The 183074-nt window shown below is 64.9% G+C and carries 187 protein-coding genes and 3 tRNA genes (1 of these 190 cut by a window edge); 92 read left to right on the top strand and 98 right to left on the bottom strand.

Annotation, left to right across the window (positions count from 1 at the left end; translation table 11 throughout):
- The first annotated feature begins 165 nt into the window (after positions 1-165).
- Both ACH0BU_RS04460 and ACH0BU_RS04455 read left to right on the top strand, forming a co-directional pair.
- Positions 166-252 (top strand) — tRNA-Leu (locus tag ACH0BU_RS04460).
- A gap of 45 nt (positions 253-297) precedes the next feature.
- Positions 298-813: a biliverdin-producing heme oxygenase gene (locus tag ACH0BU_RS04455; protein ID WP_136451249.1), complete on the top strand. Its 516-nt coding sequence runs from the start codon at positions 298-300 to the stop codon at positions 811-813.
- Between the two features lie 38 nt (positions 814-851).
- Here ACH0BU_RS04455 and ACH0BU_RS04450 read toward each other — a convergent pair whose 3' ends face one another.
- The 3 genes from ACH0BU_RS04450 to ACH0BU_RS04440 form a co-directional block, all read right to left on the bottom strand.
- Positions 852-2987 (bottom strand): histidine kinase dimerization/phosphoacceptor domain -containing protein, encoded by a 2136-nt coding sequence (locus ACH0BU_RS04450; RefSeq protein WP_500263810.1) that lies wholly within the window; start codon positions 2985-2987, stop codon positions 852-854.
- 81 nt (positions 2988-3068) lie between these two features.
- Entirely contained in the window at positions 3069-4064 is a 996-nt protein-coding gene (locus tag ACH0BU_RS04445) for an NAD(P)H-dependent flavin oxidoreductase (RefSeq protein ID WP_046410742.1), read from the bottom strand.
- Positions 4065-4220: 156 nt separating this feature from the next.
- On the bottom strand, positions 4221-5588 hold the full coding sequence (locus ACH0BU_RS04440) for an acyl-CoA dehydrogenase family protein (RefSeq protein WP_046410740.1): 1368 nt from the start codon (positions 5586-5588) through the stop codon (positions 4221-4223).
- Positions 5589-5738: 150 nt separating this feature from the next.
- Here ACH0BU_RS04440 and ACH0BU_RS04435 point away from each other — a divergent pair, with 150 nt between their 5' ends.
- The 6 genes from ACH0BU_RS04435 (at position 5739) to ACH0BU_RS04410 (ending at position 11301) form a co-directional block, all read left to right on the top strand.
- Positions 5739-6695, top strand: coding sequence for a phosphotransferase family protein (locus tag ACH0BU_RS04435; protein WP_500263809.1), 957 nt, complete (start codon positions 5739-5741; stop codon positions 6693-6695).
- Positions 6692-7036 carry a DUF6285 domain-containing protein gene (locus ACH0BU_RS04430; protein ID WP_052742602.1) on the top strand — a complete coding sequence of 115 codons (345 nt, stop codon included), beginning with the start codon at positions 6692-6694 and terminating at the stop codon, positions 7034-7036. The genes ACH0BU_RS04435 and ACH0BU_RS04430 overlap by 4 nt, the downstream gene beginning before the upstream one ends.
- A 140-nt stretch (positions 7037-7176) precedes the next feature.
- Entirely contained in the window at positions 7177-8361 is a 1185-nt protein-coding gene (locus ACH0BU_RS04425) for an acyl-CoA dehydrogenase family protein (protein ID WP_314469893.1), read from the top strand.
- Positions 8362-8371: 10 nt separating this feature from the next.
- A complete protein-coding gene (locus ACH0BU_RS04420) occupies positions 8372-9481 on the top strand; it encodes a CaiB/BaiF CoA transferase family protein (RefSeq protein ID WP_296222909.1) in 1110 nt (369 codons plus the stop codon).
- 88 nt (positions 9482-9569) lie between these two features.
- Positions 9570-10691 carry a CoA transferase gene (locus tag ACH0BU_RS04415; RefSeq protein WP_314469892.1) on the top strand — a complete coding sequence of 374 codons (1122 nt, stop codon included), beginning with the start codon at positions 9570-9572 and terminating at the stop codon, positions 10689-10691.
- A gap of 73 nt (positions 10692-10764) precedes the next feature.
- On the top strand, positions 10765-11301 hold the full coding sequence (locus ACH0BU_RS04410) for a (2Fe-2S)-binding protein (RefSeq protein ID WP_046410733.1): 537 nt from the start codon (positions 10765-10767) through the stop codon (positions 11299-11301).
- Here the strand turns inward: ACH0BU_RS04410 and ACH0BU_RS04405 are convergent.
- A complete protein-coding gene (locus ACH0BU_RS04405) occupies positions 11288-12547 on the bottom strand; it encodes an MFS transporter (RefSeq protein WP_296222295.1) in 1260 nt (419 codons plus the stop codon). The genes ACH0BU_RS04410 and ACH0BU_RS04405 overlap by 14 nt on opposite strands.
- A gap of 145 nt (positions 12548-12692) precedes the next feature.
- On the opposite strand from ACH0BU_RS04405, the gene ACH0BU_RS04400 reads away from it, so the two are divergent.
- Together ACH0BU_RS04400 and ACH0BU_RS04395 are read left to right on the top strand one after the other, a co-directional pair.
- Positions 12693-15836: an acetyl-CoA carboxylase family protein gene (locus ACH0BU_RS04400; protein ID WP_296222296.1), complete on the top strand. Its 3144-nt coding sequence runs from the start codon at positions 12693-12695 to the stop codon at positions 15834-15836.
- A gap of 13 nt (positions 15837-15849) precedes the next feature.
- Entirely contained in the window at positions 15850-16482 is a 633-nt protein-coding gene (locus tag ACH0BU_RS04395) for a glutathione S-transferase family protein (RefSeq protein WP_500263808.1), read from the top strand.
- Between the two features lie 36 nt (positions 16483-16518).
- On the opposite strand, the gene ACH0BU_RS04390 is transcribed toward ACH0BU_RS04395, so the two are convergent.
- The 5 genes from ACH0BU_RS04390 to hppD form a co-directional block, all read right to left on the bottom strand.
- The gene (locus ACH0BU_RS04390; protein WP_314469890.1) at positions 16519-17163 is read right to left on the bottom strand and encodes a DsbA family protein; all 645 of its coding nucleotides are present in this window, start codon (positions 17161-17163) and stop codon (positions 16519-16521) included.
- The gene (locus ACH0BU_RS04385; protein WP_500263807.1) at positions 17160-18035 is read right to left on the bottom strand and encodes an alpha/beta fold hydrolase; all 876 of its coding nucleotides are present in this window, start codon (positions 18033-18035) and stop codon (positions 17160-17162) included. Before ACH0BU_RS04385 ends, ACH0BU_RS04390 begins: the two co-directional genes overlap by 4 nt.
- Positions 18036-18045: 10 nt before the next feature.
- A complete protein-coding gene (locus ACH0BU_RS04380; protein ID WP_296223130.1) occupies positions 18046-18396 on the bottom strand; it encodes a Rieske (2Fe-2S) protein in 351 nt (116 codons plus the stop codon).
- A complete protein-coding gene (gene hmgA / locus ACH0BU_RS04375; protein WP_314469888.1) occupies positions 18393-19685 on the bottom strand; it encodes a homogentisate 1,2-dioxygenase in 1293 nt (430 codons plus the stop codon). Before hmgA ends, ACH0BU_RS04380 begins: the two co-directional genes overlap by 4 nt.
- Positions 19686-19854: 169 nt before the next feature.
- Positions 19855-20892 carry a 4-hydroxyphenylpyruvate dioxygenase gene (gene hppD / locus ACH0BU_RS04370; protein ID WP_314469887.1) on the bottom strand — a complete coding sequence of 346 codons (1038 nt, stop codon included), beginning with the start codon at positions 20890-20892 and terminating at the stop codon, positions 19855-19857.
- A gap of 78 nt (positions 20893-20970) precedes the next feature.
- On the opposite strand from hppD, the gene ACH0BU_RS04365 reads away from it, so the two are divergent.
- The 3 genes from ACH0BU_RS04365 (at position 20971) to ACH0BU_RS04355 (ending at position 24365) form a co-directional block, all read left to right on the top strand.
- On the top strand, positions 20971-21411 hold the full coding sequence (locus tag ACH0BU_RS04365; RefSeq protein ID WP_046410719.1) for a MarR family winged helix-turn-helix transcriptional regulator: 441 nt from the start codon (positions 20971-20973) through the stop codon (positions 21409-21411).
- A gap of 1 nt (position 21412) precedes the next feature.
- Entirely contained in the window at positions 21413-22306 is an 894-nt protein-coding gene (locus ACH0BU_RS04360; RefSeq protein ID WP_296222714.1) for an ROK family protein, read from the top strand.
- Positions 22307-22475: 169 nt separating this feature from the next.
- A complete protein-coding gene (locus ACH0BU_RS04355) occupies positions 22476-24365 on the top strand; it encodes an EAL domain-containing protein (protein ID WP_500263806.1) in 1890 nt (629 codons plus the stop codon).
- Positions 24366-25105: 740 nt separating this feature from the next.
- Here the strand turns inward: ACH0BU_RS04355 and ACH0BU_RS04350 are convergent.
- The 3 genes from ACH0BU_RS04350 to ACH0BU_RS04340 form a co-directional block, all read right to left on the bottom strand.
- Entirely contained in the window at positions 25106-25801 is a 696-nt protein-coding gene (locus ACH0BU_RS04350; RefSeq protein WP_500263805.1) for a DUF4197 domain-containing protein, read from the bottom strand.
- A 287-nt stretch (positions 25802-26088) separates the two neighbouring features.
- Positions 26089-26658 carry a CC0125/CC1285 family lipoprotein gene (locus tag ACH0BU_RS04345; protein ID WP_296219458.1) on the bottom strand — a complete coding sequence of 190 codons (570 nt, stop codon included), beginning with the start codon at positions 26656-26658 and terminating at the stop codon, positions 26089-26091.
- A gap of 74 nt (positions 26659-26732) precedes the next feature.
- Entirely contained in the window at positions 26733-27434 is a 702-nt protein-coding gene (locus ACH0BU_RS04340; protein WP_500263819.1) for a universal stress protein, read from the bottom strand.
- A 9-nt stretch (positions 27435-27443) separates the two neighbouring features.
- Between ACH0BU_RS04340 and ACH0BU_RS04335 the strand changes: the two genes are divergently transcribed.
- On the top strand, positions 27444-27614 hold the full coding sequence (locus tag ACH0BU_RS04335; protein ID WP_164518887.1) for a hypothetical protein: 171 nt from the start codon (positions 27444-27446) through the stop codon (positions 27612-27614).
- A gap of 43 nt (positions 27615-27657) precedes the next feature.
- On the opposite strand, the gene ACH0BU_RS04330 is transcribed toward ACH0BU_RS04335, so the two are convergent.
- The 4 genes from ACH0BU_RS04330 to ACH0BU_RS04315 are packed head-to-tail and all read right to left on the bottom strand — an operon-like array spanning position 27658 to position 34061.
- Positions 27658-28782 (bottom strand): ABC transporter permease, encoded by a 1125-nt coding sequence (locus tag ACH0BU_RS04330; RefSeq protein WP_296219452.1) that lies wholly within the window; start codon positions 28780-28782, stop codon positions 27658-27660.
- A gap of 4 nt (positions 28783-28786) precedes the next feature.
- Positions 28787-31561 (bottom strand): ribosome-associated ATPase/putative transporter RbbA, encoded by a 2775-nt coding sequence (gene rbbA, locus ACH0BU_RS04325; protein ID WP_296219450.1) that lies wholly within the window; start codon positions 31559-31561, stop codon positions 28787-28789.
- Positions 31562-31563: 2 nt separating this feature from the next.
- Entirely contained in the window at positions 31564-32640 is a 1077-nt protein-coding gene (locus ACH0BU_RS04320) for an HlyD family secretion protein (RefSeq protein WP_296219448.1), read from the bottom strand.
- On the bottom strand, positions 32637-34061 hold the full coding sequence (locus ACH0BU_RS04315; RefSeq protein WP_296219446.1) for an efflux transporter outer membrane subunit: 1425 nt from the start codon (positions 34059-34061) through the stop codon (positions 32637-32639). Before ACH0BU_RS04315 ends, ACH0BU_RS04320 begins: the two co-directional genes overlap by 4 nt.
- Positions 34062-34720: 659 nt before the next feature.
- Here ACH0BU_RS04315 and ACH0BU_RS04310 point away from each other — a divergent pair.
- The 9 genes from ACH0BU_RS04310 (at position 34721) to ACH0BU_RS04270 (ending at position 44047) form a co-directional block, all read left to right on the top strand.
- The gene (locus ACH0BU_RS04310; protein ID WP_231621999.1) at positions 34721-36319 is read left to right on the top strand and encodes a PAS domain-containing sensor histidine kinase; all 1599 of its coding nucleotides are present in this window, start codon (positions 34721-34723) and stop codon (positions 36317-36319) included.
- The gene (locus ACH0BU_RS04305; protein WP_046410705.1) at positions 36316-36939 is read left to right on the top strand and encodes a response regulator transcription factor; all 624 of its coding nucleotides are present in this window, start codon (positions 36316-36318) and stop codon (positions 36937-36939) included. The genes ACH0BU_RS04310 and ACH0BU_RS04305 overlap by 4 nt, the downstream gene beginning before the upstream one ends.
- A 410-nt stretch (positions 36940-37349) precedes the next feature.
- Positions 37350-37850: an Hsp20/alpha crystallin family protein gene (locus ACH0BU_RS04300; protein ID WP_136451232.1), complete on the top strand. Its 501-nt coding sequence runs from the start codon at positions 37350-37352 to the stop codon at positions 37848-37850.
- Positions 37851-37920: 70 nt separating this feature from the next.
- Positions 37921-38469 carry a DUF1269 domain-containing protein gene (locus ACH0BU_RS04295; protein ID WP_500263804.1) on the top strand — a complete coding sequence of 183 codons (549 nt, stop codon included), beginning with the start codon at positions 37921-37923 and terminating at the stop codon, positions 38467-38469.
- A gap of 210 nt (positions 38470-38679) precedes the next feature.
- Complete coding sequence (locus tag ACH0BU_RS04290; protein ID WP_136451231.1) at positions 38680-39003, top strand: hypothetical protein; 324 nt, start codon at positions 38680-38682, stop codon at positions 39001-39003.
- Positions 39004-39074: 71 nt separating this feature from the next.
- Positions 39075-40352: a glycoside hydrolase family 130 protein gene (locus ACH0BU_RS04285; protein WP_296219440.1), complete on the top strand. Its 1278-nt coding sequence runs from the start codon at positions 39075-39077 to the stop codon at positions 40350-40352.
- A 65-nt stretch (positions 40353-40417) separates the two neighbouring features.
- A complete protein-coding gene (gene ppsA / locus ACH0BU_RS04280; protein ID WP_500263818.1) occupies positions 40418-42841 on the top strand; it encodes a phosphoenolpyruvate synthase in 2424 nt (807 codons plus the stop codon).
- Positions 42841-43833, top strand: a complete 993-nt coding sequence (locus tag ACH0BU_RS04275; RefSeq protein ID WP_164518886.1) for a 1-phosphofructokinase family hexose kinase — start codon at positions 42841-42843, stop codon at positions 43831-43833. The genes ppsA and ACH0BU_RS04275 overlap by 1 nt, the downstream gene beginning before the upstream one ends.
- A gap of 55 nt (positions 43834-43888) precedes the next feature.
- Entirely contained in the window at positions 43889-44047 is a 159-nt protein-coding gene (locus ACH0BU_RS04270; RefSeq protein WP_164518885.1) for a hypothetical protein, read from the top strand.
- Positions 44048-44540: 493 nt separating this feature from the next.
- On the opposite strand, the gene ACH0BU_RS04265 is transcribed toward ACH0BU_RS04270, so the two are convergent.
- Complete coding sequence (locus tag ACH0BU_RS04265; protein WP_125944998.1) at positions 44541-45020, bottom strand: DUF421 domain-containing protein; 480 nt, start codon at positions 45018-45020, stop codon at positions 44541-44543.
- A complete protein-coding gene (locus ACH0BU_RS04260; RefSeq protein WP_136451228.1) occupies positions 45020-45562 on the bottom strand; it encodes a hypothetical protein in 543 nt (180 codons plus the stop codon). The genes ACH0BU_RS04265 and ACH0BU_RS04260 overlap by 1 nt, the downstream gene beginning before the upstream one ends.
- Before the next feature lie 305 nt (positions 45563-45867).
- Between ACH0BU_RS04260 and ACH0BU_RS04255 the strand changes: the two genes are divergently transcribed.
- The 16 genes from ACH0BU_RS04255 to ACH0BU_RS04180 all read left to right on the top strand — a co-directional run bounded on the left by ACH0BU_RS04255 (position 45868) and on the right by ACH0BU_RS04180 (position 56563).
- On the top strand, positions 45868-46818 hold the full coding sequence (locus ACH0BU_RS04255) for a class I SAM-dependent methyltransferase (RefSeq protein ID WP_296219433.1): 951 nt from the start codon (positions 45868-45870) through the stop codon (positions 46816-46818).
- A gap of 1155 nt (positions 46819-47973) precedes the next feature.
- The gene (locus ACH0BU_RS04250; RefSeq protein ID WP_500263803.1) at positions 47974-49140 is read left to right on the top strand and encodes a tyrosine-type recombinase/integrase; all 1167 of its coding nucleotides are present in this window, start codon (positions 47974-47976) and stop codon (positions 49138-49140) included.
- Positions 49133-49780 (top strand): hypothetical protein, encoded by a 648-nt coding sequence (locus ACH0BU_RS04245; RefSeq protein ID WP_500263802.1) that lies wholly within the window; start codon positions 49133-49135, stop codon positions 49778-49780. Before ACH0BU_RS04250 ends, ACH0BU_RS04245 begins: the two co-directional genes overlap by 8 nt.
- 54 nt (positions 49781-49834) lie before the next feature.
- Entirely contained in the window at positions 49835-50020 is a 186-nt protein-coding gene (locus ACH0BU_RS04240) for a helix-turn-helix transcriptional regulator (RefSeq protein ID WP_500263801.1), read from the top strand.
- Positions 50017-50388, top strand: a complete 372-nt coding sequence (locus tag ACH0BU_RS04235; protein ID WP_500263800.1) for a hypothetical protein — start codon at positions 50017-50019, stop codon at positions 50386-50388. The genes ACH0BU_RS04240 and ACH0BU_RS04235 overlap by 4 nt, the downstream gene beginning before the upstream one ends.
- Positions 50385-50702 carry a hypothetical protein gene (locus ACH0BU_RS04230; protein WP_500263799.1) on the top strand — a complete coding sequence of 106 codons (318 nt, stop codon included), beginning with the start codon at positions 50385-50387 and terminating at the stop codon, positions 50700-50702. Before ACH0BU_RS04235 ends, ACH0BU_RS04230 begins: the two co-directional genes overlap by 4 nt.
- Positions 50699-50923: a hypothetical protein gene (locus ACH0BU_RS04225; protein ID WP_500263798.1), complete on the top strand. Its 225-nt coding sequence runs from the start codon at positions 50699-50701 to the stop codon at positions 50921-50923. The genes ACH0BU_RS04230 and ACH0BU_RS04225 overlap by 4 nt, the downstream gene beginning before the upstream one ends.
- Before the next feature lie 11 nt (positions 50924-50934).
- Positions 50935-51159, top strand: a complete 225-nt coding sequence (locus ACH0BU_RS04220; RefSeq protein WP_500263797.1) for a hypothetical protein — start codon at positions 50935-50937, stop codon at positions 51157-51159.
- Entirely contained in the window at positions 51159-51956 is a 798-nt protein-coding gene (locus ACH0BU_RS04215; RefSeq protein ID WP_500263796.1) for a hypothetical protein, read from the top strand. The genes ACH0BU_RS04220 and ACH0BU_RS04215 overlap by 1 nt, the downstream gene beginning before the upstream one ends.
- Positions 51953-52273 carry an HNH endonuclease gene (locus ACH0BU_RS04210; protein ID WP_500263795.1) on the top strand — a complete coding sequence of 107 codons (321 nt, stop codon included), beginning with the start codon at positions 51953-51955 and terminating at the stop codon, positions 52271-52273. Before ACH0BU_RS04215 ends, ACH0BU_RS04210 begins: the two co-directional genes overlap by 4 nt.
- The gene (locus tag ACH0BU_RS04205; RefSeq protein WP_500263794.1) at positions 52270-52488 is read left to right on the top strand and encodes a hypothetical protein; all 219 of its coding nucleotides are present in this window, start codon (positions 52270-52272) and stop codon (positions 52486-52488) included. The genes ACH0BU_RS04210 and ACH0BU_RS04205 overlap by 4 nt, the downstream gene beginning before the upstream one ends.
- Positions 52489-52975: 487 nt before the next feature.
- Positions 52976-53431, top strand: a complete 456-nt coding sequence (locus ACH0BU_RS04200) for a hypothetical protein (RefSeq protein ID WP_500263792.1) — start codon at positions 52976-52978, stop codon at positions 53429-53431.
- Between the two features lie 137 nt (positions 53432-53568).
- Complete coding sequence (locus tag ACH0BU_RS04195) at positions 53569-54246, top strand: HK97 family phage prohead protease (protein WP_500263791.1); 678 nt, start codon at positions 53569-53571, stop codon at positions 54244-54246.
- Between the two features lie 4 nt (positions 54247-54250).
- Positions 54251-55372 (top strand): phage major capsid protein, encoded by a 1122-nt coding sequence (locus tag ACH0BU_RS04190; RefSeq protein WP_500263790.1) that lies wholly within the window; start codon positions 54251-54253, stop codon positions 55370-55372.
- Complete coding sequence (locus tag ACH0BU_RS04185; protein ID WP_500263789.1) at positions 55362-55580, top strand: hypothetical protein; 219 nt, start codon at positions 55362-55364, stop codon at positions 55578-55580. Before ACH0BU_RS04190 ends, ACH0BU_RS04185 begins: the two co-directional genes overlap by 11 nt.
- A 251-nt stretch (positions 55581-55831) precedes the next feature.
- Positions 55832-56563, top strand: a complete 732-nt coding sequence (locus tag ACH0BU_RS04180) for a hypothetical protein (protein ID WP_500263788.1) — start codon at positions 55832-55834, stop codon at positions 56561-56563.
- A 995-nt stretch (positions 56564-57558) separates the two neighbouring features.
- Here the strand turns inward: ACH0BU_RS04180 and ACH0BU_RS04175 are convergent.
- Both ACH0BU_RS04175 and ACH0BU_RS04170 read right to left on the bottom strand, forming a co-directional pair.
- On the bottom strand, positions 57559-58209 hold the full coding sequence (locus ACH0BU_RS04175) for a DUF4145 domain-containing protein (RefSeq protein ID WP_500263817.1): 651 nt from the start codon (positions 58207-58209) through the stop codon (positions 57559-57561).
- 131 nt (positions 58210-58340) lie between these two features.
- Positions 58341-58417: transfer RNA gene (locus ACH0BU_RS04170), tRNA-Arg, on the bottom strand.
- Positions 58418-58476: 59 nt separating this feature from the next.
- Here ACH0BU_RS04170 and ACH0BU_RS04165 point away from each other — a divergent pair.
- Positions 58477-59217 (top strand): queuosine precursor transporter, encoded by a 741-nt coding sequence (locus tag ACH0BU_RS04165; RefSeq protein ID WP_296222931.1) that lies wholly within the window; start codon positions 58477-58479, stop codon positions 59215-59217.
- Positions 59218-59263: 46 nt separating this feature from the next.
- Here ACH0BU_RS04165 and purQ read toward each other — a convergent pair whose 3' ends face one another.
- The 4 genes from purQ to ACH0BU_RS04145 form a co-directional block, all read right to left on the bottom strand.
- Positions 59264-59929 carry a phosphoribosylformylglycinamidine synthase subunit PurQ gene (gene purQ, locus ACH0BU_RS04160; protein ID WP_296222932.1) on the bottom strand — a complete coding sequence of 222 codons (666 nt, stop codon included), beginning with the start codon at positions 59927-59929 and terminating at the stop codon, positions 59264-59266.
- On the bottom strand, positions 59926-60156 hold the full coding sequence (gene purS / locus ACH0BU_RS04155; protein ID WP_046410691.1) for a phosphoribosylformylglycinamidine synthase subunit PurS: 231 nt from the start codon (positions 60154-60156) through the stop codon (positions 59926-59928). The genes purQ and purS overlap by 4 nt, the downstream gene beginning before the upstream one ends.
- Positions 60157-60217: 61 nt before the next feature.
- The gene (gene purC, locus ACH0BU_RS04150; RefSeq protein ID WP_046410689.1) at positions 60218-60997 is read right to left on the bottom strand and encodes a phosphoribosylaminoimidazolesuccinocarboxamide synthase; all 780 of its coding nucleotides are present in this window, start codon (positions 60995-60997) and stop codon (positions 60218-60220) included.
- Positions 60998-61124: 127 nt separating this feature from the next.
- Complete coding sequence (locus tag ACH0BU_RS04145; RefSeq protein ID WP_314469879.1) at positions 61125-62108, bottom strand: alpha/beta fold hydrolase; 984 nt, start codon at positions 62106-62108, stop codon at positions 61125-61127.
- A gap of 92 nt (positions 62109-62200) precedes the next feature.
- Between ACH0BU_RS04145 and parC the strand changes: the two genes are divergently transcribed.
- The gene (gene parC / locus ACH0BU_RS04140; RefSeq protein ID WP_314469878.1) at positions 62201-64456 is read left to right on the top strand and encodes a DNA topoisomerase IV subunit A; all 2256 of its coding nucleotides are present in this window, start codon (positions 62201-62203) and stop codon (positions 64454-64456) included.
- A gap of 52 nt (positions 64457-64508) precedes the next feature.
- Positions 64509-66200 (top strand): putative bifunctional diguanylate cyclase/phosphodiesterase, encoded by a 1692-nt coding sequence (locus ACH0BU_RS04135; protein ID WP_296222209.1) that lies wholly within the window; start codon positions 64509-64511, stop codon positions 66198-66200.
- Here ACH0BU_RS04135 and ACH0BU_RS04130 read toward each other — a convergent pair.
- The 4 genes from ACH0BU_RS04130 to ACH0BU_RS04115 form a co-directional block, all read right to left on the bottom strand.
- Entirely contained in the window at positions 66173-67360 is a 1188-nt protein-coding gene (locus ACH0BU_RS04130; protein WP_296222211.1) for a CCA tRNA nucleotidyltransferase, read from the bottom strand. The genes ACH0BU_RS04135 and ACH0BU_RS04130 overlap by 28 nt on opposite strands.
- On the bottom strand, positions 67348-67905 hold the full coding sequence (locus ACH0BU_RS04125) for a CoA pyrophosphatase (RefSeq protein WP_046411759.1): 558 nt from the start codon (positions 67903-67905) through the stop codon (positions 67348-67350). The genes ACH0BU_RS04130 and ACH0BU_RS04125 overlap by 13 nt, the downstream gene beginning before the upstream one ends.
- 41 nt (positions 67906-67946) lie before the next feature.
- The gene (locus ACH0BU_RS04120; RefSeq protein ID WP_046411757.1) at positions 67947-68507 is read right to left on the bottom strand and encodes a DUF1285 domain-containing protein; all 561 of its coding nucleotides are present in this window, start codon (positions 68505-68507) and stop codon (positions 67947-67949) included.
- A gap of 63 nt (positions 68508-68570) precedes the next feature.
- Positions 68571-69071 (bottom strand): GNAT family N-acetyltransferase, encoded by a 501-nt coding sequence (locus ACH0BU_RS04115; RefSeq protein WP_314469938.1) that lies wholly within the window; start codon positions 69069-69071, stop codon positions 68571-68573.
- A gap of 103 nt (positions 69072-69174) precedes the next feature.
- Between ACH0BU_RS04115 and ACH0BU_RS04110 the strand changes: the two genes are divergently transcribed.
- Entirely contained in the window at positions 69175-69546 is a 372-nt protein-coding gene (locus ACH0BU_RS04110) for a dihydroneopterin aldolase (RefSeq protein ID WP_046410684.1), read from the top strand.
- Between the two features lie 8 nt (positions 69547-69554).
- Here the strand turns inward: ACH0BU_RS04110 and ACH0BU_RS04105 are convergent, their stop codons facing one another.
- Positions 69555-70415, bottom strand: coding sequence for a hypothetical protein (locus tag ACH0BU_RS04105; protein WP_500263816.1), 861 nt, complete (start codon positions 70413-70415; stop codon positions 69555-69557).
- Between the two features lie 243 nt (positions 70416-70658).
- Here ACH0BU_RS04105 and ACH0BU_RS04100 point away from each other — a divergent pair, with 243 nt between their 5' ends.
- The 5 genes from ACH0BU_RS04100 to ACH0BU_RS04080 all read left to right on the top strand — a co-directional run bounded on the left by ACH0BU_RS04100 (position 70659) and on the right by ACH0BU_RS04080 (position 73773).
- Complete coding sequence (locus ACH0BU_RS04100; protein ID WP_500263787.1) at positions 70659-71324, top strand: energy transducer TonB; 666 nt, start codon at positions 70659-70661, stop codon at positions 71322-71324.
- Between the two features lie 44 nt (positions 71325-71368).
- Positions 71369-72166 (top strand): MotA/TolQ/ExbB proton channel family protein, encoded by a 798-nt coding sequence (locus tag ACH0BU_RS04095; RefSeq protein ID WP_046410681.1) that lies wholly within the window; start codon positions 71369-71371, stop codon positions 72164-72166.
- An 87-nt stretch (positions 72167-72253) separates the two neighbouring features.
- On the top strand, positions 72254-72739 hold the full coding sequence (locus ACH0BU_RS04090; protein ID WP_082103117.1) for an ExbD/TolR family protein: 486 nt from the start codon (positions 72254-72256) through the stop codon (positions 72737-72739).
- Between the two features lie 23 nt (positions 72740-72762).
- Positions 72763-73191 carry an ExbD/TolR family protein gene (locus tag ACH0BU_RS04085; protein ID WP_046410680.1) on the top strand — a complete coding sequence of 143 codons (429 nt, stop codon included), beginning with the start codon at positions 72763-72765 and terminating at the stop codon, positions 73189-73191.
- A gap of 237 nt (positions 73192-73428) precedes the next feature.
- Positions 73429-73773, top strand: a complete 345-nt coding sequence (locus tag ACH0BU_RS04080) for a tetratricopeptide repeat protein (protein WP_046410679.1) — start codon at positions 73429-73431, stop codon at positions 73771-73773.
- Positions 73774-73878: 105 nt separating this feature from the next.
- Here the strand turns inward: ACH0BU_RS04080 and dcd are convergent, their stop codons facing one another.
- The 7 genes from dcd to ACH0BU_RS04045 form a co-directional block, all read right to left on the bottom strand.
- Positions 73879-74433: a dCTP deaminase gene (gene dcd, locus ACH0BU_RS04075; protein WP_046410677.1), complete on the bottom strand. Its 555-nt coding sequence runs from the start codon at positions 74431-74433 to the stop codon at positions 73879-73881.
- Between the two features lie 85 nt (positions 74434-74518).
- A complete protein-coding gene (locus ACH0BU_RS04070; RefSeq protein ID WP_500263786.1) occupies positions 74519-75838 on the bottom strand; it encodes a sensor histidine kinase in 1320 nt (439 codons plus the stop codon).
- Between the two features lie 7 nt (positions 75839-75845).
- Positions 75846-76565, bottom strand: coding sequence for a response regulator (locus ACH0BU_RS04065; RefSeq protein ID WP_500263815.1), 720 nt, complete (start codon positions 76563-76565; stop codon positions 75846-75848).
- Between the two features lie 95 nt (positions 76566-76660).
- A complete protein-coding gene (locus tag ACH0BU_RS04060; protein ID WP_296222742.1) occupies positions 76661-77254 on the bottom strand; it encodes an EF-hand domain-containing protein in 594 nt (197 codons plus the stop codon).
- 135 nt (positions 77255-77389) lie between these two features.
- On the bottom strand, positions 77390-78169 hold the full coding sequence (locus ACH0BU_RS04055) for a tyrosine-protein phosphatase (protein WP_296222743.1): 780 nt from the start codon (positions 78167-78169) through the stop codon (positions 77390-77392).
- 90 nt (positions 78170-78259) lie between these two features.
- Positions 78260-78988, bottom strand: a complete 729-nt coding sequence (locus ACH0BU_RS04050) for a hypothetical protein (RefSeq protein WP_052742597.1) — start codon at positions 78986-78988, stop codon at positions 78260-78262.
- Positions 78985-80196 carry a toxic anion resistance protein gene (locus tag ACH0BU_RS04045; RefSeq protein ID WP_046410673.1) on the bottom strand — a complete coding sequence of 404 codons (1212 nt, stop codon included), beginning with the start codon at positions 80194-80196 and terminating at the stop codon, positions 78985-78987. Before ACH0BU_RS04045 ends, ACH0BU_RS04050 begins: the two co-directional genes overlap by 4 nt.
- A gap of 202 nt (positions 80197-80398) precedes the next feature.
- On the opposite strand from ACH0BU_RS04045, the gene ACH0BU_RS04040 reads away from it, so the two are divergent.
- The 4 genes from ACH0BU_RS04040 (at position 80399) to ACH0BU_RS04025 (ending at position 86738) form a co-directional block, all read left to right on the top strand.
- Positions 80399-82786 carry a TonB-dependent receptor gene (locus ACH0BU_RS04040; RefSeq protein ID WP_500263785.1) on the top strand — a complete coding sequence of 796 codons (2388 nt, stop codon included), beginning with the start codon at positions 80399-80401 and terminating at the stop codon, positions 82784-82786.
- Positions 82787-82911: 125 nt separating this feature from the next.
- The gene (gene typA / locus ACH0BU_RS04035) at positions 82912-84735 is read left to right on the top strand and encodes a translational GTPase TypA (protein ID WP_046410670.1); all 1824 of its coding nucleotides are present in this window, start codon (positions 82912-82914) and stop codon (positions 84733-84735) included.
- A gap of 176 nt (positions 84736-84911) precedes the next feature.
- A complete protein-coding gene (locus tag ACH0BU_RS04030) occupies positions 84912-86003 on the top strand; it encodes an oxidoreductase (RefSeq protein ID WP_296220684.1) in 1092 nt (363 codons plus the stop codon).
- 30 nt (positions 86004-86033) lie between these two features.
- Entirely contained in the window at positions 86034-86738 is a 705-nt protein-coding gene (locus ACH0BU_RS04025) for a hypothetical protein (RefSeq protein ID WP_296220682.1), read from the top strand.
- A gap of 28 nt (positions 86739-86766) precedes the next feature.
- On the opposite strand, the gene ACH0BU_RS04020 is transcribed toward ACH0BU_RS04025, so the two are convergent.
- The gene (locus ACH0BU_RS04020; protein WP_046410665.1) at positions 86767-87174 is read right to left on the bottom strand and encodes an EVE domain-containing protein; all 408 of its coding nucleotides are present in this window, start codon (positions 87172-87174) and stop codon (positions 86767-86769) included.
- Positions 87175-87314: 140 nt separating this feature from the next.
- Between ACH0BU_RS04020 and ACH0BU_RS04015 the strand changes: the two genes are divergently transcribed.
- Positions 87315-87680 (top strand): hypothetical protein, encoded by a 366-nt coding sequence (locus ACH0BU_RS04015; protein ID WP_046410664.1) that lies wholly within the window; start codon positions 87315-87317, stop codon positions 87678-87680.
- A 101-nt stretch (positions 87681-87781) separates the two neighbouring features.
- Complete coding sequence (locus tag ACH0BU_RS04010; RefSeq protein ID WP_296220680.1) at positions 87782-88060, top strand: DUF3297 family protein; 279 nt, start codon at positions 87782-87784, stop codon at positions 88058-88060.
- A 100-nt stretch (positions 88061-88160) separates the two neighbouring features.
- Here the strand turns inward: ACH0BU_RS04010 and ACH0BU_RS04005 are convergent, their stop codons facing one another.
- Positions 88161-89138 (bottom strand): NAD(P)H-dependent flavin oxidoreductase, encoded by a 978-nt coding sequence (locus tag ACH0BU_RS04005; protein ID WP_046410661.1) that lies wholly within the window; start codon positions 89136-89138, stop codon positions 88161-88163.
- 75 nt (positions 89139-89213) lie between these two features.
- The gene (locus ACH0BU_RS04000; RefSeq protein ID WP_046410659.1) at positions 89214-89738 is read right to left on the bottom strand and encodes a gamma carbonic anhydrase family protein; all 525 of its coding nucleotides are present in this window, start codon (positions 89736-89738) and stop codon (positions 89214-89216) included.
- 89 nt (positions 89739-89827) lie between these two features.
- Between ACH0BU_RS04000 and ACH0BU_RS03995 the strand changes: the two genes are divergently transcribed.
- Positions 89828-89989, top strand: coding sequence for a hypothetical protein (locus ACH0BU_RS03995; protein ID WP_296220677.1), 162 nt, complete (start codon positions 89828-89830; stop codon positions 89987-89989).
- A gap of 36 nt (positions 89990-90025) precedes the next feature.
- On the opposite strand, the gene ACH0BU_RS03990 is transcribed toward ACH0BU_RS03995, so the two are convergent.
- The gene (locus tag ACH0BU_RS03990; protein ID WP_125944982.1) at positions 90026-91321 is read right to left on the bottom strand and encodes an MFS transporter; all 1296 of its coding nucleotides are present in this window, start codon (positions 91319-91321) and stop codon (positions 90026-90028) included.
- A 159-nt stretch (positions 91322-91480) separates the two neighbouring features.
- Here ACH0BU_RS03990 and pgsA point away from each other — a divergent pair, with 159 nt between their 5' ends.
- From pgsA to ACH0BU_RS03975, 3 genes are read left to right on the top strand one after another with little or no spacing between them, the layout of a single operon-like run.
- Entirely contained in the window at positions 91481-92047 is a 567-nt protein-coding gene (gene pgsA, locus ACH0BU_RS03985; protein ID WP_046411745.1) for a CDP-diacylglycerol--glycerol-3-phosphate 3-phosphatidyltransferase, read from the top strand.
- 6 nt (positions 92048-92053) lie between these two features.
- A complete protein-coding gene (gene moaD / locus ACH0BU_RS03980) occupies positions 92054-92305 on the top strand; it encodes a molybdopterin converting factor subunit 1 (protein WP_136451217.1) in 252 nt (83 codons plus the stop codon).
- Positions 92302-92751, top strand: coding sequence for a molybdenum cofactor biosynthesis protein MoaE (locus tag ACH0BU_RS03975; protein ID WP_296220671.1), 450 nt, complete (start codon positions 92302-92304; stop codon positions 92749-92751). Before moaD ends, ACH0BU_RS03975 begins: the two co-directional genes overlap by 4 nt.
- Positions 92752-92771: 20 nt before the next feature.
- Here the strand turns inward: ACH0BU_RS03975 and ACH0BU_RS03970 are convergent, their stop codons facing one another.
- Entirely contained in the window at positions 92772-93452 is a 681-nt protein-coding gene (locus ACH0BU_RS03970; protein ID WP_136451215.1) for a fasciclin domain-containing protein, read from the bottom strand.
- 105 nt (positions 93453-93557) lie between these two features.
- Here ACH0BU_RS03970 and thiE point away from each other — a divergent pair, with 105 nt between their 5' ends.
- The 4 genes from thiE to ACH0BU_RS03950 all read left to right on the top strand — a co-directional run bounded on the left by thiE (position 93558) and on the right by ACH0BU_RS03950 (position 96471).
- Entirely contained in the window at positions 93558-94235 is a 678-nt protein-coding gene (thiE, locus tag ACH0BU_RS03965) for a thiamine phosphate synthase (protein WP_136451214.1), read from the top strand.
- Between the two features lie 291 nt (positions 94236-94526).
- Positions 94527-94952 (top strand): peptidoglycan DD-metalloendopeptidase family protein, encoded by a 426-nt coding sequence (locus ACH0BU_RS03960; protein ID WP_314469872.1) that lies wholly within the window; start codon positions 94527-94529, stop codon positions 94950-94952.
- Positions 94953-94986: 34 nt separating this feature from the next.
- A complete protein-coding gene (gene efp / locus ACH0BU_RS03955) occupies positions 94987-95550 on the top strand; it encodes an elongation factor P (protein WP_046410650.1) in 564 nt (187 codons plus the stop codon).
- Between the two features lie 108 nt (positions 95551-95658).
- Positions 95659-96471: an inositol monophosphatase family protein gene (locus tag ACH0BU_RS03950; protein ID WP_125944975.1), complete on the top strand. Its 813-nt coding sequence runs from the start codon at positions 95659-95661 to the stop codon at positions 96469-96471.
- Between the two features lie 57 nt (positions 96472-96528).
- Here the strand turns inward: ACH0BU_RS03950 and ACH0BU_RS03945 are convergent, their stop codons facing one another.
- The 9 genes from ACH0BU_RS03945 to ACH0BU_RS03905 are packed head-to-tail and all read right to left on the bottom strand — an operon-like array spanning position 96529 to position 103080.
- Positions 96529-97437 (bottom strand): DUF481 domain-containing protein, encoded by a 909-nt coding sequence (locus ACH0BU_RS03945; protein WP_500263784.1) that lies wholly within the window; start codon positions 97435-97437, stop codon positions 96529-96531.
- 57 nt (positions 97438-97494) lie between these two features.
- Positions 97495-97971 (bottom strand): RNA pyrophosphohydrolase, encoded by a 477-nt coding sequence (locus ACH0BU_RS03940; protein ID WP_046410647.1) that lies wholly within the window; start codon positions 97969-97971, stop codon positions 97495-97497.
- Between the two features lie 6 nt (positions 97972-97977).
- Entirely contained in the window at positions 97978-98784 is an 807-nt protein-coding gene (locus tag ACH0BU_RS03935; protein WP_046410645.1) for a TrmH family RNA methyltransferase, read from the bottom strand.
- A 13-nt stretch (positions 98785-98797) separates the two neighbouring features.
- Positions 98798-99067: an HPr family phosphocarrier protein gene (locus ACH0BU_RS03930; protein ID WP_046410643.1), complete on the bottom strand. Its 270-nt coding sequence runs from the start codon at positions 99065-99067 to the stop codon at positions 98798-98800.
- Positions 99064-99477 (bottom strand): PTS sugar transporter subunit IIA, encoded by a 414-nt coding sequence (locus ACH0BU_RS03925; protein ID WP_046411740.1) that lies wholly within the window; start codon positions 99475-99477, stop codon positions 99064-99066. The genes ACH0BU_RS03930 and ACH0BU_RS03925 overlap by 4 nt, the downstream gene beginning before the upstream one ends.
- A 17-nt stretch (positions 99478-99494) precedes the next feature.
- The gene (gene rapZ, locus ACH0BU_RS03920) at positions 99495-100409 is read right to left on the bottom strand and encodes an RNase adapter RapZ (RefSeq protein ID WP_046410642.1); all 915 of its coding nucleotides are present in this window, start codon (positions 100407-100409) and stop codon (positions 99495-99497) included.
- Positions 100406-100837: an HPr kinase/phosphorylase gene (locus tag ACH0BU_RS03915; RefSeq protein WP_046410640.1), complete on the bottom strand. Its 432-nt coding sequence runs from the start codon at positions 100835-100837 to the stop codon at positions 100406-100408. Before ACH0BU_RS03915 ends, rapZ begins: the two co-directional genes overlap by 4 nt.
- A 1-nt stretch (position 100838) precedes the next feature.
- On the bottom strand, positions 100839-102407 hold the full coding sequence (locus ACH0BU_RS03910; protein ID WP_296219314.1) for a stimulus-sensing domain-containing protein: 1569 nt from the start codon (positions 102405-102407) through the stop codon (positions 100839-100841).
- Positions 102376-103080, bottom strand: a complete 705-nt coding sequence (locus ACH0BU_RS03905) for a response regulator transcription factor (protein WP_046410638.1) — start codon at positions 103078-103080, stop codon at positions 102376-102378. The genes ACH0BU_RS03910 and ACH0BU_RS03905 overlap by 32 nt, the downstream gene beginning before the upstream one ends.
- A 104-nt stretch (positions 103081-103184) precedes the next feature.
- On the opposite strand from ACH0BU_RS03905, the gene ACH0BU_RS03900 reads away from it, so the two are divergent.
- The gene (locus tag ACH0BU_RS03900; protein WP_052742662.1) at positions 103185-104273 is read left to right on the top strand and encodes a mechanosensitive ion channel family protein; all 1089 of its coding nucleotides are present in this window, start codon (positions 103185-103187) and stop codon (positions 104271-104273) included.
- On the opposite strand, the gene ACH0BU_RS03895 is transcribed toward ACH0BU_RS03900, so the two are convergent.
- Together ACH0BU_RS03895 and ACH0BU_RS03890 are read right to left on the bottom strand one after the other, a co-directional pair.
- Entirely contained in the window at positions 104270-104716 is a 447-nt protein-coding gene (locus tag ACH0BU_RS03895; protein WP_046411739.1) for an NfeD family protein, read from the bottom strand. The genes ACH0BU_RS03900 and ACH0BU_RS03895 overlap by 4 nt on opposite strands.
- Complete coding sequence (locus tag ACH0BU_RS03890; RefSeq protein WP_046410634.1) at positions 104716-105699, bottom strand: SPFH domain-containing protein; 984 nt, start codon at positions 105697-105699, stop codon at positions 104716-104718. Before ACH0BU_RS03890 ends, ACH0BU_RS03895 begins: the two co-directional genes overlap by 1 nt.
- Positions 105700-105821: 122 nt before the next feature.
- On the opposite strand from ACH0BU_RS03890, the gene guaB reads away from it, so the two are divergent.
- The 3 genes from guaB to ACH0BU_RS03875 are packed head-to-tail and all read left to right on the top strand — an operon-like array spanning position 105822 to position 108992.
- On the top strand, positions 105822-107279 hold the full coding sequence (gene guaB / locus ACH0BU_RS03885; RefSeq protein WP_046410632.1) for an IMP dehydrogenase: 1458 nt from the start codon (positions 105822-105824) through the stop codon (positions 107277-107279).
- Positions 107280-107285: 6 nt separating this feature from the next.
- Entirely contained in the window at positions 107286-108458 is a 1173-nt protein-coding gene (locus ACH0BU_RS03880; RefSeq protein ID WP_296219306.1) for an RsmB/NOP family class I SAM-dependent RNA methyltransferase, read from the top strand.
- Between the two features lie 33 nt (positions 108459-108491).
- A complete protein-coding gene (locus ACH0BU_RS03875; protein ID WP_125944968.1) occupies positions 108492-108992 on the top strand; it encodes a tetratricopeptide repeat protein in 501 nt (166 codons plus the stop codon).
- 21 nt (positions 108993-109013) lie between these two features.
- Here the strand turns inward: ACH0BU_RS03875 and rsmA are convergent, their stop codons facing one another.
- The 4 genes from rsmA to ACH0BU_RS03855 all read right to left on the bottom strand — a co-directional run bounded on the left by rsmA (position 109014) and on the right by ACH0BU_RS03855 (position 114524).
- Positions 109014-109829, bottom strand: a complete 816-nt coding sequence (gene rsmA / locus ACH0BU_RS03870) for a 16S rRNA (adenine(1518)-N(6)/adenine(1519)-N(6))-dimethyltransferase RsmA (protein ID WP_125944967.1) — start codon at positions 109827-109829, stop codon at positions 109014-109016.
- On the bottom strand, positions 109826-110830 hold the full coding sequence (gene pdxA / locus ACH0BU_RS03865; protein WP_136451315.1) for a 4-hydroxythreonine-4-phosphate dehydrogenase PdxA: 1005 nt from the start codon (positions 110828-110830) through the stop codon (positions 109826-109828). Before pdxA ends, rsmA begins: the two co-directional genes overlap by 4 nt.
- Before the next feature lies 1 nt (position 110831).
- Entirely contained in the window at positions 110832-112193 is a 1362-nt protein-coding gene (locus ACH0BU_RS03860; RefSeq protein WP_046410625.1) for a peptidylprolyl isomerase, read from the bottom strand.
- 81 nt (positions 112194-112274) lie between these two features.
- Entirely contained in the window at positions 112275-114524 is a 2250-nt protein-coding gene (locus ACH0BU_RS03855) for an LPS-assembly protein LptD (protein ID WP_296219302.1), read from the bottom strand.
- 146 nt (positions 114525-114670) lie between these two features.
- Between ACH0BU_RS03855 and ACH0BU_RS03850 the strand changes: the two genes are divergently transcribed.
- The 4 genes from ACH0BU_RS03850 (at position 114671) to ACH0BU_RS03835 (ending at position 117656) form a co-directional block, all read left to right on the top strand.
- Positions 114671-116125 carry a leucyl aminopeptidase gene (locus ACH0BU_RS03850; protein WP_296219301.1) on the top strand — a complete coding sequence of 485 codons (1455 nt, stop codon included), beginning with the start codon at positions 114671-114673 and terminating at the stop codon, positions 116123-116125.
- 13 nt (positions 116126-116138) lie between these two features.
- Positions 116139-116579, top strand: coding sequence for a DNA polymerase III subunit chi (locus ACH0BU_RS03845; protein ID WP_296219299.1), 441 nt, complete (start codon positions 116139-116141; stop codon positions 116577-116579).
- 125 nt (positions 116580-116704) lie between these two features.
- Positions 116705-117127, top strand: a complete 423-nt coding sequence (gene ndk, locus ACH0BU_RS03840) for a nucleoside-diphosphate kinase (protein ID WP_046410620.1) — start codon at positions 116705-116707, stop codon at positions 117125-117127.
- Positions 117128-117182: 55 nt separating this feature from the next.
- Complete coding sequence (locus ACH0BU_RS03835; protein ID WP_241212539.1) at positions 117183-117656, top strand: GNAT family N-acetyltransferase; 474 nt, start codon at positions 117183-117185, stop codon at positions 117654-117656.
- On the opposite strand, the gene ACH0BU_RS03830 is transcribed toward ACH0BU_RS03835, so the two are convergent.
- The 4 genes from ACH0BU_RS03830 to purM are packed head-to-tail and all read right to left on the bottom strand — an operon-like array spanning position 117638 to position 120250.
- On the bottom strand, positions 117638-118237 hold the full coding sequence (locus tag ACH0BU_RS03830) for a hypothetical protein (RefSeq protein ID WP_125944963.1): 600 nt from the start codon (positions 118235-118237) through the stop codon (positions 117638-117640). The two genes, ACH0BU_RS03835 and ACH0BU_RS03830, sit on opposite strands and share 19 nt — an antisense overlap.
- On the bottom strand, positions 118234-118620 hold the full coding sequence (locus ACH0BU_RS03825) for an MmcQ/YjbR family DNA-binding protein (protein WP_314469871.1): 387 nt from the start codon (positions 118618-118620) through the stop codon (positions 118234-118236). The genes ACH0BU_RS03830 and ACH0BU_RS03825 overlap by 4 nt, the downstream gene beginning before the upstream one ends.
- Positions 118605-119117 carry a phosphoribosylglycinamide formyltransferase gene (purN, locus tag ACH0BU_RS03820; RefSeq protein WP_500263814.1) on the bottom strand — a complete coding sequence of 171 codons (513 nt, stop codon included), beginning with the start codon at positions 119115-119117 and terminating at the stop codon, positions 118605-118607. The genes ACH0BU_RS03825 and purN overlap by 16 nt, the downstream gene beginning before the upstream one ends.
- 41 nt (positions 119118-119158) lie before the next feature.
- A complete protein-coding gene (purM, locus tag ACH0BU_RS03815; protein ID WP_296222346.1) occupies positions 119159-120250 on the bottom strand; it encodes a phosphoribosylformylglycinamidine cyclo-ligase in 1092 nt (363 codons plus the stop codon).
- Between the two features lie 64 nt (positions 120251-120314).
- Here purM and ACH0BU_RS03810 point away from each other — a divergent pair, with 64 nt between their 5' ends.
- From ACH0BU_RS03810 to ACH0BU_RS03795, 4 genes are read left to right on the top strand one after another with little or no spacing between them, the layout of a single operon-like run.
- Positions 120315-121547, top strand: a complete 1233-nt coding sequence (locus tag ACH0BU_RS03810) for a heavy-metal-associated domain-containing protein (protein ID WP_296222348.1) — start codon at positions 120315-120317, stop codon at positions 121545-121547.
- Between the two features lie 28 nt (positions 121548-121575).
- Entirely contained in the window at positions 121576-122193 is a 618-nt protein-coding gene (locus ACH0BU_RS03805; RefSeq protein ID WP_296222353.1) for an HdaA/DnaA family protein, read from the top strand.
- Positions 122193-124358, top strand: coding sequence for an RNA degradosome polyphosphate kinase (locus tag ACH0BU_RS03800; RefSeq protein WP_500263783.1), 2166 nt, complete (start codon positions 122193-122195; stop codon positions 124356-124358). Before ACH0BU_RS03805 ends, ACH0BU_RS03800 begins: the two co-directional genes overlap by 1 nt.
- Positions 124358-125827 carry a Ppx/GppA family phosphatase gene (locus tag ACH0BU_RS03795; RefSeq protein ID WP_296220215.1) on the top strand — a complete coding sequence of 490 codons (1470 nt, stop codon included), beginning with the start codon at positions 124358-124360 and terminating at the stop codon, positions 125825-125827. The genes ACH0BU_RS03800 and ACH0BU_RS03795 overlap by 1 nt, the downstream gene beginning before the upstream one ends.
- Before the next feature lie 12 nt (positions 125828-125839).
- On the opposite strand, the gene ACH0BU_RS03790 is transcribed toward ACH0BU_RS03795, so the two are convergent.
- Complete coding sequence (locus tag ACH0BU_RS03790; protein ID WP_125944957.1) at positions 125840-126118, bottom strand: I78 family peptidase inhibitor; 279 nt, start codon at positions 126116-126118, stop codon at positions 125840-125842.
- Positions 126115-127290 carry a ribonuclease D gene (rnd, locus tag ACH0BU_RS03785; RefSeq protein WP_046410607.1) on the bottom strand — a complete coding sequence of 392 codons (1176 nt, stop codon included), beginning with the start codon at positions 127288-127290 and terminating at the stop codon, positions 126115-126117. Before rnd ends, ACH0BU_RS03790 begins: the two co-directional genes overlap by 4 nt.
- Positions 127291-127388: 98 nt before the next feature.
- Between rnd and aspS the strand changes: the two genes are divergently transcribed.
- The gene (gene aspS / locus ACH0BU_RS03780) at positions 127389-129212 is read left to right on the top strand and encodes an aspartate--tRNA ligase (RefSeq protein ID WP_136451197.1); all 1824 of its coding nucleotides are present in this window, start codon (positions 127389-127391) and stop codon (positions 129210-129212) included.
- Between the two features lie 34 nt (positions 129213-129246).
- Entirely contained in the window at positions 129247-129726 is a 480-nt protein-coding gene (locus ACH0BU_RS03775; protein ID WP_046410604.1) for a DUF892 family protein, read from the top strand.
- A 10-nt stretch (positions 129727-129736) separates the two neighbouring features.
- On the opposite strand, the gene ACH0BU_RS03770 is transcribed toward ACH0BU_RS03775, so the two are convergent.
- Positions 129737-130369 (bottom strand): carbonic anhydrase, encoded by a 633-nt coding sequence (locus tag ACH0BU_RS03770; RefSeq protein WP_046410602.1) that lies wholly within the window; start codon positions 130367-130369, stop codon positions 129737-129739.
- Between the two features lie 55 nt (positions 130370-130424).
- Here ACH0BU_RS03770 and lipA point away from each other — a divergent pair, with 55 nt between their 5' ends.
- On the top strand, positions 130425-131345 hold the full coding sequence (gene lipA / locus ACH0BU_RS03765; protein ID WP_046410601.1) for a lipoyl synthase: 921 nt from the start codon (positions 130425-130427) through the stop codon (positions 131343-131345).
- Positions 131332-131811, top strand: coding sequence for a type II toxin-antitoxin system RatA family toxin (locus ACH0BU_RS03760; protein WP_046410599.1), 480 nt, complete (start codon positions 131332-131334; stop codon positions 131809-131811). Before lipA ends, ACH0BU_RS03760 begins: the two co-directional genes overlap by 14 nt.
- Here ACH0BU_RS03760 and ACH0BU_RS03755 read toward each other — a convergent pair.
- The 3 genes from ACH0BU_RS03755 to ACH0BU_RS03745 are packed head-to-tail and all read right to left on the bottom strand — an operon-like array spanning position 131751 to position 133935.
- Positions 131751-132275, bottom strand: a complete 525-nt coding sequence (locus tag ACH0BU_RS03755) for a CinA family protein (protein WP_046410597.1) — start codon at positions 132273-132275, stop codon at positions 131751-131753. The genes ACH0BU_RS03760 and ACH0BU_RS03755 overlap by 61 nt on opposite strands.
- On the bottom strand, positions 132272-132814 hold the full coding sequence (locus tag ACH0BU_RS03750; RefSeq protein WP_296220222.1) for a hypothetical protein: 543 nt from the start codon (positions 132812-132814) through the stop codon (positions 132272-132274). Before ACH0BU_RS03750 ends, ACH0BU_RS03755 begins: the two co-directional genes overlap by 4 nt.
- Positions 132811-133935: a bifunctional 2-C-methyl-D-erythritol 4-phosphate cytidylyltransferase/2-C-methyl-D-erythritol 2,4-cyclodiphosphate synthase gene (locus tag ACH0BU_RS03745; RefSeq protein ID WP_296220232.1), complete on the bottom strand. Its 1125-nt coding sequence runs from the start codon at positions 133933-133935 to the stop codon at positions 132811-132813. Before ACH0BU_RS03745 ends, ACH0BU_RS03750 begins: the two co-directional genes overlap by 4 nt.
- Before the next feature lie 82 nt (positions 133936-134017).
- On the opposite strand from ACH0BU_RS03745, the gene dusB reads away from it, so the two are divergent.
- The 7 genes from dusB to hflX are packed head-to-tail and all read left to right on the top strand — an operon-like array spanning position 134018 to position 143111.
- A complete protein-coding gene (dusB, locus tag ACH0BU_RS03740; RefSeq protein ID WP_145119123.1) occupies positions 134018-135016 on the top strand; it encodes a tRNA dihydrouridine synthase DusB in 999 nt (332 codons plus the stop codon).
- Positions 135016-136077, top strand: a complete 1062-nt coding sequence (locus tag ACH0BU_RS03735) for a two-component system sensor histidine kinase NtrB (protein WP_125944952.1) — start codon at positions 135016-135018, stop codon at positions 136075-136077. Before dusB ends, ACH0BU_RS03735 begins: the two co-directional genes overlap by 1 nt.
- On the top strand, positions 136077-137525 hold the full coding sequence (ntrC, locus tag ACH0BU_RS03730) for a nitrogen regulation protein NR(I) (protein WP_296220228.1): 1449 nt from the start codon (positions 136077-136079) through the stop codon (positions 137523-137525). Before ACH0BU_RS03735 ends, ntrC begins: the two co-directional genes overlap by 1 nt.
- Positions 137526-137577: 52 nt before the next feature.
- Positions 137578-139818: a sensor histidine kinase gene (locus tag ACH0BU_RS03725; RefSeq protein WP_046410587.1), complete on the top strand. Its 2241-nt coding sequence runs from the start codon at positions 137578-137580 to the stop codon at positions 139816-139818.
- Between the two features lie 3 nt (positions 139819-139821).
- On the top strand, positions 139822-141189 hold the full coding sequence (gene ntrX / locus ACH0BU_RS03720; protein ID WP_125944949.1) for a nitrogen assimilation response regulator NtrX: 1368 nt from the start codon (positions 139822-139824) through the stop codon (positions 141187-141189).
- 51 nt (positions 141190-141240) lie between these two features.
- A complete protein-coding gene (hfq, locus tag ACH0BU_RS03715; RefSeq protein ID WP_269430575.1) occupies positions 141241-141807 on the top strand; it encodes an RNA chaperone Hfq in 567 nt (188 codons plus the stop codon).
- Complete coding sequence (gene hflX, locus ACH0BU_RS03710) at positions 141804-143111, top strand: GTPase HflX (protein WP_296222902.1); 1308 nt, start codon at positions 141804-141806, stop codon at positions 143109-143111. The genes hfq and hflX overlap by 4 nt, the downstream gene beginning before the upstream one ends.
- A gap of 29 nt (positions 143112-143140) precedes the next feature.
- Here hflX and mazG read toward each other — a convergent pair whose 3' ends face one another.
- The 13 genes from mazG to ACH0BU_RS03645 form a co-directional block, all read right to left on the bottom strand.
- Positions 143141-143914 (bottom strand): nucleoside triphosphate pyrophosphohydrolase, encoded by a 774-nt coding sequence (mazG, locus tag ACH0BU_RS03705; protein WP_296222903.1) that lies wholly within the window; start codon positions 143912-143914, stop codon positions 143141-143143.
- 135 nt (positions 143915-144049) lie between these two features.
- Positions 144050-144223 carry a hypothetical protein gene (locus ACH0BU_RS03700; protein ID WP_156167271.1) on the bottom strand — a complete coding sequence of 58 codons (174 nt, stop codon included), beginning with the start codon at positions 144221-144223 and terminating at the stop codon, positions 144050-144052.
- Positions 144220-144984 carry an MBL fold metallo-hydrolase gene (locus tag ACH0BU_RS03695; RefSeq protein WP_125944945.1) on the bottom strand — a complete coding sequence of 255 codons (765 nt, stop codon included), beginning with the start codon at positions 144982-144984 and terminating at the stop codon, positions 144220-144222. The genes ACH0BU_RS03700 and ACH0BU_RS03695 overlap by 4 nt, the downstream gene beginning before the upstream one ends.
- The gene (locus tag ACH0BU_RS03690) at positions 144981-145757 is read right to left on the bottom strand and encodes a TatD family hydrolase (RefSeq protein WP_500263782.1); all 777 of its coding nucleotides are present in this window, start codon (positions 145755-145757) and stop codon (positions 144981-144983) included. The genes ACH0BU_RS03695 and ACH0BU_RS03690 overlap by 4 nt, the downstream gene beginning before the upstream one ends.
- Positions 145757-147304, bottom strand: coding sequence for a methionine--tRNA ligase (metG, locus tag ACH0BU_RS03685; protein ID WP_145119109.1), 1548 nt, complete (start codon positions 147302-147304; stop codon positions 145757-145759). Before metG ends, ACH0BU_RS03690 begins: the two co-directional genes overlap by 1 nt.
- Before the next feature lie 12 nt (positions 147305-147316).
- Positions 147317-148267 carry a DNA polymerase III delta subunit-related protein gene (locus ACH0BU_RS03680; protein WP_500263781.1) on the bottom strand — a complete coding sequence of 317 codons (951 nt, stop codon included), beginning with the start codon at positions 148265-148267 and terminating at the stop codon, positions 147317-147319.
- Positions 148264-148890 (bottom strand): dTMP kinase, encoded by a 627-nt coding sequence (gene tmk / locus ACH0BU_RS03675; protein ID WP_145119105.1) that lies wholly within the window; start codon positions 148888-148890, stop codon positions 148264-148266. The genes ACH0BU_RS03680 and tmk overlap by 4 nt, the downstream gene beginning before the upstream one ends.
- Positions 148887-150050 (bottom strand): D-alanyl-D-alanine carboxypeptidase family protein, encoded by a 1164-nt coding sequence (locus ACH0BU_RS03670; protein ID WP_432430993.1) that lies wholly within the window; start codon positions 150048-150050, stop codon positions 148887-148889. The genes tmk and ACH0BU_RS03670 overlap by 4 nt, the downstream gene beginning before the upstream one ends.
- Positions 150051-150082: 32 nt before the next feature.
- Positions 150083-150904, bottom strand: a complete 822-nt coding sequence (locus ACH0BU_RS03665) for an SPOR domain-containing protein (protein WP_164518882.1) — start codon at positions 150902-150904, stop codon at positions 150083-150085.
- Positions 150905-150923: 19 nt separating this feature from the next.
- Positions 150924-151946, bottom strand: coding sequence for a lytic murein transglycosylase (locus ACH0BU_RS03660; protein ID WP_500263813.1), 1023 nt, complete (start codon positions 151944-151946; stop codon positions 150924-150926).
- A gap of 133 nt (positions 151947-152079) precedes the next feature.
- Positions 152080-152715, bottom strand: coding sequence for a glutathione S-transferase (locus ACH0BU_RS03655; protein WP_500263780.1), 636 nt, complete (start codon positions 152713-152715; stop codon positions 152080-152082).
- Positions 152716-152763: 48 nt separating this feature from the next.
- Positions 152764-152940 carry a hypothetical protein gene (locus ACH0BU_RS03650; RefSeq protein WP_496002849.1) on the bottom strand — a complete coding sequence of 59 codons (177 nt, stop codon included), beginning with the start codon at positions 152938-152940 and terminating at the stop codon, positions 152764-152766.
- Between the two features lie 9 nt (positions 152941-152949).
- Entirely contained in the window at positions 152950-153933 is a 984-nt protein-coding gene (locus ACH0BU_RS03645) for an SDR family oxidoreductase (RefSeq protein ID WP_500263779.1), read from the bottom strand.
- 255 nt (positions 153934-154188) lie between these two features.
- Between ACH0BU_RS03645 and ACH0BU_RS03640 the strand changes: the two genes are divergently transcribed.
- Positions 154189-154977, top strand: a complete 789-nt coding sequence (locus ACH0BU_RS03640; protein WP_500263778.1) for a DUF1206 domain-containing protein — start codon at positions 154189-154191, stop codon at positions 154975-154977.
- A 38-nt stretch (positions 154978-155015) separates the two neighbouring features.
- Here the strand turns inward: ACH0BU_RS03640 and ACH0BU_RS03635 are convergent.
- From ACH0BU_RS03635 to ACH0BU_RS03565, 15 genes are all read right to left on the bottom strand, one after another.
- Positions 155016-155105 (bottom strand) — tRNA-Ser (locus tag ACH0BU_RS03635).
- Between the two features lie 159 nt (positions 155106-155264).
- Positions 155265-155495, bottom strand: coding sequence for a 50S ribosomal protein L31 (rpmE, locus tag ACH0BU_RS03630; RefSeq protein WP_046410564.1), 231 nt, complete (start codon positions 155493-155495; stop codon positions 155265-155267).
- 101 nt (positions 155496-155596) lie between these two features.
- Positions 155597-156073 carry a 3-hydroxyacyl-ACP dehydratase FabZ gene (fabZ, locus tag ACH0BU_RS03625; protein ID WP_500263777.1) on the bottom strand — a complete coding sequence of 159 codons (477 nt, stop codon included), beginning with the start codon at positions 156071-156073 and terminating at the stop codon, positions 155597-155599.
- Between the two features lie 11 nt (positions 156074-156084).
- Entirely contained in the window at positions 156085-156720 is a 636-nt protein-coding gene (locus ACH0BU_RS03620; RefSeq protein ID WP_245995330.1) for an OmpH family outer membrane protein, read from the bottom strand.
- Positions 156720-159449, bottom strand: a complete 2730-nt coding sequence (gene bamA / locus ACH0BU_RS03615; protein ID WP_082103107.1) for an outer membrane protein assembly factor BamA — start codon at positions 159447-159449, stop codon at positions 156720-156722. Before bamA ends, ACH0BU_RS03620 begins: the two co-directional genes overlap by 1 nt.
- 52 nt (positions 159450-159501) lie before the next feature.
- Positions 159502-160635, bottom strand: coding sequence for an RIP metalloprotease RseP (gene rseP / locus ACH0BU_RS03610; protein WP_136451181.1), 1134 nt, complete (start codon positions 160633-160635; stop codon positions 159502-159504).
- On the bottom strand, positions 160632-161789 hold the full coding sequence (locus tag ACH0BU_RS03605; protein WP_125944933.1) for a 1-deoxy-D-xylulose-5-phosphate reductoisomerase: 1158 nt from the start codon (positions 161787-161789) through the stop codon (positions 160632-160634). The genes rseP and ACH0BU_RS03605 overlap by 4 nt, the downstream gene beginning before the upstream one ends.
- Positions 161786-162547 carry a phosphatidate cytidylyltransferase gene (locus ACH0BU_RS03600; RefSeq protein ID WP_046411727.1) on the bottom strand — a complete coding sequence of 254 codons (762 nt, stop codon included), beginning with the start codon at positions 162545-162547 and terminating at the stop codon, positions 161786-161788. Before ACH0BU_RS03600 ends, ACH0BU_RS03605 begins: the two co-directional genes overlap by 4 nt.
- 41 nt (positions 162548-162588) lie before the next feature.
- Entirely contained in the window at positions 162589-163308 is a 720-nt protein-coding gene (locus ACH0BU_RS03595) for an isoprenyl transferase (protein WP_281277152.1), read from the bottom strand.
- Positions 163309-163381: 73 nt separating this feature from the next.
- Positions 163382-163939, bottom strand: coding sequence for a ribosome recycling factor (gene frr, locus ACH0BU_RS03590; protein ID WP_046410555.1), 558 nt, complete (start codon positions 163937-163939; stop codon positions 163382-163384).
- Entirely contained in the window at positions 163926-164669 is a 744-nt protein-coding gene (pyrH, locus tag ACH0BU_RS03585) for a UMP kinase (protein ID WP_046410554.1), read from the bottom strand. Before pyrH ends, frr begins: the two co-directional genes overlap by 14 nt.
- 211 nt (positions 164670-164880) lie before the next feature.
- A complete protein-coding gene (gene tsf / locus ACH0BU_RS03580) occupies positions 164881-165834 on the bottom strand; it encodes a translation elongation factor Ts (RefSeq protein ID WP_125944931.1) in 954 nt (317 codons plus the stop codon).
- A 162-nt stretch (positions 165835-165996) separates the two neighbouring features.
- A complete protein-coding gene (rpsB, locus tag ACH0BU_RS03575; RefSeq protein WP_046410551.1) occupies positions 165997-166803 on the bottom strand; it encodes a 30S ribosomal protein S2 in 807 nt (268 codons plus the stop codon).
- A 498-nt stretch (positions 166804-167301) separates the two neighbouring features.
- Positions 167302-168168: a CDP-alcohol phosphatidyltransferase family protein gene (locus ACH0BU_RS03570; protein WP_046410549.1), complete on the bottom strand. Its 867-nt coding sequence runs from the start codon at positions 168166-168168 to the stop codon at positions 167302-167304.
- Entirely contained in the window at positions 168165-168899 is a 735-nt protein-coding gene (locus tag ACH0BU_RS03565) for a phosphatidylserine decarboxylase (protein ID WP_500263776.1), read from the bottom strand. Before ACH0BU_RS03565 ends, ACH0BU_RS03570 begins: the two co-directional genes overlap by 4 nt.
- Positions 168900-169038: 139 nt before the next feature.
- Here ACH0BU_RS03565 and ACH0BU_RS03560 point away from each other — a divergent pair, with 139 nt between their 5' ends.
- The 5 genes from ACH0BU_RS03560 (at position 169039) to ACH0BU_RS03540 (ending at position 175139) form a co-directional block, all read left to right on the top strand.
- The gene (locus tag ACH0BU_RS03560; protein ID WP_046410545.1) at positions 169039-170259 is read left to right on the top strand and encodes an NADP-dependent isocitrate dehydrogenase; all 1221 of its coding nucleotides are present in this window, start codon (positions 169039-169041) and stop codon (positions 170257-170259) included.
- Positions 170260-170279: 20 nt separating this feature from the next.
- Complete coding sequence (gene opgC / locus ACH0BU_RS03555; protein ID WP_500263775.1) at positions 170280-171389, top strand: OpgC domain-containing protein; 1110 nt, start codon at positions 170280-170282, stop codon at positions 171387-171389.
- Between the two features lie 30 nt (positions 171390-171419).
- Positions 171420-173201: a cation:proton antiporter domain-containing protein gene (locus tag ACH0BU_RS03550; RefSeq protein ID WP_500263774.1), complete on the top strand. Its 1782-nt coding sequence runs from the start codon at positions 171420-171422 to the stop codon at positions 173199-173201.
- Positions 173202-173251: 50 nt separating this feature from the next.
- Positions 173252-174406 (top strand): glycosyltransferase family 4 protein, encoded by a 1155-nt coding sequence (locus ACH0BU_RS03545; protein WP_046410540.1) that lies wholly within the window; start codon positions 173252-173254, stop codon positions 174404-174406.
- A 130-nt stretch (positions 174407-174536) separates the two neighbouring features.
- Positions 174537-175139, top strand: coding sequence for a CC0125/CC1285 family lipoprotein (locus tag ACH0BU_RS03540; protein WP_186313943.1), 603 nt, complete (start codon positions 174537-174539; stop codon positions 175137-175139).
- Between the two features lie 121 nt (positions 175140-175260).
- Here the strand turns inward: ACH0BU_RS03540 and secA are convergent, their stop codons facing one another.
- On the bottom strand, positions 175261-177996 hold the full coding sequence (gene secA / locus ACH0BU_RS03535; RefSeq protein WP_500263773.1) for a preprotein translocase subunit SecA: 2736 nt from the start codon (positions 177994-177996) through the stop codon (positions 175261-175263).
- Positions 177997-178089: 93 nt separating this feature from the next.
- Positions 178090-178347 (bottom strand): hypothetical protein, encoded by a 258-nt coding sequence (locus ACH0BU_RS03530; RefSeq protein ID WP_314469864.1) that lies wholly within the window; start codon positions 178345-178347, stop codon positions 178090-178092.
- Between the two features lie 210 nt (positions 178348-178557).
- Here ACH0BU_RS03530 and argJ point away from each other — a divergent pair, with 210 nt between their 5' ends.
- A complete protein-coding gene (argJ, locus tag ACH0BU_RS03525) occupies positions 178558-179784 on the top strand; it encodes a bifunctional glutamate N-acetyltransferase/amino-acid acetyltransferase ArgJ (protein ID WP_500263772.1) in 1227 nt (408 codons plus the stop codon).
- Between the two features lie 52 nt (positions 179785-179836).
- Here the strand turns inward: argJ and trxA are convergent, their stop codons facing one another.
- Both trxA and addA read right to left on the bottom strand, forming a co-directional pair.
- Positions 179837-180160 (bottom strand): thioredoxin TrxA, encoded by a 324-nt coding sequence (gene trxA, locus ACH0BU_RS03520; RefSeq protein WP_046410535.1) that lies wholly within the window; start codon positions 180158-180160, stop codon positions 179837-179839.
- A 47-nt stretch (positions 180161-180207) separates the two neighbouring features.
- Positions 180208-183074 carry the 3' portion of a double-strand break repair helicase AddA gene (addA, locus tag ACH0BU_RS03515; protein ID WP_500263771.1) on the bottom strand. The gene runs 601 nt beyond the window's last position, so 2867 of the gene's 3468 nt are visible here — the last part of the coding sequence; the start codon falls outside the window, past its right edge; it ends in the stop codon at positions 180208-180210.

Genomic DNA, 183074 nt, shown 5'->3' with positions numbered 1-183074 from the left:
TAAGCCTATGCTCAGGGGATAGCCCCAAGCCTCCTTCATAGGCTTAAATCCGTCCGGTCAAAACAGGGGCCAGCTCATGGCCAAGCCTGACGATAAAGTGGGAACGAGCCTGATCGCGGGCTGGACGGGCACGCCCAGTTCATGCCAAAGGCGCCCTCCGGACACGCGGGTGTGGCGGAATTGGTAGACGCAGCGGACTCAAAATCCGCCTCTGGCAACAGATTGTCGGTTCGAGTCCGACCACCCGTACCATAGACTGGCTCGACGCCGGCCTCCCGATCAGGCATCGCGCCGGCAATGTCTGCCATTTCCCTGCTTCGTACCGCCACCGCCGCCGCGCATGACTCGGTCGATTCGGCCTTTGCGGGCTACGACTTTGCCGATCCGTCCGAATATCGCGCGATGCTGCTGGCGCATGCCCGCGCGCTGCCGACGGCAGAGGCGCGCGCGGCGCAGATATGGCGCGCGCTTCGTCGTCGCACGCCGTTGCTCGCCGCTGACCTTGCGGCGCTGGGCGCCAGCGTCGATCTGCCGATTGAGACCGCCTCCGGCGGCGAGGCGGCGGCATGGGGCGCCCTATATGTGGTGGAGGGATCGCGGCTCGGCGGCGGTATCCTGGCGAAGCGCGTCGGCGCCGGCCTCCCGCACGCCTATCTGTCGGCGGTGCATCAGCCAGGCGAGTGGCGCACGATCCGCACTGCGATTGATGCGGCCGCGGCGCCGCAGGACGAGGCCTGGCACGCCGCCATGATCGCCGGCGCGCTCGATACCTTTGCCTTGTACGAGGCGGCTGCCCGCGTCCCCGCCATCTGACACGATCGCACCACCCGGCGCGGCGCGACCGTCCCCCGTCAGTTTGTGTCGTCCTCGATCGGCGCGGTCAGGATCGCGCGCAGGCCCGGGCTGTTGTCGGCATGATCGAGCGTTCCGTTCAGCCGCCCGATCACCGCCTGCATCATCCGGCTGCCGAAGCCGACGCGGTCGCCCGTCACCCCGACGCCATGATCCGCGACGATCAGGCGGAAGCGGTTGCGATATTGCTCCAGTGAAATGTCGATCGGCCCGGTGCCGCCCTCATAGGCGTATTTGGTCGCGTTGATGACCAGTTCCGACGCCACCAGCCCGACGCTGATCGCGCGATCGGTGGGGATCAGCAACGGCGTCAGGTCGATCGTCATCTGCGAGGCCCATTCCTGGCCCAGTGAACCGCGCAGATCCTGCACCAGTTCATCGAGATAGCGGGCAAGATCGACGGTCTCGATCTGGTCGTCACGGTAAAGCCGCCGGTGCACAAGCGCCACCGCCGACAGGCGCGACCGCGCCTCGATCAACTGGTCGGCGACCTGGCCTGGCCCCGCGTCGCGCGCCTGGAGCGAGAGAAAGGCGGAGACGAGCTGAAGGCTGTTCTGGACGCGATGGTCCACCTCCTTCATCAGCACGTCCTTCTGCGCCAGCGCGTTGTCCTTGTCGGCGGCGGCACGCTCCAATTCCTGGAACAACCGCTGCCGCTCGCGCGAATCGCGCGCGTCACGGAAAGCACGCCGCAGGCGATGCGTCGCCTCCACCTGCTCCAGCGTCCAGCGGCGCGAGCGTCCGCGCACCGTCTCACGCCACGATTCGAACGACGCGCGCGGCGTCAGCGTCGCCTGTGGATCATGGCCTATGCCCTTGTGCGGGTTGCCGGCCCATTCGATCTCCTCGACCTGCTCGGCGCGGAACCACAGGATGGTCGCATTCTCTTCCGGCACCGACACCGCGAGCAGTCCGCTGGCCTTGTCCGCATAGTCCTGGGCCGGCGGATACTGGCTCGGCAGCATGTGGGTGACATAGGCCTCGGTCGTGTTGCGCTCGCCCAGCCATTCGGCAATCGCCTCGACCTCGCTCTTCGACGGGCACCGGCCGTAGCAATCGACACCTTTGGGATGGACCAGCGCCACGCCGTCGGCGTCCAGCATCCGCTGCAGATCATCGTGCCGGTCGCTCACCGCGCGCGTTAGCGGCGGCTTCAGCGCGGGCACCAGCGAATCCTCCGCCGCGCGCAGCGCCAGCCGCTCGCGATAGCTTTCGGCTTCTTCCTTGGCGCGAATCTGCCGTGCGAGGCCACCGGACAGCGTCGTCGCCGCCATCCGGATATCGATCGGCATCAGCTTGGCGGTGCGGTGATGACAGGCGATCAGGCCCCACAGCACCCCATCCTTGACGATCGAGATCGACGCGGACGCGCCCACATCCATGTTGCGCAGGTAATCGACATGGATCGGCGACACGCTGCGCACCGATACGTCGCTGAGGTCGGTGCCGCTATATTGCGCCGGGCGGATCGGCGCGGGCGAATAGCCGACATCGGGGATCACGCGCGCGCGGTTGCGCACGTAGAGCGCACGCGCCTGACGCGGAATGTCCGCTGCCGGAAAGTGATGGTGCATGAAGGTGCCGAGCGCGGGGTCCCGATCCTCGCCAACGACACGGCCCGCCTCGTCATCAAGAAAGCGGTACACCATCACCCGGTCGAAACCGGTCAGCGCGCGAAAGGCGGTGGCGGCACGTGCACACAGCATCTGGAGATTGCTCGCGCGCTCAAACCCCGCAGCGATCACGTCCATCCACGACAGGATGTCTCCGGCCAGCAGCGGCTCGGTGCCGGTCGGCTCCAGTTCGACGATCACCTGGTCGGCGCCGCGATGGATCGCTACGTCATAGGCGCGATCGTCGACGATCAGCGGCGTGCCGCGGATCGTGCCTCCCGGCCCGGCGATCGGATTGTCCAGCCGCGCGGCGACGTCCTGCGCCAGCAATTGCTGGAGCGGTGCGCCCAGCCAGTCGGTGCCGAATACCTCTTCCAGCGCGCCGGCCCCCGCCAGGACGCGCAGCGTTTCGGGATCAGCGATGAGCAGCAGGCCATGCGGCTGGATGGCTCCGGGAATGTGGATCGGCTCGCGATCACATTCCGTCAATTCGGGCGCGGCCCGCTCGCTTAAGCTCGCCATGACCTTCCCTTGAACCCGTAAAGGAAGGTCAAATGCCTGTTCCGAACGAACCGCGCAACTGATCGAAATCAATAACTTTTGTTACTCCGCAGCTTCGGCATAGCGGCTGATCATCGACTGCAGCCGGCCTTCGATGATCTGCTCCGCCTCTGCCACGATGCGGTCGACCAGTTCCTTCACCGTCGGCACGTCGTGGATCAGGCCCTGCACCATGCCGGCCGACCAGATGCCGTCTTGGGTATCGCCATTTTCCATCGCCGCACGGCCACGCGCACCTGCCACCAGATGCTGGATGTCCTTGAACTCGGCGCCACCCTTGCGCTCGATCGCCACGACTTCCTGGCTGACCTTGTTCTTCATCACCCGCGCCGTGTTGTGCAGCGTGCGGAAGATGAGGTCGGTTGCCCGCTCATCATTTTCGACCATCTGCTGCTTGAAGCTGTCGGGGATCTGCGCCTCCTGCGTGACGCAGAAACGCGTGCCCATGTTGATGCCGTCGGCACCCAGCGCCAGCGCGGCGACGAGGCCGCGTCCATCGCCGAAGCCGCCCGAGGCGAGCATCGGCACCTTGATCTTGTCGGCGGCTGCCGGGATCAGGATCAGGCCGGGAATATCGTCCTCGCCCGGGTGGCCGGCGCATTCGAAACCGTCGATCGAGATCGCGTCCGCGCCCATCCGCTCGGCCGACAGTGCGTGGCGAACCGCGGTGCACTTGTGGATCACCTTGATCCCGTGCGCCTTGAAATCGTCGATATGCTCCTGCGGCTTGTAGCCGGCAGTCTCGACCACCTTGATCCCGCCTTCGATGATCGCGCGGCGATATTCGGCATAGGGCGGCGGCGTGATCGTCGGCAGGATCGTCAGGTTCACGCCGAACGGCTTGTCCGTCAGATCCTTGGTCCGCTGGATTTCCTTAGCCAGATCCTCCGGCGTGGGCTGAGTCAGCGCCGTGACGAAACCGAGCGCACCGGCATTCGCGACGGCGGCGACGAGATGCGCCTTGCCGACCCACTGCATGCCGCCCTGCGCGATCGGATAGTCGACCCCGAACGCCTCGGTGAACCGCGTCTTGAGCATTTCCCTCTCCCATGGGCGCCTCGTCGGGCGCGCTAACGTAACAGATGTTATGCCGATCGCGGCGGGGCCGCAAGTCCGCTCGGCGCGCGGTTGGCCCGCCCCGGCAGCTGCCGTGCGCACCAACGCGCGGCGGCAGTGGCGGGGGCGGTCCGTCGATCAGAACACGCTGCCCAGCGCCTGCTTGCCCGAACGCGGGCGGATCTGGCTGTTGCGATAGTCGACGTCGCTCCAGTCGAGTTCCTTGAACTCCTGCCGACGCGGCCCGAGGTAGCCGAACAGGAAGGCCGCGACCTTGCGCATCTGGATTTCCTCCGCGCCTTCGGTGATGCGATAGCGGCGGTGGTGGCGATAGATGTGCTCGAACGCCTTGTGGCGCGAATAGCCGATGCCGCCATGGACCTGCATCGCGCGATCCGCCGCTTCGCAGCAGAGGCGATTGCCCCAGTAATTGCACATCGACACCTTGTCCGAGAGGCGCTTCTCCACCTCATGGTGCGGCATCTGATCCATTTCCCACGCGGTCTTGCGGATCAGCAGGCGAAGCATCTCGGCCTGGGTCGCGAGTTCCACCAGCGGGAACTGGATCGCCTGGTTGCGGGCGAGATCCTCGCCGAACGGCTTGCGTTGCCGCGCGTAGCGGATCGATTCCTCGATGCAGTAGGTCGCGGCGCCCAGCGATGATGCGGCCTGGCGGATGCGGTTCTCGTGCACGAACGCCTGCGCGACGGGGAGGCCGTTCTCGGGATCGCCGAAGATCGTCGTCTCCGGCACCCACACGTCCTTGAAGCTGACGCGCGGGTGATCGGTTGGCATGTTGAAGGTCCAGAGATATTCCTCGATCTGGACGCCTTCATCGTCGGTCGGCACCAGGAAGCAGGTGATGCCCTTGGCCGCGCCGTCATCGCCACTGGTGCGGGCGAAGAGGGCGCAATGGGTCGCGACGTGCATTCCCGTCGTCCACATCTTCTCGCCATTAATGACATAGCCGGGCACGCCGTTGCGCGATTCCGGCACCGCGCGCGTCTCCATATGGGTCGCGTCGGAGCCGTGATACGGCTCGGTCAGGCCGAAGGTCACCCGGCGGGTGCCGTTCAGCGTACCGGTGATAAACTCTTCCTTCTGCTCCTCGGTGCCGAAATCGTCGAACATCTTGGCGAACGGGTTGTTCGCCACGATGCTGTGTTCGGTCTGCAGATCGTTGTGGAGGCCGAGGCCCTTGGCGGCGAGATATTCGCGGATGACGCACATCCACAGGTTCGACCCGCCCTTGCCGCCGAACTTGGGATCCATCGCGAAGCGCAAATGCCCCGCCTTGTCGGCGCGGCGCTTCGCCTCGCGCATCAGCTCTTCCCATTCGTGGCGCGGCAGGCCGCCGGCCTCGAAATCGGTCCGCGCATATTCGCGGCGGTGGTCGAAGAAGCGGACGTTATCGTCGGCATCCTCCAGCGGCTTGATCTCCGCCTCGATGAACGCATCCAGCTCCTTGAGATAGTCGAGCAGATCCTGCGGCAATCCGAAATCCATGGCCCTCTCCCGAATTAAGTCGACTCTTTTAACTTGCGTAGCGGCCTCTCACGGATTTTAAAGCCCCTAATTCAAACAAGCCGAGGGGCGATGGCGGAGAGGCTTTCGAAAGACGAGTTGGCGCGGCGACTGTCCGCGCTTGCACCGCGCATGGCCCCCGGGGCTGAGCGGGTCGAGAATCTGGTACGGCTGACCGGCGGCGCGAGCATGGAGACATGGGCGTTCGATGCGGTGGGTGAGGGGGAGGCGAAGACGCCGCTGATCCTTCGCCGCCGCACGCGGATGGTGATGAACTCCGCCGTCTCGAAACCGCCGCTGCGCCGTGAGGCGGAGGCGATCGCGCTTGCCGTTGAGGCCGGGGTACCCGCACCCATCGTCACCTATGTCTGCGACGAGGAAGCCGACGGGCTGGACGAGGCCTATGTCATGCACCGCGTCGCCGGCGAGACGCTGGGCAAGAAGATCACCAGCGATCCCGCCTTCGAGCCTGCGCGCGGCAAGCTTGCGCGGCAATGTGGCGCGGCGCTCGCCCGCATCCACTCGGTCGCGCCGCTTGATGGCCTCGACCAGACCGACGCGGAGACTACGCTCGCCAATTACGAGGCAACATGGCGCGCCACCGGCGCGGTACGCCCGACGATCGAGGCGGCATTCCGCTGGCTGGAAAAGCGCCTGCCGAAAGAGAAGGTGACGTCCCGCTTCGTCCACGGCGATTTCCGCAACGGCAACATCATGGTCGATCCCGACGAGGGCCTCGTCGCGGTGCTCGACTGGGAGCTGGTGCATGTCGGCGACCCGGCCGAGGATCTGGGATGGCTGTGCACCAACAGTTGGAAGTTCGGCCGGCCCGATCGCTACGTCGGCGGTTTCGGCGACGTGCAGGACCTGCTCGATGGCTATGCCGAGGCGGGCGGCGAGCCGATCAGCGCGGCGCGAGTCGATTTCTGGTCGATGCTCGGCAGCCTCAAATGGGGCGTCATGACGATGGGCATGTACGCAAGCTTCGCCTCGGACCTCAGCGCCGGGCCGGAGCGCGGCGTGATCGGCCGGCGCCTGTCGGAGACCGAGGCGGACATCGTGGCGATCATCGAAAGGAACGCGGCATGATCACGCACCCGACCGCGCAGGAACTGGTGGCGGGCGTCGCGCAATGGCTGCCGGTCGATGGCAGCGCGAGCGTCTTCGGGCTGCGGGTGGCGCGCAACGCGCTGGAGATCGCCGCGCGCGACATGGCGCTCAGCCCGGCGGCGGACGCCCGGGCGGTGGAGCGGATGCGCGCGCTGCTGCACCGCGACGGCACCCGCGATGAGCTCGACGCCGCCTTGGTCGCCGCGATCCGCAGCGGCACGATCGCCCCCGATGATCCCGCGTTGGTCGCGCATCTGAAGGCGACGGCGCTCGATACGATCGCGATCGATCAGCCCAAATACGCCCATACGCTTGGCTGACTCGCTCCAGCCGCTATAGCCCCTCCTGACACCGCTCACTGCGGGCTGCCGGCGCGCGCTTCTCGTCACTCCAGGATTGGGGCGAAGCGCGCGGCCGGCGACCGCGATCGGGGCGGACCAGCTTTTGGGTGGAGCAGATTATGGCCGGCATGGGCGCGTTCGATTGGGCGGATCCTTTTCTCCTCGACGAACAACTGACCGAGGATGAGCGGATGGTGCGTGATACCGCGCGTGCCTATGCCGAGGAAAAGCTCGCGCCGCGCATCATCGACGCTTTCGCCAACGAACATACCGATCCGGAAATCTTCCGCGAAATGGGGGCGCTCGGCCTGCTCGGCCCGACCGTGCCGGAGGAATATGGCGGCGTCGGCGCATCCTATGTCGCTTACGGACTAGTCGCGCGCGAGGTGGAGCGGATCGACTCGGGCTACCGCTCGATGATGAGCGTGCAGTCCAGCCTCGTGATGTATCCGATCCATGCTTATGGCTCCGAGGAGCAGAAGCGGAAGTATCTGCCCAAGCTGGCCAGCGGGGAGTGGATCGGCTGCTTCGGCTTGACCGAGCCGGACGCCGGCTCCGACCCCGGCGGCATGAAGACCCGCGCGGTCAAGACCGATGGCGGCTATCGTATTTCCGGCAGCAAGACCTGGATCTCCAACGCGCCGATCGCCGACGTATTCGTCATTTGGGCGAAGAGCGACGCGCATGGCGGCGCGATCCGCGGCTTCGTGCTGGAAAAGGGCATGAAGGGCCTCACCGCGCCGAAGATCGAGGGCAAGCTCTCGCTGCGCGCCTCGATCACCGGCATGGTGATGATGGACGATGTCGAGGTGGGCGAAGACGCGCTGCTCCCCGACGTTCAGGGGCTGAAGGGGCCGTTCGGCTGCCTCAACCGCGCGCGCTACGGCATCAGCTGGGGCGCGATGGGCGCGGCGGAATTCTGCATGCACGCCGCGCGGCAGTACGGCCTGGACCGTCACCAGTTCGGCCGGCCCCTTGCGGCGACTCAACTCTATCAAAAGAAGCTGGCCGACATGGAGACGGAGATCGCGCTCGGCCTGCAGGCCTCCTTGCGTGTCGGCCGCCTGATGGACGAGGGCCGCTTCGCGCCGGAAATGGTCTCCATCGTGAAGCGCAACAATGTCGGCAAGGCGCTCGATATCGCCCGCGTCTCGCGCGACATGCACGGCGGCAACGGCATTTCGGGCGAGTATCAGGTGATGCGCCACGTGATGAACCTCGAAACGGTGAACACCTATGAGGGCGCGCATGACGTGCACGCGCTGATCCTCGGTCGCGCGATCACCGGCATCGCCGCCTTCTGAGCGCCGGCCGATGAAGGAAACCCCGCTCAAGGGCATCAAGGTCGTCGAGCTTGCCCGAATCCTCGCCGGCCCCTGGGCGGGGCAGATCCTGGCCGACCTCGGGGCCGAGGTGATCAAGGTGCAAAGCCCGGCGGGGGACGACACCCGCACCTGGGGCCCGCCGTTCGTGGAGCATGAGGGCGACCGTGCGGCGGCCTATTACCACGCGTGCAACCGCGGCAAGACCAGCATCATCGCCGACTTTACGAAGCCGGAGGACGTGGCGCGGGTGAGGGCGCTAATCGCCGACGCCGATGTGGTGATCGAGAATTTCAAGGTCGGCGGGCTGGCCAAATACGGCCTCGATTACGCCAGCCTCGCGCCCGATCATCCGCGGCTCGTCTATTGCTCGATCACTGGCTTCGGCCAGACCGGGCCCTATGCCCACCGTGCCGGCTATGACTTCATCATCCAGGGCATGGGCGGCATCATGTCGCTGACCGGGGAGCCGGACGGCGCGCCGCAGAAGATCGGCGTCGCCTTCGCCGATATCATGACCGGGCTTTATGCCACGATCGGCATCCAGGCCGCGCTGATGATGCGCGCGCGCACCGGGCGTGGCCAGCAGGTCGATTGCGCGCTTCTCGACACGATGGTCGGCGTGCTCGCCAATCAGGCGGCAAACTATTTCGCCAGCGGGGAAAATCCGGCGCGGATGGGCAATGCCCATGCCAATGTCAGTCCCTATGCCGTCTTCCCGACCAGCGACGGCTGGTTCATCCTGGCGGTGGGCAATGACGCGCAATATCACCGCTTCGCCGCGATCGTCGGGATCGGGCCGGACCCGCGATGGGACACGAACGCCGGCCGGATCGAACATCGCGCGCCCTTGTTCGCGCTGATCGAGGAACGCTGCCGCGCTTTCGAACGCGACGATCTGCTGGCGAAGCTGGAGGCGGCGGGGGTGCCCGCGGGGCCGATCAATACCGTCGAGCAGGCGCTGAACGATCCGCAGGTGCAGGCGCGCGGCATGGTGCTGCCCGCCAGCGAGACGCGGCCGATCGCCGGCCTGCGCACGCCGATCCAGTTCTCGGACGCCGCGCTCGCGCTCGACAAGGGGGCACCAACGCTCCGCTCCTGATGGGCGCCGCTATGCCAGCATAACTTTTGTTGTGCTCGCGTCCTCGCCGCGATACCTCTCCCTGCAAATCAGACAGGAGAGAGCATCCGTGAGCACGCCACCCCTTGCCGGTATCCGTATCGTTGAATTCGCCGGGATCGGCCCGGGCCCGTTTGCCGGCATGATGCTCGCCGATCACGGCGCGGAGGTGATTCGCATCGATCGGCCGGGTAAGACGCAGGGCAATGGCGTGGCGGAAAAGGATCCGCTGCTGCGTAGCCGCAAGTCGATCGGCATGGACCTGAAGGATCCCAAGTCGATCGCGGCCGTGCGCAAGATCGTGAAGGGGGCGGACGCCATCATCGAGGGGTATCGCCCCGGCGTGATGGAGCGGCTCGGCCTCGGGCCTGATGTGCTGCTCGCCGATAATCCGAAGCTCGTCTACGGCCGCATGACCGGCTGGGGCCAGTACGGCCCAATGGCGCCCGAGCCCGGCCACGACATCAATTATATCGCCATCTCCGGCGCGCTCCACGCTTTTGGGCGCAAGGGTGAGAAGCCGACGCCGCCGATCAACCTCGCGGGCGATTTCGGCGGCGGCGGCATGTTCCTCGCTTACGGCATGCTCGCCGCGCTGCTTTATGCGGCGCGCACCGGGGAGGGGCAGGTGGTCGACGCCGCGATGACCGATGGGTCGGCGGTGCTGATGACGATGATGTGGGGCTTCCGCGGCATGGGCCGGTGGAGCGACGAGCGCGGCACCAACCTGCTCGATACAGCCGCCCATTTCTACGACACCTATGAGACGAGCGACGGCAAGTTCATTTCGCTCGGCGCGATCGAGCCGCAATTCTACGCCGAGTTCCGCAAGGTGATGGGGCTCAGCGATGATAAATGGTCGGCGCAGATGGACCAGCGGCAATGGCCGGCGCTCAAGGATGAGCTGGCCGCCCTGTTCAAGACGAAATCGCGCGACCAATGGGTCGCGGCGTTCAAGGGTCACGACGTGTGCTTCGCCCCCGTGCTCGGGTTCGACGAGGCGTATGACGATGCGCACAACAAGGCGCGCGGCACCTTTGTCGAAGCAGGCGGCATCAAGCAGCCCGCACCTGCACCGCGTTATTCCAAAAGCAGCACCGTGGCGCCCGCGCTTGGCGGCGATCGGCAGGACGCGGCCGTGCTGCGTGATCTCGGCTTCTCGGCGGACGAGATTGCGGCGCTCGGCTATTGAGGGAAAGGCGCCACGCCGCGCTCCGGCACGGGGTGGCGCTTTTCGCGCAGCGTTTTCGCGCTAAGACGCGCCCATGACGAAACTGACGGTCAACAATGAAGCCGTCGAGTATCTGCTCGATCCGGCGACCCCGCTGTTGTGGGCGCTGCGCGACGCGTCCAACCTGACCGGCGCCAAATATGGCTGCGGCACGGGCGCGTGCGGGGCATGCACGGTCGATGTCGACGGCCGCGCCGTGCGGTCGTGCCAGGTGACGATCGCTGAGGTCGAGGGCAGCTTCGTCACCACGATCGAGGGCCTGTCGCGCGATCGCGCCGATCCGGTGCAACTCGCCATGCTCGACGGCAATGTCGTGCAATGCGGCTTCTGCATCCCTGGCATGGTCATGGCAGCATCGGCGTTGATCAAGGCCAGGCGTGATCCGTCCGAGGCCGATATTCGCCGGGCCATCACCAATCTGTGCCGCTGCGGCATCTACCCGCGTCTCGTGGAGGCCATCCAAAAGGCAGCGCGTGTGGCGCGGGGCGACGAAACGATCGATGCCGGCACCCGCCCGGGGATCGACCCGGCGGAGGCCGCCCGCGCCGTCCCCGCGCTCAGTCCTCGTTGATCCGGCTGGTCGCGCGCGTGTCGCGCATCCTGAGGTAGATGATCAGGGAAACGCCAATCATTCCCGTCACATACCAATAGAACCCGCGCTCCCATCCGAGGTCCTTGAACTTCAGCGCGACATATTCCGCCGTGCCACCGAACAGCGTATTGGCCAGCGCATAGGGCAGCGCCACGCCCAGCGCGCGAATGTTCGCGGGGAAAAGCTCCGCCTTCACCACCGCATTGATCGACGTATAACCGGTCACGATCACCAGCGCCGCCATCACGAGCCCAGCAGCGGCGAACGGGCTGCGCACGCTCTCCAGCGCGACGAAGATCGGATACGTGAACAGGCACCCCGCAATGCCGAACGCGATCATCAGCGGCTTTCGCCCGATCCGGTCGCTCAAGCCGCCAGCAACCGGCTGCAAACACATGAAGAAGAACAGGGTTGCGGCATTGATCCGGCTCGCAACTTCCCTGTCGAAGCCACTGGTATTGACCAGGAATTTCTGCATGTAGACCGAATATGCGTAGAAGGCGAGCGTGCCCCCCGCCGTCAGCAGCATCACCGTCGCGGTCTCCCGCGGGTGGTGAGTCACCAGCGTCCAGAACCCCGACTTGGGGCCGCTGCTGTTCTTGAAGCTTTCCGTTTCGACGAGCCCGCGACGGATGCGGAACACGACGATCGCGAGCACCCCGCCAATCGCAAAGGGGATCCGCCAGCCCCAGGAATCCAGGGTGCTTTCATCCATTGTGACCTGCAGGACCAGCAGCACCATGAGTGCCGTGAGCTGCCCGGCGATCAGTGTGACATATTGAAAACTGGAGTAAAAACCGCGCCGGTCACGCCCTGCCATCTCCGACAAATAGGTCGCGCTGGCGCCATATTCGCCGCCAACCGACAGCCCCTGCATCAACCGCGCGAGCACCAGCAGGCCGGGCGCCAAGACGCCGATCGTCTCATAGCCGGGCGTGATGGCGATCAGCAGCGATCCGGCGCACATCAAGGTGACCGACAGCGTCAGCCCCGCCTTGCGGCCGCGACGATCGGCATAGACCCCCATGATCCACGCCCCGATCGGTCGCATGACAAAGCCGACCGCAAATACCGCCGCCGCACTCAGCAATTGCGCGGTCTGATCCTCCGCCGGAAAGAAATGAGGCGCAAAATAGAGGGAGAAGGCCGCATAGGCATACCAATCATACCATTCGACGAGATTGCCCGTCGATCCGCCGATGATTGATTTCAGCCTGGGGTTCATGCCTTCAACCTGTCCTGACAACGAACGCGGGGTTCGACCTTCTGCTGCCCCTTACACGTCAGGACAGCGGAGGCGAAAAGAGGTTGATGCTTCGGCATGACGACGTGAAAGAAGGCTGAAAGGGAGAGGCAAGATAAAAAGCCTGTTGATCGCTAACCGCGGCGAGATCGCGATCCGTATTGCGCGGACCGCCGCCGCTTTGGGTATCGAGACGGTCGCGGTTCATTCCGCCGACGACGCGAGCGCGCCGCATGTGCGCGCCGCTGACCGCGCGATCGGGCTGAGCGGCGAAGGTCCGGCCGCCTACCTTTCCATTGATGCAATGATCGCCGCGGCGCGCGAGGCAGGCTGCGGCGCGGTTCATCCCGGCTACGGCTTCCTCAGCGAGAATGCGGCCTTTGCCGAGGCTTGTGCCAAGGCCGGGCTGTTGTTCGTCGGCCCGGCGGCGAGGCTGCTGGCGCTGTTCGGCGACAAGGACGTCGCCAAGCGTCACGCGCGGGCGGTGGGCGTGCCGGTGCTGGCCGAGGGGACGGACGTAAGCGGGCCGGTGGTGGTGAAGGCGCTGGCTGGCGGTGGCGGGCGCGGGATCCGCGTGGTCCAGGATCGCGCGACGCTTGCGGCGCAGATCGAGGCCGCGGGCGCCGAAGCGCTGGCGGCGTTCGGATCGGCCGAAGTGATGGTTGAGCGTTACATCCCCGCGGCGCGGCATATAGAGATTCAGCTGGCGGCCGATGCGGACGGCCGGGTTATCGCGCTGGGCACGCGCGACTGCACGGTGCAGCGGCGGCACCAGAAACTGATCGAGATCGCGCCGGCTCAGACGATCGACGCAGCGTTTGCCGGCCGGATCGAGCGTGCCGCGGAACGCCTGCTTGAAGACACCGGATATGTCGGCCTGGCGACGGCGGAGTTCGTGGTCGACAAGGAGCGCGCCGCTGATGATCCGGAGGCGTTCGCTTTCCTCGAGGTGAACCCGCGGCTTCAGGTGGAGCATACGGTGACCGAGGAGGTGACCGGGCTGGACCTTGTGGCGCTGCAGCTTCGGCTCGCAGAAGGGGGCAGCGTTCCGGCGGAGCGGCCGGCCGCGCGCGGCGTCGCGATCCAGCTGCGCATCAATGCCGAGACGATCGGTGCCGACGGCATGCCGCGTGCGTCGGGCGGCACCATCAGCAATGTTGAGGTGCCCGGCGGGCCGGGCATCCGCGTCGACGGCGCGCTGAAGGCGGGCATGGCGGCCAATCCGCGGTTCGATTCGCTGCTCGCCAAGCTGATTGTCCATGCGCCCGACTGGGACGCGGCGCTGGCGCGGGCGCGGCGGGCGGTTGCGGAGTTCGAGATCGCGGGTGTCGCCACGAACCTGCCGCTCCACGCGGCGCTGCTGGCGCGCGAGGAGGTGGCGGCCGGCAAGGTCGACACCGGCTGGTTCGATCGCAACGTCAGCGACTTTGCGGTGGCTGCGGCCCCGGCGGCGTCGACCGATACGCAGGCGGTTGTGGCGCCGCTGGCTGGCGTGGTGGTGGCGATCGGCGTGCAGCCGGGGGACCGGGTGGTGCGGGGCGCTGAGCTAGGCACGATCGAGGCGCTGAAGATGCAGCATGCCGTTGTGGCGACACACGGCGGCGTCGTGCGCGCGGTCGTGGCCGAGCCCGGGCGAGTGATCGACGAGGGCGCGGTGTTCGTCTCGATCGAGCCAGCTGATGGTGACGAGGATGTCGCGGCCGACGCTGCGGCGCTCGACCTGGACCTGATACGCGACGATCTTGCCGAGGTGCGCGCACGCCATGCGCTGGGCCTCGACGCCAATCGCCCGGCGGCCGTGGAGCGGCGGCGGCGTACCAACCAGCGCACGGCGCGCGAGAATATCGACGACCTGTTCGATCCCGGCAGCTTCATCGAATATGGCGCGCTGACCATCGCCGCGCAGCGCCGCCGGCGGAGCCTCGACGATCTGATGCGCAACACGCCCGCCGACGGCCTGATCGGCGGGATCGGCACGGTGAATGCCGCGGATCATGGCGAGGAAGCCGCCAAGTGCCTTGGCCTCGCCTATGACTATACCGTGCTGGCGGGCACGCAGGGCCATATGAACCACCGCAAGACCGATCGGCTGCTCGGTATTGCGGGCGAGCTGAAGCTGCCGATCGTCTTCTATACCGAGGGCGGCGGGGGACGGCCGGGGGACGTCGATTCGGTCGGCGCGACGGGGCTCGACGTGCCGACGTTCAGCCGCTTTGCCGCGCTGTCCGGTGTTGCGCCGAGGATCGGCATCACGTCGGGCTATTCCTTTGCGGGCAATGCCGTGCTGTTCGGCAGCTGCGACATCACGATCGCCACGCGCGACGCGCATATCGGCGTCGGTGGCCCGGCAATGATCGAGGGCGGTGGGCTCGGCGTCTATTCGCCCAAGGAAGTCGGGCCGGTCGAGGTGCATTGGAACAGCGGTGCGATCGACGTGCTGGCAGAGGATGAGGCGGAGGCGACCGATCTCGCGCGGCGGCTGCTGTCGTTTTTCCAGGGGCGGGTGGCGGGCGGAGATGCGCCGGACCAGCGGCTGTTGCGGCACGTGGTGCCAGAGAATCGGCTGCGCGTGTTCGACATCCGCCGCGCGATCGACGGGCTGTTCGACACTGGTTCCTTCATCGAGCTGCGCGGTGGCTGGGCGAAGGGGATGATCACCGGGCTGGCGCGGCTGGACGGCCGTGCCGTGGGCGTGATTGCCAATAATTGCCGCTACTTGTCGGGCGCAATTGACGCGGAAGGTGCGGACAAGGCGGCGCGCTTCTTTCAGCTGTGCGACGCGTTCGGCGTGCCGATCGTCTCGCTGTGCGACACGCCTGGCTTCATGGTCGGGCCGGAGGCGGAGAAGACCGCGCCGATCCGCCGTGCCTCGCGCATGTTCGTGGTCGGGGCGGCGCTGTCGGTCCCGATCTTCACGGTCGTGGTGCGCAAGGCATACGGGCTTGGCGCGCAGGGGATGGCGGGCGGATCGCTCCATGCCGGGCCGTTCACCGTCGCGTGGCCGACCGGTGAGTTCGGGGGCATGGGGCTCGAAGGGGCGGTTCGACTCGGCTACCGGAAGGAGCTTGAGGCAATCCAGGATGCCGAGGCACGAGAGGCGCGATATCAAGAACTTGTCGCGCATTCATACGAGCGCGGCAAAGCTGTGTCAGTGGCTCAGTTCCTTGAGATCGACGCGGTGATCGACCCGGCGGACACGCGGGCCTGGCTGCTGCGCGGGCTCGCCTCGACGCCGGCGCGCCGGTCTGGCCGCTATATCGATACCTGGTGATTTGGGGGACACGATGATCGAACTGTATCACTGCGCGGATGCGCGATCCTTTCGGGCGCTGTGGGCGCTGGAGGAACTGGGGCTCGACTATAAGCTCCACCTGCTGCCGTTCCCGCCGCGGGTGCGCGAGCCGTCTTACCTCGACGTCAATCCGCTCGGCACGATCCCGCTGCTGGTGGAAGGCGAGACGCGGATGACGGAATCGGCCGCGATCGTTCAGTATCTCGCGACGCGTGCGGGCCCGAATGATCTGGTGGTGGAGCCTGGCTCGCCCGACTATGGCGTGTGGCTGAACTGGCTGCATTTCGGCGAGGCGACGCTGACCTTCCCGCAGACGTTGGTGCTGCGATATCGCATGCTGGAGCCGCCGGAGCGGCGCCTGCCGCAGGCGGCGGACGATTATGCGCAGTGGTTCCACTCGCGGCTTCGGCATGTGGAGCGGGTGCTGGGCGATCGTGAGTTCCTGGTCGGCGGACGCTTCACGGCGGTCGACATTTCCGTGGGTTACGCACTGCTCCTCGCCAAGAGCCTGAAGATCGACAATGGCTTTCCGCCGCAAGTCGCCGCTTATTGGGAGCGGCTGAAGGCACGCGACGGGTTTTCGCGCGCGAAGGAGGCGCAGAAGGCCGGGGCGGCGCCATTCTGAGCCCATGCCCCTAAGCGGATCGAGCCAAGATGGCGGCTAGCGCGCGGCCAGTTTCCGCAGCGCGCGCTCGATGCGATCGGGTTCCTGGGCGCCGTTGATGACGAATTCGCGGTCGATCACCATGGTAGGGACGGAGGCGATGCCTTCGGACCGCCATTCGATCTCGTCATCGGCCACCTCGGCCGCAAAATCGCCCCGGGCGAGGATCTGGAGCGCCATTTCCCTGTCCAAACCTGCACCAGCGGCGGCATCGGCCAGCACATGATGGTCGGAGATTGCACGCCCCTGGTCGAAATATGCACGCAGAAGCGCATGTTTGAGCGCCAATTGCCGCCCTTGGTGCCCCGCCCAATGAAGCAGGCGATGCGCGTCGAACGTGTCGTAGAGCCGATCCGGTCGGCCAGCCATCGATACGCCGGCGGCCTCCGCCGCCGCCCGCACGCCGCCGCCGCGGCGGCGCGCCTGATCGGGCGTGATGCCATATTTGCGGGCGATATTGTCGGCCGCCAGTTCGCCTTCCGGCGGGAGGCCGGGGTTTAGCTGGAGCGGGTGGAAGACGAGTTCCACCGGTACCTCGTCGCCGAGGCTGGCGAGGGCGCGTTCGAGATTGGCGAGGCCGATCAGGCACCAGGGGCAGACGACGTCGGAGACGAAATCGATGCGGAGCGTTCGGCCGGTCATCGCGCGACGCTTTCGATCGCGTCGACGATCTGCGGGATGACTTCCACCGGCACATTGTGGCCCATGCCGCGCACCTCCACAAGCCGCGCGCCGGGGATGCTTGCGGCGGTGTCGCGCCCGCCGTCGAGCGGGACCAGCGAATCGTCGCTGCCGTGGATGACGACCGTGGGCGCGGTGATCGTCTTCAGCCGCTGGCGCCGATCCCCGTCGGCGACGATCGCCGCCAGCTGGCGCGCGAAGCCATCGGGGTAGTTCGAGCGCTGGATCGTTTCGCGGACCCGGGCCTCCAGCACGTCGTGCGCGACGGAAAAGGCGGGGCCGGCGAGCACCTGGGACGCGCGGACGCCATGGGCGACGAGCGCCTCTAGATCGTCCGTTTTGGGACGGTTGACGAGCACGTCCATCGCCTCGCGCGAGGCGCGCGACAGCCTGGGATTGCCGGTGGTGGACATGATCGAGGTGAGCGACAGCGTGCGATCGGGATAGGTGGCGGCGAAGATCTGCGCGATCATCCCGCCCATAGAGGCGCCGACGATGTGGGCTTTCTCGATCCCCAGCGCATCAAGCAGGCCGGCGGCGTCCGCAGCCATGTCACCAAGCGTATAGGGTACCCGCGGGCGCAGGCGCAGCAGGCGCTGAAGCACGAGCATGCCGATGCGGGGCGGGCGGGCGGACTCGAGCTTCGTCGAAAGGCCGACGTCACGATTGTCGTAGCGGACGACGTGGAAGCCGCGTTCGACCAGCGCCTCGACGAACGGGAGCGGCCAGAGCGTCAGCTGCGCCCCAAGGCCCATGATGAGGAGGATGGTGGTATCGGCGGAATTGCCGAACGACTCATATTCCAGCTCGATGCCGTTCGCGCGCGCCTTCATGGCCTCTCCTTCAGGCGGTGATTATCGCACCAGCCTCCACCCGAAGTGGCCATGGCGTCAAGGCAGTGCCGGGGCAGGGGCCGCCAAGGCACGCGCCGCTTGCAATATCGAACAGCGCGCCGTGCCAGCTGCACGCGATGCGATCCGCGGCGACATAATCGTCGAGCTTCTGCGCGAGCGGCAGGCCCATGTGCGGGCAGCGATCGACATAGCCGAATACCTGATCGCCGCGCCGCACCGCAAAACCGTGGAAGCGGCCGGCGCGCATTTCGATGACGAAGCTCCGCGCGGCGCCGTCCGCGATCTGATCGAGCGGGCCGAGCGCGATGCCGGCCGGGGTGGCGGAGAGGCGCTCGGTCAGGGCAGCTTCGCCTTGGGGAAATCGGCCCAGCAGGCGTCGTAATCAGGCTGGGCGTGCTCGAGCGCGAAGGCGGTTGGGCGATAGGGCCAGCAGCTTTCCAGCATGAAGGCCATGGTGCCGCCGATCTTGTGCGGCTTCAGATCGGCGTTGGATGCGGCATCCCACGTCGCCTTGTCCGGCCCATGGCCGCTCAGCAGATTGTGGAGCGAGAGGCCGCCGGGGCGAAAGCCCTCCGCCTTGGCGTCATAGGCGCCGGTGATGAGGCCCATCGCCTCCGACATGATGTTGCGGTGGAACCAGGGTGGGCGGAACGTGTCCTCCGCCACCATCCAGCGCGGCGGGAAGATCACGAAATCCGCATTGGCGCGGCCGGGCACGTCCGACGGCGAGGTCAGCACGGTGAAGATCGACGGATCGGGATGGTCGAAGCTGACGGTGTTGATGGTGTTGAAATGGGCCAGATCGTAGCGCCACGGCGCGAGATTGCCGTGCCAGGCGACCACATCAAGCGGGGAGTGATGAAGCTCGGTACGCCACAGGCTGCCGAGATATTTCTGGATCACCTCGAAACGCTCGTCACGATCCTCGAACCAGGCGTTCGGCGTCTCGAAATCGCGCGGATTGGCGAGGCCGTTGGCGCCGATCGGCCCGAGATCGGGGAGGCGGAACATCGCGCCGTGATTTTCCAGCGCATAGCCGCGCGCCGATCCATCCGGCAGCAGCGCGCGGAAGCGGACACCGCGGGGAACCAGCGCGATCTGCCCAGGCGCGATGTCGATCCGGCCAAGCTCCGTCAGCAGCGCCAGCCGGCCTTCCTGCGGCACGAACAGCAATTCGCCGTCCGCGTCGACGAAGACGCGGTTCTCCATGTCGCGATCGGCGGCGTAGAGGTGGATCGCGACGCCTTCGAGATCGGCGGGATCGCGGTTGGCGAGCATCGTCGTCATGCCGTCGATCAGATCGACGCCAGTGTCACCGCCTACGGGATCCCAGCGAAGGCGATTGGGGGCGAGCGGTTCCTTGACCGTGCCCGGCGCGAACCGCGGGGCGCCTTCGTAGCGAGTGAAGGGCGGGTGCTCGGCCGAGGGGCGCAGGCGATAGAGCCACGAGCGGCGGTTCTCGTGGCGCGGCGCGGTGAAGGCGGTGCCGGAGAGCTGCTCGGCATAGAGGCCGAAGGGCGGCTTCTGCGGCGAGTTGCGGCCGATGGGGAGGGCGCCGGGCACCGCTTCGGTCGCGACATGATTGCCGAAGCCGGGGGTGTAGGCGGGGGTGGCAGTGTCGGTGGGCATCCTCACCTCGGGCGGGTTTTGTTTTTGATTACGGGTGTCGGTTGGTGGGGCTCGCCGGCGCGTCAGACGCGGCAAAGCCGCGCCTTGTGCGCCGGCTTTGCCGCGCTGGCCGGTCGATGGCGGCGCCGGAGCGCCGCACCTCGATCGAGGCAGACGCCTCGATCATCGGTCAGGCATCGACCTTAATCACGCCCCGACGGATCTGATCCAGCTCGATGCTTTCGAACAGCGCCTGGAAGTTGCCGTTGCCGAAGCCCTCGTTGCCCTTGCGCTGAATAATCTCGAAGAAGATCGGGCCGAACATGTTTTCGGTGAAGATCTGGAGCAGGATGCCCTCGTCATTCTCGACCGAGCCGTCGATCAGGATGCGGTTCTTGCGCAGGCGCTCGAGATCCTCGCCGTGGCCGGGGACGCGCTTGTCGACCAGCTCGTAATAGGTCTCGATCGTGTCCTGCAGCTTGACGCCGCGCGCGCGCAGCCGCTCGACCGTGTCGTAGATGTTGTCGGTGGTCAGTGCGAGGTGCTGGATGCCCTCGCCCTGATATTCGCGGATGAATTCCTCGATCTGCGAATTGTCGTCCTGGCTTTCGTTCAGCGGGATGCGGATCGCCTTGTCGGGCGCGATCATCGCCTGGCTGAACAGGCCGGTCGCCTTGCCCTTGATGTCGAAATACTTCTGCTCCTCGAAGTTGAAGAGCGTGCGGTAGAACTGGCTCCACACCTGCATCTGGCCGCGGCGGACATTGTGGGTGAGGTGATCGAGCAGATCGAGCCCGACGTTGTTCTTCGCCTCCGCCTCGCGCCAGCCGTCGAACTCGGCCCAGTTCTCATACAGGTCGATGCCGTCCTGGATGAAATAGAGGTACGAGCCGCCAATCCCCATGATGACGGTGTCGTTTTCCTCGGTCGGCTTGCCACCGTTGGCGAGCGCCCATTCCAGCGCCTTCTTCGGATCGGCGACGCGGAACGCCATCGCGCTGGCCGAGGCGCCGTGTTCGTTGCGGAACTGCTTCACCCGCCCTGCCTCGTCGCGGTTCAGCATCAGGTTGATGCGGCCCTGCTTGTAGCGGGTGATGTTTTTCGTCGGGTGACGGTGCGTTGGCACGAAGCCCAGCTGCTCGAACTGCTTCGCCATCGCTTCGGGATCGGGCGAGGTAAATTCCAGAAATTCAAAGCCGTTGAGGCCGAGTGGGTTGTCGGCAGACATTGGCGCATCCTCAATTGGTAACATTTGTGACTATGATCGCGGCTTGAGCGATCCGTGTCAAATGCTACCGGTTGCTTCATGACCAACCAGCTCGTGCTTGACCGGTTCCTGCCCTATCGGCTGTCGATCACCTCCAACCTGGTGAGTGACCGCATCGCCAAGGCCTATGAATCGCTGTTCGGGCTCACCATTCCCGAATGGCGGCTAGTGGCCGTGATCGCCGAGGTGGAAGCGATCACCCAGGCCGAAATTGGCGAGCGCACCCGAATGGACAAGGTGACGGTCAGCCGCGCGGCGATCGCGCTGGTCGAGCGCGGACTTCTCGCGCGCGCGCCCAATCCGGGAGACAAGAGGTCGCATCACCTGTCGCTGACGGATGAAGGGCGCGATCTTTACGCCAGCGTCGCGCCCAAGGCGCTGGAACTCGAGAGCAAGATATTCGCTCGGTTTACGCGTGCCGAGTTGGACCGGTTCGTGGCCATGCTGCGGCGGATCGATACGGCAGCGCTGGAGACCTGAGGTGGATGACGCGCCCCTGATTGCCGGCGTGGAGCTGGGCGGCACGAAATGCGTGCTGATCCTCGCGAAGGGGCCCGATGCAATCCTGGAGCGTGTCGAGCTGCCGACGAGAAAGCCGGAGGAGACACTCGCCGCGATCGAGGGGGTGATCGACAGTTGGCGCGGCTTCCAGGCCTTGGGAATCGCCAGCTTCGGACCAATCTCCATCGATCGCCGTGCTGCCGATTACGGTCACATCACATCGACGCCGAAACCGGGCTGGCGCGGCACGGACGTCGCGCGGCGCGTTGGCAGTCGGTACGGCGTTCCCACCGGCTTCGACACGGATGTCGTCGGTGCGGCGCTCGGCGAGGCGCGCTGGGGCGCCGCCGCGGGGCTGAGCGACCTGGCCTATATCACGGTCGGCACCGGCGTTGGCGTCGGGCTCGTGGCGCATGGTCGCCCGGTGGATGGGCTGACGCATGGGGAACTCGGCCATGTTCGTCCGGTGCGCATGGCAGGGGACGAATGGACGGGAAGTTGCCCGTATCACGGTGCCTGTGTGGAGGGGCTGGTGTCCGGCCCGGCAATTGCCGCGCGGACGGGGATGGCGGGGGCGGATGTGCCGCCGGATCATCCGGTCTGGGCCACTGTGACGCATGCCTTGGCGCAATTGCTGCACACCATTACGCTCACCGGCGTCCCGCGCAGGATCGTGCTGGGCGGCGGGGTAATGATCGGCAATCAGTTCCTCTTTCCGCAGATCCGTGCGGCGTTGCGCCATTCACTCGGCGGCTACGTCGCCCTTCCGGAAGTGGAGGATGTCGACACCTTTGTCGTCCCGCCGTCGCTCGGCAATAATGCGGGTCCGCTGGGCGCCATCGTGCTGGGCGAGCAGGCACTCGCTCGGACCTAGTTACATCGTACCTTTGCGCATTGTGATCGTGGCCTGTCCAAATGCATCGGCTGTGATCTGACGGCGAGAGATACGACTGGCGCCACCAAAACGGATTATCCCTTAAGAGACGCTGTGTTCGCTGCTCATTAATGCAATGTGTTGTTATGGGCGGGAGGTCAGTCGCGTGATGACCGGTTCAACATCGATGCGCCTGCTGATCGTCGATGATGATCCCTCCGTGCAGGAGATCTATCGCCGCAGCTTCGAAACTGATGGCGGCACTACCGGCGCGCCCGCTGAGGCCTTCCGCGGATCGCGCACGGGAAAATGGCCCATCCCGGCGTTTGATTGCACGTTCCACGATCAGGGGCTTGATGCCATTCAGGCCGTCGAGGCTGCCCTGGGCGAAGGCCGGCCCTATTCGGTCGCCTTCATCGACGTTCGGATGCCACCAGGCATTGACGGGAAGGAGACGGCCCGCCGCATACGGACGATCGATCCCGACATCCATCTGGTCATTGTCACCGGCTATTCGGACGTATCCTCGGCGGAAATCATCGAAGTGGCGGGGCCTCCCGACAAGCTGTTCTATCTGGCGAAGCCCTTTGAAGCTGCGGAGGTGGTGCAGACCGCGATCGCGCTCGGCAAGCGCTGGGACGTCGATCGCGAGCTTGCCGACGTGCGGGCCGATCTCGCGCGGCACATTGCGCTTCTTGAGCAGCAGGCAGCCGAGCTGGCGGCCAATGAGCAGCGCGCGATCCATGTCGCCAGCCATGATGCGCTGACCGACGCGCCCAACCGGCTGGCGTTTCAACATGCCCTGAACGAGCGGGTGCGCCGACCCGGCCCGTTCGCGGTCGCCATGGTCGACCTGGATCGTTTCAAGCTGGTCAACGACACGCTGGGGCACCTGGCGGGCGACGAGATGATCCGAGCCGTGTGCGCCATTCTTCAGCAGGCCGTTCCGCAGAACGGACTGGTTGCGCGGCTGGGCGGGGATGAATTCGGCCTGCTGTTCGACACTGTCGCCCCGGAAGCCGCGCTGATGGCTTGCGAGCGGATCGTCGCGGCGTGCGATGTTTCATTAAGGGTGATGGGCGATCCGGTGCACGGCTCCGTTTCGGCCGGCGTCATGGTGTCGCATGAAACGGGTGTGCGCGACCCTGTTGACCTGATGCGCAGGGCGGATCTTGCGCTCAACGAGGCGAAACGAAGCGGGCGCAATGCGGCGCGGCTGTTTGACGAAAGCCTTGATGAAGGAATCCGGCTGCGCCGCCAGATCGAGAGCAACCTCAGTCAGGCGATCGCGCGCGACGAATTGAGCATGTTGTTCCAGCCGATCGTGGCGACCGACACGTTCGAGGTCGTCGGGTTCGAGGCCTTGTTGCGCTGGCATGCGGTTGCGGGTGGGCCGATCAGCCCGGCCGCCTTCATTCCGATCGCCGAGGAATCGAACCTGATCCATGAGCTGGGCGATTGGGTGCTTGCCAGGTCGCTCGCTGTGCTGAAGGACTGGCCGGGGCAATATGTCTCGGTCAATTTCTCGCCACGTCAGTTTCGGCGGCACAATTTCGTCGGCTATGTCATGGAGCAGGTGCAGCGAGCCAATGTCGCGCCGCCGCGCCTTCAGATCGAGATCACCGAAACCGCCATCTTCGACGATGCGGAGCGTGCCGCCGACACCATGTACCGGCTGCGTCAGATGGGGTTTCGCATCGCGCTCGATGATTTCGGCACCGGCTATTCCAGCCTGTACAACATCCGCAAGTTCGCGCTCGACAGCCTGAAGATCGATCGCAGCTTCATCGATGGGATGATGCGCGAGCGAGAGTCGGTCGCCATCGTCCACTCGATCATCCATCTCGGGCAGGCGCTAGGGCTTGGCGTCATTGCGGAAGGCGTCGAGACCGATGGGCAAATGGCGATGCTGCGCGCCGCGGGGGCCAGCCACCTCCAGGGCTATCTGTTTGCCGTGCCGATCACGGCGGAGCACGCGGCTGCACTTGCGAAGTCAGGCATCACAGGCGTGAACGCCGCCGCCCCTTCAACCGTCGCGGAAAGCGGAGCCGCTGGTTGAGTTCGTACGCAAGTCGACAAGACATGCGACGCAGTCAGTAAGTCGGCACCCGAAGGAACCAGGTCAGTTTAGGTCAGCCCGCGGCCGGTGCAAGTGCGACCAGAGACGTCCACACTCGGCGTCAGGCGCGGGCCGCATTCCGGATTATCGGGGGCGACGCGCCAACAGCAACATGCCGCTCATCACCGTGACGGCACCGACGCCCGCGGCGCTAAGTAGAATGACGTTCGCATATTCCATCAACCATCCCCTCATATTCCGGCGAGCCGGCAATTATTATGCGGGGAAGTTGCCCTGACCTTGCCAATTACGCAAGCATGTATGTCGTCACACGATCAATTTGGCTGATTGGGGCAAGTCGGACATCGGGCCTCGGCAGACCGGCACGGCAGGATTAGCGTGACAGTCAAAGTCCCAAGCGCCCCGCCGCTGACGGACAAAAGGATTGATGGGCGAGGCGCCCGGCTACGAGCCTGGGACGCGGCATATGCCGATCCGTTTGCCTAATGTCGCTGCGGATGGATCATGACGCAAGCGCATCATTCTACACCTGCATCTACATGAGCGCCGCATCTGCGAAGGAGTTCGGATGGATGCGGCGCTCACTAGCGGCGCGCTCTGATTAGAGCCGTAGAGCCGATATGGGACTATTCACCAGATTTGTCCGAAAAGCAAGATGGGCGCCAGCCACGCCCTAGCGATGTGAGGCCAGGACGTTCGCCAGTGAGGCCGATCAGCCGCTACCAGCGATCCGCTGCGCCTTGTCTTGCGCCCATCAGACGCCCACCCGTCAGCATTGCCGAAACGAGCGGGTCGCCCGCGCGGGCAGGATCGTTGCGAATGGCGGCTTCCTCATTGCCGATCGCCCGCCAGATCACCTGTGCTACCTGGGTCGTGAGCGTCCTCTGAATGGCGCTGACGTTGATTCCGGTCGCAGCGCCGATGACGGGACCGAGAACAGACTGGCTGTCGAACTGACGCAATCCTCGGCCTACCTCGGGCAGCATGGCATCAAGGATCCGATCGCCGATGGCTTGTTGAAGATAACCCGTTGCTGCGGTTGGCCCGCCACGAACAATGCCGAGCGCGTCACTGAAGGTGAGGGACCGGATCGAGTTCAAGATCAGCGGGGCCGCACGGTCGGCCGCATCCGCGGCAATGCGATTGATCGCGAGCGTGAGCTCACGCTGCACTGGGGCCGAGCGGAGCAGCGCGCCCAACACAGCGCCGGATCGATCGCCTTCCACGCCCGGGATGGTCAGCCCGGCGGCAGGATCGTTGAGAAAACCAGTGTCTGATACAAGACCGGTCAGCGCACGCTCGCTCGAAATTGTCAGCAGCCGTCGCAATGCCTCCGTCATGTCGCCCGCCATGGCTGTCGTGGCACAGCCTGCCACCATCAGCCCCGGTAGCGCGATCCCCGCGCTGATCAGCAATGCGCGCCGCGTGAAATGAGTCATCCGTCACTCCCAACCTTGAAGCGCATCGCGATTGGGGGTGGCTTTCGGAACGCCCGCTGAACGGCGCTGATCGGGAGATGAGCGGCTACATTCTACTTCGGTAGAAAGGCCCGCGGATCATTCACCGAGGCAGTGATCAGCGCTTTTGAGCGACCGGGCAGCATCCGTACCGAGTGCCGATGAGTAAAAAGGGGGCGGCCGCGGCGGCGGAGTTTCCGCAAGGGAAACACCGACAGCGCGACCGCCTTGTTACGATTGAACGGTTATGACTTCGGAAGCTGGATCGTCGGTCCCAGGGCCGTGAGCACCTGGTTGGCGTTGAAGCTTCCCTTGCCCGTCGCTGGCCCACGCTGCATCAGGATATCTGCCTGCGCCTCGTATTTGGTGACGGTGCTGACATCGACGGTATCTGCCCAGAACGGATCGCCCGTCCACGGATTCCAGCTACGCCACCCGGCCGGTCCGTAATACCGCCATGCCGGGCGCCACCAGCCATAGGGCCCGGTGAACAGCGGGTCCGGTGTCAATTGCGTCTCGACGTCGCTTTCATTGACGTTGGTGAGGATCTTGAAGCTCTGATAGCCATTCTGCGCGGTCAGTTGCGCCGCCCGATAGAGGAGGTAATCGTCCACCGTCTTGCGCGACGTGTAATCGTTGCCGACGAACGTGACGCGGTAACGATCAGGCGCAAGTTGCGTGTCGGAATAGCCGCCGCTGACCTTACCGGAGCCCATCGGTTGATACGGCGTTGGCGTGGTCGCGCATCCTGCGAGTCCCCCAACGGAGATCGCCAGAGCGGCTGCGATGGTGGTTTTTCTGAAGGTCGTGGGCACGGACACGTCTCCTTTCTTATGTTTTCGGAACACAGATCGCGGTTGGTGCTACGGTGAGGTCATGAACGTGCTCCTCAATGGGCCATGAACAGACTGACATTGCTGTTGGTGGAGAGGGCCTGGGTCACACCGCCGAAAACCCGCTCCTGCAGCCGCGCGTGGCCGTAGGCGCCCATGACGATGTATGATGCGTCGGCCAGTGCCGCGGCCTCGGCGAGCACCTCGCTGGTGATCCGGTCGGATCGGGCCACTTCGCGGATATCCGACCTGATCTCGTAATAGCCGAGGTATTCGGCGGCATCCGTGGGCGAAAGTGCATGGGGCTTCGCTTCCTCGATATGCACGATCGTCACGTTTTCAGCCCGCGACAGGAGCGGGACGGCCGCGCACAGCGCGCGCGCCGCTTCCGCAGAACCATTCCACGCCACCATGGCATTGCCGTAAGCGTCGAAACGCGTGCCGCCAGGAGCGATCGCGAGGACCGGCGTGTTGCTTTGCGTGGCGAGCCGCGCTGGCGGGGGCGGCCGATCGCCAAGCTCGTCCTTCTGCGGAATGCTCACGATGGTCAGGTCGACCAGCGCCATGCGATCGAGCGCGCTACTGCGTGGATAGCGGGTGCCGGTGATCCACGTGCGCGGCGCGTCCGCGCGTTGCAGCTTGGCGTCGATCTCCTGCTTGTTCTTCGCCTCCCGCTCCCGCATGTCCTCGAGCAGATCGAACATCGGATAGACCCCACCAAAGGGATCCATCGCCACGAACGTATCCGGCGTGATCATCTGCAAGCAATGAAGATGGGCGTTGAAGGCGCCGGCGAGATTGAGCGCAGCTTCGACCCGATCGATCGTGCCGCTATCCTCATTCGCATAAAGCAGAATCGACCGCATCCTCTTCCCCGCGCCTTTGTGGGTGCCTGGATGAAGAAACTGGGCCTTTCTGCACCTGAACGGTATACGTAACGGTGCGTAAGGATGATCTAATCGAAGTCTTTAGAGCTGAACGTCACGCCATTCTGGTGATGACGGCACGGAACCGGCGCAGGGCAAAGACGAAGAATACAGCGCCAATTGCAGCAAGCGCGATCATCTGCGGCCAGACGACATCAATGCCGGCGCCGCGAAACAGGATCGCCTGACCCAGGCTGATGAAGTGCGTGGTCGGCGCCGCGAGCATCACGTTCTGAACAATTTCCGGCATGCTTTCCCGCGGCGTGATCCCGCCCGAGAGCATTTGCAGCGGCAGGAGGACAAGTACCGCAAGCATCCCGAACTGGGGCATGTTGCGCGCAACCGTCGCCATGAAGATCCCGATCGACGTGGTGGCGAACATCGCGAGCGTTGCGCCGGCGAAGAACAACGGCAGCGATCCCGCGATGGGGACATGCAGCAATCCGCGCACGACCAGCTGCGTCGACAGGAAGGATGCCACCAGGACGACCAGGCTCATCGACCACACCTTGCTCGCCATGATCTCGAACGGGGTCACGGGCATGACGAGGAGGTGCTCGATCGTGCCGTGCTCGCGCTCGCGGATCAGCGCCGCGCCGGTCAGGATGATGGCCAGCAAGGTGATCTGGTCGATCACCTGGACGAGGGCGCCGAACCAGATGGCGCTGAGCGTAGGATTGTAGCGCGCACGCACCTCCAGATCGACCGGCAGCGCGCTTTTGCCCTGTTGCCGGGCGACGAAGTTGTTCACCTCACCCAGCGCTATCTGCTGGATATAGCTGCTGCCGCTGAACGCCTGAGTCATCCGCGTGGCGTCGGTGTTCAGTTGCAGTTCCGCCGCGCGGTCGCGCAGCACGTCACGCTGGAAGTTGGTGGGAATGCGCAGCACGAACGTATAGCGTCCCGTGTCCAGACCGGGATCGATCTGGGCGCTATTGATGAGCATCGGCGGGGCGAACTGCGGGGGATAGAAGGCATCGATGATCCGCCGCGACAGCGGGGAGCGATCCTCATCGACAATCGCGATCGACGCCATGTGGAGCGTTTCCGGCATCGCCTTGGCCGAGGTGTAGATCACCCCGGTGAAGGTGAAGGCAATCAGCAGAAGCATCACGGGATCGCGCCACAGGCTCCACAGCTCCTTCATGCCGAGCCGGTATATGTTGGAGAGCGTGCGCATCGCCTCAGCGCTCCTGCTTGTGGAGCAACAGGATCGATGCTCCGGTGATGATCGGCCAGGCGAGCAGCAATCGCCATAGCGACGACCACAGGTCCTCGAAGCCCAGCCCTTTGTTGAACACGCCGCGGGTGATCGTGATCATGTGCGACGAGGGGTAGATTTCGCCAAAGATCCGCGCGCCGCCCTGCAACGAGGTCACGGGATCGATCATGCCGCCATAGGTCAGCGTCGGGATCAGCGTGCCGATCATGGCAAGGAACAGCGCGGCGATCTGGCTGCGGGTGACGGAGGAGGCGAGGAGACCGATGCCGGTGGAGACGAAGGAGAAAAGCAATGCGCCAACCGTGAGGGCCAGTAAGTTGCCGGTGATCGGAACGCCGAACACCCAGCGGCCCATGATCACCATGATCGCGAAGTTGATCATCGCCAGCGCGACGTAGGGAAGCTGTTTGCCTAGCAGGAATTCGCTCGGCGTCACCGGCGTCACGTAGAAATTGATGATCGATCCGGTTTCCTTTTCCCGGACGACGGCCATCGCCGCCAGCATGGCGGGCAGCATCAGCAGCAGAAGGGGAATGACGCTTGGCACCATCGCCGGCAGGCTGCGCACGTCGGGGTTGTAGCGGTAGCGGTTCTGCACCGTGACCGATCCGTCCGCGCCCGCGCGCGCCGCACCGGTCAGGCCCGCGTCGCGCATTTCTGTCGCCAGCCAGCGTTGATGCAGGCCCTGGATGTAGCCGCGGATCGTCTCTGCGCGCAGCGGCATCGAACCGTCGAACCATGCGGCGACGGGTTGGGGCGTTTCCCGCCGCAAATCACGTCCGAATCCCGGCGGGATCTCGATGGCCAGCGAAATGTCGCCACTGCGCATCCGTCGGTCCATGTCGTCGTAGCTGGTGATTGGCGGGCGCGGGATGAAATAAGTCGAGCTTGCGATCTCCTGCTCATATTGGCGGCTGGTGGTGGTCTGGTCCCGGTCCAGAACGGCAAAGCGGATGTTGTCGACGTCCAGGCTGATCCCGAACCCGATCACCAGAAGGAGGATCACCGAACCGGCGAGCGCGAGCGCCCCGCGCACCGGATCACGCTGAAGCTCCAGCGTCTCGCGCCAAAGGTAGCTGTACATCCGCCGCGGGCTGAAGCGGCGCATCGACGATGCGGCTTCCGGCGCCGTTGCTGTGGGCATCTGGATGGGGGCGTCTGCCGTCGCCTCATCGCTGGCCTCCTCCAGATAGGAGATGAACGCTTCTTCCAGCGTCGCGGCGCTGCGCTTCTCGATCAGTCGTTCCGGCGTGTCGCTGTCGAGCACCTTGCCGGCATCCATCATCGAAATGCGGTCGCAGCGCTCGGCCTCGTTCATGAAGTGCGTCGAGATGAAGATCGTCACCTGGTCGCGGCGGGACAGGTCGATCAGCAGCCGCCAGAACGTGTCCCGCGCGATCGGGTCCACCCCCGACGTGGGTTCGTCCAGGATCAGGATTTCGGGGCGATGGACCATCGCGACGGCGAGCGAAAGGCGCTGCCGCGCACCAAGGGGCAGGGCCGGCGGCAAGTCCTCCGCCGCATTGTCGAGGCCAAACCGCCGGATCATCTCGGCGCCGCGTTCCGCGATCTCCGCCGGCGGCACCGCAAACAGATGCGCATGAAGTTCCAGGTTCTGGCGCACCGTCAGCTCGCTGTAGAGCGAGAAGGCCTGGCTCATATAGCCGACCCGGCGCCGGACGTTGATGTCCTTGGGATCGATCGGCTTGCCGAACAGCTTCGCCTCGCCCTCGCTCGGCTCGAGCAGGCCGGTGAGCATCTTCATGGTCGTCGATTTGCCGCAGCCGTTCGATCCCAGGAACCCGAAGATCTCGCCGCGACCGATGCGAAAGCTGACGTGGTCCACCGCGACGAAGTCGCCGAAGCGCATCGTGAGATCGTTCGCCTCGATCGCGACGCTCTGCTCATTGAATTGCTGCTGCGGCTTCGTGACCGGCGTGTGATCACGCTTCTTCTCGTCGGGCAGCAGCGCGATAAAGGCTTCGTCCAGTCCCGGCGACGATGTCTGCGCCATCAGCTCGCCCGGCGTGCCCGTCGCCAGTACGCGGCCGTCGTCCATGGCGACCAGCCAGTCGAACCGTTCCGCCTCGTCCATATAGGCGGTCGCGACGACCACGCTCATGCCCGGGTTCTGTTCGCGGATCTCGCCGATGAGAATCCAGAATTTCGCACGTGCCAGCGGGTCGACGCCGGTGGTCGGCTCGTCGAGGATCAGCAGGCTCGGCTCGTGGATCAGCGCACAGCACAGGCCCAGCTTTTGCTTCATTCCACCGGAAAGCTTGCCTGCGGGACGCGAGAGAAAGTTCTCGAGCCCGGTGCTTCGGGTCAGTTGATGGATGCGCTGGCGCCGTTCTTCCGGGGGCTGCCCGAACAGCCGCGCGAAGAACTGCAGATTCTCCTCGACCGAGAGGGTAGGGTAGAGGTTCTTGCCGAGACCCTGCGGCATATAGGCGATCCGCGGGCAGACCAGGTCGCGGTGCGCCTTGTCACTCATGTCGCCGCCAAGAACCTCGACCTTGCCCTCCTGAATGGCACGCGCGCCCGCTATCAGCGAGAGCAGGCTGGACTTGCCGACGCCGTCCGGACCGATGAGGCCGACCATCTGCCTTGCCGGGAGAATGAGGTCGAGATTGTCGAGCGCGACCGTCCGGCCGTAGCGCAAGGTCACGTTTGACAGTCGCGCGACATGATCGTCGGCGGTGGTTGACGCATGGGGGGAGGCGCCCGGCGCCAGCATTGCTAATCCCTCACGACACGGGACAGGCTGGCCGGCCACGGCACGCCGGGATCGATCCTGACATAGGCTACGCCGGGGACCCCCGTTTTCACCAGGTTGACGTGGCGACGCAGAAGATCGGGATCGATGCGCGCTTTCACCCTGAACATCAGCTTCTCGCGCTCGCTGGATGTCTCCACGGTTTTGGGGGTGAATTGTGCGACGTCCGCGACAAAGCTGATCCGTGCCGGAACGTAGCGATCCGGCAGCGCGTCGAGAACGATGCGCGCCTCGTCACCCAGCGCGACCCGACCAGCGACCGTTTCGGGCAGGAAGAACACCATCGACACGTCCGATGGATCGATCATCGTCAGCACGCGGCCGCCAGCGGCCACAACTTCGCCGGGCTGCGCAATGCGGTACTGGATCCGGCCCGCGCGGGGCGCGCGCAGCACGCTGTCGTTGATGTCAGCCATGATCCGGTCGATCGTGGCGCCCGTCGCCTCGACGTTCGTGCCGGCCCCAACCACCTGGCTGCGGGCCGCGCGGATCGCAGAATCCACCGCGGCGACCTGCGCCTGAGCGGCGGCTACGGCTGCCGACGCGCCCTCGACCGCCGCCTGGTCATTGTCCCGCTCCTGCACCGGCGTCGCACCTTCCTTCGCGAGCGTGGAGGATCGTCCCAGTCGCTTGCGGGCAACGTTCAGTTCCGCCTCCCGCTGGCGAACGGTCGCCTGGGCAAAGGCCTTGTCGCTTTGCCGCTGCAGCACCTGCGCTTCGGTGATCTGGATGGCGTTCGTCGCCTCGGCAAGTTGCGCTCGCGCCTGCGCCAGTTGCGCCTGCAAGGCGTCCGTATCCATCGTGGCGACGATCTGTCCCTGACGCACGAACTGCCCCTCGCTGACGGTGATGTCGCGCAGGCGAGCCGGCATCTTGGCGGCAATGTCGATCTCGACCGCTTCGATCCGGCCGTTGCCGCTGACGATGCCGGCGGGGAGGCCCGATGGACGCATGGCTAGCCACAGCAGCACCCCGACGCCGACGATGGCCAGCGCGATCAGCCCGCGCGAAATCCAGCGGTTGTCCCGCAATTTGCTCATGGTGCCGGTGTCCTCCCCGTGGCGACAGCGTCTGAATCGAACACGGGCTGCGCGGCGAAACCGCCGCCGAGCGCGGCGTAGAGCGCAACTCCACTCGCCACCTCGGCACGACGTAGCTGCACCAGCAATTGCTGTGTGTCGAACAGGTCGCGCTGTGCATCGAGCACTTCGAGATAGGCCGAACGGCCATTATCGAAGCGCAAGGTCGCCAGCCGCGCACGCTCGGTCAGGGCGTCCAGCACACCGCGCGTCGTCTCGATCTGCAACGACAGCTGTCGCCGCCGCGCGAGCGCATCGGCAACATCGCGGAACGCGATCTGGATCGCGCGCTCATATTCGGCCACCGCCAAGATCTTTCTGGCCTCCGCCACGTCAAGGTTGGCCCGCAATCGGCCCGCATTGAAGATCGGCAGCGTCAGCGATGGCGCGAAGCTCCAGACCCCCGTCGGCGAACTGAACAGGTCGCCAAGGCTGGTGCTGGCGATCCCTCCTCCCGCGGTAAGCGTGATGTTAGGGAAGAACGCGGCGCGCGCAGCGCCGATGTTCGCATTGGCCGCCAGCAACTGACGCTCCGCCGCTACGATGTCCGGCCGGTTGGTGAGCAGATCGGACGGCAGCCCCGGCGGCAGCTGAAGATAGGTGGTGATCTGCGCGAAGCGCCGATCCGATGCGGTCAATGTCACCGGCTGGCCAACGAGAAGCGCGAGCGCGTTGCGATTGACCTCCTGATCCTGCTCGAGAGCCTGAAGCGCGGCGCGCGCCTGACCCAGCAACGCCTGCGCCTGCGTCATGTCGAGCTTGCTTCCCGATCCCACCTCGTAGCGTCGCCGGACGATCCGCAGCGACTCCTCGCGCGTGGAGATCGTAAGGCGGGCGAGATCGGCGCGTTCCTGATACTCCCGTTCGAGCAGATAGCCGTTTGCAACCTGCGCGATCAGTTGCGTGGCAACCCCGCGGCGCGCCTCTTCCGTCGCGAGATACTGCCAGCGCGCGGCATCGCGCAGATTGCGCAGCCGGCCCCAAAAATCGATCTCCCACGCCGCATTCGCCTGAACGCCGATGGAGCGAACGTCGACCGGCGTCGCTGCGCTGCCTGGCAGGTTGTACAGCGTCCGGCCCCGCGTGGCGGCGACAGCACCATCGATCTGCGGGTAGAGCGCTGCGCCCTGGATCCGCCATGCGCCCCGAGCCTCCAGAACGCGGGCAGCCGCCACGCGAATGTCGCGATTGTTGGCCAGGGCGAGTGCGATCAGGCGTTGCAGTTCCGGATCGCGGAAGAAGGCTTGCCAGCCGATCGCCGCGATGGTCGCACCGCCGGGGTTCGTCCCCGGGAAGCGCGGCGGCACTGGCGCGGCCGGGCGAACATGTTTCGGCGCAAAGGAGCAGCCGCCAAGAGTGAACAGGATGAGCGCGATCGGCACGATCCGCGACCGCGTCTTAGTCCGAGCGGTCGTGCCACAGATCGTCATTCCTGTTGCACCTGATGCGATCCCTTGGCTCGAGATGGCGCAGCGCCGCTCGCGCTCGTGCGCGACATTGCGTCTTGGTTGGGCGCCCGGGGCGCATCCCCGATGGCCGGGCACGACCGGCGTGCGCGTCTGACGGGTGTCACCGACCCGCCCTGATCCGCCAATCAGGGGTTTTGCCTATATCGTTGGAAACAACTTGCCCGTCACTCTGCCCCGGTCACGACGGCGGTATGCTGGGCAATGAGCGGAAGAGGATCCGCTCCATCCTGGTGCGCTACCGGTAACCAACAATCGAGATTGTCTTCGAATGTACCAAAATTTATGTTAAGCAAAGAGTTGCCGCGCGCTGGGGAAATGGTGCGGCACTAGGAGAGCCGATGCACTCCATACGTGGGGCTTCATTGCGCGCGGGGCTTACTGGCTGCGGCATCGCCGTGGGGGTGGTCGGGCTGGCTGCATTGGTGCAACATGCACTCAATAAAGGGCCGCCCCCAGCGGCCCCATTTCTTCTGTTCTTCTTCGCAATTTCCGTCACCGGCATGCTGGCGGGGCCGTTCTGGGCCGGTGTGGCGGCTGCGCTCTCCGCCGCGGTGACCTCATGGATAGGATGGTTGCCGAGTACGGATGAGCTGCGGCTTCTGCTGCTGTTCGGTCTGTCGTCCGGTAGCGTCGTTGCCCTGTCCTACCTTCATTCCGCCCGCGCGGCGCGCGAACGCACGGCGGCGCATGAGCTGAACCTGCTGATCGAGGGAGCGACCGGTTACGCCATTTATATGTATGATGCGGCCGGTCGTGTTTCGGTGTGGAACGAAGGAGCGCGCCGGTTGATGGGCTGGAACGCCGACGAGGTCATCGGCAAGCATTGCTCCATCTTCTACACGCAGATGGCAGTGGCCGAGGGGGTGCCGGATCATCACCTTCGTACTGCGGCTGTGAAGGGGGCGGTCAGGGGCGAGGATTGGCATGTCCGAAAGGATGGATCGCGGTTCCTAGCATCGTTCAACCTCAAGGCGTTCTATGATCAATCGGGAACGCTGCGCGGCTATGGAAAGCTGATCCGCGACATCACGCAGCAGCGCGCCGAGCAGTTCAGGGCTGCGGCCAGCGAGAACCATTATCGCTCGATCCTGGCGACCGTGCCGGACGCAATGGTGGTGACAAATCGCGCTGGCAACATCCTGTCCTTCAGCGCGGCGGCAGAACGCCTCTTCGGGCTGTCCGAAAGCGAAGTCGTGGGCACGAGCTTCCAGCGGCTGATCGCGTCGTCCGACCCGCAGGGAAGAGTGGGGGATCTCGAATATTACCTCGCCGCAACGCGCAACAGTAGCGATGGCGTGGGCTCAACCTTGCTCGGGCGAAAAGGCGATGGGTCGACCTTTCCGTTGCAGCTGGCGGTTGGCCAAGCCGTGACCGAAGGGAAGCCGATCTTCACCGCGTTCATCCGCGATCTGACCGAGCACCGTCGCACGCAGGAACGGCTGGAGGAACTGCGCGCCAGCCTCGTTCATGCCGCACGGGGGAGCGCGATGGGCACAATGGCCTCCACCTTACGGCATGAATTGAACCAGCCGATTACGGCGGTCGTCAATTACATGCGCGGCATCCGAAACCTTCTGCGGGAGGGAAATGAGGAGGACCGTGACATGATCGACGACGCACTGGCGGAGGCGATGCGCGAAGGTCTGCGGGCGGGTGATATCCTGCGGCACCTCCATGACTTCGAAAGCCGCGGCGAGATGGAGTTGACGGTGGAGGATCTGCCGCAACTGATCGAAGAGGCGGCACAACTGGCGCTGATCGGTGCGCGTGAACGCGGGATCTGGGTCACCTTCGACATCGACGCCAATGCATCGCCCGTCCTGGTGGACCGCATTCAGATCCAGCAGGTGCTGATCAACCTGATCCGGAACGCGATCGAGGCGATGGCGGAATCGCCAGAGCGCCACCTGTCGGTGTCGACGCGGGTCGAGGACGACGGATGCGTGAAAGCCACCGTTGCCGACACCGGATCGGGCATTGCCCCGCAGGTTGCGGCGACGCTGTTTCGTGCGTTCAACAGTACGAAGGCCGGCGGCATGGGACTGGGGCTGTCGATTTGCCGGACGATCGTGGAGGCGAGTGGCGGCAGGATCTGGGCCGAGCCGCGCGAGGGCGGGGGTACGGCGTTTCACTTTACCATGGTTCAGGCCGATCGGGAGTTGGCAGAATGAACGACAAACGCTTGGTGCACATCATCGATGACGAGGCGGCGGTCCGGCGATCGGCCAGCTTCATGCTCAAGACGCTCGGCTTCGCCACGCGAACGTGGGAGGGCGGGACTGCCTTTCTGAAGGAGGTGCGGCATGCGGAAAACGGCTGCATCCTCCTCGACGTCCGCATGCCGGACATCGACGGGCTGGCGGTGCAACAGCAATTGATTGAACGCGGCATCGCCATGCCGGTGATCGTGCTGACCGGTCACGGGGACATCACCATCGCGGTCAAGGCGATGAAGGCGGGCGCCGTCGATTTCATCGAAAAGCCATTTGATGGCGACGTGCTGCTTGCCGCGCTGGAGCATGCGTTCGAACGGCTGGAGAAATCGGCAGACGCGCTGACCCGGGCGGCCAACGCTGACCTCGCACTGGGTGCCCTGTCGCCGCGCGAGCGGGAAGTGCTGGCGGAGCTTGCCGAGGGGTTTCCCAACAAGACAATCGCTTACGACCTCGGAATCTCGGTGCGCACGGTGGAGGTGCATCGCGCGAACGTGATGACCAAGCTGAAGGCGCGCAGCCTGTCCGACGCGCTGCGGATCGCATTTGCCGCCGGCCTGGGCAGCCCGCGGACCTAATACCGGCGCGGTTCTGCTGGGCGTCACGGGCCCCTGAAGCGCACCAACGGTCGTGCGCCATCGTCCCGCGCGCCCATCCCAGATCGGGGCTTTCGCGAGCTTAGGTACTCTTCCCAATATTCCGAAAAACGCGGCGTCCCTAGCTGTTGATCGGCAGCAATAAAGACTGAAGTCTGCGGAGCGTATCGCGGCACGTCAGGATACGGATCACCTCCTTGCACGTGTGCACGTCGCTTCTCGAGGCCCGGTTGCCTTGCAGCCCACCTGCCCGTGCGTGAAAGCGGCTCCCCCCGGCCGCCGGCGCAGCGTCTGCATCGCCACCGGTGCACGGGCAGGTGATTTTTTCCGGCGCCCGGACCACGTGGTCCTGAACGCCGCCTTCACGATTTTCACGGCCGGAGTTCGGGACGATGAGCACGCAAGCGGATCTGCCAGCGAAGACGCGGTCGAGCGGCGAGGCGCCACTGGGTTGGCTGCGCAGCGAGATCGACCGATTGTTCGAGAATTTCTCCTCGCCCGCACGCAGTGCGTTCGGATCACGCCTTGGCAGCCTCGCTGCGCTCGACGGCATGTTCAGCCTGCCGGCGTTGGAGATGACGGAGAAGGACAAGGAATATCGACTCTCGGCCGAGATCCCCGGCATGTCGGAGGACCAGATTGACGTCAGCGTCGCCGACGGAATCCTGACGATATCGGGAGAGAAGCGCGATGAGGAGGATCGCAAGGACGGCGACTACATGCTGCGCGAGCGCCGCTATGGATCGTTCGTCCGCAAGATCAATCTTCCCAAGGACGTCGATCCAAATGCGGTGAGCGCGCATGTCGACAAAGGCGTGCTGATCATCACCTTGCCCAAGGACGAAAAGGCCGGCGAGCAGAAGCGCCGCATCCCGATCTCGTCGCAGAAATGAGGCTGCGACGCCCGCGCCTGGCCGAAGAAGCCGGGCGTCGCTGGCACCGGCAAAGCAGAGGAGAGTGCATGTGGCTGATCTGATTGTTGCCGGCTTTGACGATCCGCATGAGGCTGATCGCGTCCTCACCCAGTTGCAGCGGATGCAGCGGGAATATCTGATCGATCTGGAGGATGCGGTCGTCGCCATTCGGCAGCCGGACGGAAAGGTGCGGCTGAAGCAGAGCTACAACATGGTTGGCACCGGTGCTGCCTCCGTCGGGCTGTCCGGCGCCTTGTGGGGCACATTGGTGGGATTGCTGTTCCTGAACCCCCTGGCCGGGATGGCGGTGGGTGCGGCGGTCGGCGCCGGGGCGGGCGCGCTTTCCGGGTCGCTGATGGACTATGGCATCGACGACAATTTCATCCGCGAGCTTTCCGATACGCTGAAGCCGGACACCTCGGCGATCTTCGTGCTGGTGCGCAAGGTTCAGGCGGAAAAGGTGCTGAGCGAATTGTCTGATGTGCGCGGCCGCGTGCTGCGCTCTTCCTTGTCGCCCGACCAGGAAAAGCGGCTGCAGGAGGCGTTGATGCAGGTGTCGAAGGACCAAGAGAACGCAAGCAGCGCGGCGGCCAATTGACCAGGTGGGACGCGGCCTGTCTGCGGCGCAAATTGGCCTCACCGGCAGCATGGGCGGCCTGGTCGCGGCCGATGGGCGCGCCGCTGTGGCCAGATCGCCCATCGTCGGACGCGAAGGGTTGAAGAAGCAAGCGATCTGAAGTGAACTGGACGGCAGTTCGATCGCGACCATCCGGTTCCGGATCACACGACAGGCAAAGGAAGATCAAACATGAAGCCAGGCTTGTTTCTTGCCCCCTTGCTGCTGCTGGTCGCGGGATGTGACGGCACGACGGTCACGCAGGAAGCCGAACAGATCAACGTGGGCAATTACGCCAAGGAAGTGCTGGCGCTGCCCGAAGGCGATCTGCGCATCGTCCTGTTCCGGGCGATCCAGGACGCAGGGGTGCCGTGTCAGGGGGTGGTCAGTGCGGAGCAGGTCGGGACCAATCCGAACCGGCCGCAGTGGCGCGCGAAATGCACCGATGGCAGCTATAACCTGGTGACCGTGGATCCGAACGGCACCGCGCTGGTGATCAGCCCCAAGTCGCCCTGACCTTCGCCAACCAGGCCGGCGGGACAGGGGCAGGGGCCGGCTTGCGCGCCAGACGATGAAGGGAATGGATCATGTCGCAGGTCGTGTTCCGCGCCGACCCCTCGCATGTCGTGTTGCGGCCGTTCACCCCGGCCGACAATCCGTTTCCCAGTCGCGACGTTCCGCAGCAGCGCACGGCATTGGTGGTCGACCGTGTCAGGGCGCTGCCGCCCGCGACGGTCAAGCTTGAGCTGAACAAGCTGAAGGCGCAGCTGGCGAAGCGGCATCGTCAGGTGGACATGCTGCTGGAGCGGCGGTTCTATGCGGCGATTTCCCCGTCGGGTAGCGATCATACGCTGAGCGATGAACAGGTGCAGCTGATCGGCGGGTACCTGCTGGAGGAATATGCCGTCGAGGCGGCGGCGCTGTTCAATCCCAGCATCACCATCCACCCCGACCAGACCGACCTGCCGGCCAAGTCGATCCGCGTGCTGCTGACGCTCCGCGCGGTCGGCGAGGGGCATGTATCCTCCATCGTGTTCCGTGTCGGCACCGTCGGCCCGGGCGGCAAGGTCTGGTTCGAGGCCCCGGCCGAGCAGCTGGTGTCGGCCAAGTCGAGCCCGATCCCCGGGGGTGGGCGCGACGATCCGGCGATCCGGTTCGAGTGCGGGCCAGACCCTGACCTCTCGCGCTTCGTCCTGTTTCCCGTCGCCCCCGGGCATCGCCGGGGGCTGGAGGATCTCCGACTGACGCGCTTCATCGAGGACGATGGCAGCGTCGTTTATTATGGCACCTATACCGGCGTGGCGCCGGACGCGATCCGGCAGGAATTGATGCGCACGGTCGATTTTCGCACCTTCGATCTGGTGCCGCTGGAGGGCCGCTATGCGCACACCAAGGGCATGGCGCTCTTTCCCCGGCGGGTAGGCGGCTATTTTGCCATGCTGGGCCGGCAGGACCATGAGAATATCTGGCTGTTGACCTCCAACGACCTGTACCGATGGAACCGCGGCGAGGTGATCATCAAGCCGCGCTGGCCGTGGGAGTTCATCCAGATCGGCGTGTGCGGGCCACCGATCGAGATCGATGAGGGATGGCTGGTCATCACCCATGGGGTGGGCACGATCCGTAGCTACAGCCTGGGCGCCTGCCTGCTCGACAAGGACGATCCCAGCAAGGTGCTGGCGCGAACCGAGGAACCGATCCTGACGCCGATGGAGGGCGAGCGCGACGGCTATGTCCCGAACGTCATCTACAGCTGCGGGGCGCTGGTCCACGACGGCTGGCTGATCCTGCCGCATGGCGTGGCGGACACTTATGCCACGGTGACGACGATGAAGGTCGCGGACCTGCTCGCCCGCATGCGCTGACCGGCCACGTGTTATTGCGGATGTCGGTTGCCGGCAGGGTGAGCCAGCATGTGGCAATGACCGACATGATCGATGGTGTCGCGCGCGACCAGGCGAGCCAGCCTGCAAGGCTGGTCGTCGCGCTGGATGAACTGCGCGCGACCGACGTGCCGCTGGTGGGCGGCAAAAATGCATCGCTGGGCGAGATGCTGCACGAGCTGAAAAGCCAGGGCATCCGCGTGCCCGACGGTTTTGCGACGACGGCCGACGCCTATCGCTATCTCCTGTCCGCGGCGGACCTCGGCGGCCAGATTGCGGAGGCGATCGGGGCGATGCGCGGCGGGCGCGCCACGCTGGCCGATACGGGCGAAGCGATCCGGATGCATTTGCTGGAAGCGGACCTGCCGGGGCCGCTCGCCGATGCGATCGTCGGCGCCTATCGCGACCTGGGTCGCCGCCACGGGATCGCGCGGCCATCGGTGGCGGTGCGTTCAAGCGCGACGGCCGAGGACCTGCCCGATGCAAGCTTTGCCGGGCAGCAGGAGACATTCCTGAACGTGCGCGGCGAGCGGGCGCTGCTGGAGGCGTGCCGGCGCTGCTACGCCTCGTTGTTCACCAATCGCGCGATCAGTTATCGTGAGACCAAAGGCTTCGACCATCAGTCCGTCGCCTTGTCGATCGGCGTCCAGTTGATGGTGCGATCCGACCTTGCAGGATCGGGCGTGATGTTCACCCTCGACCCCGAAACCGGCTTTCCCAATGCCGCGGTGGTCAGCGCTGCCTGGGGACTTGGCGAAACGGTGGTGCAGGGGAGTGTCGATCCCGACATCTTCACCGTGTTCAAGCCGCTGGCGAACGATTCCCGTTTCGTCCCGATTGTCGAGCACAAGCTGGGCGCGAAGGCGCAGAAGATGATTTTCCACCAGGGCGGCAGCGCGCGCACCAAGACGGTGGATACATCGCGGACCGAGCGGGCGACCTTCGTCCTGAGCGATGCCGAGGTGCTGCAGCTGACCCGCTGGGCCGTGCTGATCGAGCAGCATTACGGCCGACCGATGGACATCGAATGGGCCAAGGACGGCGAGACCCAGGAACTGTTCATCGTCCAGGCTCGCCCGGAAACGGTGCAATCCGCGCGGCGGGGCGAGGTGGTGCGGACGTGGCATTTGAAGGAAAAGGGCCCCGTGCTGACCACCGGCGCTGCGGTCGGCGACATGATCTGTTCGGGCGAGGCGTGCATCATCCGCTCGCCTGCCGATATCGGATCGTTCCGCGACGGATCGATCCTGGTGGCGGAAACAACCGATCCCGACTGGGTGCCGATCATGCGCCGGGCGGCGGGGATCATCACCGATCATGGCGGGACCACAAGCCATGCGGCGATCGTCAGCCGCGAACTGGGCGTGCCGGCGGTGGTGGGCACCGGGGACGCCACCTCGCTGATCGCGGATGGCGCCGAGATCACCCTGTCGTGCGGCGAAGGCGACATCGGCAAGGTCTATGCCGGCGAGCTTGCCTATACGATCGACGAGATTGCGGTCGCCGACTTGCCGCAGGTGCACACCGAGCTGATGATCAACTCGGGTGACCCGGCGCAGGCATTCCGCTGGTGGCGGCTGCCGATCCAGGGCGTCGGCCTTGCGCGGATGGAGTTCATCGTCTCCACGTTGATCAAGGTGCATCCAATGGCGCTGATCCACCCGGATCAGGTGACCGACGAGAACGATCGCCGCGCCATCGACCGGCTGATCGCCGGGCATAGCAGCGGGGCGGATTTCTTCGTCGAAACGCTGGCGAGCGGGATCGCAAAGATCGCGGCGGGGCAGATGCCCAAGCCAGTGATCGTCAGGCTCAGCGATTTCAAGACCAACGAATATCGCCATCTGCTGGGCGGGGCGGCGTTCGAGCCGGTGGAGGCCAACCCGATGCTCGGGTTCCGCGGTGCATCGCGCTACGCCCATCCGCGCTACCGCGACGGTTTCGCGCTGGAATGCCGGGCGCTGCGGCGCGCGCGCGAGAAGCTGGGCATGACCAACATCATCGTCATGGTCCCGTTCTGCCGCACGATCATGGAAGCGGAGGCAGTGCTGGCGGAAATGTCCCGCCACGGGCTGGAGCGGTCCGACGGGGGTTTGCAAATCTACATGATGTGCGAAATACCGTCGAACGTCGTGCTGGCGGAGGAATTCAGCCAGCGGTTCGACGGCTTCTCGATCGGGAGCAATGACCTGACGCAGCTGGTGCTTGGCGCGGATCGCGATTCCGATCTGCTCTCCACCCTGTTCGATGAACGCGATCCCGCGGTGCTTCGCACGATCAGCGACTTCATCCGTCGCGCCCATGCCGCGGGCCGCAAGGTCGGCATCTGCGGCCAGGCGCCGAGCGACCATCCGGAATTCGCCGCCTTTCTGGTCGGCGAGAAGATCGATTCCATCTCGCTCAATCCGGATTCGTTCGTGCGGACCCTGGGGCATGTCGCGAAGGCGGAAGCGACCTTTGCCGGGGCATGATGGCAAAGGTCGTCACGCTTACGCTCAACCCCTCGCTTGACGTCAGCACCTCTACTCGGGAGGTCCGGCCGACCGACAAGCTGCGCTGTGCGGAGCCAGCCTATTACCCGGGCGGCGGCGGGATCAACGTCGCTAACCTGATCCACGCGCTGGGCGGCGACGTGCTGGCGGTGGTGACCGCCGGCGGCCCGTTTCGGGCCCGCTTCGAGGACCTGCTGCTGCGTACGGGTACGCCCTTCGCCTTCATTCCCATCGCGGGGGACACGCGCGCGAACCTGACCGTCGCCGAGGGGCAGAGCGGCAACGAATACCGCTTCGTCATGCCGGGCCCGGTGCTCAGCGCCGCGGAACAGCAAAGCTGCATCGACCGGGTGAAAGGGGTGCGACCGCCGCCCGAGTTCGTGGTGATCAGCGGCAGCCCGCCGCCCGGGGTAGGACCGGAGCTGATCGAGCAGCTGGGCGAGTGGTGCAACATGGTGGCCGCGCGGCTGATCCTGGACCTGCCGGGCGATCATCTGCGCACCAGCGGCGCGCGGCGACCGTTTCTGATCAAGCCCAATCTGCGCGAGCTGGAACTGCTGGTCGGCCGCAAGCTGATGGGCGAGGCGGAGGAGGCAGCGGCGGCGGCCGCGCTGGTCGAGACGGGGTTTGCCGAGGTCGTGCTGGTATCGCTCGGGCCGCGCGGGGCGCTGCTGGTGAGCCGGGAGGGCGCCGAGCGGATCGTGGCGCCGGCGGTCGAGGTGCGCAGCGCGGTCGGCGCGGGCGATGCGATGGTTGGCGGCACGACATGGGCGCTGTCGCAGGGGTGCTCGCTGGGTGAGGCGGCGCGGTTCGGGGTCGCCGCCGGCTCCGCCACGCTCCTTACCAGTGGCACGCAGGTTGCGGCGCCAGAGGCGATATACGGCCTGTTCGAAGGGCTCCGGCCCGAGCGATCGGTGCTGGCGACGCGCTCACGGCCCGCCCGATCGTCGATCGATCGGGACTCTACGTAATTCCTTTTCGCCGTACGGCCGTAAGATCGGATTCGGTTTTAGTTCAGAGGATCCGATGCGCAGCGACGTCGAATATGCCATCTTCCGCGCCCGTGCCGAACTGACGATGGTGCGTCGGGCACGCAGCACCGAGGCGCGCACCGCGCATCTGGAACTGGCGCGCCGCTATCTCGCGCAATGCCCCGGAGAGGGGCCTTCACGCGAGCTGCGCTGATCGCCTGCGCTGAATAAGGGCGAGAGGCGTCACGCTGTGCGTCGCCTGCTGCCCTTGCTGCTACCCTCGTGCTGTCGCTTTCCCGTGGTCGCTTGCTCCCGTCGGTTGACCGTTCCGGTTGCCGCCTCGGCTGGCTGCCCTCCTTTGCCGAGGCGGCAATTGCCATCTAGGCGATGCACCATCCCCGATGCACTACGTAAATCACCCTAAAGATGAAGGGGTGGTTCGACCCCGCGGTTCGGGAATTTTTGCGCGCTGTGGGGGGGGGAGAAAGATGCGAAGGTTGCGGCCGGTTAGCGAGCGGAAGCGTGCTTTTTCTGCGACATCACGGCCGTCGACTTGCGCGATCATTTGGGTAACTTCGGCTGAGCCATCGCTGGCGGACTTTCATGCGTACCCTCCACACGAAGGGCACGCGGTGCTGCGGTGAAAAGCCGTGTCGATTGTTCGTTTACCATTGACGGTGCGAAGCTGTTTTAAGCACGACCGTCATTCACGCAGCGGCATCGTCCTCCTTCTGGTTCACGTCGCCGTCGTCCTTGCGAATGAAGCTGATCTTCCCCTGGGTTTCCAGGATCGCCCATGCGACATCCTTCATGCGCGCGATGCCGGCGAGGCGCATTTCCGCCTCCACCTCGCCACGCGTGATGCGGTCGCGGCGAAGGTTCGCCTCGATCAGCTCGCCGTCGCGGATGATCACCTGCGGCTGGCCATCGAGCAGCTTCTCCAGCCGCGGCGAGAGATAGGTCGCCCAGCTCATCACCAGCGCCCAGAAGGCAAAGGTCGCGATGGCGAGGATCGAGCCGGTGAGGCTGAAATCGTTGTGCGTCACCCCCTGCTGCACCAGATCGCCCATCACCACGATCACGACCAGTTCGAAGGGGGTGAGCTGGCCGATCTCGCGTTTCCCCAGCAGGCGGAGCAGCAGGTATAGCGCGGCGAAGGTGACGCTCGCCCGAAAGACGATATCCATCAGGGCAGCACCGGGATGGAAAGAGCGACCGCGCTCAGCCGGGTGTCGCCGTCGAGCAGGGTGATGGTTCCGGCAAGCCGCCCGACGAGCGGTGGATTGGTCTGGCCGTCGATCTTGATCTCCAGCGTGTCGCCAGCCTTCAGCGCGGGGTAGTCGAAGCGATATTGCCCGTCGGCGAAGCTCTCATCGCTGGGCGCCGGAATCTGGCTGTTGATCGTCAGGTCACGCCACAATGCGGCATCGATGCCGATCACTGGCTTGGCGATGTCCTGCCGCGCCACGACCCGGATGTGCGTTTCGAAGAACAGGCCGCTGCGCAGCGGGCGGGCAACCTTGACCTCCATGACCGCTGCCGGCGCATTGATCGTGGTGACGGGCGCCGGCGCGCCGCCCAGCGCACCGGTCATCGCCGTCGCGACGATCGCACCCAGGATGATGAAGGCGAGGGGGCTGGCGTGGGCGCGCAGCCCGCTGACCGGTTCGGCATGGCTGGGATCAAGCCCGTCCGGAAAAGCCGCGTCATCCTGCCTGGCTGTCGCCATATCTGCTCCCTGCTGGCGCCCTCTGAGCGAGGCGCCCGGGGCATGAACACCCGGATCTGGCCGGCGGTTTCGTGCGGTGTCCCCGGGCTGACCTGCGCGCACCGCCAGCATCATCAGCGCGCCCGTGATGATCATGCGCCGCGACGCGCCGACCATGCCGTAATCGGCAGGATGGCGCGTGACATCCATTATGGTTGCAATCGTGCGACCGTGAGCGGCGAACGTGTTTAGACAGACCCGGAATGCCGCACGTGTTCGATCGACCGGGCGAACAATGAGCGGAGACCTGAAGAAGAGGATTGTCCGTGGCCGTATTGCTGCACAAGATCGCTGATGTGAGCGCGACCGCACTCGGCGGCATTGCTGCCCCGGCATTACGCTTCATGGGAAAGCATCATAACCGGATGACGCGGTTCCAGGCGTTGCAGGATCGTGCCGGATTTCAGGTGCGGACCACGCATTACTACGAGCCGACATATGCGGAGCATGATCTCCCCGCAGACACGCAGAAGGCCCGTTTCCTGCCCGGCTTCGACATGAACGAGGGCGAACAGCTCGCGCTGCTGCGGTCGTTCCACTTTGCCGAGGAGCTGCGTGCGTTCCCGGACGCAAAGCCGCGCGAGGACGAATACGGATACGACAACCGCATGTATTCCTATGGCGATGCGGAGATCCTCTACAACATGATCCGCCTGAAGAAGCCGGCGCGGATCATCGAGATCGGATCGGGCCAGTCGACGCTCGTGGCCCGCGCCGCCATCGCGGCGAACAGGCGGGACGACGAGGGCTATACGTGCGCCCACATTTGTATCGAGCCGTATGAGATGCCCTGGCTGGAGCGAACGGGCGTCACGGTGGTCCGGGAGCGGGTGGAGGACCTGGATCTCGCCTTCTTCGATGCGCTCGACGCCAACGACATCCTGTTCATCGACAGCTCGCACGTCATCCGCCCCTGGGGCGACGTGCTGCGCGAATTCCACCAGATCGTGCCCAGCGTGACGAGCGGCGTCATCGTGCATGTGCACGACATCTTCACCCCCTATGACTATCCGGAGACGTGGCTGCGCCAGGATCGCCGGCTGTGGAACGAGCAGTATCTGATGGAATCGTTCCTCTGCTACAATTCGCAGTTCAAGGTCATCTGCGCCAACCATTGGCTGAAGCAGGAACGGTTCGATAAATTCGTCGCTGCCTGTCCGATGACGGCGGAGCATCCTGATGCGAAGCCGGGCGGATTCTGGTTTCAGCGTATCTGACGCGCGATCGGCGATGGGGGCGCGCGCTCATTCGCCGGCCCTGACTGCGGCAGCCTGGAGGCGCGTCATCTAGCGGTCGCCCGTCACTCCAGCTGTATCAGATCTGCGGGGTACGGAGCGCCAAGAGGTGGCGGCTAGCAAGTCCGACAGAAGATAGTGGTTCCGTCATTTATCCACATCTGGTGTTGAGGCTGCGCACGGATCACCAGATATTGCATTTTAGTTATTGGCGACTCACCCAAATCACCTTAGCTGTTCAGTGATTGTTCCTGAAACGACGAAACCCCGGCGCGTTGCAGGCACCGGGGCTCTGATCGGGGGCAACTCTCGCGTACCCCAGTCCGGCGCGCGAGAGCGGGTTCATCCCCGGTGATGACGGAAACGTCTACACGTCGGGATGGCTCCGTCAAGCCGGTCGTTTGCCATTATGGAGGATCCCTTGGCAAACATCCCTGCGCGGCCGCGACGCCGCACTCGCTACCCGCTGTCCGATGCGGCTATCTCTGACATTTGGATGCGCCTGCGTGCGGGCGACATGCAACATGACATTGCCGCCGACTACGGCGTTAATCCCGGCCGTGTGTCCGAGATCAACACCGGATTGCGTGGCAATCACGTAACTGGATTGCCACCGCGGTAAGCGGAAGACCGGAACGGGGGAGTCGCCGGCCGACCGGCGGCTTCCCTTCCCGCTGCCTTTGTGGCCTAGATAGAACCGGCCCAACTCTTGTGAATTCATCAGGCGCGCCGGCAGAGCCGTCTGCTGGACGCGCCGCGGCACCCTAGATCGCGCGGAACGTCTCGCCGGTGTTGTCCGCGGCCTACTGCGTCGACCTGGTGGCGGCGAAGTGGAATGCTACCGCCATATTCAGCAAACCGTTGATTACCAGCGCGTGGAAGATCGCCTCAAACAGCGTCGCGTCCCAAAGCGCTGCAGGAAACGCGACAGCCGCAGGATACGACTCCTTAAGATCATGGCGCGCCCGGCAGGAATCGAACCTGCGGCCCCAAGCTTAGAAGGCTCGACAATGGGTATCCTGCGACGTTCAAGAGTGGCGGAAAACCGGGCTATTTGCGTCCCGGTATGTCCGGTGACGTTGCGCAATATCCAGCACTCTGTTACCTAGGGCGCTACCTAGAGCGGAGTTAGGTAACATGGCCCGGCTGACAGATTCACGAGTGGCTGCAATCAAGCCGCCGATCGCGGGGCAGGAGGAGCATCCCGACGAGCTGGTGACTGGGCTGAGGCTCCGCGTCGGTGCCGGCGGAAAGAAAGCCTGGATCGTCCGCACGCGAGCGGCAGGCAAGGCGATCAACAAGACGCTTGGCGCATACCCGGTCCTGTCGCTTGGCAAGGCGCGCGAGGAAGCCAAGAAGCTGCTGGTCGAGATCGCCAGCAACGGCGCGCCGCGCAAGTCACGCACGTTCGGCGAATTGGTAGATCACTGGATCGCCAACGTTGCAGAGCCGAACAATCGATCATGGAAGCTGCAAAAGCGTCGACTTGAGATCCACGTCTTGCCAGCTTGGAAGGGGCGCAAGCTGGAGACGATCCGCCGGGCTGACGTGCGCGAGCTGGTGGAGGCGATCGAAGGGGAGGTCGCGCCAAACCGCGCGTTGACGCTGATCCGCACGCTTTTCCGCTATGCCATGTCGCGCGACTGGATCGATGCCTCGCCAGCTGAAGCGATCGACAAGCCGAAGGCGGAAACCAGCCGCGACCGCGTGCTCGATATGGACGAGATCCGCCGCATCTATGCCGCTGCCGAATTGCTTGGTTATCCCTATTCAGGCTTCGTGCGCGCCATGATCCTGACCGGGCAGCGGCGCACGGAAGTAGCTGGGATGCGCTGGGCTGACCTCGACCTTGAAGCAGGAACGTGGGTGATGCCTGCTGAGGCGAGCAAGTCGGCGCGTGCGCACATGGTGCCGCTATCAGCGCTAGCAGTGGCAACGGTGCAAGCTGCGCCGCGGTTTGGTTCTTACGTGTGGTCCTCTGATGGCCGAAGCCACTTGCAGTCCTATGCGAAGGTGAAATGCCGGCTGGACAAGTTCATAGCGGCCGACGGCGGCGAGCCGCTGTCGGGGTGGGTATTCCATGACCTGCGGCGCTCGATGGCAACGCATATGGTGCGGCTAGGTGTTCCTGAGTTGGTGGTCGGGCGCGTGCTCAATCATGCCGTTCAGGGCGTCACCGGCAAGGTGTACGCGCTGCACAGCTATTCGACCGAGAAGCGGCACGCGCTTGATGCCTGGGCGGCCGAGGTCGAGCGCGTCGTGCACGGGGAGGGCCGCGGGAACGTGGTGGCGATCCGTGGGTGACGACTTCGAGCGTATTGGTGATGGCATTACTGCTCGACGCAGGCGAAAGCGGAAAGTCGTGTCAACATTCGAGGCGGTGAGAGCGTGGGCGGATCATAACAACAAGCTGAATGAGACACCTCACGGACCGTGGGATCAGCATCGGCCGATGCTTGATGAAATGCGTGCACGCTGGGCAGAGATCAGGAAAACAGAGCCGTCGCTTGACGCACCCAATCGCAGGGATTGGCAACAAGAACACCAGCAACAGCGGCACTCGGAATTTTGGTATCTGAGCGCCATCCGCGCAGCGGAAAGTGCGATTGATCATCACATTAGGCAGGGCGAGATCGGCTGGGCCGTCCATGAGGCAATGCTTTTGGGCGAATTAATCACTGAGTTGCGAATGAAATCCTGCTGGGAGGAGCCTGCGATGTTCGGGGAACGCAGGTTTCGTGAATTGCAGGACGCAGGAGCGGCTTCACGAAAGGGGCCGGATGAGCAGCGCGTTGCTGCTTGGCTCAAGCATCGCGCCGCGGGCGCAAACTTCAAGGATGCAGACTTTCTGGCGGCGCAAGAGCTGGCCGTATCCGAGGCAACAGTCCGTTTGGCTCGCTCGAAAGCTGGCCACACGAAGAAAGGAGCAAGCGCTAGCGATTAGCCGCGAGCGTCCGCCTAATTCCAGCATTGTCCACACAAACAAAGGGCAATGCGAATGGCAACTCTGCTTCGACTTCCCGACGTGATGGCGCGAACAGCGCTTTCGCGATCGGCGCTCTACGCCGAAATGGCAAAGGGTAACTTTCCAAAGCCGGTGAAGATCGGCGGGCGCATCAACGCTTGGCCTGACAACGAAGTCGCCGACTGGATCGCCGCGCGTATCGAGGCGCGGGCGGCATGATGGTTAAGGAAAGCCCCCGCCGGGCAAACGGCGAGGGCTCTAGCGTCAACCTGGCGGGCGACGCGCAGAGCCATACCGCAGCAGCGAAGATGACGCCAGCCTCCGCACATGCTGTTGCATGGGGTGACGCCCTCTCAGAGCTCGGCACCGACGCACAGGCGTCGATCTACCATATCAAGGCGCTTGTAAGCGCGATCGATACCGCAATTGATCTGATGGGAAGCATCGATAACGAGGATCATCGCGCGAGCCTCGGCCATATTTCGGCCTACACCGCGCTGATTGCCGCCACCGCTGAGAAGGCCGACGCGATCTGCATCGAGGTCGAACGCCGCGGCTATGACGCGCGCCACGGAATTGCAGCATGACCGCCGGCTCCTCTTTGGGCCGCAGCGGTAAGCGTGTCGGGACGGGGGCATCCTTTCCGCCACCGCCCCCGGCAGCCGTCTTGCGCGTGCTGGCTTCCTTCGATCGCATCCAGCTCGAAGGCTTCATCGCCGTTGCCATTGACCTGCTCGACCTTGCCGATGGTGATCCTGACCTTGAGCCGAATGGTGACGAGCTGGACGGCAGCTTCGGCGAGGATGACTTCCAAACTCTGCGCGGCTTCGGTCCCGGCTGCCCGGTGGCTGATCCGGGCGGCTGTGAGCACGACGGCCGCGAGCCGGAGGAAGCACATTGAGCGCGGCCTCCGATGCGGCCGATTGGATCGATCGCTATACCCGCGCTGGCGGCGAGTTCGCGCGGCTGCCCTGCGATGGCGAGATCTGGTTCTCGGTACCCGACGAAGCATTCGACGCTACCGATCCGCTCTTCGCTGAACTGCGCGGGGTCGCCGGAATGCGAGATGCCGTGCGCACGATCGTGGAAGCCCGCCTCAAGATCATGGAGGCGACAGGATGAGAAGCCGGCCCATGCTCAAGCTGGTGTCGGCTCGACCGACCCCAGACCACCGTATCGCCATTGAGCTCGAACCCTTCGGGTATGGCTTCGATGTGCGCGTTCTCCCGCCGCCGATTGGCATTGGCCATGACCGCGAGTTCCGGGATGTCGTAGAGGCGCGTTCCTACGCCGCTACGCTGTCACGGGCGACCGGCTGGCCGATTGTCGACCGCGCCGGCGGGGACGAGGCTGCCTAATGGCGGCGCGCAAATTCTTCACCGGGTCGGTGGCGCTGATCGGTGATCAGCGTCCATCGGCGCTCGACCTGCGCGTCTATGCCTGCGTGTCTCTCCACGACGGCATGTCGCTGGTGAAGGGCAAGGGCGCAGGCTGCTACGCTTCCAACCTCAAGCTCGCCGGGATGATCGGCTGCGATTACACCAGCCTGTCGAAGTCACTCAGCCGCCTCGTTACCTGGGGCTATCTGCTGAAGGAACGACACGCGGAAGACCGGCGCTGCACCACGTATCGCTGTGTCTTCGACTTCCCAGATGGTTGGTCAAACGGCCAAGTATCAGGACAGCAAATAGTTGGCGATCCGGCCAATGACCCACTAAAAGTAGTTGGCCGGGATGCCACGGAAACGGCAAAAGTAGTTGGCCGCCGATCTCCGGAAACCCGCAGAAATCAGCCAGAAATGGCCTCACACTATATTCCCTTAAAGGGGGAACTAGATTCTGTAGAAACAGAGGAACTAGATTCACCTAAGGTGCGCGTCGCTGATGCGCCGCGCTTGGCTGCCAGATGTGCAGTGAGTTTCCGCGAGGTCGAGCCCATCAACGAAACGCTCGCCAAGTTCGAGCGTCAGTGGAAGGCTGATTGGACCGTCTTCCGCGATCGTCTGCCTGAATGGCGCGACTGGCTCTACGAAAACTCGGAAGCATTCGCCGGGGAGGATCCGATTGCCAGCAACAGGGCGATGCGGCTCGCCGAAAGCGTCGATCAATGGATGGAATACGTCGCCTGGGAAAATGGCGCGGAGGAGAGTGCATGACCCGAAAGGCATGGGATCATGGTGGCAAGTCACGCCACCAGCGTGGTTACGGCCGCGACCACGAGAAGATGCGCGAGCATCTGATGGCAACCGTTGTCGTGTGTGAGGAGTGCAAGCGACAAGGCCGCGCAACACTCGGCACGATAGCTGACCACATCAAGCCCTTGGCAGCCGGCGGCACCAGCGACCGCAGCAACTATCAATTGCTGTGCGTCGACTGCGATCGCGTGAAGCTGGCGAAGGACAACGGGCGCATCGCGTCGGCTCGCAAGCCGGTGACGGGCCTCGACGGCTGGCCGGTGGAGGGCGAGCGATGACCGACAGGACGCACGCCGACCTTAACGCGAAGGTCCGCGCAACGATCGATGACGCGATTGCCGAGCTTATGATACTTGGCATGCCGGATCGCGACCAGGCCGCAGCGCTGATGGCGATACAAGCCATGTGTCGGATTCAGGATGGGGCAACGCAGAGGACCGTGACGGCCTTTGCTGCGAGCCTGATCGTTGATGACGACGAGGGGGGACGGTGAATGCCGACCATCTCGCCTGAGCCCACACCGGCTGCCATCCCACGCGGAGATTTTTCGAGCCTGTTTGATTTGCGAGCGGGCTTTCAAAGCCTCGACGGGGAGGGGGCGCGTCGAAACTCCAGAGCCTCGCCGGCTTCAGGACCGACCGCCCCCTGTCTTCAATCGCTAACACAGGTTTTCGCCCGCGCGCGCGCGCGCGCGAGGTTGGTTCGCGGTTCGCACCAGCCAGAAAAAATCTCTGCGTGAGGAAGCGGCGGGTTAGCGGCCCCGCGGCGATCGGCAGGTTCGACCCGCCCCCCCTGAAGTCTGAATTGCAGATGCGCGAATTTCAGAGGCGGTCGGTCCCGCCGAGCGCACCCGCGTGGACAATCTCAGGCCCCCCTGAGCGCGCTGATGTTACGGTTTGTGACACGTCGTCGATGAAGCCGGTCCTGCTGATCGCGTCGCCTCACCAATCCCCATCCCCCCTATCACCAAGGAGAAGACCATGAGCGATCCTCGTCTCATCAACATGTCGCAGGCTGTCGTGAACGTCTCGCGCGAGTGCATCGCGGCGGGCGTCGCGGCAGAGGATGTAATTGAGGCCGTGTGCGAAGGTCTGAGCCAGCTGCTGATCGCAGAGTATTCACCCGAACAAGCGGCGGCGCTGCTAAGGATCGAGGCGGGCCGGATTGAAGCCGGGATCATACGCAACGCGCAAAGCGTCGATACTGAGGTTGAGCGCGAAGCAAAGGCGCTGGTTCGCAAAGGTCACGAGTTCATCAACACAATGCAGGTCGCGGGCCTCCAGGAGCCGACGATTGTCTCAGCCCTGATGCTGGTGCTTGTCGAGCGGGTGACACGGACGAACGGAGTTGTCGGCGCCGCCGGTTGGCTCAACCGAATGGCCACAATGACCCTCGCGAACGGCGATGATCTTGGAACGACCAGCCAAGCACATTGACTTTTCGGCCGTTATCTGCCATGTAACGTCCCGCTGACTGCCGTAGCTGCTACGGCTCGTCACCCGATCTTCCCCGCGTCTAACGCGCCGATCGGCTGAACCGGGACTCGTTTCCCTCAACAGTCGAGTTGCGCATTATGTTGGACGCTTGGGATTCCCCATTTGAGATTAAGAGCGTGGACGACGCCGGCCTGATCGAAGGCTTGGCGGCGGGTTTTGGCGACGTGGACTTGGGCGGCGACAAGCTGCTGTTCGGCGCCATGACGAAGACGCTGGAGGCGCGCCAGGGGCGCCCTCTCCCGATGCTTCTCCACCACGACCAGCGGCGCCCCGTTGGGGCATGGAAGGAGTGGCGCGAGACACCTGATGGTCTGATGGTCAAAGGGGCGATCACCACCAGCACGCGCGACGGACAAGAAGCTCGTGACCTTGTGCGCAGCGGAGCGATCACCGGCATTTCGATTGGGTTTGTCGGCGACCAGAAAGCGCGCTTTGAGGGCAAGGTGCGCGTGCTGCCGGAGGTGGAGCTTTACGAAGCTAGCCTTGTCGCCATCCCCATGCATCCGCGCGCTCGCGTGTCCAGCTTGAAAAGCATCGCGGGGGCCGGCGACATTGCCGACATTCTCCGCGAGGCTGGGCTCTCGGGCCGGCAAGCCAAGGCCGCAGCCGGCGCCGCCTGGCGCGCCATTAACACCAACGAGACTGAGGACGAGGCGGAAGTCGCCGCGATCCTGAAGGCGTCCGCCGCGCGCATCAGCGGCAAATCCTTTTCCCCTGCCCCGACCAGCGTCGGCGCGGGCTTTGACTGGAGCTAAGAACATGAATGCACTGACGAAGGAATTTACCGACGCCGTCGAGCAGCAGTTCGCCAAGCTGAACGCTGACGTGCAGCAGGCGCTCAAGAGCGCAGATACCGCCAACCACATCATTTTCGATATTGAACAGAAGATGGCGCAGCGCGGCGGCCCCGAAGGCGTGCCGATCGAGCAGAAGAGCTGGGGCGAGCAGTTCACCGAGCGCGCCGCCGACGAGCTGAAGAACTTCGCGGAAGACCATTCGCGACCGGGCCGGCTCCGCATGGAGCTTAAGACCACGATCACGACCGACGCGACCAGCGCCGGGGCGGCAGCGGGGCAAGCCTATCGCGACAGCATCGTCGGGATGCCGACCCGTCAGCTTCGCGTCCGCGACCTGATCCCCACGGTGGGCATCTCGACGGGCGAATTTGAGTTCGCACGGCAGACGGTGCGAACCAACGCTGCGAACACGGTGGCAGAGGGCGCCCTGAAGCCTGAGAGCGCGTATGGCTGGGAAATGGACCGCGGCAGCCCGAAGGTCATCGCGCATTGGGTTCCGGCCTCGCGCCAGATCCTCGATGACGCTCCGCAGCTTCGCGGCCTGATCGACACCGAGCTTCGCTATGGCCTGTCGCTGAAGGAAGACGCGCAGCTTCTCGCCGGCGACGGCGCGGGCCAGAACCTTTCGGGCCTCATTCCGAACGCCACGGCCTACAGCGCGCCTTTCACCGTCTCCGATGGCACGATGCTGGACACGATCGGTCTGGGCATGTTGCAGACCACGCTAGCGGACTTCATGCCGACCGGCATTGTCATGCATCCGTCCGACTGGATGCGGATCCGCCTGCTGAAGAACGCGGACGGCGAGTATCTGCTGGGCGATCCGGGCTCGACGGTTGACCCGCGTCTGTTCGGCCTGCCGGTGGTTGCCACCACCTCCATGACGATCGACAAGTTCCTGATCGGCGCGTTCCCGCAGGCGGCCACCATCTACGACCGTTGGGCGCCCCGGGTGGAGGTTTCGACCGAACACGCAGAGTTTTTCACTAGGAACCTCGTTGCGGTGCTCTGTGAGCAACGCCTGGGCCTTGCCGTGAAGCAGGCGAAGGCGCTGGTTTATGGGGACTTCGGCAATGTCGCGTGATCCCGTGACGGGGCTGAGCGGGGCCTACAAGCCGACAGAGCCGGAGAAGTCCGCGCTGGTGAAGCCGGTGACGGTTCGCACGATCCGGCCACACGACACGACCGAGGGTATGAAGCAGCCGGGGGATGAGTACCCCCGGTCGCTTTCGGAGGCTGAGCCGCTGGAAACGGCGGGCGTCGTCTCGATCATCCGCAAGCGCGGGAAGTAGCAGATAGGCCCCGTGTGGGCCCTAGGGCCGCGTCCCCTCCCCCGGCGCGGCCCGAACAGTCTGGAGGTTCAGAATGAGCAAGGCCCTTGGCACCGTAGGAAAAATCGCTGGCGTGGTCGGCGCCCTAGCGCTTGCCGCATCGACCTTCGGCGTAGGCGGAGCCGCGGCCGGCGCAATCGCGAAAATCGCGACGGCGACCGCCGCCATCCCGACCCTTCCCGCTGCTGTCATCACCATGAAAGGCCCGCCCCGTGACTTCGATCAACGCGCTTACGGACAATCGCTTCGCGTACATGACGGCCGACCGGGCGATCTACGATTGCACGACGGGCCGCGTGAATGGCTTGGGGTCGAAAGTGATCGTGCTGGAGTCGATGCTGATGGCAATCGCGTTCAGTGGGCGCTGGTACGGCCTGGAGGCGGCAGTCGAGGCGCTGGACCGGCATTGCCCGCTGACGATCACCCCGACGCAGGCGGATATTCTGGCAGCGGTCGTGCCGGCCATGCGTGACCTTCACGACCGATCGCAGACGGATGGCCTGGCGGCAGGGTTCACCGGCGCGGGGCTGTCAGTGACAATCGCTATGTTCGACACCGAGGAACATCGCCCGCGCCTGTTCCACGCTTGGGCGCCCGGCGCGCCCTCACCAGCCACTGCAGAGCCGTTCACGCTCACGGAAATCCCCGGCATTGCAGCCCCCTCGATCGGAGCCGATGCCGAAGCCGAGATATGGCCCGCCGGCCACCTCAAGCTGCCGCGCAGGGAGCTTAGCCGCATGGTCGAACTCCAGCGCCGGGTGAAGGTGCCGCACATGGCGAACGGCTGCGGCCTGGGTGGCACGTGCGAGTTCTACCGCATTGGAGCGGATGGCGTTTACTTTGACGAGCTGATCCGCTTTCCAGAGGGTGTCGGCGACGTGCTCGACGGCAGCCTGGCCGGCGAGCACATCCCGTCGCATATGGATGTGGCGTATGCCTCCTAGGAGCGCACCCGACGCCAACTATTTGAAGGCGGCGCAAGGACGATGAATTCCAAGCCTAAAGGCCGACCAGTCAGCACTTGTCGGTTCGGAGGCAAATCGACTCAGCTGCTGCACCGACCTGTTCAGCCTCGGCACCGGAGTACCCGGCCCGCCGAGCCGCTTGCGTATACTCCGAGTTGTAAGGCGCATCGCGTCGAGCTAGATCGTCAACCGGTCTACTCGGATTGCCATTTTGAGAAAGAGCAATCCCTACAACAGTGAGGACTAGGAGGCAAAGAAGGGACACCTGCCAAACGGTCCAAGGCTTCCTGGCTTCGTTCAGCTGCTCGTTCTTGCGTTGTTCTGCGAGAATTTGACGCGTTCTATCGCGTGCTGACATTCTGCTACTCCAAGCCTGACGCTCGAGGCGGCGCCGCCGAGCCTCGGATGGTTGTAGCGCACGTAGAAGTTTCGGCAACAAGCCTCCGCTCTTTTAGCGTCGGGCGGGTTGATTCATGCTACTCTGCGGTTCGATTTTCGCCTGTGGCGAGAAGTATACGGGTTGCGAGCAGTCCGCGGGATTGTAGGCGTAGGCGTGCGCTGCCGTTTCTCGACATGGGCCGGCTGAGCAAGTTTTACCTTGAACTCGACCCTACTTACCGCCTCCTCGCGAGCCTCATTTGTTTCGTCGCCTGCTGCCTTGCCGCTTACCTTCAGCCCTACCTCTGCCAGAACGCCTGAAGCGCTTCCTCCGGCTTCGTGCTGCTTGCCGTCCCGGGACGCGCTTGCGACGGTGACAGCAACGTCAAACTCAACGTCTGTTGGTTAGCCGTGTTGCTTGTTGCTGTAGGTCCAGTCAGTATTTACCTTTGCCCCGACATTCATGTCGTCGATCGCGGATTTCGCGTCTGCGACCCCGCCGACTATCTGCGTAAGCGTTTCGGCGACGAAGGTTCGTAGGTCCATATCGTCTATCCTATCGACAGATGCCGTTACAAAAGCTTTGCAATCGCCACCTATGCTCGGCGAGCAGCAGAACGCTCTTGTACTAGTCGGACCCGCTCCGGGATTGTAAAAACCCGGTCAAGAAGGATCTCAGTAAACTCAAGAAGGTCCAGCGCATCTGCCTCGGTGCAGGTGCCATCATGCGCCCCATCACTACCAAGGAGCCGAATCGCGTGACTTAGCTCGCTTAGATCCTCAGGCAGCCTTCTTTGCGAGATGAGCCATTCGACTCGATGAAAGAGAACCTTTCTTTGATCTCTATTAGGCTGTTCTGCTGTTTGATCATCACTTGAAGGAAGAAGAGACTTAGTAGAAAGATCCAAGCAAAGCCGCGACATTGACACAGACGCGTTATAACAACCAATCGCTTGGGATTTTGCTGCTTCCTGAAACGTCGCTGCTATTGTGTCCGGTGTATGCTCTGGCGTCTTCCTAGCTCCGAAGTCTGCAATCGACTGAAAGCCGGCGATATCGAAGTAATCATTGATCGAATGCGAGCCTCTCCACCAATCTACCCTCCTGGCTGCCTCTTTCTGAGCGTAGTCATGGAGTCTAACACGCCAAAGCACGCCACTCTTACAGTGTCGGCAGGCGGAGCAAACCTGGTATGTGTCGCGCCATTCGGCGCGACTAATAGAGGTGTCGGCGCCATGATAGATCATGGCAAGAAAGTCATGGGTCATCCGAATCGAGCGACAGACCGGACAGTTCGCTACTAGATGAGACATTTGTTACCTAGCCGCTACCTAATTTGGCGAGCAAGGTAACTCGACCATGCCAACCCTTTGATTTGTGGCGCGCCCGGCAGGAATCGAACCTGCGGCCCCAAGCTTAGAAGGCTCGTGCTCTATCCAACTGAGCTACGGGCGCGCACGCGATGTGCGTTAGCGTGGATTGCCGACGCGGGAAACCGTTGCCATGATCTTTCAATGGACGAGGCAACGCCGCATCGCGTGGCAGCATCTGCGCTGCACGGCAAGAACCTGCGCTATTATGACTTTGTCATGGCGGCGTTCGTCGCCATCCTGTTGCTGTCCAATGTGCTAGGCGCGGGCAAGGTGGCGCAGATCTGGCTGCCCGGCGTCGGCTATTGGCCGTTCGGCGCGGGCATTTTGTTCTTTCCGGTCAGCTATGTGATCGGCGACGTGCTGACCGAAGTCTATGGCTATGCCCGCGCGCGGCGCGTGATCTGGGCCGGCTTTGGCGCGACGGTTTTCATGGCGTTGATGGCATGGGTGGTGGTCGCGCTGCCGCCGGCGCCCGACTGGACCAACCAGGCCGCTTATGAGGCGGTGTTCGGGCAGGTGCCCCGGATCGTGGTCGCCAGCATGTGCGCCTTCTGGGCGGGCGAGTTCGTTAATTCCTACGTGCTGGCGCGGATGAAGGTGGCGACCGGCGGCAAGCATCTGTGGATGCGAACGATCGGATCGACGGTGGCGGGGCAGGGGGTCGACAGCCTGATCTTCTACCCGATGGCCTTCTGGGGCGCGGAGGGGTGGACGACGCAGCTCGTCCTGACGGTGCTGGTCACCCAATGGGTGCTGAAAGTGTCGTGGGAGGCGCTGCTGACGCCGGTGACGTATGTGGTCGTGGGCTGGTTGAAACGCGCGGAGGGCGTGGACGTCTATGACGACGGGACGGACTTCACGCCCTTCGGCGCGAGCGTCTGACGGCGCGCTGGAGGGGCGGCGGCATGGCGCACCGCCCCGCCCGGCGTCAGCCGATCTTTTCGAGCAGGCCTTCGAACAGGCGGCGGCCGTCGAGCCCGCCATGCGCGCTTTCCACGCGACGCTCGGGGTGCGGCATCATGCCCAGCACGTTGCCGGCATCGTTGAGGATCCCGGCGATCCGCCGCGCGGAGCCGTTCACATCCTCGGCATAGCGGAACGCGACGCGGCCTTCGCCTTCGAGCCGGTCGAGCGTTTCCTGGTCGGCGACATAATTGCCATCGTGGTGCGCGACGGGAATGGTGATCGTCTCACCCGCGGCATAGCGGCTGGTGAACGCGCTCTGGCTGTTGTCGACGGTCAGCGCGACATCGCGGCAGACGAAGTTCAGCCCGGCGTTGCGCATCAGCGCGCCCGGCAAGAGGCCAGCCTCGGTCAGCACCTGGAAGCCGTTGCAGACGCCAAAGACAGGAAGCCCGCCGGCGGCCTTGTCCGCCACCGCGCGCATGATCGGGGATCGCGCCGCCATCGCGCCGGAGCGCAGATAGTCGCCGTAGGAGAAGCCGCCCGGCACGGCCAGGAGGGACAGGCCCTCCGGCAGCTCCGTTTCGCGGTGCCAGACCATGATCGGCGACGTGCCGGTGACGCTTTCGAGCGCCACGGCGATGTCGCGATCGCAGTTCGACCCCGGAAAGACGACGACCGCCGTCTTCATGCGCGCTCCACCCGGTAATTCTCGATCACCGTATTGGCGAGCAGCTGGCGGCACATCGCGTCGACCTGCGCGTCATCGACCGTGTCGGCGACGTCGAGCTCGATCAGCTTGCCCACGCGGGCGCCCTCGACACCGGCGAAGCCGAGGCCCGACAGTGCGTGTTCGATGGCCTTGCCCTGCGGGTCGAGCACGCCGGGCTTGAGCGTTACGTAGATGCGAAGCTTCATGCCGTGGCCCGCTATTCGATGCGGTCGCGGATCGCAACCGTTGCTGGTGTCCAGCCGGGGCTTACTTGCCCCGGCGCTCGCGATGCTCGGCCATGTCGAGGATCGCCGTTTCGCCACCTTCGGGCAGCAGGCCAAGCCGGCGGGCGACCTCCTGATAGGCCTCCACCTCACCGCCGAGGTCGCGGCGGAACCGGTCCTTGTCCAGCTTCTCGTTGGTGGTCATGTCCCACAGGCGGCAGCCGTCGGGGCTGATCTCGTCCGCAAGGATGATGCGGCTGTAGTCATTGTCCCACACGCGGCCGAACTCGAGCTTGAAGTCGACCAGGCGGATGCCGACCGCGCCGAACAGGCCCGAGAGGAAATCGTTCACGCGGATCGCCAGGTCGGCGATGTCGTGCATCTCTTCCTGGCTGGCCCAGCCGAACGCCGCGATATGTTCGTCGGAGATCATCGGATCGCCGAGCGCATCGTCCTTGTAGCAATATTCGAGGATCGTGCGCGGCAGCTGGGTGCCTTCCTCGATCCCGAGCCGCTTGCTGAGCGAGCCGGCGGCGACGTTGCGGACGATCACCTCGATCGGCACGATCTCCACTTGGCGGATCAGCTGCTCGCGCATGTTGAGGCGGCGGATGAAGTGGGTCGGCACGCCGATGTTGCCGAGCAGGGTGAAGATATGCTCCGAAATCCGGTTGTTCAGCACACCCTTGCCGTTGATCGTGCCCTTCTTCTGGGCATTGAAGGCCGTGGCATCGTCCTTGAAATACTGGATCAAGGTGCCGGGTTCGGGACCCTCGTACAGGATCTTCGCCTTGCCTTCGTAAATCTGCCGGCGCCGCGCCATCGCATCACCCCTGAAATGGACAGCCCCGGCGACGCGACGGAAGCGGCGCGGCCGGGGCGGGAATGGCGAGGCCTATACGGGAAGGGGCGTGCGCACGCAATCGGATGCGGATTACCGCGTAGCGCGCTTAGTCGCGCATCCCGAGCGCCGTGCGGATCGCCGTGCGGGTTGCGGCCCAGGCTGCGGTATCAGGCGTGACCAGCTCGACATGTCCAGTTTCAGGCACGGTGACGAGCGCGACTCGATCGCCGGCAGCGGTGGCGCGCGCGACATAGTCGGTCGCCATGCGGTAGGGGATGATGCGGTCCTCGCGCCCGTTGATCAGCGTCTGCGCGACGCCGAGCGGGAAGAGGCGGGGGACGGAGGTGTCGGCATATGGATCGGCGCGATCGCTGCCGACCAGCCGCTCCACCACCTTTATGCCGCAGCCATTGTCGGGGCTGGCGGCGGTCGCTTCCAGGTCGGGCAGCCCGCCGAGGCTGATGACATGGTGGATCGGCAGCGGCGTGGCGGTGTGCAGCGGGCTGGATCGCGGCAGCCGCGACCGGCCGGCGAGCCACAAGGCCAGGTGGCCACCGGCGGAATGGCCCACGGCGACGACGCGCGCGGGGTCGAGGCGGAAGCGTGCCGCCTCCGTCACCAGCCGGTCTGCCGCCGCCGCCGCGTCGGCGAAGGTGCCGGGATAGCCGCCGCCCGAACGGTCAACGCCGCGATAATCGATGTTCCACACCGCAATGCCCGAGTCGCGCAGGTCGCCGGCGGCCCAATCCATCAGCGTGCGATCGGCGATCGACGTCTGCCAGCATCCGCCATGGACCATCAGGACGACGGGATGCGGGCCGGGCCCGGCGGGCACCCACACGTCCACCTTCTGCATGTGGTCCGCACCATAAGCGACCGTGGCGTCCGCCGCCGGGCGGGGGCGACTGGTCAGGTCGTCCCAGGTGAGCGGCTTGAAGGACGCGGCTTCTTGCGCGGCGGTTTTCTGATCGGTCTGGGGCGGCATGGCGTGCGCGGACCATGGCGCAGCCAGCAGGGCGCAGGCAAGCGGCAGGGCGACGCGGAGATTGCGGCGGTTGGTACGGCGTGGCGCGATTGGGGAGGCGGGCATGGCCGCTATCTGTGGCACGGCACGCAGGAGCCGCATAGATCGGTGTGCGGAACGGTTGTGGAACATGGCCGACGCCTGCTAGCACGCCCGCCATGCCGACTGATGCGACCGTGCTGCCCCCCGACAATCCGCCTGTCGGCGTGTTCGACGCGCCGTTCGATTCCGCGCTGTCCGAACGCTATCTCGTCTATGCGCTGTCGACGATCACCGCGCGATCGCTGCCCGATGTTCGCGACGGGCTGAAGCCGGTGCATCGGCGTCTGTTATGGGCGATGCGGCTGCTGCGGCTCGATCCGACGCAAGGGTACAAGAAATGCGCGCGCGTCGTCGGCGACGTGATCGGTAAATACCATCCGCATGGCGACCAGTCGGTCTATGACGCGATGGTCCGCCTCGCGCAGGATTTCGCCCTGCGATATCCGCTGGTCGACGGGCAGGGTAATTTCGGCAACATCGACGGCGATAATGCCGCGGCCTACCGTTACACCGAGGCGCGGCTGACCCAGGTCGCGATCGACCTGATGGACGGGCTGGACGAGGATGCCGTTTCCTTCCGCCCGACCTATAATGGCGAGGAGCAGGAGCCCGAGCTGTTCCCCGGGCTGTTCCCCAATCTGCTGGCGAACGGGGCGAGTGGCATTGCGGTCGGCATGGCGACGTCGATCCCGCCGCACAATGCTGCCGAGCTGCTCGACGCCGCCATCGCGCTCATCGACGATCCCGCCGCCGATCCGCTGGCGTTCGTCCAGGGGCCGGATTTCCCCACCGGCGGCTTGCTGGTCGATCCGCCGGCGATCATCCGCGAGGCCTATGCCACCGGGCGCGGCGCATTTCGCGTGCGGTGCCGCTGGAGCGTGGAGAAGGAAAAGGGCGGCGGCTGGCAGATCGTGGTCAGCGAGATCCCCTATGGCGTACAGAAGGGCAAGCTGATCGAGCAGATCGCCGGCCTGGTGAACGACAAGAAGCTGCCGATCCTGGCCGATGTGCGCGACGAATCCGACGCGGAGATCCGGCTGGTGCTGGAACCGCGCAGCCGCACGGTCGATCCGCAGGTGCTGATGGACGGGCTCTACCGCCTGTCCGATCTCGAAACGCGCGTGCCGCTGAACCTCAACGTGCTCGACGCGCGGCGCACCCCGCGGGTGATGAGCCTGGCCGAGGCGCTATCCGCCTGGGTGGAGCATCAGTTCATCGTGCTCCGACGCCGTACCGAGCATCGGCTGGGCAAGATCGCCGATCGGCTGGAGCTCGTGAAGGGCTATATCACCGCCTTCCTCAACCTCGACCGGGTGATCGAGATCATCCGCACCGAGGATGAGCCGAAGGCCGTGATGATCGGCGAGTTCGACCTGACCGACCGGCAGGCCGAGGCGATCCTCAACATGCGGCTGCGCAGCTTGCGCAAGCTGGAGGAGATGGAGCTGAAGCGCGAGCAGGCCGCGCTGGAGAAGGAACAGGCGGGCCTGCAGTTGCTGCTCGGTTCCGACCAGCGGCAGCGCACGCGGATGAAGAAGGATCTGGCGACGATCCGTGACCGCTATGGTCCGGAGACGGCGCTGGGCAAGCGGCGCACCACGCTGGAGGAAGCCGCGCCGGCGCGCGAGATCCCGCTGGAGGCGATGATCGAGCGCGAGCCGATCACCGTGATCCTGTCGCAGCGCGGCTGGATCCGCGCGATGAAGGGGCATGTCGAGCTGGCCTCGGCCGAGACGCTGAAGTTCAAGGAGGGCGACGGCCCCGCCTTCGCCTTCCACGCGCAGACGACGGACAAGCTGCTGCTGGCGGCGGAGAACGGGCGCTTCTACACGCTGGCGGCGGACAGGCTTCCCGGCGGGCGTGGCTTTGGCGAGCCGGTGCGCGCGACGATCGACCTCGATGGCGGGATCGGCATCGTGCGGCTGCTGAAGGCGGAGCGCGACGGCAAGCTGCTGGTCGCGGCGAGCGACGGGCGGGGCTTCGTGGTGCCGGTCAACGACGTGATCGCCGAAACGCGCAAGGGCAAGACGGTGGTGACGCCGCGCCCGGGCGCGCGGCTGTCGGTGGTGCGCCCGGTCGGCAAGGACGACGATTATGTCGCGGCGATCGGTGACAATCGCAAGCTGGTGGTGTTCCCGTTGACCGAGTTGCCGGAAATGACGCGGGGGCAGGGCGCGCAGCTGCAACGCTATCGCGATGGCGGGCTGAGCGATGCCATCACCTTCCGCTATGCCGATGGGATCAGCTGGGCGATGGGTGGCGAGACCGGGCGTACACGCACGGAGAGCGATGTGTCGCCGTGGCGTGCCGCACGTGGTGCTGCGGGGCGGATGCCGCCCACCGGCTTCCCGCGCGACAACCGCTTCACCTGAAATCTTCTTCGATTTAGCGAAACTTAACGCGCGCGGGGGTAGCGAGAGGACAATGCCCTTCTCCGCCGTCCTTACCACGCCTCGCGAGCCTCAACAGAGCGCGCCAGGGCGAACCGCGGCCGAGGGGGCGCTGGAGCTGCTGCCGATCGCGGCGGTAGTGGTGCGGCTGGAGGGCCGCCGGCTCACCTTCCAGCTGCCCAATGCGATGTTTCGCCGCCTGGAACTGGGCACGGCGGAATCGCGCAAGTTCGCCGAGCCGCTGACCGAATTGAGCGGGCGGATCATTGATTTCCTGTCGGGCGAGGACGTGCGCGAGCGCCTGTCGCTGACATTGGGCAGTTGCGTCGAACAGCGCCGTTTCGATGTCACGCTGGCGCGGATCGCCGGGGAGGGGGCGCCGCACTGCCTGCTGACCTTGCTCGACCAGACGGCCGAGATGCGCACCGAGACGAGCCTGCGGCGCGAAATGACCACCGACAGCCTGACGGGGTTGCCGAACCGCGAAGGCTTTGGCGATCGGCTGGAGGAGCGGCTGACGGCAGGTGCGACGGATTGTGCGGTTCTGGTCATCGACCTCGATCGCTTCGGCCGGATCAACAGTTGCCTCGGCAGCATGGCCGGCGACGAATTGCTGATGACGGCGGCGCGGCGGATCAAGGGCGCATTGCGCGCGACGGACGTGCTCGGCCGGATCGGCGGCGATGAATTTGGCGTCCTGCTGACCCTGGACGAGGGGCGCGATGAAGCCGAACATGCGGTTCGTCGGATCCGCGACGTGCTCGCCACGCCGTTCAGGCTCAGCGATTTCGAGATCCGCATCACCTGCGCGATCGGCATGGCATTCGCCGACAACCCCGCGCAGGATGCCGAGGATGTGATCCGCCATGCCCAGTTTGCCGTGCGCAAGTCGAAGGAGACGGGCAAGGCCGAGGCATACGAGACCCGGGCGCTCGACCGGGCCCGCGCACAATTCGCGATGGAAACCGCGCTCCGGCGGGCGATCGATGCCGAGCAGCTGACGCTTCACTATCAACCGGTCTGTGACCTTGCGACCGGCAAGATCGTCGCGTTCGAGGCGCTGGCACGCTGGACGACCGAGGATGGCAAAATCATCTCACCGGCCGATTTCATCTCGGTCGCGGAGGAAACCGGGCTGATCGTGCCGATCGGCCGCTGGGCGATCGATGGCGCGCTGCGCACCCTGGCCGAATGGGACGCGCTGGCGGGTGGATCGTGCGACGTGCAGATGGCGGTCAATATCTCGCCGATCCAGTTGCAGCGCGATCACCTGCCGCCGGTGGTGGAGGCGGCGCTGGCGCGTCACGGCCTCGCCGGTGGACGCCTGAAGCTGGAACTGACCGAAAGCGCGCTGATCGCGGATCCCGATCGCAACGCCGCCATGCTGCGCGCGCTGAAGGATACCGGTGCCTCGATCGCGATGGACGATTTCGGTACCGGCTATTCGAACCTCGCCTATCTTCAGCGCCTGCCGATCGACATACTGAAGATCGATCGCAGCTTCGTCACCGACATGATGGCGGATCGCGACAAGATCGCGATCGTGCGCGCGATCCTGAGCCTCGCTGCGACGCTCAACATGGACACGATCGCCGAGGGGATCGAAAGCCGCGACGTCAGCCAGACGCTCGCCGCGCTGGGCTGCACCTTTGGGCAGGGCTATGCCTTTTCGCCGCCGCTGCCGGCGGACGACGCCTATCAGCTGCTGCTTCGCTGCAACAGCTGATCGAGCACTTCCTGCGCAATCGCCTCGGCGCGGTCTGCGTCGGGAAACCCTTCTGCGATCCACTGTTCCTCGATCTGGCGAAGCGCGCGCGCGACGTCCGGGCCTTTGGCGATCCCGCGCCCGACCAGTGACCCGCCGGAGACTGGGAGGCGCGGGGGCGTCCACCCGGTGAGCGCGTCGACCGGCGCGCCCGCGAGCAGCAGGCGATCGATCGCGCCGGTGCAGCCGATGCGATAGGCCAGCGGGCGGGGCCCTTCGTCGCCGATGGGACCAACAGCAATCTCCAGCCGCTTCCGGTCCGCGTTGGACAGCCGCAGCCGTGCGCCCACCCCCTCAGCCGCGGCGGGCGCGATCAGCGCGGCGAGGCGCCGGATCGGATCAGGGGGGATGCCCGCCGCCGCCTCCCGCTCCGCCAGTGCGGCGAGCGCGGCGGTATCCTCGATCTCCGGCAGGACCGGGCGGAAGATGCCCCGCTCGACCATCAAGGCGACGACCGGAACGGCGCGCGGCGCGACGAGCAGCTTCAGCAGCTCCGCCGCGATCCGCTCACGCGACAAGGTCATGAGGTCGTTGGCGCGCGCGGTGCAGGCATCAAGCCCGTCCTCGTCGATCACCCGCCCGAACCGCGCGTGGAAGCGGAAGAAGCGCAGGATGCGCAGATGGTCCTCGGCGATCCGGCGATAGGGATCACCGATGAAGCGGATCCGCCCCTCGCGCAGATCCTCCAGCCCGCCGAACCAGTCGAACACAATGCCGTCGACCGGATCGGCGAACAGCGCGTTCATGGTGAAATCGCGCCGTGCGGCATCCTCCTGCCAGTCGCCGGTGAAGGCGACGGTGGCATGGCGGCCGTCGGTGGTGAGGTCGCGGCGCAGCGTCGTCACCTCGACCACGGTGCCCGATGACACGGCAGTGATCGTGCCATGGGCGAGGCCGGTCGGCACCGCCTTGATCCCGGCGCGCTCCAGCCGGGTGATCACGTCCTGCGGTGCGAAGCGCGTCGCGACGTCAATGTCGGACACCGGCAGGCCGAGCAGCGTGTCGCGCACCGCGCCGCCCACGAACCGCGCGTTGCCGCCTGCTGCATCCAGCGCCGTCACAAGTTCGTGCAGTCCCGCCCGATCACGCCAGCCACCGGCGGGCAGCGTCACAGGCTCCATTGCAGCCGACGCCCCAGGTTCACGATCATGGCCGCGGTCGCGCCCCATATGCGATGATTGTTCCACATGATCTCGTAATAGCGTCGCTCCTGCCCCTGCCAGTGCGATCGCGCCTCCACGTGATTGGCCGTGTCGAGCAGGAAGTCGAGCGGCACTTCGAACACTCGCGCCACTTCCGCCTCCGACGGATGGAGGTCAATGTCGGGCGGCACCACGCCGACGACCGGCGTGACGGTATATCCGGTGACGGTGCGATAGCGATCGGCCTCGCCGACGATCCTGACCGCTGACGGGGCGAGGGCGATTTCCTCCTCCGCTTCGCGCAGCGCGGCCGCAACCGCATCCTCGCCGGGGTCGAGCCGGCCGCCGGGAAAGGCAACCTGCCCGGCGTGCTGCCGCAGCGTGTCGGTGCGCTGCGTCAGGATCACACCCGGACGCGCGCGATCGGTTACCGGCACCAGCACCGCTGCGGGCTTCATGCTGCCCTCCGCGATCCGGGCTAGGTCGCCATGGTCGCCAGCGAGCGTGATGGTCTGCTGCGCCATCCCTTGGGTCAGCGCCCGGCTGAGGCGCTCCGCCAGCGACGTCACGGCGCGATCGGGAAAAAGCTTCCCCCACTCCACAGGCCGGGGGGATCATGGTCGCCGGCGAGCGCGCGCTCGGCCAGTTCATAATAGACCGGCCGGGCGATCAGCGCCTCCAGCCCGCCGCGGACATGAACATAGGGGTGGGGGCCGTCGGCATGTTCCTCGAAGCGAAGCGGATGCTCCGCCGAGGCAGTCACGATTTCACCCGTGTTCAGGCGGAAGGCGAGCTGGCTGTCTTTCCCCGTCCCTTCCGCCTTCAGCTCGACGGCGACGAAGGGCGCATCTTCCACGTCGATATCGAGCTTCTCGACCGGGGTGACGAGGACGTAGCTGCCGTCGGGCTCGCGGCGGAGGATGCGGCTGAACGCGCGTACCATGGCCGGGCGGCCGATCGGCGATCCCTGATGATACCAGGTGCCGTCGCGGGCGATGCGCATGTCGCTCGGCCCGCAGTGATCGGGATGCCAGCGCTCTACCGGCGGCAGGCGATCCTCGTCGGCAAGGCGGGCGATATCGGCAATGGTGAGCGTGTCGAACGCAGGAGGCGGTGCCATGGGCATGGCCAACAGGTAGGTGAGGGCGGCGGCGGGGTAAAGATCGCCTCCCAAGCTTCCCGACAAGCTTCAGCCCGCGGGCGGGTCACCGCGGCCGATCTCTCCCGCGCCATCGGGAACCCCCTCGCCGCGCGCCAGCAGGCGGTGGCGCTCGACCGGACCCGGCAGGCGCCAGCCGCCGGTACGGTCGGCGGTGAAGCCGAAGAAGCGGCCGTAATATTCGGGATCGCCGATCAGCATCAGCGCCGCGTCGGGGACGCGCTCCAGCGCTTCCTTGACCAGCCGGCGGCCGATCCCCGACCCCTGCCGCTCGGGTACGACCGCGACGGGACCGACGAGGACCAGCGGCACGCGCCGTCCATCCTCGCCGCGGAACATGGCCGGCCACAACTGGATCGTCCCGATCAATTCGCCATCCTCGATCGCGGCCAGGCTGGGGCCGGCGAGGGCGGCGACGCCCTCGCGCAGGCGATAGGCGGTGCGCGTGTGCCGGTCCGTGCCAAACGCGCGGTCGAGCAACTGCTCGACCAACTGCCCATCAATCTGCTCCAGCCCGACCACCTCGATCACCGGCTTCTCCTGCCCGTACGTCAAGGGACGGGCGCTCTATCGATAGTCGGCCCGAACGCAAGCGGGCATGGCGTCGGCGCGTGCGTGGCGCTAAGCGCGCGGCGTGGAAGACATGCTCGAACTTGAGGTGCACGATCTGGAGGTGCCGGTGCTGACCGGCGTCTATTCAGAGGAAACGCACCTGCCCCAGCCGCTGCGGATCTCGATGACGGTGCTGCTCGACGCGCCCGCCCGATTCGCGCCCGATACGCCGCTGACCGCCTCGAAGAATTATCTCGATCTGAAACATGCCGCGACGACCGCGCTGCCGCCCGGGGTCCACTTCACCCTGATCGAAGGGGTCGCGGATCATATCGCCGAGACGCTGTTCCTGCAGGATGCGCGCGTCCGCCGGGTGAAGATCAAGATCGTCAAGCTCGCCATCGCCGAGGATGGCGAATCGATCGGGATCACCCTCGTCCGCCACCGCCGCTGACGCGCTGATCAATAGGCGTTGGTCGGCGCCCGCCGGCACGGGCCCAGTTGCTGCAGGACGAAGCGATAGTCCTGCTGCGCGATCGCCGCGTCGGCCGGCTCCAGCGCCTGGGTGCTGCGTGCGGGCAACGCGCGGGGCAGGGCGCAGGCCAGGCGATACCATAACAGGGTATCGCGCTGCGGCGGGCCGGCCGAGTCGTCGACGATCTCCGACAGCGCCACGGCCCAGCGCGGCTCTTCGCCGGGGCGGCGCAAAATGTTGAGCGACACCGGGCGGTTGTCCTGCGTGGTCAGGAACACCTGCGTCTCGCCTTCGCCCGGGAGCGACCCGGCGACATGGAAGGCGTTGCCGACCCCGGTCACGACCGGCGGTGCGTCGGGCGACACCAGTTCGCGACTGATTCGCCGGGTGAGGGAATCGAGCTCGGGGTCAAAGGCGCGCTGGGAATCGGGGCCGGTCAGCTGAATCTGCGTGGGATCGCCGGGCACCGGGCGTGCGAACAGGAGGACGCGTGCCTTGCGATATTTCGGCGCACGGCCCCCCGGGCCGACCGGCGCATCCAGAACATACCCGACCCTCGGTGGGATCGCGCCCGGCCCGCGGATCAGCGCCCCGACATCAGCCTCGATATAAAAGCGCATAAAACCCGGCGGAACATTCGCCGCCTCCGCGCCTTTGATGCGCACGGCAGAAGCGATCGTCGCGTCGAGAACGATCGGGCTGGCGATCACCAGGTCGGCTGTCTTCGCATAGGAGAGCGCCGGCGCGGCGTAAGCTCCGGCTCCTGGCTGCTGGGCGGCGGCGGTGAAGGGGGTGACGGCAATGAGCGCGAAACCAAGCGCGGAGGCACTAATCGTTCGGGTGACCATGCGCATCGGTTAATCCATCCCCTCTCTATGATACAGAAATAAATCTGTCGCTGGGCGATTGTACGTTTGTTGCGTCCGACAAAGCGTTTGCGTGTCGTTAAGGCGCAAGTTAGGAGTCGCTCGGTGCAAGGGTACCGTTTAGCCCTTGCCGACGGACCGGCACGCCCATTTTCCGCCTAGCGGAAGCCGCGGCAGGCCGCCCGGCCCCCTCGGGCCATAGGGATTAGGGAGTGCTTTTGCTGAATGGCCTACTCTGACCAGAAGATGAGCGGGAGCAAGGTCGTCGCGATCGTCATCGTGGCGCTCATCCATGCTGCTCTCGGCTACGCCTTCGTCACCGGCCTCGCGTTCCAGTACGTGAAAAAGGTGTCGGAGAAGCTGAATACGTTTGACGTTGAGGAACCACCGCCCCCGCCGCCGGACGAACCGCCACCGCCGCCGCCTGACGTTCCGATGACGCCGCCGCCCGTTGTGGCGCCGCCGCCCATCGTGACGACTCCGGCACCGCCGGTGACGATCGCTACCGTGCCGACTCCGCCGCCGGTCGATGTACCGACGCCGGTCGCGCCGCCTGCACCCCCGCCGCCTGCGCCTCCCGCGCCGCCGGTGGTCAGCAAGGCTGCCGGTGCAAAGGGTAACCCTGCGGACTGGATCACCACGGACGATTATCCGCCCAGCTCGATTCGTGCCGAAGAAGAAGGCACGACCGTGATTAAGTGGACGATCAACGCCCAGGGTCGCGTGGAGAATTGCGTCACCACCGAGTCGAGCGGCTCGAATGCGCTAGACCAGGCGGCATGCCGCGCGCTGACCCGTCGGGCCCGGTACACGCCGGCCACGGACGCAGCGGGCAACCCGATCGCGACGACACAGACGCGCCGCGTGGTCTGGAAGCTGCCACGGGATTGATCCAGCCTTAATAGAATCGCGCTTTTCAGAGGGAAACTAATCGAATGATCACCACCATCTTCGCTGCTGCCGCAGGTGCGGCAGACCACGGCGGCGAGAACCCGTACGGCCTCGCCGCCGCGCTTGAGCAGGGCGGTATCATCGCCCAGAGCACCTTCGGCATCCTCGTGCTGATGTCGGTCGTCTCGTTCTACATCATGTTCACCAAGCTCTTCGAGCAGCAGAAGATCATCAACCAGGCGAAGCGCGTCCGCGGCTCGTTCTGGCAGACGACCTCGCTGCGCGAGGGTTCGGCGAAGCTGGAGAAGAACTCGGCCTACAAGCAGATCGTCGACGACGGCCTGCAGGCTCAGGAGCAGCACTCGAAGCTGACCGACCCGGTCGAGGCACATGACTGGCTGCACGGCTCGCTCGCGCGTTCGGAAGCGATGATCAACTCGCGTCTGGGCACCGGCCTGGCGTTCCTGGCGACCGTGGGTGCGACCGCACCGTTCATCGGTCTGTTCGGTACGGTTATCGGCATCTACCGCGCGCTCATCAAGATCGGTGCGGCTGGCCAGGCGTCGATCGACGCGGTCGCCGGTCCGGTCGGTGAAGCGCTCATCATGACCGCGCTCGGTCTCGCCGTCGCCGTTCCGGCGGTGCTCGGCTACAACTGGCTGCAGCGTCGCAACAAGTCGATCGCGGAAGACCTGTCGGCCTTCTCGAACGACGTGCTCGGCTACCTCGCCTCGAACGGCGCGGTGCGCCCGGCGGTTGCTGGTGCGGCCAAGCCGGTCGCAACGAAGCCGGCTGCCACCACCACGGCCGGCCAGGCCGGTGGCGTGCAGACCCGCTCGTAATGGGAAAGCGGGGTTGCCAGCCGGCGACCCCGCCACCTTTCCCGACCGGATAACCGGTGGGAACGAAGACATAGGATAGCCTGACTTATGGCGATGAGCGTTGGTGGAGACTCCGCCGCAGAAACCCCGATGTCGGACATCAACACGACGCCTCTCGTGGACGTCATGCTGGTGCTCCTCATCATCTTCCTGATCGCGGTGCCGGTCGTGATCCAATCGGTTCCGGTGAAGCTGCCGAGCGTACGCTTCGACCCGACCACCACCAAGCCCGAGAACGTTTCCCTCTCGATCACGACCAAGCCTGATGGTGCCTGTGCCGTTTACTGGGGCATGACCCCGGTGACTCACGAGGAGCTGCTGGATCGCGCTGTGGCCAAGCTGAAGGCCGAGATCGAACGGCAGGGCGGCGTGAACGCCCCCGGCCTGGAACTGCCCGAAGCGCATGTGCGCGGTGACGTGAACGTGCCGTGGAAGTGCGTGGCAGGCGCGATCTACAACATGCAGATGGCGGGCTTCGCTCGCGTCGGCTTCATTTCCGAGCCGCCGCCGGGCACCGGCACCGAGCGTCTGTAAGCAAGCCACCAGGAGTAATCGATATGGCAATGAGTGGCGGCAAGGACGATGGCGAGCCGATGATGGAGATGAACACGACGCCGTTGATCGACGTCATGCTCGTTCTCCTCATCATGTTCATCATCACCATCCCGATCCAGACCCACGCGGTGAAGGTCGATCTGCCGGTGAATGATCCGAATGCGACTCGGCCGCCGGTCGATCCGCAGAAGAACAAGATCACCATCGCGACCGATGGCACCGTCAGCTGGAACGGCTCGCCGGTCGATCCGGTCCGCCTGCGTCAGTACCTCGACGTGGCGGCAGCGATGAACCCGGAGCCCGAGCTGCACTTCCAGCCGGATCCGACGGTTCGTTACGACACGGTCGATCAGACGCTGGCAGTGATCAAGCGGTCGAACGTGACGAAGCTCGGCTTCATCGGCAACGAGCAATATTACCGCGAATTCTGATCACTCTGGTCATCAGAAGCGCAACGGGGCGGCCTCCTGTAGGTCGCCCTTTTTTTGTGCCTCGTTCGTCGGGCGCGCTTCGGGTCTAGCGGTGCCTAAGCTGGACCCCGACGCGGCCCCGCGCTGCGCCTCCTTCTGCCGCTTCCCCGTACTTGCGCTGCTGTCAGAAAAGTGACACCATCTTGTCACAAAAGCGTAACGAAGCATGTGGCTTGGCGCTGAACGGGAGAAGGTGTGATGCGCGTCGTGTACCTCCTTGCTCTGGCCGGCTGCTTGGCCAGCCCCGCGCTCGCGCGCGATCGCACGGGCTTTAAGGCGATCGAGGCACGGGATTATGCGGCAGCGGAGAAAGTGTTGCTCAACGAGCGGCGCATCTTTCCCAGCCGGCCCGAGCTGATGATCAACCTCGGCACCGTCTATGCCCGCACCGGCCGCCTCGCGGAGGCGGAGGGCTTGTATCGCGCGGCGCTCGATGCCGAGGCGGTGGAGATGGCGTTGCCGGACGGCGCGCTCGCCACCTCGCATGACGTCGCCCGGCGCGGCTTGCGCAGCCTGGCGCCGACGACCCTCGCGGTCAGATAAGCGCGCGAACGCGCGGCCGCCTAGGCATCCGTGGCAGCGCTGCGGACGCCGTGCTTTTGAAAAGGTGCGGGGGCGAGTGGACGCAGTCTGGCTCGCCTCCGGTTATCAAAGCCGAGGCAGGGTGACCCCGCGCTGTCCCATATATTTGCCCGCGCGATCGGCGTAGCTGACCTCACACGGCTCGTTCCCCTGCAGGAACAGGAACTGGCAGGCGCCTTCGTTGGCGTAGATCTTGGCCGGCAGCGGGGTGGTGTTGGAAAACTCCAGCGTCACATGCCCCTCCCAGCCGGGTTCCAGCGGCGTGACGTTCACGATGATCCCGCACCGGGCATAGGTCGATTTTCCCAGACAGATGACGAGCACGTCGCGCGGCACGCGGAAATATTCCACCGTCCGCGCCAGCGCGAAGCTGTTGGGCGGGATGATGCACACGTCGGTCTTGCGATCGACGAAGCTGTTTGCGGCAAAATCCTTCGGATCGACCGTGGCCGAATCGACATTGGTGAAGATCTTGAAATCGTCAGCAACTCTAGCATCATAGCCGTAGGAGCTAAGACCATAGCTGATGCAGCCATCGCGCCGCTGCGCCTCGACGAACGGTTCGATCATGCCGTGTTCGCGTGCCTGTTCGCGAATCCAACGGTCGGACAGAATGGACATGCGGCTGCTCCCTCCGCGTGCTCTTCGCCTCCCGCGCTGGCGGTGACAAGTCCCGGCGTGTCAATCGCCGGGTTGGTGGGTGGGATCAGCGGGGGAGGGTGATCGTCGCGACCAATCCGCCGTCGGGACGATTGGCGAGCGTCACCTCGCCGCCGGCGTCCTGCACGATCGCGCGGGTCAGCGCGAGGCCGAGGCCGATCCCGCCGGTGTCGCGGTTGCGCGATCCTTCCAGCCGGGTGAAAGGATTGAAGACGGCAACCAGTTGATCGTCCGGGATGCCGGGTCCGCGATCGGCGACCGACACTGCGACGGACCGCTCGCCCGCGGTGATCGCCACTTCCGCGGCGCCGGCATATTTCACGGCATTTTCGATGAGGTTGCGGACGGCGCGGCGGAACAGCGTCGGGCGCAGCCGCATGCGCAACCGCTCGACGTCTTCAAAGGCGACGTCGGCGCCCAGATCACGGAAATCCTCCACCACGGCATCGACCAGCGCGGCGAGGTCGACCTCGGTCACCGCCTCGCTCGGCCGCCCGAGCCGCGCCAGCGACAGAATGTCGTCGAGGGTGCGGCTCATTTCCTCGATCGTCGCCGCCATGCGCGCGCGATCCTGTTCGTCCTCGACCGATTCGATTCGCACGCGCAGCGCCGCCAATGGCGTACGCAGATCATGGCCGATTGCACCGAGCATTCGGTCCTTTTCGTCCAGCATGTCGGTGACGCGCCGGGTCAGGCCGTTGAAGGCGACGATGAGATCGCGCACGTCGCTCGGCCCCTCGACCGGGACGGCGGAGATTTCCCCGCGCGGGGTGAAAGCGCCGGCTGCCACCGCAAGCGCGCGCATCGGCCGCGAGATGCGGCGCGCGATCCATAACACGGGCAGCAGGATCAGGATGTAGATGATCAGCGTCTGCCCCAGCAGCGCCCAGAAGATGCGGTTGTTGTGGCGCGGCCAGGGCGCGTTGGTGGTCACCCAGCTGCCGTCGGCTTGCTGGACGGCGAACATCAACGTGTCGGTGGGACGCCCGCCGTGGCGCGCCGCCGCACGCGGGCCTCGATGGTCGCCTGGCCGGATGCCGGTATCGATCCGTCCGGGCGTGACGCCGAGCTCGACGAGCTGCTGGCGAAGTTCTTCGCCAACCTTGGGAAGACGCTCAAACGCCGCGGGAATAGGATTGCTGGCGCGTTGCCGCACCCGGCCACGGTCGGTCACCAGGGGCCGGTCGACCGCATGGTCGAGCGCGTCTGCCAGCCGCACCGCCGCCGGCCTGGTCGCTTGGGCGATCTTGAACGCCGCGCGCTCGCGCAGGATCAGCGCGAGATTGATCGCCTGCGCCGCAAACAGCGCGATCGCCAGCAGCAGCGCAAGCTGCCCCGACAGGTTGCGGGGAAAGCGCAGGATCACGGGCGGGTCATAGCCGAGTCACTTCCGCGGCGAGCGTATAGCCGCCGCCCCATACCGTCTTGATGAGCTGCGGATTGCGCGGATCGGCCTCGATCTTCTTGCGCAAGCGGCTGACCTGATTGTCGATCGCGCGATCGAACGCCGCCGCCTCGCGACCCTGCGTCAGGTCGAGCAGCTGGTCACGGGTCAGCACCTGACGTGGCCGGGTCACGAGCGCGTGAAGCAGGTTATATTCGCCGGTCGACAGCGGCACGGCCACGCCCTCGCGGTCGACAAGCGTTCGCTCGCCGGTCTTCAGGATCCAGTCGGCAAAGGCGTAAGCGCCTGCCTCCGGCGCATGTTGCCGCGCGCCGCCCGCCTGCACACGCCGCAGGACCACCTTGATCCGGGCGGCAAGCTCACGCGGGGAGAAGGGCTTCACCATATAATCGTCGGCGCCCATCTCCAGCCCGACGATCCGGTCGGTTTCCTCGCTCTTGGCGGTGAGCAGGATGACGGGGATGTCGCTAGTCGCGCGGATATGGCGGCACAGGCTCAGCCCGTCCTCGCCCGGCATCATTATGTCGAGGATGACGAGATCGATCGCATAGCCGCCCAGCCGCATCCGCGCGGCCTCGGCATCCCCGACCTGCGTGACGCGAAACCCCTGTTTGACCAGATATTGCGCCAGCGGCTCGCGGATTGACCGCTCGTCGTCGACGAGCAGCAGATGGGGCGTATCGACCATGATGTCGGCATCTAGCATGTCATGCTCCGCCGGAAAGGGCCGGGCGACATGATCGTCGCCCGGCTCCGGTCATCGGTTTCGCGCACGGCGCGCGCTCAGCGCGCCGGGGGAGCCTCGCCGCTGGGTGCACCGCGCATCTTCATCGCGCCGCGGGCGGCCTGCCGCTCGGCCGCGTCGATGCGGCCATCGCGATTGGTGTCGACGCGGTCGAACATGGCGCCGGCCGCTGCAACGGCTTCGGCCTTGGTCAGCACGCCGTCGCGGTTGGCATCGGCACCCATCATCATGCCCATGCCGCCGCCATGACGACCACCGCGCTTGCCCTTCCACTTGTCGCGCATCGCCTGGCGCTCGGCCGCGTCGATGCGGCCATCCTTGTTCGCGTCCATGCGATCAAAGCGCTGGCCGGCACGTTCACGGAACTGCTCGCGGGTTACCTCCGCCTCAGCGCCGCCACGGCGACCGCGGTGCTCGCCAGCGGTCAGCTTGCCGTTCTTGTCCGCGTCGAGCCGGTCGAAGCGGGCATCAGCCGCGGCCAGCGCCTCGGCACGGGTCACCACACCGTCGCGGTTGGTGTCGGCAGCGCCGGGGCCCCGCTGCGTGGCAGCGGTGGGGGCGGCGGTCTGGGCGATGGCCGCACCGGAGATCGCGGTGCCAGCGAGGGCGGCTGCAAAGATAAAGCGTTTCATTGACTTACGGGTCCTTCCTAAAGGAGAAGCTCTTGCTTCCCGTCATGGGACCCATATGCACACCGATTGTCGCGCGTGTTTGTCAGCGCGCCGCAAAAGTGTCGCAAATTGTCACGGTGCTGCCGCTGCTCCGGCTCAATCGATCAGTCGCTGGCGCAGCGCCTCGCGGCGTGCTGCATCCACGCCCAGCACCGCCTCGGCATATTGCTCGACCGATCCGTGGCGCTCCTCGATTGAGCGCGTCGCGGCGTGCAGGTAATCCGCATCGACGCCCATCAACGTCACGATCGCGTCGTCGGTGATCTGGCTGCCATAGCGCTCGCGGATCGAATCGCCCGCGGCCGCGATCCGGCGCGCCTGATTGCCCGCGACGTTGGTGAGGAGGTAATCCGCCATCACGTCATCCTCATGAACGCCGAGCAGGCGGTGGAGCAGCGCCGCCGCAAGCCCGGTGCGGTCCTTGCCCGCCAGGCAGTGCAGAAGGCTCGGTCCCTCGCGGGTGGCCAGCGCGTCGAAATACAGGCTCAGCGAGCGGACCAGCACTTCGCGATAGGGCATGTTGACGTAGAGCCGCGTCATCGCGTCCTTGGCCTCCGCGGCCGTCGCGATGCCGCGCCCGGCCTCCTCGTGCGGCGCCAGTTCGGAGCCGACGGTCTCGCCCGGCGCGAACAGCACGACGGCGTCGAACGGCTCGGGCCGCAGGCACGGCATCGACTGCCGCTCGCTGTCGCCGCGCAGGTCGATCACCGTCGACAGGCCGATCTGCGCCACGCCGGCGAGGTCATCGGGGGTGGCGCCGCCATGCTGTCCGGACCGCCAGAGGATCCCGCTCTTCAGCCGGCCATCGCGCGCCGCATAGCCGCCATAGTCACGGAAATTGTGGATGCCTTCGAAGGTACGGACGCGTTCGTTCATGCCCGCCGCGCTACCCCATTTCGATGACAATGTCGCGTCGTTTAATGAAGATGGCTTAGCTGAACGAGCGGCAGTGCTCCCCGCCGATCGTCACGCGGGGTCGCCATCCTTGTACTTCATCTCGAGGAAGCGGCCGCGCGTTTCGAGCGAATCGAGATCACCGCGGGCAAGCTCCTCGCTCATCTGGCCGATCTCGCGCTCGATCAGTTCGAGCCCCTCGATCAGCTGGCGGTCGGGCGTCTTGCCGTTGCGCTCGGTAGCGCGCAGCTCGGGCGGCACGCGTTGATAGTCGCGGACGAAATCGGGCAGCTGTTCGCCGACCAGCCGGCGGATGTCGGCACCGGCGGGCGTTTCGTCGCCGACCGTCTGCAACTGCTTGCCCAGCGTGTCGAGCCGGAGGCCGATTCGGTCGGCGATCTGGACGGCAGGCGCGGGCAGGGCCGGTCGCTGCGCATCGAGCCAGCGCGTCGTCTGCATCGGCAGCGCCTTCAGGTCGCTGCGCGCCAGCTTTTCATGAGTCACCGGGCGCGGGCCGGGTGCAAAGGCGATCGCGAGCGTCACTGCCGCCATCATCATCAGCACCGCCAACGCGCCGAACAGCCCGATCGGCATTATCGCGATGCCGATGATCGCCGCGGCAAACAGGATCGCGGCATTGGCCACGCCGATCGCCGCGACGCGCTTCGCCACGCTGCGCCGTTGCCGCGGCCGCCGGCTGACCGCGCGCGTGCCCGGCAGCGTGTCGAACGATTGCAGCCGCACGCGATCGAGCGTGTTGCGCGCGCTCGACAGCGCCTGATCGGTCTCGTGCGAGGTCACAGCGACTCCAGCTTGAAGGTCTCGGGCGAATTGCCCAGCCGGTTCTGCGCCGCGCCTTCCGCCCGGGCGATATAGCCGCGCGATTTCTCGACCTCGCCCGACAGCGTGTCGACGGTGGTCTTCATCGAATCCAGCGCCTTCAGCTTGAACGTGTCGATCGCGTCCATCGTCTCGTAGATGTTCTGGAACGCGCGCTGCAGCGTCTCAAGCGGGATGGCGGAGCTCGCCGCCTGCTCATGGATGCGCGCGGTGTTGGACCGCAGCAGCTTGCCGGTCGAATCGATGATGTTGGCGGTCGTGGTGTTGAGCTGCGTGATCTGTTCCAGCACCAGTTTCTGGTTGGTCATCGCCTGCGCCACCGTCACCGCGGTGCGCAGCGCCGCGACCGTGGTGGTCGATGCGCGATCGACGCCCTTGATCAGCTCCACATTGTTCTTCTTGACCAGGTCTAGCGCCAGATAGCCCTGCACCGTGACCGCCATCTGGGTCAGCAGGTCCTGTGTCCGCTGCCGGGCGTAGAACAGCGCGGTCTCGCGGATCGCCTTCGCCTTGGCGGGGTCGGTCGCGTCAAGCTCGTTGGCCTTGTCTTCCAGCTTCTGGTCCAGCATCTTCGACAGCTGGATCATCTGTTCCAGCTTCCCCATCGCGCTCCACAGATTGGCGCGTTCGGTGTCGATCGACGCATTGTCCATCAACAGCTCGTCCTTGCCCGACGCCAGGCTCTTCAGGATCGAGGCGATGTGCGTCTGGCTGGATTTGTAGCTGTCGAAATAATTGCGCATCTTGTTGCCGAACGGGATGATCCCGAAAAGCTTCTGCGGCGCGGTCAGATTGCCCTTCTTGCCGGGGTCGAGATCCTCGACCACGCGGCGCAGCTGGGCGAGATCCTTGCCGACGCCGGTTTCCTGATCCATCGCCCGCACCGGTCGATCGAGGAAGCGGTTGGACTGGCCCGCCGCATCGCGGATTTCCTTGGCGCCCATGTTGGTGATCGCATCGACCACCTTGCCGAATTCCGGGCTGTTGGCGTCGCGCTCCATCAGCTGCTGAACGGCGTAATCGGCGCGTTCCTCCAGCTTCGATTTCACGCCTTCCTCGACCGGTACAAGTCCCGCGGCCTTCTCCGCCGTCACGGTGGGCACCGGGTCGGGCGGCGTCAGCTTCAGCGCCGTGTCCGTCGCGGTGATCGTTTCAGGGGTGGTCGCCATCTACATCCTCCAGCGTCAGCCTCCACGATGGCGGCTGACGGTGCTTCGTTCAAGTGTACCAGTGATATAATACGCTGGTCGGACTCGCGCAAACGTGCCTGATTTCACGCGCTGTCTTTCGATTGGCACGGAAAAGTAACGAAGCTGCCACGACAGGGGCTTAGCCGGCGCTCACCACAGCCAGAACATTCGGGGGAATATCATGAACTGCGCCTTCTCGGGCGGCGTCGTCGCGACGCTGCTCGCCTGTTCTTCGACGGCCGCACTAGCGCAGGCTCAGGTGCCCGGAGATGATGGCGATATCGTCGTCACCGCGCAAAAGGTGGAGCAAAGGATCGAGGACGTGCCGCTCGCCGTCACCGCCGTCACGCAGGAGCGGATGCGCGAGATCGGCGTCAATTCGCTGTCCGAAGTGGCGCTATTCGTCCCGGGCCTGCGCGTGCAGGAGCAGAGCGCGAACAACCCCGGTTTCGTGATCCGCGGCATCACCTCGGATTCGGGATCGTCGCAGCAGGGCGCGCGCGTCACGCTCTACTATAACGGCGTCGACATCAGCCGGTCTCGCGGGGCGTATCAGGACCTGATCGATCTCGAGCGGCTTGAGGTGGTGAAGGGGCCGCAGGCGACGTTGTTTGGCACCGCCGCCGCGATCGGCGCGGTCAGCATCGTCTCGGCGAAGCCGCAGCCGGGCTTCTCGGGTGAATTGCTGGCGAGCTATGGCAATTACGATCGCGCGCAGGTGTCGGGCTTCCTCAACGCGGGGAACGATACGCTCGCGGCGCGCCTCGCCTTCGCGTACAAATATCGCGACGGCTATGTCCGCAACATCGCCGGCGATCCGGATGTGCCGAACCAGAACCAGGGCCGCGTCGATCAGGATGATCTGAACGGCCAGGATCAGCGCGGCATCCGCGGCTCGCTGCGCTGGACGCCGTCGGACGCCGTCACCGCCGATCTCGTCCTCACCTATGACGGGCAGCGCAATCCCGGCACCGCCTTCAAGAGCCGTGTGTTCGCGCCCACCGGCGGGCAGACCGGCGACTTCGGCTATGCGGAGCTCTCCGGCTCGCCGTTCAGCCAGGAGGTGCTCGGCAAGCGCAAGCTTGGCCTCGACCGCGACGTCTATGACGCGAACCTGACGATCAACGTCGATGTCGCCCCCGGCGTCACCTTCACCACCGTCAACGGCTATCGCCGCTTCAACGCGCTGGAGACGTTCGACGCCGACGGTGGCCCCGCCTGGTATCTGGAATTCGCCGAAGATGCGAAGGGTGACCAGTGGAGCCACGAAGGTCGCTTCAACTTCACTGGGGAGCGCTACCGCGCCTCGTTCGGCTGGAACGCCTTCTTCGAGAACGGCTATCAGCGCGTGCCCTTCTCGACCGAAGAGGGGACGTACATCGCCTGCTCCATCGCCGCGCCTTATGCGCAGGTGCGCGCCGCGCTGAACGCCGCTGGCCTGCCGACCGGCACCAACTGCATCGCGCCCAACGGCGCCATCCTCGCCGCGCGGGCCACGCAGATCCTGTCGCGCGGCGCTGCGACCGTCGTGCCTTATGCGTCGGAGTTCACCAACTATGGCAACAACGACACCTATTCGGTGTTCGCCGACGCTACCTGGATCCCGACCGACGCCCTTGAGGTGACCGCCGGCGCGCGCGTGCTGATCGAGGATCGCCAGTCGGGCTACAGCGCGATCCAGCCCAATTCGGTGCTGCTCGCCCCGCTCGGCGTGCGCACCAGCCTGCTCGGCACGGTCGGCACCGGCGGTGCGAAGTTCGTGGCGGAGCGCAGCTTCGCCGCGGTCCTCCCGCGCGTGAACGCGCTGTACCGTGTGACCGACGACCTCAACGTCTTCGCCACCGTCAGCAAGGGGCGCCGCTCGCCCGTGGTGCAGCTCGGCTCCGCCGCCGGCCCGGCCGGTGCGATACCCGCGCTGCAGATCGTGCCGGAGGAAACCGTCTGGAACTACGAAGCCGGCATCAAGGCGGGCAGCCGCACACTCTCTGGCACGCTGTCGGTCTTCTACCAAACCTATGACGATTTCCAGGTCAGCGTCACGGATCCCGACGGCCGCGTGACCACCCAAAGCGCCGGCACCGCCAACAACCTTGGCGTCGAGCTGGAGGGCACCTGGCGCCCGACCCGCTTCCTCAGCGTCTTCGGCAGCTTCGGCTATATCGACGGCGGGATCAGCGACAAGCCCCTGCCCGGCGGTGGCACCAACGCCTTCGCCGGCAACCGCTTCCGCCTCCAGCCGGAGGTGATCGCGGCGGGCGGCGCATCGCTTCGCCTGCCGCTGGCGGACGGCGTCACCTTCTACGCCACGCCCTCGGCGAGCTATCAGAGCAAGGTGTTCTTCGAACTGCCCAACCGGGAGGAGATCAGCCAGGACGGCTATACGCTGGTCAACGTGCGTGCCGGGGTGGAGTTTGCTGACGGCCGCTATCGGATCGGCGGTTTTGCCCGCAACCTCACCAACGAACGCTATCTGATCGACGCGGGCAACACCGGTGGCACGTTCGGCACGCCGACCTATATCGCCGGCGAACCGCGCTTCTACGGCATAGAGCTGTACGGCCGTTTCTGATGAGATGATCGGCCGGGCAGGGAACTACATCTCTGCCCGGCTGTTCTGCCGGCTCTAGCCGCAGCGCAGCAAATAGGCTAACGGCGCCTCAACGCCGCGAGGGCCGCGGCCATTCAGGAATTCCGATGCAGTTGCGCAACATCGCCATCATCGCGCACGTCGATCATGGCAAAACTACTCTTGTCGACCAGCTCTTTCGCCAGTCGGGCACCTTTCGAGACAATCAGCGCATCGAAGAGCGCGCCATGGACTCCAATGATCTCGAGAAAGAGCGCGGGATCACCATTCTGGCCAAGCCGACCTCGATTGAGTGGGAAGGCACCCGTATCAACATCGTCGATACCCCGGGCCACGCCGACTTCGGCGGCGAGGTGGAGCGTATTCTCTCGATGGTCGACGGCGTGATCCTGCTGGTCGATTCGTCGGAAGGCGCGATGCCGCAGACGAAGTTCGTGACGGGCAAGGCGCTGGCGCTGGGCCTGCGCCCGATCGTCGTCGTCAACAAGGTCGACCGTCCCGACCAGCGGATCCAGGAAGTGCTGGACGAGGTGTTCGACCTCTTCGTCAGCCTCGACGCCACCGACGAGCAGCTCGATTTCCCGGTTCTCTACGCCTCGGGCCGCAACGGCTACGCCAGCGAGGATCCCGATCGCCGCGAGGGCACGCTGACCCCGCTGTTCCAGAAGATCGTCGATCACGTGCCGCCGCCGGCGCTCGACGTCGACGCACCGTTCACCTTCCTGGTGACGCTGCTCGATCGTGACAACTTCCTTGGCCGCGTGCTCACCGGCCGCGTCAATTCGGGCACGGTGAAGATCAACCAGCCGATCCACGCGCTCGACATGGACGGCAAGGTGATCGAGACGGGCCGCGCGTCCAAGATCATGACCTTCCAGGGCCTTGAGCGCGTGCCGACCGACGAGGCGCGCGCCGGCGACATCATCAGCCTCGCCGGCCTTGCCGTTGCGACCGTGTCGAACACCATCGCCGACATCACCGTGACCGAGGCGATCCAGGCGCAGCCGATCGATCCGCCGACGCTGTCGATGCGTTTCGCCGTGAACGATTCGCCGATGGCGGGCCGTGAGGGCAGCAAGGTGACGAGCCGCATGATCCGCGACCGCCTGTTCCGCGAGGCGGAATCGAACGTCGCGATCAAGGTGACCGAATCGGCCGACCGCGACAGCTTCGAAGTCGCCGGCCGCGGCGAACTTCAGCTCGGCGTTCTGATCGAGACGATGCGCCGCGAGGGCTTCGAGCTCGGCATCAGCCGCCCGCGCGTGCTGTTCCGCGAGGACGAGAACGGCAAGAAGCTCGAGCCGTATGAAACCGTCATCATCGACGTGGACGAGGAGCATTCGGGCACCGTCGTCGAGAAGATGAACCTGCGTAAGGCCGAGATGACCGACATGCGTCCGTCGGGCGGTGGCAAGACGCGCATCACCTTCTCCGCGCCGTCGCGCGGCATGATCGGCTATCATGGTGAATTCCTGTCCGACACGCGCGGCACGGGCATCATGAACCGGCTGTTCGAGAAATATGGCCCGCACAAGGGCCCGATCGAGGGCCGCAAGAACGGCGTGCTGATCTCCAACGGCGCCGGCGAGGCACAGTCCTACGCGCTCGGCCCGCTCGAGGCGCGCGGCATCCTGTTCGTCGGCCATGGTGAGGCGCTCTACGAGGGCATGATCATCGGCGAGAACGCCAAGACGGAAGACCTTGAGGTCAACCCGATGAAGGCGAAGCAGCTGACGAACTTCCGCGCCTCGGGCGGCAAGGACGATGCGATCCGCCTGACCCCGCCGAAGAAGATGACGCTGGAACAGGCGATTGCGTACATCGACGACGACGAGATGGTCGAAGTGACGCCCAAGACGATCCGCCTGCGCAAGCGCTACCTCGATTCGAACGAGCGCAAGCGCCACAAGCGGTCGGCCGAAGCCGCCTGATCCTTGTTGCCGGACGGGTCGTGATCGGCCCGGACAATTCGACGCCGCTTCGCCGCGGGACGCCAGCGCTGCTGGCACCCCGGCTGAGGCGGCGTTCGTGTGTCTGGCTTTCTCCTGCGCCCATCCCAGCAGGTCGCGACTTGCACTCCCGCGCGTGACAGCGGAGAGAAAAGGTCATGGATGATTGCCGCGTTGCGCTGATCGGCTTCGGCTATGCCGGCCGGGTGTTTCACGCGCCGCTGATTGGCGCCACCCAGGGGCTGCGGATCGCTGCGGTCGCTTCCTCGCGTCCCGATACGGTGCGCGCCGCGCTCGGCGATGTCGCGGTCGAGGCGACGCCCGAGGCGGCGATCGCGCGCGACGACATCGATCTGGTGGTGATCGCCACGCCCAATGATCGTCACACCCCGCTCGCGATGGCGGCGCTGGACGCCGGCAAGCATGTCGTGGTCGACAAGCCCTTCGCGCTGACGCTCGCCGATGCCGCCGCGGTGGTCGACGCCGCTCGCCGGGCAAAGCGGCTCGTCAGCGTCTTTCACAACCGCCGCTGGGACAGTGACTTCCTCACCGTCGCGGCAGCGATCGCGCGCGGCGACCTGGGGCAGGTTGTCCATTTCGAAAGCCATTTCGACCGTTTCCGCCCGCAGGTGCGCGATCGCTGGCGCGAGCGGCGCGTGCCGGGCGGGGGCATCTGGTATGATCTGGGGCCGCATCTGATCGATCAGGCGGTGCATCTGTTCGGCATGCCCGAGCGGATCGAGGCCGATCTGGCGGTGCTTCGCCCGGGCGGGCAGGCTGATGACTGGGCGCACGCCGTGCTCGCCTATCCCGACAAGCGGGTAATCGTGCACGCTTCCATGCTGTCGGCCGGCGGCAGTCCGCGCTTCGTGGTGCATGGAACGGGCGGTACTTTGGTCAAGGCGATGCCCGATCAGCAGGAGGCGCAATTGCTGGCCGGCATGATCCCGGGCGTGCCGGGCTGGGGGGAAGATCCCGATCCCGCGATCCTCCACGACGGCGCCGGCAGCCGGGCGGTTGCCACGGTCAGCGGCGATCAGCGCCGTTTCTACCGGGGCGTCGTGGCCGCGATCCGCGGGGAGGGGCCAAATCCCGTTCCGCCAGAAGAGGCACTTGCCACCATGTCCTTGATCGAGGCTGGCCTGCGCGCCTCGGCGGAGCGACGCGCGGTCACGCCCGCGCTCCCGGCAAACGTTACAATGTCGTCGGAAACGCCCTGGCGACTGGAAGGCAGGCCGCCGCGCCCATAGGCGTCACCGTTCGTGAAAACGGGAGACTTCATGCGCCTGTCCTGTGCCCTGGTGCCGCTCGCCTTCCTGGCCGGCGCCGCTCATGCCAGCACCTATCCCTCGATCCCCGAGCCGATGATCTTCGACATGGTCCGCCCGCTCGGCGCGGAGCGCGGCGAGCTGGAGGTCAATGTCCTTGCCCAGACCGGCTCGCCCTTCGGCGCGAACGAGACCGAATGGGCGCCAGAGATCGAATATGCCTTTGCCCGGGGGCATGCGATCGAGTTCGAGCTGCCGTTCGACGGCCGCCGGCTGGCCGCCTACAAGCTTGGCCTGCAATCCTCGCTCGGCGCGTCGGCGGACGGGCGCAGCGCGCATGGCGTGCAGTATCTCGGCATCTATCACCGCGACAGCGGCCGCTACACCAACACCTTGCTGTACCTCGCCGGCCACCGCTTCAACGCGCGCTGGAGCACGATGAACATGATCGGGCTCGACGATATCAGCCTGGGTCGGCGGACGGGACGCAATGGCCTGCTGCTCAACCATGCGCTGTTCTACGATGCGCGACCCGGCACGATCCTGGGCGCCGAGCTGAACGTCGCCGGCGGCGCCGAACGCAGCGTCAAGCTCAGCCCGCAGATCCACCGGCGCGTCTCCCACGCCGCCAACGTCCAGCTGTCGCTTGGCGTGGAGAAGCTGCGCGCCCACCGCGCGCGGCCCACCGCGGGCCTGCGCGTCGTGCGCGAGTTCTGACGCTGTTCCCCGCCGCCGGCTGCACGCGTCAGCCGACTGCGCCGCCCAATTCCATCAACACGTCCCACTCCTCGTCGCGAACCGGCGTCACCGACAACCGGCTCTGCCGCAGCACCTCCAGCCTGGCGAGCCGCGGGTCGCTCTTCATCGTCGCCAGCGGTACCGGGTTGGCCAGCCGTTCTACCGGGCGGACCCGCACCTTGGCCCATTGTTCCTTGTCGCCATCGGGTTGCCATGCGCGGATGATCTCCATCACGCCGACCGCGGCCTTTTCCTTGTTGCTATGGTAGAAGATCGCCTGGTCGCCGGGCTCCATCTCCTTGAGGAAATTGCGTGCCGTATAGTTGCGCACGCCGTCCCACTCGGTCTCGCCCTCGCGGACCAGATCATCCCAACCGTAAACGTCCGGCTCCGACCGGAGCAGCCAATAGGCCATGTCTTTTCCCTAAACCCCTTGTGAACGCGACATTCCGAGCCGGTTCAGCCCGAATCGCGCAAGTAGCATGAACGCGCTTGCCGCATCATGCGTTTGCACCGGGAGAGCGGACCGAGCGTAGCTGTATGAGGAGGTTCGAGATGAACGGTTTTCTGATGAAGGCGGGGCTGGGGACCGCGATGGCCGCCACCGCCCTTGCCGCCGCCGCGCCGGCAGAGGCGCAGCGCTGGCGCCGTGGCTATGATCGCGGCGGCGATGTTGCTGCCGGCGCGCTGATCGGCGGCGTCATCGGGCTTGGTCTTGGCGCGGCGATCGCGTCGTCCAACGATCGTGGTCGCTGGGGCGGCTATGGTTATGACGGCTATTACGATCGCTACGACCGTCGTGGCTGGGCGCCGCGCCGGTATTACAACAACTACCGCTACAATTATCGCCCGCGCTGCTTCCAGCAGTGGCGCTACGATCCTTATTACGGCGGCCGGGTGCCGGTGCGCATCTGCCGCTAGGCCGGGGTCCCACCAGCACGCAGGGACCGGCGCGGGGAGCAACGCTTCCCGCGCCGCTTTTTTTGTTGGGCACCGCGATCGGATCGGCTACGCGCGCGGCCATGACCGATACGCCCCCCGACCATCTTTCGATCGATCCTTCGAGCCCGTATTTCGACCAGCCGACGCTGGAACGCGGCATCGGCATCCGGTTCAAGGGTGTCGAGCGCAACGATGTCGAGGAATATTCGATCTCGGAGGGGTGGATCCGCGTCGCGCTGGGCAAGAAGGTCGATCGCCACGGCCGCCCGCTGACGATCAAGCTGAGCGGCCCGGTCGAGGCCTATTTCCAGACCGGCGGCGACACTGTCGCTGACGAAGGCGACGGCGCCCAGGCCTAAATCCGGCTGGTGACAAACGCGGGAGGGATCACCTTCCCGCGTCGATCATCACGTACCATCAGGCGCGGCGCCGGCGACATTCCGGCGCAGCGCCCGATACTCAGGCAGCCGACAGCTGCAGCCGCGCGCGCGCGGCATTATATTCGCGCTCCATGCGGTCGATCCGCTCGGCGACGGTTTCCACCTTCTGCACCGCGCCGATGCCCTGGCCCGATCCCCAGATGTCGCGCCACGCCTTTGCCTTCGCCGGCTCGCCGTTCGAATTCTGGCCGAAGTTCATCGTCTTGTAATCGCCCTGGGGCAGATTGTCGGGGTCCAGCCCAGCCCGCTCGATCGAGCCGCGCAGGTAATTGCCGTGCACGCCGGTGAAGAGGTTGGAATAGACGATATCGGCCGCCTTCCCCTCGACGATGCCATTCTTGTAGCCCTCATCGGCATTCGCTTCGACCGTCGCGATGAAGGGCGATCCGATATAGGCAAAATCGGCGCCCATCGCCTGCGCGGCGAGCACCGCATCGCCGGTCGCGATTGCGCCCGACAGCGCGACCGGGCCGTCGAACCATTGCCGGATCTCGCTGACCAGCGCGAAGGGCGACAGGCGGCCGGCATGGCCGCCCGCACCGCTCGCCACCGGGATCAGCCCGTCGGCGCCCTTTTCGATCGCCTTGCGCGCGAACCGGTCGTCGATCACGTCGTGGAACGTGATCCCGCCCCAATTGTGCACCGCCTGGTTCAATTCCTCGCGCGCGCCGAGCGAGGTAATGGTGATCGGCACCTGCCACTTCTCGCAGGTCGCCAGATCCGCCTCGAGCCGGTCGTTCGACTTGTGCACGATCTGGTTCACCGCGAAGGGCGCGGCGGGGCGATCCGGATTGTCGCGGTTGTGCGCCGCCAGCTCCTCGGTGATGCGGTGCAGCCACTCGTCAAGCAGCCCCTGCGGCCGCGCATTGAGCGCCGGGAAGGATCCGACGATCCCCGCCTTGCATTGCGCGATCACGAGATCGGGCCCGGAGATGATGAAAAGCGGGGAGCCGATGACCGGCAACCGCAGGCGAGAAAGGATCGCTGGGACAGACATAATTTTGGTTATGTCCTCCCCGAAACTATCTGTCCAGCATGTACCATCGGCTCCCTGAACAATCGTAAAGGACGCTCAGTCCACCCGGCGCAGGTTGTCGCCCGCGTCGCGTGCATTCTGCACATAATGCGCCGCCGAGACCTTCAGCGATGCGATCGCCGCCTCGTCCAGCTGCTTCACCGCGCGCGCCGGGCTGCCCACGATCAGGCTGCCGGGCGGGAAGGTCTTGCCTTCGGTGACCAGCGCATTGGCGCCGACGATGCAGTCATCGGGGATGACCGCGCGGTTAAGGACGGTCGCGCCCATGCCGATCAGCACGCGGTCCCCGATCGTGCAGCCATGAAGGATGGCATGGTGGCCGATCGTGCAATCCTCGCCGATGGTCAGCGGCGCGCCCGGATCGGAATGGAGCATCGCGCCTTCCTGGATGTTGCTGCGCGCGCCGATCGGGATGGTCGTATTGTCGCCCCGGATCACTGCGCGAAACCACACGCTGCTATCCTCCGCGAGCCGCACGTCGCCGACCAGATCGGCGCTGGGTGCAACCCAGGCGGTTTCGTGACAGACGGGTCGCCGGCCGCGGAATTCGTAAAGGGGCATTTCTCTCTCCTGTATCATCCCTGGACAGTTGCGCACCGCGGTCACGAATGGCGGGTGCGAAAAGGTAAATGCGGCGTTAACCATTGCCTATGGATCGTCAGCCTCCTCCGTCATCCTTTCGCCACCCGATGCGCCAGAGGCTGGCGCCGCCCACCAAGGTGCGCGATCGGCGCAACGACGATCAGGATCTGAAGCTGTTCGTGCTGAGCTTCACCGCCTTCTTCATCTGCTTCTACACCTTGATGATGTGATCGCCCGTCGCCCGAGCTGACGGTCGCGCCCGCGGGTCAGTCGCAGGCGCGATGGAGCCGTTGCGCGATCCATGCCGAGACGAGGCACATGCCAGCGACCACCAGCAGCAACTGGCTCGCCGTCGCCCCCAGCGCCGTGATCCCCGCCACCGCGGCCGATCCGATCGTCATCGCGCCGGCGTTGACGACATTGTTCGCCGCCACGGTGCGCGCTGTCTGGTCCTTGGGCACGGTGGTGGTGAGAAAGGCGTAGAGCGGCACCACGAACATGCCGCCGAATGTCGCCACGAACAGCAACGTCAGCAGGACGAGCGGCGCGCCCGGATGCGTTACGAACGCGGGAATGTCGTACAGCGTCCCCGCAGGCGCGGCATCCCAGCGGGTCGCGACGAACCAGAAGGCAAGCACCGCCGCGCCCATCGCGATGACCGACGCGGGCGAATAGCGCGCCGAGATCTGCCCGCGCAGCATCAGGTTGATCACCACCGATCCGATCGCCACGCCGACCGAGAAGATGGCGAGCACCAGGCTGGCGACGCTGGCGTCCGCGGTCAGCACGTTCTTCACCAGCGGCGGGAAGATCACCACCAGGACCGATCCGATCGTCCAGAAGAAGCTGATCGCGCAGATCGCGAGGAACAGCCGCGGGATGTGCATCGTGCCCGCCACCAGCCGCCACGATGCGCGCAGCGGATGGAAATCGAGCTTCAGCGGCGGGCCGAGGCGCGGGGCGGGGGGCACCAGCCGCGCGGAAATATAGCCCAGCAGCGCAACGAGGAAGGTGGTCGTCGCAATGAGGGCGATCGATTCGTAGATGAACCCGGCCACGATCGTGCCGAGCAGGATCGACAGGTACGTGCCCGCCTCGACCAGGCCCGTGCCGCCCAGCACGTCCTCATCCTCCAGATGCTGCGGCAGGATGGCGTACTTGATCGGGCTGAAGAAGGTCGAATGGATGCCGAGCCCGACGATCGCCAGCAGCATCAGCGCGACCGGCAGCGTCACTTGCCCTGTCCGCGCGAGCAGCAACCCGGCGCAACCGATCGCCATGATCACGAACTCGGCGATTTTCACCAGCCGGATGATGCGCGCCTTGTCGGTCGTGTCCGCCAGCTGCCCGGCCAGCGCCGACAAGATGAAATAAGGAAGGATGAAGAGCGCGGCGGCCAGCGCGTTGAAGAAGCTTTCCTGCGTTTCGCTCGCGAAAATTTCGTACGTCGCGAACAGGACCATCGAGGTCTTGAACAGATTGTCGTTAAACGCGCCGAGGAACTGGGTGATGAAAAGCGGCAGGAAGCGCCGCCGTTTAAGAAGCCCGAGGGCATTGATCATGGCGCAAAATGGCCCGGTTGTGGCAGAATGGAGGCGGGCATAGCCGTTGGTCGACGGTCATGCCAACCCTGCGCATAGTACGATCGACGCCGCCCCATGGACCCGATCGGCACGGTGAGCAGGCTTGCACCGGGGCGTTGCCGGTTTAAGTCTGCTGTCGTGTTATCGCTTCCCAACCTTCTCACCCTGTCGCGAATCGTCGCCGTGCCGGCGCTGGTGGCGCTGCTCTGGTGGCCCAGCTGGCACACCGGCTTCGGCCTTGCGTTCGCGCTCTACTGCCTGATGGGCCTGACCGACTATTTCGACGGCTATCTGGCGCGCGCGCAGGGTACCGTTTCGAAACTGGGCGTCTTCCTTGATCCGATCGCTGACAAGATCATGGTCGCAGCGGTCATCCTGATGCTGGTCGGCACGCGGCACAATGACATCGCCGTCATTACCGGCGTTCACATCATCGCCGCGCTGATCATCCTGTTGCGGGAAATCGCGGTTTCGGGCCTGCGCGAATTCCTCGCGGGGCTTCAGGTGTCGCTCCCAGTCTCGCGCCTCGCCAAGTGGAAGACCGCGTTGCAGCTGGTCTCGTTCGGCGCGCTGATCCTCGCCGGCGCCTTGCCCGCGCTCGGCTGGATCAAGCTGGTCGGGCTGGTCTCGCTCTGGGGCGCCGCCGCGCTGACACTGGTCACCGGGTGGGATTATCTGCGCGCCGGCCTGCGGCATATGGACTGATCGGCCATGCGGATGGTGTATTTCGCGTGGGTGCGTGAGCAGGTCGGCGTGCCCGAGGAGGATGTCGCTCCACCAGCCACCGTGGTCACGATCGCCGATCTGGTGGATTGGCTCGCCGGTCGGTCCGAGGCGCACGCCACGGCCTTTGCCCGCCGCGATCGGCTACGGGCGGCGCGTGACCAGAACTTCGTGCCCCTCGATACGCCGATCGACGGCGCGGCGGAGATCGCGATCTTTCCCCCGGTGACGGGCGGATGATCCGGGTCGTGGTCAGCGACGCGCCGATCGATATCGCCGCGGAAATGACGCTGGCCGAGGGCGCGGGCGACACGCAGGGCGGCGCCGTCGCCACCTTTACTGGTCTGGTGCGCGGTGACGATGGCGTCACCGAACTCACGCTGGAGCATTATCCCGGCGCCACCGAGAGGGCGCTCGAGGCGCTTGCCGCGGAAGCGTCCGCGCGCTGGCCGCTCGCGGGGGTGACGATCGTGCACCGGGTCGGGCCGATGTACCCCGGCGACCGGATCGTGTTCGTCGCCGCCTGTTCGGCGCACCGCGCCGCCGCGCTCGACGCCTGCGCCTTTCTCATCGACCGGTTGAAGACCGATGCGCCGTTCTGGAAGCGGGAGCGGCTGGGCGCGGAAACGCGCTGGGTCGACGCGCGCAGCACCGATGATGCGGCCGCCGCGCGCTGGCGCGGCTGAGGGGGGCTAGGCCCTCGCCGTCAGCCCATGCGGGGAACGAGCACGCCGTTCACCACATGAACGATCCCGTTCACCTGCTGGACGTCGGGCGTCTCGACATAGCTCTTGCTGCCATTGGCATCGATCAGCGCGATCGCCTGTCCGTCGCTGGTTGCGGTCAGCGGCACGCCCGCGACCGTGGGCAGCTGCACCGATCCCCCCGCGGCGGCGATCCGCCCGCGCAGGTCGGCGAGGGTGATCGTGCCGGGCACCATGTGATAGCTCATGACCCGGTCCAGCGCAGGCCGGTTGGCGGGGGCAAGAAGCTGGTTCACCGCACCGCGGTTCAGGCGGCCGAAGGCGCTGTCGGTGGGCGCGAAGACGGTGACCGGGCTGGCCGCGGACAAGGTCTGGCGCGCGGTGCTCAGGCTGATCGCCCGGGTCAGCATCCGCAGATTGGGGGCGCTGGCGCAATTCTCCGCGATGGTCCGGTTGCCCAGCATCGCGGCGCCGCCGACATAGGGGTTGATCGCAGTGGCGGCGGCAGCGGCGCGCATCCCCGCGAGGGTCAGCGGCGGTGCAACCGGCGGCGGCTGGTGCGCGACCGCGGGCGGCGCGGGCGGCAGCTGCGCCACCTGCTTTGCGGGCTGGCTGCACCCGGCCAGCACCGCCAGGATGCCGGCCGCTGCCGGCAGGGCGAAGGCTCTCGAACGATGTGCCATCATCGCGGTTAAACGCGGCAGGCACGGCGTTCGTTGCACGCGGAGCGGGGGGCAGGTGTTGGCCACGGGCTTCCGTATGCGTGTCCGTGCGGCTAGGCGAGGGAAATGATCGAAGATCCCCTGGGCCCGCTCGACCCCGAATTTGCTGCCGCGTTCAAGCGCGACGATCGTCGCCCGCCGTGCCAGCTGTATCTGATCTCCCCGCTCGACGTTGCCGGCGCTTTCCCGGACCGTCTCGCCCGCGCGCTCGATGCTGGCCCCGTGGCCGCGTTTCAATATCGCGTGAAGGACATCAACCAGCATGATGCCGCGCGTCTCGCCGAGCCGCTGCAGCGCATCTGCGCCGACCGCGACGTGGCGTTCATCGTCAACGACAGCATCTCGCTCGCCAAGCGGCTCGGCGCCGACGGTGTCCATCTCGGCCAGGAGGATGGTGACCCGCGCGAGGCGCGGCAGATCCTCGGCCCCGGCGTCCAGATCGGCGTCACGTGCCACGACAGCCGCCACCTCGCGATGGAGGCGGGGGACGCGGGTGCGGACTATGTCGCCTTCGGCAGCTTCTATCCCACCACCACCAAGGAGGTGAAGCATCGCCCCGAACCCGTGATCCTGTCCTGGTGGTCGACCCTGTTCGAATTGCCCTGCGTGGCGATCGGCGGGATCACCCCAGAAAACGCGCCGCCGCTCGTTGCTGCGGGCGCGGACTTCATCGCCGCGTCGGGCGCGGTCTGGAGCGGTGACGAGGCAGCGGCCGTCCGCGCGTTCAACGCCGCGCTCGGCTGAACACGACGCTCAGCCTTCGCCCGGCGGGAAACAACCGCCGCCTGATCGGTTTGCCGATGATGAAGGTAGAGGCTCCGGCCCCTGCCTTCGCTTGGTTGGAACCGGCAGGGGAGCCAGGACGCAATGACGCGGCTGGGCGGAACGATCTTGTCCCTCATCGTGCTGGCGGTGATCGGTTTCGCCTCCATGCTGTCCTTCGGGCCAGTCGCTCCTCAGAAGCGGCCAAACTTCTCCGCAGACAGGCCGATACCCCCCGCTGAACCCGCGGTCGCGGCCACGATCGGTATGCCCGTGGCAGGGGTTTCGGCGGATCAGATCGCCGACAGCTGGGGCGACAGCCGCGGCGACGGCACCCGCGTGCACCAGGCGATCGACATCCCCGCCCCGGGCGGAACCCCGGTCCTCGCGGCCGCCCCGGGGCAGGTGGAAAAGCTCTTCGAAAGCGCCGCCGGCGGCACCACGCTCTACGTCCGCTCGCCCGGCCGGGAATGGATCTATTATTATGCGCATCTCGCCGGCTACGCCCGGGGAATCCGCGAAGGATCACCGGTTCAGCGCGGCACGCTGCTGGGATTTGTCGGCGACACGGGCAACGCAGGGGCGGGCAACACGCACCTGCATTTCGCGGTCAACCGGATGGCGCCGGGTGAGCGCTGGCATCAGGGAACGCCGGTCAATCCATACCCGCTGCTTGCCGGACCGGCACTTCGCCGCTAGACGCGCCCATCGCTCTTTCCAGCAGGTATAGACCATGAAGATCAGCGGCGTCGATATCCGTCCGGGTAACATTATCGAGTATGAAGGCGGCATCTGGCGCGCCGTGAAGATCCAGCATACGCAGCCCGGCAAGGGCGGCGCCTATATGCAGGTCGAACTCAAGAACCTGCGCGATGGCCGCAAGAATAACGTGCGTTTCCGCTCGGCGGAAACGGTGGAGCGCGTTCGTCTCGACACCAAGGATTTCCAGTTCCTGTTCGCCGAGGGCGACAGCCTCGTGTTCATGGACAAGGAAACCTATGACCAGGTGACGCTGCCGCGCGATCTGCTTGGTGATGCCGCCGCGTTCCTGCAGGATGGCATGGACGTGGTGATGGAACTCTACGAAGAGGAAGCCATCAGCGTGCAGCTGCCGGACACGATCGAGGCGACGATCGTCGAGGCGGACGCCGTGGTGAAGGGGCAGACCGCCTCGTCCAGCTATAAGCCGGCCGTGCTCGACAATGGCGTGCGCGTGATGGTGCCGCCGCACATCGCAAGCGGCACGCGCATCGTGGTCGACGTGTACGAGCAGACCTACGTCCGCCGCGCCGAATAGTCTCTCCCGCAGGCGGGAGGGGCCAGGGGAGGGCATGTCTCCCGGCGTCGCGTTTTCGTTTCAGGCCCTCCCCCCGCTTCCTCACGGGGAAGCAAGAAAGTAGACGACATGCCAGCTCATTCCGGTCTCTTCACCGTCATCGAACGCGCCGCTCGCAAGGCCGCGCCACGGCTGCGGCGCGACTTCAACGAAGTCCAGCACCTTCAGGTGAGCCGCAAGGGGCCGGCGGATTTCGTGTCCATGGCTGACAAGCGTGCCGAGCAGACGCTGTATGAGGAGCTTTCCAAGGCGCGACCCGACTGGGGCTTCATCATGGAAGAGCGCGGCGAAGTGGCGGGCGACCCCAACAAGCCGCGTTTCATCATCGACCCGCTCGATGGCACCACCAACTTCTTGCACGGCATCCCGCATTTCGCGATGTCGATCGCGGTTGAAGAGCCGATGCCCAACGGCAAGCGTGAGATCACGACCGCGCTGATCTACCAGCCGCTGACCGACGAAAGCTTCTGGGCGGAGAAGGGACGCGGGGCGTGGTTGCAGGACCAGCGCCTGCGCGTATCTTCTCGTCGTGAGCTGACCGAGGCGGTCGTCGCGACCGGCATCCCGTTCATGGGCCATGGTGACTTTGCCGAATGGACCCGCATCTTCGGCTCTATTGCGCCGCAGGTGGCGGGTATCCGCCGGTTGGGCTCGGCGGCGCTTGATCTTGCCTGGGTCGCGGCCGGCCGGTTCGACGGTTATTGGGAATCAAAGCTGCACATCTGGGACGTCGCCGCCGGCATGTTGCTGGTCAAGGAAGCCGGCGGCTTCGTGACCGATTTCCGCGGTGGTGATCGCGCGCTGGAACGCAACGAGTTCCTCGCCGCCAATGACGGCCTGCACTCCAAATTGCACAAGCTGCTGGCTGGTGCGCTCCGCTGAGTTGACGCTGCTCGGGAATGTTTGCGCGTGCCCGTTCAAGGCGCGCGCGCATGGCTGTCAGAACGTATACACCAGCGACGCCCGGCTGATCGTGTCCGTGGACACGCGGCCCTCGGGCGGCATGCTTTCATATTGTACTGTGTAGCTCACCTGCGCGGAGAGCGGCCCCAGCAGCTTGGCGGCCATCGCGGTCGTGCTGCTGACGGTGGAGTTGAACTGCTGCAGATAGGCCGATGCGTCCTGCCGCAGCGTCAGGCCGGGGGTCAGTTTCCAGTCAAAGTCCACGCTCCCGCGCGCTGCGATGCTGCTCTCCACCGTTGCATCGGTGAATTCCGTGTGACGGAAGGCAGGGCCCAGTTCCAGGTTCAGCGTCACCTTGGGTGACTGGATCGCGCTGTAACCCGCACCGGCCGATGCCGAATAACGATCGGAATAGCCCAGGAAGTGATCGCTTTCATACTGAAGCGCGCCATAGACATAGCGACGGGAATCGAGTTTCCAGTTGGGCTCATAAGCGGCGAGATAATGTTCGCGCGTGGTGATGCCGAGGCTGCGCTGGTAATCGATCCGCCCGCGTAGCTTGTGCCGCCACTCCAGCCCTTCGCGCGTCAGGTCCAGCACGCCGGTTGCGCCCGCCGTGTTGGAATTACCGGTCGTGATGAAGCCTCCCACCTCGGCGCGCCCGACCCACAGGTCGGTCCAGCCGGCCCGGACGATCCGCGTCTGGCGATCCTTGGCGCGCACCTCGCGCCATTCGTCCGCGATCCGCAGCACAGCATCGCCGCTCGCCGGATCGGCGGCGCGAGCGTATTTGACGATCGTCGAAACCTCGTTCTCGTTACCCGAGGCGATGGCGGCATCCAGCATCGCGCGGATCGGCGGCGGAATGACGATCCGCTCCTCATCCTGCGTGGCGCCTCCATCAGCAGCAGCTGTCGCAGCGATCAGGAGGAGCGGGTAGATCACGATGCAGTCATACCTAAAAGCGTGAAGCGGGTGAACGGAAGGCCGGTGGGCAGTGGGTCAACCGAGGTGAGTTGAAAAGGCGCCGAGCACTTCCCGATAGAGCGTGCGCTTGAACGGAACAATGATGGTCGGCAAGTCTGCGGGGTCTGCCCATTTCCAGGCGCGGAATTCGGGATGCTGCGTGTCGATCCGGATGTCATTGTCGGAGCCGAGGAAGCGGAAGAGGAACCAGCGCTGGACTTGCCCGCGGTAGCGGCCCTTCCATACCTTCCCAATGAGCTCAGGCGGAAGGTCGTAGCGGAACTCCTGCGGCGCCTCGGCGATCAGGGAGACGTGCTCTGGCCGGATACCGGTTTCCTCGCCCAGTTCGCGCAGCGCCGTTTCCAGGGGTTGCTCGCCCGGGTCGATGCCGCCTTGGGGCATCTGCCAAGCCTCCAGGGTAGTATCCAGCCGCTGGCCGACGAATACCTTGCCGCTGCCATTGAGCAGCATGACGCCCACGCAGGGTCGGTACGGGAGATCGGCCGTGGACATGAAAAGCTACCCTCTGTTCTGCGCGTGGGCGAGGACCTCATACGCCATCACCGCAGTCGCGACAGCCGCGTTCAGGCTGTCCGCTTTACCAAGCATCGGCATTTTGACGAGGAGGTCGCATTCCGCCTCGATCTCCGCCGGCAGGCCTTGCGCTTCGTTGCCCGTCAGAAGGAAGGTGGGCGTTTGATAATCTGCATGACGGTAATGGTTGTCGGTGCGCAGGCTCAGGCCGACCAACTGGCCGGGCCCGCTTCGCAGCCAAGGCAGGAACTGGTCCCACGATGCGCGCACCAGTGGCACGGTGAACAGCGCCCCCATGCTGGCCCGCACTGCTTCGGTCGAGAATGGATCGACGCTGTCGCCGATCAGGACCAGTCCGCCCGCACCCACCGCATCTCCCGTGCGCAGGATCGTGCCGAGGTTACCGGGATCTCGGAGCCGTTCGGCGACAAGCCAGATCGGGCTGGTGGTGCGATCAAGATCCTCGAGACGCGAATCGAACGTGTCGAAGGCACCGACCACGGCCTGGGGATTATCCTTGCCCGACAGCTTCGAGAGGATCGCTTCGCTGGTCTCGATCGCTTCGCCGCCGCTGCCTTCGACCGCATCCACCAGTGCGGATACGAGCGGATGCCGGGCGCTGGGGGCGGCAAAGAACAGATAGCGCGGAACACGGCCTGTCTCGCGCGCCTCAGTCAGGATGCGCAGCCCCTCGGCAAGGAAGAGGCCTTCTTCGCGGCGATGACGCTTGTCGCGCAGCGATTGAATCCGCTTGACCAGCGGATTGGAAAAAGCGGTGATGGTACGCGGCATCTCTGATCCGTTGTCAGTCTTCGCCGAACTTCTCTTCGACAAGGGCGCACATCGTGTCGACCACCTGAGCGGCATTGTCGCCCTGCGCGCTGATCGTGATCGTGTCGCCCTTCGCGGCGCCCAGCATCATCAGCCCCATGATCGACGTGCCCGTCACGGTAGCACTCCCCTTCGCGACCTGCACCGCGATCGGCTGCTGCGTTGCAAGGGTGACGAACTTCGCGCTGGCCCGTGCGTGGAGCCCACGGCGGTTGGAAATGAGAACCTCGCGCGAGACCGTCACGCGACCGCTTCGCCCATACCCAGAACCTCGGAGGCGACAGAAATGTACTTTCGCCCTGCCTCTCGCGCGGCTGCGACCGCGGCGGCAACCCCCATCTTGCGACGCGCCGACTCAAGCCGGATCAGCATGGGCAGGTTGATGCCTGCGATCACCTCGATGTGGCCGCGCTCCATCAACGAAATGGCGAGGTTGGAGGGCGTGCCGCCGAACAGGTCGGTCAGGACGATGACGCCGCGCCCGCCGTCAACATCGGCGATCGCCTGGCGAATATCCGCGCGGCGCGCCTCCATGTCGTCGTCAGGGCCGATCGCGACCGTGCGCACCTGCTCCTGCGGCCCCACCACATGTTCCATTGCCGTCACGAATTCATCGGCCAGCCGGCCGTGCGTAACGAGCACCAGCCCGATCATCTGTGTCGTCAATCCGTTCATTGCCCGTCAGGCCGATCCTCGAACGTACCCTGCTGCAGTGCCGCAAGATCCCGATGGACCACCGTGGGCGAAAATGCCGCGCTGCGCAACCGCGCTGCCACGCGCTCCGCCACATGGACCGACCGGTGTCTTCCGCCGGTACAACCGAAAGCGATATTGATATAGGATTTTCCTTCGGCGCGGTAGCGGGGCAGCAACAGCAGCAGAAGGTCCTCGATCCGCGACACGGCAGGCTCATAGGCAGGATCTTGCGCAACATAGTCCGCGACCGGCGCGTCGATACCCGTGCCCGGACGCAACGCGGGATCCCAATGCGGGTTGCGCAAAAACCGCATGTCGAAGACGAGATCGGCGTCCCGGGGCAAGCCCCGCGAGAAGCCGAAAGACATGACCGTGATCGCGGGTTCTCCCAGACCCGGGTGGAAGAACCGGCGCCGGATAGCCTGTGCGAGATCGGCACTGGTGTAGTAGCTGGTGTCAATCAGGCCCGCCGCCCAGCGGCGCAGTGGATCGACAAGGGCACGCTCCCGCTCGATCCCTTCCCGTGCGGGGCGGTCGGCGGCGAGGGGGTGGCGACGGCGCGTTTCATCATAGCGCCGGGCAAGCTCGTCGGATGCGCAGTCAAGGAACAGGACGCTGATGTCGTGCCGACCGGCGGACCGAAGCCGATCGACCAGTCTCACGATCGCTTCCGCATCGAAGTCCCGCGTGTTCGCGCCGATGCCGATGGCAAGCGGACGTGACGTCTCATCACGACCAAGAGCCGCCTCGGCACTAAGCAGGCGATCGAGCAGGAACAGGGGGAGATTGTCGACGATCTCCCATCCCAGATCCTCCAGCGTGTTCAGGGCGGTGGATTTGCCTGCTCCGGACATCCCGGTGACCAGCAGGATTTGGGAAGGAGGCGTCATGGGAAATCGTGTCTCAAGGCATATTCGATGACGAGTGGTGCGGAGGCCGGTCGTGGATCAAGGTTCACGAGCCGAACCGCTATTCCAGCGAACGTCTCGACCAATCGTTCCGGCATACGCTCGGGCGCGGGCATGTTGTCCCGGAGAAGCCGGACGGCCAGCGCGACGGGCACGTCATCAACGTGGGGAACTGGCACAATCCCGAGGCCGCGAATTTCCAGGCGCCCGCCAATGGTCATTGGCGCACTGGCGAGCAATGCCGAGGGCGTTGGTGTGAGCCGGGTATAGTCATCGGACACCAGCAACGCCCCCCGATCGATCAGGCGAAGCGCGAGATCGGATTTACCCACGCCTGATGGACCCATCAGCATTATCCCCCGCCCGTCGATCGCAACGGTCGAGGCGTGAATAGTCTCAATGCCAGGCATGTTATTGATAACCGGGGAAGGGGAGGCGGAGGACGAAGCGGGCGCCACTTAATCGATCCTCCCGCGACTCGACGTGAATTGTCCCGCCATGCGCCTCCACGATCGTCCGGGCAATCGCCAATCCCAGGCCGGAGTGCCGCCCGAAATCCTCGCGGTCGGGACGGATCGACTGAAATCGACGGAAGATGGCTTCGCGCGCGTCCTCGGGCACGCCTGGCCCTTCGTCCTCGAAGCGCAGCTCAAGCTTCCCCGCACGGACCGCGGGCGCGATCGACACGACACCGCCCTGCGGGGAAAACGAGACCGCATTGTCGATCAGATTCTCGAACACCCGCTCAAGGCGCGCGCCTTCCCCAAGGATGACGAGCGGCGTTGCGCCCGCATCATCGAACCGAAGGCGAACGTCACGGTCGATACCGCGCTCCTGATGATGGGCAATGATCGCCTTCAGCATCGCGCCGATATCGACGGGTTCGAATTTTGCGCGGCTGAGCTGCGCGTCCAGTCGCGAGGCATCGGAGATGTCGCTGATCAAACGATCCAGGCGGTGCACATCGTCCCGAACGATCGCCAACAGGCGCTCCTGAAGTTCGGGATCCTTGACGCTGGCAAGGCCGTCAACGGCGGAGCGGAGGGAGGCGAGGGGGTTCTTCAATTCGTGCGTAACGTCGGCCGCGAATGCCTCGGTCGCGTCGATGCGTGCCCGCAAGGCAAGGCTCATGTCCGACAGCGCGCGCGCCAGCATGCCGATCTCGTCGCGTCGATCCGGCAAGCGCGGCACCACCACCTCGCGCGCACGTCCAAGGCGGACGCGAACCGCCGCCCGCGCGAGCCGGCGGAGCGGCCGGACGATCGTGCGCGCCAAGAAGAGCGACAGGAGGATCGACACCAGCGTCACGACGGCCAGGACGACGCTCAGCCGAAAACGCTCAACCCGCACGGTCTGGGTAATGTCTCGCGCGTTGATCGTGGTCATCAGGGCGGCTTTACCGTTCGGCAGCCGCGCAGCTGCGGTAATGACCGGGGTGCGATCGGGCGCCCGCCACACCGTGCCCGATGGGTAACCGGTCAGCGCGCTCTTCACGTCCGTCCAGTCCAGCCCATCGTCACGCTCACGATACAATGGCGGGCGCTTGGCTCCGACGACGGTGTCGATGCCGGCGTCGAGAAAGCGCGCAATTCGCTGGCCGAAGCCGTCCTTGTCTGGATCGCGCAGCAGGAAGTTGCGCTCGCCCAAGGCGCGGCTGTCGTAGAGCAGGTCGCCATTGGCAGCGAAAAGGCGGATGCGTGTGCCCGTATCGCGCGCAAACAGGCGAATGAGCGGCGCGCGCGAAGCCGCCGGGGCGACGGCCAGAGCCTCCGCCATGAGGCGCGCCTCCCGGATCGCCTGCTCCGTTCGGCTGTCGAGGATCCTGCTGCGATAGGAATCGAGGTAAAAGAACCCGCCTGCCAGAAGCAGGAGGGCGAACACATTCACCGCGAGGATCCGGCGGGTAAGCGATACCCGCCCGGACCAGCGAAGCGTCAGGTCGCTGGAGTCATTCTTCTGAGAAACGGTATCCGGCGCCATATAAAGTCTCGATGGCGTCAAAGGCCGGATCAACCTGTCGGAACTTGCGACGAACGCGCTTGATGTGGGAATCTATCGTGCGGTCATCGACGTAGATGTCGTCTTGGTACGCCGCGTCCATCAACTGATTGCGGGTCTTCACGATGCCAGGGCGCTGCGCCAGCGTCTCCAGGATCAGGAATTCGGTGACCGTCAGCGTGACCGGTTCACCCTTCCACGTCACCTTATGCCGCGCGGGATCCATCGAGAGGTGCCCGCGGTCGAGCGCCGCCGCAATCTCAGCCTCGCCAGGCTCGCTCGCCAGCGCGAGGTCGGTGCGGCGCAAGATGGCGCGGATACGCGCGATCAGCAGCCGCTGGCTGAAGGGCTTGGCAATATAATCATCCGCGCCCATCGCGAGGCCAAGCGCCTCGTCGAGTTCATCATCCTTGCTCGTCAGGAAGATGACCGGAACCTGGCTGCGCTCACGAAAGCGCCGAAGGAGCTCCAGCCCGTCCATTCGCGGCATCTTGATGTCGAAGATGGCGAGGTCCGGCGGATTATCCACCAGAGCCTTCAGCGCTGTCTCACCATCCGAATAGACCCGCGTCAGAAACCCTTCGGTCTGAAGCGCGATAGACACGGAGGTGAGGATATTTCGGTCGTCGTCGACGAGCGCGATCGTTGCCGTCATGGAACGGAGCGATACTGCAAAGCGGCTGATGTCTCAATGGTGTGTGACAAGAGTGATGCTGCAATGCAGTGGAACCGCGGCTCCTCAAGGTCGCTTGTGCTGGCATGAGGATCGAGTGGACTGGCTGGGAGGTGCCGTCGCTGATCGCCAATGTCGCGATCGCGGCCGGGGCGGTGTTGGTCGGGCTCGTTGTTCACGCGCTCTTCATGGCGGTAGGCCGGCGTCTGGCCGCACGCACACCAGATTCGATTGACGACGCCGCGTTGGCGCTCGCGAAGCGACCGCTGCGCTGGATCGCAGCCGCAATTGCGCTCGCGGCGAGCCGACGCTTCCTCGATCTGCCATCCTGGGCCAACGAGCTGTGGGGGCTCGCCGCGGGTTTCATCGTCCCCGGCCTGATCGGGTGGCTGCTGATCACGATCGTTCGGGTATATGCGCGGGCGGTCGAGATCCGATACGACATCGCGGTCGAAGACAATCTTCGTGCCCGCCGCCGGCGCACACGAACCACGATCCTCAGCCGGATCGGCGTCATTGCCATCGCGCTGATCACCATCGCCTTGATGCTGTTGTCTATCCCCAGCATCAGGAGCATCGGGATCACGCTCATGGCATCCGCCGGCCTTGCCGGTCTTGCAGTGGGTGCCGCAGCGCAGCCTGCGCTCAAGAACCTGATCGCCGGCGTTCAGCTTGCCTTTACCGAGCCGATCAGGATCGACGATGTGCTGATTATCGAGGGTGAGTGGGGAAGGGTGGAGGAGATCCGCCTCACCTATGTGGTGGTTGCTCTTTGGGATGAGCGCCGATTGGTTGTTCCGGTATCCCGATTTCTCGAGATGCCGTTCCAGAACTGGACCCGCAACACGAGCCAGTTGCTTGGCAGCGCCTTCTTCTGGCTGGATCCGACCGCCGACATTCCCAGGCTTCGCCGCCATTACGAACAGGTCGTCCGTGCGAACCCGCGCTGGGACGGTCGCGCCTTCGTTCTTCAGGTAACCGATACGAAGCCCGATGCGATCGAGGTGCGTGTCCTCGCGACCGCCAAGAACGCGGCGACTGCCTTCGACCTGCGGTGCGATCTTCGGGAAGCCATGCTCGCCTTCATTCGCGACGAAATGCCCGAGGCGCTGCCGCGCCGTCGCCTTGTTCAGGTGGATGATGTGCTTGCCGCTGATCACCCGGCCCGGGCCTAGACCTTCTCCACTACGGCAGTGACGCCATCGAATTTGACGATGCGCACCGTCGCCCCGGCCGGGCTGTCAGGTCCAGTGGCAGGCCATTCGCCGTCGCCAATCCGGACACGGCCCCGGCCGGAAACGATCGGCGCGGTGACGGCCACATGCTGGCCGACGAGCCGGGCCGCGCGATCATTCAGGTGCGGATCGCTCGAATCCACCGGATAGTCGCGGTACCAGCTTTGGCCGATCATCACGGTCATCACGCTCCAAGCTGCGAACACGGCGAGCTGCACCGCGATCGGTAGATCCGGAAACGCGAAGGTCACCGCCGCCAGGACCGCGGCCGCAATGGCAACGAAGATCAGGAAGATGCCGGGAACGAGCAGCTCCGCAATCGCCAGAAGCACAGCGCCGATGAGCCACACCAGCGCCATGTTGGAGAGGATGCCGCCCAGCATCATTCAGGTCCGCGTTCGCGAACACGAGGCACCGTCTGGCGCGCGGCGGAAGGTGGCGGGTTGGTCGCCACGCCGGCTTCAGCAAGTGCAGCCTTGGCCAGTTCGCCAATCCCGCCCAGCGTGCCAACCAGCTGGGTGGCCTCTACCGGGAAGAGGATCGTCTTGGCATTGGGACTCGTCGCGAATTTGCCGACCGCCTCGACGTACTTTTGCGCGATGAAGTAATTGAGGCTCTGCGTCCCGCCCTGCGCGATGGCGTCCGATACGACTTGTGTCGCCTTCGCCTCGGCCTCAGCGCCGCGCTCGCGCGCTTCAGCTTCGCGGAATGCGGCTTCGCGACGGCCTTCTGCTTCGAGGATTCGGGCCTGCTTCTGGCCTTCAGCGCGCAGGATTTCGGAAGCGCGCATGCCTTCCGCCTCAAGGATATTCGCACGCTTTTCGCGTTCCGCCTTCATCTGGCGTCCCATCGCATTCACGATATCGGCGGGCGGGCGGATGTCCTTGATCTCGACGCGGGTGATCTTGACGCCCCACGGAGTCGTCGCATGGTCGACTACCGCGAGAAGCCGCGCGTTGATCTCGTCACGTTTGGACAGGGTTTCGTCGAGATCCATTGATCCCATGACAGTGCGCAGGTTGGTGGTCGTCAGCTGCAGCAGCGCCGTATGCATGTCGGAGACTTCATAGGCGGCCTTGGCGGCGTCCAGCACCTGAAAAAAGACGACCCCGTCGGTGGAGATCATCGCATTATCCTTGGTGATGATCTCCTGCCCCGGAATGTCGATGACCTGTTCCATCATGTTCACCCGGCGGCCAACGCGATAGAAGAAGGCCGGATAGAAATTGAACCCCGGCGCCGCCGTGGTGGTGTACCGGCCGAAATGCTCGATCGTGTATTGATAGCCCTGGCGCACGATCTTGATGCTGATCATCAGGTACAGAAGGACCAGCACCAGAACGAGCGCCGCGGTGAGAAGTGCCATTCGCCTCGATCCTCTCGCTTTTCGTTCAATAGCCTAGCAGTCGGATGCGAGGGGGCCTAGCGGATTGGCGCCCGCGCGGTTACATGGCCCGCCACTTCCCTGCGCAACGGAAACGGCATCTCATGGATATTCGGCTCGGCCTCACCTTCGACGACGTACTGCTCGTCCCCGGCGCTTCCGAGGTGTTGCCGAGCGGAGCGGATACCCGCACGCGGGTAACGCGGGACATCGCTCTTAATATCCCGATCCTCTCCTCCGCGATGGATACAGTGACAGAGGCGGACATGGCGATCGTCATGGCGCAGCTGGGTGGCATGGGGGTGCTGCACCGCAATCTGACCATCGAAGAACAGGTTGCGGCGGTGCGCCAGGTGAAGCGCTTCGAAAGCGGAATGGTGGTTAATCCGATCACGATCAGCCCCTGGGCGACATTGGCCGAAGCGCAGGCGCTGATGGCGCAGAACCGGATCAGTGGCATCCCGGTCGTGGAGGCGAACGGCCGCCTGGTCGGCATCCTGACCAACCGCGACGTCCGCTTTGCCGAAAACCCGATGCAGCCTGTGTCAGAGCTGATGACGCGCGAGAACCTGGCGACGGTGCGCGTCGGCGTCGGGCAGGAAGAGGCGCGGCGCCTGCTTCACCAGCGGCGGATCGAGAAGCTGATCGTTGTTGATGAGGATTATCGCTGCGTTGGCCTGATCACGGTGAAGGATATCGAGAAAGCCGTCACCTATCCGGATGCCACCAAGGATGCGGCAGGCCGGCTGCGCGTGGCGGCGGCGACGACCGTCGGTGACAAGGGGTTCGAGCGCACCGAGGCGCTGGTCGACGCCGAGTGCGATCTGGTGGTGATCGACACGGCGCACGGCCACAACCGTGATGTGGCCCGCGCGGTCGAGCGGGTGAAGAAGCTGTCCAACTCGGTCCAGGTGGTGGCCGGCAACGTAGCCACCGCCGAGGCGACCCGATCGCTGATCGATGCCGGCGCGGACGGGATCAAGGTCGGTATTGGCCCGGGTTCGATCTGCACCACCCGTGTCGTCGCAGGGGTGGGCGTGCCGCAGCTGACCGCCGTCATGGACTGCGCGGAGGCCGCGCGCGGAAGCGGCGTGCCGGTGATCGCCGACGGTGGGCTGCGCACCTCGGGTGATCTCGCCAAGGCGCTCGCCGCTGGCGCTGCGACCTGCATGGTCGGATCGTTGCTGGCCGGTACCGAAGAGGCACCTGGCGAAACCTTCCTGTACCAGGGCCGTGCGTACAAGTCGTACCGCGGCATGGGCAGCGTTGGCGCGATGGGCCGCGGCTCTGCCGACCGCTACTTCCAGGGCGACATCAAGGATCAGCTGAAGCTCGTGCCGGAGGGCATCGAGGGACAGGTACCGTTCAAGGGGCCCGCGCGCGACGTGATCCACCAGCTGGTCGGCGGGATCAAGGCAGCGATGGGCTACACCGGCGCGGCAACCATCACCGAACTGCGCGATCGCGCCAACTTCGTCCGCATCACCGGCGCGGGGCTGAAGGAAAGCCACGTTCATGACGTGACGATCACGCGCGAAGCCCCCAATTACCCGACGCGCTGATCTCCCGTGACGCCCGCTGCACGCACCCAGGCTGCGATCGAGCTCCTCGACGCGATCATTGCCGCAGCGCGCGAGGGCGGGGCGGCGGCAGATACGCTGATCGCGCGCTACTTTGCCGCGCGGCGCTATGCCGGGTCGAAGGACCGGCGTGCTGTGCGAGAGCTGGTATATGCCGCGATCCGCAGCTGCGGCGAGGCTCCAGCCTCCGGCCGTGCCGCCATGTGTCTGCTCGCGAGGGCGGATGAGCAGCTTGCCGCGACCTTCGACGGCTCAGCTCATGGTCCTGCGCCTTTATCAACCGACGAGCCAGTGGCGGTTCCGGGAACGGTACCGGGCTGGATCGGCGAGGCGCTCGAACGCGCCGGGATCGGTCCGGACGAATGGCCCACACTGATTGAGCGGGCGCCGCTGGACGTGCGTCTGCGCAAGGATGTGGGCCATGCAGAGGTGCTCGCACATTGGCCCGATGCGCAGGTGATCCCGGGATTGCCGCAGGGGCTGCGATTGCCCTCGGGAACCGATGTCGCGTCGATGGCGGGCGCGGTGGAGGTGCAGGACGCTGGCAGCCAGGCGGTGTCGCTCGCCGCAGCGGCGTCCGCAGGCATGACGGTAGTGGATCTGTGCGCGGGAGCTGGCGGCAAGACGCTGGCACTGGGCGACGCGATGGGCGGTGAAGGTCGCATCGTCGCCTGCGATGTTGATCGCGCACGTCTCTCGCGTCTGGCGCCGCGCGCCGCCCGGGCGGGGCTTTCGATCGTGGAGACTCGCCTCCTCAACCCTAACCGGGAGCTGGAGGCGCTTGCCGACCTGCAGCGCACCGCAGACGTGGTATTCGTCGACGCGCCATGCTCGGGGACGGGGACCTGGCGGCGTAACCCCGAGGCACGGTGGCGCCTCACGCCGGATCGGCTTGCTCGACTGACCGCGACCCAGGCACACGTGCTCGAGGTGGCAGAAACGCTGGTGCGGCCGGGCGAGGCGCTAGTCTATGTGGTCTGCTCGCTCCTTGACGAGGAGGGGAGCAACCAGGTGGATGCGTTCCTGCGCGGTCATGCCGGCTGGAGCGTCGCTCCCATCGATCTTCCCCTTGGCGCTGCTCACGGCAATGGCCATCGGCTGACCCCGGCGCGTGACGGCACGGACGGTTTTTTCGTCGCGCGGCTGCTGGCGCCATGCTAACTCGTTGACGTCGTGCCGAAGCTGGAGCCCTTGATGCGTTACACGTCCGTCGCCGTCGCAGCCGCTCTCGCGATGGTTTCGATCTCGACGTCGCTGCACGGCGCGCGGCCGGACGACCAGATTGATGCAAAGTCGATGGCGTTGCTGGAGCAGGGCCGTGCAGCCCGGGCTGCAGGCAATGTCGAGGGCGCGATCGACCTCATTGAAACGGCGGTCGTCGTTGATCCGCGCAATCGGCAGGGCTTCATCGAGCTGGCCGAATTGTCGCGGGCGCGTGGCCTGCCGGGCAAGGCGATCCGGCTTTATCGCGAGGCGTTGTTGCTGGAGCCCAATGACGTGAACGCCCTTCAGGGCCAGGGCGAAGCCTTGGTGGCGAAGGGCGCGGTCGAGCGGGCCAAGGCAAATCTGGCGCGGGTAAAGACCCTCTGCAAGACCGCTTGTCCGCAGGCCAACGCGCTGGCGAGTGTGATCGCCAAGGGGCCGCCGGTTGCGACCGCCAGCACGGTGCCGGTGAAACCTACCGCAAAGGACTGATCGCCAAGCCCCGGAGGGCGTTTAGCTGAGCCGGCGAGCCACAGCGACGAACTCCGCCACGCTGACTGTCTCGGCGCGTCGGGTTGCGTCGATACCCTCCGCCTCCAATGCCTCGAGCGCGCCGGGAAGGCTGCGGAGGCTCTGGCGCAGCATCTTTCGACGCTGGCCGAATGCGGCGGCGGTCAGCGCTTCCAAGCGGCGCAGGTCTACGCCCTCCGGCGCTTCTTTCGGCACTATGTGAACGACCGCAGACATCACTTTTGGCGGCGGCGTGAACGCCGAGCGATGAACGGGCATCGCGATCCGCGGAACGCTGCGCCACTGCGCCAGCACCGCCAGCCGCCCGTAGGCGTCGGTGCCCGGTGCAGCCACGATGCGATCGGCAACCTCGCGCTGGAACATCAGGGTAAGCGATTGCCACCACGGAAACCACTCTGCCGACAGCCAGCCGACGAGAAGCGCGGTTCCGACGTTGTACGGAAGGTTGGCGGCGATGTGCGGCTTGCCCTTGAACAGCGGTCGAGGGTCGATCGCCAGCGCATCGCCCTCGATGACCGACAACTGGCCGGGGAACGCGACGCTCAGTTCGTCGAGCGCAGGGATGCAGCGACGGTCGCGCTCAATGGCGGTCACGTTCGCGCCAGCTTGCAGCAAGGCACGCGTCAGCCCGCCCGGCCCGGGGCCGACCTCCAGCACTTCGGCGCCAGCAAGGTCGCCCGGAATACGCGCGATGCGCGCGAGCAGCTGCGCGTCAAACAGGAAGTTCTGACCAAGCGCCTTTGACGCGCTCAATCCATGCCGCGCGATCACGTCGCGCAGCGGCGGCAGCTCCGTCATAGATTTGGGCAGGCAGCGCGATGGGCAGCAGCCTCTGCGGCCATCAGGATCGCGGCAATCATGGCGCCCGGCTCCGCCTGGTTCTGGCCAGCGAGCGGGAAGGCGGTGCCATGATCCGGCGAGGTGCGAACCACGGGCAGCCCCAATGTGATGTTGACGCCATCATCGAAATGGAGCGCCTTTAGCGGGATCAACGCCTGATCATGGTAGCAGCACAAGGCCGCGTCATAATGGCTGCGCGCACGCGCATGGAACATCGTGTCGGCCGCAAACGGGCCCACCGCGGCGATACCCTCCTCGCGCAAAATCGCGATGGCAGGCTCGATCACCTCGATCTCCTCATGCCCCAACGCGCCGGATTCTCCGGCGTGAGGATTGAGGCCGGCGAAGGCGAGACGCGGCTTTTCGATGCCGAAGTTGCGGCGCAAGCCCCTGGCCGTCGCGCGGGCCTTCGCAACGATAAGGTCGATCGAGAGCAGCCCGGGTACGTCCGCCAATGCCACATGGGTGGTCATCGGCACGACCCGCAGCGATGGGCCGGCGAGCATCATCACGGCATTCTCGCGCGCGACGCCGAACCGCTCGGCCACGAACTCCGTCTGGCCGGGATAGTTGAAGCCAATATCATAAAGCTGCGCCTTCGACACCGGTCCGGTGACAAGCGCACGCGCAGCACCCGATCGTGCAAGCCCCACCGCCAGCTCCAGCGAGTGCAGCGCACATCGCGCACCGTCCGCGTCCGGCTCTCCCGGCGTAATCTCTCCGGCGTCCTCGACGGTCAGGACCGGGAGCGCCTGATCGAACGCCCCGTCCACCTCACGCAAATCGTTGATCTTGGCGACCGGCCCTTTCCACACCCGCTCGATCGCGCGCGCATCGCCCACGGCGAAGAAGCGGGGCAGGGCGGCAATCGAACGTGCAGCCCAGGCTTTGGCGATCACCTCTGGCCCGACGCCAGCCGGATCGCCCATCGAAACGGCAAGTGGTGCTAGGCTCGCGATGTCAACGATACTCCACGATCGCGTCACGCCGCAGGTCGCGCAGCGCCTGCTGCGCACGCAGATTGACGCGCTGCTGTTCGAGCTGGCTCTGGATCTGCTCCGAGCCCGGAAGCTGGGCAGAGGCGCTGTCGTCCCGGCCGCAAAGGACCAGCGTGCGCACGCCTTCCTCAGGGTTGCCGAAGGGCGGGGTCGCCTGGCCGACCTGCAGGTTGACCATGATGTCCTGCAGCGGCGCAGGAAGATCGCGGATCCGGATCGCGTCGTTCTGGACGACTTCGGCGTTGATCGTCGCGGCCACCTTTTCAACCGAGCCGCAGCCCTGAAGCTGGCGGATCGTGTCAGCGAATTTCGCCGTGCGCTGGGTTGCCTGCGCCTGCGTCGTGCCGGCCGGGAACTTGATCGTCATCTGCTTCAGGCTGAGCCGCGCATCGCGCGCGTTCGCCATGAGAACCTGACGCTTGTCGACGAGATACAGGATGGAGAAGCCACCCGGGACGGCCACCGGGCCGACCACCTGACCGACCTGCATCTGGCCCGCGGCTTCGGCCAGTTCAGCCGGCAGCTGCGCCGCGCGTACCCAGCCAAGGTCGCCGTTCACACCGCGCGTCGACGCTTCGGAAAAGTTGCGGGCGAAATAGCCGAACGGAGCCTGGCCCTTCTGGATCTCACCGATCAACTGACGAGCCGCGCCATACACCTCCTCGGTGCGGTCAGGCGTGGCCGACAGGTAAATCTCGTTCAGGTGATATTCGTCGGTGCCTTTGGCAGCTTCCAGACGATCCAGGATCGCCTTCACCTCTTCCTCACCGACGTTGACGTACGGCTCGACGCGGCGGCGCAGATACCGCTGCCATGCCAGTTCGCCCTCGATCTGCCGCTTGATCGACCGTTCCGAGGAGCCCTGCTGACGCAGGAATTCGCGGAACTGATCCGGGGTACGGTTGAAGTTCTGCGCGACGCGCGCGAAGCTCTGGTTCAGCTCGTCATCGGTGATCGTAATATCAGCGGTCTTTGCCTGCTGGATCTGGAGCACTTCGTCGATGAGTTGGCGTAGGACCTGAAGGCGCAGGCGGTCCATATCCTCCGGGCTGAGGTCCACGTTGTTCGCTGCGCGGATCAACGCCACACGCTGGTCCACATCGGTACGCGTCAGCACATTGTCGTTCACGATCGCTGTCGCCTTGCGGACGTTCGGATCGACATTGCCGAAGATCTGCAGGTTCTGTGGGATGTTCAGGCCCGTTTCCGGAACTGCTTGATCCTCAACAGTCGTGCTTCCGGTCTGGCCGGTCGCTGCTCCTGCAGCAGCGACAGCCAGAACCAAGCCTGCGAGCCGGCCGAGTCGTGCCGCCTTGTTGCCCATCGTCGTCACTCGTTCCGGAATCCCATCTTGCACGCCATGGTGCCCATCACGGCACATGCATATCCGTAGCTGAACCGCGGCTTAGCGTCCGAGGTTCTTGAATGCCAGCGTCAACAGATAGCTGCTGCCCCGGCGTGCGTCGCCCGTGGTCCGATAGTCCCGGCGCCAGGTCAGGCCCAAAGTGAGGCAGTCATCCTCGTACTGGACGCCGAGCCTGTGCCGGATCGGGTCGAACCCGTCCGCGACCGAGAATACGTCATCGCTGCGATCGGTGAGATCGATCAGGCCCGACGCGAACGCCGACCAGAAGCGCGCGAATTGCACGCGGCCACCAACGCGGATTTCCTCGCGGTCCTGAAGGTCCTCCAACTCGTCGATGTCACGGTTGAGCCTCAGGTACCCGACGACCACGTAGGTGGACCGAGATCCGACCGTGGCGTCGATTTCATTGCGCCGGACCGCCAGGCTGTCCTTGTCGACGCGGTAGCGATGCGTGAAGGACACGAAATCGCGGAAGCGAAGTGTGGTGCGGCCGACGATGTCGGAAAACCGGTCGCTCAGCCCTGTACCGGACGGGAAGATCGCGACGCGATCTGACAGGCGATAGCTTTGTCCGATGTTGGCCGTTGCGCTGAAGCCCGGAAGATCTAGAGCATACTCAAAGCCATAGGTCGCGCGGGTCGAGTCTTCCCAGCGATCATAGCCGTTGAAGCGGTTGAGCGCGAAGAGGTTCGAATCCTCCAGGTCGATCGATCGTGCGTCCTCGTTGGGAATATCGAGATTCTTGATCCTCGGCGAGGCGACGATCTGGAGGCGGGGCGAGATGCGTTGCGTGCCATTGCCGACCGCTCCAACAAACGGCCAGCGCACGTCCACCGCCAGGGCACCGATGGCGCGTGTGTGGAAACCGTCCAGCCCGCGATAGCTCGCGATCCGCGTCGCCGCCGTGTCGCTGGTGTTATAGGCGTCGCCCCGTGCGAATGCCGTAAAGGTGACTTCCTGGCCCCAGTTGGTCAGGCGCCTGAGATCCCATCGCGCGCTGGCGAAGGCACGCTGGGTATCCTGGCCGGCCTTGCGCCCGATCGCGAGTGTATTGACGTGCAGCTGCACCGTCCCGCCAAGCACATTTTCCTGCAGGCGCCGGCGATAGTCCATTTCCGGCAAGGCAACCGGCTGCATACCCTGGCGTTCACCGACGCGAAGTGTCTGGGTCGCCCATCCGGCAAGCGAGAAGTAGCTATCCTGATCGATCCGCTCCAGCGCCGCGGTCGTCCGCAGACGATCGGCGTTCGAGATGTCGTATCGGCGCAAGAACGTGCGATCGGTTGCCAGCCGCAGCGATCCGGAAAGGCTCCAATTCTCGTTGAACTGAAAACGTCCGACACCGTCGAGATAGCCGCGGAATGCCTGTTCGGTCGAAGAATTGAAGCCACTTGCCAGATCGTCGCTCCGCCGGCTGACCGTCCCGTAGCCGGTCACGCTGAAGGCGCCCAGTTCGTCCAACTGCTCATAATTGGCCTGCATCATCGGCAACACCGCCGAATAGACGTGCGGTGTCACCGTCAGCTTTCGGTTGGGTGCGAGGCTGAACAGATAGGGTGTGGCCACTTCCAGACCGTTGACCCGGTCATAGCGGATCGTGGGCGAGAGCAGCCCGCTCGCGGTCGCTTCTCCAACTGGATGCGAGAACTTGGGGAGCGGGATCGACGGCAGCCCAAACAGATGAACCTGGGCGCCGACGTAATAGACTCGCTCCCGATCGGGGCGGTAGGTTACGCGGACCGCCGTGACCTTCCACGTCGGCTCCTTCGGGCAGCCATCCGAGCTGACGACCGAACAGGCCGTGTAAGCCGCACGATCGAGCGAGATCGTCCCGTTTTCCTGCCGTGTCCCCCGCTCCGCCGCGAGCCGCCCACCACGCTCCAGCACGACGAGCATGTTGTCGATGACGCCGTCTTTCAGCGAGTCGGTCAGTTCGATCGAGTCGCCATAGGCAGTGTCGCCTTGGGGGCTGGTCACGGCGATGTTGCCGCTCGCCACGACCCTGCCGGTCTTTCGGTTCCAGACCACCTTGTCCGCACGCAGCCGCTGGCCGGCGCGGAACATCCGCACATCGGTCAGCGCGGTAACCACATCGGCTTCATAGTCATATTCGAGCGAGCCGGCGCTGAAGTCGATCTGATCCTCGTCAGCCGGCTGCGCTGAAGGGCTCGCCACCGCTTGCGGAGGCGGGGGCGGCACGGTGCGATCCTGCAGATCCTGTGCGCTGGCTGTGCCGGCGAGCAGGGCTAGCGAAAACGCGCAACTGGCCAAAAGCTCGAGACGCGTCACTCGATTACTCGCAAAACTGGAAACCCCTTTCCGAAGCCCGTCGGGGCACCGGTAGAAAGCCCTATCGCATCGTGCGCGAGCCGCTGCAACGCTTTGCCACCGGCAGGGTCAGTCCCTATCTGCGTCGCGAAACAAGAGGAAGAGCCATGAACGTCACCTTTGCCGACTCCCGCCCCACGGCATCGCCGGTGCTTGCATTCCCCGTGAAGAAGGATGCGGCCGGGACGATCTCGCTGCCTGGCATGGATGCCGAAGCAAGCGCGATCATCGCTGCTGCCGCTGCGGGGCAGCGGTTCAAGGGTGAAGCGGGTTCGGTTGCCGAGGCGTATGTAAGCTCCGGCCGGATATTAATGCTGGGCGTGGGTGAGGGCGACGACGCGGGCTATGAGCGGGCGGGAGGCGCGCTGACCGCTCGCCTGCTGACGTCAGGTGTGACGGAGGTGACCGCCGACCTCTCCGGAAGCACGGCCGTTGCCGCAGCACGGTTTGCAGCGGGTGCCGCTCAGCGGGCGTGGCGGTATGACGTTTATCGCACGAAGCTTGCCGAGGATGCGAAGCCGTCGCTCGCCAATGTCACCATCGTCGGCGCACCGGCCGATGCAAAGGAGGCGTGGGTGGCGCGTGATGCGGTTACGCAGGGTCTCGCGCTGACGAAGACGCTCGTCACCCTTCCGCCCAACATTCTTTACCCCGAAAGCTTCGTCGACCTGGTGACGAAGGAAGTCGACGGGCTCGGCCTTGAAGTGACCGTGCTGGACGAGGCGGCGATGCGGGAACTCGGCATGGGTGCGCTCCTTGGCGTGTCGCAAGGCTCCCGGCGCGAGGCGCGGCTACTAGCCTTGCGCTGGAACGGCGCGGGCGAAGGTGACCCCGCACTTGCGCTGGTCGGCAAGGGCGTAACGTTCGACACTGGCGGCATCTCCATCAAGCCTGCGGCCGGTATGGAGGACATGAAGTGGGACATGGGCGGTGCGGGCGCCGTCGCGGGCGCAATGAAGACGCTGGCGCTGCGCAAGGCAAAGGCGAACGTCATCGGCGTCATGGGCCTGGTGGAGAATATGCCCGACGGTAATGCGCAACGGCCCGGTGACGTGGTGACGTCGATGTCGGGGCAGACGATCGAGGTCATCAATACCGACGCAGAAGGCCGGCTGGTCCTGTGCGACTGCGTGACCTGGGTACAGCGCACCCACAAGGTGAAGACGATCGTCGACCTTGCAACGCTGACGGGCGCGATGATCATCAGCCTCGGCAACGAACAGGGCGGCCTCTTCGCCAACGATGATGGGCTGGCGGATCAGTTGCTGTCGGCGAGCAAGGCCAGCGGGGACGCCCTGTGGCGATTCCCGATGGGGCCTGCCTACGACAAGCTGATCGACAGCGCGATCGCCGACATGAAGAATGTCGGGCCGCGTGGCGGTGGCTCGATCACGGCCGCGCAGTTCATCAAACGGTTCGTCGAGGACGATGTTCGCTGGGCCCATCTGGATATCGCCGGCATGGTATGGTCTGAAAAGGATGGACCGACATGGGGCAAGGGCGCGACCGGCTTTGGTGTCCGGCTGCTCGACGCCTTCGTTGCCGACAATTTCGAGAAGTGATGGTCTGAGCACGGTGCAGGTCGACTTCTATCATCTGACCAGCATGCCGCTTGAGCGCGCGCTGCCGCGGATTGCGGAGCGCGTGCTCGAAAGCGGTGCGCGCCTGCTCATCGTGGCCGGCGACGATGCGCAGCGTGCCGCGCTCGATCGGTTGCTGTGGGAATATTCCAGCGACAGCTTCCTGCCGCACGGCTGCGAAGGCGGGGAGGAAGATGCTGACCAGCCCATCCTGATCGCGGGGGATGTGAATGCCGCAAACAATGCCCAGCATGTCGCTCTCGTAGACGGAAACTGGCGCGACGATGCGCTCGATTTCGACCGGGCCTTTCACTTCTTCGATGAGGAGCGGATTGCCGAGGCACGGGCTGCTTGGCGATCGCTGGGCGACCGTGACAATGTCGAACGGCGTTACTGGAAGCAGAATGACGCCGGGCGCTGGGAGCAGGCGGCATGACCGCGGAGCTTGGTCGGGTCTGAAGTCCCTGCGCGTCGGCGATCATGCCGACAGTTGCGCTGAACGCCGCTCACGGGTAACGGCGCCGCTGTTTCCGCACATCTTCAACTACAGGAGCGACCATCATGGCCGCCAATCGCACGTTTTCGATCATCAAGCCGGACGCCACCCGCCGCAACCTGACCGGCGCTGTCACCAAGATGCTGGAAGAGGCCGGGCTTCGCGTCGTCGCATCCAAGCGCATCCAGATGACCAAGGAGCAGGCAGAGGGCTTCTACGCGGTGCACAAGGAGCGCCCGTTCTTCAACGACCTGGTGTCGTTCATGATCTCGGGTCCGGTCGTCGTACAGGTTCTCGAGGGTGAGAACGCCGTGCAGCGCAACCGTGACATCATGGGCGCGACCAACCCGGAGAACGCAGCGCCGGGCACGATCCGCAAGGAACTCGCCGAGTCGATCGAAGCCAATTCGGTTCATGGTTCGGACTCGGATGAGAATGCGGCGATCGAGATCGCCTATTTCTTCAAGCCCGAAGAGATCGTCGGCTGAACTGATGACCGGGAACTGGCGGCTTCGTCGCGCCACTGCGGCTGATGCACAGGCCATGGCGATGATCGCGGCCGCCAGCTTCCTTGAAACGTTCGCCGGCATTCTGCCCGGCGCCGATATCGTTGCGCATTGCGCGCGCAACAGCTCGCCCGAGAAGTTCTCAGGATGGGCCGAAGATCCCGCAAGCATCTTGACCTTGGCAGAGCATCCCCAGGGGTTCGCGCCGGTCGGCTATACGGTCCTGACCACCCCGGACCTTCCCGTTGCGCAAACGCCCGGCGACATCGAGCTGCGCCGGATCTACGCCCTGTCGATCACGCGCGGAACCGGGCTTGGACATCATCTGATGGCTACCGCGATCGCTGATGCCCGTGCTTTGGGCGGACGACGCCTCCTGTTGGGCGTGCTGGACCGCAACCATCGCGCACGCACCTTCTACGAACGTGAGGGGTTCAGCCCAGTTGGTACCCGCCGCTTCAGCGTAGGTGCGGGCTGGTGCGATGACGTGATCTACGCGCGCTCGCTCTGACGTTTCAGTTCGTCTGCCCACAAGCGATCAACCGCTTTCGACGTTCCGCCGAGTTCGCGAACCCGCGCCGCCTCAAGCGAAAGGCTCCGCCCGCGCAGCAGGTTGCCACGGGTACGCCAGACGACCTCCACGATGGCGCTGCCGCTTCTCATTTCATTACCTGAGCGATAGCTGGCTGTCACGAGCACAGGCAGCCGCCCTTCACGACTGTCGGCGCCGCCATCCATCGCCTGCAGCACGGCGTCGGCAAACCAATCCTTCTCGATGCGTGCAGTGGCGGGGCTATTCGGGACGACTTTCAGTTGCGATGGAAAAGTGATTGTGGTCTCGAGCAGGTCGTGCCGGGGATCGACCAGTTCCACTTCGCTGCCATCGCGATTGAGCGACGCTTGCAAGGAGAAGCGCGCTTCCGCTGCGTTGGCCGCCACACGCTCGGCGGCCTTCTCTGCCGCAGAATGTCGCTTGTCGCTCCAGTTCATCCACAGCGTGAGCGCGCCGATGATGAGGCCGGAGACGGCGACCAGCTCCGCGAGCGAAATCCATCGCCGGCGAGTTGCAGCCTGATCCGGGGTTTCGCTCAACGCCCGCCCATTTCCAGCAGGCGTCGTGGCGCCGCCAGCTCCCAGCTCTGCGCGACTCGGTCCGCTACGCGCTCCCAATCCGTATCCGAACCGCCGACCCGCAACGCGACCCAGCCCGACGGGCCGAGATACGCGGGTTTGTAGTATAGGGCTGGATCGTTTTCGATCAGCATCGTCTGTTCATCGAGGCCGCTGGTCTTCACGACCACGGCTGTCTCACCATCCTGATGATGATCGTGCCAGAAATAGGCGAAGAACTTGCCGCCCTCGATGTAGAAGCCTGGGGAGCCGTGCGACGGGCGCTCGGCAGCCTCCGGCAGAGCGAGCGCGATGCCGCGCACCCGCTCAAGAGCCTCTTCAGGTGGGGTCAGCGTGTCAGCCATTCCGCCAGAACGCGCGGATAGAGCCGATGCTCCTCGTCAAGGACGCGCGCCGCCAATGTCTCCGGTGTGTCGCCGGATGTGATCGGTACACGTGCCTGACCCAGAACCGCCCCGCCATCCAGTTCTTCGGTGACGATATGCACGGAACAGCCCGCCTCCGCATCTCCTGCGGCAATGGCGCGGGCATGAGTGTCCAACCCCTTATACTTCGGCAGCAATGACGGGTGGATGTTGATGATCCGGTCGCGCCAACGGGCAACGAAGCCGTCGGAAAGCAGGCGCATATAGCCAGCCAGGGCGAGATATTCGGCGCCTGCCTCCCGCAACGCGGCGTCCAGCGCGGCCTCATAGGCTTGCTTGCCGACTTCCTTGGGCGACAGGGCGAATGTGGGGATGCCCTGCTCACGCGCCCAGACCAGCCCTTCCGCAGACGGGCGGTTCGATGCGACAACGACGACCTTATATGCCTCCGTCGCGTTGGCGACGAGCGACCGCATGTTCGATCCCCGGCCGGAGATCAGAACGCCGACGTTGGCAGTCACGCGTCGTGGCTCGCCCGCCACGGCGCGCGCGCGCTCCATGTTCCGGTCGACCCCGTCACGGTGCAGCCGCGCTCACCATTGATGATGCGCCCGATCTGGAACACCTGCTCACCGGCAGCGGTCAGTTCGGCCGCGACGGCATCGGCGGCTTCTGGCGCGGCGACGACCACCATGCCGATGCCGCAGTTGAAGGTGCGGGCCATTTCTTCCGGCTCGATCGTGCCTTGCGCCTGGAGAAAGGCCATCAGTCGGGATTGCGGCCATGCATCGGCATTCACCTCGGCGCGAACACCTTTCGGGAGGACGCGCGGGATATTCTCCAGCAAACCGCCGCCGGTGATATGCGCCAGGCCCTTCACGCGCCCAGCGCGCAGCAGCGGAAGAAGACTGCGGACATAGATGCGAGTCGGAGCCATCAGCGCATCGATCAGCAGCACCTCGGGATCGAACAATGCCGGTCGATCCAGCTTCCACGACTTGTCCGCCGCCAGACGCCGCACAAGGGAGAAGCCGTTCGAATGGACGCCGGAGGATGCGAGACCCAGCATCACGTCACCCTCCGCGATATCGCGGCCGGTGAGCACATGATCACGTTCCACCGCGCCGACGCAGAAGCCCGCGAGGTCATAATCTCCATCGGCGTACATGCCGGGCATCTCGGCCGTCTCGCCGCCGATCAGCGCGCAGCCGGCGATCTGGCAACCCTCCGCGATCGACGCGATTACCTGCTCCGCTACCTGCGGATCCAGTTTCCCCGACGCGTAATAATCCAGGAAGAACAGCGGCTCGGCACCCTGGACGATGAGGTCGTTGACGCACATCGCGACCAGGTCGATGCCGACGCCGGTATGACGGTTGTAGTCGATCGCCAGTTTAAGCTTGGTGCCGACGCCATCGTTCGCCGCGACCAGCAGCGGATCGGTAAAGCCCGCCGCCTTCAGGTCAAAGAACCCGCCGAAGCCACCAAGGTCGGCATCGGCCCCCGGTCGCCGGGTGGCGCGCGCCAGCGGCGCGATGGCCCGGACCAGTGCGTTGCCGGCGGCGATCGACACGCCCGCTTGCTCGTATGTGTACCCGCTGTCGCTCATGTGGAGCCGCCTAGCCACAACGCGCTTGGATTTCCACGCCTCCTTCGCCAAAAGACGCGTGATTATGCGTTTGAAGCCCTTGTTCCTCGTTCCTGCTGCCGCGGCGCTCGCGCTTGGTGCGGGGGTCGGTGTCGCCCAGATCGAGGGTGGCGGCAGAGGCGTGGCGCCCGTCGACAGCTCACGCGACTATGAGATTTCCGGCATTCGCGTTGATGTCGCGGCGAAGGATGCGGATGCCGCGCGCCTTGGCGGCTGGCGGGTGGCCCAGCGGAAGGCTTGGGCACAATTATCCCAGCGGCTTGGCGGCGGAAGCCGCACGCTCCCGGATTCGACGCTCGATTCGATCGTGAGCGGCATTGTTGTCGAGAATGAACAGATCGGGCCGACGCGCTATGTTGCCCGTCTGGGCGTGTTGTTCGATCGCAATCGAGCCGGCGCGATTCTCGGCATCTCCAATTACGTGATGCGTTCGCCGCCGATGGTGGTCATCCCGATTGTGTGGTCGGGCGGCGTGGCGACGGGATTTGAACAACGCACGCTCTGGCAGGAAGCGTGGGCGCGCTATCGAACTGGGGCGAGCGCGATCGACTATATCCGCCCGACCGGTAGCGGGCCTGATCCGCTGCTGCTGAACCTCGGCCAGACCCAGCGACCCGCTCGCGGATGGTGGCGTGCCGTTCTCAATCAATATGGCGGGTCGGACGTACTGATCCCGACGGTGAAGCTGTACCGCCAGTGGCCGGGTGGGCCGGTGGTTGGGGTGTTCCAGGCCCGCCAGGGCCCCGACAATCGGCTTCTTTCGCAATTCAGCCTGCGCGTCGGCAGCGTGGCCAGCGTTCCCGCCTTGCTTGATGCGGGTGTGAAGCGGATCGACGAGATCTACCAGCAAGCACTGCGCGCCGGGCTTCTCCGCAGCGATCCCGGCCTCTCCTACGTGCCACCGGAAGAGGTGCCGCAGGACGACGATGAAGCTGGCGAGACCGTCGTGACAGATACGCCGGTGGTCCCCACGGCCAATGTCTCGGTCCAGTTCGATACGCCCAATGTTGCGGCTGTTACGGCGACTGAGGCGGCGCTGCGCGGCGTGCCAGGCGTTTCCGCGGCGACGACCAGCAGCCTCGCGCTGGGCGGGGTATCGGTGGTGACGGTCGGGTATGTCGGGCCGCCTGAGGCGCTCAAGGCGGCGCTGGAGGCGCGTGGCTGGCAGGTATTCGGGTCGGGAACGACCATCCGCATCCGCCGCGCACCGCGTCTATTGCCGCAGGAGCTGGTGCCCGACAATGCGACCGCCGGATGAGGCATCGGCGACCAGCGGTGGTCGCATGATGAGCCAGATCGCCTTGCCGCTCGTCTGGCCCGCGGATCCCCGCGACGATGAGTTCCTGGTCACCGAATCGAACGCTCGCGCCGTCAGCGCGCTGGATCACTGGGCGACATGGCCGGTCATGACGTCGTTACTGGTCGGCCCGCGCAAGTCCGGCCGCAGCCTCCTGGCCCGCATATTCGCGGCCAAGAGCGGGGGAATGATCATCGACGACGCGCCGTTGCGCGAGGAGGACGAGCTTTTCCATGCCTGGAACGACGCGCAGGCATCCCGTCGCCCGCTGCTGCTGGTAAGCGATGCCGCGCCACCCGCGTGGGACATCGCCTTGCCCGACCTGCGGTCGCGGATAGCGGCAACTCCGCTCGCGGTGATCGGGCCGCCCGACGATGCGCTGCTTCGTGCGCTGCTGGAACGGGAATTCGCGCGTCGCGGCGTGGACGTGCGGTCTGACGTGCTCGACTGGTTGGTTATACGGATTGAACGCAGTCACGTCGCTGTCATGCGCACGGTCGATGCGCTTGATCAGGAGGTGATGGAACGCCGGAAGCGGTTGTCCATTCCCTTGGCCCGGGAGACGTTGCTGGCTGCAGCGTTGATCCCCTCAACACCGGAGCCGTGATGACCCGTTCCCTTCGCCAGGCCCGCCTCGACTCGGACGATGATCCCTTCGAGGAGCGCGACAATGAGCGCTATTTCAATCGCGAACTGTCGTGGCTGGCGTTCAATCGCCGCGTGCTGGAGGAGGCGTGCAACACCGAGCATCCGCTTCTCGAGCGGTTGCGGTTCCTGTCGATCTCTGGATCGAACCTCGACGAATTCTTCATGGTGCGCGTCGCCGGGCTGAAGGGGCAGCAACTGCTCGACGTGGAGGCCAGGTCAGCCGATGGCTTGACGCCCTCGCAGCAGCTGAGCGCGATCACGACGGAGGCAGACGCGCTGCTCGCCAGCCAGCAAAACGTATGGCGCGACATTCGTCACGCGTTGTCGGCGAGCGACATTGAGGTTCTTTCCTCCAGCCACATGGATTCGCGGCTCTCGCCCGAGGACATGGCATGGCTGGAGACGCATTTCCGCGAGCAGATTTTCCCCGTCATCACACCGCAGGCGCTCGACCCCGCGCATCCGTTCCCGTTCATTCCCAATGCCGGCCTGGGAGTGATGTTCGATCTGGTGCGCCTGTCAGATGACGAACCGATCCGCGAACTCGTGATCGTCCCCAACGGGATGGCGCGCTTCGTCAGGCTGCCTGGGGAGTCGGCACGCTATATTGCGGTCGAATCGATGCTGAAGCGGTTCTCGATCATGCTGTTCCCCGGTTACCGGGTGGACGGCGCCGCGGAATTTCGGGTGTTGCGAGACAGCGACATCGAGATCGAGGAGGAAGCGGAAGATCTCGTCCGCTATTTCGCCAATGCCATCAAGCGGCGGCGACGCGGGCGGGTCATCCGTCTGGAGCTGGAAACGGGCATGCCGGAATCGCTAGCCCGGGTACTGAAGGAAGAACTCGGCGAGCAGGCGCTCGTTACCGAATCCGGGTCGTTCCTGGGTATCGCTGATCTCGGCAAGATCGTTGACGAGGACCGCCCGGACCTGAAGTTCGTGCCCTTCACGCCACGGTTTCCCGAAAGAATTCGGGAGTTTGGCGGGGATTGCTTCGCGGCCATCAGCGCCAAGGACATCATCGTCCAGCACCCATATGAGACGTTCGACGTCGTGCTCGCCTTTCTGAAACAGGCGGCGAACGACCCCGATGTCGTTGCCATCAAGCAGACGCTGTACCGTGCGGGCAAACAGTCCGCCGTGATCAACGCGCTGATCCAGGCGGCTGAGGCGGGCAAGTCAGTGACCGCGGTGGTGGAGTTGAAGGCGCGGTTCGATGAGGAGCAGAACCTGCTCTGGGCGTCCGCGCTGGAGCGCGCCGGGGTTCAGGTGGTCTACGGCTTCATCGACTGGAAGACCCATGCGAAGGTCTCCATGGTGGTTCGTCGCGAGGCCGGGCAATTCCGGACCTACTGCCACTTTGGGACGGGCAATTATCACCCGGTCACGGCAAAAATATATACTGATCTCAGCTTCTTCACAGCCAATCCTGCGGTCGGACGGGATGCGGCCCGCCTATTCAACTACATCACTGGCTATGTCGAGCCGGAGGACATGGAGCGCATCGTATTGTCGCCGCGCTCACTCCGCGCCCGTTTGATCGAGGAGATCGACGCCGAGATCGCCCATGCACGCGCCGGACGACCGGCGACCATCTGGGCGAAGATGAACAGCCTGGTGGACCCAGCGATCATCGAGAAGCTCTATGAAGCGAGCGGGGCAGGGGTCCAGATCGACCTCGTCGTACGGGGCATCTGTTGCCTGCGCCCGCGCGTACCGGGGCTTTCCGAAAATATTCGGGTAAAATCCATCATAGGCCGTTTCCTTGAACACAGCCGTATCGCGATTTTCGGGAACGGGCAGACCCTCCCAAACGATGATGCGCATGTCTTCATTTCGTCAGCGGACTGGATGCCGCGCAACTTTGACCGCCGGGTCGAATATATGCTGCCGCTGGAGAGCGGCACCGTTCACGATCAGGTTCTCGATCAGGTGATGGTCGCCAATCTCATCGACACCGAGCAGAGCTGGGATTTGTACGCCGATGGCAGCTATCAGCGCGCAAGTATCGGCGATAAGCCGTTCAATCTCCACCGCTACTTCATGACGAACCCCTCCTTGTCAGGGCGCGGCGCCGCGCTTGCCGAAGGGGGCGAGGTACCGAAGCTCTCGCTGCGGCGCTGATGGTGAGGGAAGCGCGAACCGCCATCATCGACATCGGGTCGAACTCGATCCGTCTGGTCGTTTATCAGGGGCCTCGGCGCCTGCCGACCGTGCTGTTCAACGAGAAGGTGCTGGCGGGTCTCGGGCGCAGCCTCGCGAAGACAGGGGCTATCGACGGGCAGGCGATGGCGCTTGCTGGCACCGCGCTGTCGCGATTTGCGGCGCTGGCGCGTGAGATGGAGTGCGATGAAGTGCGGACCGTTGCGACTGCAGCGGTGCGTGATGCCGCCAATGGTGCGGAGTTGATCGCACTGGCGGCGAAAAACGGCCTGCCCGTCGAACTGCTATCGGGTGAAGAAGAGGCACGATCGGCCGGTTATGGGGTACTTTCGGCCATTCCCGATGCTGACGGCATTGTCGGTGATCTGGGGGGCGGCAGCCTTGAACTGGTGAGGGTCTGCAAGGGCCGTGTAGATGAGCATGCCTCTTTCCCGCTCGGGGTTCTTCGTCTTGCTGATCTGCGCGCAAAGGAAGGCTTTGATCGCCGCGTGGGCGCCGTCCTGCGTGATGCGGGTTGGTCGAATGCGGGTGCCGGCAAGCCATTCTACTTGGTCGGCGGGTCGTGGCGATCGCTGGCGAGGGTAGACATTCGGGATCGGGGTTATCCGCTGCCGATCCTTCATGGCTATGCCATGCCTCCCGCGCGCATTTCGTTGCTGCGGCGCAAGCTGCCCACGCTGGAGAAAGGCTGGTTCAGAAGCGTGCCGCATCTCTCGGGTGGTCGCGTCCCGACGCTTGGCGCCGCCGCTGATCTGCTTGATGTATTGCTGCCGGTGATTGGATCACGCGAGACCGTGGTGTCGGCTTTCGGGCTGCGCGAAGGCCTGTTGTATCGGCAATTGTCCCCGGCCGAGTCTCGACTGGATCCCTTGATTGTTGCCGCACGTGACGAGGGCCGGCACCGGGGACGGTTTCCCGAGCATGGCGATCTTCTGAACAACTGGATCTCACCCCTGTTTGTGGATGAGTCGCCAGCGGATGGGCGCTTGCGCCATGCGACATGCCTGCTGGCGGATACGAGCTGGCGGGCCAACCCGGAGTTCCGGGTTGCGTTGGGGATCGAGACAGCCCTGCATGGCAATTGGGTAGCGGTCGACGGGCGCGGGCGCGCCATGATGGCGGCCGCGCTGGCCGCGAGCCTGGGTGCGCAGCCGCCTTATCCTGATCCACTGCCCGCGCTCGCAAGCCCTGACGATCTTCAGCGGGCAACGTGCTGGGGGCTTGCGATCCGGCTGGCACAGCGACTGTCGGGCGGGGTCGCGGGCCCGCTCAAACGCAGCAGCATTCGCCGCGCGGAGGGCGCGGTCGAACTGGTCTGGCACGACGCAGACCGCGCGCTGTGCGGCGAATCGGTCGAGAAACGGCTGAAAGGGCTTGGTGCCGCGCTTGGGTTGCCGGTCGGGAGCCGACTAGCGGCTGCAGGCGCCTAGGTCGATCCTGCGTTAGCCGCAGGACACCTGGGTAATAATACCCTCGGGAGTGGTCTCGATGTTCAGACGATCCTGCCGAAAATCCATCGTGAGCGCCGAGCCCGTGATGTAGGTCCGGACGACGCGAGCACCCGCCGCACGTTGAGCAGCTTCCTGGTTTCCTTCAAGCGGCCGGCCCACGAACTTCTCCGCCGCGTTGGCGTTGCACATTGCACCCTCGGCTGAAGAGGATCCAGACGTACCGGTGGCACATCCGGAAAGCAGGACGGCCGCTGCCAGGATCGCTCTCATGCCTCATTCTCCGTTCGCGTCATCTTGAGCTTGCCGCCCAGAACAGCGAAACCAAGCCGACCCTCGACAAGATCCAGCGCGTCGCGCCCGAACTGATCAAATCGCCAGCCCTCAAGGATCGCCAGGTCGTGACGCACGCCAGCGGCGAGCGCCTCCAGCTCCTCGCTGCGGGCGAGCAATCGCGGCGCAACATCGATGTCGCGCGCGCGGATCTTGAGCAGCAGCTTCAACAGGTCGGCGACCAGCGAGCCATCCTTGCCAAGTCCAGGCTTGCGATCCTCGCGAAGCGGCATTTCGCTGGCGGGCAGCGGCTCCGCCGCTTCGATAACGCCCATCAGGCGCCGGCCGATATCGTTGCTCGCCCAGGTGGCCGAGAGGCCGCGCACCTTGGCGAGGTCGCTCTGCCGCTTGGGGGGATGGCCTGCGAGATCGGCCAGAGTCTCGTCCTTGACGATGCGGCCGCGGGGCAGGTCCTTTGCCCGCGCTTCCACCTCTCGCCAGCGGGCGATCGCCTTCAGCCGACCGAGAACGTCGGCGCGCCGGCCCGAAATGCGCACGCGCTTCCACGCGAGGTCGGGATCGTTGGCGTAGTTGGCGGGATCGGAAATGCGCTCCATTTCCTGATCGAGCCACGCCCCGCGCCCGGTCTTCTTCAGACGCTCCAGCATGCGCGGAAAGATCTTTGACAGATGGGTGACGTCACCGATCGCGTAATCGACCTGTCGCTGATCGAGCGGGCGGCGCGACCAGTCGGTAAAGCGCGCGCCCTTGTCGATCTGAATACCGAGCCAGCTGTCGACCAGGTTGGAATAGCCAATCTGCTCCCCCTGGCCGAGCGCCATCGCCGCGACCTGGGTGTCGAACATCGGATGCGGGGTCTTGCCGGTGAGATTGTAGATGATCTCTATGTCCTGCCCGCCGGCGTGGAAGACCTTCAGCACGTCCTCGTTATTGACCAGCAGATCGAGCAGCGGCTGCATATCGAGCCCAGGCGCCTTGGGATCGATCGCCGCGGCCTCTTCCGTGTCGGCGATCTGGATCAGGCAGAGTTCGGGCCAATAGGTATTCTCTCGCATGAATTCTGTGTCGACGCATACGAAGGGAGCATCGGCGAGGCGCGCGCACAGATTGGCGAGGGTGGCGCTGTCGGTAATTAGCGGGTGAACATGCATAAGTGCCGCCCCATAGCGGGGAGCGACCGGGTTGACAAAGAGAGGTTGGAAGGGGAGGGGCGCGGACCTCCAAACAAGCTTTTTCAGAGATTGCGGCCATGCACGCCTATCGCTCGCACACTTGCGCCCAGCTCAACGCCAACGACGTTGGCGCTGAAGTTCGTCTGTCCGGTTGGATCCACCGGAAGCGAGATCACGGCGGCGTGCTGTTCGTCGATCTTCGCGACCATTACGGCATCACCCAGATCGTCGCCGACAGCGACTCCCCGGCACTGCCGACGCTGGAATCGCTGCGCGTCGAGTCGGTGATTACCATCGACGGCGTGGTGAAGGCGCGGTCGGACGCGACCATCAATCCGAACCTGGCAACGGGCGCGATCGAGGTGTTTGCGCGCGGCGTGACGGTGCAAAGCCAGGCGCAGGAACTTCCGATGCCGGTTGCCGGTGAGCAGGAATATCCCGAGGATATTCGCCTGCGCTACCGCTTCCTCGACCTGCGTCGCGAAAAGCTGCACGCCAACATCATGCTGCGGTCGAGCGTCATCTCCTCGATCCGTCGCCGCATGGTCGACCAGGGCTTCACTGAATTCCAGACGCCGATCCTGACGGCCTCCTCGCCGGAAGGCGCGCGAGATTATCTCGTTCCCAGCCGCGTGCATCCGGGCAAGTTCTATGCGCTGCCGCAGGCGCCGCAGATGTTCAAGCAGCTGCTGATGGTCGCTGGCTTCGATCGCTATTTCCAGATCGCACCGTGCTTCCGCGATGAGGATGCGCGCGCCGATCGCTCGCCGGGCGAATTCTATCAGCTCGATTTCGAAATGAGCTACGTCACGCAGGACGATGTGTTCGCGGCGATCGAGCCGGTGCTGCACGGCGTGTTCGAGGAGTTCGCCAATTGGCAGGGCAAGGGCCGCACGGTCAGCCCGCTGCCGTTCAAGCGCATTCCGTACCGGGAATCGATGCTGAAGTACGGCAACGACAAGCCCGATCTGCGAAACCCGCTGATCATCTCTGACGTCAGCGGATTTTTCTCGGGTTCCGGATTCGGGCGCTTTGCCTCGATCGTTGAGGCCGGCGATGTCGTGCGCGCGATCCCGGCGCCGAAGACGGCGGACAAGAGCCGCAAGTTCTTCGACGACATGAACGCCTGGGCGCAGTCCGAAGGGTTCGCCGGCCTTGGCTACGCAACCCGCAAGGGTGGCGAATGGGGCGGGCCGATCGCCAAGAACCACGGTGACATCGGTATGCGCGAACTGGCCGAGGCGCTCGGCCTTGGGCCGGATGATGGCGTGTTCTTCGCCGCCGGCAAGGAAGCACAGGCGGCGAAGCTCGCCGGCCTGGCGCGCACCCGCATCGCCGAGCAGCTGGACCTGATCGACAAGAACCGCTTCGAGTTCTGCTGGATCGTCGACTTCCCGATGTTCGAATATGACGAGGAAGCGAAGAAGGTCGACTTCAGCCACAATCCCTTCAGCATGCCGCAGGGCGAACTGGAGGCGCTGGAGACCAAGGATCCGCTCGACATCCTCGCCTACCAATATGACATCGTCTGCAACGGTATCGAGCTGTCCTCCGGTGCGATCCGTAATCACCGGCCGGAGATCATGTACAAGGCGTTCGAAATCGCCGGGTACACGCAGGCTGATGTAGACACGAACTTCGCCGGCATGATCAATGCGTTCAAATATGGCGCGCCGCCGCACGGCGGCTCGGCCCCCGGCATCGATCGTATCGTCATGCTGCTGGCTGACGAGCCGAACATCCGCGAAGTGATCGTCTTCCCGATGACGCAGAAGGCGGAGGATCTCATGATGGGCGCGCCCAACTTTGCCACTGCCAGGCAATTGCGCGAACTCAACATCCGCGTAACCGCGGATACGGCGAAGGACACAAGCAAGCTGGTGGCGCCCGACGCGGGCTAAGGGAACCGCGCGCGGTGGTAAGCGCTGAAAGCCTATGTCGCTTACCGCCTCGCGAGCCGCACTTCTCCATATCGCGCTTCAGGATCTGCGTGCCGGCAAGCAATTGCTGGTCACGCGGCTGGAGCCGCTGGCGGATGCGGCCAGCGATCCGGCGCTACAGGAAGTGATTGAGCGGGACCGCTTCAATGCGAAGCGCCACGCTGCCCGATTTGATGAGATGGCGACGCTGGATGGCGCGCCGGAAAACCTGTGGATGACCGGGATCCTGAACGATGCGGATCGCGATGCGCAGTCGCATCAGCGCGGGCCCTTGCTCGACACGGCGCTGATCGGCGCGTTGCGCAAGGCGAAGGCCGCGGAAATCGTTTCGATCGAAACCGCAATGGCGCTGGCGGCGAGCGAGGCGCCGGCGATGATGCCGGCGCTCACCGCCAATCATGCCGAGGACCGCGCGGTAGAGATGCGGCTGGCGCGTCTCCTGGGAACGATCGGCGGTCACATACCGGTGATTTGAGGCAGAGGCGTCAGCTCGCCGGCGCGAAGGCGCCGTCCTCCCCCATCACCCACAAGACGCCTTCCTTGATCGAGAACCAGGCACCGTGGAGCGATAGCTGCCCGGCATCTTCCGCAGCCCGCACGAACGTAAAGGTGCGCAGGTTGGCGATGCTGACCTTCACCGTTTCGAGTTCCAGCGCGCGGATCGCGTCCTCTCCAGTGCCGTGATCGGTGGTGATCCGGTCGCGTGCCTCATCCAGCAGGCCGATCCAATTGGCGATGAAGCCACCCTCGCCAGGCGTGGCCTCGGCAAAGCGCTTCGTCATTGCCGCATAAACGCCGCCGCACATGCCGTGGCCCATGACGACGATTTCCTGGACCTTCAGCTGGGTCACCGCAAATTCCAGTGCGGCGGACACGCCGTGGCGGCCGCCGCCCACCTCGAACGGGGGGACCAGATTGGCGACGTTGCGCACGACGAAGATCTCGCCCGGGGACGTATCGAACACGGTGGTCGGATCGGTGCGGCTGTCGGAGCAGGCGATCACCATCACCCGGGGTGACTGCCCCTCAGCAAGGGTCGCCCAGCGATCCCGCTGGGTTGCCCAGCCCTGCTGGCGAAAACGGCGGTATCCGGCGATCAGATCAGTGAAGACGGTCATGCATCCTCCTTACCGCGTTGTTTCGTCCCGCGTCAGTCGCTATCTCGCGCCCGACATGACCGAAACACTGCCTCTCGCCCGGCCCGAGCGCGCCCGCAAGCCTGACTGGATCAGGGTCAAGGCGCCGACCTCCGTCGGTTTCGCCGAAACCAAGCAGCTGATGCGTCGGCTGAACCTTGCCACCGTGTGCGAGGAGGCGGCCTGTCCGAACATCGGCGAATGCTGGACCAAGAAGCACGCGACAGTGATGATCTTGGGGGACACGTGCACCCGGGCCTGCGCCTTCTGCAACGTGAAGACGGGCATGCCGCGCCCGGTTGATCCGCTAGAGCCGGAGCATGTGGCGGTCGCGGCGGCCGAAATGGGTCTGCAGCATATCGTTATCACGTCGGTTGATCGTGACGACCTGCCTGATGGCGGCGCGGCGCAGTTCGTGAAGGTGATTGAGGCGCTCCGCCGTAACACGCCGAGCACCACGATCGAGATCCTGACGCCGGACTTCCGCAACAAGACGCAGGCGGCAGTTGAATCGATCGTTGCGGCCCGGCCGGACGTGTACAACCACAATCTGGAGACGGTGCCGCGGCTGTACCCGACCATCCGCCCGGGCGCGCGCTATTATGCCTCTCTGCGGTTGCTGGAGAGCGTTAAGCGGCACGATCCGTCGATCTTCACCAAGTCGGGCGTGATGCTGGGCCTCGGCGAAGAGCGGTTGGAGGTTCACCAGGTGATGGACGACATGCGTTCCGCCGACATCGATTTCTTGACCATGGGGCAGTATCTGCAGCCGACGCCGCGGCACGCCAAGGTCGCCGATTTCGTGACGCCCAAGACGTTCGACGCCTACGCCGCCATCGCGCGTGCGAAGGGGTTCCTGCTGGTAGCGTCGTCGCCGCTCACCCGTTCGAGCTACCACGCCGGCGACGACTTCGAGAAGCTGCGCGCGGCGCGTGAGGTCCAGCTTGCCAAAGCATAGCGAAACGCGGGCCATGCCATACACGCCCGAGCAGATGTTCGATCTGGTCGCGGACGTGAAAGCCTATCAGGATTTCTTGCCGTGGGTCGTCGCGATGCGCGTTCGGCAGGACAGCGCTGAGGAAACGCTGGCCGACATGATCGTCGGATTCAAGGGCCTGCGCGAGACGTTCACGTCGCGGGTCGAGAAGCATCGGCCCGATCGGGTGTACGTCGATTACGTCGACGGCCCGATGAAGTATCTGCACAACGAGTGGCGGTTCCGCCCGGACGGCGATGGCTGCCTCGTGGATTTCAGCGTCGACTTCCAGTTCAAGAACCGGATGTTCGAGATGCTGGCAGGGCAGGTATTCGGCCTGGCCCTGCGCAAGATGATCGGCGCCTTTGAGGATCGGGCCCGCGCGCTTTACGGTGAGGGCTCGTCCGACGGCGGCATCAACAGGTCGAGCGCGCACAGCGCCGCCTGAAGGCGCACGCCGGAGCGGCCGAGATCGCCAAAGGCGCGCTTGTCGGCGACCACGTCGGCGGGATCGCCGCCGCGTTCGGCGCGCGCAAACACCACGGTGCCGACGGGCTTCTTTTCTGAGCCGCCGCCGGGGCCGGCGATGCCGGTGATTGCCACCGCAACATCGGCACCGGTCGCCTCAAGCGCGCCCTGTGCCATGCTCCAGGCGGTGGCGATCGACACAGCGCCGAACGTCTCCAGCACATCCGTCGAGACGTGAAGCAGTCGCTGCTTCGCCTCATTGGAATAGCTGACGATCGAGCCTTCGAGCACGTCGGAGGATCCCGGCACTTCGGTCAATGCCGCGGCGACCAGCCCGCCGGTGCAGCTCTCTGCCACGGCGATACGGCGGCCTTTTGCGCGATTGGCCTCGATCACGCGCTGCGCAGCGTCGACGAGGTTCTGGGGGAGCAGGCTGTCGCTCATCGTTTCGCCGCCGTGCAGACCGGCAGATCGGGAACGTTGGCCACGGGGGCTGTGCCCCGCGCCTTTTCCGCCTTCAGATGCTGAATCGTTGCGACAACGATGCCAGCGGTGTTGCGCGCGGGGAGGGGCTCCAGCAGCGTGACGATCCGGTCGATCGTGCCGCAATCGCTCTGCTGGATCTGCCCGACGACCATCGGTGCGATCAGGGAGGTGATCAGCGGGCGCGCGTAGTCCGACTGAAGGAGCAACATGGAGACACGCGGATCGCTCAGCTTCGCAATCGCCTGGCGCGCCGTCGGCCAGGCGCGATCCGCTTCAGCCTGATAGCGCGCAAGGAACGGGCCGGAGGTGCGTCGTACGATGCTGGTGGGAGGAAGCGCGGTACAGACACGCCCGGTTTCCAGGATGATGTCCGGAAACGTGACCGCTGCAACCGCCTCTGCTTCGGCTGCATTCAGGCACCGCGTCTGCGCCAGCGCGGTGGTCGGCACGGCAACCGCCGCAAGGGTGGCGGCGCACAGGTAGCTGAAACGCCTCATTGCGCGACTCCTGGCAGCCGAATGGTTGCCGCTGCCTGTGCCGCAATGCCTTCGCCTCTACCAGTGAAGCCCAGCCGCTCGGTCGTTGTCGCTTTCACACTCACGCGATCGGTTGGCAGGCCAAGAAGTTCCGCGACACGATGCTGGATGGCCGAACGATGCGGGCCGATTTTAGGCGCTTCGCACATGATGGTCAGATCGACGAATATGATCTGCCCGCCGCGCGCCGCGATGAGATCGGCCGCATGACGCAGGAACTGCCCGGATTCGGCACCGCGCCACTGCGGATCGCTAGGCGGGAAATGAAGCCCGATATCGCCCGCAGCGATGGTGCCCAACAGAGCGTCGGTCAGCGCGTGAAGTGCGACGTCCGCGTCACTGTGGCCGCTAAGCCCCTGATGATACGGAATCTTGACGCCGCCAAGCCACAGGTCGGCATCATCGACCAGGCGATGGACATCGAAGCCGGTCGCCATCCGCGTTTCCCAACCGATCCGCGCCTCGGCGGAGGCCAGGTCACCGGGCCAGGTTACCTTCTCAAGCATGGCGTCGCCCTGCACCATGGCGACGGATCCGCCAAGCGCCCGGACCATCTGGGCATCATCGGTTGGTTCGCCCCCTTCCCATTCGGCGTGGGCGCGGGTGAGGATGGCGCGACGAAAGGCTTGCGGCGTCTGCACGCGGGACAATTGCTCCCGAGGCAGCGTCGCACCGTCGATCGATACGATCGTGTCGGTGACCGGAAGAGTGGGGATGGCGCCATCTGCTGTCTCAAGCGCCCGCAGCAGGCGGTCGATGACATCCGCGGCAAGGAACGGCCGCGCGGCATCGTGCACAAGGATGCGATCCGCATCCGGCACTGCCGCCAATCCGCGCGCCACCGACTCGCGCCGTGTTGCTCCGCCAAGTACAAAGCGTGCGTTGGGCAGGCAGTCGGCTAGCAATTGTTCCTGACCGGCGCCGATGACCAGCACGATCTCGTCGACCGCGGGATGGGCGGCAAAGGCTTCATGGCTCCACAGGAGCATTGGGCGGCCGGCAAGGTGCGCGAACTGCTTGGGCAGCGCGCCACCAGTGCGTTCTCCCTTGCCAGCGGCAACAATCATGGCGACGGTTTTCATGCGCGGGCGCCTAGCGAGAAGCGCGACGCCTTGCCAGCACCACGTTGATCGCCTACCTGCCCGTTTTTCAGGCAGACTGTTGATGCGTAAGCTCGCCCCTATCCAGATCGGACCCGTGCGGATCGACGAGCCGGTCGTGCTCGCGCCGATGACTGGCGTCACTGATCAGCCGTTCCGGACGCTGGTGCGGCGCTATGGGTCGGGCCTGAACGTGACCGAGATGATCGCCAGCCAGGCGGCGATCCGCGAGACGCGGCAGTCGATCCAGAAGGCGGCGTGGCATCTGTCCGAAGAGCCAGTCTCGATGCAGCTGGTCGGTTGCACGCCTTATGAGATGGCGGAGGCAGCCAAGCTCGCGGAGGAAAAGGGCGCCGCGATCATCGACATCAACATGGGCTGCCCCGTGCGCAAGGTCACCAGCGGGGATGCGGGATCTGCGCTGATGCGTGATCTGAAGAACGCGGGCGCGATCATTGACGCGGTGGTTAAGGCCGTGTCGGCGCCCGTAACGGTGAAGATGCGCATGGGTTGGTGCCATGACAGTCTGAACGCGCCAGAGCTTGCCCGCATTGCGCAGGATCTCGGCGCGAAGATGATCACGGTTCACGGCCGTACCCGGAACCAGATGTACAAGGGCTCCGCCGACTGGAGCTTCGTCCGGCAGGTGAAGGACGCGATCGAACTGCCCGTGATCGTCAATGGCGACATCTGCTCAATCGCCGATGCAGAGGCGGCGCTGGACCAGTCCGGTGCCGATGGCGTGATGATCGGGCGTGGTGCTTATGGTCGTCCCTGGCTGCTCGGGCAGGTGATGGATGCGCTGGCGGGCAGAACGGCGCGTCCGGACCCTTCGCTCGACGAACAATATCGCGTGATCGTAGAGCATTATGAAGCAATGCTGAGCCATTATGGCACGGTGACAGGCGTCAATATGGCGCGCAAGCATATCGGTTGGTACACCAAGGGGATCCACGGTTCTGCAGAGTTCCGCAACGCGGTGAACCAGCAGGCGGATGCGCAGCGCGTGCTCGCCATGCTGGCAGAATTCTACGCGCCATATCGCCTGAACGCCGCTGCCTGATGCAGGCGCGGCGCGGTCCCGATCCGGCCGATCTGTTGGCAGCCTTGCCAGTCGCCGTGATGGTCGTGGACCCGGAGACGAGGATCGCACAGGCCAATGCCGAGTGCGAGCTGCTGCTCAACCTTTCCGAACGGGCGATGAGGGGTCGGGCGCTCGGCGACGTACTGCCACTGCCGGATGAGGTGGACGGGCAGGAGGGAAGGGCATTCGCGGCCTTTGACCTCGCGTTGACGACGGCCCGCGGTCAGCGGCTGCGCGTTGATCTGGCGGCGACGGAATTGCTGGACCAGCCCGGCTGGCGGGTCATCACGCTCCATAATGCCGCGACATCCCGGCGCCTGGGCGTGTCTGCCGATCGCGCGGCGGCCGCGCGCTCAGCGGTAGGAGCGGCGGCCATGCTGGCGCATGAGATCAAAAACCCCTTGTCGAGCATTCGCGGCGCCGCCCAGCTGATCGCGGACGGTGCGGAGCCAGCGGAACTGACCCGCCTGGTGATCGATGAGGTCGATCGGGTGACGGCGTTGATCGACCGGATGGAGGATTTCACCGACACGCGTCCGCTCGCCGTGGAGCCGCTCAACATCTATCCGTTGCTGGCGCACGCGCGCGATGCGGCAAGTGCCGGGTTTGCGCGCGGCATCACGATCGAGGAGCGCTTCGATCCGTCGCTCCCCCCGGCGCTGGCGAACCGCGATGCCTTGTTGCAGGTCCTGCTCAACCTGATGAAGAATGCGGCCACCGCCCTGGGCCCGATCGGCGAGCGGCGGATTACGCTCACCACCTCGTTCCGGCTCGGCATGTCGGTCGCACCTGCGCCCGGGCGACCGCGGATGCCCTTGCCGATCGAGATCTGCGTGATCGATAGCGGTCCCGGGGCGCCCGAGGATATCGCCGAGCATTTGTTCGATCCCTTCGTGTCCAGCCGGCCGGAGGGGAAAGGCTTGGGCCTCGCGCTGGTCGATAAGCTGGTCCGCGATATGGGCGGGATCGTGCAATATTCGCGTGAAGGCATGCCGAACGAGACGGTGTTCCGGATCCTGCTGCAGCGGGCCGCCGACTGATGGCGGGCGGCGCGATCCTGCTGGTTGATGATGATGACGCGATCCGAGTGGTCGTGGCCCAGGCGCTGCGACGTGCTGGTCATAATGTACGCACCGCGTCGAGCATCGCCGACCTGGACCGCGAACTCGCCGCGGGCCGGCCCGATGTTCTGTTGACCGACGTGGTGCTGCCCGACGGCGATGGCATCGACGTGACTGAGCGCCTGTCCCGCGAGTTGCCGAATCTTCCCGTTATCGTTCTCTCCGCCCGCAACACGCTGACCACCGCTGTCCGCGCGAACGAGGCTGGCGCCTATGATTACCTGCCGAAGCCCTTCGATCTCGAAACGCTGACTCGCACCGTCGCGGCCGCTCTGGCTCGTCGTCGCGAGCTTGCACCGCGCAGCGAGGACGGGGAGGATGCCAGCCTGCCGCTGATCGGCCGCTCGCCGGCGATGCAGGAGGTTTACCGCGTCATTGCCCGAGTCGTGTCGAATGACCTGACGGTCCTCATTTCCGGTGAGTCGGGGACGGGCAAGGAGTTGGTCGCGCGCGCCATCCACGACTTGGGACCGCGCCGTTCCGCGCCCTTCGTGGCGATCAACATGGCTGCAATTCCGCGGGACCTGATCGAGGCGGAGCTGTTCGGGTATGAACGCGGCGCGTTCACGGGCGCGGCGCAGCGCACGGCGGGGCGGTTCGAACAGGCCGCGGGGGGCACATTGTTCCTTGATGAGATTGGCGACATGCCGATCGAGGCGCAGACGCGATTGCTGCGCGTGCTTCAGTCCGGCGAGTTCACGACGGTGGGCGGCGCCCGGATCATGCGCGCCGACGTCCGGATCGTCGCGGCCACCAATCGCGCGCTCCAGCAGGCCGTTGCCAACGGGCAGTTTCGCGAAGACCTCTATTACCGCCTGAACGTCGTTCCGATCGATCTTCCCGCGCTACGCGAGCGGCGCGAGGACATTGCAATCCTGGCCCGCCATTTTCTCGAGCGCGCAGCGGACGCAGGCTTGCCGCGCAAGGTCCTCGATGATGACGCGGTGACATCGCTGGCTGAGCATGACTGGCCGGGCAATGTTCGCCAGCTCGAAAACCTGATGCGACGCCTGGCGGCGCTGTCACGGGACGAAAGTATTTCGGCCGGCGAAATCGCGGCCATGCTGGGGCAGGGCGGGGGGCAGGCAGTCTCGCTGCCTGCCGATCTCGGGCTGGAGGCTGCGGTCCGCGCCTTCATCGAACGGCTGGCCCGCTGTGATCCAAGGTCGCTGGACGACGGGACGCTCTATGACCGGCTGCTGGCCGAGGTGGAGCGTCCCTTGATCGAGGTGATGCTGGCTCGCCACGGTGGCAATCAACTCCGCGCTGCCCGGGCGATCGGATTGAACCGGAACACCTTGAGAAAACGGCTGGATACGCTTGGTATAGATCCCGCCGTCCGCCCACCCGCACCAGAGGCGCGGTGAACGCACGTATTATGTGTTTTCTCTGCAACACTCTTGTTGTAGCGTTACCGAGATGACTGCCGGCACGGCACCTCGAACAACCGACCTGGTCGCCCTGCCGCGCCGCTGGAGCGTAACGCCTGCGGTCGAGATCGGCGTTCTTGCGATTGCCATCGGCATAGCGTTCGCGACGTATGTCGTCGTGGCCCACACGGGCCGTCCGGAGGGGCTGATCGCGCCTGCCGTTGTGGCACTGTTGCTGGTCGCCAATCTTGTCCCCGGCGTGGCGTTGATGATGCTGCTGGGGCGCCGGATCGCACGCCGCCGCGCGGCGCGCTCCCCGGTTGGCGGCGAGGGGCGGCTTCACGTCCGCCTCGTCGCGCTCTTCTCGATCGTTGCCGCCGTGCCGATGGTGCTCGTCACGATCGCCGCCTCCCTGTTGTTCCAATATGGCGTGCAATTCTGGTACTCGGACCGCGCGCGTGCGGTGTTCGAGAACGCGACGACGCTGACGCGCACCTCCTACAACCAGATCCTCCAGCGGTGGGAAGAAGCCACCGTCACGATGGCGAGCGATATCTCGACCGAACTGAACGAGCGGCCGATCGAGGACCCCCAGTTCCGCGCGTTCCTGTTCCAGCAAACCTATTTTCGCAGCCTGTCCGAGGCGTTGCTGTTTCAGGTGGCACCGAATGGCGAGTTGCAGACGCTCGCTTTCGTCAACCCCTATGACCTGGATCTGGCACGTCAGGTGTCGGCGGAGGCGGTACGAAAGCTGGCGCGCGGTCAGCGCAGTGTGGTGACCGTGACGGGCGACCGGATCCAGACGGTGACGCGGTTGCCGGGGTCCAGCCGCGTGTATCTCTACGCAGCACGTGTGACCAATCCGAAGGAAATGACCACCCAGACCGAGCGAGCCGAGGCCGCACTGGCCAATTATCGCCAGCTTCTGGTGCGCGCTCGCACGCTGCAACTGCGCTTCAACGCTGCGCTGCTCCTGCTGTCGCTGTTGATCGTCGGTGTCGCGGTATGGATCGCGCTGGCCGTTGCGGACCGGCTAGTCCGGCCGGTCGCGGAACTGGTCAACGCAGCGCGGCGGGTGGAAGGCGGCGACCTGACGGCCCGTGTGCCGGAAACGCAGGAGCGGGACGAGGTTGGCACTTTGTCGAACGCGTTCAACCGCATGACAGAGCGCATCGAGGAGCAGAATACGGCGCTGGTTACCGCGAACGCCCAACTCGACAGCCGTCGCTCGCTGATCGAGGCCGTTATGTCGGGGGTCTCCGCTGGCGTCATTTCGATCGCGCCTGATCGGACGATCCGGCTGATCAACAATTCGGCGCAGATGCTGCTGGGTCTCAGCGATCCACCGATCGGCATGCCGCTGTCCGTCGTCGCGCCGGAACTGGCAGCGTTGCTCGACGGGACAGCGCGGGAGGCGATCATTCAGCTGGCAGCGGCCGGCGAGGCGCGCACGCTGGCTGTACGGATCGCCCGTGTTCCAACCGGCCCGATCCTGACCTTCGACGACATCACTCAGCAGTTGCTGGACCAGCGCCGCGCGGCTTGGTCGGATGTCGCGCGGCGTATTGCGCACGAGATCAAGAACCCGCTGACCCCGATCCAATTGGCTGCCGAGCGCCTGCAGCGCCGTTATGGCGCCAAGGTGGAGGAAGGGGACACGACATTCAGCCGGCTGACCGAGACGATCGTGCGGCAGGTCGGCGATCTGCGCCGCATGGTCGACGAATTCTCGTCCTTCGCGCGGATGCCCAAGCCGGTGTTCCGTGAAGAGTCGCTGGTCGACGTCGCGCGTCAAACGATGTTCCTGCACGAGGTCGCGCATGCGGGCATCCGCTTCGAGATGCGACATGACGAACCGGGACCGGTCCTCGTCTGTGATCGCCGCCAGGTCGGACAGGCGCTGACCAATATCGTGAAGAACGCGGTAGAGGCGATCGAAGCGACCGGGCGAGGGGAGGGCACGATCCTGATGACCCTGACGCAAGAGGATGGCCGTGCAGTGATCACCGTCGCTGACGACGGCATTGGGCTGCCCCCTGAGCGCGATCGTATCGTCGAGCCGTATATGACCACCCGCGCGCGCGGCACTGGCCTCGGCCTCGCCATCGTGAAGAAAATCGTGGAGGAACATTTCGGAACCATCACCTTCACCGACCGTCCCGAGGGCGGCACGCTGGTGACCATGACCTTTGACGTGGTCATGCTGGCCGGCGTCGCCGGACGAGAAGACGATCAATCTGAGACCGAAGGCGGCAGTTTCGCCGCCCTGACTCGCAATCGGACCGCATAAGCCATGGCGTTAGACATCCTTGTCGTCGACGATGAACTCGATATCCGCGAACTCGTATCCGGTGTGCTCGAGGACGAGGGGTATGACACCCGCACCGCGGCGGACAGCGATGCCGCGCTGGAAGCGATCTCTGCGCGCCGCCCCAGCCTGGTCCTGCTTGACGTGTGGCTTCAAGGCTCGCGTCTCGACGGCCTGGAACTACTCGCCGAGATCAAGCGGCGGGACTCCTCGATCCCGGTCCTCGTCATCTCGGGCCATGGCAATCTCGACACGGCCGTCGCCGCGATCCGGCAGGGTGCGGCCGACTTCATCGAAAAGCCGTTCCAGGCCGAACGCCTGCTGCTGATGGTGGAGCGGGCAACCGAAACCGAGCGTCTGCGCCGCGAAGTGGCAAATCTTCGTGCCTCCGCTGGCAGCGATACCGACCTGACGGGCAGCTCCAGCGCGATCAATGCCGTTCGTGCCACGTTGAAGCGCGTCGCCGCGACCGGGAGCCGGGTGATGATCGTCGGCCCGGCAGGTGTCGGCAAGGAAGTGGCAGCGCGGCTCCTTCATGGCTGGAGCCAGCGAGCCGCAGCGCCATTCGTTGTGGTCAGTGCCGCCAACATGACGCCCGAACGTGTCGAGGAGGAATTGTTCGGCGTGGAGGAGGGGGGCGATCTCGTTCGACCCGGTCTCTTGGAGCAGGCCCATGGCGGCACGCTGTTCCTCGACGAGATCGCTGACATGCCGATCACGACGCAAGGGCGGATCCTGCGGGTGCTGACGGATCAGAGCTTCACGCGGGTCGGCGGGACGCGCGTGGTGAAGGTCGACGTGCGGGTGGTGTCGGCGACCGGCCGGGATCTGACGCAGGAGATCGCCGATGGGCGCTTCCGCGAGGATCTATATTACCGGCTGAACGTGGTGCCGGTCGTCATCCCGTCGCTGGCGGAGCGGCGCGAGGACATTCCCGCGCTGGTGGAGCATTTCGTCGCGCATTATGCGGCACAGCGCCGGGTTACGACGCCGGAAGTCGCAACCGACGCGATGGTGGCGCTGCAATCCTATGATTGGCCGGGCAACGTGCGGCAGCTGCGCAACGTCGTCGAGCGGACCATCATCCTTGCCCCGGGCGATCGCATCGCGCGGATCGATGTCGACCTGTTACCTGGGGAGGTGCTCGGCGATCAGGGGGGCGGCGGTGCGAACGCGATCATGGGCGCGCCGTTGCGCGAAGCACGTGAGACGTTCGAGCGGGAATATCTGAAGGTGCAGATCCGCCGGTTCTCGGGCAACATTTCGCGGACGGCGACCTTCATCGGAATGGAGCGCTCCGCATTGCACCGCAAGCTGAAGCTGCTGGGGATTACGGACACGCGCGAGGATTGATCGATCTGGACCAGTATCGGGCGGCTCCCTACATAGGGCGAAGCGTGCCGTTTGGGCCGCATCCGACGCCGGGCACCGGCGCATCGCGGGGAAAACCTCGCCAAAAAAACGAAAGGGCATCGAACGATGGCCGATAAGCAAAGCTCTCTTCAAGATCTCTTCCTCAACGCCCTGCGCAAGTCGAAGACCCCGGTCACGCTTTTCCTCGTGAAGGGCGTCAAGCTTCAGGGCATTGTCACCTGGTTCGACAATTTCTCGGTCCTCCTGCGCCGCGACGGACAGAGCCAGCTCATCTACAAGCACGCGATTTCCACGATCATGCCGGGCGCGCAGATCGATGTGGCCGCAATCGTCGATCAGCTGGGCGAATCGACCAAGAAGCAGCCGCTGCTGCAGGAGATTTTCCTCAACGCGGTGCGTCGCTCCGAGGATTCGGTAACGATGTTCCTGGTCAACGGCGTGATGCTGCAGGGCCAGATCGCCGCCTTTGACTTGTTCTGCATGCTGCTTCAGCGCGATGGCACGTCGCAGCTGGTCTACAAACATGCGGTGTCCACCATCCAGCCGGCTCGCGCGCTGAACCTGGCGGACGAGAACAGCGGGTCTGACGAGGATTGAGCACCGGTTTTGACCGCGATCGCGAGGAATTCGCCCGGGGCGCGCGCGCTATCGTCGTGTACCCCGATCTTGGTGGCTCCTCGCGCGATGCCGATGCGCGGCTTGAAGAAACCGCCGGCCTTGCTGCCGCCATCGGCGTCGATGTCGTCGAACGGCACGCCGTTCGCGTGCGCACGCCGCGTGCTGCCACGCTGATCGGATCGGGGCAGGTTGAACAGCTGGCGACACTCGGGCGGCAGGAAGAGGCCACCTTGTTCGTGTTCGATGCGGCGCTCTCCCCAATCCAGCAGCGCAACCTGGAGACTCAGCTAGAGGCAAAGGTCATCGACCGGACCGGTCTCATCCTGGAGATCTTTGGCGAGCGCGCTGCGACTGCCGAAGGTCGGCTGCAGGTGGAGCTGGCACACCTCGATTATCAGGCGGGCCGGCTGGTACGCAGCTGGACTCACCTTGAGCGTCAGCGCGGCGGCTTCGGCTTTCTCGGTGGCCCGGGCGAAACGCAGATCGAGGCCGATCGGCGACTGATCCGGGATCGCATGGCACGGTTGCGGCGCGAGCTCGATCAGGTGACGCGTACGCGCGGCCTTCACCGGGAACGCCGTCAACGCGCGCCTTGGCCGGTCATCGCGCTTGTCGGATATACCAACGCGGGTAAATCGACGCTCTTCAACCGCCTCACCGGCGCGCATGTAATGGCCGAAGACCTCCTCTTCGCGACGCTCGATCCGACGCTTCGTCAGATCAGCCTTCCGGGCATCGACAAGGCGATCTTGTCGGACACCGTCGGCTTTGTGTCGGAACTGCCGACCCAACTTGTCGCGGCGTTCAAGGCAACGCTGGAAGAGGTGATCTCCGCTGACTTGCTGGTCCATGTCCGCGACGTGGCACATCCCGATACGACTGCGCAGAAGGCGGATGTGGAAGCGGTGCTGGCAGAGATCGGCGTGTCCGAGGCGACGCCGCGGATCGAGGCTTGGAACAAGATCGACCTGCTCGATGGACCGGATCGGGATCATCTGCTCGCCGAGGCGGCGCGCCGCGATGATGTGGTTCCCCTTTCCGCGATCAAGGGGGAAGGGGTCGATGAACTTGTCAGGCTGCTATCCGACCGGTTGACGCAGGGGCATCAGCGATACTCGATCCGTCTCGCCACCAGCGACGGCGCCAGTGCGGCGTGGCTGCACCAACATGGCGAGGTCATCGATCAGGTGATCGAGGGTGATACAGCCATCTATGAAGTGCGCATGGCGCCCGGTGACTTCGCCCGCTTCAACGAGCGTTCCGCAGGAGAGGCCGAGACCTGAAAGGGGGGCGGGGCACGATGCTCCGCCCTCTAGTCTGTCGCGGCCACCTTTTCAGCCTGCTTCACTTCGGACCAGAGCGATTCCTGACCGTCGAGGTCAAGTGCCGCAATCGAACCGCCAGCGGCTGTTTCCATGGCCCGGAAGCGCGTTTCGAACTTGGCATTGGCGGATCGAAGCGCAGCCTCGGCATCCACGCCCAGATGCCTGGCCCAATTCACTACCGCGAATAAAAGATCGCCGATCTCTTCCTTGCGGTCCTGATCGCTCGCTTCGATAACTTCTTCTATTTCCTCATGGATCTTTTGAAGCGGACCGGTCGCGTCGGGCCAGTCGAAGCCGACGCGGCCGGCGCGCTTTTGCAGTTTCTCGGCCCGCAGCAGCGCCGGCAGGCCAAGCGCAACCCCGGCCAGCGCACTGCCGTCGTCCTTCGCGGCGCGTTCTTCAGCCTTGATCGTTTCCCACAGATGATGCCCGCCATCGGGGGCGTCGCCGAAGATGTGGGGATGGCGCCGCTCCATCTTGTCCGCGATCGCCGCTGCAACGTCCTTCAGGTCGAAATGGCCAGCCTCCTCAGCCATTCGGCTGTGGAACACGACTTGTAGCAACAGGTCGCCGAGTTCATCCTTCAGTTCATGCATATCGCCGCGGTCGCACGCGTCGGCAACCTCATAGGCTTCCTCAATGGTGTAGGGCGCGATCGATTGAAAGGTCTGCACCTTGTCCCATTCACAGCCCGCAACAGGATCCCGCAGTCGGGCCATGATCGCCTGAAGTCGCACGAGAGCGGAGGATGCATCTGACATAGGCGGGCGATAAACCGGCCGCACAACTTCCGCAAACGCAAGCCCAGAGGCTAAGACTCACAATGCGATAATATGTATTATGTTAAATCACGGATATCGAGCGTTGCGGCCCTCTTACGTGGCGCACGCACTGCGTTACCGGGCAAACTGCTCGAGCTGCGTGAACACCAGCGTCACGACCGCGAACAGCACAATCCAGATAAGCGCGAGCTTTATTGACCGACGCATGGGCAACCGCCGCGCAACGAGCGCCGAAATCGGCAGGATCAGCATCAATGCAAGCAGCCACACCTGCGCGCCGCCGGTCACAAGTCGAACTCCAGGCCGTCATATCCCGGCTCAACGTGCGGCGGCAGTTCCGCTCGAAGCGTCGCATAGTCCATCGACTGATCCATGTGCGTGAGAACCGCGTGGCCGGGCGCTAGCTCCTCGATCCATTGCAACGCCTTGCCGAGATGCGGATGGCTCGGGTGTGGTTTGCGACGCAGCGCATCCACGATCCAGAGATCGAGGTTTCCGTAAAGCGCGCGCATCTCTCGCGTCATCCCGCTGAGGTCTGTCGCGTAACCGACAGACTTTCCACCGTGCTCGAACCGCAGCCCCGCCGAGGTGATCCTTCCATGCGGTTGATCCGTCGAACTGATGGTGAGCGGGCCAATGTTGATCCGGTCAGGCAGAGCGCTCAGGGAAACGGTCGGCGGATATCCGCCACGTCCATGAAAGACGTAGCCGAACATGTCGTCGAGGCGCTCGCGGGTCGGTGAACGGGCGTAAGCCGGTACGGGTTCACCACGCTGATGGAAAATCTGTCGCAGGTCATCGATGCCGAAGACATGATCGGCATGTTCGTGCGTCCAGATGACCGCGTCGACGATTCCGACATCGGCCGCCAGCAACTGCTGTCGCATGTCCGGCCCCGTATCGACAAGAACGCGCGTCCCCTCGGCCTCCACCAGCAATGAAACGCGGGTGCGACGGTTGCGCGGTTCGTTGGGGTCGCATTCGCCCCAGTCGTTCCCGATCCTCGGCACCCCGGTGGAGGTGCCGCTACCGAGAATGCGGACCTTCATGCCAGGGTTTTATTGAAGAGTTTGTGGAAGTTGCGCGCGGTAACCTCTTGTAGTTCGGCGACATCATCTCTCCGCAGCTTCGCCAGGAAGGCAGCCGTGTCGGCAACGAATGCCGGTTCGCCGGTCTTTCCACGATGAGGAACGGGAGCAAGGAAGGGCGCGTCGGTTTCGATCAGCAAGCGGTCCGCGGGGAGCCGGGCGGCAACCTCCTGAAGCGCGGCAGCGCTCTTGAAGGTGACGATCCCGGAGATCGAAATGTAAAACCCCAGATCCAGCGCGATGTCCGCGAACTCACCGGTTCCCGTGAAGCAATGAATGACGCCGGTGAAGGCCCCCTTCTCCAGTTCGTCACGAAGAATGGCGGCGGTATCATCCTCCGCATCGCGCGTGTGCACGACGATGGGCACGCCAGCCTCTCGCGCGGCCGCGATATGGGCACGGAAGCTGCGCTGCTGCTGCTGACGATCCGAGTGGTCGTAGTGATAGTCGAGGCCACATTCGCCAATGCCGACGACCCGCGGATGCTGCGCGCGTTCTGCCAGCCGCTGGGAGTCGATGTGCGGGTGCTGGTCCGCCTCATGCGGATGGATGCCAACGGTGGCCCAGACATCCGGCTCGCGCTCGGCGGTCGCGAGAACATCCGCCCATTCGCTCTCGCGGGTCGCGATGTTGAGCATCGCCGTCACGCCGCGCGCGCGGGCGCGCTCGAGGATGGCTTGCTGTTCCTCCACCAGCCCCTTGTAATTCAAATGACAATGGCTGTCGGCGAGCATCAGGCGGCCTCCGCCGGGATCTCGAGCCGCGGGAACACGGGCGACGGTGCGGCAACCGGCGCGCCCTCGGCCACACGACGCGCATACCAGCCGTCGTCATCGATCGCGGCATGATCACGATCATCAGCGGCGACGCCGAGCTGGTCGAGGATCGCGCTCGCACCGGCGGGGATGACCGGCATGATTGCGATGGCAAGGATGCGGATGGCCCGCACCAGCGTCCGCAGGACGGCATTCATCCGCTCGGGGTCGGTCTTGCGCAGCGCCCACGGCGCCTGAGCGTCGATATACTGGTTGCAGGCAAAGACGCCGCGCATCCACGCCTCGATCCCCTGGCTCAGCATCAGGTCGCCGAATGCGGCCTTCAGCCCGGCGGCCGCCACGATGACTTCCTCGATCAGGATGCCGTCGGCCTCTTCTGCGCGTCCGTCCGCAGGCAGTGAGCCCAGGTTCTTGGCGATGAACGACAAGGTGCGTTGCGCCAGATTGCCGAACGAATTGGCCAGTTCCGCATTGACCCGCGCCACGATGGCCTCGGCCGAATAGCTGCCGTCCTGCCCGAAGCTAACCTCGCGCAGCAGGAAATAGCGCAGCGCATCGACGCCGAATGCTTTCGCCAGGTCGCCCGGATCAATGACGTTGCCGAGGCTCTTCGACATCTTCTCGCCGCGATGGAGGACGAAGCCATGGCCGAACACCGTCTTGGGCAAGGCGATGTCGGCCGACATCAGGAAGGCGGGCCAATAGACCGCATGAAAGCGAACGATGTCCTTGCCGATCAGGTGAAGATCGGCCGGCCAGTGCTTCATATCGCCATCGGGGTAGCCGACCCCCGTCAGATAGTTCGTCAGCGCGTCGACCCAGACATACATGACGTGCCCCGGACTGTCCGGCACCGGCACCCCCCAGTCAAAGCTGGTGCGCGAGATCGACAGATCCGACAGGCCACCCTCAACGAAGCGCATCACTTCATTGCGGCGCGATTCCGGACGGATGAAGTCCGGATTGCTGGCGTAAAAATCTAGCAACGGCTGCTGATATTTGGAGAGGCGGAAGAACCATGTCTCCTCCGCGGTCCAGGTCACCGGCGTGCCCTGCGGGGACAACTTCTCGCCCCCTTCCCCCTCGGTCAGCTCCTTCTCGTCGTAGAACGCCTCGTCGCGGACCGAATACCAGCCCTCATAACGATCGAGATACAGATCGCCGGCCGCTTCCATCGCCCGCCAGATGGCCTGGCTGGCGGCATAATGATCGGCATCGGTGGTTCGGATGAAGCGGTCATAGGAAATGTTAAGGCTGTCGCACATCGCCCTGAAATGTGACGACATCTCGGTGGCTAGATCAGCAACCGCCACGCCGCGATCGCGCGCTGTCTGGACCATCTTCAGCCCATGTTCGTCGGAGCCGGTCTGGAAACGCACGTCACGCCCGGCCTGCCGTTGAAAGCGGGCAATCGCATCGGCGGCGATCGCCTCATATGCGTGGCCGATATGTGGCCGCCCATTAGGGTAGCTGATTGCGGTGGTGATATAGAACGGGTCGCCCATAGACCCCCGCCTCTACCCCCGCGCGAGCCGCGCGACCACCCCTGCCAGTTCAAACACCGTCCCCCCCGCGTCGAGCGACAAGGCGCGCGCACTAGAGGCGATCCGCCGGGCATCATCATAGGCGTCCAGTGCGGTACGCAGCGCCTGACCGCTACGATACGGCGCCTGCTCCGCGAGGAAGGTGGGAACACGATCAAGGAATGCTTCGTAGCGCGGCTGCGCGGCCTTCAGCGAAAGCGCCCGCATCAAGCGAACCCGTTCTGCATTGTCGCGATCCCCGTCTCGCGCGATGCGCTGCAGCGCCTCGTCGATCTTCTCAAGCCCCAGCCCGGCGGAGCGAAGCGCCCGCCCCGGTGAGCCCATCCCGACACGGATCAGGGTGTCACGCTCGTCCGATGTCGCTTCTGGCAGAAGGGCGTCGAGGGCTGCGGCCATGTCTTCCCGATCCAGCGGCTCGAACCGGAGCAGCCGGCACCGCGACCGAATCGTCGGCAGAAGCCGCCCCGGCGCGTGGCTGATCAGCAGGAAGATCGTGCCGGCGGGCGGCTCCTCCAAATTTTTCAGCAATGCGTTCGCGCCCGACCGCTCGAGATCGTCGACCGCATCGATCAGGATGACCCGCCGCGAGCTCAACGATGGCGTGGTCGCGAACAGGGGATTGAGGCTGCGCACCTGAGAAATCGTGATGCTGCGCGCTAATTCGGCGTCGGGCTTGCCGTCCTTTGGCAACCGCTCCAGCACGCGGAAATCAGGGTGCGACCCCGCCTCGATGAGGGCACGGGTTCGCGCGCCACCCAGGTCCCGTGCGGCTTCGCTCAACAGGCTGGTCGCAGCCTCGCGCGCGAAGGTCGACTTGCCAACTCCCTGCGGGCCGGTGAGCAGCCAGGCGTGGTGCAGCGTTCCGCCATCCATCGCGGACCGGAAAAGCGCTTGCGCCGCCGCATTGCCGCGCACCCGGCTCACGGCAGCAGGTCGCTCAGCTCCGCCAGCAGCATGGCGGTCACGTCGCCCGTCGCCCGGTTGGCATCCACGATGCGGAACCGTCCGGGTTCCCGCGACGCAAAGCTGCGGAAGGCGCGTGCCACATTGGCGTGGAAGTGCTCCCCGCGCATGGCGAAGCGGTCCGCCATCTCGCCGTCGCGCATGGCGGCGCGACGCGCACCCTCCGCAACCGGCACGTCGAGCACGAAGGTCCGGTCCGGCAACAGCCCTCGCGTCCCGAAGCCGTGCAGCGCGAGGATCGCGGCGTCATCAATGCCCCCGGCGACGCCCTGATAGGCGCGCGTGGAATCGATGAACCGATCGGTGATCACCCACGTCCCCGCTTCCAGAGCAGGGCGGATGACCTTTTCCACGTGATCGGCCCGGGCAGCGGCGAACAGCAGGGTTTCGGCATGCGCGCTCCAGCGGGCCACATCGCCCTGCATCAGCAGCGCGCGGATGGCCTCGGCACCTTCGCTGCCGCCGGGTTCCCTCGTCACAAGCACCGAAAGACCACGCGCCTCCAGCGCGGAGGCGAGCGCCCGTACCTGTGTCGATTTCCCCGCCCCCTCTCCGCCCTCAAGCGAGAGGAAGCGCCCGCTCAACTGAACAGTCCAGTAAGACCCGCCCAGGCGCGACCGAAGAAGCCGGCTTCCTCGACATCGGTCTCGGCAACCAGGGGCAGAACCTGCTCCGGCAGACCGGGCGAGGTCACGACCAGGTCGGCGACATGCGTCCCCGCCTTGATCGGCGCCTTGATCGGGCCCTGATACACCACCTTCGCGTTCATCGCCGGCACCGCACCCGCCGGAAGCGCAACCTTTAGGTCACGCGGGGCGACCAGCCCGACGGTGGAGGAATCGCCCAGTTGCACGGCAGCGTCCGCCACCTTGCGCCCCTGCTTCACGATCGGCTTCGCTTGCCAGGCGCGGAAGCCCCAATCCATGAAGCGGACGGACTCGCTCGCCCGCTGGTTGAAGGTGTTGAGCCCGGCCAGGACCATCACCAAACGCCGGCCGTTCTGTTCCGCCGATCCGGTGAAGCCATAGCCCGCTTCCTCGGTATGACCGGTCTTCAGGCCATCGGCGCCGGCCACGCGCCCCAGCAGCGGGTCACGATTGGCCTGGGTGATTGCGTTCCCCGAGCCTAGCGTTTTGCCCCAGGTGAATTCACGCCGCGAGTAGAATTGCTTGTAGAGCTTGGGATGCTCCTCGATCGTCGCACCGGCCAGCTTCGCGAGGTCGCGCGCCGTGACATAGGTGACGCCATTGTCAGGCCAGCCGTTCGAGTTGCCAAAATGGCTGTTGCTGAGGCCGAGCTTCTGCGCCGCCTCGTTCATCCGCTGGACGAACGCTTCCTCGGTGCCCGAAACACCCTCGGCCAGCACGACACACGCATCGTTGCCCGACAGGACCACCACGCCGTACAGCAGGTTCTCGACCGAAACCTTCTCGCCCGGCGACAGGAACATGGTCGAGCCCGCGGACGGGCCATGCCACTTGCGCCAGGTTTCCGGGCGAACCTCGAATTCCTGATCCAGCTTCAGGTCGCCGCGCTTGATCATGTCGAAGATGACATAGGCCGTCATCATCTTCGCCATCGAGGCGGGTGGCATCCGGCGATCGGCGTCCTTGGCAAAGAGCACGGCGCCCGACGACAGATCCTTCATGAAGGCGACGGGCGCGACGGTCTGGAACTGCGGCGCAGCGGCAACGGAGGGATAGGCGACCGACAGTGCGATTGCGGGCACGGCCAGGTAGGACATTAGCTTGGTCATGGACGCTCTACTCGGTGATATCAGGGCTGAACGATGATGGCAGCATCGCCATAGCCGCGGCGAACGGCGGCGTCACGCGCCCGTTCGGCGTCGATGCGCGACGAAAATGGGCCAAGGCGGATCCGGAACAGCGCGCCGCCGCGCTGGGCAGTACCGCCCAGCTGCTTGGCGATCGCCTCGGCGCGCGCCTGGTTGCTTAGCGCGGCCACCTGCACGGCGTAGGAACGACCATTTGTCGGCGGGGGCGGCGCAGGTGCGGCGATTGGCAGCGCCCGAGCCGGAACGGATTCGGGACGGCTAACCGGAGGAACGGCTGCAGGACGCGCCTGAGCAGCGGGCAATTGCCGCCGGAGCGCCGCCAATAATGCTGGCGGCGCATCTAGCTGCGCTGCTGACACGCCGCCGGCAAGGCTTCCCTGATGCGTGACACCGCGCACCCGAACCGCCGACGCCCCTTCGCGCGACAGCGCGAGCATCCGGGCCGCTTCTGGGGAGAGGATGATCTCGAAACCTGCCGGCAAGGGCGACCGTTCAGCGACACGGGTCACGATGGTGCGACCAGTATCTAGCGACGTGATCTCCACCGCGCTGCCCGGGGCCAATGTCGCGTGTGCCGTCCCCCCCGCCCCCGCCTTCAACGCGGCATCGGTGCCGCCCACTCCCCCGGCAGTGCGGGCGTAGCCGACGCGATCGTAGCGTGCTGGTCCTGCGCCTGAGGTGCCGACTGGCCCTTCCACCTGTCCGGCTTCGGGCGGCAGAGGAGGACGCGGTGCCCCCGTTTCCTGGTTGCTGGGCGTATCCTGCAGGCCCATCGCCGTTGCGGGATACGCCAGCCCGAGCATCAACGACCCGGCAACGGTCCTAGCGCTCGACCGCATCGGCCAGCAGCCCCACGGACAACGCGTAGAAATTTGAGCAATTATAGTCCAGGATGGCGCGATAGTTGCTGGTCAGCAGATAGGCCGTCTGTCCCGGGCCATCAGGCTCCATCAGGGTCGCCAGCACATCGTCCGCTGGCCAGCTTCGGCCCTGCGGCATGATTCCGGCCGCGCGCCATTCCGCCATCGTGCGCCAGTTGCTGTGACGCTCGAACACGCGCGGACACCGCGGGGACACCAAGCGGTTGGTCAGCGTGGCGCGATTGAAGCTCGCCGGGACGGATACGGCAAAGCCCCAGGGCTGCCCCGCCCGCCAGCCGGCGTTCAGCAGGTAATTGCCGATCGATGCCAGCGTGTCGGCCTGGCTGTTCCAGATGTCGACCCGTCCGTCGCCGTCCCCGTCGACGGCGAGGCGCAGGTACATGGAGGGCAGGAACTGTGGATTGCCGGTGGCCCCTGCCCAGCTTCCCTTCAACGTCTCGCGCGGGATCCCTCGATCCATGATCTTGAGCGTCGCGACGAACTCGCCCGCGAACAGCTGCCGCCGGCGCCCTTCATAGGCGAGCGTCGCGAGGCTGCGGAGCAGGTCGAAGTTGCCGGTATAACTACCGTAATTCGTCTCGTGGCCCCAGATCGCCACCATGATCGATTCGGGGACGCCGGTGGTGGCCTCGACCCGCGACAGCTTTGCCCGATTGGCCGCATAGGCCTTCTGCCCGCGTCCGATGCGCGCGGCATCGACATGCCGCGCCTTGTACGGCGCGAACGGGGGGATGCGGGTGGATTGCGGGTTTCCCGGCTGTCCACGATCGAGCTCTACGACGCGCGCATTGTACGTCAGCGTGGGAAGGACGGAGTCCACCGTCGCCGGGCGAACGCCCTCGCGGATCGCCTGCGCCCGAAGCTGCGGCAGATAGGCCTGAAAGCCTGCCTCGTCCTGGGCGACGGCGGGTGCCGCTACGGCAAGCGCGCCTGCACAAGCTGCCAGGGTCGAGAGACGAACGATGAAGTTGGAAACGTGCACCACCTCTGTGTGGCACAGCCACCAGTTCGGCGGAACCGGCAATTGTCGTTGCTGCGGCACAAGTCACCGCACCCTTCCCTCGCCGAGGATCTGCGCCCTTGTGCCATCTGGATCGCTACGATGGGCCGCCATTCACGATGACCGGCACGTCACCGGGCGACCAGGGCGGAAGACGGAACATGATCCGCTCGAACGCCTCGGAGGCGAGATGCTGCGCCAGCCACGCCTTCACCTTGGACAGCGGCAGCGTGGCGAACCAACTTGGGTCGACGGCCGCAAACTGTCTGACGAACGGCATGATCGCCGCATCCGCCAACCCGGGCGCATTCCCGAAAAGCTGCTCGTACCGGGCGAGACGCGCCTCAAGCTTCTGGAGAAAGCCCAGGCCATTGTTGCGGTGCGCGATCGGATCAGACCCGTGGCGATCGGGATATTTGTACCGATCGAGATCATGTTTGAAGGCCGTGTCATTGGCGTCGATCAGCGCAGGGTCATCCCGCTCAAGCCACCCTTGCGGATCATTCTCGCCCAGCGCCCAGCGCATGATCGCGAGGCTTTCATCAATCACCACGCCATCGGACCGCTGCAGTACGGGCACCGTTCCCTTGGGAGAAGCCGCGATCAGCTCTTCCGGCTTCTTGGACAGCCGAACCTCGCGCACTTCGTGGCGAATGCCGCTGGCCGACAGCGCAAGCCGCGCACGCATGGCATAGGGGCAACGTCGGAAGCTGTAGAGGATGTGCTCGACCATCAGCGGCTTACTTATAGAGAAAGCTTGGATGATAGTAACTGCTGGCCGCTACCCCGCCGCAGTGAGCCGATCTGACTCCAGCTGACGCTCGGCCGCGGCCAGCACTATATCCAGATCGGCCGCGCGCAGGCCGCTCTCCACATCCACCTCGTCCCCATCGTACAGGTTGGCACGAAACCGCTGAAGATGAGCAATAGCCGCCTGTAGTGTCTCCACCTCAATCATGACTGTGCCTCAGGCCGGCTGCCCATTGCCGCCGCTCGCCCCGAATATCTGACCGGTGGAGAAACTGAGTGCTGGATCGGCGGCCGCAACGTAAAGTGCCGCGATTTCCGCCGGTTGCCCCGGTCGGCCGAGCGGCGCGCTGGCGCCAAAGGTGCGTTGCTTCTCCGGCGTGGCGCCGCCGCTCACCTGGAGCGGCGTCCAGAAAGGCCCCGGGGCAACCGCGTTGACGCGAATGCCGCGTGACGCCAGCTGCTTTGCCATCCCCTTGGTGAAATTCAGGACCGCCGCCCGGGTCATGGCGTAGTCAACAATATCCTTCGACGGATCTCCGGCCTGTTCAGATGACGTATTCACGATGACAGCGCCCGGGCCCATCTTCTCCAGTGCTGCCTTGGTGAGCCAGAATGGCGCGTAGACGTTGGTCTTCATCGTATCGTCGAAATCCTGGCTGGATATGTCGGCAATCGTAGGACGCGTTTGCTGCCGGGCGGCATTGTTGACGAGAATATCCAGCCCGCCGAGTTGCGCGGCCGCTTGTTCGACCAAGCGGCGGCAAAACCGCTCGTCCCGCAAATCGCCGGGGATCGCAACGGCTTTCCGACCTTCCGCTTCGATCAGCGCTACGACTTCACGAGCGTCCGGCTCCTCGGCCGGCAGATAGTTGATCGCCACGTCGGCGCCCTCGCGCGCGTAGGCGATCGCGGCGGCACGACCGATACCACTATCGCCTCCGGTGATCAGCGCCTTCTTGCCCGCCAATTTGCCCGAGCCCTTGTAGCTCTGCTCGCCGTGGTCCGGCCGGGGCGTCATCTTCGATGCCAGGCCGGGCCAAGGTTGCCGCTGAACCGGGAACGGCGGCTTGGGATAGGCCGCGGCTGCCGGGGTCATCGCCGCTGGCCGCGAATTGTTCTCCTGCGCTGCTGCCGACGTCGCGGACGCGGCCGACAGTGCAGCAACACCTGCAACAAAGGTGCGACGGTCGGTATCGGGCATGAGGAAGCTCCAGCAAAACGCGCCTCCACAGCGCTCGCAGGATCACAGTAGTTCCCTTGGCGCCGCAAATACTTGGCGTTTTGCTGGTGCGGCAAAGGAGAGGTGACCCCAGGCTTTGCGACCCTCTCCAGACGAAGCTCAACAGCCTTGACGCAAGGGCGCTGTAACTTGGCACCAGCATCATTTTCGAAGGGCCATGATCCAACGCAGGAACGTTCATACTTCACTGCTGTTTGGCACCGTGAGGAGCTTCACATGAACGCCAATGCGCGCCTGACTACCCTGACCCGGATCGGCTTCGCGGCGCGGGGACTGCTATACATCGTCATCGCGGTGCTGGTCCTGCGTACCGGGCGGGCAGAAGACCAGAGCGGCGCGCTGGAATATCTTCGCGAAGGCGGCGGCCAATTCCTGCTGGGCGTGATGGCGGCGGGACTCGCCGCCTACGGCATATGGAGGCTGACCGATGCCGCCTTTGACCTCGAACGCCACGGATCAGACCGTAGAGGCGTTTTCGAGCGGCTGGGGGCCGGAGCCAGCGGTGTCGTGCACCTTTTCTTTAGCTGGCAATCGGTCCGTCTGGTGCGCGGCGTGGCGCTGTCGGGTGACGGTACGCAGGAAGGCACACAGACTGCCCTGCAGATGCCGGGTGGATGGGCACTCGTCATCGTGGGCGGCATCATCCTGCTCGCGGTCGCCGCAGTACAGCTCATGAAAGCGGTGAAGGGATCATTCCTGCGCTACATTGACCCATCGATTGCCCGCCGTCCCTGGGTGCAATGGTGCGGTCGTGCCGGCTACGCCGCGCGTGGTTTGGTGTTCTTGATCAGCGGCTACTTCCTTGTTCGCGCCGGAATGGAAGGCCAGGCAGACGAGGCCGGCGGCATGGCGCGTGTCCTCGCATGGCTCAGCAGCCCCTTTGACGTGATCATCAGCGCAGGCCTGCTCGCATTTGGGTTATTCACCCTTGTCGAAGCGCGCTATCGCAGGCTGCACGACGTGCCGGTCGACCAAGCGATCCGCCGCGCGACAAGCTGGTCGTAGCGGGCTGCAGGCGCGTCGACCTCGGCGACGCAACGTGATGGCGGACGGGGTGGGATTCGAACCCACGGTAAGCGTAAACCTACGGCGGTTTTCAAGACCGCTGCCTTAAACCACTCGGCCACCCGTCCGGGGACGGCTCTCCTATCCTGCGATCAAGACAAGCGCCACTGCGTTGTCATCTCCGACAAGCGATTGTGCACAAAATAAAAGGGCCGGCCCATCAAAGGTGCCGGCCCATATGTCAGCCGAGACGAAAAGTCGCGGCTCCTGCGATCAGCAGGTGGAGGTTACTTGCGAAGCGTAAGTCCGCCACCGAAGCGCTTGTTGAATCGCGCCACCTGACCGCCGGTGTCGAGCATCTGGCCCTTGCCACCGGTCCATGCCGGATGCGCCAGCGGATCGATTTCGAGCGTCATGGTGTCGCCTTCCTTGCCCCAGGTGGAGCGGGTTTCGTACACCGTGCCGTCCGTCATCTGGACCTTGATCATGTGGTAATCGGGGTGGATATCTTTCTTCACAACTCAATCTCCGACGTGGCTGGTTACCGACCAGCCGAAAGGAAGCGGCGCGCTTAACAGAGGAGCGCGGCCCACGCAATCATTGCTATGGTCGCTGCCGATCAGGCCGCAGGTGGATCCGCGATCATGGCGGTGAACTCACACTCGGCCGCCAGCTCGCCTTCGATCAAGGCACGTCCCGCGAACTTGCACACCCGCGCACGCTTTTGAACGAAGCTGACTTCCAGCCGAAGCAAGACACCGGGTTCGACCGGCTTCCGGAACTTCACGCCGTCGATCGACATGAAATAGACCAGCTTACCCGTGCCGGCGAGGCCAAGGCTTTCGACCGCAAGCACGCCCGCCGCCTGTGCGAGCGCCTCGACGATCAACACGCCCGGCATGATCGGCCGACCGGGGAAATGCCCCTGGAAGAATCCCTCGTTGATCGTCACCGCCTTGATCGCGACGATCGACTGATCAGGCACGAGCGTTTCGACCCGGTCGACGAGCAGCATCGGATAGCGATGCGGCAGCGCCGCCATTACCCGCGTCACATCTAGCGGGCCGAGGGCGGCCTTGGTCTGCACGTCGGTCATCCCGTGCTGGCTCAGCGGCCCTGCGTCTGCGCAGCAGGAGCCGGTGCGGCGCCCTGCTGGCCCTGGCCGCCCGGCTGCCAATTCGCCGGCGGGGTGATCCCGACGCTCGGCACTGCCTTGTCGAGCTCAGCGGTTATCGACGAGGTGATGTCAGCGGCCGGCTGGGCAAAAAGCGCGGCTTCAGGACGCAGCAGCAACGACACGTTGCGGGCGCGCACTGCGGCCTGAACGGCGTCGTTCAGCTTCGCGCTGATCTGCTCGATCGCATAGGCCTCTGCGCGCTGCGCCGGCTGCGTCAGGCGGGTGAGTTCCTGCTGCGCTGCCTGCTGCTTGGTCTGGATCGCCTGCGCCTGCGGACGCAGCGATGCTTCGGTCGCGCCGGGTGCGCGCGCTGCCGTCTGATATGCGGTCACCAGCGGCTGCAATTCGGCCTGGATCGCGTTGCGGCGCGTGTTCGCCTGATCCAGCTGGGTCTTGTACGTCGACTGGATCTGCGCGCGAGCCGCAGTCCACGCCTTCGAATTGGCAACGGCCTGTTCCGGGTTCGCGACAGCGATGCCGGACACCTGCGCAGCGGCGCCGCCGGCGGCAATCGTACCGGGGACTGCGATCGCGGCAGCCATCAGCATGAGCTTGAACTTGGTCATCAGAACTGAGTCCCTACGTTGAAAGTGATAAGCTTGGGGTCATCGCCGCGCTGCTTGATGAGAGCGCGGGCAACGTCGATGCGAAGTGGGCCGAACGGCGACGTCCAGTTCACACCAAAACCGATCGACAGACGCGGCTTTGCGGAATTGCCGAGGAAGGTCTCGACAAAGGGCTGAGACGCGATCTGCGGCGAGTTCGGGATGATGCCGTTACAACCGCCGCTGCCGTCTGGGATACCGGCGGCGCAGGTAGTCGAGACGTTCGCACCGGCTGGCGTCGAGTAGAAGTAGAGCGGGTTGCCCGCGGCATCCTTGAGCGGAAGCGGCAAGACGACCGTGTTGCCGTTCGCATCCGTGGTGGTGGGGAATACCGCGGTCGGTTCCGGCCGTGTGATATTGAACAGACTGCCGGCCTGCACATAAACCGACGGACGCAAGCCCAGCTCGCGCGCGCCCGAACCCAACGGGATCTCGAGTTCGATGCGGCCAAGATAATAGGCTTTGCCGCCCAGCGCGTCGTCGATGATCTGATCGCGATCGGTGATCAGAACCTGCGCGCCGTTGGCGTCGGTCGTGAAATACTGGCGCAGCACGCGCGGGCCGACGCCGCGGATGTCGAAGCCGCGGAACTGCGGCTCACCCAGATAGAAGCGGTCGGTGATCCGGATCGGATCTACGCCGGGACGCGGGCTGCTTTCAAGCGCGTGAATGTAGCCGCCTTCAGCAAGCGCCGAGAGGATGAACCCGCCGCCGATGCCCCAATATTTGGCCGCGTCCGCGCGCGTCCGCAGGTACTTCACGTCACCGCCCAGCCCGGCGAAGTCCTGGCTGAAGGTAAAGCGCTGCCCCGCCGACGGCCGCAGGCGGCTGTTCAGGCTGTCGTAGATCAGCGAATAACCGACCGACGACGTCAGACGATTGCCCAGAGCGTCGCAGAGATAGCGGCCCGCGAGCAGTGGATCGCACTGACCATCGCGGAAGAACGCGGTACGATCCAGCGTCACCTCATCATACGACAGCCCGTAACGTGCCGAGAGCGACCAATATTCGGTCAGCGGCACGCCGGCACGAACCTGGAAGCCGGTGGACACCTGGCTATAAGTGGTTTCGCGGCGGTTGTTGACGAAGTTGAACGCGTTGAAGTCGCGCCGGAACACGTCGACGCCGACGGCGATGTTCTTGTCGAACAGATAAGGCTCGGTGAAGCCGAGCTCGACCGACTTCGAATAACTAGAATAGTTGACGCCGAAGCGCAGTTCCTGGCCCTTGCCGCGGAAGTTGCGCTGCGTCAGGTTGAACTGAAGGATGAAGCGCTCGAGGCTGGAGAAGCCCGCGGAGAGCTGCAGTTCGCCCGTGGCGCGCTCTTCGACGTTGGCGCCCAGGATGACGCGATCCGGCGCTGAACCCGGCGTCTGCTTGATCTCGAACTTGTCCTGGAAGAATCCCAGGCTGTTGATGCGGTCCTGCGAACGCCGCACCTGGAAGCTGTTGAATGCGTCACCTTCCGCAAGACGGATCTCGCGGCGGATCACCTTGTCCTGAGTCTGCGTATTGCCGGTGATGTCGATTCGCTCGACGTAGGTGCGCTTCGCCTCGCCGATGTGGAAGTTGATTGACATCGTCAGCGAGTCGCGATCGCGCTGGAACTCAGGGCTGATCTCGGTGAAGGCGTAGCCGAACAGACCCGTGGTCTGGCTGAGGCTGTCGACCGTGTCCTCGACCAGCTTGGCGTTGTACCAATCACCCTTCTTCAGCGGCAGCGTCTTCGCCAGCGCCTTGTCGTCGAAGTCGCGGATGTCGCTGTCGACCGTGATGTCGCCGAATTTATAGCGGGGCCCCTCCTCCACCACATAGGTGATGATGAAGTCTTCCTTGTCCGGCGTCAGCTCGGCTACTGCGCTCGTGACGCGGAAGTCGGCATAGCCTTCGGTCAGATAGAACTGGCGCAGCTTCTGCTGGTCATAAGCCAGTCGGTCCTGATCATAGGTCGTGTTGGACGACAGCAGGCGGAAAAAGCGCGCCTGTTTCGTTGCCATCTGCTCGCGCAGCTTGTCGTCGTCGAACACCTCGTTGCCGATGATGTTGATCTGACGAACCTTGGACTTGGGCCCTTCGCTGATCTCGAACACCACGTCGACGCGGTTCTGATCAAGCGACACCATCTTGGGCTCGACACTCGCGCCGAACCGGCCCTGGCGGCGATAAAGCTCGACAATACGCGCGACGTCCTGACGCACGGCACTGCGGGTGAAGACCTGCCGCGGCTTAAGCTTGATTTCCTTCGTGATCTTGTCGTCCTTGAGGCGCTTGTTGCCCTCAAGGATCACGCGGTTGATGATCGGGTTCTCACGCACCCGAAGCACGATGTCGCCGGTCTCCGCCCCTGCGACGGTCACATCGGCGAACAGGTCGCTGGCGTACAGATCCTTGATCGCCTGATCGAGCGACTCGTTGGTGTACGGCTGTCCGATCCGCAGCTTCGTGTAGCTGAGCGCCGTATCGGGCTCGATACGCTGCGAGCCTTCGACTCGGAGCGAGCGAATCGTCCGCTCCACCGGCGTAGCGCTAGGTGCCGGCGCGACCTGCTGCTGAGCCGCCGCACCAGGCTGGGCCGTAGCGGGCGCACCTTGCGCAAGCGCGACCGACGGAATGCCGGTCAGCATCGTGCAGCCGAGCAGCATGGCCGCAGCGCGCGGTCGAGCAAACGAAGTGTTCAAAATAGTCACCATTCCACCCCGGTAAGCCCAAACAAGCCCCTGCACGCGCCCTGCCCTCGAATCGTTAGCCGATCAAGCTTGCGAGACTTTGCCACAGTCCGAAATTTCCCAGATCATTGAAGGTCACCAGCAACATCAGGCCGAGAATTGCCGCCAGCCCTCCGCGAAATGCCCATTCCTGCACCTCGGGCCCGACCGGCTTACGACGGACCGCCTCAATGGCATAGAACAGCAGGTGTCCGCCATCCAGCATCGGAACTGGCAGCAGGTTGATGAACCCAAGGTTGATGGACACCAAGGCGATCAGGAACACGAAGGCGTCCGCGCCCAGGGTGATCTGTTCGCCAGAGACCTTGGCGATCGATAGCGGCCCACCCAATTCCTTCACCGATCGCCGACCGGTGATGATCTGGCCGATCGTTTCCACCATCATGGACACGATCTCCCCGGTGCGTCGAACCGCCACCACCGGTGCCTCGAACAAGCTCACGGGAACGGTGACGCGGTCGCCGCGTGCGATCCCGAGCATGCCGATCCGGTAGTTGTTGCCGAACCGGTCGGTCTGCTGGTCCACCCCGATCGTGACTGGGAGCGTCTGAACCTGACCATTCCGTTCGAAGGCGACCGTCGTCTTCTCTGCCGGATGAATGCGGGTGTACGACAGCATGTCCTCGAAGACGTGGATGTCACGATCGCCGAGCCGAACAATGCGATCACCGGGTTGCAACCCTGCCCGCGCGGCTGCGCTGTTTTCCAGCACCGTGCCGACAACCGGCGGTGTCCGCGTGTCGCCATAGGCCATGGCAAAACCGCCAAGGATCAGCATGGCCAAGAGGAAATTCACGACTGGCCCAGCTGCTACGATGATCGCGCGCTGCCATACCGGCTTTGCCTGGAACGTCTGGTTTCGCTCCTCTTCGGGGAGCGCGAGCCATTCGGCGGAAGGCTGGCTCACCGCGTTCATGTCCCCGGCGAAGCGGACGTACCCACCGAGCGGCATCCAGCCGAGCTTCCATCGCGTCCCGCGTCGATCGGTCCAGCCGGCGATTTCGCGGCCGAAACCGATAGAGAATGCATCGGCTTTCACACCGAACCAGCGCGCGGCAAGGTAGTGCCCCATCTCGTGCACAAACACGAGCGGGCCAATGACCAGGACGAAGGCAAGCAGCGTAAGCAGCAGGCCAGGAGATTCGATCAAGCGGCGCGTCCCTTCACACGCTTCTCCGCAATAACCCTCGCCTCACGGTCGACTTCAAGGACCGCTTCAAGCGTGTCGGGCGCTGCCGGGGAGAAGCGATCAAGCGTATCGGAAACGATTGCGGCAATTTCGAGGTAGCTGATCCGGCCGCCAAGAAACGCTGCGACGGCAATTTCATTGGCAGCGTTGAGGATGGCCGGTGACCCGCCGCCCTCATTAAGCGCGGCGCGCGCTAGGCGCAGAGCGGGAAAGCGTTCCTCGTCAGGTGCTTCGAAATCGAGCCGCCCGACCTTGATAAGGTCGAGCCGCTCACCAGGTGTCGGCATCCGGTCCGGCCACGCCAACGCACAGGCGATCGGCGTGCGCATGTCCGGCGTGCCGAGTTGGGCCAGCACCGACCCATCGACATATTCCACCATGGAATGGATCACCGACTGCCGGTGGACGACAATCTCGATCTGTTCGGATGTCACCGGAAACAGGTGAAACGCCTCGATCAGCTCGAGGCCCTTGTTCATCATGGTTGCGGAATCAACCGAGATCTTAGCGCCCATCGACCAGTTCGGATGCGCAACCGCCTGCGCGGGTGAGATGTCCTGCATCGCCGCGAGCGAGCGATCGCGAAACGGACCGCCGCTGGCGGTCAGGATGATGCGGCTGACCCGCTCCGCCATCCGTGCATCAAGGCACTGGAAAATTGCGCTATGCTCGCTGTCGACCGGCAGCAACGTTGCCCCGCTCTGTCGAACGGCGCGGTTCATCACGTCACCGGCCGAGACCAGCGCTTCCTTGTTGGCGAGGGCCAGCGTCCGGCCCTGCTCCACCGCCGCCATGACAGGTTTCAAACCCGCGCAGCCCACGATTGCCGCGACGGTGATGTCCGCGTCCATCGACGCTGCTTCCTCAACGGCAGCAGCGCCGCCCGCAGCCTCGACGCCAGTCCCTGACAAGGCATCGCGGAGGGCCGTCAGGCATCTTTCGTCCGCGACGACCGCACGCTTGGCATTGGTCCGAATAGCCGCGGCGGCCAGCCGTTCGACATCGCAATTGGCGGTGAGCGCGACCACTTCGAACATCTCGGGAGAGCGTTCGAGCAGGTCGAGCGTCGATGTGCCGATCGAGCCGGTGGCGCCCAGGATCGTGACGGTCCTCATCGGTAAAGGTACGGCGCCACGACCAGGAGAGCTGCGACAGGCGCGACCGGCACGACACCATCGAGCCGATCCAGCAGCCCGCCGTGGCCAGGCAGGATGTTTCCGGAATCCTTCACGCCCGCACGCCTTTTGAGCCAACTTTCATATAGATCGCCTCCCTGCGCAAGAACCGCCAGGAACGGCGTAGCAAGCGTCATCCGCCATGGCAGACCATATTGGACGTGAAGCACGATGGCCAGCAGGCTCGCCGCGACAATGCCACCGATCAGCCCGGCCCATGTCTTGTTCGGCGAGAGCTTCGGCGCAAGCTTCGGTCCGCCGATCGAGCGACCGGCGAAGAACGCGCCGATATCCGTCGCCCAGACGAGCGACAATGCCCAGAATGCCCATAGCAACCCCTCATCCTGGCGTCGCAGGAAGATGAGGGCCAGCACCGGCAACCCGCAGTAGATCACCCCCTGCGCCAGCGACCGTCGGCGGGTCACGATGGCGACGAAGAACGCCGCCCCGACCAGAAGCCCCAAGGCGAAGAAGTCGTGCACTTCCAACACCAGGGTGGCAGGCGCCATCACCGCCAGTGGGACAGACAGGCTATATTGCGCCAGGCGCTTCTCGCGCGCGGTCGCTTTCTGCAGATCCGACCACTCCGCCATCATGAACAACGAGATGACCACCGCCAGCAGCCAAAATGCAATGTCGCCGAACAGCAATGCCATGCTGGCCACCGCAATCATGACCACGCTCGCGATCATCCGCATCCGCAGATTGGACGGCGTTCGCAGCTTCGCGTCGGGGGGCGTCACAACCCGCCAAACCGCCGCTGCCGATTGCCGAAGGCGGCGACGGCCGCGTCCAGATCGGCCGGGCCGAAATCGGGCCAGAGCGTGTCCACGAACAGCAACTCGGCATAGGCCGCCTGCCAGAGCAGAAAGTTGGACAGGCGATGCTCGCCCGATGTCCGGATCAGCAGGTCGAGCGGTGGAAGGTCGCGGGTTTCCAACTCCGCCTCGATCGCGGCTGCGTCAATCTCTTCAGGAGCCTTGTGTTCCGCCAGGCGGCGCGCAGCGCGCACCAGTTCTGCCTGCGCACCATAATTGAGCGCAATCGCTAGCACGGGGCCAGTGTTCGCCTTGCAGCGCGCGACGGCGTCGTCGATCAATGCAACCACGTCGTTTGGAAATTTGCGGTAATCACCCAGGATTTTCAGCCGCACATTCTCGCGGATCAGCTCGGCGAGGTCACTGCGGATGAACAGCCTGAGCAGACCCATGAGGTCGCCCACCTCTTCAGCCGGCCGTCGCCAGTTCTCCGACGAAAAGGCGTAGATGGTCAGCGCCTCGATGCCGATGGCGCGAGCATGGCGAGTCACACGGCGCACGGCCTCGACCCCTGCCTTGTGGCCAGCAGCACGCGGCAGAAGCCGCTTCTTTGCCCAACGGCCATTGCCATCCATGATGATGGCAACGTGGCGCGGCAACGGAGCCGTGCTTCCGCTCGCGAGGACAGGTGCGACGCTCACCGCGACGTCCCCGACGCTCGGGCGGCAGAGGCATGCCCCCTGCACGCCCCCAACAGCAGACGCTGCAGGCCCGTCACTTTCCGAGGATTTCCTTTTCCTTCGCGCTCGCCGCCACATCGATCTCGGCGATCGTCGCGTCTGTCAGCTTCTGCACCTCAGTCTCGTGTCGCTTGCGCTCGTCCTCCCCGAAGACGCCCTTCTTCTCGTCCGTCTTCAGGTTGTCCATGCCGTCGCGGCGGACGTTGCGCACGGCAACCTTGGCCTTCTCCGAGTAAGAGCCGGCCAGCTTGGCGAGTTCCTTGCGGCGTTCTTCGGTAAGGTCGGGGATCGGCAGGCGCAGCGTGGTGCCATCGTTGATTGGGTTGAGGCCAAGGCCAGCCGAACGGATCGCCTTTTCAACGGGGCCGACGTTGCTCTTGTCCCACACCTGCACGCTGAGCATCCGGGGTTCGGGCACCGACACGGTGGCCACCTGGTTCAGCGGCATGTGCGAACCGTAGACCTCGACCGTCACAGGGTCGAGCAAAGCGGTGGACGCACGCCCAGTGCGAAGACCTGCCAGATCGCTCTTCAGGGCTTCAACGGCACCGGCCATGCGGCGCTCGAGGTCCGCCTTGTTATACGCGGGCATCGATCATCTCCTGTTCGTTGGTGACGATCGTCGATACGCCCTCACCTCGCAGCACGGCAGCGAAATTGCCATGCTCCCGGATATTGAACACGACGATCGGAATGTTGGAATCGCGGCACAAGGCGACCGCGCTAGCGTCCATCACCTTCAGGTTCTTGGACAAGACATTGTTGTACGAGATCGTCTCGTACCGCGATGCACCGGCCACCTTCTTGGGATCCGCGTCGTAAATGCCGTCGACGCTGGTACCCTTGAAGAGCGCATCGCAGTTCATCTCGGCAGCGCGTAGGGCGGCACCGCTGTCGGTGGTGAAGAAGGGCGACCCAACACCGGCGGCGAAGATCACAACCCGGTTCTTCTCCAGGTGGCGAACGGCGCGTCGCCGGATGAAGGGCTCGCACACTGACTGCATCGGGATCGCCGATTGCACGCGGGTGTCGACACCGATCTGCTCAAGGGCGTTCTGCACCGCGAGGGCATTCATGACCGTAGCAAGCATGCCCATATAATCAGCCGTTGCGCGCTCGAACCCTTGCGCTGCCGCGGCAAGCCCCCGGAAGATGTTGCCGCCGCCAACGACGACGCACAGCTCATACCCTTCCGCCTTCACGTCAGCGATTTCCTCGGCAACCCGGGCCGTCACCGTCGGATCGATGGACACCCCGTCCGGCCCCATCAACACCTCACCCGAGAGTTTCAGGAGGATACGCTTGTACGTGGGACTGGTCATGGGTTCCGATGTGACTTGGGAAGAGCGGAGCGGACCTTAGGGATGCGATTGCAGGCTCGCAACCACTGTGTCGCTGGCGAGAGTGGTGACGGCGGAAACGAAAATCGGGCCGCCCGCCGCCGCCTGCTCCATGAGAGCAAGCCAGCGCTGGGCGAACCCGAATGATGGCCGTTCACTCGCTTTTCAGCGGAACGGCCGTCAGATCGCGCTATCAGGCGGCCGGTTCGGCCTGCTTGCTCTGCGGCACACCCGAGGCTGCAGCGACTTCGGCAGCGAAGTCAGATGCTTCCTTCTCGATGCCTTCACCAAGCTGGAAGCGGACATAGTCCTTCAGCACGATCGGGGTGCCGGCGTCCTTGCCAGCCTTTGCCACGACGTCGCTGATCTTGGTCTTGCCGTCCATCACGAACAGCTGGCTGACCAGCGCGTGCTCCTTGCGGTACTTGGCGATCGAGCCTTCCACCATCTTGGCGATGATGTCGGCCGGCTTGCCGCTCTCGCCTGCCTTCTCGGCCGCGATGGCGCGCTCGCGTTCGATTTCCGCCTCGTCGAGATCCTCTTCGTTCAGCGCCTTCGGGAAAGCGGCGGCGACGTGCATCGCCAGCTGCTTGCCGAGAGCCTGAAGGACGTCATCGGCCGCTTCGCTCTCCAGCGCGACGAGCACGCCGATCTTGCCCAGGCCAGGTGCCTGCTGATTGTGGACGTAGCCGACGACAGCGCCCTTCGACACTTCGAGCGTCTTTGCGCGACGAAGCGACTGATTCTCGCCGATGGTCGCGACGTTGTTCGTCAGAACCTCGTCGACCGTCTTGCCGCTCGGCATCTTCTCGCCCTTGAGCGCCTCGACGTCGCCGCCGGTCGCTAGCGCGATTTCCGTCACTTCGCGGACGAACTGCTGGAACTGGTCGTTCTTGGCGACGAAGTCCGTCTCCGAGTTCACCTCGACCGCAGCGCCCTTGGTGCCACGAACCGCGATTCCGACCAGACCTTCGGCTGCCGTCCGGCTGGACTTCTTCGCCGCTGCGGCGAGGCCCTTGGTGCGCAGCCAGTCCATCGCCGCGTCCATGTCGCCGCCGGTCTCGTTGAGCGCCTTCTTGCAGTCCATCATGCCGGCGCCGCTCTTTTCGCGCAGCTCCTTGACCATTGCTGCCGTGATATCGGCCATCGTCCTAGTCCTCTTTATCGATCCCGTCGGCAGGATCAGCTCATATGAAAACCCGTTCGTCCGGACCTGTCGAAGTGCCATCTATCTGCGCCGCACAGCGAAGGAAGGATGGTGCCCCGACAAGCCCGGCACGAACGGTGAAAAGCTTGCCGAAGCTGACGCTTATGCGTCGATCTGGCGCGACTCTTCGGTGGCAGCGGCAGGCACGACCGGATCGCTGCCCAGCGATTCCTCGGCCGGCGGCTCAGCCATGGCGCCCAGGTCCGCACCACCACGGCGCTGCTGCTCCGCGTTGCCGCGGGTCGCGGCGATCGCCACTGCCTCGCAATACAGACGGATGGCGCGCGCAGCGTCGTCATTGGCGGGAACCGGGAAGGCAATGCCGTCAGGCGAGACGTTCGAGTCGAGGATCGCCACCACCGGGATACCCAGCGTGTTGGCTTCCTTGATCGCCAGCTCTTCCTTGTTCGCGTCGATCACGAACATGATGTCGGGAATGCCGCCCATGTCGCGAATGCCACCCAGGCTCATTTCGAGCTTGTCGCGCTCACGGGTGAGTTGCAGCACTTCCTTCTTGGTCAGGCCATGCGTGTCGCCCGACAGCTGCTCTTCGAGCGCCTTCAAGCGCTTGATCGAGTTAGAAATCGTCTTCCAGTTGGTGAGCATGCCCCCCAGCCAGCGATGGTTGACGAAATGCTGACCCGAGCGGCGCGCTGCTTCTGCGACCGGCTCCTGCGCCTGGCGCTTGGTGCCGACGAACAGAACCTTACCACCCGACGCGACGGTCGAGCTGATGAACTCCAGCGCGCGTGCGAAAAGCGGCACCGTCTGCGACAGGTCGATGATGTGGACGCCGTTGCGATCGCCGAACAGATACGGCTTCATCTTCGGGTTCCAGCGGTGAGTCTGGTGGCCGAAGTGCGCGCCGGTTTCAATGAGTTGCTGCATCGAGACGACAGGTGCCGCCATGATCATTCTTCCTTCCGGTTAGGCCTCTGGGAAGCGGCTGGTGCGAGCCTGAAAGGCCGGCACACCGGTGGTTTGATGCTTCCCATGCGGAGTTGAGGCCGCGCGGTTAGCGCCAAAGGCCGGAAGATGCAAGGGCAATGTCCACTTGACGAAGTAGAACAGGAGTGGAACAAGCGTGTTGAACATAGAGTGAACGCAACGGCGGCCCGAGATGAAACGAGCGCTTCGTTGGTCCAATTGTTGTCCCGTGGCGGACTAGGATCGGAACGAGGCGTGTTTCCAGCGGTTTATGGCCCACGGTTCGCAAGTCGAGTTGGAGGCGAGCAATGGTAACGGTACTGAGTTTCGCTGTCTTTGCCGGAACGTTGGGAGTGTCGATCTACGCGCTTGTAGTGACGATTGCGCCGCGAATGGACCGTATCATTGGAGCCTTGCGTGGTCAGCCGGCCCATCGCCATCCACTTGCTACGCTGGTGCGCGCGGAGCAGCGGATTGCCGTCAGGCGATGGGCGGCAACCCCTGTACGCTCGTCACCCTCGTCTTCGCGCGCAGCCGCTTGACCTTGCCATAAGCTGCGATGCTGAATGGGATCGCCAGTAGATAGGCAATGCTGATCGCACTGACGGTGTGCCAAGGCGCCGTAACGGCCGCCGCGGCGATGATTACCACCACCGCCAATGCCTCGAACCGGATGTTGCGACGAAGCCGGAGCGATCCCCATGACCAGGTTGCGATGCTGGACACCATCAGGATCGCGGCGAATGCGGTCCAGGGTGCGACAACATAGGATGAGCGTAGAAGCGGCTCATCTGTCCAGAACCACAGGAACATGGGCAATAGGGCAAGGCCAGCTCCAGCGGGCGCAGGAACACCTGTCAGAAAGCCTGCGGATTTGTGCGGCTGCTCGTCAGAGTCGATCGCCGCATTGAACCGGGCGAGCCGCAATGCGGCAAACACCGCCAGCATCAGCGCGGCGATCCAGCCGAAGCGCGGCAGGGACGACAGCGACCAGAGATAGAGGATCAGCGCGGGCGAGACGCCAAAGGAGATGGCATCAGCCAGCGAATCCAGTTCTGCTCCGAAGCGGCTCTGTCCATGAAGAAGCCGCGCAATCCGCCCATCGATGCCATCGAGGAGACCTGCGATCAGGACGAACATGACCGCAAGCTGCCAGTGAGTGCCGATGCGATCGTGCAGGGCGGCGTATTCCGCGCCGCGCTGGAGCAGCAGATCATTCTCCATCATCCGCGCCTTGATCGCGAACTGCACCCCGCTGAGCCCGGAGCACAGCGCCAGGGCAGTGATCGCGTTCGGCGCCACCGCGCGAAGCGGAATTCCCCGACGGGGGCGAACCGGCCGCCTCATTGCGTCACACCCGAAACAGGAATTGCGCCCGCACGCGCTAGCACAGTCTCGCCTGCAATCGCACGCTGCCCAAGGGCGACCTGGGGTGAATAACCCGCAGGCAGGTAGACGTCGACGCGGCTGCCGAAGCGGATCAGCCCAATGCGCTGACCGGCTGCCACCATGTCGCCTACTTTGACGAAGCCCATGATCCGGCGCGCCACCAGCCCGGCGATCTGGGTGAAGGCGACCTTGCGGCCATCATGCCCTTCTACGACGAAATGCTGGCGCTCATTGTCTTCCGAAGCCTTGTCCAAGTCGGCGTTCAGGAACTTGCCCGAAATATAAACCACTTGCCGGATCGTACCCGCAATCGGTGCGCGATTGATGTGAACGTCGAATACACTCATGAACACCGAAACGCGCGTGAGGCGCTCAGCGCCCAACTCACCGATCAATTCGCGCGGCACCGGTACCTCGGCAATCATCGTCACCAGACCATCCGCCGGTGACACGATCAGGTCTTCCCCGCGCGGCGTGGTCCGGATGGGATCACGAAAGAAGGCCGCTACCCACAGGGTGAGGCCGAACAACGGCCAGAAAAAGATGTTGTGGACGATCGTCATCAACAGCGTGATGCCAAATGCGATCGCGGTGAACTTCTGACCTTCGGGATGGATGGCGGGGAAGCGCCATCTGACGGTGGTGGTGACAGGCAGACCCTGCTCTTCGGGCTTTGGTAAGGACGGCATATCATCCGTGTAGCCGTGGCGGCCGCAGGGCACAACGCACGCAGCAGGCAGGTCGCGCGGTTGATAACCCTGGCGGTTGATCCCCCGCCTCCTTACCCTTATCGACCGCGCCAAACCCTCCCTTCAAAGGATACGGACAATGGCGAAGATCAAGGTAAAAACGCCCGTCGTGGAGATCGACGGCGACGAAATGACGCGGATCATCTGGGAATGGATCCGCGAGCGCCTGATCAAGCCGTACCTCGACATCGAGCTCGATTATTACGACCTCGGGATGGAGCATCGCGACGCCACCGACGACAAGGTGACAGTCGACAGCGCCAAGGCAATCCAGAAGTACGGTGTTGGCGTTAAGTGCGCCACCATCACCCCCGACGAGGCGCGCGTCGAGGAGTTCGGCCTGAAGAAGATGTGGAAGTCGCCGAACGGCACGATCCGCAACATTCTGGGCGGCGTTGTTTTCCGTGAGCCGATCGTGATCAAGAACGTTCCCCGCCTGATCCCGGGCTGGACGCACCCGATCGTCGTGGGTCGTCACGCATTCGGCGACCAGTATCGCGCGACCGACTTCAAGGTGCCGGGCGCGGGCAAGCTCACGATGAAGTGGACTGGCGAGGACGGCCAGGAGATCGAGCATGAAGTGTTCGACTTCCCGGGCGCCGGCGTCGCGATGGGCATGTACAACCTTGACGAGTCGATCCGTGATTTCGCTCGCGCGTCGCTGAACTACGGCATCAACCGCAACTGGCCGGTGTACCTGTCGACCAAGAACACCATCCTCAAGGCTTATGACGGCCGCTTCAAGGACATCTTTGCCGAGATCTATGAGGCCGAGTTTGTTGAGAAGTTCAAGGAACTGGGCATCACCTACGAGCACCGCCTGATTGACGACATGGTCGCGTCGGCACTGAAGTGGAACGGCGAGTTCGTCTGGGCCTGCAAGAACTACGACGGCGACGTGCAGTCCGACCAGGTCGCGCAGGGCTTTGGCTCGCTGGGCCTGATGACCTCTGTGCTGATGACGCCCGATGGCAAGACGATCGAGGCGGAGGCCGCGCACGGCACCGTCACGCGCCACTACCGCCAACACCAGCAGGGCAAGGCGACGTCGACCAATCCCATCGCGTCGATCTTCGCCTGGACGGGCGGTCTCAAGTTCCGCGGCAAGTTCGACGGAACGCCTGATGTCACCCGCTTTGCCGAGACGCTCGAGCAGGTCTGCATCGAGACGGTCGAGAACGGCGACATGACCAAGGATCTCGCGATCCTGATCGGCCCGGATCAGAAGTGGATGACCACCGAGCAGTTCTTTGAAGCTGTTCGCGTCAACCTCGAGAACAAGATGGCGACCTGGGCATAAGCCTGCATAAGTCATCGACAGTGAAAGGCCCCGGCACGTTGCCGGGGCCTTCTTCGTTGCAGCCTATCCTCCGTGAAGAGCGGATCGATATCCTTCGTGGATGGGCGCTCATCACCATACTGATTAATCACCTGAGCCAGGTTGTCGAAGCCGACGGCCTCACCGCGTGGTTGATCCCTACACCGACCCGATACGGCTATTCCACCGCAGCCGAGCTGTTCGTGGTGATGTCCGGCTATATGGTTGGCCTGGTCTATCTCGCGCGTGCCAGTGCCGCGCGGGCAGTCATCCGGCGCGCAGGAACGCTGTGGCTGTACAACCTCGCACTCCTCGGGCTCGTTCTCCCGCTGGCCCTATTCATGTCTCCAGCGGAACTGCGCTTCTGGCGGCTGGGGCCGTTCCTCGCTGATCCGCTGCAGGCGACGCTGCAATTCATGACCTTGCAGAAGGCGCCGCGGCTACTCGACATTCTGCTGCTATATGTCACGCTGATGCTCATCGCGCCGTTCGCAATCGCGCTTCATCGTCGCTCGCCGCGGCTGCTCCTGATGGCTTCAATCGCCATTTACCTGGTGGCGCAGGTGCTGACGATCCGGCACGTGTCTGCCGATCCGAGCCATAATGATGACGGCATCCTGAAGCTGATGAGTTGGCAGCTCCTGTTCTTCGGGGCGATGGTGCTCGGTGCGTGGCGCGTTCACATGCCCTTGTTCAGATGGCTCGATGGCAACTGGCGGATCTTGGCGCTGCTGTTGGGGGTGTTCGCGGTCGGCGCGGTCGCGAGGGCCGACGATGTGGCCCGGCCAGAGTGGTTCACCGGCCGCTATGGTCTCAACCTCCTGCGCCTGAGCCACACGATCCTCATGCTGCTGCTATATGCCAGCCTGCTTTCGGTTGCCCGCCGCTTTCTCCAGTCGGCTCCTTTGCGATCAATGGCGCTGATCGGCCGCCACAGCCTGGATTGTTTTGCCGCAGGCCTGCTCGCCACCTATGTGCTGGGACTGTTGTGGGAGCGCTTAGGCGGGGGTCTTATCCTGTACTATGCCGCCGTCCTGGGGGGATTGGCGATAACGCTTGCCGTGGCGAACATGCGTGAGTCGCGAAAGAAGGCGGTGAAACACGGCTGCTGACAAGCCGGGACGCAGTCTGCACAATGCGTCATGGCAATAGGTCTCGACAATCCCGGCTTCTCTGACGCGCTGGTAGTTCTAGGGGCGGCGGGATTGGTGATCCCGGCCTTCGCCAGATTCAAGATCAGCCCGGTTATCGGCTTCATCCTGGTCGGGCTGTTGGTCGGACCAGCCGGTCTTGGGACCCAGATTGATCGCGCACCCTGGCTTTATTATGTGACGATTTCCGACCCCGAGTTCGTCAGGCCCTTTGCTGAATTCGGAATTATTCTGCTGCTGTTCTCGATCGGGTTGGAGCTGTCGTTCCGGCGCTTATGGGCTATGCGGCGGCTTGTCTTTGGAATCGGGCCGGCCGAATTGCTGGGCTCTGCGCTCATCGTCGGCATTACGCTTCATTATGTCGGGCAAAGCTGGCCTGGTGCAATCGGGCTGGGTCTCGCACTAGCGCTTTCCTCCACCGCGCTCGTCTTGCCACTAGTCGGATCTGTCAGCGCGGTCGGACGGGGCGCCTTCGCCATGCTTTTGTTCGAGGATCTGGCGCTCGTTCCCATCATCTTCGCGCTCGGTGCACTGGCGCCCTCGGCGGGTGAAGGCGGGTGGGTGAACATCGGGATGGTTGCCCTGAGGGGCGGGCTGACCGTGGTGGCGATGTACGTTGCCGGGCGCCTGATCCTGCCGCGATTGTTCGGTCAGGCCGCCCGAACAAAAAGCCCTGAGCTCTTCCTCGCGGCATCCCTGTTGGTGGTGATCGTCGCCAGTGTCGCGACCACTGCGGCCGGCCTCTCGCCCATCGTTGGGGCGCTTCTCGCCGGCTTGCTGATCGCCGAGACCGAATATCATACTGAAGTCGAAGTCATAACGGCGCCGTTCAAGGGGCTGGCTCTGGGCGTTTTTCTGATCACGGTAGGCATGAGCCTAGACCTGCGATTGATCACCCAGAATTGGGATGAGCTTCTGCTTGCGGTGGCAGCGGTGGTCACGATCAAGGCGATCGTCACCTATTTGCTCCTTCGCGTGGCCAACGTGGGTCGTGGTGTCGCTGCAGAGACTGGGCTCCTGATGGGCAGTCCTTCCGAAACGACGCTGATCGTACTTGCGACGGCAGCGCAGGCCCAGCTTATCCAGCTTTCCACGGCGGCGTTCTGGCAAACGGTGACGGCGATTGGCTTGACCATCACACCCCTTCTCGCCTTTGCCGGACGCGTCATTTCACGTCGTATCGAAGGCCGGGGAGAGACGCTCGACGAGCCGCCCCAGGATGGCAAACGGGCGGTAATCATCGGCTTTGGTCGCGTCGGGCAGCTCGTCGCAGAGCTCCTGGCGGTCCACGATCAACCGTACTTGGCCGTAGAGGCCAACATCGATGCGGTGAAGGCCGGGCGCGCGGCCGGCCATCCCATAATATTCGGCGACGTTGTTCGCTCGCAGTTCGTCGACCGGCTGGACCTGCCCAATGCACGCGCGCTCATCCTAACCATGGATGATCCGCCCTTATCTGTTCGACTGGCGCGCAGGATTCGTGCGCTGGCACCCGACCTTCCCATCATCGCCCGGGCCCGTGACGCAGCGCATGCCGCCGAGCTCTATCGTGCTGGCGTAACCGATGCGGTGCCGGAGACGCTCGAAAGCTCGCTCCAATTGTCGGAGGCTGTCCTCGTCGACCTTGGTGTCGCCATCGGACCCGTGATCGCATCGATCCATGAGAAGCGGGATGAGCTGCGGCAATCGATCCGAGAACAGGCGGAGCTCAGCCGGGAGCCGCGCATTCGCCGCCTTCCCCGCTTGTCGGATCTACGGAGCCTCAGCGGATAATAAACCTTTGCCCCGTGATCGCCGCAATCGAGCGGTAGCGGCGCGCCATCATGCAGCCGTCGGACCTTCGTGTCGCGCTCTTCAGCGGCAATTACAACTACACCCGTGATGGCGCCAACCAGGCGCTCAATCTTCTGGTTGGCCACCTGCTCTCGCGGGGCGCTCAGGTGCGCGTCTATTCGCCAACCGTGGACCAACCTGCCTTCCCTCCCACCGGCGATCTCGTCGATGTGCCGGCATTGCCACTGCCGGGTGAACGCGGTGAGTATCGGCTTGCACGGGGCCTTCCGGCCCAGGTGCGACGTGACCTGAAGGCGTTCGCGCCCAATCTGATCCACGTATCTGCGCCTGATATCCTGGGGCATCGCGCGATCAGCTACGCGCGGCGGAACGGAATAGCACGCGTGGCATCGCTCCACACTCGTTTCGAAACGTACCCGCGCTACTATGGTCTTGGCTTCCTTGAGCCGATGGTCGAGCGGCTCCTCACGCGCTTCTACAATCGGGCGGAACGCGTGCTGGTGCCGGGGCTTCTGCTGGGCGAAATCCTGCAAACCTGGGGGGTGCGTACGCCGACTGCCGTTTGGTCGCGCGGTGTTAATCACGATCGCTTCTCCCCTGCCCGCCGTGATCTCGCCTGGCGCCGGCACCTTGGCATCGGCGATGACGAGGTGGCGGTCGGGTTCCTCGGGCGACTGGTCAAGGAAAAGGGTCTCGACATCTTCGCCAATGTCGTCGGCGAGTTACGGCAACGCAATGTGCGCCATCGCGTGCTGGTGATCGGAGAAGGCCCGGCGCGTGATTGGTTTGCGGAGCAGGTTCCGGACGCGGCATTTGCCGGCTTTCAGTCCGGCGATGATCTGGGCCGCGCAGTTGCGTCGATGGACGTCTTCTTCAACCCAAGCGTTACCGAGACCTTTGGCAACGTCACGCTGGAGGCGATGGCTGCCGGGGTTCCTGTTGTTGCGGCGCGTGCATCAGGCGCGGTTGGGCTGGTGGACGAAGGCGAGACCGGTCGGTTAGTCGAGCCGCGCGACGTACCCGGCTATGCGGACGCCATTGCCGAGCTTGTCGCGTCCCGCGATGCCCGGTTGCGGATGGGACGCAACGGAACCACCAAGGCCGCCGGATATCGTTGGGAAATGATCAACGAAGCGGTGCTGTCGGCCTACCTTCAGGTGCTGGAGGAACGAAGCCGCCCCTGAGACGGACAGATGTGACTGCCGTGCGACGAAACGAGGCTTATCGGAGCCAATCCGTTCATCGCTCGTTCCGGGTTTATCATTTAGGCTGAGGTCAGCTTCCGCCGATCTGGCGGGTATCGGAGATGACACAATGAGCATGAACCGTACCGGTCGTAGCCTTTTCCTGGCGGCGGCCGCTTCCGGCGCGTTGCTGGTGGCAGGTTGCGCGACCGAGACGCCGTATCGCCCTGCCACCGGTCAGGGTTTCAATCGTACCGGCTTCAGCGATCAGCGGATCGAGGCCAATCGCTTTCTCGTTACCTTTGCCGGGAACACGGTCACCGATCGTGACACGGTGGAGCGCTATCTCCTTTATCGTGCTGCCGAGCTGACGCTGCAGAACGGCTATGACTATTTCATCACGGTTGATCGCCAGACCGATCGCCAGGCACGTACCTATGCGACGCCGGGCGCTGGCTTCGGCCCGGGTTGGGGCTATGGCGGCTGGGGTGGCTATTGGGGCCCCTCATGGCGCTTCTACGGTCGTCCCTGGGGCGGCTGGGGCGGCTGGGGCCCGTGGGGCGGCGGCTTCAATGACTTCGATGTACGGACAGTTGACCGCTACGAGGCATCGGCCGAGATCGTGATGGGCAAGGGCGCACCGCCAAGTGGCGAGGTGCGAGCTTTCAACGCACGGGATGTCGTCGAACGGCTGGGGCCAACGATCCGTTTGCCCGAGCAGCGCCGCCGCTGACCTGAGATCCACACAAAACAGAAGGGGCTTCGTCACTAAGGTGACGAAGCCCCTTTCGTACCTGCCGGCAGAAATAGCGAGGTGCGGGCGAGATCTGGAAGGGTCCGCCCGCGAGCCAGGCTCAAACCGCGCCGTGGCAGTGCTTGTACTTGCGCCCGGAGCCGCACGGGCACGGCGAATTGCGGCTGACCACGCCCTTCCAGCTCTCCGGGTCCTCGCCAACCTCGACGCCGGTAGGCTGCGGGATCTGCATCGGCGGCACCTGCGTCTGAATTAGGCCCAGCGTGCCCGCATCCACGTCCGCCGAATTGTCCTCACCGGAGAACGGGTCGAAGTGGGTCGTAATGAAGTCCGGAAGATCCGGCAGCGGCGGCGGCGCCTGCAGCTGGAACTGGGCATGCGCGATCGTCTTCGTCACGTCCTCGCGAATGGCATCCAGCATCCGCTGGAACAGCGCGAAGGCTTCCTGCTTGTACTCGTTGATCGGCGTCTTCTGCGCATAGGCACGCAGGTGAACCACCTGACGCAACGCGTCCAGCGTCGCGAGATGCTCCTTCCAATGATGATCGAGGTTCTGGAGCAGGATCGACTTCTCGACCTGAGTCCAGGTTTCCGGCTCAAGCTCTGCCGCCTTGGCCGCCACCATCGCGTCCGCCTCAGCCTGCACACGCTCCGTGATCATTTCCGGATCGACCGCGTCCTCGCCGAGCCAATCGTCGATGCGCGGCGTGAGGTTCAGGATCTCGGCAAGCCTGTCCTTCATCCCCTCAACATCCCACTGCTCCGGATAGGAGCCAACCGGGCACGCATCGCCCACGATCGCATTGACCGTTTCCGCGCGCATGTCGGTTACGACGTCACCGACGGTCTCGGCATCCATGATGTCAGCACGCTGCTCGTAAATGACCTTGCGCTGGTCGTTCATCACGTCGTCATATTCGACGACCTGCTTGCGGATGTCGTAGTTGCGCGCCTCGACCTTCTTCTGCGCTGTCTCGATTGCCTTCGTCAGCCACTTGCTGCCGATCGCCTCGCCGTCCTCGATATTGCTGCGCATCATGCGCGCGAATAGCGTGTCGGGTCCGAAGATACGCAGCAGATCGTCGTCCAGGCTGAGATAGAAGCGGCTGAGGCCGGGATCGCCCTGCCGGCCCGAACGACCGCGCAGCTGATTGTCGATACGCCGACTTTCGTGACGCTCTGTACCTAGCACGAAGAGGCCGCCCGCTTCCAGCACCTTCGCCTTTTCAGCCGCGATTTCCGCCCGGATCTGTTCTATTGCGGCGTCACGGTCCGGCCCCTCCGGCATGCCAGCGAGTTCGTCCTCCACGCGGAATTCCAGGTTACCGCCGAGCTGAATGTCGGTACCGCGGCCGGCCATGTTGGTCGCGATCGTCACCGCGCCCAGTCGGCCCGCCTGCGCGACGATGTGCGCTTCCTGTTCGTGGTACCGGGCATTCAGGACGGAATGGTCAACGCCTTCCTGCTTCAGGAACTCGCTGAGCATCTCCGACTTCTCGATCGACACGGTGCCGACGAGAACCGGCTGCCCCTTCTCTGCATGCTGGCGGATCCGCTTGGCGATGGCGCGGAACTTGTCGTGCGTGTCCTTGTAGAACTCATCTTCTTCGTCGACGCGGCGAATGGGATTGTTCGTCGGGATGGTGACGACGTTCATCTTGTAGATGTCGAAGAACTCGGCAGCTTCGGTGGCCGCCGTGCCGGTCATGCCGGCAAGCTTCGGGTACATGCGGAAATAGTTCTGGAAGGTGATCGAGGCCATGGTCTGGTTCTCAGGCTCGATCTGGACCCCCTCCTTCGCCTCGACCGCTTGGTGCAGGCCATCGGACCAGCGGCGCCCGTCCATCATGCGGCCGGTGAATTCATCGATGATGATCACCTTCCCGTCCTTGACGATATAGTCGATGTCCCGCTTGAACATGACGTTCGCACGAAGCGACTGGTTCAGGTGGTGCACCACCTGCGTATTTTCGAAGTCGTAGAGGTTCGCGCCCTCTAGAAGACCGGCCGCCTCCAGCAATCGCTCGACCCGCTCGGTGCCTTCTTCCGTCAGAACGATCGTCTTTTGCTTCTCGTCCTTTTCGTAATCGTCCGGCGTGATCTGCTTCACCACGGCATCAACCGCGATGTACAGTTCGCTTTTGTCGTCCGTCGGGCCCGAGATGATCAGCGGCGTGCGGGCTTCGTCGATCAGCACCGAGTCGACCTCGTCGACGATGGCCATGGCGAACGGCCGCTGCACCATCGACGCGCGATCATATTTCATGTTGTCGCGCAGGTAATCGAAGCCGAACTCATTGTTCGTGCCGTAGGTGATATCGGCAGCATAGGCGGCACGGCGTTCATCATCCGAAAGGTTCGGAACGATCACGCCCACCGTGAGGCCAAGGAAGCGATAGACACGTCCCATCCAGTCCGCGTCACGCGCGGCGAGATAGTCGTTGACGGTGATGACGTGAACGCCCTTTCCTGGCAGCGCATTCAGATAGGTCGCGAGCGTCGCCACCAGCGTCTTGCCCTCACCCGTGCGCATTTCGGCGATCTCGCCGCGATGAAGCACGATGCCGCCGATCATCTGCACATCATAGTGGCGCTGACCAAGAACGCGCTTCGCAGCTTCTCGGACGGTCGCAAAGGCCTCGGGCAGCAGACTGTCGAGCGTTTCGCCGTTCGCCAGGCGCTCGCGAAAGAGCGCCGTCTGGTTGGCGAGCGTCGCATCATCCATCGCCTGCAGCGTCGGTTCGAACGACGCAATCTTGGCGAGAAGGGGATTGAGTGAGCGCACGTAGCGATCGTTGGACGAACCGAAGAGCGATTTGGCGATGCTGCCGAACATGGGTCTGTTCCTGATATCATAGCGGCGCGACGGCCACGAAGGCGCGCGCAGAGAAAAGCGATTGCGGTCCGGCTGACCGGACGACGCGCTGGCTTATTCGCGCCGGCGGCCCGCAAAGACCGGCTCGCCCGGGGCAAGAACAAGGGGCTCTCCGCCCGTCAGCCTCGCCGCCTCGGCAAGCGTGATCGATGCCGCGAGCGGACGCCAAGTGGCGACGCGCGTTGCGGTGGCGGTGCGTGCAACCGCAATCGAGCCCTCAGCCACCGCACGTGCTTGCTCCTGCGCACGCGCACTGTTGCTTACGCCGGTGAGCGCAGACAGCAACGCAGAGAGAAGCAGCAGGATGTTCACGCGCCGGGACATAGGGTGGCATAACGATGTGGCCAACCCAAAATTCGCGCTGCGCCGTCCGAGACCGGCGGCGATTTCGTAGAGGGCAGGCGAACACGGGCGGTGCACGGCGTTCGTTAGCGGTCGCGACTGCCGCCGCTGCAGCGCCGATCGCGCGAGATCGGGAACATCCGTGATGACTCTTTTCCCCGATCGCGGCATGGCGCAGGAATGTCTTACGCCGTCTCTCCGCTCGCCCTGCCCTTCCCTGAGTTGCCCGTGATCGCAGGTGCCATCCCGCATGTTGCGCGCGCCCAATACAAGACATGGGATCGCTGCGACCTCACCTTTGTCGCGCTGGAGCCAGGAACGGCGGTGGCTGGGGTAGTGACACAGTCGAGATGTCCGTCACCGGAGGTGGAATGGTGTCGCAACGCCCTGGTCCTCGGTGAAGCGCGGGCGCTGGTGGTGAACGCCGGAAATTCCAACGCCTTCACCGGCGGGCGCGGCCGCGCGGCGGTCGAGGCAATTGCCGCGCGCACGGCCGCGCATCTGAATTGCAAACCGTCCGACGTTTTCGTCGCCTCGACGGGCGTCATCGGCGTTCCCCTGCCAATCGACAAGGCTGAGGCTGGGCTCGACGCTGCCTTTGCAAGCCAGCCGTGCAGTTGGCGTGACGTCGCGGAAGCGATCGGGACGACAGACACCTTCACGAAGGGAGCGACGACGACGGCGATCGTCGACGGCAAGACGGTAACACTGGTCGGCGTGATCAAGGGATCGGGGATGATCGCGCCGGACATGGCGACCATGCTGGGGTTCATCTTTACCGACGCAGCGGTCGATGCCGCGTTCCTGCAGGCCGCGCTTTCCGACGCAAATGCCCGCACCTTTTCCTGCATCACCGTCGATGGCGACACGTCCACCAGCGACACCGTGCTGGCTTTTGCGACCGGTCGCGCGAAGAACGCGCCTTTGACGGGTGATGAGAGTGCCGGCGCCGACGCATTCCGCGCGGCGCTGGCGGACCTGTGCCACCAACTGGCGCATCTGGTCGTGCGCGATGGCGAGGGCGCAACCAAGCTGATCGAGATAACCGTAGAGGGAGCAGAGAGTGACCGCTCAGCCCACCGCATCGCCATGTCGATCGCCAACTCTCCGCTGGTAAAGACCGCGATCGCCGGGGAGGACGCCAATTGGGGTCGTGTGGTGATGGCGGTTGGCAAGGCTGGCGAACCAGCGGAACGCGACCGTCTGTCGATCCGCTTCGGCGCGACGCAGGTCGCAAAGGACGGGCTGGCGGTCGAGGGTTACGACGAAACCCCGGTGGCGGCTCACCTGAAGGGCCGTGAAGTCACCATCGGCGTCGAACTAGGTCTTGGCGAGGGCCGCGCGACCGTCTGGACGTGCGATCTGACCCACGGATACATCTCCATCAACGCTGACTATCGCAGCTAGGAGATCAAGGCGGCGACGGCCTCTGTGAGGGATCGTCGCCGCCAGTTGAGTATCAGGCGAGCTCACCCTCGAGCCAGGCCTTGATCCGGCCCTTCGGCTCCGCACCGACCTTGGTGGCCGCAGGGTTGCCGCCCTTGAACAGGATCATCGTGGGAATACCGCGCACGCCGTAGCGGCCCGGTGCGTCTGGGTTTTCGTCGATGTTGATCTTCGCGATCGTGACCTGCTCACCAAGCTCCTCGGAAATCTCCTCCAGGCTCGGGCCGATCATCTTGCACGGGCCGCACCACTCCGCCCAGAAATCGACCAGCACCGGCTTGTCCGACTGGATGACATCGGCGTGGAAGCTGTCGTCCGTGATCTTCTTCGTGGCCATGCTTCAAATCTCCTTTGCGCTCCATTTAGGGGTGCGCAGCCGGACACTCAACGACCCGTGATGAAGCTTTGCTCCGCTCCCGAATAGCCCGGCTTGTGTCGGGCCAGCAGCTCTGGCGGCAAGGTGATGATGCGTGGCCCTGCGGTATAGAGCAGCCCGGCCTCGATCGCGCGCCCGGGAAAGATGACGGCGAGTGCCGCGGCATAGGCCGCCTGTTGTCGGATGTGATAGATCGGCACATCTTCAATACGTTCGGGCGCCACTCGCCCCGTCTTGAAGTCGACGACCTGCACGCGATCAGGGGTGATCAGCAGCCGGTCGACGGTTCCCGCGATCACCAGGCCGCCCTCAACCACCGCGCTGATCGGCGCCTCACCTAGTGAACACGGGCCAAACAGCGCGGCAAAGCGATCATCTGACAGGATACCGCAGACCAGCTGGGTGAGGTGCTGGCGTTCTGCAGGATCCTCCATCCCGCCCACTTGCCGCAGCCAGCGACTGGCGGCGTCTTCTCGCTCCGCCTCCGCCACGCCGGGCAGGCGTTCGAACAGGCCATGGATCAGCCGGCCCCGTTCGGCAGCGGCACGCATTGCCGGCGTGGGCGGTGGATCCGCGACCTCGTCTTCACCGATCGAGGAGGGTGCAAGCGGCCGCGGGGGCCTCGCCTCTGGCGGTGCTACCTCCCGTGCCCAGCCTGGTAGCGGAGTCGATTCGGCCATTTTTCGTATGGTGCTGGCCTTGGACGCAACGGGCGCCGCGGGCGGATCGCCACGGAATATGAGTGCCGCGCGTTCGCCTGCGTCGTCGGCTGCCACGCCGAGCGCGTCGAGCGCGCGGGCGGCGGCGCGATGCCAGCTCTGCTCAGGCGCGCCGCTGTTGCGGTACTTGGGGCCCAGCGAGCCGGTGATGACCAGCCGCTCCTCCGCGCGGGTCGCGGCGACATAGAAAAGGCGCCAATGCTCCTGCCGCTCGCGCAGCGCCGCCGCGGCCGCGAGCTCCGCGATCGGCCCCGCCCGCTCCGCCATGCGTGGCGGGAGCACGGGGATCGCGCCGTCAGCGCCATCCGGGGTCCACATCAGGTTGCCGCCGCGCGTGGAATCGGGATCAGCAGCGGCGTCGGCCAGGATCACGACAGGCGCCTGCAGCCCCTTGGCACCATGCGCGGTCATTACCCGCACCGCGTTGAGGACCCCTTCCGCCTCGCGCTTCACCTCCACCTCGCCGCGATCGAACCAGTCGAGGAAACGCTGAAGCGATGGGGTGGCGGTTGTTTCGAATTCCAGCGCCGCGCTCAGCAATTCCTCGATCGGGTCGCGCGCTTCTTCGCCGAGGCGGGCAAGCAGCCGCTGCCGTCCGCCGAGCTGGCCGGAGAGCAGTTCCTCCAGGAAACGATAAGGTGTCGTGAAGTCGGCTCGGGCCAGCATCGCGTCGAGTGGTGCCAGCAATTCGCGATGATGTTCCGACAGGTGGCGCCACAGACTGCCCGATCGCGGCACCGCGCGCGCGAGCAGCTCCTCCTGCGTCCATCCGATCAGCGGTGACACGAGCAGGCTGGCGAGGCTGAGGTCATCGTCCGGCTGCAGAACGAAACGGACGGCGGCAAGCAGGTCCTGCACCGCGAGCGGCGCGTTCAATCGCAGCCGATCGACACCGGCGACGGGCACCCCTTCGGCATATAGGCGCGCCACGATCAGCTGGGCGATCTCTCCGCGCCGTTTGACCAGCACCATGATGTCCTCTGGCCGGATCGGACGCCCCTTGCTTTCCAGCATCACGCCCCGGTCGATCCAGTCGCGGATCTGCCGCGCGATCCGGGCGGCGTTGCGGCGGACCGCATCGTCGATCCAGTCCTCCGGCCCATCATCTTCCACCTCGCCCGACACGATCGGCGGCCAAAGCTCCACGATGCCGGGCCCCGGCACCTCACTGGCATGTTCGCGAAGTTCGACGCCTGGCCCGAGCGCATCAGGCTCAAGCGCGGCGATGGCCGCGTCGACGAACTGCAGGATGGGACGGGTCGAGCGGAAGGAGGAAACGAGCGACAGGCGCTCGAACGGGAGGCCGCGCTCATCATCCGGCATGCGATCGTCGCCGCGCACCTCGGCAGCCTTGCGCGAAAAATGCATTTCGGCCGCGCGGAAGTTGATTGGGTCAGTGCCCTGGAAGCCGAAGATCGCCTGCTTGTGGTCGCCCACCGTGAACAGCGTGCGGACCGAGGGCGCATAGACGCCGCGGCCGACGAAATATTCGTCGACCAGCGCACGCACGATGCGCCATTGCGCGACGTTGGTATCCTGAGCCTCGTCGATCAGCACGTGCTCCGTCGTCTGATCGAGCTTGAAGCGAACCCATTCACCGATGCCAGGCTGATCAAGAAGGCCGATCGTGGCAGCGATCAGATCATCAAAATCGACGAGCCCGCCGCGACGCTTTGCCGCCGTATACGCGCGCGCATAGTCCCGCCCGACCGTCAGCCCCTCGGCGAGCAGATCGGCATAAGCGGCGCGAACCCTGAGGCTGAGCAGCTCCGAACATTGCCCGTGCAGGCGGGATGCGAGATCGGCATAGGCGGGATCAGGCGGCGCCTGCCCCTTGCCGAACGATCGAGGGTCCCCGTCGGCCTTGGCCCATGTGAGGTGAAGCTGATCGAGCGTTTGCGCCCGTTGTTCACTGCCCGCGGCGAGCCAAAGAGCGATTGCCTCTGCGCGGGCCAGCCCACTCTTCGTTCCCCAGGCCGCGTTCAGCCGACCGACCGCCTCGATCGCCGCGCGATCGATCGCATCGTCCCCGCAGGCAGAGCGGATGTGCTCTTCTATATCGCCAGCCGGCAGGTCCAGCTCGCGGCGGAGCCACGGTTGAATGCCGCTGGGGAGCTGCTCCAGCGCGCTTGCCGCCCGCGCGCAATCATTCAGGA

It is taken from the genome of Sphingomonas olei (genome assembly GCF_045369765.1).
Lineage (GTDB): Bacteria > Pseudomonadota > Alphaproteobacteria > Sphingomonadales > Sphingomonadaceae > Sphingomonas > Sphingomonas panaciterrae.
Note: the sequence above shows the minus strand (reverse complement) of the source record. Positions and strands in the feature narration are given on the sequence as shown.

Bases quoted from the DNA above. Each gene is read 5' to 3' on its own strand.
- ACH0BU_RS04455 (WP_136451249.1), top strand. From the start codon at position 298: ATGTCTGCCATTTCCCTGCTTCGTACCGCCACCGCCGCCGCGCATGAC.
- ACH0BU_RS04450 (WP_500263810.1), bottom strand. From the start codon at position 2,987: ATGGCGAGCTTAAGCGAGCGGGCCGCGCCCGAATTGACGGAATGTGAT.
- ACH0BU_RS04445 (WP_046410742.1), bottom strand. From the start codon at position 4,064: ATGCTCAAGACGCGGTTCACCGAGGCGTTCGGGGTCGACTATCCGATC.
- ACH0BU_RS04440 (WP_046410740.1), bottom strand. From the start codon at position 5,588: ATGGATTTCGGATTGCCGCAGGATCTGCTCGACTATCTCAAGGAGCTG.
- ACH0BU_RS04435 (WP_500263809.1), top strand. From the start codon at position 5,739: ATGGCCCCCGGGGCTGAGCGGGTCGAGAATCTGGTACGGCTGACCGGC.
- ACH0BU_RS04430 (WP_052742602.1), top strand. From the start codon at position 6,692: ATGATCACGCACCCGACCGCGCAGGAACTGGTGGCGGGCGTCGCGCAA.
- ACH0BU_RS04425 (WP_314469893.1), top strand. From the start codon at position 7,177: ATGGCCGGCATGGGCGCGTTCGATTGGGCGGATCCTTTTCTCCTCGAC.
- ACH0BU_RS04420 (WP_296222909.1), top strand. From the start codon at position 8,372: ATGAAGGAAACCCCGCTCAAGGGCATCAAGGTCGTCGAGCTTGCCCGA.
- ACH0BU_RS04410 (WP_046410733.1), top strand. From the start codon at position 10,765: ATGACGAAACTGACGGTCAACAATGAAGCCGTCGAGTATCTGCTCGAT.
- ACH0BU_RS04405 (WP_296222295.1), bottom strand. From the start codon at position 12,547: ATGAACCCCAGGCTGAAATCAATCATCGGCGGATCGACGGGCAATCTC.
- ACH0BU_RS04395 (WP_500263808.1), top strand. From the start codon at position 15,850: ATGATCGAACTGTATCACTGCGCGGATGCGCGATCCTTTCGGGCGCTG.
- ACH0BU_RS04390 (WP_314469890.1), bottom strand. From the start codon at position 17,163: ATGACCGGCCGAACGCTCCGCATCGATTTCGTCTCCGACGTCGTCTGC.
- ACH0BU_RS04385 (WP_500263807.1), bottom strand. From the start codon at position 18,035: ATGAAGGCGCGCGCGAACGGCATCGAGCTGGAATATGAGTCGTTCGGC.
- hmgA (WP_314469888.1), bottom strand. From the start codon at position 19,685: ATGCCCACCGACACTGCCACCCCCGCCTACACCCCCGGCTTCGGCAAT.
- hppD (WP_314469887.1), bottom strand. From the start codon at position 20,892: ATGTCTGCCGACAACCCACTCGGCCTCAACGGCTTTGAATTTCTGGAA.
- ACH0BU_RS04365 (WP_046410719.1), top strand. From the start codon at position 20,971: ATGACCAACCAGCTCGTGCTTGACCGGTTCCTGCCCTATCGGCTGTCG.
- ACH0BU_RS04355 (WP_500263806.1), top strand. From the start codon at position 22,476: ATGACCGGTTCAACATCGATGCGCCTGCTGATCGTCGATGATGATCCC.
- ACH0BU_RS04340 (WP_500263819.1), bottom strand. From the start codon at position 27,434: ATGATCACGCCGGATACGTTCGTGGCGATGGATCCCTTTGGTGGGGTC.
- ACH0BU_RS04335 (WP_164518887.1), top strand. From the start codon at position 27,444: ATGAAGATGGGCGTTGAAGGCGCCGGCGAGATTGAGCGCAGCTTCGAC.
- ACH0BU_RS04330 (WP_296219452.1), bottom strand. From the start codon at position 28,782: ATGCGCACGCTCTCCAACATATACCGGCTCGGCATGAAGGAGCTGTGG.
- rbbA (WP_296219450.1), bottom strand. From the start codon at position 31,561: ATGCTGGCGCCGGGCGCCTCCCCCCATGCGTCAACCACCGCCGACGAT.
- ACH0BU_RS04320 (WP_296219448.1), bottom strand. From the start codon at position 32,640: ATGAGCAAATTGCGGGACAACCGCTGGATTTCGCGCGGGCTGATCGCG.
- ACH0BU_RS04305 (WP_046410705.1), top strand. From the start codon at position 36,316: ATGAACGACAAACGCTTGGTGCACATCATCGATGACGAGGCGGCGGTC.
- ACH0BU_RS04300 (WP_136451232.1), top strand. From the start codon at position 37,350: ATGAGCACGCAAGCGGATCTGCCAGCGAAGACGCGGTCGAGCGGCGAG.
- ACH0BU_RS04290 (WP_136451231.1), top strand. From the start codon at position 38,680: ATGAAGCCAGGCTTGTTTCTTGCCCCCTTGCTGCTGCTGGTCGCGGGA.
- ACH0BU_RS04285 (WP_296219440.1), top strand. From the start codon at position 39,075: ATGTCGCAGGTCGTGTTCCGCGCCGACCCCTCGCATGTCGTGTTGCGG.
- ppsA (WP_500263818.1), top strand. From the start codon at position 40,418: ATGATCGATGGTGTCGCGCGCGACCAGGCGAGCCAGCCTGCAAGGCTG.
- ACH0BU_RS04275 (WP_164518886.1), top strand. From the start codon at position 42,841: ATGGCAAAGGTCGTCACGCTTACGCTCAACCCCTCGCTTGACGTCAGC.
- ACH0BU_RS04270 (WP_164518885.1), top strand. From the start codon at position 43,889: ATGCGCAGCGACGTCGAATATGCCATCTTCCGCGCCCGTGCCGAACTG.
- ACH0BU_RS04265 (WP_125944998.1), bottom strand. From the start codon at position 45,020: ATGGATATCGTCTTTCGGGCGAGCGTCACCTTCGCCGCGCTATACCTG.
- ACH0BU_RS04260 (WP_136451228.1), bottom strand. From the start codon at position 45,562: ATGGCGACAGCCAGGCAGGATGACGCGGCTTTTCCGGACGGGCTTGAT.
- ACH0BU_RS04250 (WP_500263803.1), top strand. From the start codon at position 47,974: ATGGCCCGGCTGACAGATTCACGAGTGGCTGCAATCAAGCCGCCGATC.
- ACH0BU_RS04240 (WP_500263801.1), top strand. From the start codon at position 49,835: ATGGCAACTCTGCTTCGACTTCCCGACGTGATGGCGCGAACAGCGCTT.
- ACH0BU_RS04235 (WP_500263800.1), top strand. From the start codon at position 50,017: ATGATGGTTAAGGAAAGCCCCCGCCGGGCAAACGGCGAGGGCTCTAGC.
- ACH0BU_RS04230 (WP_500263799.1), top strand. From the start codon at position 50,385: ATGACCGCCGGCTCCTCTTTGGGCCGCAGCGGTAAGCGTGTCGGGACG.
- ACH0BU_RS04220 (WP_500263797.1), top strand. From the start codon at position 50,935: ATGCTCAAGCTGGTGTCGGCTCGACCGACCCCAGACCACCGTATCGCC.
- ACH0BU_RS04215 (WP_500263796.1), top strand. From the start codon at position 51,159: ATGGCGGCGCGCAAATTCTTCACCGGGTCGGTGGCGCTGATCGGTGAT.
- ACH0BU_RS04210 (WP_500263795.1), top strand. From the start codon at position 51,953: ATGACCCGAAAGGCATGGGATCATGGTGGCAAGTCACGCCACCAGCGT.
- ACH0BU_RS04205 (WP_500263794.1), top strand. From the start codon at position 52,270: ATGACCGACAGGACGCACGCCGACCTTAACGCGAAGGTCCGCGCAACG.
- ACH0BU_RS04200 (WP_500263792.1), top strand. From the start codon at position 52,976: ATGAGCGATCCTCGTCTCATCAACATGTCGCAGGCTGTCGTGAACGTC.
- ACH0BU_RS04195 (WP_500263791.1), top strand. From the start codon at position 53,569: ATGTTGGACGCTTGGGATTCCCCATTTGAGATTAAGAGCGTGGACGAC.
- ACH0BU_RS04190 (WP_500263790.1), top strand. From the start codon at position 54,251: ATGAATGCACTGACGAAGGAATTTACCGACGCCGTCGAGCAGCAGTTC.
- ACH0BU_RS04185 (WP_500263789.1), top strand. From the start codon at position 55,362: ATGTCGCGTGATCCCGTGACGGGGCTGAGCGGGGCCTACAAGCCGACA.
- ACH0BU_RS04175 (WP_500263817.1), bottom strand. From the start codon at position 58,209: ATGATCTATCATGGCGCCGACACCTCTATTAGTCGCGCCGAATGGCGC.
- ACH0BU_RS04165 (WP_296222931.1), top strand. From the start codon at position 58,477: ATGGACGAGGCAACGCCGCATCGCGTGGCAGCATCTGCGCTGCACGGC.
- purQ (WP_296222932.1), bottom strand. From the start codon at position 59,929: ATGAAGACGGCGGTCGTCGTCTTTCCGGGGTCGAACTGCGATCGCGAC.
- purS (WP_046410691.1), bottom strand. From the start codon at position 60,156: ATGAAGCTTCGCATCTACGTAACGCTCAAGCCCGGCGTGCTCGACCCG.
- purC (WP_046410689.1), bottom strand. From the start codon at position 60,997: ATGGCGCGGCGCCGGCAGATTTACGAAGGCAAGGCGAAGATCCTGTAC.
- ACH0BU_RS04145 (WP_314469879.1), bottom strand. From the start codon at position 62,108: ATGCCCGCCTCCCCAATCGCGCCACGCCGTACCAACCGCCGCAATCTC.
- parC (WP_314469878.1), top strand. From the start codon at position 62,201: ATGCCGACTGATGCGACCGTGCTGCCCCCCGACAATCCGCCTGTCGGC.
- ACH0BU_RS04135 (WP_296222209.1), top strand. From the start codon at position 64,509: ATGCCCTTCTCCGCCGTCCTTACCACGCCTCGCGAGCCTCAACAGAGC.
- ACH0BU_RS04130 (WP_296222211.1), bottom strand. From the start codon at position 67,360: ATGGAGCCTGTGACGCTGCCCGCCGGTGGCTGGCGTGATCGGGCGGGA.
- ACH0BU_RS04125 (WP_046411759.1), bottom strand. From the start codon at position 67,905: ATGGCGCAGCAGACCATCACGCTCGCTGGCGACCATGGCGACCTAGCC.
- ACH0BU_RS04120 (WP_046411757.1), bottom strand. From the start codon at position 68,507: ATGCCCATGGCACCGCCTCCTGCGTTCGACACGCTCACCATTGCCGAT.
- ACH0BU_RS04105 (WP_500263816.1), bottom strand. From the start codon at position 70,415: ATGGTCACCCGAACGATTAGTGCCTCCGCGCTTGGTTTCGCGCTCATT.
- ACH0BU_RS04100 (WP_500263787.1), top strand. From the start codon at position 70,659: ATGGCCTACTCTGACCAGAAGATGAGCGGGAGCAAGGTCGTCGCGATC.
- ACH0BU_RS04095 (WP_046410681.1), top strand. From the start codon at position 71,369: ATGATCACCACCATCTTCGCTGCTGCCGCAGGTGCGGCAGACCACGGC.
- ACH0BU_RS04090 (WP_082103117.1), top strand. From the start codon at position 72,254: ATGGCGATGAGCGTTGGTGGAGACTCCGCCGCAGAAACCCCGATGTCG.
- ACH0BU_RS04085 (WP_046410680.1), top strand. From the start codon at position 72,763: ATGGCAATGAGTGGCGGCAAGGACGATGGCGAGCCGATGATGGAGATG.
- ACH0BU_RS04080 (WP_046410679.1), top strand. From the start codon at position 73,429: ATGCGCGTCGTGTACCTCCTTGCTCTGGCCGGCTGCTTGGCCAGCCCC.
- dcd (WP_046410677.1), bottom strand. From the start codon at position 74,433: ATGTCCATTCTGTCCGACCGTTGGATTCGCGAACAGGCACGCGAACAC.
- ACH0BU_RS04065 (WP_500263815.1), bottom strand. From the start codon at position 76,565: ATGGTCGATACGCCCCATCTGCTGCTCGTCGACGACGAGCGGTCAATC.
- ACH0BU_RS04060 (WP_296222742.1), bottom strand. From the start codon at position 77,254: ATGAAACGCTTTATCTTTGCAGCCGCCCTCGCTGGCACCGCGATCTCC.
- ACH0BU_RS04055 (WP_296222743.1), bottom strand. From the start codon at position 78,169: ATGAACGAACGCGTCCGTACCTTCGAAGGCATCCACAATTTCCGTGAC.
- ACH0BU_RS04045 (WP_046410673.1), bottom strand. From the start codon at position 80,196: ATGGCGACCACCCCTGAAACGATCACCGCGACGGACACGGCGCTGAAG.
- ACH0BU_RS04040 (WP_500263785.1), top strand. From the start codon at position 80,399: ATGAACTGCGCCTTCTCGGGCGGCGTCGTCGCGACGCTGCTCGCCTGT.
- typA (WP_046410670.1), top strand. From the start codon at position 82,912: ATGCAGTTGCGCAACATCGCCATCATCGCGCACGTCGATCATGGCAAA.
- ACH0BU_RS04030 (WP_296220684.1), top strand. From the start codon at position 84,912: ATGGATGATTGCCGCGTTGCGCTGATCGGCTTCGGCTATGCCGGCCGG.
- ACH0BU_RS04025 (WP_296220682.1), top strand. From the start codon at position 86,034: ATGCGCCTGTCCTGTGCCCTGGTGCCGCTCGCCTTCCTGGCCGGCGCC.
- ACH0BU_RS04020 (WP_046410665.1), bottom strand. From the start codon at position 87,174: ATGGCCTATTGGCTGCTCCGGTCGGAGCCGGACGTTTACGGTTGGGAT.
- ACH0BU_RS04015 (WP_046410664.1), top strand. From the start codon at position 87,315: ATGAACGGTTTTCTGATGAAGGCGGGGCTGGGGACCGCGATGGCCGCC.
- ACH0BU_RS04010 (WP_296220680.1), top strand. From the start codon at position 87,782: ATGACCGATACGCCCCCCGACCATCTTTCGATCGATCCTTCGAGCCCG.
- ACH0BU_RS04005 (WP_046410661.1), bottom strand. From the start codon at position 89,138: ATGTCTGTCCCAGCGATCCTTTCTCGCCTGCGGTTGCCGGTCATCGGC.
- ACH0BU_RS04000 (WP_046410659.1), bottom strand. From the start codon at position 89,738: ATGCCCCTTTACGAATTCCGCGGCCGGCGACCCGTCTGTCACGAAACC.
- ACH0BU_RS03995 (WP_296220677.1), top strand. From the start codon at position 89,828: ATGGATCGTCAGCCTCCTCCGTCATCCTTTCGCCACCCGATGCGCCAG.
- ACH0BU_RS03990 (WP_125944982.1), bottom strand. From the start codon at position 91,321: ATGATCAATGCCCTCGGGCTTCTTAAACGGCGGCGCTTCCTGCCGCTT.
- moaD (WP_136451217.1), top strand. From the start codon at position 92,054: ATGCGGATGGTGTATTTCGCGTGGGTGCGTGAGCAGGTCGGCGTGCCC.
- ACH0BU_RS03975 (WP_296220671.1), top strand. From the start codon at position 92,302: ATGATCCGGGTCGTGGTCAGCGACGCGCCGATCGATATCGCCGCGGAA.
- ACH0BU_RS03970 (WP_136451215.1), bottom strand. From the start codon at position 93,452: ATGGCACATCGTTCGAGAGCCTTCGCCCTGCCGGCAGCGGCCGGCATC.
- thiE (WP_136451214.1), top strand. From the start codon at position 93,558: ATGATCGAAGATCCCCTGGGCCCGCTCGACCCCGAATTTGCTGCCGCG.
- efp (WP_046410650.1), top strand. From the start codon at position 94,987: ATGAAGATCAGCGGCGTCGATATCCGTCCGGGTAACATTATCGAGTAT.
- ACH0BU_RS03950 (WP_125944975.1), top strand. From the start codon at position 95,659: ATGCCAGCTCATTCCGGTCTCTTCACCGTCATCGAACGCGCCGCTCGC.
- ACH0BU_RS03940 (WP_046410647.1), bottom strand. From the start codon at position 97,971: ATGTCCACGGCCGATCTCCCGTACCGACCCTGCGTGGGCGTCATGCTG.
- ACH0BU_RS03935 (WP_046410645.1), bottom strand. From the start codon at position 98,784: ATGCCGCGTACCATCACCGCTTTTTCCAATCCGCTGGTCAAGCGGATT.
- ACH0BU_RS03925 (WP_046411740.1), bottom strand. From the start codon at position 99,477: ATGATCGGGCTGGTGCTCGTTACGCACGGCCGGCTGGCCGATGAATTC.
- rapZ (WP_046410642.1), bottom strand. From the start codon at position 100,409: ATGACGCCTCCTTCCCAAATCCTGCTGGTCACCGGGATGTCCGGAGCA.
- ACH0BU_RS03915 (WP_046410640.1), bottom strand. From the start codon at position 100,837: ATGCCTGGCATTGAGACTATTCACGCCTCGACCGTTGCGATCGACGGG.
- ACH0BU_RS03910 (WP_296219314.1), bottom strand. From the start codon at position 102,407: ATGGCGCCGGATACCGTTTCTCAGAAGAATGACTCCAGCGACCTGACG.
- ACH0BU_RS03905 (WP_046410638.1), bottom strand. From the start codon at position 103,080: ATGACGGCAACGATCGCGCTCGTCGACGACGACCGAAATATCCTCACC.
- ACH0BU_RS03900 (WP_052742662.1), top strand. From the start codon at position 103,185: ATGAGGATCGAGTGGACTGGCTGGGAGGTGCCGTCGCTGATCGCCAAT.
- ACH0BU_RS03895 (WP_046411739.1), bottom strand. From the start codon at position 104,716: ATGCTGGGCGGCATCCTCTCCAACATGGCGCTGGTGTGGCTCATCGGC.
- ACH0BU_RS03890 (WP_046410634.1), bottom strand. From the start codon at position 105,699: ATGGCACTTCTCACCGCGGCGCTCGTTCTGGTGCTGGTCCTTCTGTAC.
- guaB (WP_046410632.1), top strand. From the start codon at position 105,822: ATGGATATTCGGCTCGGCCTCACCTTCGACGACGTACTGCTCGTCCCC.
- ACH0BU_RS03875 (WP_125944968.1), top strand. From the start codon at position 108,492: ATGCGTTACACGTCCGTCGCCGTCGCAGCCGCTCTCGCGATGGTTTCG.
- rsmA (WP_125944967.1), bottom strand. From the start codon at position 109,829: ATGACGGAGCTGCCGCCGCTGCGCGACGTGATCGCGCGGCATGGATTG.
- ACH0BU_RS03860 (WP_046410625.1), bottom strand. From the start codon at position 112,193: ATGGGCAACAAGGCGGCACGACTCGGCCGGCTCGCAGGCTTGGTTCTG.
- ACH0BU_RS03850 (WP_296219301.1), top strand. From the start codon at position 114,671: ATGAACGTCACCTTTGCCGACTCCCGCCCCACGGCATCGCCGGTGCTT.
- ndk (WP_046410620.1), top strand. From the start codon at position 116,705: ATGGCCGCCAATCGCACGTTTTCGATCATCAAGCCGGACGCCACCCGC.
- ACH0BU_RS03835 (WP_241212539.1), top strand. From the start codon at position 117,183: ATGGCGATGATCGCGGCCGCCAGCTTCCTTGAAACGTTCGCCGGCATT.
- ACH0BU_RS03825 (WP_314469871.1), bottom strand. From the start codon at position 118,620: ATGGCTGACACGCTGACCCCACCTGAAGAGGCTCTTGAGCGGGTGCGC.
- purN (WP_500263814.1), bottom strand. From the start codon at position 119,117: ATGCGGTCGCTCGTCGCCAACGCGACGGAGGCATATAAGGTCGTCGTT.
- purM (WP_296222346.1), bottom strand. From the start codon at position 120,250: ATGAGCGACAGCGGGTACACATACGAGCAAGCGGGCGTGTCGATCGCC.
- ACH0BU_RS03810 (WP_296222348.1), top strand. From the start codon at position 120,315: ATGCGTTTGAAGCCCTTGTTCCTCGTTCCTGCTGCCGCGGCGCTCGCG.
- ACH0BU_RS03805 (WP_296222353.1), top strand. From the start codon at position 121,576: ATGAGCCAGATCGCCTTGCCGCTCGTCTGGCCCGCGGATCCCCGCGAC.
- ACH0BU_RS03800 (WP_500263783.1), top strand. From the start codon at position 122,193: ATGACCCGTTCCCTTCGCCAGGCCCGCCTCGACTCGGACGATGATCCC.
- ACH0BU_RS03795 (WP_296220215.1), top strand. From the start codon at position 124,358: ATGGTGAGGGAAGCGCGAACCGCCATCATCGACATCGGGTCGAACTCG.
- ACH0BU_RS03790 (WP_125944957.1), bottom strand. From the start codon at position 126,118: ATGAGAGCGATCCTGGCAGCGGCCGTCCTGCTTTCCGGATGTGCCACC.
- rnd (WP_046410607.1), bottom strand. From the start codon at position 127,290: ATGCATGTTCACCCGCTAATTACCGACAGCGCCACCCTCGCCAATCTG.
- aspS (WP_136451197.1), top strand. From the start codon at position 127,389: ATGCACGCCTATCGCTCGCACACTTGCGCCCAGCTCAACGCCAACGAC.
- ACH0BU_RS03775 (WP_046410604.1), top strand. From the start codon at position 129,247: ATGTCGCTTACCGCCTCGCGAGCCGCACTTCTCCATATCGCGCTTCAG.
- ACH0BU_RS03770 (WP_046410602.1), bottom strand. From the start codon at position 130,369: ATGACCGTCTTCACTGATCTGATCGCCGGATACCGCCGTTTTCGCCAG.
- lipA (WP_046410601.1), top strand. From the start codon at position 130,425: ATGACCGAAACACTGCCTCTCGCCCGGCCCGAGCGCGCCCGCAAGCCT.
- ACH0BU_RS03755 (WP_046410597.1), bottom strand. From the start codon at position 132,275: ATGAGCGACAGCCTGCTCCCCCAGAACCTCGTCGACGCTGCGCAGCGC.
- ACH0BU_RS03750 (WP_296220222.1), bottom strand. From the start codon at position 132,814: ATGAGGCGTTTCAGCTACCTGTGCGCCGCCACCCTTGCGGCGGTTGCC.
- ACH0BU_RS03745 (WP_296220232.1), bottom strand. From the start codon at position 133,935: ATGAAAACCGTCGCCATGATTGTTGCCGCTGGCAAGGGAGAACGCACT.
- dusB (WP_145119123.1), top strand. From the start codon at position 134,018: ATGCGTAAGCTCGCCCCTATCCAGATCGGACCCGTGCGGATCGACGAG.
- ACH0BU_RS03735 (WP_125944952.1), top strand. From the start codon at position 135,016: ATGCAGGCGCGGCGCGGTCCCGATCCGGCCGATCTGTTGGCAGCCTTG.
- ntrC (WP_296220228.1), top strand. From the start codon at position 136,077: ATGGCGGGCGGCGCGATCCTGCTGGTTGATGATGATGACGCGATCCGA.
- ACH0BU_RS03725 (WP_046410587.1), top strand. From the start codon at position 137,578: ATGACTGCCGGCACGGCACCTCGAACAACCGACCTGGTCGCCCTGCCG.
- ntrX (WP_125944949.1), top strand. From the start codon at position 139,822: ATGGCGTTAGACATCCTTGTCGTCGACGATGAACTCGATATCCGCGAA.
- mazG (WP_296222903.1), bottom strand. From the start codon at position 143,914: ATGTCAGATGCATCCTCCGCTCTCGTGCGACTTCAGGCGATCATGGCC.
- ACH0BU_RS03695 (WP_125944945.1), bottom strand. From the start codon at position 144,984: ATGAAGGTCCGCATTCTCGGTAGCGGCACCTCCACCGGGGTGCCGAGG.
- ACH0BU_RS03690 (WP_500263782.1), bottom strand. From the start codon at position 145,757: ATGCTCGCCGACAGCCATTGTCATTTGAATTACAAGGGGCTGGTGGAG.
- metG (WP_145119109.1), bottom strand. From the start codon at position 147,304: ATGGGCGACCCGTTCTATATCACCACCGCAATCAGCTACCCTAATGGG.
- ACH0BU_RS03670 (WP_432430993.1), bottom strand. From the start codon at position 150,050: ATGTCCTACCTGGCCGTGCCCGCAATCGCACTGTCGGTCGCCTATCCC.
- ACH0BU_RS03665 (WP_164518882.1), bottom strand. From the start codon at position 150,904: ATGCTCGGGCTGGCGTATCCCGCAACGGCGATGGGCCTGCAGGATACG.
- ACH0BU_RS03655 (WP_500263780.1), bottom strand. From the start codon at position 152,715: ATGGTCGAGCACATCCTCTACAGCTTCCGACGTTGCCCCTATGCCATG.
- ACH0BU_RS03650 (WP_496002849.1), bottom strand. From the start codon at position 152,940: ATGATTGAGGTGGAGACACTACAGGCGGCTATTGCTCATCTTCAGCGG.
- ACH0BU_RS03645 (WP_500263779.1), bottom strand. From the start codon at position 153,933: ATGCCCGATACCGACCGTCGCACCTTTGTTGCAGGTGTTGCTGCACTG.
- ACH0BU_RS03640 (WP_500263778.1), top strand. From the start codon at position 154,189: ATGAACGCCAATGCGCGCCTGACTACCCTGACCCGGATCGGCTTCGCG.
- fabZ (WP_500263777.1), bottom strand. From the start codon at position 156,073: ATGACCGACGTGCAGACCAAGGCCGCCCTCGGCCCGCTAGATGTGACG.
- ACH0BU_RS03620 (WP_245995330.1), bottom strand. From the start codon at position 156,720: ATGACCAAGTTCAAGCTCATGCTGATGGCTGCCGCGATCGCAGTCCCC.
- bamA (WP_082103107.1), bottom strand. From the start codon at position 159,449: ATGGTGACTATTTTGAACACTTCGTTTGCTCGACCGCGCGCTGCGGCC.
- ACH0BU_RS03605 (WP_125944933.1), bottom strand. From the start codon at position 161,789: ATGAGGACCGTCACGATCCTGGGCGCCACCGGCTCGATCGGCACATCG.
- ACH0BU_RS03600 (WP_046411727.1), bottom strand. From the start codon at position 162,547: ATGCGGATGATCGCGAGCGTGGTCATGATTGCGGTGGCCAGCATGGCA.
- frr (WP_046410555.1), bottom strand. From the start codon at position 163,939: ATGCCCGCGTATAACAAGGCGGACCTCGAGCGCCGCATGGCCGGTGCC.
- pyrH (WP_046410554.1), bottom strand. From the start codon at position 164,669: ATGACCAGTCCCACGTACAAGCGTATCCTCCTGAAACTCTCGGGTGAG.
- tsf (WP_125944931.1), bottom strand. From the start codon at position 165,834: ATGGCCGATATCACGGCAGCAATGGTCAAGGAGCTGCGCGAAAAGAGC.
- rpsB (WP_046410551.1), bottom strand. From the start codon at position 166,803: ATGGCGGCACCTGTCGTCTCGATGCAGCAACTCATTGAAACCGGCGCG.
- ACH0BU_RS03570 (WP_046410549.1), bottom strand. From the start codon at position 168,168: ATGAGGCGGCCGGTTCGCCCCCGTCGGGGAATTCCGCTTCGCGCGGTG.
- ACH0BU_RS03565 (WP_500263776.1), bottom strand. From the start codon at position 168,899: ATGCCGTCCTTACCAAAGCCCGAAGAGCAGGGTCTGCCTGTCACCACC.
- ACH0BU_RS03560 (WP_046410545.1), top strand. From the start codon at position 169,039: ATGGCGAAGATCAAGGTAAAAACGCCCGTCGTGGAGATCGACGGCGAC.
- ACH0BU_RS03550 (WP_500263774.1), top strand. From the start codon at position 171,420: ATGGCAATAGGTCTCGACAATCCCGGCTTCTCTGACGCGCTGGTAGTT.
- ACH0BU_RS03545 (WP_046410540.1), top strand. From the start codon at position 173,252: ATGCAGCCGTCGGACCTTCGTGTCGCGCTCTTCAGCGGCAATTACAAC.
- ACH0BU_RS03540 (WP_186313943.1), top strand. From the start codon at position 174,537: ATGAGCATGAACCGTACCGGTCGTAGCCTTTTCCTGGCGGCGGCCGCT.
- secA (WP_500263773.1), bottom strand. From the start codon at position 177,996: ATGTTCGGCAGCATCGCCAAATCGCTCTTCGGTTCGTCCAACGATCGC.
- argJ (WP_500263772.1), top strand. From the start codon at position 178,558: ATGTCTTACGCCGTCTCTCCGCTCGCCCTGCCCTTCCCTGAGTTGCCC.
- trxA (WP_046410535.1), bottom strand. From the start codon at position 180,160: ATGGCCACGAAGAAGATCACGGACGACAGCTTCCACGCCGATGTCATC.